General features: G+C 71.3%; 176 protein-coding genes and 3 pseudogenes (1 of these 179 cut by a window edge). 113 read left to right on the top strand and 66 right to left on the bottom strand.

Annotated features, from left to right (window positions below):
* From ACZ7L5_RS10815 to ACZ7L5_RS10805, 3 genes are all read right to left on the bottom strand, one after another.
* Window positions 1-596: the 5' portion of a maleylacetate reductase gene (locus tag ACZ7L5_RS10815; protein ID WP_471516192.1), read on the bottom strand. 487 nt of this gene lie to the left of the window's left edge; 596 of the gene's 1083 nt are visible here — the first part of the coding sequence; it begins with the start codon at window positions 594-596; its stop codon lies beyond the left edge, outside the window.
* Window positions 593-1456, bottom strand: a complete 864-nt coding sequence (locus ACZ7L5_RS10810; protein ID WP_471516189.1) for an intradiol ring-cleavage dioxygenase — start codon at window positions 1454-1456, stop codon at window positions 593-595. Before ACZ7L5_RS10810 ends, ACZ7L5_RS10815 begins: the two co-directional genes overlap by 4 nt.
* A 100-nt stretch (window positions 1457-1556) precedes the next feature.
* A complete protein-coding gene (locus tag ACZ7L5_RS10805) occupies window positions 1557-3296 on the bottom strand; it encodes an FAD-dependent oxidoreductase (RefSeq protein ID WP_471516187.1) in 1740 nt (579 codons plus the stop codon).
* 217 nt (window positions 3297-3513) lie between these two features.
* Between ACZ7L5_RS10805 and ACZ7L5_RS10800 the strand changes: the two genes are divergently transcribed.
* Complete coding sequence (locus ACZ7L5_RS10800; RefSeq protein ID WP_471516185.1) at window positions 3514-5292, top strand: helix-turn-helix domain-containing protein; 1779 nt, start codon at window positions 3514-3516, stop codon at window positions 5290-5292.
* A 367-nt stretch (window positions 5293-5659) separates the two neighbouring features.
* On the opposite strand, the gene ACZ7L5_RS10795 is transcribed toward ACZ7L5_RS10800, so the two are convergent.
* Both ACZ7L5_RS10795 and ACZ7L5_RS10790 read right to left on the bottom strand, forming a co-directional pair.
* Window positions 5660-6244, bottom strand: coding sequence for an AMIN-like domain-containing (lipo)protein (locus ACZ7L5_RS10795; protein ID WP_471516183.1), 585 nt, complete (start codon window positions 6242-6244; stop codon window positions 5660-5662).
* Window positions 6245-6310: 66 nt separating this feature from the next.
* Window positions 6311-7027 carry a DUF998 domain-containing protein gene (locus ACZ7L5_RS10790; RefSeq protein WP_471516181.1) on the bottom strand — a complete coding sequence of 239 codons (717 nt, stop codon included), beginning with the start codon at window positions 7025-7027 and terminating at the stop codon, window positions 6311-6313.
* Window positions 7028-7337: 310 nt separating this feature from the next.
* Here ACZ7L5_RS10790 and ACZ7L5_RS10785 point away from each other — a divergent pair, with 310 nt between their 5' ends.
* The 4 genes from ACZ7L5_RS10785 to ACZ7L5_RS10770 all read left to right on the top strand — a co-directional run bounded on the left by ACZ7L5_RS10785 (window position 7338) and on the right by ACZ7L5_RS10770 (window position 12156).
* The gene (locus ACZ7L5_RS10785) at window positions 7338-8504 is read left to right on the top strand and encodes an FAD-dependent oxidoreductase (RefSeq protein ID WP_471516179.1); all 1167 of its coding nucleotides are present in this window, start codon (window positions 7338-7340) and stop codon (window positions 8502-8504) included.
* A gap of 120 nt (window positions 8505-8624) precedes the next feature.
* On the top strand, window positions 8625-10766 hold the full coding sequence (locus tag ACZ7L5_RS10780) for a xanthine dehydrogenase family protein molybdopterin-binding subunit (protein WP_471516741.1): 2142 nt from the start codon (window positions 8625-8627) through the stop codon (window positions 10764-10766).
* Between the two features lie 19 nt (window positions 10767-10785).
* On the top strand, window positions 10786-11241 hold the full coding sequence (locus tag ACZ7L5_RS10775; protein WP_471516176.1) for a (2Fe-2S)-binding protein: 456 nt from the start codon (window positions 10786-10788) through the stop codon (window positions 11239-11241).
* 48 nt (window positions 11242-11289) lie between these two features.
* A complete protein-coding gene (locus tag ACZ7L5_RS10770) occupies window positions 11290-12156 on the top strand; it encodes a fructosamine kinase family protein (protein ID WP_471516174.1) in 867 nt (288 codons plus the stop codon).
* A gap of 67 nt (window positions 12157-12223) precedes the next feature.
* On the opposite strand, the gene ACZ7L5_RS10765 is transcribed toward ACZ7L5_RS10770, so the two are convergent.
* Together ACZ7L5_RS10765 and ACZ7L5_RS10760 are read right to left on the bottom strand one after the other, a co-directional pair.
* Window positions 12224-13117 (bottom strand): hypothetical protein, encoded by an 894-nt coding sequence (locus tag ACZ7L5_RS10765; protein WP_471516172.1) that lies wholly within the window; start codon window positions 13115-13117, stop codon window positions 12224-12226.
* Window positions 13118-13227: 110 nt separating this feature from the next.
* Window positions 13228-14421 carry a CaiB/BaiF CoA transferase family protein gene (locus ACZ7L5_RS10760; protein WP_471516170.1) on the bottom strand — a complete coding sequence of 398 codons (1194 nt, stop codon included), beginning with the start codon at window positions 14419-14421 and terminating at the stop codon, window positions 13228-13230.
* 111 nt (window positions 14422-14532) lie between these two features.
* On the opposite strand from ACZ7L5_RS10760, the gene ACZ7L5_RS10755 reads away from it, so the two are divergent.
* A complete protein-coding gene (locus ACZ7L5_RS10755; RefSeq protein WP_471516168.1) occupies window positions 14533-15465 on the top strand; it encodes an NADP-dependent oxidoreductase in 933 nt (310 codons plus the stop codon).
* A 15-nt stretch (window positions 15466-15480) separates the two neighbouring features.
* On the opposite strand, the gene ACZ7L5_RS10750 is transcribed toward ACZ7L5_RS10755, so the two are convergent.
* A complete protein-coding gene (locus ACZ7L5_RS10750; protein ID WP_384190288.1) occupies window positions 15481-15939 on the bottom strand; it encodes a MarR family winged helix-turn-helix transcriptional regulator in 459 nt (152 codons plus the stop codon).
* A gap of 158 nt (window positions 15940-16097) precedes the next feature.
* Here ACZ7L5_RS10750 and ACZ7L5_RS10745 point away from each other — a divergent pair, with 158 nt between their 5' ends.
* Entirely contained in the window at window positions 16098-16451 is a 354-nt protein-coding gene (locus tag ACZ7L5_RS10745) for a hypothetical protein (RefSeq protein WP_363050690.1), read from the top strand.
* A gap of 93 nt (window positions 16452-16544) precedes the next feature.
* Here the strand turns inward: ACZ7L5_RS10745 and ACZ7L5_RS10740 are convergent, their stop codons facing one another.
* Entirely contained in the window at window positions 16545-17537 is a 993-nt protein-coding gene (locus tag ACZ7L5_RS10740) for a helix-turn-helix domain-containing protein (RefSeq protein WP_471516165.1), read from the bottom strand.
* Window positions 17538-17714: 177 nt separating this feature from the next.
* On the bottom strand, window positions 17715-18695 hold the full coding sequence (locus ACZ7L5_RS10735; protein ID WP_471516163.1) for an alpha/beta hydrolase: 981 nt from the start codon (window positions 18693-18695) through the stop codon (window positions 17715-17717).
* Window positions 18696-18939: 244 nt separating this feature from the next.
* On the opposite strand from ACZ7L5_RS10735, the gene ACZ7L5_RS10730 reads away from it, so the two are divergent.
* Window positions 18940-19917 carry a TerC family protein gene (locus ACZ7L5_RS10730; protein ID WP_471516161.1) on the top strand — a complete coding sequence of 326 codons (978 nt, stop codon included), beginning with the start codon at window positions 18940-18942 and terminating at the stop codon, window positions 19915-19917.
* Here the strand turns inward: ACZ7L5_RS10730 and ACZ7L5_RS10725 are convergent.
* Window positions 19841-21097 (bottom strand): MFS transporter, encoded by a 1257-nt coding sequence (locus tag ACZ7L5_RS10725; protein ID WP_471516159.1) that lies wholly within the window; start codon window positions 21095-21097, stop codon window positions 19841-19843. The genes ACZ7L5_RS10730 and ACZ7L5_RS10725 overlap by 77 nt on opposite strands.
* A 56-nt stretch (window positions 21098-21153) precedes the next feature.
* On the opposite strand from ACZ7L5_RS10725, the gene ACZ7L5_RS10720 reads away from it, so the two are divergent.
* Both ACZ7L5_RS10720 and ACZ7L5_RS10715 read left to right on the top strand, forming a co-directional pair.
* Complete coding sequence (locus ACZ7L5_RS10720; RefSeq protein ID WP_471516157.1) at window positions 21154-22134, top strand: ArsR/SmtB family transcription factor; 981 nt, start codon at window positions 21154-21156, stop codon at window positions 22132-22134.
* Window positions 22135-22252: 118 nt separating this feature from the next.
* A complete protein-coding gene (locus ACZ7L5_RS10715) occupies window positions 22253-23134 on the top strand; it encodes an LLM class F420-dependent oxidoreductase (protein ID WP_471516155.1) in 882 nt (293 codons plus the stop codon).
* A gap of 7 nt (window positions 23135-23141) precedes the next feature.
* Here ACZ7L5_RS10715 and ACZ7L5_RS10710 read toward each other — a convergent pair whose 3' ends face one another.
* Entirely contained in the window at window positions 23142-23360 is a 219-nt protein-coding gene (locus ACZ7L5_RS10710) for a hypothetical protein (RefSeq protein ID WP_363036094.1), read from the bottom strand.
* A 114-nt stretch (window positions 23361-23474) separates the two neighbouring features.
* Here ACZ7L5_RS10710 and ACZ7L5_RS10705 point away from each other — a divergent pair, with 114 nt between their 5' ends.
* Window positions 23475-24380 carry a LysR family transcriptional regulator gene (locus tag ACZ7L5_RS10705; RefSeq protein ID WP_471516152.1) on the top strand — a complete coding sequence of 302 codons (906 nt, stop codon included), beginning with the start codon at window positions 23475-23477 and terminating at the stop codon, window positions 24378-24380.
* A 90-nt stretch (window positions 24381-24470) separates the two neighbouring features.
* On the opposite strand, the gene ACZ7L5_RS10700 is transcribed toward ACZ7L5_RS10705, so the two are convergent.
* Window positions 24471-25034: an NADPH-dependent FMN reductase gene (locus ACZ7L5_RS10700; protein WP_328877616.1), complete on the bottom strand. Its 564-nt coding sequence runs from the start codon at window positions 25032-25034 to the stop codon at window positions 24471-24473.
* Between the two features lie 99 nt (window positions 25035-25133).
* Here ACZ7L5_RS10700 and ACZ7L5_RS10695 point away from each other — a divergent pair, with 99 nt between their 5' ends.
* The 4 genes from ACZ7L5_RS10695 to ACZ7L5_RS10680 are packed head-to-tail and all read left to right on the top strand — an operon-like array spanning window position 25134 to window position 29596.
* Window positions 25134-25808 carry a TetR/AcrR family transcriptional regulator gene (locus ACZ7L5_RS10695; protein ID WP_391404370.1) on the top strand — a complete coding sequence of 225 codons (675 nt, stop codon included), beginning with the start codon at window positions 25134-25136 and terminating at the stop codon, window positions 25806-25808.
* Between the two features lie 58 nt (window positions 25809-25866).
* Complete coding sequence (locus tag ACZ7L5_RS10690; RefSeq protein WP_471516149.1) at window positions 25867-26901, top strand: LacI family DNA-binding transcriptional regulator; 1035 nt, start codon at window positions 25867-25869, stop codon at window positions 26899-26901.
* 48 nt (window positions 26902-26949) lie between these two features.
* Entirely contained in the window at window positions 26950-28128 is a 1179-nt protein-coding gene (locus ACZ7L5_RS10685; RefSeq protein ID WP_471516147.1) for a 4-hydroxybenzoate 3-monooxygenase, read from the top strand.
* 31 nt (window positions 28129-28159) lie between these two features.
* Entirely contained in the window at window positions 28160-29596 is a 1437-nt protein-coding gene (locus ACZ7L5_RS10680; protein WP_471516145.1) for a benzaldehyde dehydrogenase, read from the top strand.
* Between the two features lie 9 nt (window positions 29597-29605).
* Here the strand turns inward: ACZ7L5_RS10680 and trxA are convergent.
* Window positions 29606-29998 (bottom strand): annotated as a pseudogene (trxA, locus tag ACZ7L5_RS10675) (thioredoxin); the annotation flags it as partial.
* Between the two features lie 114 nt (window positions 29999-30112).
* Between trxA and ACZ7L5_RS10670 the strand changes: the two are divergent.
* On the top strand, window positions 30113-31546 hold the full coding sequence (locus tag ACZ7L5_RS10670) for a dihydrolipoyl dehydrogenase family protein (RefSeq protein WP_471516143.1): 1434 nt from the start codon (window positions 30113-30115) through the stop codon (window positions 31544-31546).
* A gap of 5 nt (window positions 31547-31551) precedes the next feature.
* Here ACZ7L5_RS10670 and ACZ7L5_RS10665 read toward each other — a convergent pair whose 3' ends face one another.
* Window positions 31552-32199 carry a peptide deformylase gene (locus ACZ7L5_RS10665; RefSeq protein WP_471516141.1) on the bottom strand — a complete coding sequence of 216 codons (648 nt, stop codon included), beginning with the start codon at window positions 32197-32199 and terminating at the stop codon, window positions 31552-31554.
* A 161-nt stretch (window positions 32200-32360) separates the two neighbouring features.
* Between ACZ7L5_RS10665 and ACZ7L5_RS10660 the strand changes: the two genes are divergently transcribed.
* Complete coding sequence (locus ACZ7L5_RS10660; protein WP_471516140.1) at window positions 32361-33761, top strand: PepSY-associated TM helix domain-containing protein; 1401 nt, start codon at window positions 32361-32363, stop codon at window positions 33759-33761.
* A 73-nt stretch (window positions 33762-33834) separates the two neighbouring features.
* On the opposite strand, the gene ACZ7L5_RS10655 is transcribed toward ACZ7L5_RS10660, so the two are convergent.
* Together ACZ7L5_RS10655 and ACZ7L5_RS10650 are read right to left on the bottom strand one after the other, a co-directional pair.
* Window positions 33835-34203, bottom strand: a complete 369-nt coding sequence (locus tag ACZ7L5_RS10655) for a hypothetical protein (RefSeq protein ID WP_471516139.1) — start codon at window positions 34201-34203, stop codon at window positions 33835-33837.
* A gap of 181 nt (window positions 34204-34384) precedes the next feature.
* Complete coding sequence (locus tag ACZ7L5_RS10650; protein ID WP_471516137.1) at window positions 34385-35866, bottom strand: alpha/beta hydrolase; 1482 nt, start codon at window positions 35864-35866, stop codon at window positions 34385-34387.
* Between the two features lie 209 nt (window positions 35867-36075).
* Between ACZ7L5_RS10650 and ACZ7L5_RS10645 the strand changes: the two genes are divergently transcribed.
* Complete coding sequence (locus tag ACZ7L5_RS10645) at window positions 36076-37260, top strand: sensor histidine kinase (protein WP_471516135.1); 1185 nt, start codon at window positions 36076-36078, stop codon at window positions 37258-37260.
* Window positions 37261-37938, top strand: a complete 678-nt coding sequence (locus tag ACZ7L5_RS10640) for a response regulator transcription factor (protein ID WP_471516133.1) — start codon at window positions 37261-37263, stop codon at window positions 37936-37938. It abuts the gene before it with no gap.
* Window positions 37939-38168: 230 nt separating this feature from the next.
* Here the strand turns inward: ACZ7L5_RS10640 and ACZ7L5_RS10635 are convergent, their stop codons facing one another.
* The 3 genes from ACZ7L5_RS10635 to ACZ7L5_RS10625 form a co-directional block, all read right to left on the bottom strand.
* On the bottom strand, window positions 38169-38516 hold the full coding sequence (locus ACZ7L5_RS10635) for a tetratricopeptide repeat protein (protein ID WP_471516131.1): 348 nt from the start codon (window positions 38514-38516) through the stop codon (window positions 38169-38171).
* Window positions 38517-38589: 73 nt separating this feature from the next.
* Window positions 38590-39036 (bottom strand): MarR family transcriptional regulator, encoded by a 447-nt coding sequence (locus tag ACZ7L5_RS10630; RefSeq protein ID WP_471516129.1) that lies wholly within the window; start codon window positions 39034-39036, stop codon window positions 38590-38592.
* A gap of 2 nt (window positions 39037-39038) precedes the next feature.
* Complete coding sequence (locus ACZ7L5_RS10625; RefSeq protein ID WP_471516127.1) at window positions 39039-39524, bottom strand: MarR family winged helix-turn-helix transcriptional regulator; 486 nt, start codon at window positions 39522-39524, stop codon at window positions 39039-39041.
* Window positions 39525-39637: 113 nt separating this feature from the next.
* Between ACZ7L5_RS10625 and ACZ7L5_RS10620 the strand changes: the two genes are divergently transcribed.
* Window positions 39638-40603, top strand: a complete 966-nt coding sequence (locus tag ACZ7L5_RS10620; protein WP_471516125.1) for a pirin family protein — start codon at window positions 39638-39640, stop codon at window positions 40601-40603.
* A gap of 166 nt (window positions 40604-40769) precedes the next feature.
* Here ACZ7L5_RS10620 and surE read toward each other — a convergent pair whose 3' ends face one another.
* A complete protein-coding gene (gene surE / locus ACZ7L5_RS10615) occupies window positions 40770-41675 on the bottom strand; it encodes a 5'/3'-nucleotidase SurE (RefSeq protein WP_471516123.1) in 906 nt (301 codons plus the stop codon).
* A gap of 115 nt (window positions 41676-41790) precedes the next feature.
* Complete coding sequence (locus tag ACZ7L5_RS10610) at window positions 41791-43032, bottom strand: MFS transporter (protein ID WP_471516121.1); 1242 nt, start codon at window positions 43030-43032, stop codon at window positions 41791-41793.
* Between the two features lie 665 nt (window positions 43033-43697).
* Here ACZ7L5_RS10610 and ACZ7L5_RS10605 point away from each other — a divergent pair.
* Both ACZ7L5_RS10605 and ACZ7L5_RS10600 read left to right on the top strand, forming a co-directional pair.
* A complete protein-coding gene (locus tag ACZ7L5_RS10605; protein WP_471516119.1) occupies window positions 43698-45257 on the top strand; it encodes a carboxylesterase/lipase family protein in 1560 nt (519 codons plus the stop codon).
* Window positions 45258-45478: 221 nt separating this feature from the next.
* Window positions 45479-47332 carry a glycoside hydrolase family 3 protein gene (locus ACZ7L5_RS10600; RefSeq protein WP_471516117.1) on the top strand — a complete coding sequence of 618 codons (1854 nt, stop codon included), beginning with the start codon at window positions 45479-45481 and terminating at the stop codon, window positions 47330-47332.
* A 138-nt stretch (window positions 47333-47470) separates the two neighbouring features.
* Here the strand turns inward: ACZ7L5_RS10600 and ACZ7L5_RS10595 are convergent, their stop codons facing one another.
* A complete protein-coding gene (locus ACZ7L5_RS10595; RefSeq protein WP_471516115.1) occupies window positions 47471-48757 on the bottom strand; it encodes a cytochrome P450 family protein in 1287 nt (428 codons plus the stop codon).
* 306 nt (window positions 48758-49063) lie between these two features.
* Between ACZ7L5_RS10595 and ACZ7L5_RS10590 the strand changes: the two genes are divergently transcribed.
* Window positions 49064-50080, top strand: coding sequence for a LacI family DNA-binding transcriptional regulator (locus ACZ7L5_RS10590; protein WP_471516113.1), 1017 nt, complete (start codon window positions 49064-49066; stop codon window positions 50078-50080).
* Between the two features lie 401 nt (window positions 50081-50481).
* Here the strand turns inward: ACZ7L5_RS10590 and ACZ7L5_RS10585 are convergent, their stop codons facing one another.
* On the bottom strand, window positions 50482-51441 hold the full coding sequence (locus ACZ7L5_RS10585; protein WP_471516112.1) for an alpha/beta hydrolase fold domain-containing protein: 960 nt from the start codon (window positions 51439-51441) through the stop codon (window positions 50482-50484).
* Between the two features lie 462 nt (window positions 51442-51903).
* Between ACZ7L5_RS10585 and ACZ7L5_RS10580 the strand changes: the two are divergent.
* The 14 genes and pseudogenes from ACZ7L5_RS10580 to ACZ7L5_RS10515 form a co-directional block, all read left to right on the top strand.
* Window positions 51904-53523 (top strand): annotated as a pseudogene (locus ACZ7L5_RS10580) (benzoate-CoA ligase family protein); the annotation flags it as partial.
* A gap of 45 nt (window positions 53524-53568) precedes the next feature.
* On the top strand, window positions 53569-54030 hold the full coding sequence (locus ACZ7L5_RS10575; protein WP_471516740.1) for an acyl-CoA thioesterase: 462 nt from the start codon (window positions 53569-53571) through the stop codon (window positions 54028-54030).
* 84 nt (window positions 54031-54114) lie between these two features.
* Entirely contained in the window at window positions 54115-56505 is a 2391-nt protein-coding gene (locus ACZ7L5_RS10570) for a bifunctional salicylyl-CoA 5-hydroxylase/oxidoreductase (protein WP_471516110.1), read from the top strand.
* 35 nt (window positions 56506-56540) lie between these two features.
* Window positions 56541-57584 (top strand): carbon-nitrogen hydrolase family protein, encoded by a 1044-nt coding sequence (locus ACZ7L5_RS10565; protein WP_471516108.1) that lies wholly within the window; start codon window positions 56541-56543, stop codon window positions 57582-57584.
* The gene (locus ACZ7L5_RS10560; protein ID WP_471516106.1) at window positions 57581-58693 is read left to right on the top strand and encodes a cupin domain-containing protein; all 1113 of its coding nucleotides are present in this window, start codon (window positions 57581-57583) and stop codon (window positions 58691-58693) included. The genes ACZ7L5_RS10565 and ACZ7L5_RS10560 overlap by 4 nt, the downstream gene beginning before the upstream one ends.
* Before the next feature lie 197 nt (window positions 58694-58890).
* Complete coding sequence (locus ACZ7L5_RS10555) at window positions 58891-59796, top strand: fumarylacetoacetate hydrolase family protein (protein WP_471516104.1); 906 nt, start codon at window positions 58891-58893, stop codon at window positions 59794-59796.
* A gap of 91 nt (window positions 59797-59887) precedes the next feature.
* Window positions 59888-60628, top strand: coding sequence for a maleate cis-trans isomerase family protein (locus tag ACZ7L5_RS10550; protein WP_471516739.1), 741 nt, complete (start codon window positions 59888-59890; stop codon window positions 60626-60628).
* Between the two features lie 82 nt (window positions 60629-60710).
* Window positions 60711-61526 (top strand): PaaX family transcriptional regulator, encoded by an 816-nt coding sequence (locus ACZ7L5_RS10545; protein WP_471516103.1) that lies wholly within the window; start codon window positions 60711-60713, stop codon window positions 61524-61526.
* 470 nt (window positions 61527-61996) lie between these two features.
* The gene (locus ACZ7L5_RS10540) at window positions 61997-62944 is read left to right on the top strand and encodes an ABC transporter permease (protein ID WP_471516101.1); all 948 of its coding nucleotides are present in this window, start codon (window positions 61997-61999) and stop codon (window positions 62942-62944) included.
* Complete coding sequence (locus tag ACZ7L5_RS10535; protein WP_471516099.1) at window positions 62941-64875, top strand: dipeptide/oligopeptide/nickel ABC transporter permease/ATP-binding protein; 1935 nt, start codon at window positions 62941-62943, stop codon at window positions 64873-64875. Before ACZ7L5_RS10540 ends, ACZ7L5_RS10535 begins: the two co-directional genes overlap by 4 nt.
* Window positions 64872-65957 carry an ABC transporter ATP-binding protein gene (locus tag ACZ7L5_RS10530; protein WP_471516097.1) on the top strand — a complete coding sequence of 362 codons (1086 nt, stop codon included), beginning with the start codon at window positions 64872-64874 and terminating at the stop codon, window positions 65955-65957. Before ACZ7L5_RS10535 ends, ACZ7L5_RS10530 begins: the two co-directional genes overlap by 4 nt.
* Window positions 65939-67489, top strand: a complete 1551-nt coding sequence (locus ACZ7L5_RS10525; RefSeq protein ID WP_471516096.1) for an ABC transporter substrate-binding protein — start codon at window positions 65939-65941, stop codon at window positions 67487-67489. The genes ACZ7L5_RS10530 and ACZ7L5_RS10525 overlap by 19 nt, the downstream gene beginning before the upstream one ends.
* Window positions 67490-67599: 110 nt before the next feature.
* The gene (locus ACZ7L5_RS10520) at window positions 67600-69003 is read left to right on the top strand and encodes a carboxylesterase/lipase family protein (RefSeq protein WP_471516093.1); all 1404 of its coding nucleotides are present in this window, start codon (window positions 67600-67602) and stop codon (window positions 69001-69003) included.
* A gap of 149 nt (window positions 69004-69152) precedes the next feature.
* Complete coding sequence (locus tag ACZ7L5_RS10515; protein WP_471516091.1) at window positions 69153-71600, top strand: SpoIIE family protein phosphatase; 2448 nt, start codon at window positions 69153-69155, stop codon at window positions 71598-71600.
* A gap of 51 nt (window positions 71601-71651) precedes the next feature.
* Here ACZ7L5_RS10515 and ACZ7L5_RS10510 read toward each other — a convergent pair whose 3' ends face one another.
* Complete coding sequence (locus ACZ7L5_RS10510) at window positions 71652-73754, bottom strand: acyltransferase family protein (RefSeq protein ID WP_471516090.1); 2103 nt, start codon at window positions 73752-73754, stop codon at window positions 71652-71654.
* A gap of 248 nt (window positions 73755-74002) precedes the next feature.
* Here ACZ7L5_RS10510 and map point away from each other — a divergent pair, with 248 nt between their 5' ends.
* Window positions 74003-74803 carry a type I methionyl aminopeptidase gene (gene map / locus ACZ7L5_RS10505; RefSeq protein ID WP_471516088.1) on the top strand — a complete coding sequence of 267 codons (801 nt, stop codon included), beginning with the start codon at window positions 74003-74005 and terminating at the stop codon, window positions 74801-74803.
* A gap of 16 nt (window positions 74804-74819) precedes the next feature.
* On the opposite strand, the gene ACZ7L5_RS10500 is transcribed toward map, so the two are convergent.
* Entirely contained in the window at window positions 74820-76028 is a 1209-nt protein-coding gene (locus ACZ7L5_RS10500) for a DUF2235 domain-containing protein (RefSeq protein WP_471516086.1), read from the bottom strand.
* Between the two features lie 268 nt (window positions 76029-76296).
* Between ACZ7L5_RS10500 and ACZ7L5_RS10495 the strand changes: the two genes are divergently transcribed.
* Window positions 76297-77343, top strand: coding sequence for an FUSC family protein (locus ACZ7L5_RS10495; RefSeq protein ID WP_471516084.1), 1047 nt, complete (start codon window positions 76297-76299; stop codon window positions 77341-77343).
* A gap of 209 nt (window positions 77344-77552) precedes the next feature.
* On the opposite strand, the gene ACZ7L5_RS10490 is transcribed toward ACZ7L5_RS10495, so the two are convergent.
* Window positions 77553-78539, bottom strand: coding sequence for a mannose-binding protein (locus tag ACZ7L5_RS10490; protein WP_471516738.1), 987 nt, complete (start codon window positions 78537-78539; stop codon window positions 77553-77555).
* 535 nt (window positions 78540-79074) lie between these two features.
* On the opposite strand from ACZ7L5_RS10490, the gene ACZ7L5_RS10485 reads away from it, so the two are divergent.
* The 4 genes from ACZ7L5_RS10485 to ACZ7L5_RS10470 all read left to right on the top strand — a co-directional run bounded on the left by ACZ7L5_RS10485 (window position 79075) and on the right by ACZ7L5_RS10470 (window position 85835).
* Window positions 79075-79908 carry a type VII secretion system-associated protein gene (locus ACZ7L5_RS10485; RefSeq protein WP_471516081.1) on the top strand — a complete coding sequence of 278 codons (834 nt, stop codon included), beginning with the start codon at window positions 79075-79077 and terminating at the stop codon, window positions 79906-79908.
* The gene (locus ACZ7L5_RS10480) at window positions 79905-81104 is read left to right on the top strand and encodes a ricin-type beta-trefoil lectin domain protein (RefSeq protein ID WP_471516079.1); all 1200 of its coding nucleotides are present in this window, start codon (window positions 79905-79907) and stop codon (window positions 81102-81104) included. Before ACZ7L5_RS10485 ends, ACZ7L5_RS10480 begins: the two co-directional genes overlap by 4 nt.
* Window positions 81105-81246: 142 nt before the next feature.
* A complete protein-coding gene (locus ACZ7L5_RS10475; RefSeq protein WP_467477563.1) occupies window positions 81247-84561 on the top strand; it encodes a right-handed parallel beta-helix repeat-containing protein in 3315 nt (1104 codons plus the stop codon).
* Window positions 84558-85835 (top strand): S8 family serine peptidase, encoded by a 1278-nt coding sequence (locus ACZ7L5_RS10470; protein WP_471516077.1) that lies wholly within the window; start codon window positions 84558-84560, stop codon window positions 85833-85835. Before ACZ7L5_RS10475 ends, ACZ7L5_RS10470 begins: the two co-directional genes overlap by 4 nt.
* A gap of 539 nt (window positions 85836-86374) precedes the next feature.
* Here ACZ7L5_RS10470 and eccCa read toward each other — a convergent pair.
* Entirely contained in the window at window positions 86375-90400 is a 4026-nt protein-coding gene (gene eccCa, locus ACZ7L5_RS10465) for a type VII secretion protein EccCa (RefSeq protein WP_471516075.1), read from the bottom strand.
* A 456-nt stretch (window positions 90401-90856) separates the two neighbouring features.
* On the opposite strand from eccCa, the gene eccD reads away from it, so the two are divergent.
* From eccD to ACZ7L5_RS10395, 14 genes are all read left to right on the top strand, one after another.
* Window positions 90857-92263 carry a type VII secretion integral membrane protein EccD gene (gene eccD, locus ACZ7L5_RS10460; RefSeq protein WP_471516074.1) on the top strand — a complete coding sequence of 469 codons (1407 nt, stop codon included), beginning with the start codon at window positions 90857-90859 and terminating at the stop codon, window positions 92261-92263.
* Between the two features lie 43 nt (window positions 92264-92306).
* Window positions 92307-93872: a type VII secretion protein EccB gene (gene eccB / locus ACZ7L5_RS10455; RefSeq protein ID WP_471516072.1), complete on the top strand. Its 1566-nt coding sequence runs from the start codon at window positions 92307-92309 to the stop codon at window positions 93870-93872.
* 476 nt (window positions 93873-94348) lie between these two features.
* A complete protein-coding gene (locus tag ACZ7L5_RS10450) occupies window positions 94349-94684 on the top strand; it encodes a hypothetical protein (RefSeq protein ID WP_328877573.1) in 336 nt (111 codons plus the stop codon).
* 90 nt (window positions 94685-94774) lie between these two features.
* The gene (locus ACZ7L5_RS10445; RefSeq protein WP_328420337.1) at window positions 94775-95083 is read left to right on the top strand and encodes a WXG100 family type VII secretion target; all 309 of its coding nucleotides are present in this window, start codon (window positions 94775-94777) and stop codon (window positions 95081-95083) included.
* A gap of 604 nt (window positions 95084-95687) precedes the next feature.
* Window positions 95688-96158, top strand: a complete 471-nt coding sequence (locus ACZ7L5_RS10440) for a type VII secretion system-associated protein (protein ID WP_471516070.1) — start codon at window positions 95688-95690, stop codon at window positions 96156-96158.
* A gap of 24 nt (window positions 96159-96182) precedes the next feature.
* On the top strand, window positions 96183-99833 hold the full coding sequence (locus ACZ7L5_RS10435; protein WP_471516069.1) for an AAWKG family protein: 3651 nt from the start codon (window positions 96183-96185) through the stop codon (window positions 99831-99833).
* A gap of 135 nt (window positions 99834-99968) precedes the next feature.
* The gene (locus ACZ7L5_RS10430; protein WP_471516067.1) at window positions 99969-100427 is read left to right on the top strand and encodes a YbaB/EbfC family nucleoid-associated protein; all 459 of its coding nucleotides are present in this window, start codon (window positions 99969-99971) and stop codon (window positions 100425-100427) included.
* Window positions 100428-100429: 2 nt separating this feature from the next.
* On the top strand, window positions 100430-100813 hold the full coding sequence (locus ACZ7L5_RS10425) for a hypothetical protein (RefSeq protein ID WP_471516065.1): 384 nt from the start codon (window positions 100430-100432) through the stop codon (window positions 100811-100813).
* A gap of 84 nt (window positions 100814-100897) precedes the next feature.
* Window positions 100898-118297 carry a WXG100-like domain-containing protein gene (locus ACZ7L5_RS10420; RefSeq protein WP_471516063.1) on the top strand — a complete coding sequence of 5800 codons (17400 nt, stop codon included), beginning with the start codon at window positions 100898-100900 and terminating at the stop codon, window positions 118295-118297.
* Between the two features lie 102 nt (window positions 118298-118399).
* Entirely contained in the window at window positions 118400-119146 is a 747-nt protein-coding gene (locus tag ACZ7L5_RS10415; protein WP_471516061.1) for an SOS response-associated peptidase, read from the top strand.
* 140 nt (window positions 119147-119286) lie between these two features.
* Window positions 119287-120231, top strand: a complete 945-nt coding sequence (locus ACZ7L5_RS10410; protein ID WP_471516059.1) for a metal ABC transporter solute-binding protein, Zn/Mn family — start codon at window positions 119287-119289, stop codon at window positions 120229-120231.
* Complete coding sequence (locus ACZ7L5_RS10405) at window positions 120228-121067, top strand: metal ABC transporter ATP-binding protein (RefSeq protein WP_471516057.1); 840 nt, start codon at window positions 120228-120230, stop codon at window positions 121065-121067. Before ACZ7L5_RS10410 ends, ACZ7L5_RS10405 begins: the two co-directional genes overlap by 4 nt.
* The gene (locus ACZ7L5_RS10400) at window positions 121064-121954 is read left to right on the top strand and encodes a metal ABC transporter permease (RefSeq protein ID WP_471516055.1); all 891 of its coding nucleotides are present in this window, start codon (window positions 121064-121066) and stop codon (window positions 121952-121954) included. The genes ACZ7L5_RS10405 and ACZ7L5_RS10400 overlap by 4 nt, the downstream gene beginning before the upstream one ends.
* Window positions 121955-121958: 4 nt before the next feature.
* Window positions 121959-123962, top strand: coding sequence for a heavy metal translocating P-type ATPase (locus tag ACZ7L5_RS10395; protein ID WP_471516053.1), 2004 nt, complete (start codon window positions 121959-121961; stop codon window positions 123960-123962).
* Between the two features lie 200 nt (window positions 123963-124162).
* On the opposite strand, the gene ACZ7L5_RS10390 is transcribed toward ACZ7L5_RS10395, so the two are convergent.
* On the bottom strand, window positions 124163-126928 hold the full coding sequence (locus ACZ7L5_RS10390; protein WP_471516051.1) for a M4 family metallopeptidase: 2766 nt from the start codon (window positions 126926-126928) through the stop codon (window positions 124163-124165).
* A 451-nt stretch (window positions 126929-127379) separates the two neighbouring features.
* Between ACZ7L5_RS10390 and ACZ7L5_RS10385 the strand changes: the two genes are divergently transcribed.
* The 3 genes from ACZ7L5_RS10385 to ACZ7L5_RS10375 all read left to right on the top strand — a co-directional run bounded on the left by ACZ7L5_RS10385 (window position 127380) and on the right by ACZ7L5_RS10375 (window position 129571).
* Complete coding sequence (locus tag ACZ7L5_RS10385; protein WP_471516049.1) at window positions 127380-128096, top strand: helix-turn-helix transcriptional regulator; 717 nt, start codon at window positions 127380-127382, stop codon at window positions 128094-128096.
* Window positions 128093-129070 (top strand): pyridoxal-phosphate dependent enzyme, encoded by a 978-nt coding sequence (locus tag ACZ7L5_RS10380; RefSeq protein ID WP_471516047.1) that lies wholly within the window; start codon window positions 128093-128095, stop codon window positions 129068-129070. Before ACZ7L5_RS10385 ends, ACZ7L5_RS10380 begins: the two co-directional genes overlap by 4 nt.
* Window positions 129071-129211: 141 nt before the next feature.
* The gene (locus tag ACZ7L5_RS10375; protein WP_471516045.1) at window positions 129212-129571 is read left to right on the top strand and encodes a cupin domain-containing protein; all 360 of its coding nucleotides are present in this window, start codon (window positions 129212-129214) and stop codon (window positions 129569-129571) included.
* Between the two features lie 30 nt (window positions 129572-129601).
* Here ACZ7L5_RS10375 and ACZ7L5_RS10370 read toward each other — a convergent pair whose 3' ends face one another.
* Complete coding sequence (locus ACZ7L5_RS10370; RefSeq protein ID WP_471516043.1) at window positions 129602-130579, bottom strand: NAD(P)-dependent alcohol dehydrogenase; 978 nt, start codon at window positions 130577-130579, stop codon at window positions 129602-129604.
* A 179-nt stretch (window positions 130580-130758) separates the two neighbouring features.
* On the opposite strand from ACZ7L5_RS10370, the gene ACZ7L5_RS10365 reads away from it, so the two are divergent.
* The gene (locus ACZ7L5_RS10365) at window positions 130759-131460 is read left to right on the top strand and encodes an SDR family oxidoreductase (protein WP_471516041.1); all 702 of its coding nucleotides are present in this window, start codon (window positions 130759-130761) and stop codon (window positions 131458-131460) included.
* A gap of 12 nt (window positions 131461-131472) precedes the next feature.
* On the opposite strand, the gene ACZ7L5_RS10360 is transcribed toward ACZ7L5_RS10365, so the two are convergent.
* A complete protein-coding gene (locus ACZ7L5_RS10360; protein WP_471516039.1) occupies window positions 131473-132831 on the bottom strand; it encodes a vWA domain-containing protein in 1359 nt (452 codons plus the stop codon).
* Window positions 132828-133685, bottom strand: coding sequence for an AAA family ATPase (locus tag ACZ7L5_RS10355; RefSeq protein ID WP_471516037.1), 858 nt, complete (start codon window positions 133683-133685; stop codon window positions 132828-132830). The genes ACZ7L5_RS10360 and ACZ7L5_RS10355 overlap by 4 nt, the downstream gene beginning before the upstream one ends.
* Window positions 133686-133860: 175 nt before the next feature.
* On the opposite strand from ACZ7L5_RS10355, the gene ACZ7L5_RS10350 reads away from it, so the two are divergent.
* Window positions 133861-134430, top strand: a complete 570-nt coding sequence (locus ACZ7L5_RS10350; RefSeq protein WP_471516035.1) for a TetR/AcrR family transcriptional regulator — start codon at window positions 133861-133863, stop codon at window positions 134428-134430.
* 100 nt (window positions 134431-134530) lie between these two features.
* Here ACZ7L5_RS10350 and ACZ7L5_RS10345 read toward each other — a convergent pair whose 3' ends face one another.
* Both ACZ7L5_RS10345 and ACZ7L5_RS10340 read right to left on the bottom strand, forming a co-directional pair.
* Window positions 134531-135841 (bottom strand): FtsX-like permease family protein, encoded by a 1311-nt coding sequence (locus ACZ7L5_RS10345; RefSeq protein WP_471516033.1) that lies wholly within the window; start codon window positions 135839-135841, stop codon window positions 134531-134533.
* Between the two features lie 3 nt (window positions 135842-135844).
* A complete protein-coding gene (locus ACZ7L5_RS10340; protein WP_471516031.1) occupies window positions 135845-136636 on the bottom strand; it encodes an ABC transporter ATP-binding protein in 792 nt (263 codons plus the stop codon).
* A 320-nt stretch (window positions 136637-136956) separates the two neighbouring features.
* Here ACZ7L5_RS10340 and ACZ7L5_RS10335 point away from each other — a divergent pair, with 320 nt between their 5' ends.
* Together ACZ7L5_RS10335 and ACZ7L5_RS10330 are read left to right on the top strand one after the other, a co-directional pair.
* On the top strand, window positions 136957-140097 hold the full coding sequence (locus ACZ7L5_RS10335) for a family 78 glycoside hydrolase catalytic domain (protein WP_471516029.1): 3141 nt from the start codon (window positions 136957-136959) through the stop codon (window positions 140095-140097).
* 47 nt (window positions 140098-140144) lie between these two features.
* Window positions 140145-141683, top strand: coding sequence for an FAD-dependent oxidoreductase (locus ACZ7L5_RS10330; RefSeq protein ID WP_471516027.1), 1539 nt, complete (start codon window positions 140145-140147; stop codon window positions 141681-141683).
* Between the two features lie 10 nt (window positions 141684-141693).
* Here the strand turns inward: ACZ7L5_RS10330 and ACZ7L5_RS10325 are convergent, their stop codons facing one another.
* The 6 genes from ACZ7L5_RS10325 to rhaI form a co-directional block, all read right to left on the bottom strand.
* Window positions 141694-142356: a LutC/YkgG family protein gene (locus ACZ7L5_RS10325; RefSeq protein WP_471516025.1), complete on the bottom strand. Its 663-nt coding sequence runs from the start codon at window positions 142354-142356 to the stop codon at window positions 141694-141696.
* Window positions 142353-143840, bottom strand: coding sequence for a LutB/LldF family L-lactate oxidation iron-sulfur protein (locus ACZ7L5_RS10320; protein ID WP_471516023.1), 1488 nt, complete (start codon window positions 143838-143840; stop codon window positions 142353-142355). The genes ACZ7L5_RS10325 and ACZ7L5_RS10320 overlap by 4 nt, the downstream gene beginning before the upstream one ends.
* Window positions 143837-144592 carry a (Fe-S)-binding protein gene (locus ACZ7L5_RS10315; RefSeq protein ID WP_471516021.1) on the bottom strand — a complete coding sequence of 252 codons (756 nt, stop codon included), beginning with the start codon at window positions 144590-144592 and terminating at the stop codon, window positions 143837-143839. The genes ACZ7L5_RS10320 and ACZ7L5_RS10315 overlap by 4 nt, the downstream gene beginning before the upstream one ends.
* Before the next feature lie 108 nt (window positions 144593-144700).
* Window positions 144701-146140, bottom strand: coding sequence for a rhamnulokinase (locus ACZ7L5_RS10310; RefSeq protein WP_471516737.1), 1440 nt, complete (start codon window positions 146138-146140; stop codon window positions 144701-144703).
* Window positions 146141-146148: 8 nt separating this feature from the next.
* Complete coding sequence (locus ACZ7L5_RS10305; protein ID WP_471516019.1) at window positions 146149-148188, bottom strand: bifunctional aldolase/short-chain dehydrogenase; 2040 nt, start codon at window positions 148186-148188, stop codon at window positions 146149-146151.
* Window positions 148189-148325: 137 nt separating this feature from the next.
* Window positions 148326-149486, bottom strand: coding sequence for an L-rhamnose isomerase (gene rhaI, locus ACZ7L5_RS10300; RefSeq protein ID WP_471516017.1), 1161 nt, complete (start codon window positions 149484-149486; stop codon window positions 148326-148328).
* A gap of 282 nt (window positions 149487-149768) precedes the next feature.
* Here rhaI and ACZ7L5_RS10295 point away from each other — a divergent pair, with 282 nt between their 5' ends.
* From ACZ7L5_RS10295 to ACZ7L5_RS10245, 11 genes are all read left to right on the top strand, one after another.
* Entirely contained in the window at window positions 149769-151286 is a 1518-nt protein-coding gene (locus ACZ7L5_RS10295; protein WP_471516015.1) for a sugar ABC transporter ATP-binding protein, read from the top strand.
* Window positions 151283-152323: an ABC transporter permease gene (locus ACZ7L5_RS10290; RefSeq protein WP_471516013.1), complete on the top strand. Its 1041-nt coding sequence runs from the start codon at window positions 151283-151285 to the stop codon at window positions 152321-152323. The genes ACZ7L5_RS10295 and ACZ7L5_RS10290 overlap by 4 nt, the downstream gene beginning before the upstream one ends.
* On the top strand, window positions 152316-153308 hold the full coding sequence (locus tag ACZ7L5_RS10285; RefSeq protein WP_365059565.1) for an ABC transporter permease: 993 nt from the start codon (window positions 152316-152318) through the stop codon (window positions 153306-153308). Before ACZ7L5_RS10290 ends, ACZ7L5_RS10285 begins: the two co-directional genes overlap by 8 nt.
* A gap of 30 nt (window positions 153309-153338) precedes the next feature.
* Window positions 153339-154421 (top strand): rhamnose ABC transporter substrate-binding protein, encoded by a 1083-nt coding sequence (rhaS, locus tag ACZ7L5_RS10280; RefSeq protein ID WP_328877540.1) that lies wholly within the window; start codon window positions 153339-153341, stop codon window positions 154419-154421.
* Between the two features lie 35 nt (window positions 154422-154456).
* Window positions 154457-154777 (top strand): L-rhamnose mutarotase, encoded by a 321-nt coding sequence (locus ACZ7L5_RS10275; RefSeq protein ID WP_471516736.1) that lies wholly within the window; start codon window positions 154457-154459, stop codon window positions 154775-154777.
* Between the two features lie 41 nt (window positions 154778-154818).
* Window positions 154819-156249, top strand: coding sequence for a BNR repeat-containing protein (locus ACZ7L5_RS10270; protein WP_471516010.1), 1431 nt, complete (start codon window positions 154819-154821; stop codon window positions 156247-156249).
* Between the two features lie 87 nt (window positions 156250-156336).
* Window positions 156337-157359: a LacI family DNA-binding transcriptional regulator gene (locus tag ACZ7L5_RS10265; protein ID WP_471516008.1), complete on the top strand. Its 1023-nt coding sequence runs from the start codon at window positions 156337-156339 to the stop codon at window positions 157357-157359.
* 132 nt (window positions 157360-157491) lie between these two features.
* Window positions 157492-158793 (top strand): alpha/beta fold hydrolase, encoded by a 1302-nt coding sequence (locus ACZ7L5_RS10260; RefSeq protein ID WP_471516006.1) that lies wholly within the window; start codon window positions 157492-157494, stop codon window positions 158791-158793.
* A gap of 28 nt (window positions 158794-158821) precedes the next feature.
* The gene (locus tag ACZ7L5_RS10255) at window positions 158822-159565 is read left to right on the top strand and encodes a PIG-L deacetylase family protein (protein ID WP_328877535.1); all 744 of its coding nucleotides are present in this window, start codon (window positions 158822-158824) and stop codon (window positions 159563-159565) included.
* A gap of 36 nt (window positions 159566-159601) precedes the next feature.
* A complete protein-coding gene (gene sigJ / locus ACZ7L5_RS10250; protein ID WP_471516004.1) occupies window positions 159602-160495 on the top strand; it encodes an RNA polymerase sigma factor SigJ in 894 nt (297 codons plus the stop codon).
* A 55-nt stretch (window positions 160496-160550) separates the two neighbouring features.
* Window positions 160551-161384: a pentapeptide repeat-containing protein gene (locus tag ACZ7L5_RS10245; RefSeq protein ID WP_471516002.1), complete on the top strand. Its 834-nt coding sequence runs from the start codon at window positions 160551-160553 to the stop codon at window positions 161382-161384.
* On the opposite strand, the gene ACZ7L5_RS10240 is transcribed toward ACZ7L5_RS10245, so the two are convergent.
* Window positions 161346-162869 (bottom strand): cytochrome P450, encoded by a 1524-nt coding sequence (locus tag ACZ7L5_RS10240; RefSeq protein WP_471516000.1) that lies wholly within the window; start codon window positions 162867-162869, stop codon window positions 161346-161348. The two genes, ACZ7L5_RS10245 and ACZ7L5_RS10240, sit on opposite strands and share 39 nt — an antisense overlap.
* Window positions 162870-162987: 118 nt before the next feature.
* Between ACZ7L5_RS10240 and ACZ7L5_RS10235 the strand changes: the two genes are divergently transcribed.
* Both ACZ7L5_RS10235 and ACZ7L5_RS10230 read left to right on the top strand, forming a co-directional pair.
* Window positions 162988-163596: a TetR/AcrR family transcriptional regulator gene (locus ACZ7L5_RS10235; protein ID WP_471515998.1), complete on the top strand. Its 609-nt coding sequence runs from the start codon at window positions 162988-162990 to the stop codon at window positions 163594-163596.
* A gap of 104 nt (window positions 163597-163700) precedes the next feature.
* Window positions 163701-164426, top strand: a complete 726-nt coding sequence (locus tag ACZ7L5_RS10230; RefSeq protein WP_363036214.1) for a DUF2470 domain-containing protein — start codon at window positions 163701-163703, stop codon at window positions 164424-164426.
* On the opposite strand, the gene ACZ7L5_RS10225 is transcribed toward ACZ7L5_RS10230, so the two are convergent.
* The 3 genes from ACZ7L5_RS10225 to ACZ7L5_RS10215 form a co-directional block, all read right to left on the bottom strand.
* A complete protein-coding gene (locus ACZ7L5_RS10225; protein WP_471515996.1) occupies window positions 164394-165614 on the bottom strand; it encodes a lactonase family protein in 1221 nt (406 codons plus the stop codon). The two genes, ACZ7L5_RS10230 and ACZ7L5_RS10225, sit on opposite strands and share 33 nt — an antisense overlap.
* A 156-nt stretch (window positions 165615-165770) precedes the next feature.
* Window positions 165771-166811 (bottom strand): hypothetical protein, encoded by a 1041-nt coding sequence (locus ACZ7L5_RS10220; RefSeq protein WP_471515994.1) that lies wholly within the window; start codon window positions 166809-166811, stop codon window positions 165771-165773.
* Window positions 166812-166861: 50 nt separating this feature from the next.
* A complete protein-coding gene (locus tag ACZ7L5_RS10215) occupies window positions 166862-168115 on the bottom strand; it encodes an FUSC family protein (RefSeq protein WP_471515992.1) in 1254 nt (417 codons plus the stop codon).
* 259 nt (window positions 168116-168374) lie between these two features.
* Between ACZ7L5_RS10215 and ACZ7L5_RS10210 the strand changes: the two genes are divergently transcribed.
* Window positions 168375-169778, top strand: a complete 1404-nt coding sequence (locus ACZ7L5_RS10210; protein ID WP_471515990.1) for an erythromycin esterase family protein — start codon at window positions 168375-168377, stop codon at window positions 169776-169778.
* A gap of 8 nt (window positions 169779-169786) precedes the next feature.
* On the opposite strand, the gene ACZ7L5_RS10205 is transcribed toward ACZ7L5_RS10210, so the two are convergent.
* The gene (locus ACZ7L5_RS10205) at window positions 169787-170281 is read right to left on the bottom strand and encodes an FBP domain-containing protein (protein WP_471515988.1); all 495 of its coding nucleotides are present in this window, start codon (window positions 170279-170281) and stop codon (window positions 169787-169789) included.
* Between the two features lie 93 nt (window positions 170282-170374).
* Here ACZ7L5_RS10205 and ACZ7L5_RS10200 point away from each other — a divergent pair.
* Window positions 170375-170844 (top strand): annotated as a pseudogene (locus ACZ7L5_RS10200) (DUF3626 domain-containing protein); the annotation flags it as partial.
* 215 nt (window positions 170845-171059) lie between these two features.
* Here ACZ7L5_RS10200 and ACZ7L5_RS10195 read toward each other — a convergent pair.
* A complete protein-coding gene (locus tag ACZ7L5_RS10195; RefSeq protein WP_471516735.1) occupies window positions 171060-171656 on the bottom strand; it encodes a PAS domain S-box protein in 597 nt (198 codons plus the stop codon).
* Between the two features lie 199 nt (window positions 171657-171855).
* Between ACZ7L5_RS10195 and ACZ7L5_RS10190 the strand changes: the two genes are divergently transcribed.
* The 4 genes from ACZ7L5_RS10190 to ACZ7L5_RS10175 all read left to right on the top strand — a co-directional run bounded on the left by ACZ7L5_RS10190 (window position 171856) and on the right by ACZ7L5_RS10175 (window position 177682).
* Entirely contained in the window at window positions 171856-175032 is a 3177-nt protein-coding gene (locus ACZ7L5_RS10190; protein ID WP_471515986.1) for a cytochrome P450, read from the top strand.
* Window positions 175033-175056: 24 nt separating this feature from the next.
* Window positions 175057-176019, top strand: coding sequence for a phosphotransferase family protein (locus ACZ7L5_RS10185; RefSeq protein WP_471515984.1), 963 nt, complete (start codon window positions 175057-175059; stop codon window positions 176017-176019).
* A gap of 59 nt (window positions 176020-176078) precedes the next feature.
* A complete protein-coding gene (locus ACZ7L5_RS10180) occupies window positions 176079-177368 on the top strand; it encodes an ROK family transcriptional regulator (RefSeq protein ID WP_471515982.1) in 1290 nt (429 codons plus the stop codon).
* 71 nt (window positions 177369-177439) lie between these two features.
* Window positions 177440-177682 carry a hypothetical protein gene (locus ACZ7L5_RS10175; RefSeq protein WP_471515980.1) on the top strand — a complete coding sequence of 81 codons (243 nt, stop codon included), beginning with the start codon at window positions 177440-177442 and terminating at the stop codon, window positions 177680-177682.
* A 44-nt stretch (window positions 177683-177726) separates the two neighbouring features.
* Here ACZ7L5_RS10175 and ACZ7L5_RS10170 read toward each other — a convergent pair whose 3' ends face one another.
* The 3 genes from ACZ7L5_RS10170 to ACZ7L5_RS10160 all read right to left on the bottom strand — a co-directional run bounded on the left by ACZ7L5_RS10170 (window position 177727) and on the right by ACZ7L5_RS10160 (window position 181120).
* A complete protein-coding gene (locus ACZ7L5_RS10170) occupies window positions 177727-178755 on the bottom strand; it encodes an SDR family oxidoreductase (RefSeq protein WP_471515978.1) in 1029 nt (342 codons plus the stop codon).
* Between the two features lie 52 nt (window positions 178756-178807).
* Window positions 178808-179773: an SDR family NAD(P)-dependent oxidoreductase gene (locus tag ACZ7L5_RS10165; protein ID WP_471515976.1), complete on the bottom strand. Its 966-nt coding sequence runs from the start codon at window positions 179771-179773 to the stop codon at window positions 178808-178810.
* A 324-nt stretch (window positions 179774-180097) separates the two neighbouring features.
* Window positions 180098-181120, bottom strand: coding sequence for a PHP domain-containing protein (locus ACZ7L5_RS10160; RefSeq protein ID WP_471515974.1), 1023 nt, complete (start codon window positions 181118-181120; stop codon window positions 180098-180100).
* 125 nt (window positions 181121-181245) lie between these two features.
* Between ACZ7L5_RS10160 and ACZ7L5_RS10155 the strand changes: the two genes are divergently transcribed.
* Complete coding sequence (locus ACZ7L5_RS10155) at window positions 181246-181482, top strand: hypothetical protein (RefSeq protein WP_362385739.1); 237 nt, start codon at window positions 181246-181248, stop codon at window positions 181480-181482.
* A 40-nt stretch (window positions 181483-181522) separates the two neighbouring features.
* On the opposite strand, the gene ACZ7L5_RS10150 is transcribed toward ACZ7L5_RS10155, so the two are convergent.
* Window positions 181523-182752, bottom strand: a complete 1230-nt coding sequence (locus ACZ7L5_RS10150; RefSeq protein ID WP_471515972.1) for a ricin-type beta-trefoil lectin domain protein — start codon at window positions 182750-182752, stop codon at window positions 181523-181525.
* A gap of 213 nt (window positions 182753-182965) precedes the next feature.
* Here ACZ7L5_RS10150 and ACZ7L5_RS10145 point away from each other — a divergent pair, with 213 nt between their 5' ends.
* A complete protein-coding gene (locus ACZ7L5_RS10145) occupies window positions 182966-183742 on the top strand; it encodes a sulfite exporter TauE/SafE family protein (RefSeq protein ID WP_471515970.1) in 777 nt (258 codons plus the stop codon).
* On the opposite strand, the gene ACZ7L5_RS10140 is transcribed toward ACZ7L5_RS10145, so the two are convergent.
* On the bottom strand, window positions 183739-184173 hold the full coding sequence (locus ACZ7L5_RS10140; RefSeq protein WP_471516734.1) for a VanZ family protein: 435 nt from the start codon (window positions 184171-184173) through the stop codon (window positions 183739-183741). The genes ACZ7L5_RS10145 and ACZ7L5_RS10140 overlap by 4 nt on opposite strands.
* A gap of 620 nt (window positions 184174-184793) precedes the next feature.
* Here ACZ7L5_RS10140 and ACZ7L5_RS10135 point away from each other — a divergent pair.
* The 6 genes from ACZ7L5_RS10135 to ACZ7L5_RS10110 are packed head-to-tail and all read left to right on the top strand — an operon-like array spanning window position 184794 to window position 188524.
* A complete protein-coding gene (locus tag ACZ7L5_RS10135; RefSeq protein ID WP_471515968.1) occupies window positions 184794-184976 on the top strand; it encodes a hypothetical protein in 183 nt (60 codons plus the stop codon).
* Window positions 184973-185425: an MrpF/PhaF family protein gene (locus tag ACZ7L5_RS10130; protein WP_471515966.1), complete on the top strand. Its 453-nt coding sequence runs from the start codon at window positions 184973-184975 to the stop codon at window positions 185423-185425. The genes ACZ7L5_RS10135 and ACZ7L5_RS10130 overlap by 4 nt, the downstream gene beginning before the upstream one ends.
* Complete coding sequence (locus tag ACZ7L5_RS10125) at window positions 185418-185669, top strand: Na(+)/H(+) antiporter subunit B (protein ID WP_471515964.1); 252 nt, start codon at window positions 185418-185420, stop codon at window positions 185667-185669. The genes ACZ7L5_RS10130 and ACZ7L5_RS10125 overlap by 8 nt, the downstream gene beginning before the upstream one ends.
* Window positions 185666-186406, top strand: coding sequence for an MnhB domain-containing protein (locus tag ACZ7L5_RS10120; protein ID WP_471515962.1), 741 nt, complete (start codon window positions 185666-185668; stop codon window positions 186404-186406). Before ACZ7L5_RS10125 ends, ACZ7L5_RS10120 begins: the two co-directional genes overlap by 4 nt.
* 10 nt (window positions 186407-186416) lie before the next feature.
* The gene (locus ACZ7L5_RS10115; protein WP_471516733.1) at window positions 186417-186764 is read left to right on the top strand and encodes a sodium:proton antiporter; all 348 of its coding nucleotides are present in this window, start codon (window positions 186417-186419) and stop codon (window positions 186762-186764) included.
* Window positions 186764-188524 (top strand): complex I subunit 5 family protein, encoded by a 1761-nt coding sequence (locus ACZ7L5_RS10110; protein ID WP_471515961.1) that lies wholly within the window; start codon window positions 186764-186766, stop codon window positions 188522-188524. Before ACZ7L5_RS10115 ends, ACZ7L5_RS10110 begins: the two co-directional genes overlap by 1 nt.
* Window positions 188525-189196: 672 nt before the next feature.
* On the opposite strand, the gene ACZ7L5_RS10105 is transcribed toward ACZ7L5_RS10110, so the two are convergent.
* The gene (locus tag ACZ7L5_RS10105) at window positions 189197-189859 is read right to left on the bottom strand and encodes a DUF4230 domain-containing protein (protein ID WP_363036245.1); all 663 of its coding nucleotides are present in this window, start codon (window positions 189857-189859) and stop codon (window positions 189197-189199) included.
* A gap of 181 nt (window positions 189860-190040) precedes the next feature.
* Here ACZ7L5_RS10105 and ACZ7L5_RS10100 point away from each other — a divergent pair, with 181 nt between their 5' ends.
* A complete protein-coding gene (locus tag ACZ7L5_RS10100; protein ID WP_471515959.1) occupies window positions 190041-190994 on the top strand; it encodes a ribose-phosphate diphosphokinase in 954 nt (317 codons plus the stop codon).
* Window positions 190995-191004: 10 nt separating this feature from the next.
* Here ACZ7L5_RS10100 and ACZ7L5_RS10095 read toward each other — a convergent pair whose 3' ends face one another.
* Window positions 191005-191385: an anti-sigma factor antagonist gene (locus ACZ7L5_RS10095; protein WP_471515957.1), complete on the bottom strand. Its 381-nt coding sequence runs from the start codon at window positions 191383-191385 to the stop codon at window positions 191005-191007.
* A 167-nt stretch (window positions 191386-191552) separates the two neighbouring features.
* Window positions 191553-191990, bottom strand: a complete 438-nt coding sequence (locus ACZ7L5_RS10090) for a MarR family winged helix-turn-helix transcriptional regulator (protein WP_471515955.1) — start codon at window positions 191988-191990, stop codon at window positions 191553-191555.
* A 103-nt stretch (window positions 191991-192093) separates the two neighbouring features.
* On the opposite strand from ACZ7L5_RS10090, the gene ACZ7L5_RS10085 reads away from it, so the two are divergent.
* Both ACZ7L5_RS10085 and ACZ7L5_RS10080 read left to right on the top strand, forming a co-directional pair.
* Entirely contained in the window at window positions 192094-193545 is a 1452-nt protein-coding gene (locus tag ACZ7L5_RS10085; protein WP_471515953.1) for an aldehyde dehydrogenase family protein, read from the top strand.
* A gap of 25 nt (window positions 193546-193570) precedes the next feature.
* On the top strand, window positions 193571-194677 hold the full coding sequence (locus ACZ7L5_RS10080) for an NAD(P)-dependent alcohol dehydrogenase (RefSeq protein ID WP_471515951.1): 1107 nt from the start codon (window positions 193571-193573) through the stop codon (window positions 194675-194677).
* A 187-nt stretch (window positions 194678-194864) separates the two neighbouring features.
* Here the strand turns inward: ACZ7L5_RS10080 and ACZ7L5_RS10075 are convergent, their stop codons facing one another.
* Window positions 194865-195815 carry an NADP-dependent oxidoreductase gene (locus ACZ7L5_RS10075; RefSeq protein WP_471515949.1) on the bottom strand — a complete coding sequence of 317 codons (951 nt, stop codon included), beginning with the start codon at window positions 195813-195815 and terminating at the stop codon, window positions 194865-194867.
* Between the two features lie 71 nt (window positions 195816-195886).
* Here ACZ7L5_RS10075 and ACZ7L5_RS10070 point away from each other — a divergent pair, with 71 nt between their 5' ends.
* The 6 genes from ACZ7L5_RS10070 to ACZ7L5_RS10045 all read left to right on the top strand — a co-directional run bounded on the left by ACZ7L5_RS10070 (window position 195887) and on the right by ACZ7L5_RS10045 (window position 201523).
* Window positions 195887-196900, top strand: a complete 1014-nt coding sequence (locus tag ACZ7L5_RS10070; protein WP_471515947.1) for a GlxA family transcriptional regulator — start codon at window positions 195887-195889, stop codon at window positions 196898-196900.
* Window positions 196901-197184: 284 nt separating this feature from the next.
* Window positions 197185-198912, top strand: coding sequence for a sensor histidine kinase (locus tag ACZ7L5_RS10065; protein ID WP_471515945.1), 1728 nt, complete (start codon window positions 197185-197187; stop codon window positions 198910-198912).
* 5 nt (window positions 198913-198917) lie between these two features.
* Window positions 198918-199328 carry a roadblock/LC7 domain-containing protein gene (locus ACZ7L5_RS10060; RefSeq protein ID WP_328420191.1) on the top strand — a complete coding sequence of 137 codons (411 nt, stop codon included), beginning with the start codon at window positions 198918-198920 and terminating at the stop codon, window positions 199326-199328.
* Window positions 199325-199696 (top strand): DUF742 domain-containing protein, encoded by a 372-nt coding sequence (locus ACZ7L5_RS10055; protein ID WP_471515943.1) that lies wholly within the window; start codon window positions 199325-199327, stop codon window positions 199694-199696. Before ACZ7L5_RS10060 ends, ACZ7L5_RS10055 begins: the two co-directional genes overlap by 4 nt.
* Window positions 199677-200282 carry a GTP-binding protein gene (locus tag ACZ7L5_RS10050; RefSeq protein WP_362385708.1) on the top strand — a complete coding sequence of 202 codons (606 nt, stop codon included), beginning with the start codon at window positions 199677-199679 and terminating at the stop codon, window positions 200280-200282. The genes ACZ7L5_RS10055 and ACZ7L5_RS10050 overlap by 20 nt, the downstream gene beginning before the upstream one ends.
* A complete protein-coding gene (locus ACZ7L5_RS10045) occupies window positions 200279-201523 on the top strand; it encodes a cytochrome P450 (RefSeq protein WP_471515941.1) in 1245 nt (414 codons plus the stop codon). The genes ACZ7L5_RS10050 and ACZ7L5_RS10045 overlap by 4 nt, the downstream gene beginning before the upstream one ends.
* 63 nt (window positions 201524-201586) lie before the next feature.
* On the opposite strand, the gene ACZ7L5_RS10040 is transcribed toward ACZ7L5_RS10045, so the two are convergent.
* From ACZ7L5_RS10040 to ACZ7L5_RS10030, 3 genes are all read right to left on the bottom strand, one after another.
* Window positions 201587-203317, bottom strand: coding sequence for a hypothetical protein (locus tag ACZ7L5_RS10040; protein ID WP_471515939.1), 1731 nt, complete (start codon window positions 203315-203317; stop codon window positions 201587-201589).
* A 286-nt stretch (window positions 203318-203603) separates the two neighbouring features.
* On the bottom strand, window positions 203604-205250 hold the full coding sequence (locus ACZ7L5_RS10035) for an amidohydrolase (protein WP_471515937.1): 1647 nt from the start codon (window positions 205248-205250) through the stop codon (window positions 203604-203606).
* A 21-nt stretch (window positions 205251-205271) separates the two neighbouring features.
* Window positions 205272-206777, bottom strand: a complete 1506-nt coding sequence (locus tag ACZ7L5_RS10030) for an APC family permease (protein WP_471515935.1) — start codon at window positions 206775-206777, stop codon at window positions 205272-205274.
* Window positions 206778-206915: 138 nt separating this feature from the next.
* On the opposite strand from ACZ7L5_RS10030, the gene ACZ7L5_RS10025 reads away from it, so the two are divergent.
* The 3 genes from ACZ7L5_RS10025 (at window position 206916) to ACZ7L5_RS10015 (ending at window position 208625) form a co-directional block, all read left to right on the top strand.
* The gene (locus ACZ7L5_RS10025; RefSeq protein ID WP_471515933.1) at window positions 206916-207674 is read left to right on the top strand and encodes a TetR/AcrR family transcriptional regulator; all 759 of its coding nucleotides are present in this window, start codon (window positions 206916-206918) and stop codon (window positions 207672-207674) included.
* Window positions 207675-207689: 15 nt separating this feature from the next.
* The gene (locus tag ACZ7L5_RS10020) at window positions 207690-208154 is read left to right on the top strand and encodes a pyridoxamine 5'-phosphate oxidase family protein (RefSeq protein WP_471515931.1); all 465 of its coding nucleotides are present in this window, start codon (window positions 207690-207692) and stop codon (window positions 208152-208154) included.
* Window positions 208155-208232: 78 nt separating this feature from the next.
* Window positions 208233-208625 (top strand): VOC family protein, encoded by a 393-nt coding sequence (locus ACZ7L5_RS10015; RefSeq protein ID WP_363036273.1) that lies wholly within the window; start codon window positions 208233-208235, stop codon window positions 208623-208625.
* Window positions 208626-208681: 56 nt separating this feature from the next.
* Here the strand turns inward: ACZ7L5_RS10015 and ACZ7L5_RS10010 are convergent, their stop codons facing one another.
* Window positions 208682-208993: a DUF4235 domain-containing protein gene (locus ACZ7L5_RS10010; RefSeq protein WP_471515929.1), complete on the bottom strand. Its 312-nt coding sequence runs from the start codon at window positions 208991-208993 to the stop codon at window positions 208682-208684.
* Between the two features lie 24 nt (window positions 208994-209017).
* Window positions 209018-210022: a glutathione S-transferase family protein gene (locus tag ACZ7L5_RS10005; RefSeq protein WP_471515927.1), complete on the bottom strand. Its 1005-nt coding sequence runs from the start codon at window positions 210020-210022 to the stop codon at window positions 209018-209020.
* A gap of 120 nt (window positions 210023-210142) precedes the next feature.
* On the opposite strand from ACZ7L5_RS10005, the gene ACZ7L5_RS10000 reads away from it, so the two are divergent.
* Window positions 210143-211114: a cation diffusion facilitator family transporter gene (locus ACZ7L5_RS10000; RefSeq protein WP_471515925.1), complete on the top strand. Its 972-nt coding sequence runs from the start codon at window positions 210143-210145 to the stop codon at window positions 211112-211114.
* Between the two features lie 108 nt (window positions 211115-211222).
* Here ACZ7L5_RS10000 and ACZ7L5_RS09995 read toward each other — a convergent pair whose 3' ends face one another.
* Window positions 211223-211672 (bottom strand): nitroreductase family deazaflavin-dependent oxidoreductase, encoded by a 450-nt coding sequence (locus ACZ7L5_RS09995; protein ID WP_471515923.1) that lies wholly within the window; start codon window positions 211670-211672, stop codon window positions 211223-211225.
* 82 nt (window positions 211673-211754) lie between these two features.
* On the bottom strand, window positions 211755-212381 hold the full coding sequence (locus ACZ7L5_RS09990; RefSeq protein WP_471515921.1) for a LysE family transporter: 627 nt from the start codon (window positions 212379-212381) through the stop codon (window positions 211755-211757).
* 329 nt (window positions 212382-212710) lie between these two features.
* On the opposite strand from ACZ7L5_RS09990, the gene ACZ7L5_RS09985 reads away from it, so the two are divergent.
* Entirely contained in the window at window positions 212711-213919 is a 1209-nt protein-coding gene (locus ACZ7L5_RS09985) for a cytochrome P450 (RefSeq protein ID WP_471515919.1), read from the top strand.
* A gap of 51 nt (window positions 213920-213970) precedes the next feature.
* On the top strand, window positions 213971-214171 hold the full coding sequence (locus ACZ7L5_RS09980) for a ferredoxin (protein ID WP_328884236.1): 201 nt from the start codon (window positions 213971-213973) through the stop codon (window positions 214169-214171).
* 347 nt (window positions 214172-214518) lie between these two features.
* Here the strand turns inward: ACZ7L5_RS09980 and ACZ7L5_RS09975 are convergent, their stop codons facing one another.
* Window positions 214519-215073: a TetR/AcrR family transcriptional regulator gene (locus ACZ7L5_RS09975; protein WP_471515917.1), complete on the bottom strand. Its 555-nt coding sequence runs from the start codon at window positions 215071-215073 to the stop codon at window positions 214519-214521.
* A 107-nt stretch (window positions 215074-215180) separates the two neighbouring features.
* Between ACZ7L5_RS09975 and ACZ7L5_RS09970 the strand changes: the two genes are divergently transcribed.
* From ACZ7L5_RS09970 to ACZ7L5_RS09960, 3 genes are all read left to right on the top strand, one after another.
* On the top strand, window positions 215181-215639 hold the full coding sequence (locus tag ACZ7L5_RS09970; protein WP_471515915.1) for a nuclear transport factor 2 family protein: 459 nt from the start codon (window positions 215181-215183) through the stop codon (window positions 215637-215639).
* A gap of 31 nt (window positions 215640-215670) precedes the next feature.
* The gene (locus ACZ7L5_RS09965) at window positions 215671-216204 is read left to right on the top strand and encodes a flavoprotein (protein WP_471515913.1); all 534 of its coding nucleotides are present in this window, start codon (window positions 215671-215673) and stop codon (window positions 216202-216204) included.
* Window positions 216205-216316: 112 nt separating this feature from the next.
* On the top strand, window positions 216317-217285 hold the full coding sequence (locus ACZ7L5_RS09960; protein ID WP_471515911.1) for an aldo/keto reductase: 969 nt from the start codon (window positions 216317-216319) through the stop codon (window positions 217283-217285).
* A 27-nt stretch (window positions 217286-217312) separates the two neighbouring features.
* Here ACZ7L5_RS09960 and ACZ7L5_RS09955 read toward each other — a convergent pair whose 3' ends face one another.
* Window positions 217313-218134 carry a phytanoyl-CoA dioxygenase family protein gene (locus tag ACZ7L5_RS09955; RefSeq protein WP_471515909.1) on the bottom strand — a complete coding sequence of 274 codons (822 nt, stop codon included), beginning with the start codon at window positions 218132-218134 and terminating at the stop codon, window positions 217313-217315.
* A 64-nt stretch (window positions 218135-218198) separates the two neighbouring features.
* Here ACZ7L5_RS09955 and ACZ7L5_RS09950 point away from each other — a divergent pair, with 64 nt between their 5' ends.
* Together ACZ7L5_RS09950 and ACZ7L5_RS09945 are read left to right on the top strand one after the other, a co-directional pair.
* Complete coding sequence (locus ACZ7L5_RS09950) at window positions 218199-219140, top strand: helix-turn-helix domain-containing protein (protein WP_471515907.1); 942 nt, start codon at window positions 218199-218201, stop codon at window positions 219138-219140.
* Window positions 219141-219486: 346 nt separating this feature from the next.
* The gene (locus tag ACZ7L5_RS09945) at window positions 219487-221733 is read left to right on the top strand and encodes a ricin-type beta-trefoil lectin domain protein (protein ID WP_471515905.1); all 2247 of its coding nucleotides are present in this window, start codon (window positions 219487-219489) and stop codon (window positions 221731-221733) included.
* Between the two features lie 16 nt (window positions 221734-221749).
* Here the strand turns inward: ACZ7L5_RS09945 and ACZ7L5_RS09940 are convergent, their stop codons facing one another.
* Together ACZ7L5_RS09940 and ACZ7L5_RS09935 are read right to left on the bottom strand one after the other, a co-directional pair.
* The gene (locus ACZ7L5_RS09940) at window positions 221750-222436 is read right to left on the bottom strand and encodes a DUF4232 domain-containing protein (protein WP_471515903.1); all 687 of its coding nucleotides are present in this window, start codon (window positions 222434-222436) and stop codon (window positions 221750-221752) included.
* 52 nt (window positions 222437-222488) lie between these two features.
* Window positions 222489-224867, bottom strand: a complete 2379-nt coding sequence (locus ACZ7L5_RS09935) for a SpoIIE family protein phosphatase (RefSeq protein ID WP_471515901.1) — start codon at window positions 224865-224867, stop codon at window positions 222489-222491.
* Between the two features lie 190 nt (window positions 224868-225057).
* Between ACZ7L5_RS09935 and ACZ7L5_RS09930 the strand changes: the two genes are divergently transcribed.
* Window positions 225058-228165 carry a glycoside hydrolase family 2 TIM barrel-domain containing protein gene (locus ACZ7L5_RS09930; protein WP_471515899.1) on the top strand — a complete coding sequence of 1036 codons (3108 nt, stop codon included), beginning with the start codon at window positions 225058-225060 and terminating at the stop codon, window positions 228163-228165.
* 150 nt (window positions 228166-228315) lie between these two features.
* Window positions 228316-230559: a glycoside hydrolase family 9 protein gene (locus ACZ7L5_RS09925; protein WP_471515896.1), complete on the top strand. Its 2244-nt coding sequence runs from the start codon at window positions 228316-228318 to the stop codon at window positions 230557-230559.
* Window positions 230560-230686: the final 127 nt, after the last annotated feature.

Below are 230686 nucleotides of genomic sequence, written 5' to 3'. Positions count from 1 at the left end.
CCCTCCTCGGCCATCAGCGCGACGAAGGGCGAGGTGTCGGGGGCGTACAGGGCCTCGACGGCGTGGGCGAGCGCGTTGATACCGCTGGTCACGGAGAGGGGCACGGGCAGGGAGAGGGTGAGCTCGGGGTCGTAGACCACACTGCGGGGCAGCACCTTCGGGTCGCGGCCGGTCCGCTTGGCGCCCTGCTCGGTCAAGCCCCAGACCGGGGTCATCTCCGACCCCGAGTATGTGGAGGGCACCGCGATCAGCGGCAGTCCGGTGCGCAGGGCGATCGCCTTGCCCAGCCCGATCGACGAGCCGCCGCCCACCGCCACGCACCCGTCGGCGCCCGCCGCGCGAGCCGCCCGGACCGCCACGTCGGCGACCTCGACGGGCACGTGCATCCGCGCCCGGTCGTGCACGCCGACGCAGGCCGGGCCGAGCGCGTCGGCGACCGCCCGCGCGGTGTCCGCGCCCCGCGCCCCGCACACCACCAGCACCCGCCGCAGCCCCAGCCGCCCGACCTCGCCCGGCGTCGCGGACACCGCGGCGCCGGGCCGGAAGACGACCCGGACGGGCAGGGCGTCGTAGGAGAAGTCGAGGGCGTCGTTCACGACCGCTCCAGTACGAGGTCGAAGCAGGCGTGCCGGAACGGGTTCGGCACGCCGAACTCCCGTGCCGCGGACGGGTCGTCGACCGGGGCGAAGTCGGTGACGAGGCCCGGCTTGACGGCGAACACCGCGTCCGAGTCCAGGTAGTCGCTGCCCGCCACGAAGATGTGCGTGGTCACCGGGGTGTGTCCGTCGGCAGAGACGATGAAGTGGATGTGCGCGGGCCGGTAGGGGTGCCGTCCGGTGGCCCGCAGCAGCGCGCCGACCGGTCCGTCCGTCGGGATCGGGTACGCGCTCGGTACGCACGTACGGAACCAGAACCGTCCCTCGCCGTCCGCGGTGAACAGCCCGCGGCCGTTGCCCGGAGGCTGAACGTCCGGCTGCTGCACGTCGTAGAAGCCGTTGCCGTCGGCCTGCCACACGTCGACGACCGCGCCGGGCAGCGGGCCGCCGTCCCGGGACAGCACCCGCCCGCTGACCACGCACGGCTCGCCACCGCCGGCCAGGTCGATGTTCGCGCCGAGCGCGCGCACCGGCGACTCGGTCATGTGGAACGGACCCAGGACCGTCGACTCGGTGGCGCCGGGACCGTGCCGCTCGTTGATCGCCTCAAGGAGCATCGACAGGCCGAGCACATCCGACAGCATGATGAACTCCTGCCGGGTCCGCGTGCATGCCTGCCCGGTCGCCGTCAGGAACCCGACCGCCCGCTCCCACTCCTCCTGCGTCAGCCGCGACTCCCGGGCGAAGGCGTGCAGATGCCGGATCAGGCCGGTCAGCAGCTCCCGCAGACGGGGGTCGTCCGTGCCCCTCAGACTCGCGACGACCTCGTCGGTGACCGTGTCCGGCGCGTCACCGGTCATGTCGGCTCCTTCCCGGGCTCCTTGTCGTGCGGCTGCCCGTCCCGCGGCTTCATGTCCTTCTTCGGCTTCCAGTCCTTCTTCGGCTGCCTGGGAGTCCATCTCAACCGTGCCCGAGAATCCGCCGCACCGCGCCGGTGAGCAACCGCTCGGCGTCCACGGCCACGTCGGCGTGCCGGAACGCCACATACCCGTCGGGGCGTACGAGGAGCGCGCCCGCGTCGGAGATCTCGCTCAAGCCGGCCCAGTCGCCGTAGGGGTCCTCGAACTCCCGGCCCGGTCCGATGACGACCGTGGCGATGTCGAGGGGCTGCGCCTCGGCCGCCCGCAGCCACCTCTCGCCGCCGATGCCGGTGAGCAGGGTGAAGCGGCCCTTGCCGACCGTGTCGAGGGTGGACAGGGTCCGGGGCCCGGAGGTGATCCAGGCGTGCGGGAGCTTGGCGCCGGGGCGGGAGGTGGGCTGGTGGTGCAGTTCGGGATCGCGGGTGAAGCCGGCGTCGGGCGTGCCGTCGGGGACGACCGCGTCGGAGGCGTAGCGCTGGTTGAGGTCGACGCCGTGCGCGTTGAACTCGTACGCCTTGAAAGCGATCGCCTCGCGCAGCGCGGCCCGCTGCTCGGCCGCCGCCTCGGTGCTGTCCTTGCGGGCGGCGATGTTGGCCCACAACTGCTCGGGCGTCTGCGGCGACAGCCCGTCGAGCGCCTCGAAGATCGGGGCGGTCTCGGCGATGGACTTGTTGGCGCGGGTGACGATCTGCCTGCCGACCGGAGCGCGCTCGGCGTCGTAGGTGTCGAGGAGCCGCGGCGAGGCGACGCCGTCGAGGACGAGCTTCAGCTTCCAGGCCAGGTTGTGGGAATCCTGGATGGAGGTGTTGGAGCCGAGCCCGTTGGACGGCGGGTGGCGGTGCACGGCGTCGCCGGCGCAGAACACCCGGCCGTTGACGTAGGTCTGCGCGTACATCTCGTTGACCGTCCACGCCGACGACGACTTGATGGTCACCGGAATCCCGTCGTCCCCTACCAACTGGCGTACGACGGACAGGGCGTACTCCTCGGTGAGGTCCGGGGCGCCGGCGCTCACGTCGTACCCCCACACGATCAGCCACTCGTTCCAGGGCCGTACGCAGCGCACCAGGCCCGCGCCGATGCCGCCGACCGTGGCGCCGGGGGCGAGGACCCAGTACAGGGTGGAGGGGCGGTGCGCGGTGTACTTGCTCAGGTCCGCGTCGAAGACGATGTTGATGCTGCCCGCGACGCCCATCTGTCCGCCCATCGGCAGCCCGGCGTCCTCGGCGACCTTGGAACGGCCGCCGTCGGCGCCGATCAGGTACTTGGCGCGAATCGCGTACTCGTCGCCGCGCAGCCGGTCCTCGACGGTGACCGTGACGCCGCCCTCGTCCTGGACGAAGGATTTGTAGACCGTGCTGAACCGGAGGTCCGTGCCGCGCGCGATCGCCGCGTTCACCAGCACCGGCTCCATCAGATGCTGCGGCATGTCGCACATCCGCGTCGGGCTGGCCAGCTCGTGCGCCGCCTGCACGAGCGGGTCGTTGCCCCAGGAGCGCACCCTGCCGAGCTCGTCGCCCGCGAGGCTCGTGCAGAACGTCGTGTTGCCCATCAGGTGCTGGGGCGTCGCCTTGGCGATGACCTCCTGCTCGACGCCCAGGTCGCGCAGCACCTCCATGGTCCGCTGGTTGGTGATGTGCGCGCGAGGCGTGTCGGCGAGGCTCGCGTGCCGGGTGACGACCATGTTGCGCACGCCGTAGGTGCTCAGCGCGAGCGCGGCCGACGCCCCCGCCGGGCCGCTGCCCACGATCAGTACGTCGGTCTCGACAACGGTGTGCACGACAGAACGCTCCAGGAGGCGAGTCAGGGGTCAGCAAGCGGATGAGCCGGGGCACGAGCTCGGATCCGGGCAGGAGCCGAGAAAACGAGAACGGACCCATGCCTTTCAAGATCATGGAGCGCTGCGGTCGGTCATGGGTGTCTCAATACGAGACAACCTCCGCCGCACGGCCCGCCGTCGTCGCGTGCCCGGCGCCCCGGATACGGTGAGGGGCGCCATGACCACCGCGGAACATCCTCCTGCCCTCGCCCCCCTCCGCCATGCCCGGGAACGGTTCCTGACGGGCCGCCCGCTCCCGGCCGGCGTGCCGGACGACGTCGTCGCCGCTTGGCGGCGAGCCCGGTTCTTCGGCGTACGGCCCGATCTCGACGGCCCGGTACGGGAGTCGGGCCACGCCGTCGACTCGCCCCTGCTGGAGGCGGCGCTTCCGGTGCTCGCCCGGATCGCCCCGGCCCTGGACGCCGGACGCTCGGCGCTCGTGCTCACGGACGAACGGCTGAGGGTGCTGTGGTCGACCGGCAGCGCCCCCGGCGACGACACCTGCAGCGACCTGTCCGAGCGCGAGGTCGGCCACAACAGCGCCGCGCTCGCCCTGCGCACCCGGCGCCGGGCCGAGGTGCACGGACCCGAGCACTTCCTCGACGTGTGGCAGGACGTCTCCGCGGTCAGCGTGCCGCTGCTGTCCCCGGATTCGGAACAGGTGCTCGGCACGGTGACCGTCGCCTCCGGTCTGTGCGCGGGCTGCCGACCGCACCCCGGCGCCGCCCTCGCCGAGGCGGCTGCCGCGGCGGTGGAGGCCGAACTGCGGGCACGCGCGCGTACCGCGGAACGGGCGCTGCTCGACGCATACGAGCGGGCCGCGCGGGGACGCGAACGAGCGGTCGTCGCGCTGGACGGCCGGAACCGCCTGATCAGCGAGGCGGCGGCACGCCTGGCCTCACCGCAGGTGCTGGAGGCGCTTGAGCGGGGTGCGCGGGCGCGGGGGAGGGGGACCGGCGAGTCGTACGAGGTCTCGCTTCCCGAGGACGCGGGGTGCAGTGTCGAGATCACTCCGGTACGGCATGAGGGGTGCGCCGTCGGCCTGGTCGCCGTGCTCGAGCCGCGTTCCGTGGAGCCGGTGCCGGAATCTGTGCCGTGTCCGGGGAGCGAGTTGATCGGGAACTCGGTGCCGTGGCGGCACGCTGTCGCGCGGGCGACGGCCCTGGCCCGGACTGCGGGGCCCTTGCTCGTCGTGGGCGAACGGGGAACCGGCAAGACCACGCTGGCCCTCGAACTGCTCGACGGCACGGCCCCCTTGGTCGTGGACGCCGCCGAATCACCCGAACTCGGCCTCAACGATGACATGCGTGGCGAGACGGGGGGCGCCCTCGCCGAAGGCTGGGGCAGGGCCGGTGACCGGCCGCTGCTGCTGCGGCACGCCGAACGGCTCGCCCAGTCCGACGTCGCCGCCCTCAACTCCTTCCTGGACGAGCGCCCCGACGCCCGCCTGGTGGTCACCTATACGCCCGGAACCTCACCCGGCCCCTGCCTCCAGCGCCTCCTCGACACCCTCGCGGCCCGCTCGGTGACCCTGCCGGCGTTGCGGGAACGCGCCGAGGACATCAGGGAGTTGCTGCCCGCCCTCGTGCCCGCGCCCGCACCCGGCAGCCCGCCGCTGACCTGGTCGCTGGACGCGCTGCGGGCGCTGGAGCGGCACCCCTGGGCCGGCAACATCACCGAACTCGCCCACCTCGTGCGGGCGTTGGCCCGTCAACGGCGGCTCCGCGGACCGGTGCGGCGGAGCGAACTGCCCGATCCCGTGCGGGAAGGTCCCGCGGGACGGAACCTCAGCCCGATGGAGCTCGCGGAACGCGCCGCGATCCTGGAGGCGCTGCGCCGCCACGGTGGCAACAAGGCACGCGCCGCGGCGGCGTTGGGCATCGCCCGGGCGACCCTCTACCGGAAGCTGCGGGAGTACCAGGGGCGGGATGCCGGGATCCGGGGCGGGATGCCGTGATCGGGAGCGGGATGCCGCGATTGGGAGCGGGACGCTGCGATTGGGAGCGGGACGCCGTGATCTGGAGCGGGATGCCGCGATTGGGAGCGGGACGCCGTGATCTGGAGTGCGGGACGCCGTGATCGGGGAGCGGGAAGCTGTGCTCGGAGGCGAGGCGCGACTCAGGTTGGCGTCGCCCTGATCGGAGGCAGGGGGCCCGGGCCGGAGTCGGCCGGTGCCGGACAGGGCCGGGCCGGGGCCGAGCGAGGCCGGACAGGGCTGGACCGGGGCCGGGCGAGGCCGGACAGGGCTGGACCGGGGCCGGGCGGGGCGGGGCCGGGCGGGGTGCTCTGATCGCTCCCCGCCCCGGACCCCCCGACCGCCGCCCTCAGCGTGCGCCGGTCCAGTTGTGCGCCACGTCGACCACGATCCGGCCGTCGGTCACCGACACCCGGAACGGCAGCCGCGCCCGGACGCCGAGCCCGAGCTGCGTGTCCCCTTCGAAGCTGCCGACGAACCGGCCGTCCCTGAAGGTGCGGTACCCCGTGAGGTCGACGCCCTTGAGACGCTGACCGGCTCGCACGGGATACGTGGGCTTCCCGGTGTCGGGGTCGTAGGCGGGTGCGGTCACTCGCACCTCGAGGACGGCTCCGCCGCCGACGGCGATGGGGTCGCCCGAACCGTCCTGGTGGACGCGGCTGACGTACTGGACGGAATAGCCCAGGTCGCCGCTGCCCGCCCCGGGGACGTCGACGACCATGCGGTCGAAGCAGGCGTGCCGGCCGGTCCGGACGTTCGTCACCGACTCCGTCGTGGCGGCGGAGCGGGTCTCGGCCTGGCTGCCCCAGCCGGTGGGGCAGGCCGTGGTGGCCTGGGCGGTGCGGGCGGGGGCAGCGCCGGCAGGGACCGCCGCCACTCCCAAGGTGATGCCCATGAGCGCGGCTGTCGCCCATGCAGTTCGCTTTTGTACCATTGCGTCCCCCGGGGAGGCTAAGTGTCTGATATCTGGTGAGACACCCGGGTAGCGTCAATGGTTGCATTACTCGCGAGAGATGGCGGGAATCAACCGGAAGACGGCGAGAGCGCCGATGACCAGCGTCCACACCAGAATGGGGAATGCCGCGACTCGTTCCATTCCGCCCATGCCGAGGCCCAGGTACTGCTCGGAGAGGAACAGCCCGAGGCCCGTGATCGCGATGACTCCCAGCAGCCCGGTCAGCCGCCTCAGCGTCCGAGGCGCGCTGCCCGCCAGGCCGGCCCCGGCCGGCATCAGGCCGATATTGCCGGCCCCCATGACCAGCAGGGTGCCCAGCGCGCGTTGGTTCTCGTCGACGTCGGAGGGAGCCGGCCCTGCCAGCACGAAGCCGACACCTCCACCCGCAAGCAGCAGCCTGGCCGACACCCCCGCCGTGCCCGTGCGCCAGAGGGGCCCGGTGAGCGCGGCGCCGACCACGAGCAGTGCGCCGAGCGCGATGAACGAACCGTTCATCAGTCCGTGCTCGGGCGAGCAGATGTAGCGCGGTTCGGGATCCGACTGCAGGGCACAGTGGACGTTGCCCAGGTCGCTGATGTTGTTCCGGGCCCAGCTGTACGCCGGGCTGTGCCACGCCGACTCCACGACCACGTGCAGTACGAAGAACTGGGCGACCCCGGTGACCCAAGCGAGGTAGCCGAGCCAGGCCGAGTGTGTGCGCCGAGCGATGTAGCCGCGCAGGTCCGAGGAACCGGGCCGGTCCGAGGAACCGGGCCGGCTCAAGGTGCTGCGCCGGCCTGAGGAGCCGCGCCGGCTCAAGGTGCTGCGCCGGCCTGAGCAGTCGCGCCGTGTGGCCGGGCCCGGTCTCGTGGCGTCACTGTTCGGATTCCTCAACTTGCATGCATTTCCCCGTAGTTCGTCCGCACAAGCCGATCACGTGTCGCCGGTCCGGGACACGCCGGACGACCCCCGGAACGGGGTGGGGGCAACCTCAGGTCGACGATCTCGTCGGGAACCGACGCCGGGGGCCGGGCGTTCCATGGAGTACCTGGGCGACTCACGGGGGTCGTGTGTGTACGAGTGGGGGAGCGACGTGGCACAGGTGCTGGTCATCGGGGGCGGAATCGCGGGAGCGGCGGCGGCTCTGGCGCTGGACAAGGCCGGATTCGACGTCGTCGTGCACGAGGCGCACCCCGACTCCGCCGAGGACATCGGCGCGTTCCTCACGCTGGCGAGCAACGGCATGCGAGCCCTGGCACAGCTGGACGCCTCGGCCGCGGTGACCGCGATCGGCTTCCCGCTGACCTCGATGCGGGTCCTGGACGACACGGGCACCGAGCTGGCCCAGGTGCCGCTCGGCGAGGCCGGTATCCCGCACCTGCGGTATCGCTGTCTGCGACGCGGCGACCTCAACTCCGCCTTGCAGGCCGAGGTCACGCGCCGCGGCATCGACATCCGGCACGGCGCGCGCCTGATGTCGGTCGTCGAAGGTCAGGGCGGCGTCACCGCCCACTTCGCCGACGGCACCACGGCGACCGGTGATCTGCTCATCGGGGCCGACGGCCTCAACTCCACCGTCCGCCGCCTCGTCTCCCCCGACGCCCGGCCGGTCTACGCCGGGCAGTACGTCTTCTACGGCTACACCGGCGCCGCATCCGGCCCGGCCCGGCCCGAGACCATCACGATGGTGCGCGGCAGCTCCGTCGCCTTCGGGTACGCGGTGTCGCCGGACGGGGAGACGTACTGGTTCGCCCGCGTCACCGACGAGCCCTTGGCCGCCGACACCATCGCGCAGGGCACGCCCGCCCGATGGCGCGACCTGCTCCTGCCGCTGCTGCGCAAGGACTCGACCCCCGCCGCCGACCTGGTGGCAGCCACCCCCGACCGCCTCATGGTCACCAACGCCACCGAACTTCCCACCGGAACACCCTGGCGCTCGGGCCGGACCCTGATCATCGGGGACGCGGCCCACGCGGCGTCCCCCGCCACCGGGCAGGGCGCCTCGATGGCGCTGGAGGACGCCGTAGTCCTCGCCAAGTCGCTGCGGGACGCCCCGGACACCGACGCCGCGCTGTCCCTCTACGAGACCCTCCGCCGCCCCCGCGTGGAACACAACATCACCGTGAGCGGCAACATCTCCCGCGGTGCCCACACCCCGTCGGGCCCCGGCCCCCGGGGCGCGAGTGCGGACCGGCCGGGCGACGACGAGCTCATACGGCACCTGGAGTGGAGCACCGACCTCTCGCAACTCGCGCCGTAACCCCGAAGGAACGACCAGCCGGCGCAACCCCGCGGTGCACCGACCCCTCATACAGGTCGAACCAGTCCGGTTCGCTGAGAGGAGCGCCTGTTGGCCCGTCAGTTGTCCCGTCGACAGTTCGTGGTCTATTCGCTCGCGGCGACCACTCTGACCGTCGCGGCACCGCTCGGCTGTGACTCCGCGAGTGCGGAGGGCGCCGAGCGAGCCGTGGACGGCGACCGCCGGTCCTCCGACGTCCTGGTCACCGGCACCGACGCGGAGATGCTGGTCCTGGAGGTCACGCCGGCCAACAGGGTCGTCGTACGGCTGCCCCGCGTCGAGGTCGGCCAGGGCGTCACCACCGCCGTCGCGATGCTGATCGCCGAGGAACTGGACGCCCGGCTCGCCGACGTGGACATCCCGCTCGCGGATGCCCGCAACGAGGGCAACCAGTTCACCGGCGGCTCCAGTTCGGTCAGTTCGCTGTACGGACCGGCGCGGAAGCTGGCCGCCACCGCCCGCGCCAAGCTGGTGACCGCTGCCGCCCGCCGCTGGCACGTCCCCGCGCGGACCCTGCGCACCCGGGGCACGAGAGTCTTCGCACCGGACGGGCGCTCGGCCACCTTCGGCTCGCTGACGAGGAGCGCCGCCCGGATCACACGGCCGACCGTGCCGACCGATCCGAAGCCGGCGTCGAAACACCGGGTGATCGGGCGCCCGACGACCCGGATCGACGCCCGCGAACTCATCACCGGCAAGGCGAAGTACACCGGAGACCTCACGGCGGCCGGGGCCAGGCCGACGGTTGTGGCCCGGCCGCCGACGATCGGCGGGAAGGTCCTCTCGGTCGACTCCACGGCAGCCCGGGCCATGCCCGGTGTGCATGCGGTAGTCCGGATCGACGGTGGTGTGGCCGTGGTCGCGGAGACCTTCCACCATGCCTTCCGGGCCAGGGACGCCCTCCGGATCAAGTGGGCGCCCGGCCCGCTGGCGAACCTCTCCGACGCCGGCATCCGCTCCCGGCTGCGCGCCGCGGTCCCGAAGCTGGGGGACCCGCCGCGCGGATCGGCGCAGACCGAGGCCGAGTTCGAGTTCGCCTTCGTCAGCCACGCGCCGATGGAGGTCCTCACCGCCGTGGCGGACGTACGCGCCGGGCGGGCCGAGATCTGGTTCTCCTCCCAGACCCCGACGTCCGCGCGGGAGGACATCGCGTCGCGGCTCGGCCTGCCGGTGTCGAAGGTGCAGGTCCATGTGGTGCGCGGCGGCGGCTCGTTCGGGCGGCGCCTGAACTATGACGCCGCGATCGAGGCGGCTCTGATCTCCAAGAAGGCGCGCCGACCGGTCAAGCTCATGTGGAGCCGGGAGGACGACATCCGGCATGGCAGGATGCGCCCGGCCTCCCATCACCGGATCCGGGCCAGCCATGCGCGGGGCAGGGTGGTCGCCTTCGCCCACGCGACGGCCTCGGTCAGCGAGTCCTTCGAGGAGCGGGGGCTGTCCCCGCAGGGAGGCGTGAATCCCACTCAAGTAGGCCTGCGTTTTGCTCAAGGCGCCGCACCCTCGGCCGTCCGCGCCCCGGCCGCTGCCCCGCTCCCCAGCGACAGCGGCCTCTACAACTTCGGCCGCCTCTCCGGGAACTCGGGCTCGGTCGACCTGGCGATCCCCCTCGGCGCCTGGCGCTCGGTGGACTCCGGCACGGTGCGCACCGCCGAGGAGATCGTCGTCGACGAGATCGCCCGCAGCCTCGGCAAGGACCCCGTCGCCTTTCGCCGTACGACGCTGCGGAGCAAGACCGTCAGGGCCGTACTGGACAAGGTCGCGACCGCCGGGAAGTGGGGCCGGACCATGCCGCGGGGGCACGCCCAGGGTGTCGCGGTCCACGAGGAGTACGACTCCTGTGTGGCCTGCCTGGTCGAGATCGACGCCGTCGACCCGAAGAACCCCCGGGTCACCAAGGTGGTGATGGCGGCCGACGTGGGAACGGCAGTCAACCCGCGCGGCCTGGAGGCGCAGCTCATGGGCACGGCCGTCGACGGTATCTCCACCGTTTTGCGAGCCGGCCTGCACATCGACCGGGGCGCCGTCCGGGAGAGCAGCTTCGCCGACTTCCACTACGCACGCCAGCGGCACGCCCCGCAGCACTTCGAGGCGCACATCATGCCCTCCCGGCGCGCTCCCGGCGGCGCCGGTGAACTCGGCGTCCCGGCCGCGTCCGGTGCCGTCGCCAACGCCTACGCACGGGCGACCGGCACCAAGCCGCGCCGTTTCCCCCTCAACTTCTGAGCCACCCGAGAAGGTAGCGATGCCGTCCTACTCCTTCACCCTCAACGGCAAGCGGGTCACCGTCGAGGCCCCCGCCGACATGCCCCTGCTGTGGGTGCTGCGCGACCTGCTGAACGTCACCGGCCCCAAGTTCGGCTGTGGCGTGGGCGCCTGCCGTGCCTGCACCAGCCATCTCGACGGCGACGAGATCCAGCCCTGCGTCGTTCCGGTCGCCGACTGCGCCGGCCGTGCGGTCACCACCATCGAGGGCCTCGCCGACGGCGACCGCCTCCACCCCGTTCAGCAGGCCTGGCTCGACTGTGACGTCGCCCAGTGCGGCTTCTGCCAGCCGGGCCAGATCATGGCCACGGCCGCCCTGCTGAAGAAGACGCCCCGGCCGACGGACGCGGACATCGACCGGATCGAGAACGTCTGCCGCTGCGGTACGTACTCCAGGATCCGGGAGGCGATCAAGAAGGCCGCCGCCGACAGCTGACCGGATGGGTGACTCCGGTCCGGCAGGTGGCCGCCGTACCCTGTGGCCGTGGACGACTCCTTCGACGGCCCCGGCGCCACGGCCGCGCGTCTCACGGGGCGACCGGTCGCCGGGGAACGCCGGCTCTCCGCGACGCTCGCCGAAGTCACCCTCGCCGGTGGGCAGGTCGCGATGGTCAAACGCGGCGAAGGCGACGGCGCCGCACTGGCCGAGGCGGCCGGGCTGCGCTGGCTGGCCGACGCCGGCACGGTCCGTGTCCCCGCCGTGCACGGCCAGGACGGGCAGTGGCTGGTCACGGAACGAGTGGCGACCGGCCCTCCCACCGCCGACGCGGCCGAGCGGTTCGGACGCGATCTGGCCGCACTGCACGCCACCGGCGCACCGGCGTTCGGCGCCGCACCGCCCGGCGGCCCCGAGGACGCGTACATCGGGCTGGCCCCGATGCGCAACGTCACCGGCCCGGACTGGCCGCACTGGTACGCCGAGTACCGCGTGCTGCCGTATCTGCGCCGCGCTGTCGACGACGGCACGGTCCGTGGCGCGGAGGCGTCCGTGTTCGAGCGGGTCTGCGAGCGGCTCCCCGAGCTGGCGGGCCCCGCCGAGCCGCCCGCCCGGCTGCACGGCGACCTGTGGAACGGCAACGTCCTGTGGGGCGCCGACGGGCACGCCTGGCTGATCGACCCGGCCGCGCACGGCGGCCACCGCGAGACCGACCTGGCCATGCTCCACCTCTTCGGCTGCCCTCACCTGGACCGGATCCTGGTCGGCTATCAGGACGCGGCGCCCCTCGCCGCCGGCTGGTCCGACCGGATCGGCCTCCACCAGCTCTTCCCGCTGCTGGTGCACACCGTGCTCTTCGGCCGCGGCTACGCCGAGCAGGCCAGGGCGGCGGCCGAGGCAGCCCTGCGCAGTTGACGACGCATGGACCACAAGGCGCATGAACCACAAGGCGCATTGGCCGCAAATAGACTGTGACGACCAGTCAGCTCCAGCTGCCGGAGGGCCCGTTGGGGTTCCCCTGCGGCACGGGGCGGCCCGTGAACGCGTCCAGTAGGAGTCGCTCGGCGAGCGGACGGTCCAGCTCGACGGTCACCTTCTTCGCGCGCAGGTCGGACGTGCACAGGCCTTCCTCCATACCGACGACATAGCCGGACAGGACCACGCTGCCCTCCGTTTCCAGCACGTCCACGGCGGGTCCGTCGTCGCAGGACCCGTGGTGGGCCAGCACGGTGACGGAGCGGCCGTCCGCGGCCACCTCGACCAGCCGGTTGAGCTCCCAGAGGGTTTCGGTGGGGGTGTCCCGGGCCGGCCCGATGGGCGGCTTGGGAAGCTTCGAGGGCCTCACGGCGACCCGCTTGAGCGGGGTGTCGTAGCCCTCGACGGTGAACAGCCAGGCCGGGACGGTGGCCGGGCCGCGGCTCGTGACCAGCGTCGTCTCGCCCAGCTTCGCCCCGGTCACGACGAGGCGCGGCGCGGGCGCGTCCGTGCGGTCCACCGTCTTGTACGCCTCTTGCGCCCCCATGAGCGGCAGCGTGAGCGAACCGCCGTCCCGCCAGGTCACCTTCCCTTCCTTCTGCTCGGAACCAGGGAGGTCGCCGCGCAGCTCGAAGTTCTGGCGTTGGTAGGCCTTCTTGTCGTTCTCGTTGTGGAAGGCGTCCTCGGGCGGCTGCACCGCGTCCGCCATCGGGAAGTAGCCCTTGAGCCAGGCGTCGGCGGCCGGTGAACCGTCCCAGGCGTCGGCGACCTCGTGGGCGCGGGTCCTGGTCTCCGGGGCCGGGTCCGTGTCGTCGGACCCTGCCGTGACGGTGCCGCATCCGGCGCCGAGCAGGCCGAGGGCGGTGAGCAGCGAGGCGGTGCGTGAAGCGGTCGTACGCATGGATCCCCCTGAACGGACAGCGGCAGGCACGGGAGGGGCGGTGCCGCGGCCGCCCGGCACTGTGACGCACGGAGGGCGGGTCGCGTTCGGTCACACCGGGGGACCGGTGGTCAGATCACGGCTTCGGCGCGCAGGGCCTCGATCTCCTCGCCGGTACGGCCGAGTTCGGTGAGGATCGCCTCCGTGTGCTCGCCCACCGCAGGGACCGGGTCCATGCGCGCGGGCAGTCCCGCGAGGTCGGCCGGCGGGAGCAGGGCCTGCACCGTCGCACCGCCGGGTACGGTCACGTCGTGCCAGCGCTCGCGGGCGGCGAGGACCGGGTGATCCAGGAACGCGGTGACGTCGTTGACCCCGGCGCAGGCGATGCCGATGGACTCCAGCTCCTTGAGGATCTCCTCGGCGTCGGAGCGGGCGCAGCGCTCGGCGACGACGGCGTTGACCTCATCCCGGTGCGCCACCCGCGCGGAACTCGTGGCGAAGCGCGGGTCGTCGGTCAGCTCGGGCCGGCCAAGGAAGCGGTCACACAGGACGGCCCACTCGCGCTCGTTCTGGATGGAGAACAGCACCTCCCTGCCGTCGGCGGCCGGGTAGGCACCGTAGGGAGCGAGGGTCGGGTGCTGGGTGCCCAGCCGCGGGGGCTGGGTGCCGCTGTAGCGGGTGTAGTTGGCGGGCTGGCCCATCCACTCGGCCAGCGCTTCGAACAGGGACACCTCAACGGGGTGGGCCGTGCCCGTGGTGGCCCGCGTGAAGAGGGCGGTGAGGATGCCGCTGTACGCGTACATCCCGGCCGCGATGTCGGCGACGGAGATCCCGACACGCGCGGTCTCGTCGGGGGTCCCCGTCAGTGACACCAGCCCGGTCTGGCACTGCACCAGCAGGTCGTACGACTTGCGGTCGGCCCACGGCCCGGACGTGCCGTATCCGGAGATCGTGCACGGGATCAGCCGCGGCCGGCGCGCGCCGAGCGCCTCGACACCCAGGCCGAGGCGGTCGGCGGCGCCCGGCGCCAGGTTCTGCACGAACACGTCGGCGTCATCGAGGAGCCGGTGCAGGATCTCGAGGCCCCGCGGATCCTTGAGGTCCAGCGTCAGGGACTCCTTGGACCGGTTGAGCCACACGAAATAGCTGGAGTGACCGTGCACCGTCGTGTCGTACCGGCGCGCGAAATCCCCCTCCCCGGGCCGCTCGACCTTGATCACGCGTGCGCCGAGATCGGCGAGCTGTCGGGTGGCGTACGGGGCGGCCACGGCCTGCTCCAGGCTGACCACGGTGATGCCGGACAGGGGAAGGTGTGGCGCGCTCATGGGGCCATGTGTACGACCACATCGGAGATCGCGTCAATGCCGGGACCGGCGCGTGAATGCGGATGCATATATTGCGTATGCCGGTAACAGTCGTGTGGTTACATAGGTTCCATGAAGGCCATCACACTGCAGCACTACGGTCAGCCCGAGGATCTGAAGCTGGTGGAGCACCCCGACCCCAAGGTGGCTCCGGGCGAGGTCCTCATCCGCGTGAAGGCCGCCGGGGTCAACCCGGTGGACTGGAAGCTCGGGGCGGGGTACCTCGACCCGCTCATGGAGACCCACTTCCCCATGATTCCCGGCTGGGACGTCTCCGGAGTCGTCGAACGGGTCGGGCTGGACGTCGACGAGTTCGCGCCCGGTGACGAGGTGTACGGCTATGTCCGCAAGGACTCCGTGCAGCTCGGCACCTACGCCGAGCTGGTGTCCGCGAACGTGCGGCTGGTCGCGCGCAAGCCGGTCTCGCTCAGCTGGGAGCAGGCGGCGGGCGTGCCGCTGGCGGGACTGACCGCCTATCAGTCGATCAAGCGCGTGGGTGTGCGTGAGGGCGAGACGGTCCTGGTGCACGCGGCGGGCGGCGGGGTCGGCATGTTCGGCGTGCAGATCGCCGTCGCGCTCGGCGCCCGGGTCATCGGCACCGCGAGCGAGCGCAACCACGACTTCGTCCGGGAACTCGGCGCCGAGCCGGTGACCTACGGCGACGGCCTGGCCGACCGGCTTCGCGAGCTGGCCCCGGACGGCGTCGACGCGGCGCTCGACTTCGTCGGGGGCGACGCCGTGGACGTGTCTCAGCAGGTCCTCAAGCAGCGTGACCGGGTGGTGTCCATCGCCGACCCGGACGTCCTGGCGAAGGGCGGCCACGTCCTGTGGGTGCGCCCCGACCCGGCCGATCTGACGGCCCTCGGCGAACTGGCCGACGTGGGCCGCCTCGCCGTCCACGTCGCCCGGGTGCTCCCACTCGCCGAGGCCGCCGAGGCCTGGCGGATCAGCAGTGCGGGGCGCGTGCGCGGAAAGCTGGTGCTGTCGGTCGGGGAGCAGGGCTAGCGCGAAGCCGGGCCCTCAGGCGGGGATGCGGAGCGTCTCGACGGCCCGGACCAGCGGGGCCAGCTCGGGATTGGTCGCGGCCTCGTCGAGGGCTTGGCGCAGCGCTTTGTCGTTGGTGGGCCGTGCCTCGTTGAGGAGTGTCAGGCCTGCTTCGGTGACGTCGGTGTAGATGCCGCGGCGGTCGGTGGGGCAGAGGTAGCGGGAGAGCAGGCCGCGGTCCTCGAGCCGGGTGACGAGCCGGGTGGTGGCGCTCTGGCTGAGGACGACGGCGTCGGCGACCTGCTTCATCTGCAGATGGCCGCCTTCGCCGCTGTGCTGGCGGCTGAGCACGTCGAGCAGGGAGTACTCGCGCACGCTCAGGTCGTGCCCGCTCTGCAGGGCACGCTCGATGTGCGCCTCGATCCTCCCGTGCAGCAGGGAGAGCGCGCACCAGCCCTGGGCGAGCGCGGTGAGCGCGGGGTCCGTGGCGGTCATGGCGCCGGAGTCCTCCGTCCCGAGATGAATGACCTCCAGGATAGGCCATCCGTGAAATTTCCGGCGAGTGCGCGTATAGCGCGCATGCAAGCAGTGGGGCTGCCGCCGGCTGAAACTCCGTGGCTGCCGAGGCCGGCCCGTGGATATCGTCACCGCCCATGAGCAGCCCGACCTCAACGACCACCCTGTGGCGACCCACCGGCCCCAAGGAGCTGGACTTGGTGCGCGAGCTGAACTGGCGAGCCTGGCCACCGAGGCTGCCCGAGCAGCCGATCTTCTACCCGGTGCTCAACGAGGACTACGCCGTGAAGATCGCCCGGGACTGGAACGTCAAGCACGACGGCGCCGGCTTTGTGACCCGGTTCGAGGTCGAGTCGGAGTTCCTGAGCCGCTATCCGGTCCAGCAGGCGGGCGGCGAGACGATCCTCGAACTGTGGGTGCCGGCCGAGGAACTGGGCGAGTTCAACGCCCACATCGTCGGCGAGATCGAGGTGGTTCACGAATTCCGGTGACGGTGACAGTGACAGTGACGGCGACGGGGCACGGCCGCCAGGGGGTGCCTTCGCGGGCATGATCCAGAGGCTCGGCCAATCGACAAGGCCCCACTAATTACGCACCAGATGCCGCACGGCCAGTGCCAGACCCAGCCGGAATCTGCCCTGCGGAGTCCGCAGGGGCCAGCCCAGCAGGTGCTCGGCGTGGGCCAGTCGCTCCTGGAGGGTGGAGTGGTGGACGTTGATCTCTGACGCCGCCGCCCGCAGGCTCACCGTCGAGGCGACCGCGTGCAGCGTGGCGAGCAGCCAGGGCGTGGTCGCCGCAGCCGCCTCCAGGGCCTGTACGTCGGGCGGCGGTTCGGAGCCCGACGGTACGACGTCGGCGAGAAGGGCGATGCCGCCCAGCTCGTCGGCGTGGACGACGCCGGGGCCGGGGTCCTGCGCGGTGCCCTCGGCCGTGAACCGCAGCGCGACGCGGGCCTGCGACCAGGAGCGCGGCAGGTCGAGCACCGGGACCGCGGGCCCCACGCCCATGCGGACGACGGGCGGCTCGGCGTCCAAGTGTGCCGGGACGATGCGGGGTTGGCCGGCGAACGGGGCCAGGACGCGCGCCGCCGCGGCGGGGTCGAGCCCCAGCCGGCGGGCCGCGTGCAGGCGCGCCGCCTCCGGAGCCGTGGCATCGAGGACGGTCTCCACCAGCGCCGGGTCATCGGCCGGCGCCCGTCCCCGGGTCCGGTCGAGCACGAGCCGTACGGCCCCGGCGGCCCGCTCCAGGATCACCGCGTCCACGACGCTCGGCTCCGCGTCCTGGGCCCGCTCCAGCCACAGCGCCGGAACGCCGCCCGGCGTCAGCGCGGCGCTCGGCCACGCGGGATCCGGCGGCACAGCGCTGTCCCGCCGCGTCCCGTCGACCTCGACCCTGACCTGCACCCGCCGGTCCGCGTCCACAAGCCGGGCCGGCACCCCGGCCAGCACGGCGGCACCGCGCACCAACGCCTCCAGCCCGGCCCGCGACTCGGCGAGCCGATCGAAGTAGGCGATGACCCGCACGGCCGCCCCGGCATCCGGATCCAACGCGGTCAGACGTCCGGCCAGCTCTTTCATAGGCCCATGGTGCGGCACGGAGTCAAGGCCGAACTCACCCCGACGGAAAAACCCCGGGGCCGGCGGCCCGCCCAGGGGCGCGGGGAACCGCGCGACAAGCCACAGACAACCCGCACCCGCGCAACACCACAACCCGGCAGACGAGTAGGCGCAACCCTCGCCCCTGGCACCCACATCTCACCCGTTCAACAGCCTCTTCAGCCAAGCCAGCTGCGCCCCCCGACAGGCCTGCGAAACCGCCGCCTGCGGCGCGAAGCCGTCGAATCCGTGGAAGCCGCCCGGCCATACATGCAACTCGGCCACCCCACCGGCCTGCCAGATCCGCGAGGCATAGGCGACGACCTCGTCGCGGAACGTCTCCGCGGAACCGACGTCCAGAAACGCCGGCGGCAGCCCGGACAACTCCTCGGCACGGGCCGGCGCGGCGTACGCGGAGACGTCGGGACCGCCCCGCAGCTCACCGAGCAGAGCCGTCCAGCCGGTCTCGTTCGCCGTACGGTCCCAGACACCGCGCCCCGCCATCTGGTGGGTGGACGGGCTGTCGTTGCGGTCGTCCAGCATCGGGCACATGAGCATCTGCCCGATCAGCTCGGGCCCCCGGCGATCCCGGGTGAGCAGGGCGAGCGCCGCCGACAGCCCGCCACCCGCGCTGGCACCGGCGACGACGATCCGCTGCGGATCGCCCCCCAGCTCGGCGGCGTGCTTCGTCGTCCACTCCAGCCCGGCGTACACGTCCTCGATCTGCGCCGGATACGGGTGCTCGGGCGCGAGCCGGTACTCCACGGACACGACGACCGCGTCCAGTTCCTTCGCCCAGGCCAGGGGAACGTCGACGCCGACACGGTTGTTGCCGATGATCAGCCCGCCGCCGTGGACGTGATAGATCACGGGCCGCGGACCCGCGCCGGCCGCGGCAGCCGGCCGGCAGATCAGCAGGGAGACCTCGGGTGCGCCCTCGGGACCAGGCACCGCGCGGTCCTCGACCTCGAAGAAGCCGTCCATGGTGAGGTCGAGTCGGGCCAGCATCTCGATCCCCGGGCCCTGGCGGACGTCCGCTATCTCGTCCATCGTGAGGGCGGGCGAGATCATGTCCTTGATGAGCTCCAGGGCGGCGGCGAGCTCGGGGTCGAACGGTGGCGGGGGCGGGGCCTGGGTCATGGGGTCTCCTCACACGGCAGCACGCGGGTGCCGGACGGCTCTGCGGCTCTGCGGCCATGATCTGCTCACCGGTCCCCGCCCGGAGGGCCGCCGTTCGGCGGAACCTCCCCGCCGTCCGGCGGGTGGCACCTGCGTGAGCCTGGAGCTTGCCAGGACATGACCCGTTGTTCACCTGTCGTAGGTGGAAGGGATGCCGGCCGGCGACAACGCTGTCAAGGTCCCGCCTGCACCAGGAGTACAACCCGTGAACGTCTCCCTCTCCGTCTGGCTGCTGACGATCGTCGCCCTGTGCGCGCTCGTCGCCGTGGACTTCTTCATCGGTCGCAAACCCCACGACGTTTCCATCCGTGAAGCGGGGACGTGGACGATCGTCTGGGTCGTCCTGGCCTGTCTGTTCGGACTGGGCCTGTTCGTCCATGGCGGTGGCGGGCCCACCGGCGAGTTCTTCGCCGGGTACATCACGGAGAAGTCGCTCAGCGTCGACAACCTCTTCGTCTTCGTCCTGATCATGGGCAAGTTCGCGGTGCCGTCGCAGTACCAGCAGCGCGTGCTGATGGTCGGCGTGATCATGGCCCTGGTGCTGCGCGCCGGGTTCATCGCGGCCGGCGCGGCGATCATCTCCGCGTTCTCCTGGGTGTTCTACCTCTTCGGCGCCTTCCTGATCTGGACCGCCTGGAAGCTCATCCAGGACGCGCGCAAGGAGGAGCACGAGGAGGAGTACGAGGAGAGCAAGCTGCTGAAGGCAGTGGAGAAACGCTTCGGCGTGGCCGACCGGTACCACGGCACCAAGTTGTTCATCACCGAGAACGGCAAGCGGGTCATGACCCCGATGCTGGTCGTGATGCTGGCGATCGGCTCCACCGACGTCCTGTTCGCCCTCGACTCCATCCCCGCGATCTACGGGCTGACCCAGGACCCGTACATCGTCTTCACCGCCAACGCCTTCGCCCTGATGGGCCTCAGGCAGCTGTACTTCCTCATCGGCGGCCTGCTGAAGAAGCTGGTCCACCTCAGCTACGGCCTGTCGATCATCCTCGGCTTCATCGGCGTCAAGCTCGTCCTGCACGCGCTGCACGAGTCCGGCGTGCACGTCCCGGAGATCAGCATCCCCTTCTCGCTCGGCTTCATCGTGCTCGTCCTGGCCATCACGACGGTGACCAGCCTGCGGGCTTCGAAGAAGCGGGAGCGGGAGCAGGCCGAGCCGGAGCACATGGCCCGGTGACGGCTCTGCGACGGCTCAGATGGCGGGCGACCGCCACCGCGGTGAGCGTCGCGACCAATGCGCACACGCCACTCCACCCGAAGCGGCCGTAGGCCCGCGCACCCAGCCACGAGCCGGCCGTGCCACCCAGATAGGCGCAGGTCATGTACGCGGTGTTGAGGCGGCTGCGGACGTCCGCGCCGAGGCCGTAGATCCGCACCGTGTTGGCGACCATCCCGGACTGCATGCCGACGTCGAGCAGCAGCGTGCCGACGACCAGCGCGGTCAGCCCGGGCACGCCGCCCAGGCCGCCGAACGCCAGCACCACCGCCGAGGCACCGACCATGAGGAAGCACACGAGGTTGACCCGGTCCGGACCCCGACGGTCCACCAACCGCCCGGCGACCGGAGTGCACAGCATCGTCGCCGCGTTGACGAGCGCGAGCAGCCCGGCCGCCTTCGCGCTCATGCCGTACACCGGCCCCGTGAGCAGCAGCGCCACGCCCGTCCACACCGCGGAGAACCCGGCGAACACCGTCGCCTGGTACAGGCAGGAGCGGCGCAGCTCGGGTTCGGTGCGCAGCAGCCGCAGGGGTGCGGCGAGCAGCGCCGGGTACGGGGCCCGGGCCGACGCGGGCAGCGTCGGCAGCATGCGGGCCAGCAGGACGGCGACCGTGAAGGAGAGCGCGGCGGCGAGGACGTACGGCGCCCGCCAGCCCAGCCAGTCGCCGAGGGCGCCGCCGACGGCACGGGACAGCAGCATCCCGGCGAGGGAACCGCTCAGCAGGGTGCCGCTGACGACTCCGCGCCGTTCGGCGGGCACCAGGCCGGCCGCCAGTACACCGGCGAGCGGCGCGATCACCGTCACCGCCCCGACGAGCGCGCTCGCGAGGACCAGGGGCAGCAACGCCCGCGCCGAACTCGCGGCGAGCAGTGCGAGGCCGGTCAGCGTGAGCAGGGTGACGAGCAGCCGGCGGGGGCGCAGCCGGTCGCCGAGCGGCACGAGAAGGTAGATGCCGGCCGAGTAGCCGAACTGGGTCGCGGTCACCACCGTGGCGGCCGAATCGGGGGAGACGCCGAGGCCCGAGGCCACCAACGGGCCGATCGCCTGCGGGAAGTAGACATTGCCCACCGCGACCCCGCAGGCGAAGGCGAGCAGCGCGATCGCCGGGGTAGCCTGCCGGGAGTTGTGATCCGTCATACGCCGAAGTGCACGGCAGCGACGGACGGTTGCCAAAGGATGTAGCCGGAGGCTTAATGATCAGCTTCCTGCTCGACGTCGACGACCTCGCGGACACCCGGTTCGCGATCTCGCCGTTGCGCGAGGTCATGGGCAGCCTGCGGGCCCTGCGCGCCCCGGGCCTCTACCCCCTGCACACCCCATGGCGCCGGTCGGTCCTGGAACGCCTCGACCCCGCCGACGCCCGGCTGCTGCGGGCCCTGGTCGGCCGGAACCTGACCCTGCCCGACTTCCTGACCCCGCGCCCGACGACCTTCGCACCCACGCTGGACGACCAGCTCACCGTCGTGGGGACGACGCCACCGGAGCTCGTACGACGCGACCTGCTCGCGACCCATGCCCCGCACCCCCTCCCGGACGCCCTGCGACAGATCACCGCGCCCGGCGACGCGCCCGTGGCGGAGCTGTTGGATGAACTGTGCGAACTCCTGCACCGGTACTGGGAGTTGGTCGTACGCCCCGACTGGCCACGGATGCGGCTCGTGCTGGAGGCCGACATCACCCACCGCGCCCGGCAACTGGCCACCGGCGGAGCCCACCTCCTCTTCTCCGACCTGCACCGCAACGTCCGCTGGCGCGACGGCGTCCTGCGCGTCGACCAGATGATCGCCCGGCACGAGGTGGACGGCTCCGGGCGGGGACTGCGCCTGGTCCCTTCCCTGTTCTCCCACAAACCCGCACCGCCGGTCAGCGCCGCCGAAGCGCCGATGCTGGCGTATCCCAGCAGGGGTGCCGCGACCCTGTGGGAACCGCGGCCCGAGCCCGGGGCCTCCGCCCTGACCGCGCTGCTCGGCGCGCCCCGCACCACGGTCCTGCGGCTGCTCGCCGAACCGCTCCCCACGGTCGAACTCGCCCGCCGCCTCGGCGTGACGCCCAGCGCGGTCTCCCAACACCTGAAGGTGCTGCACGCGACGGGACTCGTCACCCGGGCCCGCGACGGACGGCGCGTGCTGTACCGGCGTACCGCACTCGGCGACCAACTCGCGGGCGCGACTTGACGGAGTGGCCTGACGGCGTGGTCTGACGGCCGCCTCGGCGGCGGGGCTTGACTTCGAGAGCGCTCGAAGATCTAGCGTCGGCAAGGTCGCTGAAAATCCGGGTGAGCGGAGACAGGTCATGCGCGTCGGCGTGCACATCAACCGGTTCGACCATCCCGGCGGAGGCCCCGCGCTCGGAGCCGAACTCGGCGCAGCGGGCGCCGCGGCCGAGGCGGCGGGTCTGAGCTGGCTGTCGGTGATGGACCACTACTTCCAGATGGAGATCAACGACCGCGCCGAGGACCCCATGCTGGAGGCCTACACGACCCTCGGCTACCTCGCTGCCCACACTTCCACCGTCCGCCTCGGTGCGCTGGTGACCGGCGTGACCTACCGTCCGCCCGGCCTGCTGGCCAAGATCGCCACCTCGCTCGACGTGCTGTCCGGCGGCCGGGCCACCCTCGGGATCGGCGCCGCCTGGTACGGCCGCGAGCACGAGGGGCTCGGTGTGCCGTTCCCGCCGGTCGCCGAGCGCTTCGAGCGGCTGGAGGAGACCTTGCGGATCTGCCTGCAGATGTGGGACCCGCAGGCCAACGGCCCGTTCGAGGGCAAGCACTACCGCCTCGCCGAGACCCTCTGCGTCCCGGCGCCCGTCAGCGCCCCGCGCCCCGAGATCATGATCGGCGGGGGCGGCGAGAAGAAGACGCTCCGGCTGGTCGCCCGCTACGGCGACGCGTGCAACCTGTTCGCCTCCTCGCCGGAGGAGGTCCGGCACAAGCTCAATGTGCTGCGCGGCCACTGCGACACCGAGGGGCGCGACTACGACGAGATCCGCAGGACCATCCTCTACGCCGGGGAGCCCGCGGTCAGCGGCGACCTCGACGCCTTCACCCGGGACATCGCGGCCTACACCGAGCTCGGCATCGACACGGTGATCCTCGGCCCGCGCACCGGGGAACCGGCGGCCTTCATCGAGCACTTCGCGGCCCCTGCCGTACAGCGGCTGGCCGGGCTCGACTGAACCGACGTCACCGGCCGGGGGAGTGCGCAGGAGTCCCCGTGGGCCGGCTGCGGGAGGCGACGCGCATGCCTCGGGCGTCCACCATGCGCACCTGCAACGAACCGCAGGCGCACCGCGTCCACACCGTGCTGCCCGCCGCCGTGGTGTGCCGGGACACCACCTGGTAGGGCTCGGCTCCGTCGGGCCATCCGCAGTGCGGGCAGACGGTGCCGGTCGTGCTGGTCATGGCGACTCCTCGTATCTCGTGGCTGGTTGACCGTCGCGACACAATCAAGGGTGCGGTGCGCTTTCATGCACGTCCAGGTTGACTTTCTGGACGTCACCTTGAAGCGTGGCCTTCATGATTGACTTGCGCCGACTGCACGTACTGAGGGCCGTGGCGCACTACGGCACGGTCACCGCGGCCGCCCGCGCCCTGCACTTCACCCCGTCCGCCGCCTCCCAGCAGATCCGTCAGCTGGCCGGTGACCTTGGGGTCGACCTCCTCGAACCCCAGGGCCGCGGAGTGCGCCTCACCGCGGCGGCCGAAAGTCTTCTCGCGCACGCGGATGCGATCGCGGAGCGCTGGGAGGCGGCCGAGCTGGACCTGCGCGCCGAGTACAGCGCCCCCGCCGGGCAACTGCGCGTCAGCGGCTTCACGACGGCCGTGTCGGTTCTGCTGGCGCCGATGGCCGTGCGGATGCGGGAGCGGCATCCGCAGCTGACCGTACGGATCCGCGAGACGGCGGTGCCGGAGAGCTTCGACCTGCTCTTCGAAGGGGAGGTCGACCTGGCGGTGGTGGACGTGACCCCGCACAACCCGCCGCTGAGCGACGCGCGCTTCGACCAGCAGCCGCTGCTGGACGACCCGTACGACCTCGTCGTCCCCGACGACCATCCGCTGGCCGGACTCGAACGCGTCGACCTCGCCGAGGTGGCGCACGAGGACTGGATCGCGCCGGTGCCGCAGAGCCCCTGCCGCCCGCATGTGATGTCGGCGTGCGGGGCGGCCGGGTTCACCCCGGACGTGATCCATCACGCGCTGGACTGGAATGTCACCGCCCTCCTGGTCGCCAGCCGGCTCGGCGTCGCGCTGATCCCACGGCTGTTCCAGTTGACCCCGCAAGTCCCGATCACCCGGGTCCGCTGCGTCGGCGACCCGCACCGCAAGGTGCTGACCTGTGTTCGCCGGGGTCGCCGGGAGCGGCCGGCGGTGGCGGCGGCGCTGGAGGAACTGCGGGGGCTGGCCTCCACGGCGGTGGCCTGACGCAGGAGGAAGGGCTGAGGAGGGGCCGGGCATGCGAGAAGGGGCCGGAGCGCTCGGCTCCGGCCCCTCCACGAGGACCTCGGGTCCGGGTCAGGCCGCGACGACCTCGCCCGCGTGCCCGTGGACGCGCGCGATGACCTCGGTCAGTTGCGCGGCGACCTCGGCGTCGTCGACCGGGTGGGTCTCCGCGAAGCGGGTCACGGAGCCGGGGATGGACAGCTTGACGTCCTCCAGCACCTTGCCGCCCGCGATGCCCACGGCCTTGCGGGTCTCGTCCTGCGCCCACACGCCGCCGTACTGGCCGAACGCGGTGCCGACCACGGCGACCGGCTTGCCGCCGAAGGCCCCGGAGCCGTACGGGCGGGACAGCCAGTCGATGGCGTTCTTCAGGACGGCCGGGATGGTGCCGTTGTACTCGGGGGAGAAGAGCAGGAACGCGTCCGCGGCCTGCGCGGCCTCACGCAGCTTGGCCGCGGTGGCGGGGACGGTGCCCTCGACGTCGATGTCCTCGTTGTAGAAGGGGATGTCGGCCAGGCCCTCGAAGAGCACGACCTCAGCGCCCTCGGGGGCGAGCTTGACGGCCGCCTCGGCGAGCTGACGGTTGTGCGAACCGGCGCGAAGGCTGCCGACGAGCGCGAGGATGCGAACAGACATGCGAACTCCAAGGATGCTGAAACACTGCCGTTACGATCCGGACCGGGGTCCGTTTAATTTCTAGCACCTTAACCGGACCGCGGTCCAGTTTCATTCCCGATGCTTTACGCTGGCGTCATGTCCGCCGTACTGCCGCCGTTCCCGCAGTCTCAGGAGCCCGAGGGCAAGCCCCAGCTGCTGGAGGTCGGCTCTGCCCCCGACGAGCCCTGCCTGCGCGCCGACGCGGCCCGCAACCGCGCCCGGCTGCTGGAGGCCGCGACCGAGCTGATCGCGGAGCACGGGGCAGCCGGCGTCACCATGGAGGCGGTGGCCGCGGCGGCCGGCGTGGGCAAGGGGACCGTCTTCCGCCGCTTCGGCGACCGCACCGGCCTGCTGACGGCCCTGCTCGACCACTCCGCACGGAAGCTGCAGGCCGACTTCATCGGCGGACCGCCGCCGCTGGGTCCGGGTGCCCCGCCGGTGGAGCGGCTGCGGGCGTTCGGTGTCGCGGTGCTGTACCGCGCGGCCGAGCAGCTGGACCTGCAACTGGCCGCGCAGCCGGAGCCGACCCGCCGCTTCGCCCACCCCTCGTACCGCGCGCTGCACACCCATGTCGCCATGCTGCTGCGGCAGATCACGCCGGAAGCCGACTGCGATCTCCTCGCCCAGACGCTCATGGCGTATCTCGACCCCGGCCTGATCCACCACCTGACCAAGCAGTGCGGCATGCCCATGGAGCGGCTGGAGAACGGCTGGTCCGACCTGGTCACCCGCATGACGCGCACCGAGGCATGACCGGGCGGGGACCCTGACCCGACCGCTACGCACAGGTTCTGCAAAGATGCGGTACGTCATGGTGCAGATACCGAAAACGCCCGCGCCCGCACTGCCCGCACAGCGCTCGGTACCCACGAGCGCCGACGTGGCCCGCCTGGCCGGCGTCTCGCGCGCGACCGTCTCCTACGTCCTCAACAACACCAGTGCCGTCCGGATCAGCGAACCCACCCGCCGCCGCGTCCACGAGGCCGCGAAGGAACTCGGGTACGTCCCGCACGCGGCCGCCCGCAGCCTGCGTGCCGGGCACAGCCGCATGGTCCTGATGCCCGCCCCGAGCTTCCCCGTCGGCTCCCTGTACGGCCGGTTCCTCAGCGACCTCCAGCTGGCGCTCGGCCGCCTCGACTACACCGTCGTGCAGCACGGCAGCGTCGGCCTGCACGGCGACGAGGCCGCCCGCGCCTGGGCCGAGCTGCGCCCCGCCGCCGTCCTGTTCTCGGGTTCCGGCCTCGGCCCGAAGGGCGTGACGGTGCTCAAGCGCTCCGGCGCCCGGGCCGTGGTCTCACTCGGACCCGAGTCCGTCGAGGGTGCCCACGCCCTGCTGATGGACTACGAGGCCGTGGGGTACCGCGCGGGCCGCCACCTCCACGACCGAGGCAGGCGCCGGGTGGGCGTCGTCGTCCCCGAGGAGGACGGCCTGGAGTCCTTCTCCGCGCCGCGTCTCGAAGGGGTGCGCCGTGCCCTGCACGGCACGGACGCCACCGTGACCGAGCTGCCCCTCACCTACGACGAGCAGTCCGCCGCGCGGCTCGCCCGCGGCTGGCGCGACCGGGGCCTCGACGCCGTGTTCGCCTACAACGACGAGTACGCGATGCTGCTGATGCGCGCCCTGCAGGACGAGGGCGTCCGCATCCCCGCCGACACGGCCGTCATCGGCGCCGACGACCTGATGCTCGGACGGCTGCTGCGGCCTAGGCTGAGCACGGTCCACATCGAACTGCCGTCCGGCCGCGACCTCGCGGAGCTGGTCGACCACGCGGTGCGCAACCCCGGCGCCGCACCCCAGACGCACAAGGTGCTGGGAGCGACGGTGGTGCACCGCGAGTCCAGCTGAGGCAGCCGGCGTCCGGCCGACGTACCGTCGAAGCCAGGGAGGCGTGGAATGCGCACGACGGTCGGCATCATCGGCGGCGGCCCCGCCGGGCTCCTCCTCGCCCGCCTGCTGCACTGCGCGGGCATCGACTGCGTGGTCCTGGAGAGCAGGACTCGCAGCTACGTCGAGCAGCGCCAGCGGGCCGGAATGCTGGAACAGGGCACGGTCGACGCGCTGCACGAGGCCGGTGCCGCCGAGCGGCTGGAGGCGGAGGGCCTGGTGCACCAGGGCATCGAGCTGCGCTTCGACCGGGAACGCCACCACCTCGACTTCCCGGCTCTCACCGGCGGCCACACGGTCACGATCTACGCCCAGACCGAGATCGTGAAGGACCTCGTCGCGCTCCAACTCGCCGACGGCCCACCGCTGTTGTTCGAGGCCGCGGCGCTCGCCGTAGAGCAGCCGGAGAGCGCCACGCCCGTCGTGCGGTTCCGGCACGAGGGCCGCGAACAGACGCTGACCTGCGACTGGGTCGCCGGCTGCGACGGTTTCCACGGCATCTCCCGCGCCACCTTCCCGGCCGGGATCAGCAGCTCGTACGCGCACGACTATCCGTACTCCTGGCTCGGCATCATGGCCGAAGTGCCGCCGTCCGGCGACGAATTGATCTACGCGCGGGGTGAACGCGGCTTCGCGCTGCACAGCATGCGTTCCTCGTCCGTCTCCCGGCTCTACCTCCAGGTCCCGGTCGGCACCGACCCCGACGACTGGCCCGACGACCGTGTCTGGGACGAACTCGCTGCCCGCTTCGCGATCGACGCCGACTGGACCCTGAACCGCGGGCCCATCACCGCCAAGTCCGTGACGTCGATGCGCAGTTACGTCCACGAACCGATGCGCCACGGACGACTCCTGCTCGCCGGCGACGCCGCCCACATCGTCCCGCCGACGGGCGCCAAGGGACTCAACCTCGCCGTGTCGGACGTACGGGTCCTGGCCCGCGCCCTCATCGATCTGCACCGCACAGGGGACACACAACTCCTGGACAGCTACTCCGAGTTGTGCCTCCGGCGGGTGTGGCAGGCGAGCCGTTTCTCCGACGACATGACTAGGATGTTGCACGCTCAACCAGATGGGGATGCGTTCGACCACCGGATGCAGCTCGCACGTCTGCGCCGGATCACCGCATCCCGTCACGCCGCCGCCGAACTGGCGGCCAACTACTCGGGACTTCCGCTCCTCATGTGAGTCCCGCCGGTGATCGAACGGAGAGTCGCCCATGCCGTTGCTCGACCCCAAGGCCTGGCAGTCCCGCCCCCTGTCGGGAGACGAGTACACCGTCACCGAGCCCGCCACCGGCGACACGCTCGGCACCGTCACCCTGGCCACCGCCGAGGACGTCGCCACGGCCGCCGAGGCCGCCCGCGCCGCCCAGGCCCAGTGGGCCCGCGTCCCGCACTTCGTGCGCGCCGGGGTGCTGCGCAAGGCCGGTGACCTGTTCGCCGCGCACGCCGACGAGCTGCGCGAATGGCTGGTCCGCGAGTCCGGTTCGATACCCGGCAAGGCCGACTTCGAACTGCACGTGGCCGCCCAGGAGTGCTACGAGGCCGCCGCACTCGCCTCCCGCCCGGCCGGGCAGGTCCTGCCCAGCGAGGCACCCCGCCTGTCGTACACGCGCCGGGTTCCCGCCGGTGTCGTCGGCGTGATCGCGCCGTTCAACGCCCCGCTGATCCTGTCCATCCGCTCCGTCGCCCCCGCCCTCGCCCTCGGCAACGCGGTCCTGCTGAAGCCGGACCCGCGCACGGCGGTCTGCGGCGGGCTCTCGCTGGCCGCGGTCTTCGCGGAGGCCGGTCTGCCCGAGGGGCTGCTGCACATCCTGCCGGGCGCCGCGGAGACGGGCCAGGCGCTGGTCACCGACCCGCGGGTGCCCGTCATCTCCTTCACCGGGTCCACCGCCGCGGGCCGGGCCGTCGGCGAGGCCGCCGGGCGCCACCTCAAGCGCGTCCATCTGGAGCTGGGCGGCAACTCCGCCCTGATCGTGCTGGAGGACGCCGACCTCGACGCGGTGATCTCCACCGCCGCCTGGGGCTCCTTCTTCCACCAGGGGCAGATCTGCATGACGACCGGCCGCCACCTGGTCCACCAGTCGTTGTACGAGGAGTACGTCGAGCGACTCGCCGCCAAGGCCGACGGCCTCGCCGTGGGCGACCCGCACCGCGCCGAGGTCCACCTCGGGCCGCTCATCGACTCGGGTCAGCTGGGGAAGGTGCACGGTCTGGTCGAGGCCAGTACGTCCCGCGGGGCCAAGCTCGCCGCGGGCGGCAGCCACGAGCAGCTGTTCTACCGGCCGACGGTGCTCGCGGGCGTCGACGACGCGACCCCCGTGTACACCGAGGAGGTCTTCGGACCCGTCGCGCCGGTGCGCCCCTTCACCACCGCCGACGAGGCCGCCGCTCTCGCCGCGGCGAGCTCCTACGGCCTCTCCCTGGGCATCGTCACCAGGGACACCGCCCGGGGCCTCGACCTGGCCGAGCGCATCCCGACCGGCATCGTGCACATCAACGACCAGACCGTTAACGACGAGGCCGTCGCCCCGTTCGGCGGTATAGCCGCCTCCGGCACCGGCGCCCGGTTCGGCGGCGAGGCCAACCTGGACGCGTTCACCGACGTGCGCTGGACGACGGTACGTGGTGACGTGGCGGCGTACCCCTTCTAGAGCAGGGCGTCACTGGCCGTTCTGGTCGGCCTGCTCCTGCTGGGCGGCGACGGCCTTGTGGACCTCGTCCATGTCGAGCTTGCGGGCCTGCCCGATGACGTCCGCGAGGGCGTCCTCGGGCAGGGCACCCGGCTGCGCGAACACGGCGACACGGTCACGGACGATCATCAGCGTCGGGATCGACTGGATACCGAAGGCGGCGGCAAGCTCCGGCTGCGCCTCGGTGTCGACCTTGCCGAACACAAGGTCCGGGTTCTCCTCGGCGGCCTTCTCGTAAACGGGGGCGAACTGACGGCACGGCCCGCACCAGGACGCCCAGAAGTCGATCAGAACGAACTCGTTGTCCGTGACCGTCTCATCGAAGTTCTCCTTGGTGAGCTCCACGGTGCTGCTCATGGCGTTTTCCCTCTTCCTGGTGTCGGGGCGGTGCCGTCGGCGTCAACAGGACCGTACGGCCGCGTATTCCGCGCGCGTACCCGTGTGGCCACTCCGCACACCACCCGTAAGACTGACCACATGACGGAAACGGATTCCAACGTGTACGACGTCGTGGTGGTCGGAGCCGGGCCGGTGGGGGAGAACGTGGCCGACCGCACCCGTGCGGCCGGTCTGAGCACCGCGGTGGTGGAGAGCGAGCTGGTCGGCGGGGAGTGCTCGTACTGGGCGTGCATGCCCAGCAAGACGCTGCTGCGGCCGGTCATCGCCCAGGCGGACGCCCGCCGCCTGCCCGGGCTCAGCCACTCGGTACAGGGCCCCCTGGACGCGGCTGCCGTCCTGGCCCGGCGCAACGAGTTCACCGGCAACTGGAACGACGACGGCCAGGTCGAATGGCTCAACGGCATCGGCGCCGACTTCCACCGCGGCCACGGCCGCCTCACCGGACCCCGCACGGTGGAGGTGACCGGGCCCGACGGCGCACGCCAGGTGCTGACCGCCCGGCACGCCGTCGCCCTGTGCACCGGCACCCGCGCCATGCTCCCGAACCTGCCCGGACTCGCCGAGGTCAAGCCGTGGACCAGCCGTGAGGCCACCAGCGCCCAGTCCGTGCCCGGTCGGCTGGTCGTGGTCGGCGGCGGAGTGGTCGCCACCGAGATGGCCACCGCCTACCAGGCCCTCGGCTCCCGTGTCACGCTCCTGGTCCGCGGCAAGGGCCTGCTCAACCGCATGGAGCCCTTCGCAGGCGAGATGGTCGCCGAGGGGCTCTCCGAGGCCGGCGTCGACGTCCGCACCGGCACGTCGGTCGAGTCGGTGACCCGTGAGAACGGCACGGTCGTGGTCGTCACCGACCGCGGCGGCCGTATCGAGGCCGACGAGATCCTCTTCGCGACCGGACGCGCCCCGCGCACCGACGACCTCGGCCTGGACACCGTCGGCCTGACGCCGGGTTCCTGGCTGGAGGTCGACGACAGTCTGCGCGTCACCGGCAGCGAGTGGCTGTACGCGGTGGGCGACATCAATCACCGTGCCCTTCTCACCCACCAGGGCAAGTACCAGGCCCGCATCGCAGGCGCGGCCATCGCCGCCCGCGCCTCCGGAGTTCCCCTCCTGGAATCGGACCCGTGGGGCGCCCACGCCGCCACCGCCGACCACGCCGCCGTCCCCCAGGTCGTCTTCACCGACCCCGAGGCCGGGGCCGTGGGCCTCTCCCTGGCCGAAGCGGAACAGGCCGGTCACCGGGTCCGCGCCGTCGACTACGACCTCGCCTCGGTCGCGGGGGCGTCGGTGTACGCCGAGGGCTACAAGGGCCGCGCCCGCATGGTCGTCGACCTGGAGCGCGAGATCCTGCTCGGCGTCACGTTCGTCGGCCCGGGCGTCGGTGAGCTCATCCACTCGGCGACGATCGCGGTCGTTGGGCAGGTGCCGATCAGCAGGCTGTGGCACGCGGTTCCGTCGTATCCGACGATCAGCGAGGTGTGGCTGCGGCTGCTGGAGTCGTACCGGGACAACTGACTTACTCAGTGGGGCAGTTCGAAGCCGAGGGCCCGCGCCGCCTCAACCGGGGCGGGCTCGGCCCAGCGCTCGGCCATCGCCTGGTTCGAGGAGAGTGAGCGCAACTCGGCCCGGTCCAGGTAGAGCACGCCGTCGAGGTGGTCCGTCTCGTGCTGCACGATACGGGCGGGCCACCCCGTGAACACCTCGTCGACCGCGTGCCCGTGCTCGTCCTCGCCGGTCAGCCGCACCTCGGCCGGACGGGCCACCACCGCCTGATAGCCCGGCACGCTCAGACAGCCCTCGAAGAACGCGGCACGGTCGCCGCCGACGGGTTCGTACGACGGGTTCACCAGCACCCGGAACGGCTGCGGCACCCGCCCGCGCACCAGTCGCACGTCCTCCGGCACCGGCGCCGGGTCCTCGATCACCGCGATCCGCAGCCCCACGCCGACCTGCGGTGCCGCGAGGCCGACGCCCGGCGCCGCGTGCATGGTGACCCGGAGCGCCTCGACGAAGCGGGACAGCAGCGCCGGGTCCAGCTGGCCGTCGAAGCGCTCGGTGGGACGTCGCAGCACCGGGTCGCCGGCCGCCACGATGGGCAACGGTCCCTCGACGGCCAGGAGTTGCTCGACCCGCTCGGCCAAGGGGGCGCGCTCGTTCGGAAGTGCCATCGCGCCAGCATGCCACGGCACCCACGCCACTCGCCGACTCCCTTGTGACGTACGCCACTTAATATGCCTGGAACTCGACGGCCACTTCATCCGACTACTGGACCGCAACAGCACCGAAGGAAACGTCCCCACTCCCCGTCGCACCCCCGGAGAAGCCGCCGATGTCCACCGCTCCCGCGACCACCACCACGGAGGAGGCGACGCAGCCCGACGCCCCGGCGTCGCCCCGCAGATGGGCACCGCTGCGCCCGCTGATCCTGCGTCTGCACTTCTACGCCGGAGTGCTCGTCGCGCCGTTCCTGCTCGTCGCCGCGGCCACCGGCTTCCTGTACGCCGGAGCGTTCCAGGCCGAGAAGATCGTGTACGCCCACGAGATGTACGTCCCTGTCGGCGACGCGAAACTGCCGATATCCGAGCAGGTCGCCGCCGCGCGCAAGGCCCACCCCGAGGGCACGGTCTCTGCGATACGTCCCTCGCCGGCCGACGACGAGTCGACCAGGATCATGCTGTCCGGCGTCAAGGGCGTCGACGCCGAGCACACGATGGCCGTGTTCGTCGACCCCTACACCGCCGAGGTGCGCGGCGCCCTCGAACAGTACGGCTCGACCGGCGCGCTGCCCCTGCGCACCTGGATCGACGAGTTCCACCGCGACCTGCACCTCGGTGAGACCGGCCGCTACTACAGCGAGCTCGCCGCCAGCTGGCTGTGGGTCATCGCGGCCGGCGGCCTGGTGCTGTGGTTCTCCCGCCGCCGCGCCCTGCGCAAGGTCCGGGGCACCAGCGGGCGCCGCCGCACGCTCGGTCTGCACGGCACCGTAGGCGTCTGGGCCGCGATCGGGTTCATCTTCCTCTCGGCGACCGGCCTCACCTGGTCGGCCTACGCCGGCGCCAACATCGACGAACTGCGCACCTCCCTCGGCCAGGCCACGCCGTCCATCTCGGCGACGGCCGGCGGCGAACACGGGGGCCACGGCAGCGCCGCCGCCACGGGTGGCAGCGGCGAGCACGGCGTCGGCCTCGACAAGGTCCTGGCGTCCGCCCGCGCCGAGGGCCTCGGCGATCCGGTGGAGATCGTGCCGCCCGCCGACGACTCGTCCGCGTACGTGGTACGGCAGGTGCAGCGCAGCTGGCCCACGAAGGGGGACTCGGTCGCCATCGACCCGGCCGGCGGCGAGGTCGTCGACGTGCTGAGGTTCTCCGAATACCCGGTGCTCGCCAAGCTGACCCGCTGGGGCATCGACCTGCACACCGGGGTCCTCTTCGGCCTGGTCAACCAGATCGCCCTCATGGCGCTCACGCTCTCGCTGATCCTGCTGATCGTGTGGGGCTACCGCATGTGGTGGCAGCGCGGCCGCGGCTCCGCCTTCGGCCGGCCGATCCCGCGCGGCGCCTGGCAGCAGGTGCCCCCGCAGATCCTGGTCCCGCTGGTCGCGGTCGTCGCCGTGGTCGGCTACTTCGTGCCGCTGCTCGGCATCTCGCTGGCCGCCTTCGTCGTCGTGGACGTCGTTCTTGGCGAGGTGGCCCATCGGCGGGGGAAGCGCAAGCCCGCGGAGGTGAACTAGGCCCCGTCGTTCAGATCTGCTCGGCTGTGAGGTGTCGGCGGCGCGGCTGCGACGCCTCGGGTGGTCGGGCGGATCAGCCCGCCGCGCCGTCCAGCAGGTGGCTGTGGCGCAGTCGCAGTGCCCGTTCCGTGCCGGCTACCAAGGTGGCGACGCCGATCACGATGTTTCCCCACTTCGGCCCGTCGATGGGCGAGGTGGAGGTCCCGGTGTGCTGGGCGATGCCCTCGGACTCGGTGAGCTGTGCGGCAAGTTGCGGAAGGAGGACGGCCCGGGCGGCGACGAGCACGCACAGCGAGAGGAGACCGATGGTGCGGCTCAGCGCGGAGTGCGCGCGTTCGAGGCGCGCCCGGCGCCCCTCGGCGGATTCGGGGTCCGGGATCAGCTGGAACTCGCTCCCTTCGTCGGTGACGTAGTGGCAGCGCTTGAGGCCGAATCCGCTCATCCTCACCTCCACGGAGCCGCCCGGGACGGGGAAGACGGCAGCCCGCCGGCCGCAGACGGAACAGCGCGCGGAAAGGCAACTCCCACCAGCGGAAACGCTTCAACTCTCGCCCGTCCCCGGGCATGACCCGCCGTAGGGCACGACTGTGCCGCCACCACCTTGATCATGTGTCCGCCTCCCGTCACTTGTTCGGCTCCGCCGCGCAGGCGAGGTCCTCGGCCGGGCGCTTTCCGTCGGTCAGGAACGCCGTCACCGTGTTCTTCGCGCACGTGTTGCGGCCGAACGGGTAGACACCGTGCCCGCCCTGGTCGGCGGTCACCAGCGTGGCCCGGTCGCCGAATGCCCGGCGCAGCTTCATGGCGCCGACCAGAGGTGTCCCCGGGTCGCGTTCGTTCTGCACCATCAGTACGTTCGACGGGCCGCGGTCACCGATCTGCACCGGCGGCTCGACCCGGTTGTCCGGCCAGTACGCGCAGGGCTTGATGCTTCCGGTGGCCCCGCCCAGCATGGGGTACTTCAGCCGGTCGAACGCGGCATTGCGCTGGTAGTCCCGGACCTTGCCTGGCCAACGCGAGTCACCGCAGGTCACGTAGAAGTGGCTGGCCAGGAGGTTCTCCGAGATCGGCGGCGGAGTCGGCAGCGGCCTGCCCTTGTCCAGCGCCTGCCATTCCTCGGCAAGCCGGGGCATGAGGCCCTCGACGTAAAGGCGCTCGAACGTCACTCCGCGGAACAGCGTTCCGTCGATGCCGCCGACCGGTTCGGCGTCCAGCCGCTGCGCGAGTTCGAAGAATTTCGCGGTCACCTGCTTCGGTGTGGCGCCCAGACCGTACTCGGGGTGCGCTGCCGCGTACGCCGCGAAGTCCGGGAACCGGTCCTCCATCCCGCGACCGAGCAAGCGGAAGTTCGCCAGGTCGTAGCCACCGGGGCCCATGTTGCTGTCGAGCACGATCCGGTCACCGCGCTCGGGGAACATCGTCGTGTACACCGCACCGAGGTAACTGCCGTAGGAGGAACCGAAGTAGGAGGCCTTCGGCTCGCCCAGCGCCGCCCGGATCCGGTCCATGTCGCGCGCGGTGTTCGCGGTGGTGGTGTGCGGCAGCATCCACGCCGTTCGCGACCTGGCGCACTGTTCGGCGACGGCCCGCGCGTGCGGCGCCTCCTCGGCGACGTCGGCCGCGGTGTGCGCGTACGGGGGGAAGTTGCCGCGTGTCTGCTGCTGCGGTGTCAGGTCGCAGGTGACCGGCGTGCTGCGGCCCACGCCACGAGGGTCGAAGCCGATCACGTCGTAGGAGTCGAGGACGTCCTTCGGCAGCCCGGCGCCGGCGAGGAGGGCCGGGTAGTCGAGCCCGGAGCCACCGGGGCCGCCCGGGTTGGTCAGCAGTACACCGCGGCGTTTCGCGGGGTTGCTGCTCGCCAGGCGGGAGACGGCGATCTCGATCTGCCGGCCGTCGGGATGGCGGTAGTCCAGCGGGACGTCGAGCGTCGCGCATTCAAGACGGGACGCGTCGGCGTTCCGAGCGTCGGCCTCCTGCGGACAGGGGCCCCATTGGGGGGAGTCCGGCGTTGCCGCCACCGTGTCCGGGGTCACTGCCGCCGACGCTCCCGAAATCGCGGCCGCCGCGACTGCGGTGGCGGCGAGGGCGAGGGACAGGGTTTTGCGCATCGGGTGTCCTCCTGAGGGGGCGCACGAGGTTGCGCGCCGCAACGGTGGGGGTGACGGATACGAGTCTGTTGATCCGGCGTCGCCGGCACATCGGCCCGGCGGCTCGAGTCACCTTCGACCAAAGTCGAGGCGGTCCTACGACTCCGGGTGAGGGCGGGACTGTCCTCAGGTCTGCTGAACCGGCCGCACGGTTTCGCAACAATGACCGGATGAACACGGACGTCGCGCCACGGATCCAGGGGTGGCAGCAGACATGGCGGCTGGTGGCGGCCGCGGCACTGGGCATTCCGTTCTGGGTCGCCACCGGTGCGGCGCTGCCACGGGGGTGCGCGAGCGACACGTGTTCCTGGTTCGTCACCGGCGATCCGCAGGTGGCTCTCGGCTGCCTGACGGCGCTCCTGTGGCGGCGACGGTTCCCGCTCGCCGTCGCCATGGCGGTGGCCATCGCTTCGAGCGGGTCGACGCTCGCCACTGGTGCCGCGCTTCTGGCTCTGTGCTCGATCTCCACTCGTCGCCGTCCGGTGGAGATCGGAGTTGTCGCGCTCGCCTACGTGGCCGCGTCGCACTTCACCCTCGTGCTGTACCCGATCGAGAACCCGCCCGGCTCGACCTGGCTCCAACTCGCACTCACGACCCTGAGCGCGGGCATCGCGGTGGCCATGGGTGTGGCCATCGGCGCACGGCGTGTCGAGGTACGGTCCTTGCGAGAGCGGGCGGAGAGCGCGGAACGCGAACAGACGGCACGGGAGGCGCAGGCACGGGCCGTGGAACGCAACCGTATCGCCAGGGAGATGCACGACGTGCTGGCGCACCGGATCTCCCTGGTCGCCATGCAGGCAGGGGTGCTGGACCACCGGCGCAACCTCACCACTGAGGAGAACAGCACGCTGATCCGTGGCATCGCCGACGGCTCCCACCAGGCGCTGGAAGAACTGCGAGACGTCCTCGGTGTGCTCCGCGCCGACCCGGGCCGCCCGGAGCCCCCACAGCCCTCCCTCGACCGAATCCCCGAGCTGGTGGCCGACGCCCGCACTTCAGGACTGGACGTCACGTTCACCACCACGGTGACGGGAAATCCGTCCGGCGTCGTGGGACGAACCTGCTACCGGGTCATCCAGGAAGGACTGACCAACGCCGCCAAACATGCCCCGGGCGCCCACGTGGACGTCACCGTCGAAGGAACAGCCGGTGACGAAGTGCACGTGAGCATCCACAACTCCCCGGCCACCACGACGACCACTCGATCGCCGGCGTCAGGATTCGGCATGCTCGGCCTCGCCGAACGCGTCACCCTCGCCGGCGGAAGACTCAGTCACCAACCCACACACGACGGCGGATACGTCCTCGCCGCGCACCTACCCTGGTCGGGCCACGACCACGAAGAGAGCAGCTGAGTGGAGAGCGAGCGGGAGCCGGTGCGTGTCGTCATCGTCGACGACGAACAACTGGTGCGGCTGGCGCTGCGACTCGTCATCGACGGCGAACCGGACCTGACCGTCGTCGCGGAGGCGGCCGACGGGGACGCCGCGATCACCGTGGTGGACGAGCAGCGGCCGGACGTCGTGCTGATGGACATCCGGATGCCCGGCCGCGACGGTCTCAGCACGACCCGGGAACTCCTCACCCGGCCGGCGCCGCCCCGGGTGCTCATGCTGACCACATTCGACTCGGACGATCTGGTGCTCGGCGCGCTACGAGCCGGAGCCCTCGGGTTCGTCCTGAAGGACACCCCGCCGGCCCGGATTCTCGACGCGGTGCGGACCGTGGCGGACGGGAACCCTGTGCTGTCCCCGGCGGCCACGGCACGGGTGATCGCCGCAGCCACCGGGCCGCGGTCCTCCGAGGCGCGCCGCTCGTCCCGCGAAGCCGCGCGGAAACAGTTGTCCGCGCTGACCGAACGAGAACTCGACACCGCCCGTGCCATCGCGGACGGGCTGAACAACCCGGAGATCGCCGAGCGGCTGCGCATCAGCATCGCGACCGTCAAGGCGCACACAGGCAACCTGTTCGCCAAGCTGGCGGTCGAGAACCGGGTGCAGATCGCACTCCTGGTCCGCGACGCCGAGCAATGACCGGCTGCACGCCACACGCCACACGCCGGCGCCGAGAGGACGCCGAGGAGCGCCCGGTGAGGTGGCGACCAGGCCGGACGTGGTCCTGGCGGACAGGACCTCGCCCGCTGATCCAAACGAAAGTGCCTGGGCAGGCGGAAGCCGGCCGCAAGAGCCGACGGACGAGGGGCCCGGTTCCGCGATGGAACCGGGCCCCTCGTGTCGACACGCCGGGAGCTGCTCGATACTGCTCAGAGCTGCTCGAAGTCACCCGCGAGCGCCGAGGCGACGCGCAGATGCGGCTCGGCCTCCTCGTCCCGGCCCTGCCGTTGCAGGGTGCGGCCCAGCATCAGCCGGGCGTAGTGCTCGACCGGGTCGCGCTCGATGACGATCCTCAACTCGCTCTCCGCGCGCCGCAGTTGGGCCGAGTGGTAGTAGGAGCGCGCCAGCAGCAGCCGGGGTCCGGTCTGCTCCGGCACCTCCTCGACCAGCTTGCCCAGGACGCGGGCCGCGGCGGCGTAGTCCTTGGCGTCGAAGAACATCCGCGCACGCTCCCAGCGCTCGGCCGATGTTCCGCGGTCGTAGTACGTCGTGTCCACTCGTGACCTCCTTCGAGGCCGTCAACGGAGCACAGTGGTTCAATATTCCACTACTTCGTGCCGGGGTTCGGGGCTACCGCTTCATGGCGGCGAGCTCGGCGTTGGCCCGCTCGGTGATGAGGGTCAGCACTCGTCCGGCAGCCGCCAGGTCCTCCGTGGGGATGTCGGCGTAGACCCGGGCGGAGATGGGAGCGGTCTCGGCGGAGGTCCGCTCGTACAACTCCCGTCCGGCGTCCGTGATCCGCACCCGGGACGGCTCCTGCGGGGCCAGCAGCCGTACGGCGATCAGCTCGTCGACCACGGAGTGGGCCTCCGCGGCGTCGATCTTCAGCGCGCCGACGACGCCGTCGACGAGGTGGTCGCGCTCGACCGGGCCGTCGGCGACGTTGACGAGCCGGAGGGTGACGGACTGCTGGAAGGTCGCGCCGTGGCGGGCCAGCACGCGCTCGAGAAGCGCGCGGCTCGCGTAGTGGGCCAGAGCTATGACACGGGGGTCGAGCAGGGGAGTGGTGGTGGTCATGACTACTCCTTGTCGGACTCACTGTCTGGGGCAAGCGGGTCGAGCGGTGCGTCGAGCAGGACCGCGAGGTCACGGGTGAACTCCCGCGCCCGCACGCTGTCCAGGCCGCCGAGAGGTGCCAGCAACTGCTGCAGGAGCCCGTGCACGACCTCGATCGCCTGCCGGGTCCGCTCCCGGCCCTGCTCGGTCAGCGCCAGCTGCACCGCGCGCGGGTCGCGGGGGTCCCGGGTGCGTTCGAGGAGGCCGGCGCTCTCCAGGGAGCGCGCCAGCTTGGAGACGTACAGCGGCTCCAGCCCGGTGTGGTCGGCCAGACGCCGCTGGCTGGGGCGCTCACCGTGGCGCTGCATGCCGTACAGCGAGGCCACCAGCGCGTACTGCGCGTGGGTGAGACCCAGCGGGGCCACGGCTCGGTCGACCGCGACCCGCCACTTCGTGGACAGGCGCCACACCAGGAAGCCGGGCGTGGCCTTCTCGGAACCCTTGCTCATGGCCAATACAGTACATGGCTACTATGTCCATGGCTACTATTTTCTCAACGGCATCCGGACAGCGCAGAGTGACGGACTGACGTGATGGCCCGGACAGGGCTAGTTTGGGCGCCATGAGCAATCTTGATCGCGAGGCGGTGCCCGCCATCTGCGGCGGCCGCGGTTTCGTCGTGGCAGAGCCCGTACGCGAACTCCTCAGCCCTCGCCGCGTCAAGCTCGGCGAATCCACCGAAGTCCGCCGCCTGCTGCCCAACCTGGGCCGGCGCATGGTCGGCGCCTGGTGCTTCGTCGATCACTACGGTCCCGACGACATCGCCGACGAGCCCGGCATGCAGGTGCCGCCGCACCCGCACATGGGTCTGCAGACGGTGAGTTGGCTGCACGAGGGCGAGGTGCTGCACCGGGACTCGACGGGCAGCCTCCAGACGATCCACCCGCGCGAGCTGGGCCTGATGACCTCCGGCCGGGCGATCAGCCACTCCGAGGAGAGCCCGAAGTCGCACGCCCGCCTCCTGCACGGCGCCCAGCTCTGGGTCGCCCTCCCGGACGGCCACCGCCACACCGACCCGCACTTCGAACACCACGCCGACCTGCCGGTCGTCACGGCTCAGGGCCTGCGGGCCACGCTGATCCTCGGCGGCCTCGACGGAGCGACCTCGCCCGGCACGACGTACACCCCGATCGTCGGCGCCGACCTCACGCTGTCGCGCGGCGCGGACGTACGCCTCCCTCTGGAGCCGGACTTCGAGTACGCCGTCCTGTCCATGTCCGGCGAGGCCCACGTGGACGGCGTGCCGGTACTCCCCGGCTCCATGCTCTACCTCGGCTGCGGCCGCACCGAACTCCCGCTGCGCGCCGAGTCGGACGCCGGCCTGATGCTCCTCGGCGGCGAGCCGTTCGAAGAGGAGCTGATCATGTTCTGGAACTGGATCGGGCGGACGCAGGAGGAGATCGAACAGGCCCGCGCCGACTGGATGACCGGTACCCGGTTCGGGGAGGTGAAGGGCTACGACGGGGACCCGCTGCCTGCCCCCGCGTTGCCGGCGGTGGCGTTGAAGCCGCGAGGGAGGGTTCGTTGACCTGCGAAAATGCCTGAAGCCAGGCGGCCGGTGAACGAGCGGGAGACGGTCCGCCGTCGCCTCGGTGTTCGGGCTCGCCGCGCAGCCGCTCCGATGCGTGAGAGCGGCACCGGGGCGGCTGCGGCCGGCGGCGACCCCAAAGGATCGTCGCGGGTCGTCCGGGTGGCTACGGCCGCAGGCCGCTGAGCAGCGACGCGGTCTTGGCGAAGGTGAACGGGCCGGTGTTCCAATCGGGGGAGACCGGGGTGATGGAGACCTTCTGGGCGGTCACGGCTTCGACATCCCCTCCCTTCGCGGCGGGCTGCTGGACGACGTTGACGTTGACCTTCCACGTGCCGTCACCGTTGTCGGTGTAGTCCGCCTTGAGGAACTGCTGGGGGTCCTGGGTGGTGAGGGCGGTGCCGCGGGCGGTTCCCGTTCCGTCCGCGCCGATCACCGGGTGGTTGACGTTGAGGCCGACGCCAACGGGCAGCAGGCGGCCGGACTTCGCGCGGTCCTCGAGCCGATCGATGAGCTTGACCGTGAAGTCGCTGGTCGGCTTCATCGCGTTGACGGTGGGCTCGTAGACGGGCGCGGAGAGACCGCCGGTGCTCACGGCGATGGCGGGCACGCCCTGTTCCAGTGCGGCGATCGCACCGCCCACCGTGCCCGAGTGTGTGGCCAGTCCCGCGACGTTCGGGCCGAAGTTGGTGCCGGAGACCACCAGATCCGGTGCCCGGTCGGCGAACACCTCGGAGAGGCCGAAGGCCACCGAGTCGCCGGGAGTGCCCTCGACGGCCCACACGCGGGGTTCCGGGTGCTTCACCGTCACCGTACTCGCGCTCGATATCTTCGTCCCCGCGCCGCTCTGGTTGGTGAGCGGGGCGACAATCGTGACCTCGTGCCCGGCGGCCGTCAGCCGGTCGAACATGATCCGGATGCCGGGTGCGTCGTAGCCGTCGTCGTTGGTGAGCAGGATGCGCAGCGGACCGTGTGTGTCGCCCGGCGACGAAGCCGTCGCCGGCGTCGTGACGCCCAGGGCGGGCACGCACAACACCAGGGCGGCCAGCGGTAGAACTCGCTTGCGTCTCATGCGGTACTCCTTGGAAGCGTGAGGGTCGAGGGCAGGACCGGCGGACGCACGAACCCTCGGCGTGCGTCCGCCGGGGTAGGGGTCCCGGGCGCGGATGGGCCGGTCGAAGCGGCTGTCAGCGCACTCCGCGAATCGGCAGGATCGCCAGCGCACCGAGGAGCGCGAGGACGCCGCCCGTCAGGAAGAGAGGGCCGTAGCCCCCCGTGACGGTCACGACGGCCGAGGCGACGAAGGGGGCGATGATCTGGGGTCCGGCGTTGGCGATGTTCAGCACGCCCATGTCCCGCGCAACGTCCTCGGCCTTCGGCAGCACCAGGGTGACGAGAGCGGTGTCCACCGCCATGAAGCAGCCGAACGCCAGGCCGTTGAGGACACTGAACGCCAGCATGCCGGGCCAGGTCGGGCTGATGACCGGAATCACGGTGACGAGGCCGGCGAGAGCCGCCGACACGCCGACGAACACCTTGCGCCGGTTCCAGCGGTCGGACAGGACTCCGCCGACGACGGTCGAGACCGCCATGGCCACCATGGACACCGGTGTCAGGACCGCCATCGCCTCGGTGGGCTCCATGCCGTCCGGCAGTGCGATGTGGTCGTCCAGGATGTACAGCTGGTAGCCGACGACGGAGAAGTAGCCGAGTACCAGCAGGGCCCGTCCGATGAATGCCCAGCGGAAGTCGTGGTGGGACAGCGCGGAGAGGAAGGCGGCGATCTTGGCCTGGCGGGACGCCTCGGGCGTCGTCCGCTGCCGGGGCACGTCGCGGAAGAAGAACGACAGCAGCGCGGCCGACCCGGCGACCGTGGCGCCCAGAATCAGGTAGCCCGTGGTGAGGTTGTCGGCGGTACGTGAGGCGATCAGCACCCCCAGCGTGCCGCCGACCGGCAGAGCGAGGCCCACGAGTGCGGAGGCGGCGCCGCGCCGGGAGTGAGGGACCCGGTCGGGCACGATGGCGGTCACCGCGGCCTGGTAGGTGTTCATGGTCGCCTGCACCAGGCACCAGCCGATGCCGAGCAGGAGTGCCGTACGTACCGTGCCCAGGAAGACCAGGCCTGCGCACGAGAGGAACGCCCCGCCGAGGATCCACGGATTCCGCTTGCCGGAGCGGTCGGAGAGTGCGCCCGCGATCGGGTTGAAGGCGGTGGCGAAGATCGCGCTGACGCCTCCGATGACGCCCAGGACGGCCACCTTGTTGGCGGGGTCGATCGATGCGATCTGCATGGGGAGGAGAACGGAGCCGACTCCCATGTAGACCGCCAGCATCGAGGAGTTGGCGATCAGGAGAAGCAGCAGCAGCCCTCTTTGACGGGGTACTTCTGTGGCCGCTTTCTGCGGCTGGATCAGCTCCGCGGCGCTCATCGTGACTCCCGTGCGGTGGGGCGGGCGCTCGCGGCGCGAGGGGACGGGCAGACAGGCATGTCGACTCCTCAGGAGGTGGTGCGGGGGCAGGGCGCCGGAGGGGCCGGCCGGGTGCGGCGGGCACGGAACGGGTGCACCCCGAAGCGATCTAGTTACACGTGTTACCTACCGGGCAGACATTGTGTAGCACCGTTCCCGGGGCTGCGCCAGGGTGGAGCGCGAGCTGTTCCATGTCGTGACCTGTCGCAGGCCGCCGCGGGCGGCGCTCTTGTGTCTGCCCTTGGGTCCTCGCCGCACCGCGGGTGAAACGAGGCTCGCGGCGCCGGGTCCGCGCATCGCCGGCGACCCCGCATGCGCCGTACGCCGTCGGGTCGAGTTCTGAGGTGCAGCCCCTCCGCGTGCTCCCGCGACGCTTGCGCTCGCGTGGACCCGGGATGCGTCAACTCCGCTGACGGTGCGTTTGTTTGAGCGTTCGCGCAGTAGCGAAGGGCCGTCGCGGCGGAGGCGAGCCGGAACACCGGTCACCACGTCGGCCCTTCGAACGAATCGGCCTCGGGGGCGAGTAAGTTGTGTAGCGATTCGTTGACGTCCGTAAAATTTAATGCATACCGTGTCGATGGGGCGTGCCTTGGCGCACCCCCTCCAGCCGGGCCCGCCGAGCGGGGATGATGAAGGAGAGACCGACCATGACCGACCTGTCTGCTGCCGCTGCGCCATATGTGGATCTTCCGGCGGGCCGAATGCGGGGGAGCGCGGAAGGAGGGGGCGCCGTCTTCAAGGGGGTGCCCTACGCCGCCCCGCCCGTAGGGAAACTGAGGTGGCGGCCTGCGCAGCCTCACCCCGGGTGGACCGGTGTCCGGGAAGCGGTGGCATTCGGGCCCAGTGCGCCGCAGCCGTTCATCGAGGGGGGCGACCCGGTGCTGGGCGGGCACGGGTTCCCGCCGTTCGACGAAGACTGTCTGACCCTCAATGTGTGGACACCCGCGGCGGACGACGCCCGGCGGCCGGTCATGGTGTGGATCCACGGCGGAGGCTTCGTCTCAGGGTCCGGGTCCCTGCCGTACTACTCCGGCGAGAACCTTGCCCGCGACGGCGACATCGTCGTGGTGACCCTCAACTACCGTCTGGGCCCCCTGGGTTACCTCTACCTAGGCCCCGACCGTGACGAGCCGGAGCCGGGAAACTTCTGGCTCACGGACCAGCTGGCCGCCCTGCGCTGGGTGCACGAGAACATCGCGCACTTCGGCGGCGACCCGGACAGCATCACGGTCGCCGGTCAGTCGGGCGGCGCGCTGTCCACCGCGGCGCTGGCGGGGCATCCCGCTGCTCGAGGTCTGGTCCACCGGATCATCCTGCAGAGCGCGCCCTTCGGGCTGTCGCTTCCCGACCCCGCGGCCTGTGCCGAGCGCACCGACATGTTCCTCAAGGCGGTGGGTGTGAGCGACGTCGAGGCGCTGCGCCAGGTCCCGTGGCAGCGGCTGGTCGAGGCGACGATGGCGCTGTTCGGGGCGTGTGCCCGTTGGGGGTACTGGCCCACGCCCTTCCTCCCCGTCGTCGACGGCGTCACGTTGTCCCGTCACCCCGTCGAATCCCTGCTCTGCGACGGCACCGCGGACTTGGACGTCATGATCGGCTGGACCCGCGACGAGGCCAACTTCCATTTCGCTCTCCCGGGAGCCGGCTATGAGTCGGCGACCAGGAGGCAGGTGCTCGGCCGGATCGCGGACACATTCGGAGACGAGGCCCCCGAGGTGTATGCCGCCTATGAACGCACCCGGCCCGGTTCACGGCCCGTGGACGTGCTGATGGATCTGGTCAGCGACGAACTGTTCCGCGTTCCTGCCCTGCAAGTGGCGGAGGGGCGGGCGCAGATGGGGCGGCCGGTGTGGGCGTATCAGTTCGACTTCGCGACGCCCGCTCACCAAGGCCGGCTGGGGGCGGCCCACTGCCTTGAACTTCCCTTCGTCTTCGGCAACTTCGACAACTGGTCCGGGGCGCCGTTCGTCGAAGGGATCGAATCCGGCGTCCGTCAGGGCCTGACGCGCAGCATGCACCGGGCATGGATCTCCTTCGTGCGTGACGGACGTCCTGACCACCCGGGACTTCCGGAGTGGCCGGTCTACGAGGTCGGCGGTCGCTCCACGATGCGCTTCGACTCGGTCGTCTCGGCGATCGACGATCTGGCTGGTCACTCCCGCCTGCTGCATCTCGGTGCAACCCGATAGCCGCTCTCACGAAGGAGCCGCAAGGCCTTCCTTCTGTCGCGTTACACGTGTAACCTCAGGTCGGCTGCCAACTGAGGGGAGTGGCCGCCCCCGGTCCCATGCGACTTGACCGCATGGGACCGGGCACGCCAGCCCCTGTTGTCGACGCGCTGCCTCCGCCGCCGGGCCCGTCCGGCCGCTTCACCGATCGCGGCGCGGTCACCGGTTGAATTGGATCCTTCATGCCACTGACACCTCCCGCCCGCCCGCGCCTGCTGACCGCTCCTTGCGGCACTGTGTTCCGGGACCTCAACGGCAACGGCACCATGGAGCCGTACGAGAATCCCCGCCTGCCCGTGGACGACCGTGTGCGTGATCTGCTGGGGCGCATGACCCTGGAGGAGAAGGCCGGGCTGCTCTTCCAGACGATGATCACCATGAACGACGACGGTTCGCTCATGGAGCCGGAGCCCGGGGCGCCAGACGACGACCCGATGCGCGCCTCCACGTCCCGCATGGTGACGGCGAATTGCATGAACCACTTCAACCTCTTCGGGGCCGCAGCTCCCCGCCGCATGGCCGAGTGGAACAACCGCATCCAGGACCTCGCCGCAGGTACCCGCCTGGGTATTCCGGTGACCGTCTCCACCGACCCCCGCAACGGCTTCGTCGACAATCCGGCCGCTGCGGTGCAGACGCGGGGCTTCTCGCTCTGGCCCGAGCCGTTGGGGCTGGCGGCCATCGGCGACGAGGACCTGGTCCTGCGCCACGCCGACATCGTCCGCCAGGAGTACCTGGCCGTGGGCATCCGCCTGGCGCTGCACCCGATGGCCGACCTCGCCACGGAGCCTCGATGGGCGCGAAATCTGGGGACCTTCGGCTCCGACGCGGCCACGGCTGCCCGTCTGATCGCCGCCTGCATCCGCGGCCTCCAGGGAGAGTCCCTCGGCCCGGACAGCGTCAGCACGATGACGAAGCACTTCCCGGGCGCCGGCCCGCAGAAGGACGGTGAGGACGCCCACTTCCCCTACGGCCGTGAGCAGGTCTACCCGGGCGACAACCTCGACTACCACCTGATCCCGTTCGAGGCCGCGTTCGCCGCCGGAACCTCGCAAGTCATGCCCTACTACGCCATGCCGGTGGGCACCGACTACGAGGAGGTCGGCTTCGGGTTCAACAAGGGCGTCATCACCGGGCTGCTGCGGGAGAAGTACGGCTTCGGCGGCATCGTCTGCACCGACTGGGGCCTGGTGACCGACTCGACCATCTTCGGCGCGCCCTTCCCGGCCCGCGCATGGGGCGTGGAGCATCTCGACCGGCTCGCCCGGGTGGAGCGGATCCTCGACGCCGGTGCCGACCAGCTCGGCGGCGAAGCGGCACCCGAGCTGATCGCGGAACTCGTACGCGACGGAAAGGTGTCGCTGGGCCGCATCGACACGTCGGCGGCACGACTCCTCCGGGAGAAGTTCGTGCTGGGTCTGTTCGACAACCCCTACGTCGATCCCGACGAGGCCGAACGCATCTGCGGGAACAGTGAGTTCACCGCGGAGGGCCTGGCCGCTCAGAGCCGCTCCGTGACCGTGCTGAAGGACCGCCCGCTCGGCGCCGCGACACCCGTGCTTCCTCTCGCCGCCGGCACGAGGATCCATGTCCGGGGCGTCGACCCGGAGGTGGCGGGCCGGTACGGCACCGTGGTGGCGACACCGGCAGAAGCCGACGTCGCCGTCCTGCGCATCAGCGCCCCCTTCGAGCAGCGGACGCAGGGCTTCGAAAGCTTCTTCCGGGCCGGCAGGCTCGATTTCACCGCCGAAGAACTGCGGCCGATCCTGGAGGTCGTTCAGGCGGTGCCCACGGTCGTCGACGTTTTCCTCGACCGACCCGCCGCCCTGCCGGAAATCGCCGATCAGTCGGCCGCTCTTGTGGCCAACTACGGTGCCTCGGACACCGCCCTGCTGGATGTGCTGTTCGGGAGGGTGCGGGCCGAGGGGCGCCTTCCCTTCGAACTTCCCCGGTCCATGGCGGCCGTTGTCGCCGGCCGGGAGGACGTCCCCAATGACTCGGCCGACCCGCTCTTTCCCCACGGCCACGGCCTCTAGGCTCTCGACCGGTCGACCTTGACGTGGACGCATCGCCGCCGAGTCATCGGCGGCGATGCGCGGTTGTCCGGAGCCGGCTGCCGGCCCGGAGAACACAGGTGGCTGCGGAGAACCCGAACCGTCGCGGGACGGACGAGGTCACCACCCGGTGAGGGAGTTCCACCAGCCCCACCGTTGCGATGCTTCTCCCTCCTGCGCCGGCACGGTCCGTGTCCTCTCCGGAACCACCATCACGGTCGGCAGGTCGTGAGGTACCTCGGTGCGGTGCGCAGGAGTCGCCCGGGCGAATTCGACCGGCAACTCGGCCGGTCCGCTCGACCACATGGACCGCTGTGCGGCACGGGCGGACCCCGAGTGGACCGGCTGTGGCTCGGGAAGCCGACGCAGTGCGGCATCCACCGCCGTCTCGGCGATCAGCCGGGCCAGGTCCTTGGCGGGGCAGCCATGAGCGCCCGTTCCCCAGGCCAGGTGCGCGCGGTTGCTCGTGCGTGCGGCACCGCCGCCGCCATGGACCGCCGGGTCGGTGTTGGCGGCCGCCAGGCACGGAATGAGCAGGTCACCCGCGCGGATCGGGTGTCCGGCGAGCATCAGGTCCTTCGTGGCCCACCTGCCGGGGATGTTCGGGACGGGCGGGTCGGCCATGAGCGTCCGCTCGAGAACGTCCGCCGGGGTGAGGCGGCCGGTCGCCACCAGCGCGTTCACGTGGCTGTCGGACAGGAGGAGCCGCAGGGCGTTGCCGATCCAGTCGACGGTGCTGCGAGCGCCGTAGAGCAGAAGCTGCACGAGGTTGTGCGCGATCTCGGTCTCCGTCAGCGTGGTCGCGTGAGCCATCCAGGACGCGAGGTCCGGGCCGGGTGCGGCGATCCTGGTCTGCGTCAACCGGCGCACCGCCTCCAGCAGTTCGGCATCCGCATCAGCGGCGTCGTCGGCGGTGTCGGTGATGGCGATCACCAGTGCCTCCAGCGCCGGAGCCGATGCGGGGGAGAAGCCGACCAGTTGGGCGAAGACGGCCCAGACCAAGGGGCGGCTGTACTCGGTGACCAGATCCGCGCTCGTCCGCTGTGCCCAGTGGTCGATGAGGCCGTCGGCCCGTAGTTGGACCACCAGGCGCAGGCGCCGCAGATCGATCTGTTCGAGGACGCCGGTCACGGCCTGGCGGTGCCGCCTGTGCTCGTCCATGGAGAGGCGGGAGACCGCCGGACGCCAGCCGAGCATCGCCAGCAGTGGTGCGTCCGGCGGCAGTCCGGCGTCGGTGACAGCGTTCCAGCACCGCGCGTCGGAGGAAAAGGGGTGCTCGTTCCAGATCACCTCCAAGGCTGCCTGGTGACCCAGGACCAGCCATGCGGTGACTCCCGGATGGATGCTGACGGGGGCGGCGGAGCCCCAGGCGTGCCGCATCTCGTCATACCCGCGGATTGGGTTCATGAGATCGCTCTCAGCCTCTCTGCACTTGCGAGGAAGGTCCTGTTCGAGCCATGAGGTGTGCGCACGCGGATCGGCGACGGGGTGCGCGCGGAAAGGCGACGGCGTGCGCGACGATTCGGCACGGCTCTGGTCGACCTGGGGTTCACCCAGAATGGGTGACACGTGTAAAATATCGAGTTTCCATTACGCAGGTCAATGCTTCGGAATATCCCTCGGTGTGATGCCCACACCGCGGCACGGTGACCCGTTTGTAACGCGTGTAACCTGGTCTCTCGTACGAAATCCAGAACCGCACGTGACAGGGTGATGCACGCGATGGCCCAGGAGTCGAACGCGACGGCGTCGATCACCAGCGCGGACGTGGCCCGACTGGCCGGAGTGTCGCGGGCCACGGTCTCCTTCGTCCTCAACAACACCCAGGCACACCGCGTGAGCGACGCGACGCGGGCGCGGGTGCTGGCCGCAGCCCAGCAGCTGGGATACGTCCCCCATGCCGCGGCGCGGTCACTGCGCGCCGGACGCAGCAACCTCGTGCTGATTCCCGCGTCGGTCGCGGCGGTCGGCGGCCTGGTCAGCAGCTGGCTCGACGATCTGCACACCGAGCTGGAGCGGCACGGCTTCATCGCGGTGCTGCACGCGGGCCGGTACACCGACGCGGCCGCCGGCGCCCGCGCCTGGGCGGAGCTGCGTCCGGCCGCGGTCCTGGCGCTGGACGGGGACAGGTTGACGAGCCGCGCGGTCGACGTGCTCCAGCGGGCCGGGGTTCCCGCCCTCCTCGCCTTCGCAGCGAGCCCCGTCGCGGGGGCCCACACGTTCGCCTTCGACCACGCCAGGATCGGCGAGGTCGCGGCGGAGCACCTGGTGTCGAGGGGCCGTGAGCGGATCGGTGTGATCATGCCGGGCGAACGCGGGCTGGACATCTTCGCGCAGCCCCGCCTGGCCGGCGCCCGGGGCGTCGCCTCACGCAGTGCCGCCACGGTCACTCCCGTCCCGATGAACTACACCCGGGAGTCGGCGGCCGAACTGGCGGACCGGTGGCCGAGCCTCGGCCTCGACGCGGTGTTCGCCTACAACGACGAGTACGCCACCCTGCTCATGCACGCCCTCCAGGACCGCGGCATCGTCGTCCCGGAAGAGGTCGCGGTCGTGGGCGCCGACGACCTCGTACCCTCCGCTCTGCAACGCCCGCCGCTCACCACGGTGCGACTGGAAGTGCCGTCACCTGCGCAGGTTGCGGACACCATCGATGCGCTGATCAAGGGCACCGGTGTTCCCGGCCTGCCACTGAACGACGCCGTGCTGGTTGCCCGGCAGTCGTCGTGACGGGCGTTCCCGGGCGGCCACCGGTGCGAAGGCACGCCAGAGGGGGAGCGCCGCGCCCGCCTCGATCACCGCGCCCGCTCTGACAACCGCGCCCCGCCCCGATCGACGCGCCGGCCACGGTTTCGCTGAGCCAGTGGGCGCTGAGCCAGGTGCGGCTCCCCAACATGGCCGACACGAACGTGCCGCCGATCGCCCACCACCACCGGCGCCCACGACCACCACGAGCAGTGCGGCGGCGGAGCGCCCGGAGGCGCAAGAGCCGTGGTCCACGCGTATCAGGGGATGCGCGGGGCACGTCGATGCACGGGCCCGGGGCCGAAGCGGGGAAGGGACCCGAAACCACGGCATCGACACCAGCCGTACGCGCACGGTGGCCGTGCGCCTGGGGGCCTGAGGGGCACTCAGCGGGCAGCGGCCTCAGGCGCCTTCAGGTGACGTGCGAGGAAGTCGACGCTCTGGGTCACGATCGGTACGACGTCCTGCACGCCCAGGAAGATGTGATCCGCCTCCGGGACGGGCTGCAACGTCACGTCCGCCTCGATCTGTTCGAGCGCCGCGGCGAGAACCTCGCTCTGGCCGTACGGCACCAGGCCGTCCTTCGTGCCGTGGATCAGGAGGAACGGCGGCGGCGGAGAACCTGCCGTCACATGGGTGACCGGGCTGGCGATCGCGGCCCGTGTCACGAGTTCCTCACCGGTGGTGCCTCCCAGAAGCGCTGTGAACGGGTTGGGATAGTCGAGCCCGGGGGCGGCCGGCAGGGTGTGCGAGAGGAGAGATATCAGGTCCGAGACGCCGTACCAGTCGACAACGGCGCGCACCGAACTGCTCTCCTCGGTGCTTCCTTCGCCGCCCTCGAGATCGGTGTGCCGGCGATCGTCCGTACCGACGAGACCGGTGAGAGCGGCCAGGTGACCTCCCGCGGATTCGCCCCATACGCCGATGCGGTCGCCGTCGATCCCGAGGGTGTCCGCGAAGCGGCGCACATAGCGGATGGCGGCCTTGACGTCGTGCAGCTGCGCCGGGAACGGAGCCTCCAGGCTGTGCCGGTAGTCGACGGAGACAAGGGCCAGACCGGCCCGCAGAACGGATCCGTGCAGTAGCTCGACGGGGATGGTGGGCGGCGGGTAGCGCCGGTCTCCCTCCAGCCAGCCGCCTCCGTGGATCCAGATGACGGCCGGCACGGGTTCCGTGCTCGCCGGCACCTGGACGTCCAGCAGGCGCGGGCGGTAGCCCGGGCTCGTCGCGTACGTGACTCCGTCGAAGCGACGGACGCCCTCCGGGCTGACCAGGGCGGGAGGCGGGGCCAGGAAGGGCGGGGGAGGCCACCCGAGGCCGAGCTCGGCGGGCGGTGACTGCGTCATGTGTGCCTCGATTCTGGGTCGCACGGCTGGTGTGGTGTGGCTCGGCGGCCGGTCGCGCCGCAGGGGCGGTGGTTCAGCGACCCTGCGAGGGGAGCGCTGGGCTCCGGCCGGGAAAATGTCCGGAATGTATTGCGCGTAGGACCGCCGGCAGCCACGATGTTACACGTGTAACGCGCCGGACGGCAGGCGTGAGTCGCGAACGGCTCCCGTCGAGCCTGTCCGGCTGCCCCGCACTGCTCGTTCGTGCCGCCTCGCGGGTGCAGCGCACGAGGCCCCGGCGGTTGCCGACCGTCGTGAAGTCCCTGTTGGCCGCGGAGTTGGCGTCCGGTGCGGTGTGTCACGCGTGCCGCGGGCGGCCCTGAAGGGACCTCCGTCCCAGATTTATAGCGAAAGATTGACTGCCGTCATAAAAGCTGGATACTTGCTGCACTCTCCCTGCTGCCCCGAGACGAGGTGCACCCCATGGAGCTCTCCCCGTCCGCACATGTGGACTCCTTCTGCCGCGATCGCCTCCCACCCTTCTCCCTGTGGCCCGAACTCCACTACGACCTCCCCGAGTTGAGCTATCCGGCGCGGCTCAACTGCGCCGCACGGCTGCTCGACGACGCCGTCGAGCGCTGGGGCGCCGACCGCCCCTGTCTCCTGACGCCCACCGAGTCGTGGAGCTACGGTGACCTGCTGCGCCGGGCCAATCAGATCGCCCGCGTCCTGACCGAGGACTTCGGTGTCCGGCCCGGCAACCGCGTCCTGTTGCGCGGACCCAACAATCCCTGGCTCGTCGCCACCTGGTTCGGTGTTCTGAAGGCGGGCTGCGTCGCGGTCACCACCATGCCGTTGCTGCGCGCCGCGGAACTGAGGCAACTGCACGAGATCAGCCTTCCGGTCGTCGCCGTGTGCGATCACCGTTTCCTGGACGAACTGAGCGCCGCCGATGCGCCGGGCATGAGCGTCATCGCCTACGGCGGCGGCACGGCGGACGACCTCGTCGCGCGCTGCGCCACCAAGGACCCGACGTTCCACAACGTCGACACCGCCGCGGACGACGTGGCGCTGATCGCCTTCACGTCCGGAACCACCGGGCGGCCGAAGGCCACGCTGCACTTCCATCGCGACGTCCTCGTCAACGCCGACACGTTCTCGCGGCACGTCCTGAAACCCCGCCCGGACGACGTCTTCACGGGAACTCCGCCGCTCGCCTTCACCTTCGGCCTCGGGGGACTGGTCGTCTTCCCCCTGCACGCCGGCGCGGCCTCCCTGCTGCTGGAACAGGCCACACCGGACCAACTGGCCGAACATGTCGCCGAGTACGGCGTCACCGTGCTGTTCACCGCGCCCACCGCATACCGGTCGATCATGGCTGCGGGAAAGGCGGACCGTCTCGCGCGGCTGCGCCGCTGCGTGTCCGCGGGTGAGGCGCTCCCGGCGCAGGTCTGGGAGGACTTCCACGCCGCCACCGGTTTGCGCATCATCGACGGCATCGGTGCCACGGAGATGCTGCACGTGTTCATCTCCGCCGCGGACGACGACATACGCCCCGGCTCAACGGGCAGGCCCGTCCCCGGGTACCGGGCGAGGGTCGTCGACGAGACCGGCGCATCCGTGCCCGACGGAGAGCCCGGACTGCTCGCCGTGACCGGCCCCACCGGATGCCGCTACCTGGACGACCCCCGGCAGACGACCTACGTGCAGAACGGCTGGAACATCACCGGCGACACCTACATCCGGGACGCGGACGGCTACTTCTGGTACGTGGCCCGCAGTGACGACATGATCGTGTCCTCCGGTTACAACATCGCCGGCCCCGAGGTCGAGAAAGCCCTGGTCACCCACCCGTACGTCGCAGATTGCGCTGTCGTGGGAGCCCCGGACGAACGCCGCGGGATGATCGTGAAGGCGTACGTCGTACTCAGACCGGGCGTCACCGGCGACGAGGTCACGACCAAGGAACTCCAGAACCACGTGAAGCAGGCCATCGCGCCCTACAAGTACCCCCGGGCCGTCGAGTTCGTCACCGACCTGCCCCGCACGATCAACGGCAAACTGCAGCGGTCCGAACTGCGCAAGCACGCCCTGGGCGCGTCGCAAGGCACTCTCGTGGATGCGCCCGGCCCGCTGTCGGAAACCCCCATGGCCGGTGACTCCTCCGGCGACGTCCTCGAAGTGCACGAGCTCCAGTTGCCCAGCGTCGTCATCGAGCGACGTGTCGAATGGCCGGACACCGACGCGGCCGGCCACTACCACCACTCGACCGTCGTGCGCTGGGTGGAGGCGGCCGAAGCGGTGCTGTTGAGGCGGCTGGGCCTCGACCAACTCTTCGGCAGCACCCCGAGGGTGCACTTCGAGGCCGACTACCGCGCCCGGCTCTGGTTCGGCCAGCTCGTCCGCACCGAGCTGAGCGTCACGAAGGTCGGCACGGCATCCCTGCACTACGCCTTCACCGTGCGGGCCGACGACAGCGAGGTGGCGGCCACCGGACGCATGTCGATCGCACACTCGGCCGCACGGGCGACTGGCGCCACGCCGTGGCCCGACGACGTGCGCGAGGTGCTGACCAAAGCGGGGCCTCAGGCGCCGGAACGGCTGCTCTGAATCCCACCCCCGTTCCATATGCCGTTTTCTTGACGACCGTAGAATTGGCAGCATATTTTGTTCTGGAACCACAAGGAGGACGCCGTGCGCGTAGCAGTCATCGGGGGAGGGCCTGGCGGGCTGTACTTCGCAGCTCTGGCCAAGCAGCTCTCCCCGCACTGGGAGGTCACCGTCTGGGAGCGCAACGCGGCCGACGACACCTTCGGATTCGGTGTCGTGTTCTCCGACGAGACCCTCGACGGCATCGCGCAGGCAGACCCCGAGATCTTCACGACGATGTCGGCCGAGTTCGCCCGCTGGAGCGACATCGACGTCCGCTACAAGGGGCAGGTGCTCACCTCGGGGGGCCACGGCTTCGCGGCGCTCGGGCGCAAGCGGCTGCTGGCCATCCTTCAGGAACGGTGCGCGGCCCTGAACGTGGACGTGCGCTACCGCACCCCGGCTCCGCCGGTGGCCGAACTCGCCGTCGACTACGACCTGGTGGTCGCCAGTGACGGAGTACGGTCGGCGGCCCGCGCCGCCTACGCCGACTGCTTCCAGCCGGACCTCGACGAACGGCACTGCCGTTACATGTGGCTGGCCACGGACAAGGTGTTCGAGGCGTTCACCTTCATCGTCGCCGAGTGCGACTTCGGCACCGTGCAGGTGCACGCCTATCCCTTCGACACGACGCGCAGCACGTTCATCGTCGAGATCGACGAGGATTCCTGGCGGCGCGCAGGCTTCGCCGAGTACGCCGCCCGCGACCACCCGCCGGGGACCAGCGACGAGGAAAGCATTCGGCTGTGCCAGGAGATCCTCGCCGACCACCTCGACGGGCATCGCCTGATACCCAACAACTCCAAGTGGATCCGCTTCACCACGGTCCGCAACAGGACCTGGCGGCACGGCAACGTGGTGCTGCTCGGCGACGCCGCCCACACCGCGCACTTCTCCATCGGCTCGGGCACCAAGCTCGCCATGGAGGATGCCCTCGCGCTCGCGGCCTGCCTCCACGAGCAGCCCGACCTCACAACGGCTCTGGCCGCGTACGAGGCCGAGCGCAAGCCGGTGGTGGAGTCCACCCAGCGGGCCGCGCAGGCCAGCCTCGAATGGTTCGAGAACGTGGGGCGGTACACCGGGCAGGAGCCCCACCAGTTCGCCTTCAACCTGCTGACCCGCAGCCGGCGTGTCACCCACGACAACCTGCGCGTGCGGGACCGGGAGTTCACGGACGCGGTGGAGCAGGCATGGCACGCCACCACGAGGTCTCCGATCACCACCGCAGCCGTCGTGCCGCCCATGTTCCGGCCGTTCCAGCTCGGCGGTCTGCACCTGCGCAACCGTGTCGTGGCGCCCCCGGTGGCGCTGTACTCGGCGTGTGAGGGTGTCCCGGGAGACTTCGACCTGGTGCACCTGAGCACCCAAACCCTCGGCGGGGCCGGGCTGGTGATCGCCGGTATGACGGCCGTGAGCCCGGACGCCCGTGCCACGCCCGGCTGCCCCGGTCTCTACAACGACGAGCAGGAGGCCGCCTGGGCGGAGATCACCGACTTCATCCACCGCCAGTCGGGCGCCCGTCTGGGTGTTCAGCTCACCCACGCCGGCCGCCGTGCGGCCACCGGCGTGCCGCACGCCGACGGCCGTAGCGCCCCACTCGGGGAACACGGATGGCCACTCGTCGCGGCCTCGGCCCTCCCCTGGGACAGCGCCGGCGGCACACCTCGGGAGGCCACGCGCCAGGACATGGAGGACATCACCGGGGACTTCGCCGCAGCCGCGCGCCGTGCCGACCGGGCCGGATTCGACGCCCTGGAGCTGCAGTTCGGGCACGGCCACCTGCTGTCGGGCTTCCTGTCACCGCTGACCAACACCCGTACCGATGCCTACGGCGGCGGCCTCACCAACCGGCTCCGTTTCCCCGTCGAGGTGCTGGAGGCCGTGCGTGAGGTGTGGCCGGCGGGCAAGGCGCTGATCGTCCGCATCTCGGCGGCCGACTGGGCCGAGGGAGGCACCACGCAGGCCGAGGCGGTCGAGATCGCCCGCGCCCTGTCACAGGCCGGCGCCGATGCCGTCGACGTCTCGACGGGCGAGGTCGTCGCCCACGAACGGCCCCGCTACGGGCGCAGTTACCAGACGCCGTACGCGGATCTCATCCGCAACGCCACCGGCATTCCCACCATCGCAGTCGGAGCCATCTCCACCTACGACGACGTGAACTCCATCATCCTGGCCGGCCGCGCCGATCTCTGCGCCGTCGGCCGGGCCCAGCTGCACGATCCGCTGTGGACCCTGCACGCGGCGGCAGCCCAGGAGTACGCGGGACCCGCCGCACCGTGGCCGGCCTCCTGGCAGGCGGGCAGCGGCAGACCCCCCGGCGCGCGGACCGACCGTGTCCCGCCCCGTCTGCAACTCCTGCGCGATGCGCCCGCGCCCGTGCACCAGCGCTGGCTGCCGGACACACGGGCCACCGTCGCCGCGGCGGCAGTCCGTTGACCCGCCCAGGGCACCCCAGGTCCCAGGAGGAACTCGTGGACACCTTTCCCCGCTTCACCGCCGCGGCGATCCAGGCCGCCCCCGTCTACCTCGACCCGGCCGCCACCGTCGACAAGGCGGTTGCCCTCATCGAGGAGGCCGCCCGCAACGGCGCCTCGCTCGTCGTCCTCCCCGAGGTCTTCGTCCCGGGCTACCCGTACTGGAACTGGACGATGAACCCGGTCAAGGGCTCACCCTGGTTCGAACGCCTCTACCGCTCCTCCATCGACGTACCCGGTCCCCACGTGGACAGGTTGTGCGCGGCGGCCCGCAAGCACAACGCGGTCGTCGTGATCGGGGTCAACGAGCGCGGCCCGCACAGTCTGGGCGTCCTCTACAACACCCTTCTCACCATCGGCCCCGACGGACAACTGCTGGGCGTGCACCGCAAGTTGGTGCCCACCTGGGCGGAGAAGCTCACCTGGACCGGCGGCGACGGCAGCTCCCTGCGCGTCCACCGGACCCCGATCGGTCCGCTCGGCGCCCTCGCCTGCGGCGAGAACACCAACACCCTCGCCCGCTTCACGCTCCTCGCACAGGGTGAACTCGTCCACGCAGCAAGCTACATCGCGCTGCCGGTCGCCCCCGAGGACTACGACATGGCGGACGCCATCGCCGTACGCACCGCCGCCCACAGCTTCGAGGGCAAGGTCTTCTCCGTCGTCTCCTGTTCGACGATCTCCCCGCAGATCGTCGACACCGTCGCCGGCGACGACGAAGAGGTACGGCGCATGCTCGCCCGCCCCCGCAGTGCACTGTCGGGAATCTTCGGACCCGACGGCAGGCCCGTGACCGAACCGCTCGTGGACGACGAGGGCATCGTCTACGCCGAGATCGATCTGGCCAAGTGCGTCCAGCCCAAGCAGATGCACGACATCGTCGGCCACTACAACCGCTTCGACGTCTTCCAGCTCCACGTCGACAACACGCCCCGCGCCCCGGTGACCTTCACCGCCGACTCCGCGCGGCAGCCCACGGCCCACCACTGCGTTCCGCTGCCCGCCGACGGCACCGACACCACCCAGGAGGACGACGCATGACCACCGCACACGACGACAACCAGCTCGGACGCGCCCGCGTGTCCGACACTCCCGAACTCACCGCCTACTACGGTGAACTCGCCGAACGGGACGCCGGCGCCCTGTGGACCGTCGCCAACGACATCGAACCCTGGTACCCGCAGCCCAAGTCCGTTCCCGTCCTGTGGCGGTACGAGGAACTGCGCCCCCTGGTCCGCAAGGCACTCGACCTGGTCAAGGCCGACGACGCCGGCCGCCGGGTGGTGATGCTCGTCAACCCGGGCCGAGGGGACGTCAGCGCCGCGGTCGGCCTCCTCTACACGGGCCTGCAGATCATGGGCCCCGGCGAGGCGATGACCGCCCATCGTCACCAGGCGGCCGCCCTGCGCTTCGTGCACGAGGGCACCGGGGCCTGGACCGTCGTCGACGGACAGAAGCTGAAGGTCGGCCCGCGCGACTTCGCCATCACCCCCAACAACACCTGGCACGAGCACGGCAACGAGTCCGACGACGCCCCGGTCATCTGGCAGGACGGCCTCGACATCCCCCTCGTCAACGCCCTGGACGCCGGCTTCTACGAAGTCCACCCGGAGCTCTACCAGAAGCCCGGAAAGGTCATCAACTCCTCCGTGCTCACCTACGGCGCCAACCTCCTGCCCTACGGGGTCGAGAAGTGGAACCGCCCCTACTCCCCGCTGCTCGCCTACCCCTGGGAGCCGACCTACGCATCCCTGCGGAACCTGGCACGGGCATCCGAAGGCTCCCCCTACGACGGCGTGATCGCCGAGTACACCAACCCGGTCACCGGCGGCCCGGTCATGCCCACCATGGGCGCACACATGCAGCTGCTCCGGCCCGGTCAGGCCACCCAGGCCCACCGTCACACCGGATCGGTGATCTACACCGTGGCCAAGGGCCGCGGCCAGTCGGTCATCGCCGGCGAGCGGTTCGCCTGGCAGGAGGGCGACATCTTCTGCGTCCCCTCCTGGGCGTGGCACGAGCACCACAACCTCGACCAGGGCGACGACGCCTGCCTGTTCTCCTTCAACGACTTCCCCGTCATGCGCTCGCTCGGGTTCTGGCGGGAGGAGGCGTACACCGACAGCGGGGGGCACCAGCCCACCGCCTAGACCGTGCCCGCCGTCCCACCGCCGCCGGCCCTGACACCGGTGGTGGAGACGGCGGCGCGACCGAGGACGGCCAACCGTTGCCCCGCGCCGCCCTCGGTCCCGGGGCGGTGGCGACGCGACCTGACCTTCGCCACTGCCCCGCCCTCCCCGCCTGCCATCCGTACGCATTGCCCGTACCCATTGCCCAAGGAGTCCCCATGCGCCTGGTGACCTACAGCCTCGGCGACGACCCCGCGCGCCTCGGCGCCCGGACCGACGAGAGCGTGATCGACCTGTCCGGCCTGGCCGCGTTCCACGAGGAGGAACTGCCGCAGGACCTGCTGTCCTTCATCCGGGCCGGCGACGCAGGCCGGGCCGTCGCCCGCCGCCTGCTCGCGACCGACCCGGCCGCCTGGCCCGCCGATGTCTGTCACCGGCTGGACGAGGTCGCCCTGCACGCCCCCCTGCGCCCGGGCAAGATCATCGGGGTCGGCCTGAACTACGTCGAGCACGTCGAGGAGTCCAGCCGCAGCCTCGACACCGACAAGGACCTGCCGACGCGCCCCGTCCTCTTCAGCAAGCCGTCCACCGCGGTCACCGGTCCCGGCCGGCCGATCCTGCACAACGGCGACCTCACCCAGCAACTGGACTGGGAGTGCGAGCTGGCCGTCGTCATCGGCCGCACCGCCTTCCGCGTCAGCGAGGACGACGCCTTTGACCACGTCTTCGGCTACAGCATCGTCAACGACATCAGCGCCCGCGACCAGCGCCGCTCCGGACAGTGGTTCTTCTCCAAGGGGCAGGACTCCTACGCGCCGTTCGGCCCGGCCGTCGTCACCGCGGACGAGATCCTCGACCCCATGTCCCTCGACCTCGAACTGCGGGTCAACGGGGTGACCAAGCAGAAGTCGAACACCCGCCACATGCTCTTCCCGATCGCCCGGCTCATCGCCGACATCACCTCCGGCGTCACGCTGGAGCCCGGCGACGTCATCGCCACCGGCTCCCCCTCCGGAGTCGGCGCCGGCATGGTCCCGCCCCAGTTCCTCGTGCCCGGAGACACGGTCGAGGCCACCGTCGAGGGCATCGGCACCCTGACCAACCCCGTCGTCGACGCGCGCTGACCCACCGTCGCCTCCCACGTTCATCAGGAGAATCCCCTTGGCCCCACGCACATACCGGATCGGCCAGATCGTTCCGAGTTCCAACATCACCATGGAGACGGAGGTGCCGGCGATCCTGCGCGCCCGGGAAACCGTCGCGCCGGAACGCTTCACCTTCCACTCCAGTCGCATGCGCATGACACACGTCACGCCCGAGCAGCTCAAGGCCATGGACGCCGACTCCGACCGGTGCGCCCTGGAACTCTCCGACGCCCACGTCGACGTCCTCGGCTACGCCTGTCTGGTGGCCATCATGAGCATGGGCCTGGGCTACCACCGCATCTCCGAGGAGCGCCTGCATGGCCGTACCGTCGAGAACGGGGCCCCGGCACCGGTCGTCACCAGCGCGGGAGCGCTCGTCCACGGCCTGCACACGCTCGGCGCCAAGAAGATCGCCCTGCTCGCGCCCTACATGCGTCCCCTGACCCGGACGGTCGTGGACTACCTCACCCACGAAGGCATCGAGGTCCTCGACTACGAGGCGCTGGAGATCCCCAACAACCTCGACGTGGCCGCCCACGATCCTGCGAAGCTCCCCGGCCTCGCCCAGGCGCTCGACCACGCCGATGCCGATGCCGTAGTGCTGTCCGCGTGCGTCCAGATGCCGTCGCTGGGTGCCGTCGGGGAGGCCGAACAGCTGCTGGGCAAGCCCGTGGTCTCCGCGGCGATCTGCACCGCCCACCAGATGCTCCGGGCGCTCGGCCTTCCCGCGGTGGCCCCGGGCGCGGGCCACCTGCTGTCCGGAGCGTACGCGCAGGCGCCGCTCGGAAGCGGTTCCACCTGCGGGGAATGACCCCGGCAGGGGAGCCGCCTGGCGCCGGGGGGCGCCGTTTTGGTCGATAGGATCGCCACCGCACACGACGGAAGGCGATCAGGTGGAAAGCTCCATTCGGCCAAGCTCCCTCATCAACACGGTCTACGGAGCATTCGTCCGGCGGCTCGGCGGATGGACCTCCATCGCCGACCTGATCGTGCTGATGGGGGAGCTCGACGTGGACAGCCAGGCGGTGCGCTCCGCCATCTCCCGGCTGAAGAAGCGAGGCGTCCTCGTGCCCGAGCGCCGCTCGGGCACGGGGTACAGCCTCAGCCCCGCCATGCACCCCGTCTTCGACGAGGGTGACCGCCGCATCTTCGAGAGCCTCGAACCCGCCGCGCTGGAGGAGGGCTGGGTCATGGCGGTCTTCTCCGTTCCCGAATCGGAACGGACCTACCGCTACCAGTTGCGTACGCGGCTGACCTGGCTCGGTTTCGGAAACATGGCACCGGGCCTCTGGCTGGCGCCGGCCCGACTGCTGGAGCCCGCCCGCAGCACGCTTGAGCGCCTCGGCCTCAGTGACTACGTCCATCTGTTCACATCGCAGTACGCGGCTTTCAGCGACCTGCGCGCCACGGTGAGCACGTGGTGGGACTTCCCCGCGATCGAGGCCCAGTACGCCGCCTTCACCGATCACTACGGCCCGGTCCTCGCGTCCATCGACGAGCGCGACGACATAGACGCCTCAGAGGCGTTCCGCCACTACGTCCCGATGCTCACACAGTGGCGGCGCCTGCCCTATCTCGACCCGGGTCTCCCCGCCGAACTGCTCCCCGACGACTGGAACGCGGTGACCGCCCGTCAGCTCTTCCAGCGGCTGCACGGTGTGCTCGCCGCTCCGAGCCTGGAGCATGTACGCAAGGTGACGGGCGCCTGAGCCTGCGACGCCGGGGTCCGTCGCCCCGCTGCTAATACGAGTAACTGACCCTGAGTGCCGGGTCGTGCCGCCCAGGGTTGCGGTAGACACCCAGCCTTGGCCTTTCTTCTTCGCTCTGCTCATCCTCTGGACGTCTTGCAGGTAACACGTGTAAGCAGTCTCCATGACGACGTATGGGTGGGCAAGCGGGTCGCGTGGCGCGTTACTCAACGTTTATGTTGTAGTTCTAGCGGCCGACGAAATTACGCTATAGCGTCCGGCTCGGGTAGTCGCACATCCCGCCGGTGGAACCAGTCGCCGCGCCAGGACCTGCGCGCCGACCTCTTCGTGGCCCCGTTCTGGGAGCCGACCTTCCTTCTCGTTCTCGTGGTCACCGCTCTCCCGCCCGGTTCCGGTGGCGGGCGGCTGTGACTCTCGCCCCCAAAAGACATGAACGACCGATCAGTTGCACGACTCACGGTGAGGTGAGCATGGCAATCCTGCGGTTGGTGGCAAGACGACTGCTGTCGTCGATCCCCCTCTTGTTTCTGGTCTCCGCGTTGACCTTCGTCCTGGTGTCCCTCGTCCCCGGGGATCCGGCCCGCACGATCGTCGGCCAACACGCGACCGTCGAGCAGTACCAGGACGTGCGCCGGCAGCTGGGTCTGGACGAGGCGCTGCCCGTCCAGTACGGGCAATGGCTGGCGCGCGTCTTCCACGGTGACCTCGGCGCCTCACTGTTCAGCGGCGAGGCGGTGACCGACGTACTCGGCGCCCGGCTTCCGGTGTCCCTGTCCCTGATCATTGCGGGCACCCTGGTCTCCGGCGTGCTGGGGGTGGCGCTCGGCCTGGTGAGCGCACGGCGCGGCGGCTTCCTGGTGAAGCTCGTCGACGGCCTGTCGCTCGTCGGCCTGGCGGTGCCGGCCTTCTGGTTCGCACTCGTGCTGATCGCGATCGGTTCCGTGCAGCTGCGCTGGTTCCCGGTCACGGGCTACGTGGCCTTCGCCGACGGGCCGGCCGAGTGGGCGCGCTCACTCGTCCTGCCGGTGCTGTCACTGTCGTTGAGCGCGGTGGCGATCATCGCCAAGCAGACCCGCGACGCGGTGCTGGACACCTTCGGCCGGGACTTCATCCGGGTGATGGAGGCCAACGGGTTCTCCCGGCGCTCGGTTCTGTACCGGCACGCGCTGCGCAACGCCGCCCTGCCCGTCGTCACGGTGCTCGGCGTCGTGCTGGTCAGCCTGCTGGCCGCGTCCGTGTTCGTGGAGACCGTGTTCGCCATGCCCGGGCTCGGCAGTCTCACCCAGCAGGCGACGGTCCAGCACGACATCCCCGTCATCCAGGGAGCCGTCCTCTACATCACCGTCCTCGTGGTGATCGTCAACCTGCTCGTGGATCTGGCCTACGGCCGACTCGACCCGAGGGTGCGTGCCTCATGAAACTCTCCCCGACCGCGTCCGCCCAGGTCGTCCGACGCCCCGGACTCATGAAACGGGTACTGCGCCGTCCCGGAGGCGCGCTGTCCTTCGGCTGGCTGGTCCTGGTCACCGTCGCCACGCTCGCGGCCCCCGCCGTGTCCGCCCACGGCCCGCTGGACCAGGATCTGGGCCAGGTACTCGCCGGGCCCTCCGGCCGGCATCTGCTCGGCACCGACAACCTCGGCAGGGACCTGCTCAGTCGTCTGCTGTACGGCGGTCGCTCCACACTCCTGGCCGTCGCGGAGGCCCTGGTCGTCTTTCTTCTGATCGGCGTCACCTCCGGCCTGGCGGCCGGCTTCCTCAGGGGGTGGGTCGACTGGCTCGTCACGCGGACCGCCGATCTCCTGTTCGCCCTTCCAGGGATCATCATCGTCCTGGTCGTGCTCTCGGTGTTCCCGGGCAATCTGCACGCCGCGATGATCACGTTCGGCGTCCTCGGCAGTCCCGGCATCACCCGCGTTCTGAGGTCCCAGACCCTCGGCATCCGCGAGGAACTCTATGTCGCCGCGGCGCAGGTGGCGGGCCTGAGCCGGGCCCGGATCATGCGCCGCCACATCCTGCCCCGGCTGGCGAGCACGGTCATCGTCCAGTCGTCGCTGTTCGCCGCGGTCGTCGTCGTCATCCAAGCAGGCCTCGGCTTCCTCGGGTTGGGCGCCCAACCGCCCGCCCCGTCCTGGGGTGGTCTCGTCGCGGACGCCTCCCAGAACATCGACCGCGCGCCGTGGATGCTCGTACCCACCGGTGTCCCGCTCGTCCTCACCGTGATGGCACTGGCCATCCTGGGCGACGCCATCAGGGACGCGGCGACCGAGAACTGGTCCGTACCGAAACTGGGCACGCCGGAGCGACGGGCCAAGTCTCCTGCGACCACCGGCATTTCCCCCCAGAACGGTGCCGTGGTGAGCACGCGGCCCCAGTCCTCGGGGCTGCTCACGGTGCGGGACCTGTCGATCGGCATAGGCGGGACGCCCGTGGTGCAAGGCGTCAGCTTCCACCTGGACGCGGGGGAGACCCTCGGTCTGGTCGGCGAGTCCGGATGCGGCAAGTCGGTCACATCGCTCGGCATCCTGGGGCTCGTCCCGGGAGGCGGCGAGATCACCGGCGGCCAGGTCCTCTTCAACGGCGTCGACCTTGTCGGCGCGCCCCGGGCCCTGGAGCAGGTCCGCGGCACCGGCATCGCCTACGTCTCGCAGGAGCCGATGGTCGCCCTCGACCCGACCTTCTCGGTCGGCAAGCAGTTGGCCGAGGCGGTGCGCAGGCACCACAAATGCGATCGCCGCGCGGCGCGCGCACGGGTGACGCAACTCCTGGAGATGGTGAACATTCCCGACCCGGCCGGCGTGGCGACGCGGTACCCCCACCAACTGTCCGGCGGGATGGCACAGCGGGTGGCCATCGCCCTGGCCCTCGCGGGTGACCCCGAGTTGCTGATCGCGGACGAGCCCACGACCGCGCTCGACGTCACCGTGCAGGCCGAGATCCTCGCCCTGCTGCGCACGCTGCAGGAGCGCACGGGCATGGCGGTGCTCATCGTCACCCATGACTGGGGCGTCGTGGCCGACCTGTGCCACCGCTCCGTGGTCATGTACGCCGGGCAGGTGGTGGAACAGGGCGAGGTGGAGCCGATGTTCGACCGGCCGCTCCACCCGTACACGGTGGGACTGCTGGGCGCCAACCCTCACCTCGCCCGCCACGGCGAACCGCTGCCCACGATCCCGGGAACCGTGCCCGCGCCCGGTGACTGGCCGGCCGGCTGCCGCTTCGCCGCCCGCTGCCGTCTCGCCGACGAGACGTGCAGTGAAGGCCCGGTCCCGCTCACCGAGCCCGCGCCCGCCCGGTTCACCCGCTGCGTCCACCACCAGCAGCTCCTCGCGGAAGGCAGCCGCGCATGACCCAGCCAACCCTCCTGCACATCAGCGACCTCGTCGTCCAGTTCCGGCAGGGCCGTCGGACACCACCGTTCCGGGCCCTGGACGGCGTCTCGCTGACGATCGCCGAGGGCGAAACCGTCGGTCTCGTCGGCGAGTCGGGATCGGGGAAGTCCACCCTCGGCCGCGCCGTGCTCGGACTCAACCCGGTCCGCTCGGGCGACATCCGCTTCGAAGGGCGGGACATCCTCCACGCCTCCGCCCGGGACAGGCGTGCCCTGAGCGCCCGTCTCCAGGTGGTCTTCCAGGACCCCTATTCCTCCCTCAATCCGGCCCGCACCATCGGGCAGACCCTGGCCGAGCCGTTCCTGGCGCACGGCGGGACGGACCGCAAGGGCGTCAACCGGCGCATCACGTCCATGCTCGAACGCGTGGGCCTGCCGGCCGACACCGCGCAGCGCTTTCCGGGACAGTTCTCGGGCGGCCAGCGCCAGCGCATCGCCATCGCCCGCGCGCTGATGCTCCATCCCCGCCTGGTGATCTGCGACGAACCGGTCAGTGCCCTCGACCTCTCGATCCAGGCACAGGTGATGAACCTGCTCGCCGACCTGCAGCAGGAACTCTCCGTCAGCTATCTCTTCATCGCCCACGACCTGCCCGTGGTACGCCACCTGTCCCATCGCATCGTCGTGCTCCACCGCGGCCAGGTCATGGAATCGGGGCCTGCCGAGACGGTGTACGGCGATCCAGTGCACCCCTACACACGCATGCTCCTCGAGGCGGTGCCCCAACCGGACCCTCGCGTGCAGCGGGTGCGCAGATCGGTACGAGAGACCGACCGGGTCCCGGGTTTTCCGTCCGGCACGGGGTGCGCCTTCGTCCACCGCTGCTCTCACGCCATCGACCTGTGCCACCGCGAACGCCCCCACCTGAAGCCGTTGCCGAGCGGACGGGAGGGCACCGACGGAGGCGACCGCACCGTCGCCTGTCACCGCTCCGCGGAACTCCACGGGCCGCCCATGCCGCGGCCCATGACCGGACGGCGACTCGAATCCGCACCCAGCGGCCCGGAACGTAAGGAAGCATCATGCGCAGACAGCGAATAACCGCGGCAGTGGCGGCGCTCGCCGCGCTCGCGACAGCGACCACCGCCTGCAGCGGCTCAGGGCCCTCGGGCTCCGATGGCGGCTCAGGGGGCACGCTCACCGTGGTGTCGGCCGGCGCGCCCGCGAGTCTCAACCCCGCCAAGGCCAACGTCGGTTCGGACAACTGGTTCGTCAACCTCGCCTACGACACGGTGCTCCGCCTGGGTCCGGGCGGCAAGACCACCGCGGGCCTGGCAACGAAGTGGGGCTATGTCGGCACCGGCAACAAGACCTTCGAATTCACCCTGCGCCCGGACCTCAAGTTCGCCGACGGCACCGCGCTGGACGCCAAGGCCGTCGCGGCCTCCCTCGACTACACCCGGAAGAACGGCCTGAACGTCTCCTGGACCTCGGCCATCAGCTCGGTCCAGGCCACCGGACCCCTGACCGTGCGCATCCGGTGCGCCGACCCCAACCCGATCCTGCCCCAGCTCCTGAGCCAGGTACTCATGATCGGCTCCGCCATCAGCCCCAAGGGGCTGTCCGCGCCGGGCGCCATGGGCACCAAGTCCTTCGGAGCGGGACCCTACGTGCTCGATACGGCCCACACCGCGACGGGCGACCACTACACCTACACACCCAACCCGAACTACTGGGACAAGAAGAAGATCCACTGGAAGAAGGTGGTCATCAAGATCGTCGCCAACCCCAACTCGGCGCTCCAGGCCGTCAGGACGGGACAGGCCGACGCCATGGCGATCACCGCCAACCAGGTCGACACCGCCAAGGCCGCGGGACTCAAGGTCACCGGCAGCCCCAACGTGTTCCTCGGAGTCACCCTCGCCGACCGCGACGGCACCCTCGCCCCGCCCCTCAAGGACGTACGCGTCCGCAGGGCCCTCAACTACGCCGTCGACAGAGCCGCGATCACCAAGGCCGTCGTCCAGACGCACGGCCACCCCACGGACCAGATCTCCCTGCCCGGCCTCGACGGCTTCGCCCCCGACTACGACAACCGCTATCCCTACGACCCGGCAAAGGCGAAGAAGCTCCTCGCCGAGGCGGGATACCCGAACGGGTTCCGGCTGAAGATGGAAACGCAGGGGTTCTTCGGCATCGACCTCGTGTCCCAAGCCGTGGTCCAGCAGTGGCAGAAGATCGGCGTCAAGACCGACGTCACCACCGACACCAGCGTCGGACAGTGGCTCGCCTCCGCCACATCGAAGAAGTACCCGGTCCTCGGCTTCGGTTACGGCGGCGCACCCACCTACACACTCGCCCTGGACTGGATGCTGCCGCACCCCACCGCCTTCAACCCCTTCGCCACGTCGGATCCCAAGCTGACCCGGATGCTGGCCAAGGCGAACGCGGCGCCCGCGCAACACCGACGGGCCCTGTACCAGGACGCGATGCGCTACGTCGTCGACCAGGCGTGGTTCGTCTCCGTGCTGCGCATGGACGGGCTGTTCGCCTTCAACGGCAAGAAGCTGGCCGGATTCACCGCCGCCCCCAGCTACATACCCGATCTCGCCTGGGCCGTCACCCCGAAGTAGCGGCGGCGCATCGGCACACGAAGGCAGCGGCGGCACACGAAGACTGCGGTGCGTGTCCGGCGGACGATGCCGGGCACGCACCGGGCCGCCCGTTGACGAAGGAGTGAGGTATGGCCGGACAGATTGCCGACACGACGCACGGGCCGGTCCAGGGCGTCACCGGCGAAGGCGTGCGCGTATTCAAGGGCATACCGTTCGCCGCTCCGCCTGTGGGGCGCCTGCGCTTCCAGCCCCCGCAGCCGCCGGAGTCCTGGACGCGACCGAAACCGGCGACGGACTACGGCCCTGCCGCACCGCAACCGCGTGACCCGGTGCTGGAGCAGATGTTCGGCCATCCGCCGTTTCCCACGAGCGAGGAGTCGTGCCTCACCGTCAACGTATGGACGCCTCAGCGGGGCGCCCACAACCTGCCCGTCATGGTGTGGCTGCACGGAGGAGCTTTTCTGACGGGCTCGGGCCGTGACGTGGTGTTCGACGGCAGCCGACTCGCCTCACGGCACGACGTGGTCGTCGTCACCGTCAACTACCGACTCGGCCCCCTGGGATTCCTGTACCTGGGCGAACTGCTCGGGGACGAGTACGGGTCATCCGGCAACGTGGGCCTCCTGGACCAGATCGCCGCCCTCCACTGGATACGGGACAACATCACCGGGTTCGGCGGCGATCCGGACAACATCACCGTGTTCGGACAGTCCGCCGGGGCGATGAGTGTCCTCACGCTGATGGCCATGCCGGCCGCGCAGGGCCTCTTCCACAAGGCCATCGCCCAGAGCGGCAGCGCCGAGTACACGCACACCCGCGAGCGGGCCACCGCCGTGGCCCGGGACCTGCTGACCGCGCTCGCCCTTCCCGAAGCCGAGGCACGACGGCTCCTCGACCTCCCAATCGCGGCGCTTCTCCATGCCCAGCAATCGGTGGGGGAGAGCTTGCGTGAGCGCGGCGACGCTCTCGGCCTGCCGTTCGCTCCCGTCGTGGACGGACTCACCCTCCCGCAGGCACCGCCGGCAGCGTTCGCATCAGGAGCCGTACCCCCGATCCCTCTGATCTCGGGTACCACTGAGGAAGAGGCGCGGCTGTTCCTGCTCGGCCCACAGGCGCCGCACGGCGACGAGATCGCCGCCCTCATCGGGGAACGCATGTTCCACGCGCCCACCGCGAGGCTCGTCGAGGCGCACGCAGCCCGTACCAGCCAGGTGTGGACGTACCTGTTCACCTGGCGTTCCACGGCCCGGAACGGGGAGCTGGGCGCCTGCCACTCGCTCGATCTGCCCTTCGTCTTCGACAACCTGAGGGCCCCGGGGGTCGACCGGTTCACCGGCCCCGCCGCGCCACAGCCCCTCGCGGACGCCATAAGTTCCGCATGGGCGTCCTTCGCGCGCCACGGCCATCCCGGCGCCGCCTGGTCCGCGTTCGAGACCACTCACCGAGCCGGCATGATCTTCGACGCGGTCTCACGGGTCGAGTCCGACCCCTTGCGGGACATCCGGATGCCGCGGGGCGTGAGAGAGCCGTGACGTCCACCATGCCGGTGCACGAGTGCCGCGAGTCCACGAGGTCCTGTCGTTGAGAAAGTGCGACGACGGGCGCAGGCTGGAGAAGCCAGGTGCGCCCTGCGGACGAGGGCGACCAGGACAGTGGTCCACCCGTGGACGAGGAGGTCGCTGTGTCGGCCGGTCCTGACAACGTGCGGCTGGTACCGGGGCAGGCCGCCTTCATCGCGCTGGATGCCCGCGGAGTGGCCACTGCTTGGAGCGGCGAGGCGCGTGAGCTGCTGGGTTACCGGTCCGAGGACGTGCTCGGCAAGCGCGTTGCCGGATTTCTGTCCGGGCCCCTTTCCGCCGAGTACCGGCGCTGCTGGGCCGAGGGCGTGCCCTGGAGCGGCTCCGTCGCTGTCCGTCACCAGGACGGCCACACTCTCCGTGTCCGTCTGGAGGCCCACCCTCTCCTCAATGCGATCGGCGAGACCGACTGGCTCCTCACCGTCACCGCTGTTGAACGTACTGCCACAGGTCCGGACGCCACGGGTGAACCGGATCTCTCCCGCCTCAAGATGTGGGCGCTCGAGCAGCTTCCCCTGCCGATGGCGCTCTTCGACCGGGAGGGCCTGTGCCTGGCGGTCAATGCGGCTACGACTCGTGTGATGGGGATGCCGGAACGCGATCTCCTCGGCATCCGGATCGGCCACACCGCCCCGGCACAGCCGATGAAGGGTCTGGAACACATCGGAGAGGTCGCCGAACAGGTTTGGCGCCGGGGTGAGCCGACGCAGGTGGAAGCCCACCTGCGCACCCCCGGCGAGACGCACCCCCACGCATGGCTGCTCTCGCTCTATCCCGTGAAGGACCGTGCGGGCCGGGTGTGCGCACTGTCCCAGGCGGCAGCCGACACGACAGAGCAGTTCCGTGCCCGCCAGCGGCTGAGCGTTCTCAACGAAGCCGGCCTGCGGATCGGTACGACACTCGATGTCACGCGCACAGCGCAGGAGTTGGCTCAGGTGGCCACAGAACACTTCGCCGACTTCGTCGCCGTCGACCTGATCGAAAGCCTCGTCGTCACCGAACCCGGCACACCTCCCGCCGGTGACCGCTCGTCACTGCGCCGGACCGCCCAGCACTCCGTCGTACCGGGATGCCCCGAGGCCGTGGTCGCGCTCAGGCAGGTGCACAGCTACCACGAGCAGTCCCCGCCGGGCCGCGCCCTGGCCACCGGCCGCGCCTCGCGCCATCACGTCGACGACACCACGCTCGGGTCCTGGGCCGATGGGAGCCCCGACCGCGCCAGGAGCATCAGAACGCACGGGATCCATTCGTTGATGGTGGCGCCGCTGTCCGCCCGAGGTGTCACCTTGGGCGTGGCGGTCTTCTGCCGCCACCGCACCGCGGAATCCTTCGACGACGAAGACCTTCGGCTGGCGGAGGAGCTCGCCGCCCGAGCGGCGGTCTACATCGACAACGCCCGCCGTTACACCCGCGAGCGCGACATCGCGCTCGCCCTGCAGGCCGGCCTCCTGCCGGAACACGTTGTCCACCAGGCCGCCGTGGAGGTGGCCTGCCGGTATCTGCCGGCGGACCCGGATGTGGGCATCGGCGGTGACTGGTACGACGTCATCCCGCTGTCGGGAGCGCGGGTGGCACTCGTGGTGGGAGACGTGGTGGGACGCGGCATTCAGGCGTCCGCGACCATGGGCCGGTTGTGCACGGCGGTCCGTACGCTCGCCGATGTCGACCTTGCCCCCGACGAGTTGCTCACCCAGCTCGACGACCTCGTCCTGCGCATGGACCGTGGTGACCCGGCCAACGGCACCAGCCAGGCGCCCGTCGACGGACAGGGCGAGGTGGGAGCCACCTGTCTCTACGCCGTGTACGACCCCGTCTCCCGTCGCTGCACCATGGCGCGGGCGGGCCACCCCGCGCCGGTTCTCGTCATGCCTGACGGCACCACGGACTTCCTGAGCCTGCCGGCCGGTCCGCCGCTGGGGCTGGGAGGGCTGCCCTTCGAAACAGCGGAGTTCGACGTGCCGGAAGGCAGTGTCCTGGCCCTCTACACCAACGGTGTCATCGACGGTGCGAACCGTGACGTCGACGAGGGCCGAGCCGTGCTTCGTACGGCCCTCGCCGACTCGACACGTCCATTGCAGGACACCTGCGACAGCACACTCAAAGCCCTCCTGCCCGGCGTCCGCACCGATGACGCCGCCCTCCTGCTGGCCCGCACCCGGGCCCTGGGCGGCGATCAGGTCGCGGACTGGGACCTGCCTTCGGACCCGGCCGTCGTCGCTCGCACCCGGGAACTGGTGAGCGGTGCGCTCGCCGACTGGCATCTGGAGGACCTCGTCTTCGTCGCCGAACTGATCGTCAGCGAACTGGTCACCAACGCCATCCGCTACGGTCATCCACCCGTGCAACTGCGACTGATCCGCGACACCACGCTCATCTGCGAAGTGAGCGACGCCAGCAGCACGGCACCCCATCTGCGGCGTGCCCGCACATTCGACGAAGGCGGCCGCGGACTGTTCATCGTCGCCCAACTCGCACAGCGCTGGGGGAGCCGGCACACACGTGCCGGCAAGACGATCTGGGCGGAAGTTCCCCTTGTGAGTGAGGGCTTCTGAATCATGCACGGGTGCGTGGCGATCTGCCGGGACCTGCTGGGACGTCCTGGCTCATTCGACATCCAGAGAGGGCGCCAGAACCGGGGCGAGTGCCTCGGCGTACGCCTCCGAGATGTGGCTGTCGTCGCGGTAGACGGCGGTGTCGGCGACGACCACGGGGCAGATGCCGGTGCGGGGGGCGCAGAGCCAGGGGGTCGGGTCGATGACTGTGGCGGCCGTGGTGGATGCGGCGGCGCGAATGGCTTCGCCGCGGGACGCATCGCGGGTCGCGCCCGGCACGTGGTGTGCGCAGGTGCGTAGTTGGAGGGAATTCCTGGCGGCGCAGTCGATCGGGTCCCCCTTGGGCCATGGGGTGTCGAGCAGGGCGGTGACCCGGGCGCCGGAGGTGGCCAGGGCGCGGAAGGTGCGCTCGAAGCCGGTCGTCCATTGGTGGAGGGAGTCGGCGGCGGGGCGGGCCGGATCGCCGGCGTCCGAGGAGGAGACGACGACCAGGGCGGGGCGCAGGCTCTCGATCCTCGCCATGGCGTGGGAGCGCCAGGTGTCGCAGGCGGTGTACGGCTTGTGGCCGCTGACGATGGTCACGTCGGCGACCTTGCAGGAGGCCTTCGTCAACGAGACCAGCTTCCAGCCGCCTGCCGTCGCGAGCCGTTGCAGAGCCGGGAACCACTGGGCCGCATGGGAGTCGCCGAAGAGGACGACCGTACGGGACGATGTGCGGTCGCCGTAGACGCAGGGCGGGGAGAGGGTGGCGGCGTAGTCGACATGGCAGCCGTCCCGGTAGACCGCGGAGCGGGCGGACTTCACCTTCGGCAGGGGCGGGGCGAGATTGCTCGGCAGGGCGGTGGGGGACGACGTCAGGAGTTCGGTGAGACGTTCCTGCGGGGCCGGAGCGTCGGAGAGAGCCTGCGCCAGCACGGGCGCGGGGGCGCCCACCTCGATCGTCGGCGGGACCGCCGTCGCCGTCAGAGACAGCGCCGAGACGCCCGCGGACAGCGCGACCCCGAACGCCAGGGCGCGGCGGGGGCGCCTGCGGAAGGCCCGGTGGAAGCGGACCGGGTTCTCGACGAGGCGCAGGGTCAGCCACGCCAGGCCCAGCGCCGCCGCCGACAGCCCGAGCGCGAGCGGCACGTCCGCGGTGCCGTCCGTGCGGCCGAGCGCCGCCGGGGCTATGACCAGCAGCGGCCAGTGCCACAGGTACCAGCCGTACGAGAGTCCGCCGAGCCACACCAGCGGTCGCCGCCCCAGCAGCCGGCCCGCGCCGTGCGGGGTGGGCGCGCAACCGCCGGCCAGGACGAGCGCGGTACCGGCGACCGGCAGGAGGACGTGGTAGCCGGGGAAGGGCGTCTCCGCGTCGTACCAGAGGGCTGCCAGCGTGACGCCGAACAGGCCGAGCCAGGTCATCGGGGCCGCGAGCGCGGCCGGCAGTCGTTTCAGCCTGCCGGTGGCCAGCGCCAGGAGCGCACCGGCGCCCAGTTCCCAGGCCCGGGTGAGGGAGCCGAAGTACGCCCAGGGCGCGGAGGAGTTCGTCACGAGCACGCCCGCCGCGAACGACCCCAGGCTCAGTACCCCGAGCGGGACCGCGACCAGCCGGCGGCGACCGCGGGCGACCCGCCAGGTGAGCAGCAGGAGCAGCGGCCACACCAGGTAGAACTGCTCTTCCACGGCGAGCGACCAGAAGTGCTGGAACGGTGACGGCGGGCTGTTCTGGGCCAGATAGTCCGTACCGGCCGCCGCCAGCCGGAAGTTGACCGCGTACACCGCGCTCGCGAGGGCGTCACCCGCGTACTCGGCGAGCCGTGCCTTCGACAGGAACAGCCACGCCCCGCCCAGCGTGACGGCGATGACCAGGGACGAAGCGGGAAGCAGCCGTAGTGCCCGGCGGGCGTAGAAGGAACGGACCGACACCCGGCCGGTGGTGGCGACTTCGCGCAACAGCAGCGACGTGATGAGGAAGCCGGAGATCACGAAGAAGACGTCGACACCGACGTAACCGCCCCTGACCCGGGACACGCCGGCGTGGGAGAGCACGACCAGCCCGACGGCCACCGCGCGCAGCCCCTGGATGTCGAGCCGCAGGGCGGGGCCCCGGGACGGTGCGGATGATCTGGCGCTCGCCGGGACGGTACGTATCTCGGCGGACGTGATGCTCGACATCGGGGGTGTGACTCCTCGGGGCGACTGCACACTGCTTCGGTCATCAAGATCTGTCCGGCCGCTACACGCGGTTGCACTGTTGTCGCCCCGACTTCGCCTCATCCCGAGGATTCAGCCGCGCGAAGCCGTGAGTTCACCTCCACTCAGCCCGATGACAAGAAATCCCGAGCTGGCCGAGCGTCACGCTCCAATTTTAACCCGGTATAGTTTGACCGGTATAGTTATTGGTGGCATGAGAAGGGCACCGCGTGATCGAGATCTTGAACCCCACCCTGCTGACCCGGGCAAGGGACACAGGCGCCCTGGTCGCTGACATCCTGCAGACGCTGAAGAGCCGCAGCGCGATCGGTACGAACCTGCTGGACATCGACCGTTGGGCCAAGGCGATGATCGCCGAGGCGGGAGCGGTGTCCTGTTACGTCGACTACGCGCCGTCCTTCGGACGCGGACCGTTCGGCCACTACATCTGCACGGCCGTCAACGACGCCGTGCTCCACGGACGGCCGTACGACTACACGCTGGCCGACGGGGATCTGCTGACCCTCGACCTCGCCGTCGCCAGAGGCGGCGTCGCTGCGGACGCCGCCATCAGCTTCCTCGTGGGCGACGCGAAGCCCCCGGAGAGCGTCGCGATGATCAGTGCGACCGAACGCGCGCTGGCCGCCGGGATCGCCGCTGCCGGGCCCGGGGCCCGCATCGGAGACATCTCGCATGCCATCGGCGCGGTCCTCAGCGAGGCCGGGTATCCGATCAACACCGAGTTCGGAGGCCACGGCATCGGGTCGACGATGCACCAGGACCCGCACGTCGCGAACACCGGACGGCCCGGCCGTGGATACAAACTGCGCCCAGGGCTGCTGCTGGCACTGGAACCATGGGTGATGGCGGACACCGCTCAACTCGTCACTGATGCCGACGGGTGGACGCTCCGAAGCGCGACGGGCTGCCGTACGGCACACAGCGAGCACACGATCGCCATCACCGGCGACGGAGCCGAAATCCTCACCTTGCCGACGGCGTGGACGGCCCTCGCACTCAGGGAAAGGTGAAGGAGTTCCGGACGGGTCATGGGGCGCGGTCGAGGCCGCCCGGCGCTTCGGCCGTCGTCCCCGGGGCGGACGACGCGGGCGGCAGGGGCGGCAGGCCCGTGGCGAGGTCCGGCAGGAGGACGGGCTCCAGCCGGATCCGGTCCTGGGCGGTCAGGCGGCGCTCCAACTGCGGGGGCCGGTAGCCCGTGTCCCGGTCGTAGCGCTCCTTGGCGGGCACCGCAAGGAACTCGTTGCCGTCGGGGACTCCCTCGGCGTCGACCGCTTCCCCGATCGGCCGGTGCAGGGGGTCGGCCAGCCGGTACATACCCGTCCGAGAGTCGTGCAGGTCGCCCAAGGCGTCCGGCCGTACCCGGAAGTCGATGCTCTGCTCGGGCTTCATCACCTTGGGACCGGCAGCGCCGAGTACGTCCGTGTCGAACTGCAGCCCGTGTCTGCGGGCCTGATCGACCATCCACAGCAGGGGGATGTCCGACAGTCCCGTCTCCTTGTAGCCGCCACCGACATCGCAGTGCACCCCGGCGAACCAGACCTGCTTGAGCTCCTGGCCCTGCTCGGCCGCACCGGGCTGCTGGTGCCACAGCGCGGGCCGGAACGCCGAGCGCTGCTCGTCGACGGCCAGCGCGTGGAACGCCGCCCGGACCCAACTGCTCAGCTCGGTGTTGTGGAACGCCCAGCGGCGGTTGAACCGGTGCGCCGCGGGCTGCAACCACGTGGGGCCGGGAACGGGGATACCGAGGGCACCGACCGTGTCCCACACCCCGATGAAACGGATCTCCGTCTCGCGCGCATAGGAGCGGCGGAACAACGTGGCCGCCGCGCCCTTCGGTTGCTCGATCCGGTCCCGGTACAGGGCCCAGGCCTCCGGAATCCGGTCGGCGTGCTCCCGCCGCAGGATGCCGCCGTTACGCACCAGTCCCGCGAGACTGCGGGCGGTGAAGGCGCCCCGGCTGAAGCCGAAAAGGAAGAGTTCGTCGTCGGGCTCGTACGTCTCGACGAGGAACCGGTAGGCGTCGATGACGTTCCGGGACAGACCCGCGCCGAACGCGCCGCCCCGCAACCGCTCCCGCCGTCGCGTGCCCACCCCGCTGTGGTAGTGGACGCGCTGCTCCTTCCCGGCGGCGAAACCCGGGAGCACGGAAAGGGCGACCTTGGCGACGTTGGTCTTGCTCGGTTGGTCGGCGAAGTTCCATGTGCCGTCACAGCAGACGACCAGACGCTTGGCCATGACCATCCCTCCTCGCGAGAGCGTGGAGCGGCGCACAGCACCACATCCAGGTTCCCACCACTGGAGGAGCCGCGCCATGCGACAGAGGCACCGCGCGACGCGGCGTACGTCACCCGCTGCCGGGTGCATTCATCCCGGTCGGTCAGGGCACTTGGCCCGCATGCAGGGGATGCGAGGAAGGCCGCTGGGTGTACGCCCCCGCGTCAGGGCCGCCACAGAGACCGTCCGGCGGGCCTTTGCGGAGCCGGGGCGTGAGCGGGATCTGGCGATGCAGGCGGGCAAGGCCGCGCTGGCGGCGTGTGTGGCGTGGGCGGTGGCGGGCTGGTGGCTTGAGGCGCCGATGGCGTTCATCGCCCCGTGGGTGGCGATCGTGCTGGTGGAGTCGACGGTGTACCGGTCGATCGCGCACGGTCTGCAGCAACTGGCGGCCATCGCCACGGGAACCGTGGTGGCCACCGGCGTCGCCCTGCTCCTGGACTCCCCGATGGCGGCCATGGCGCTGGTGCTCCCGGCGGTCGTGCTGCTGGGCAACTGGCGCCGACTGGGCAGCCAGGGCGTCTACGCGGCCACGGGCGCCCTCTTCGTCCTGACGGGCGGGCCGATCACGATCACCTCGTCGGCGGCGCGGATCGCGGAGGCGGTCTTCGGCGCGGTCGTCGGTATCGCCGTCAATGTGCTGATCAGGCCGCCGGTGTATCTGCGCAGCACCCGTGCCGCGCTGGAGGACGCGGCCGACGAGGCGCAGGAGATCCTGGACAGGGTGGCCGACCGGCTGGCCGCCGACGAGTGGGACTCCCACACGGCCGGTTCCCTGCACGAGCGTGCCCTGCGCCTGTGGCGCCTGGTGGACCAGGCCCACGCGGCGGTCGGCTGGAGCCGGGAGAGCCTGCGCGTCAATCCCCGCAGCCGCAGCCGTGCCTTCTCACAGCCGGACCAGGACTACGACGACGCGGTCACCGTCCTCGACTACGTCGCCGTCCACACCGCGGGCGTCACCCGGGCCGTACTGGAGTCCTCCGGCGACGATCGCAAGGGCTGGCGACCGGGCCCGCACGCCACGGAGCCGTACGCGGACTTCCTGCACAGCAGCGCCAGTGCCATCCGGCTCTACACGCGCAGCCGGTTCGCCCCCGGCGGCCAGGACGAGCAGGCCGACCAGGAGCTCCGCGAGGTGGTCGAGGACCTGAACCGCGCCTTGGCCGATCTACGGCAACAGCTGCTCGGCGCGGCCCCCGACGACCCGGACACCCTGGCGACCTACGGCACCCTCCTCACCCAGGCCCACCGCCTGGCCGACCAGCTGGTCGGGCACTGACGGCGGGCCGGGACACGGCTACGGCCGGCCCGGGCCGGACACCCGGCTACGCCCGCCGGGCCCAGTGCAGGCGGTCCAGGCCGCTCCGGTTGTTCAGCTTCAGGCCGAGGCGGGTGCCCGTGCCCTGGAGGGTGGTGAGGGAGTCACACAGGCGGGCCCTAGGGCCGGCAGCGCGACGGGCCCTTGGAGAGCCCGTCGCGCGAGGGGTGTCAGGTCGACCAGACCACCCTGCCGTTGTTCACGATGACCACCTTGGCGTCGGCCCGCAGGACCAGCTGGGCTCCTTCGTTGCCCCAGGTCTGGGAGGCCCAGATGGGGCGGTCCTCGCCGTTGTGGATGACGAGATTGCCGTCCTGCTGGAAGATCGCCCGGTGGTTCCGGCCGAAGGTCATGGACGCCCAGATGGGCTTGCTCTGCTCGTTGTAGACGACGAGATTGCCGTCGGTCTGCATGACCATCCGGATGCGGTTGGTGGTCCAGGCCTGGTTGACCTCCAGGACGCTGGTCGCGAAGACGCTCTCGGTGCTCCAGTTCGGCTTCGGGCTCGCCTTCGGCTTCGGCTTCGGTTTCGGTTTCGCGGGAACGCTGGTCCTGCTGGGCTCCGGGGAGGGCGCGGCGGGCGGGGGAGCGGCGACCTTCGCAGGCTCGCTCTTCTTCGGCTTCGCCTTCGTCGGGGACGGGCTGGGCTTCGAGGCCACGTAGTCGTCGAGGGCGGCGGGGGCGGAGTTCGGGTTGAGGACCGTGTCGGAACCCGCGGTCAGCCCTTTGGAATCGCCGGGGCCGTCGTCCTTCGCGCTGCCGGCCAGCAGCAGCGGTACGGCGATGAGCACCGCGCCGGCTATCGCGGCTCCCGCGAGGACCGGCTTGCGGGAGCGGCCGCTGCCGACGCCGGTGTCGGTCCTGGTGCCCGGAGGCGTCGTCCCCACTGCCGCGGTCACCGCGACGCGTTCCTCGGGCGCCTCGGTCGTCCCGGCTGCCGCCGCGGGCGGGGCCGCGGCTTCGGCGGTCTCCTCGGTGGGAGGTGCGGTGGCGGTGGTCTCCCCTGCCGGGGTGCTGCCGGACTCCGACTCGGGGGCTGCGGCCGTACTCGGCGCCGCCTCGTCCGGTGCGGAGGGCGTGGGCGGTAACCCGGCCTCCCCTTCGCGGGCGGCGGCCGCCTCCGCGTTCGCGCCGGGGGTCTGCTGCTGGGGGGACATGCGGTACTCCTCCTCGGTGGCGGAGCTGTCGGTGGTGTGCAGGGCCCGCGCGATGGCCGGCCGGACGAACGCCGAGAAACCCGACGGGTGTTGGCCGAGTGTCACGCCGGGTGAGCCGGTTCGGCCCGGTTCCGGTCGCCTAGTTCCACAGGACCCGCGGGGGTGGCGGCCGCAGGCCGGTCCGACGTCCTTACGAGCTGCGCGGTCTTCCCGTACGGCCTCGGCCCGGACGTCCGGCCGGAAGGCACCGTATGCCGACCGGACCGATGGCGTAGCCCAACTTAGCCTGTACCAGGGGCGATCAGCCGCCCCACCCGCCTCAACGCTTCCGTCGCTTTGTCCGTCCACGCCGCCCTGCTCCCGGAACGTCCCCCACTCGGGCAGTAAACGGGCACGCAGGCACCCGATACGGACCCTGCCCGCACCGCCACGGACGAGGCTCGTGTGGCATCCTGTTGACGCCCCGAGTTGATCAGTGTCGGCGTGCACGCACGCAGTTCGACACTCAAGTATTCGTAGGGACACAAGAGTTCAGGTGGAGATACGGCCCGGACGACGGCAGGAGGGCGGGCGCGACGCCCTGTCCGAGATGCCCGACCGCTCCGGACCCACGGTCGCCTCGGAGCCGGCCGGCGCCGGCGCGGTCGAGGCCACCGACACCCCCGACATACCCGAGGCCGTGCAGGCCGCCGCCCGCCGGGCGCCGGGGCACTGGATCGGCATGGTGGACCCCGAGTGGACCGACGAGCGGACGCCGCCCGAGTGGGCGGTGCTGGGGGAGTGGCGGTCGGACGAGAGCGGGAGTGTGGGGGACTACCGCGCCAACCAGGCGTACCGGCCCTCGGCGCGGGTGCTCGGCTGGCCGGAGCCCACCGACCCGGTGGACGCGGCGGCACAGCGGGCCGCCACCGGCTACGGATCGGTGGACGAGGCCCTGACGGCGCTCGCCGAAGCGGACATCACCGTGGTGCGCGGACCGGACGGCGGGCCGCTCACGGCCGCCGGGCGGGACGGGGCGCCAGTGGTGCTGTTGTTCACCTCACCGGCGCACGAGTTCATGTCCGCGGCACTTCGCCATGACACGCTCCCCGCCCGGGAGCTGGCCCGTTCCCTGACCGGTTCGGGCACCTTGCTGATGGTCAACGCCGGGGCCGCCGCCCCCTTGCTCGTACCGGCGGACAGTCTCCTCGGTCCCGAAAGCGGGCCGGAGGTCGAGGGGGCGCCCGCGGCGGACGCAGCGGCGGGGGAGGGCGTCGGCGCCCGCTCCGGCCCGGCGGACCGTACCGGCCCCGCGACCGCTATTCCCTCCGCGGCCCGCACCGACAACTCCCCTGAACCCTGGCCCCACATCACAGGGAGGACCCCGTGACGCGTCCGGTCCAGCACACCCCCACCTCCGCGCGGTCGGAGTCCGGCTCCGACGGCGAGGAGACGGCCGCGACCGCCGCCACTGCCGTGGCCGCCTCGGCCACCGAGCCCGAACCCGAGCCCGCAGGGGCGAAGACGGGGGCCAAGGCCGGGGAGTCGGAGGCAACGGCCGTACAGGCCAAGACCACTGAGCCCGAGGCCGAGGCCGAGTCCGAGGCCCGGTCCGAGGCCGAGGCCGGGACCAGCACCGAGAGCGGGGCCGAGGCCGGCAGCCGGTCCGAGGCCGACACCGATCCCGGTGCCGCCGCTGCGGCCAAGAGCCGGCTGCCCGCACTCGTGCGGACCATGACCGTGACCGCCATCGACCGGCCGCAGCAGGAGGCCGGTCAGGTGGGACGGCCGGGCAGGGCGGCCCTGGCCGGGGCCGCGGTCGCCGGGGCGCTGCTCGTGTCGGTGCCGTTCCTGGTACTCGCCGGGGGCGACGACAAGGACAACAAGACGGCCCCGGCGGGAGGAACCGTGCTCGGCGGCGGTTCGCCGGAAGCACCGGGCGACTTCGTGGTGACCGAGCCCGACGCCAGTGCCTCGGGCGACGGCAAGAAGGAGTCCGCCAAGCCCGACAAGCCGGCCAAGGGAGCTCCCGCGGGCACCTCGGCGCAGAACTCGGGCAAGGACACGCCGAAGCAGGACGCCGGCCAGAAGGACCGCCCCAAGGGGGACTCGGGCCAGCAGGACCAGCCGGAGAAGCCCAGCGGCGGGAACAAGTCCGGCGGCGACGACAAGCCCGCCAACACCGGTTCGGGCGTGATGTTCAGCGCCCCGGTCTCCCTGCGCAGCCACCTCTCCGGCCGCTGCATCGACGTACCGAACGCCGAGTTCGGCGACGGCAAGCAGCTGATGGTGTGGGACTGCAACAACGGTCCCGCGCAGAGGTGGCAGTTCGCCTCCGACGGCACCGTCCGCATCAACGGCCTGTGCCTGGACGTGGCCAACGCGAACTACAACGACGGCACTCCCATCCAGATCGCCTGGTGCAGCGGCAACGCCGCCCAGAAGTTCGTCCTGAACGAGCGGCACGACCTGGTGAACACCGTCGTCGGCAAGTGCGTCGACATCAAGGACAACAACCGGGGCAACGGGGCCTGGCTGCAACTGTGGACCTGCGCGGGCACCGACAACCAGAAGTGGAGCGTCTGACCGGACGCCCACAGGCCGAGAACACCGTTCTCGGCATCCGTACGCCCCGAAGGCGGGGCATGATGGCACGGTCGGCTCGCCGACACGCGCCGCCGACGAGGGGCGCCAGCATAAGTCGCCGCCGGAGCAAGGAGGTTGGTGCGTGTCGCGCCAGGTACTGACGGTCGGTACGGGGGACCGGGACCGCTACCGGACGATCGGTGAGGCACTCGCGGCCGCCCGAACGGGTGCGCTCATCAGCGTCCGGCCCGGGACGTACGCGGAGAACCTGGTGATCAACACCAGGGTCACACTCACTGCCGCCGAAGGGCGGGGCACCGTCGAGATCCGGCCGCGTTCGGGCAGCGTCCTCGCGCTGCGCGCCGACGCCGTGATGCTCTCGGAACTGACCCTGCGCGGCGGCGACGCCGAGCTGCCCGCCGTGGACGTGCGGCGCGGGCAGGCCGCCCTCGACGGCTGCGAGGTCGTCGGCGCCGCCTGGACCGCGATGCTGGCCGGGGGCACCGGTTCGCTCGCGCTGCGGGAGTGCCGGGTGAGCAACCCGCAGGGCGCGGGCATCGTGGTCACCTCGACCACGCCCACCACCGTCGAATCCTGCACGCTGGAGCACTTGGGCACCAGCGGCCTGGTCCTCGCCGAGCAGGGCGAGGCCCGCATCCGCGGCTGCACGGTGCGCGACGCCCGTGGCAACGGCCTGCTCGCCAACGGCGAATCCCGCGGCACCGTCGAGGACTGCGACATCTCCTCCACCGACAAGCCCTCCCTCGCCCTGGAGCAGAACTGCTCCCTCACGGTGATCCGCACCGTGGTGCACGACACCAGCACGGGCGTGCACTTGAGCAGCGCGGGCCGTACGACGCTGGAGGACGTCCGCGTCACCGGCGCCTCCGGCAACGGGATCACGCTGGCCGCGGGCAGCGACCCGGTGCTGCGGCGCTGCCGCGTCTCGCGCACCCGCGGCCAGGGCGTGCTGGTCACCGACAGGGCCCGCGGCACCTTCGAGGACTGCTGGGTGGACGGCGCGCAGGGCGCCGCGGTGCGCGTCGCCGGGGCCGCCTCCCCGGCGCTGACCGGCCTGACCGTCCGCGACTGCGAACAGACCGGGCTGCTTCTGGAGGAGGACTCGGCGCCGGAGCTGGACCGGCTGGAAGTGATCGGCGGCGCGCCCGCGGTCTCGGTGCGCGGCGGCGCCAACCCGCTGCTGCGCCGGGCCCGGCTGGTGGAGCCCGCCGGCGACGGCATCGTGGCCGGCAAGGACGCCCGTGGCCGTGCCGAGGACTGCGAGATCGTACGGCCGAAGGGCGCGGGTGTGCGCGTGGGCTCCGGCAGCACCCTCTACCTGGCCGGTGGCGGGGTCTCCGACACCGCCACCAGCGGCCTGATCGTAGAGGAAGGGGGCAATGTCACCGTCCGCGACTTCCGCGTCGAGATATCAGGCGAGGAGGGCGTGGTGGTCGCCGCGGGCGGCGAGTTGACCGCCAACCGCACCACGGTGCACGCCGCCCAGGGCCACGGCTTCCTGCTCCGCGAGGGCGCGCTCGCCTCGCTCAGCGGCTGCGAGGTCTCCGGCGGCGCCCAGGACGGCTTCCGGGTGGAGTCCACCGCGCCGGTCTCGCTCGTGAACTGCCTCGCCCGGGAGAACGAGGGCGGCGGCCTGGTCCAGACGGTGCCCGGCGAACGGCTCGCCGTGGACGGCCTGAACAGCACCGGCAACGGCAAGCGGGACGCCTGGGGCACCGGTAGCGCCGAGAACACCGACCCGGCCGGCTCCGGCGCCGCGGACGCGCCCCCGACGGACCGCGCGGACGGCCCGCTCGGCGCCCTGAACGCGCTGATCGGCCTGGAGAACGTCAAGCAGCAGGTGGGCACCCTGGTCAACCTGACCCAGCTCGCCCAGCGCCGCGAACAACTCGGCATGTCCGCCCCGCCGATGAGCCGGCACCTGATCTTCGCCGGACCGCCCGGCACGGGTAAGACCACCGTCGCCCGCCTCTACGGGGCGATCCTCGCCGAACTGGGTTCGCTGCGCAGCGGACACCTCGTGGAGGTCTCCCGCGCCGACCTGGTCGCGCAGGTCGTCGGCGGTACGGCGATCAAGACCACCGAGACCTTCCAACGCGCCCTCGGCGGCGTGCTGTTCGTCGACGAGGCATACACACTCACCGCGGACAGCGGCAACGGCGGCGCCGACTTCGGCCGCGAAGCGGTGGACACCCTGCTGAAGCTGATGGAGGACCACCGCGACGACGTCGTGGTGGTCGCGGCCGGCTACTCCCGCGAGATGGAGTCCTTCCTCGGCTCCAACCCGGGTCTGGCGTCACGCTTCTCACGGACCGTCGAGTTCGAGAACTACTCGGTGCCCGAGCTGGTCGCGATCATGGAGAACATGTGCGCCCAGCACCAGTACGAGCTGGGTGAGGGCACCGCGGCGGCGCTGGCCGCGCACTTCGAGACGATGCCGAGAGACGCGGGATTCGGCAACGGCCGTGCCGCGCGCGGGGTGTTCGAGGAGATGGTGGACCGGCAGGCGGTCCGGCTCGCCTCCCAGGCGCAGGTGGGTGAGCACGATCTGCGGCTGCTGCTGCCGGAGGACGTCTCCGCCGCCGCCGCGACGGCCGCCGAGTCCGCCGCCCCGGACGACGACCCGCTGACGCGCCTCGGCGACATGATCGGCCTGTCCGAGGTGAAGCGCGACGTCGCCGACCTGGTCAACCTCATCACCACCGCACGCCACCGTGCCGCCGCCGGGCTGCCGGTGCCCTCGCTCAGCCACCACCTGGTCTTCACCGGCCCGCCCGGTACCGGCAAGACCACCGTGGCCCGTCTCTACGGCGAGATCCTGACCCAGCTCGGCATCCTGCAACGGGGCCAGCTGATCGAGGCGGCCCGCGCCGACCTGGTCGGCCGCTACATCGGCCATACCGCCCAGCTCACCCGCGAGGTCTTCGAACGGGCCCGCGGCGGCGTGCTGTTCATCGACGAGGCGTACACCCTCACCCCGCGTGGCGGCGGCGCCGACTTCGGGCAGGAGGCGGTGGACACGCTGCTGAAGCTGATGGAGGACCACCGCGACGAGGTCGTCGTCATCGTCGCCGGCTACACCGACGAGATGGAACGCTTCCTCGCCTCCAACCCCGGTCTGTCCTCCCGCTTCCCGCGCCGGATCACCTTCGCCGACTACTCCTCCGAGGAGCTCGTCACCATCGTGCGCGGCCAGGCCGGGAGCATGGGCTACGAGTGCGGGCCCGGCACCGGCCCGCTGCTCAGGGAGTACTTCGAGTCGCTGCCCCGGGACCGCTCGTTCGGCAACGCCCGCCTGGCCCGCCAGGTGGTCGAGGCGATGGTCACCCGGCAGGCGGGACGGCTCGGTTCGCTGTCCGCGCCCACCCTGGACGACCTGCGCATCCTGATCCCCGAGGACGTCCCGGCCGCGGCCCCGAAGGCGGCTCCCCGATGACGCGGCGCGCCCGCGGGACCGCCCGCCTGCTGTCCGGCGCCGGCCTCGCCGCCGCACTGTTGCTGCCCACGGCCGTCCCGGCCCAGACGGCCTCCCTCTCGCGCCCGCCGACGGCCGACGAGAAGAAGGGGCAGGAACTCCCCGGCATGCCGTCCCTGCTCGATCCGGACGCCGAGGACACGGCCTGCACCCCCGCCTCCGAGGAGACGGCGAAGAAGCAGGACTGGTCGCGCCAGCGCCTCGACCTGGACCGGCTGCGCGGGCACAGCACCGGGGCGGGCGTGACCGTAGCCCTGATCGACACCGGCGTCGCCCCCGACGCCGCCGGTCTCGACGGCCGGGTCACCGCCCAGGGCACGGCCGCCGAGGACTGCGTCGGGCACGGCACCTTCCTGGCCGGGCTGATCGCCGGCACCGGCGGGGACATTCAGCGCCTCGCCGGGGTCGCCCCCGGCGCGAAGGTCCTGGCGCTGCGCGGCACCGACACGCGCGGTGTGGCGAGCCCCGAACTGGCCGCGGCGGCGGTACGCGAGGCCACCGAATCGGGCGCCGAGGTGATCGCCGTCACGGTGGCCCTGCCGCGCCGCGACACCGCGCTGACCGACGCGATCGCCGCGGCCCGCCGGGCGGGCGCTGTCGTGGTCGCCGCGGCCACCCCGGACCCGCCCTCCCGGGGCGGCACCGACGACATCCCGTCCCGCGTCTACTGGCCGGCCGGCGAACCCGGTGTCCTCTCGGTCGCCGACATGCTCCCCGGCGGCGTCCGCCCCGACGGCTCCCTGCCCACCACGGGCATCGACCTCGCCGCCCCCGGCGCCGGGGTGGTCTCCGGGGGCCCGCGCGGCAACGGCCACTACCTCGGCGCCGGCGCCTCGGTGGCCGCCGCCTACGCCGCCGGGGCCGCCGCGGTGGTCCGCGCCGCCCACCCCGACGACGCGCCCGACGCCGTCATCCACCGCCTGACCGCGACCGCGTACCCGGCCGACATCCCCCAACTGGACGCCTACGCCGCCGTGACCACTGTCCTCGACGACTCGGGCGCGCCGTCCGGCACCGAGGGCGCCGGGGATCCCGTGACCGTCCGCGACACGTCCAGCGCCGACCGCGCCACCGGCCGAGCCACCCTCTTCGTCCTCCTCGGCTCCGCCGGCGTACTCGCCGTCCTCTGGGCCGCCTTCACCCTCCCCAGGGCCCGCGCCCGCGGCTGGCGTCCAGCGGGACGACCGGATCGAGCGGGTGCCGAGCCGAGACTCGGGGAGGCTGAGGCGTCGTAGGGGGGACGTGCCCGGGGACAGGGCGGGTGCGCGGTGTGAGGCTCGGCCCGGGGCCGAATTGGCACCAACTCCAGTGGGGTCCCCGCCAGGTGACCCGGGCGCGTGCCGACGGGTGAGGCGCGCGGCCCGGGGGTCAGTTGCGGCCAACTCCGAGGCCGCACACGTCAGTTGACCCTTGCGGCCATGTTCGGAGTCGGCGTCCGTCGGGCTGCTGGAGCGAGCGGCGCGAGCCGAGGCCGGAGGGCGCCGGGGTGCCCTAGGGGTGGTGGGGCGAGGGGGCCGGCAGGCCGGGGCCGGGAAGGGCAGGCGCACCTGCGAGGTTCGTTCCTCGGCTGTTCTCGACCGGTGCCTCCGCGTATGCCGTGCCCGGGATGGCGCCTGTCGGGGCCGGCCGGTGTGAGCGAGGACCGAGCCCGGGGCCGGGGACGCCGGGAGGCATCGGGGCGGCCCCGCGCGGGTGCAGTGGCCCGGACTGGGTACAACCGTCCCAACAACTGTGGGGCCACCTCAGGTGGCCCCACTGCGTTCCTCACACGCCGTCAGCCCTCCTGCCCCCGCCCCTCCTCCACCAGTGCCGTCTGCATCAACCGCGCCTTGCGGCGGGCGATGTGCAGGGCCCGGCCCGGCGGGAGGTTGAGGGGCTTCGCGTTGCCGAAGAGGCGGCCCTCGGTGGGCGGGCAGGAGAGGAGGACGGCGGGGTTGTTCGCCTCGTCCATGCGGCGGATCAGGCCGTCGCTGAGGCCGCGGCCGGCGCCCATGGCGCTGCGGGCGACGACCAGGTGCAGGCCCATCTCGAAGCCGAGGGTCAGATGCTCGAAGAGCGGCTCGAAGGGGCTCTGGAAGGAGTTGCCGGAGACCATGTCGTAGTCGTCGACCAGGATGAACAGCCGCGGCCCTGTCCACCAGTCGCACTGACGCATCCGGGCAGGGGCGATGTCCGCGCCGGGGACGCGGGTCTTCAGCGCGCGGGCCGCGCCGTCGACGGTCTCCTTGAGGTTGTCCAGGGAGATCACGTGCCCGATGCGGTACTCCGCCGGGATGGCGTCCACCAGGGTGCGGCGGTAGTCCACCGCGATGATCTTCGCCTCGCTCGGGGTGTACCGGGCGGTGATGCCCTCGGTGATACGGCGCAGCAGGTTGGTCTTGCCGCTCTCCGTGTCGCCGACCACGATCAGGTGCGGAGTGCGGCTGAAGTCGTGCCACACCGGCTCCAGGGCGTCCTGGTCGATGCCGAGCGGGAGGCGCAGGCCGCCGCCCTCGGTGGGCTGCGGTGCGGGGAGTTCGGCGAGCGGCAACCGGTGCGGCAGCATCCGCACCGGCGGTGCGGCCGGGCCCGACCAGTGCTTGGCGACCTCGCCGACCAGGTGGGCGACGCCCTCGCCGAGGTCTTCGAGGGACCCGCTGCCGTCCAGGCGGGGCAGGCCGGCGAGGAAGTGCATCTTGCTGTCGGCGGTGATGCCGCGACCGCCGCTGCGCGGCACCGAGCGGGCCTTGCGGGTGTCGATCTCGGAGTCCATCGGGTCACCCATCCGCAATTCCAGGCGGGTGGCCGCCTGGTCGCGGACCTGTGCGGACAACTCCACCCAGCGGGTCGTGGTGATGAGCAGGTGGATGCCGTAGTTCAGGCCACGGGCGGCGAGTTCGTTGAACTTCGGGACCAGGTCGTCGTAGTCCTGACGGACCGTCGACCAGCCGTCGACCACCATGAACACGTCGCCGAACGGCTCGTCGGGGAACTCCCCGGCGGCCCGGCGACGACGGTAGGACTGCATGGAGTCGAGGGTGTGGTCCACGAAGAACTGCTCGCGGCGGGCGAGCAGCGTCATCACCTCGGCGACGGCCCGGTGCACCCGCTCCGGGTTGAGCCGCGCCGCGACCCCGCCGACGTGGGGGAGTGAGGCGAGCTGGGAGAGACCGCCGCCGCCGAAGTCCAGGCAGTAGAACTGGATCTCGGCGGGGGTGTGCGTGAGGGCGAGGGCCGCGATCAGCGTACGGGCCAGGGTCGACTTGCCGCTCTGGGAGCCGCCCGCGATGGCGACGTGGCCGCCGGCCCCGGCCAGGTCCACGACCAGCGGATCGCGGCGCTGGTCGAAGGGCTTGTCCACCAGGCCCACCGGCACCCGCAGCTTGCCGGTCCCGGCCCAGCCGGTGGCGGTGAGGCCGCGCTCGGGGTCGGGGGCGATGCCGGGCAGCAGGACGTCCAGCGGGGAGGGCTCGTCCAAAGGCGGCAGCCACACCTGGTGGGCGGCGGGGCCCGCGTCGCGCAGCCGGTCGAGGGCCACGTCCAGCAGGGTCTCCTCGTCGCCGGTCTCCTCGATCTCCGGCTCCGGCTCGGACGCCGGCTCCAGCGTGCGCGGCACCACCCAGCCGCTGGTCCACGGCACCACCTGGCTGGCCACCCGGGCCTGCACCACGGCGCCGGTGCGGCGCCGGTACGTACCGGAGGAGTAGGCGGCGCGGAACCTGGTCAGGGCTTCCACGCCGGACTTCAGATAGCCGCTGCCGGGCTGGGCCGGCAACTCGTAGGCGTCCGGCACGCCGAGCACGCCACGGCTTTCCATGGCGGAGAAGGTACGCAGGCCGATGCGGTACGAAAGGTGGCTCTCCAACTGGTGCATGCGGCCCTCGTCCAGGCGCTGCGAGGCCAGCAGCAGATGCACCCCGAGGGAGCGGCCGAGGCGGCCGATCATCACGAACAGGTCCATGAACTCCCGGTGCGCGGACAGCAGTTCGCTGAACTCGTCGACCACCACGAACAGGCTGGGCAGCGGGGTGAGGTCCGTCCCGGCGGCGCGGGCCCGCTCGTACTCCAGGGCGGAGGTGTAGTTGCCGGCGGCGCGCAACAGCTCCTGGCGGCGGATGAGTTCGCCGTGCAGGGCGTCCTGCATACGTTCCACCAGGGCGACTTCGTCGGCGAGGTTGGTGATGACGGCGGAGGTGTGCGGGAGTTCCTCCAGACCGAGGAAGGTCGCACCGCCCTTGAAGTCGACCAGGACGAAGTTGAGGGTCTCGGAGGAGTTGGTCAGCGCGAGACCGAGGACGAGGGTGCGCAGCAGTTCGCTCTTGCCGGAGCCGGTCGCACCGATCAGCATGCCGTGCGGGCCCATGCCGCCTTGCGCGGACTCCTTGATGTCGAGGTCCACCGGACGGCCGTCCACGCCGACGGCGATCGGCACCCGCAGCCGGGCGGAGCCGGTGTGCCGGTCGAAGAGGACCTTCGGGTCGTGCCGGTGCAGATCGGGGATGCCGAGCAGGGTGGTCAGCTCGACGTCGGCGTCCAGCGGCTGTGCGATGTCCGTGCCCAGGCTCATCCGGCGGGCGGTCAGCAGCCGGGCCAGCGACTCGGCGCCGAGCGGGCCGAGCCGGTCCGGGCGGCCCAGCGCGACGGAGCGCTCCTTGCGGCTGCGGTCGGTACGCACCAGGTTCACCCGGTCCGGTCCGACGGTCAGCCGCAACGTGTTGCGGCCGGGCCGCCAGCGCAGCGCCCCGGAGACGTCCAGGACCATGGCGTTGCGGTAGCCGTGGCCCTCCCAGCGGTGCCCCTCGGGAACGGTGACGCCGTCCAGGACGACGACCGTGTAGGGCTCGTCGCGGCCGGGGCGGGCGTCCGGGTCGAAGCCGGGACGCTCGGCGAACTCGGCGCCGAGCAGATCGTCCAGCTCGGTGAGGTCGGCGGTGATCCGGCGGACCTGGCCGGCGCCGTCCTCCTCGTGCGGGTGCAGCGCGTGCGGCAGCCACTTGACCCACTCCCAGTCGGGCCGCCGCTCGTCACTGACGCACACCGCGAGCCACAGCTCCTCGGGCGCGTGGAACACCGCGAGCTGGCCGAGCATGGCCCGCACCAGGGCACGTGCCGCGTCGGCGCCCGGCTCGGCGCCCTCGGCCCGGCTCGCGCCGCTCTCCCCGTACGGTGCCGTGCCCGGCTCGGTCGTCTCCTCGCCGGGTGACTCCTCGGGGCGCAGCATCACCCGCGCCGAGGAGCGCAGGTAGAGGCCGAGGGGCTGCTCGGGGATGGTGGAATAGGCGCGGATGAAGCGGCGCAGGGCGTGCGCGCAGAGCGGTTCGAGGTCCTCCACCGGGCGGGTGGAGACCGGGTTGAGGGTGAGGGCGAGCTGCTGTTCGCCGATCGCGAGCCGGACCTCGCCGAAGTCCTCGTCGGCCGGGCGGCGTTCCCACAGCCGTGAGGTGCGGGCCAGCGAACGCAGCGAGGAGGGCTCCGGGTGGCGCCAGGCGAGCGCCCGCTGCTGCTCCGTGATGGTGCCCCGGACCCGCTTGCGCATCTGCGCCAGATAGCGGAGATAGTCGCGGCGTTCGCCCTTCAGGCGCTGCTTGCGCTCGCTGGAGCGGCGCATCAGCTGCCCCAGCAGCATCGCACCGGCGGAGAGCGCCATGACGCCCATCGCCAGATACATGAAGACGCCGTTGCCACCGCCCGGGCGCAGGAACATCAGCATCATCGACACCGACATCAGCGCCATCGGCAAATAGGTCCATATCGCCGAGGTGTCCGGCACCGTCTCAGCGAGAACCGGCGGCTCCTGGAGGGTCAATTGCCCGTCGGGCATCTCGGGTCCGCGCCTGCGGGCCGGCCGGCGAAACAGCACCACACTCAAGGAACGAAACCTCCGGTTTCACTGGCTTTCCGGCCCGCGCCGAATACCGGCACACACCCGGTAGCGGGAAAGACCGCACCGCACCCATTCTGCGGGTCCCGGGCGGCGCGGTGAACGCCGGATGAATGTTGTGAGCTGAAAGCGGGGGACGGTCAACTCCCCCCGCACTCAACTGCATACCGGACAGGGAGTCCGGTCCGCAGCACGATCCGGCGGGCGCAGGCAGTAGTCTGCATTCACGTAACGCGACCTGTCCACGTGGGAGAGGTGGTTTCCGGGCGCACGGACACAATTCCCTTGTCCGACAGCTCGGTTCCCGGCCGCGCGGGCCTTACGTACTCTGCGCACGGCCCTCTTGCGAGGAAGTCCTTCTGTCAAAGCCCCCCACGGAAGACGAGAGTTCAGCTGATGACCGACAGTGCGGTGGCCGAACTGTGCCGCCTGACCGTACGTGCGCCGAGCGTCTCCGTCGATCTGGCCGTGCCCGCCGACGTGCCGGTCGCCGATCTGCTGCCGACGCTGCTGCGTTACGTCGGCGAGGAGGCCGAGGAGGCCGGACTCGACCACGCGGGCTGGGTGCTGCAGCGGCTCGGTGACGCCCCGCTCGACGAGGAGACCACCCTCGCGCGCGCCGGGCTCGCCGACGGGGACGTGCTCTATCTGCGCCCGCACACCGAGGCGTTGCCCGAGGCAAGGCTCGACGACCTGGTCGACGGCATAGCCGACACCGCGGGCCGCAGGCTGCACACCTGGCACCCCGAAGCGGCCCGCGGACTGCTGGTGGGCACCACGGTGGCGACCGTGGTGGCCGCCCTGGTGCTGGTGTTCTGGCCAGGCGTGACCGGCTCCGGCTCGGTCAGGGCCGCCTGCGCCGCCGTCGCGGGGGTGCTGCTGCTCGCGGGCGCGGGCACCGCCAGCCGCGCCGTCGGCGAGCGTCTCTCCGCGACCGCACTCGGCCTGCTGGTCGCGCCCTGCCTGGCCCTGGCCGGCTGGGTACTGCCCGGCGGCGAGCTGACCGGCCCGGACACGGCGCGGGTCGTGGGCGCGCGGCTGCTCGCCGCGGGCGCCGCGGGCGCGGGCGGCGCGGTTCTCGCGCTGGCCGCCACCGCGGTCGGCGCCCCGGCCCTGCTGGCCACCGCGGTCGTCTCGGTGGCCACCGCGATCGCCGGCGCCCTGATCGGGTACTCGGGCCTGGACGTGCCCGCCGCCGTGGCGCTGGTGGCCGCGGTGGTCGCTCTGGCGGCCGGGACGGTCGCACCGTTCGCCTTCAAGCTGGCCGGGATGCGGATGCCCGCCCTGCCCTCCTCCGCCAGCCAGCTCCAGGAGGGCATCGAGCCCTATGCGGGCGACGAGGTCGCCGAACGCACCGAGCTGGCCGGGCGCTGGGTCACCGCGCTCTTCGCCGCCACCGGCATCGTCGCCGCGGCCGCCCTCGTCGTCATCGCCCAACACCCGGACCTGCCCGAGGTGTTGACCGCGGTCACACTGAGCCTGCTGCTGCTCCTGCACTCCCGCGGCCTGGTGCACATCGGCCAGCGGCTGACCCTGGCCGTACCCGGCGTCTGGGGGCTGCTGCTGCTCGCCCGCGCCTGGGCGACGGACAGCGACGGCGACGGACGCCTGGTGGTCTTCGCGGTGCTGCTCGGCGCCGCTGCCGCATTGGTCATCGCCGCCTGGACGGTGCCCGGCCGGCGGATGCTGCCGTACTGGGGCCGGGCAGCGGAGATCGCGCACACCGGCTTCGCCGTGGCGCTGCTGCCGCTCAGCCTGTGGGTGGCCGGGCTCTTCGGCTGGCTGCGCGGCCTGTTCGGCTGAGTACACCCGCACTCCGGCAAGAGAACGAAGTCGAGGAGATGCCGTGCAGTCCAAACGCGACCAGGTACACGCCCACAGTTTCATGATGGGCAGGCTCAGTTCGGGCCTGCTGATGGCCGACCCGGACGCCCCGGAGAGCCCGCTCGGGCGCACCACCCGCGGAGTGGTCTTCGGCGTCCTGGTCACCGTCCTGATCGGCGCCGGCGCCACCGTCTACGGCCTGCTGCGCCCCGGCGGGAACGACGCCTGGCGCGACGGTGACCACCTGGTGGTCAACCGCGACACCGGCGCCCGCTACCTGTGGACCGGCACCGACGGCGTACTGCACCCCGTGCGCAACTACGCCTCGGCGCGGCTCATCGGCGGGTCCGACCTGAAGACCGTGGACGTCGGCACCGCCTCGCTGCGGGATGTCCCGGTGGGAGCCCCGGCCGGCATCCCCGGCGCCCCCGACACCGTGCCCGACCCCGGCCAACTCGACGACGGCGCCTGGCACATGTGCGTCACCGGGCCCGACGGGGCGCTGCCCGACACCTCCGGAGTCGTGGCGAACACCGGCGTGGACGAGCCGGGCGCCACCACCGTGGTCGCCGGGGCGCCGCTGGACTCCCGCGGCATCGGCGCCGACCGCGCGCTGCTGGTGCGCGGGCCGGACGACACCGAGTACCTGGTGTGGCGCGGCAGCAGACTGCCACTGGACCGCGCCTCCGACGCCCGCAACGCCCTCGGCTACGGTTCCGAGCGGCCGATGCCGGTCTCGGCGGCCTTCCTCGACGCGCTGGCCCCCGGCCCCGCCCTGAAGCCTCCCGCCGTACCGGGACGCGGTGCGCAGGGGCCCGTACTCGGCGGCGAGGCCAGCCGGATCGGCCAGCTGTTCAAGGTCAGCGTGCCCGGCGGCGGCAGCACTTACCACCTGCTGCGCAAGGACGGCCTGGTGCCGCTGACCCGGCTCGGCGCCGCCCTGGTGCTGGGCGACCCGGCCACCCAACGGGACGCCTACCAGGGGCAGTCGCCCGAGGTGCGCACGGTCGGCGCGGACGCGCTGCGCGAGCACCGGGCCACCGACCCTGGCCCCTCCGCCTCCGCGGAGCTGCCGGACGCCCCGCCCCTCCCGCAGTCCGCGCCGCGCGGCACCGCGCTCTGTGCGCAGGTGGACGGCGACGACGGCGGCGCCCGGATCAGGTCGGTACTGGTCCCCCTGACCCGGCTCGCCCCGGTCGCGGTGCCGCAGGGCACCGCCGAGCCGCTGAAGCCGGCCTGCGTCCCGGTGGACGCCACGGTGGTACGGCCCGGACGCGGCGCCCTGGTCAGGGCCCTGCACGCCAGCGGCGCCGCGCACGCCGGGACCACCTATCTGGTGGCGGAGAACGGCGTGAAGTACCGGGTCTCCGCCAAGAACGCGCTGGCCGCCCTCGGCTACGGGACCGGTGACATCGGCTCGGTCCCCGCCCCGCTGCTCGCGGCGCTCCCGACCGGCGCGGACCTCGACCCGGCCGCCGCGTCGGGCGCCGCGGAGCCCAAGGTCACGGCACCCGCGTGCGGTGCCGCCGGACAGCCGGAGCGCAGCGAGGCGAATACCGAGAAGGACAAGGCGGACACGGCGCGCTGATCACGGCAAGGAAGGCATACCGTGCCGAAGAAAAAGAAAAGGGCGGGGGTAACGGAAGTATTCAGCCAAACTCGGCGCCGCGGGTGTGAAGTTCTCGGAGTGATCGGGGGACCGGGTGCGGCGGGGAACCTCAAATTGAGCTCAGAGATTTAGACCCGCCGTATCCCCTGAAATCCTGGGGAAGCGCTTTCGTTGCCGGATACGGTCCTCGCCGATGCCCGTTCACCTACTTCGCGTGCCCGCTTTCTGCCCGCATCGCATCGCCCCGGGACGGGTTCACATCCGCTGCCCCGCTGGTCGGGTGCGCGTGTTCATATCGCCGAAACCTCCGCACAACTCCCGTGCCACGCAACAATTCTGGGGTGAGCTGACCGATGCTCAAATCTTCCCTGCACGCGTTGCGCGGAACGCTCAGTTCTCTTTAGCCTCAGCGGGCAACGATGCGTCGGGACAAGCCTGAACGAAGGGAGCGCGACATGGCGGACAGTGCTGCGAGGAAAGCGGATTATGCCAAGGGCTTGGGGGGTGTCTCCTCCCTGGAGTCGGCACGGAGCCAGGTCGAGAAGATCCAGAACAACGTCGGTGAGATCGCCGCGCGTTCGGGTGTCGGCGGCGACGAGGGCCAGGCCCTGCTGAAGCTCTTCCGCAGCTGGAACGCCGAGGCGCAGAAGGTCGTCATCCAGATCAGCAAGATGGTCGACGCGCTCCAGGAGAACGTGACCTCCGCCAACCGCCTGGCGCAGGAGAACCAGGACCTGACCGAGGTCCTCAACAGCAAGACCAGCCAGGGCGTCTTCGAAGCGCTGCGCTGACCCGTCCCCGCAGCACCGGCCCCCGTAGGGCGAGGCCGGACCCCCTGAGCTTTCCGGGCGCCGACGCCCGGCCGTCCGAGAGGAGACGTCATGGCCGACGGCATCATCGACGTGCAGTACCCCGCGGTCCGCAATGCCATCGAGGAACTGATGGCCCAGACCCAGCAGATCATCACGACCCTCAACAACCTGGAGGACGAGCTGAAGCCGCTCGTCACCTCCTGGGAGGGTTCGGACCAGGAGACGTACCGCCAGGTCCAGGCGGAGTGGGACCAGGCCACCAAGAACATGGCCATGCTCCTCGGCGACAACGGCGAGCTGATCCAGACCATCCACGACAACCACTCCCGCGACGAGCGCAGGAGCGCCGACAACTGGGGGAACGTGCGGGCCCGTTGAGGCCTGGGCCGTGTCCGCAAAGTCCGCCTGCCCCGCGACGCCTGGCACGCTCCCCCGCTCTCGGCTTCGCTAGAGCGGGAGGGTCCCCCACCGCCGCACCGGGCGAACGACGGGACTTTGCGGACACGGCCTAGGGCCTGTTGCGAAAGTGGCCTCTGCCGCGCGACGCCCGGCACGTGCTCTCGCCGCACCGCCCGAAAACCCGAGTACGCCCAGTACGAGGGCTTTCGGGCGGCACTCCGAGAGCACGCACCGGACGCCGCGCGGCCGCCCTGCGGGGACGAGGCCACTTTCGCAACAGGCCCTAGCCGGAGTTCCCGTCGTCCGTCCGCAGGGCGGGCCCCGCGGCCGGCACACGTGACCGCAGGACGCCGAACCGCCCGTGTCCCGGTCCCGCACGGACGGTTCGGCGACGCGGCCGGGACCGCTGCCCGCGGATTCCCGGAAACGGACGTGCCGGACGCCGGCGAGTGGGCGGGAAACTCCGGACCGACCCGGTGTGCCCACCCGGCACACGGTCCCACCGGCCCGGCCGTCGCCCGTGCGTGGGGCGTCCGCCGGGCCCCGTATCCCCGTCCGGCAGCAAGCGGCAGGAGAGCGTCCCATGGCCGGTGAGAAGGCCGACGTCAAGCATTTCGACCTCAAGCAGATGGAGAACTTCCGGGACAACGAGGTGCAGCCGGTGCACACCGCCGCGAAGAAGCACAAGGAGGACGGCGACGGGTCCCACATCCGCCCGCTCGGCCACCTCATCGACGGCCACACCACACCGGAGAACCTCGCCCAGGACAAGCAACTCCTGCGCATCGGCAGGATGGTCACCGAACCCCTGGTCTCGGGACCGAAGCTGATCGAGGACATCCGCACCGCGGCCGAGGCCATCGACAAGCTGCTCGGTGACCAGATGGACCTCTTCAAGGAGCTGAAAGAGGCGCTCACCGACACGATCGACGAGGCCAACAAGACCAAGGACAAGAACCTCGACGCGATCGACGCGCAGACGCTGCTCCAGACCTTCGACGAGGTCGACACCCTGACCGCCGGCACCACCGGCGACCCGGACGACGAGTCCTGACCAACCGACCAGAAAGGGCGCCCGGTGGCCGATCGCTACGATCCCAACTCCGTCGCCAACCTCGACAAGTTCGACAATGCCGGCGACCCGTCGAGCGACACCTGGGCCACCCTGGTCACCCACATCACCGGCTATCCGGTGCCGGACCGCAACACCGTCTTCGACACGCTCCGCTCCGAACACGGCGGCAAGCTCTTCCGGATGGACATCAAGGAGCGCAGCCTCTCCCTGCTCGTCAAGGACTCCGGCTTCCTGACGAACAAGGGCGAGGACTACGACATCTGGTTCTTCGACAGCGGCAAGAAGCGGTCCATCATGCAGGCCCGGATCGTCTTCGAGGGCCGCGTGAAGGCCGGCGAGGAGATCATCTTCGCCGGTCCGGGTTCGGACAACGTCCATGACGCACAGGTCCGTGAGGGCAACGAGTTCACGGACTACAACAAGGACAAGATGAGCACCATCCCGCTAGCCCGGTACATGAACGGGCCGCGGGCGGCGCTCCTCGCCCTGCTGGGCGGCAACACCCAGGACGCCCGGTTCAGCAACCTGGGCGTGCCCGGCGCCGACGTGGTGGACCTGAACTCCTTCAACACCACAGGGGAGTCCTTCGACTTCGCGGCCAAGTTCTTCCGGGACCACGCGGTGGTGCTGAAGGACTGGGAGGACCGCTTCGGGCGGGACGACGCGAGCTGGAAGGGCGAGGCCGCGGAGGTCTTCCGCAGCCTGCTGAAGAAGATCCGCGAGAACTACGACAGTTACGTCGAGACCTTCGACTCCAACCCGGGCTCCGGCGACGAGACCGGCACGGGCAACACGGTGTACTCGCGTGCCCTGTCCCTGGGCCGCACGTACCTGGTGGACTCCGCCAACAAACTGCTGGAGGCGTGGCTGGCCTGGGCCAAGTCCCCCTACTACGACCCGCACCAGGTGCTGCGCTACGTCCTGGACGACCTCGCCCAGTGGGTGGACGCGAACAACGTCGCCAAGACCGACATCAAGTCGTACACCTCCCGCTACACGACGACCGTCAGCCACAGCCCGCAGGGCGGCTTCTCCCAGGTGCACCCCGACTACGGCGATCTCACCGACATCGCGAACTGGGCGAAGGTCGGCGACAAGGCGGTGAAGATCTGGAGCCAGGGCGTCGACGAGTTCCTCGGCAAGCCCGCCGCCCAGGTGCAGTCGAACCTCAACAACCACTTCCTCGACCTGGGCGACGACTTCTCCGACAACGTGCCCAAGCCGAAGTCCACCAGCACGGCCGCGGAGGAGTACGAGGAGAGGAAGGCCGAGGAGCAGCAGGAGGAGATCAACCGGCAGAACGAGGAGAACCGCAAGTACCAGGACGAGCTGCGTGCGGAGCAGGAGCGGCAGCGCGAGGAGGACCGCAAGTACCAGGAGGAACTCCGCGAGGAGCAGCGGCAGCAGCGGGAGGAGGACAAGAAGTACCAGGACGAGTTGCGCGAGGAACAGAACCAGCAGCGCGAGGAGGACAAGCGCCTCCAGGACGAGCTGCGCAACGAGCAGAACCAGCAGCGCGACGAGGACAAGAAGTACCAGGACGAGCTCCGCGAGGAACAGCGGCGTGAGCAGGAGGAGGCCAAACGGGAGGCCGAGGAGCAGACCAAGGCCATGCAGGAGAGCCTCGGCGGCATCAACGACCCGGGCGCCGTCACCGAGCAGAACCTCGGCAACATCGACGAACTGCTGAACCCGACCACGGTCACGGAGAGCCTGGGTGACCTCGGCGACGTGAACAATCCGGGCGGTGTCCATGAGGCTCTCACGAGCACCCCGCCGCCGGTCACCACGAACCTGGGCAACCTCGGGAACCTGAACAACCAACCGGGCGGGACGAACAACGCCGCCAACGACGCGATCACCGAGAGCCTCGGCAGCCTAGGCGGCCTGAACACCGGCGGCGGCTCCCTCAAGACCCCGACCGGCGGCAACACCCAGCTCAACGACGGCAAGCTCACCACCGACTTCCCGGACGGCAGCAGCACCAGCTTCGACCCGGACAACGGGGTGCTCACCACGACCCATCCGGACGGCAGCGTCACCACGCAGAACCTGGGCGACGGCACCCGGGTGACCAACCCGGACGGCTCGGTCACCTCGCTCGGCGACGACGGCAAGCTGACGACGACCTTCCCGGACGGCACCACCCAGACCGTCGATCCGACGACCGGGCAGACCACCACGACGAACCCGGACGGCACGACCACCACGACCGACCTGGGCAGCCTCGACGGCCTCAACAGCGGCCTCGGCGGCGGCGACGGCTTGCTCGACACCCCGACCGGCGGCAGTACCCAGCTGACCAGCGGCGGCGACCTGACGACCGACTTCGCGGACGGCAGCCGTACCAGCTTCGACCCGGACAGCGGGACGCTCACCACCACGCACCCGGACGGCTCGACGACCACCACCGACCTGGGCAACGGTGCCGAGGTGACCAACCCGGACGGCTCGGTCACCTCGCTCGGCGACGACGGCAAGCTGACGACGACCTTCCCGGACGGCACCAAGCAGACCGTCGACCCGACGACCGGGCAGACCACCACCACCGATCCGGACGGCAGAACCACCACGGAGAACCTCGGCAGCCTGGGCAACCTCAACAGCCAGAACGGGCTCGGTGACCTGGGCGACCTCAACCCCGACCTGCCCACGGAGTCCATCGGCGACCTGGGCGACCTCGGGAACCTCAACACCGACCGGGCCGGCCTGGAGACCCCGACGGGCGGGCACACCGCCCTTCAGGGCGACGACTTCGCCACGACCTTCGCGGACGGCAGCAAGGCCGTCTTCGACCCGGACACCGGGACGCTCACCACCACCGACGCGGACGGGTCCACCACAACAACCGACCTCACCCACGGCGCCAAGGTGACCAACCCGGACGGCTCCACCACCGTCCTGGACAACGGCAAGCTGACCACCACGTTCCCGGACGGCAGCACCCAGGTCATCGACCCGGACACCGGCGTCGCCACCGTCACCGACGCCAAGGGCAACGCCGAGACGGTGAATCTGCACGACCTCAACTCGCGAGGCGGCCGCGGCGATTCGGGCGTACTCGACGACCTCGGCAGCCTCGGCGACCTCAACGGGAGCGGTGGCGGAAACGGCACCCGGGACGTGTCGCTCTCCGATCTGGGACTCGGCGGCGGCGTGGGCGCAGGCGCGTCCGGCGGCGGCCTGTCCGGGGCGGACGCCTTCTCCCCGGACGGCTCCGGCGGACTCGGTGCCGAGCCTCTCTCCGACGGTGCCGCCGCGAGCGAGGGCACCCCGCTCGCACCCGCCGCCACGGCCGGCACCCCCGGCGCGCCCGGCACACCGGGCAGCCCTGGGATGCCGATGGGCGGCGGCATGGGCGGCATGGGCGCCGGCGGCGACAAGGGCAACGGCGAGCGGGTGCGCGCCGTCCTGGTCGACGCGGCGGAGGAGAGCGAGCGCCGCAACCGCCGCCGACGCAGCCCGTGGAACCGCCAGGAGGACAGCGACACCTTCCTGGCGCCGGCCTCCCGGGTGGCGACCACCGGCGGTGACACCCCCGAGGAGGAAACGGAGCAGGGCCGCAGGGTCACCAGCTCCGCCGACTACCTGGAGGAGGACACGGACGTGTGGGGCACCGAGGACGGCGGCACCCCGGCCGTCATCGGGCGGTGAGCACCGCGCGGCCCGGGCATGACCACCGCGCGGAGACGAATCCCACCACGCCCCGGCTTCCGCGGCGAGGGCCTCACCAGGCAGGATCAGCAGGGCAGTTGATGAGTCGGGCGACGCAGAAGGGCAGGAGCGGCCGTGACGGAACCGCTGGAGAAGCGCCTCGAGAAGGCGATGGCCGAACTCCAGGCGGCCCAGGAAGCGGTCGCGCGCACCGAACGCGAACTGCGGCAGGCGTCGTTCGCGGTGCTCTCCTCCGACCGTGCGGTCCGCGCCACCGTGGGCCCGCAGGGTGAGCTGGCCGGGATCGAGTTCCTGGAGAACAAGTACCGCGACATGTCCCCCCAGGAGCTGGCCGCCAGCGTCCTGGAGGCGGCGAACGCGGCCCGCCTGAAGATGAACCGCCACGTGATGAAGGCGATGGCGCCCTTCGCCGAGCCCAGCAGCAATGTGCCCGAACTGAAGGGCTTCGAGCTGGACTGGGAGCGGATCTTCGGTCCCGAGGTCCTGCGCGAGGACGACGAGGACACGGCGCGCGACGGCCAGGCGGCCACCCCCGCCTGGCGGGACGCGCTCGACGAGGACGGGGAGGACTGACCATGGGGCAGCGGTACTACGTCGACCCGCACCGCATCGAGGCGCTGGCGAGGCAGCTGGAGGAGATCGGCACCCTCGCCACGAGCATCACCGAGGAGTTCCTCGACGAGCTGGCGCCCACGGTCAGTTGGCCCGGCACGGAAGGCGAGTTCGCGGAGAAGGCCAAGCCGCAGGAGCAGAAGGAACGGCAAACCACCAAGGAAACGATGATGTCCATCCGCGACGCGCTGGTCGGCATCACCGACGCCACGGTCAGCCAGGTCCGGATGATGAAGGACACCCGCGACCGCAACCTCGAGGACATCGAGCGGGGCGACAACCGCATCAGGACCAACGGGTTGAACGGCGATGGCGACGGCGGCCCGGGCGGGCATGGCCGCCGCTGACCACCTCCGCCCCGCCGGCCGCTCCCGCACCATGCCGGGAGCGGCCGCACCGTCCTGCCCGCACGGTGTCCAGGACGGCCCCGGATGAGCATCCAGGCATCGCCCGAGGTCAACGCGATGATCTTCATCCTCACCGGGGAGAAGCTCATCGACGCCGACGAGGACCTCGCCTACGAGAGCCGACGGCCCTACTCAGGGCTGGGCCGCAAGCTGGACCGGATGTCGTCACTGATCGACAAGTCGATCCACGACATCGCCGAGGTCATGCCGGACGACCTGGCCAAGTCGTACGCCAAGGCGATGGGCATGCTCATCGACGACGGCGGCAAGAACTACCTGCGCGACTTCGCCGAGCAGCTCGACAAGATCGCCGAGGGCCGGCGCAAGACCTCCATGGACATCATGGAGTCCAAGTGGCAGGTCATCGCCGAGGTCATCCGGCTGCTCATCGAGATCGCCATCTACCTGGCGATGTCCTTCTTCACCGGAGGTGCTTCGGCCAGCCAGATCATGATGGCCAAGCTGCGCAGCCGGTTCCTGATCCTCACCACGCTCACCCACCTGCTCCAGCGGCTGCACATAGCGCCCTCACTGACCGAGGCGTTCGCCGAGGCGTTCACCACCTTCGCGGTCCGGCTGGCGATGATGAACTTCGCCCCGGACGGCCGCCGCCCCGACGGCTTCGACTGGAACGACATCCTCAAGTCCGCCGCGTTCGGTGCCGCCGCGGGCTTCTTCACCAGCATCTTCGACAACTTCGCGAAGAACATCGTCAAGAGCTACGACAACAACTTCCTCAAGAACGGGCCGGACCTCGACTTCAAGCCGACCCCCAACCCCAACCTGAGGAACACGCCCGACCTCGACTTCAAGAACAACAGCCCCAACCCCAAACCGAACCCCGACCCCGGCCCGGGACCGAACAACGGCCCCGACCCCACCCCGAACTCCAACGGGAACGGCCCCAACGTCACCAACAACACGCCGGTGACGTTCCGCAACGACCCGCTCTCCTTCCGGAACAACCCCGACCTGTGGCGCAACAACCAGCTCCTGCGCAACAACGCCGACCGGCCGGGCGCGCTGGCCGGGCACTACGGGCTCAAGGGGACGGCCGACTTCCTCGCCGCCGGCGCGGGCGAGTCCGTCGCGGAGATCCTGATCAAGGGCGCCTTCGAGGGGGACTGGTCCACCAGCTGGTCCACCTTCGTCGGCGCGGGTGTCAGCAGCCAGGTCGAGGCCACCCTCACCGACACCGCCCAGAACAGCGGCGCCGAACTGCGCCACGTCATCGACAAGATGCGCAACCAGCCGCCCACCGTCTCCGGCGACAGCGCAGACACCGGCGACTCCGACACGCGGGAGTCCTCCGGCTCGACCCGCTCCGAGAACGGTGACGGCCCCGACCGCACCGGCGGTCCCTCGACCGTGAACCCCCCGGGCGGCGTCGGCTCCTCGTCCACTTCACCCCAGCCCGTCGCCCAACAGAACGCCGGGCAGGGCTACTTCACCGGCAGCGACGTGCCTCCGCCCTACACCGCGGAAGACCTGCCGCCGTACACGACCCTGGACCCGCCCCCGTACTCCCCGGGCACGCTGCCGGTGACCGCCGCCGAGAACGCGCTGTGGCAGCAGGTCCACAACGGGCCGGCCGAGGTCCGCGAGCAGGCGCTGCGCGACATCGCCGCCCTGCGCGGCGCCGAGCCGCCCGGCAGCACGGAGATCGGCGTCCGTGACAGCGTGCACAGCAACCTGTCGCAGCTGCCCGAGGTCCGGGTGGTGCCCGCCGGGAACGGCCCCGCCGCGCAGGTCGACGCCGACCAGGTCCGCCGCGCCCTCGACGGCTTCGGCACGCCGGTCACGGTGGACGGCCCGCTCACGTCGTCCGTCGAAGTGGGCGGGCAGGACGACCGTACGGCTGCGGCGCCGGGTCAGGGGACCGGCGGTCCCGTCGCCTCCAACGCCTCGACCAACGCAAACGCGCCCGGCACGGCCACCGGCGGCCGGCCGGGTGGCGCCCTCACCGGCGGAGGTACCCCGGCCCCCGCCGCGACCCGAACCCCGGACGGCGCGGCCCAGGCAGACACCTCACAGACGACGACAGACGACTCCCGTCAGACCTCGCAGCCGTCGGAGAGCACGTCCCCTGCGGAGGACAGAGCCTCTGCGGAGGACAGGTCCTCGACGGGGGGTCCGTCCTCCCAGGAGTCCACGTCTTCCACGGACTCCGATTCCGCCACGGACTCCGATTCCTCCACGGACTCCGATTCCTCCACGGACTCCAATTCCTCCACGGACTCCAATTCCGCCACGGACTCCGATTCCGCCACGAACTCCAATTCCTCCACGGAGAACACCTCTGCTCCGGACACCCCCTTCTCGCCGGAGCCCACTCCCTCGCGGGACACCATCAACGCATCTGACATCGCCGCCACTGCGGACTCCACCGGCAGCGTCTCCACCCAGGCCGCGGACCTCACCGCCGCTCCGCCGAAGGTGGGCACCACCGGCTCGTACGCCGACACGGGCGACGCGCTCGACATCAGCGGCGCAACTACGGCACCGCCGCTGACGATCGTGGTCTCCTCCGAGGTGCCGCCGTCGGGGGAGGGGTCGCCGGAGGCTGCCGCTCTGCTGGACGGGGCCGGGACGGACCGGGCAGTGGTGCTCGGGCCGGCGGTCACGCCCGACGGGGCGGGGCGTCCGGTTCGCGCCGCCGTCGAGCTGACCCGCGAAGGGCCGGGCGCCCCGGTCCGGGTCCGCACGCTCAGCGGCCCTCCGCCCACCATGCCGGATCACGGCACCCCGGAGGCCACGGACGCCACCACGGTCACCACCGAGACCGCCTTTCCCGGCGCGGACGTACTGCTGCCCCTCGCCGACGCCCTCGGACCCGCATCCCGCCCCGCCACCCTGAGCACGGCGACGACCGACAGCAACCCGGCGAGCACCACCACGGCGCCGCCCACGAAGGTGCTCACGGAGACCACAACGCCCCTGCCCGGCAACGGAGTCGAATCGGATTCCAAGGTCGTCACCAACACCATCGCCACCGTCGCCACCGAACTCCCCGCGGCCAAACTCACCACCCTGTCCCGTCCCTGGCCCGAGCCGGCCACCGACCTGCACCTGGAGTCGGGTCATGGCAACGGAACCGGCGGACAAGTCACCGGCCCGGGCGGCGGCGAGCGCGGTCCGGGCGGCGACGGCACTCCGCCGCCCCCACCCCCGCCCACCACGCCACCCACGACGCCGGACCACGCCCCGGCGACACCCCCCGTAGCACCTCCGCCGCCCGGACGGCTCGTCGTACGACCGGTGGACGACAGCGGCAACAGCGGCAACAGCGACGACGTGAACGGGCCCACGCGCCCCACGGGCGAGCCGTTCGTCACCACCCTGGACGGACACACGGTGCCCGTCGAGCAGCTGCGGCGCTGGGTGCCGGACGCGTCCGTGAAGCCCCAACCCGGACGTGCCGTACGAACGTTGACGATCTCGCAGAGCCCCGCCGAGGACGGAACGTCGCACGGGACGGCACGCCAGACCCTGCTCGGCCAGGACACCTTCCGCGGTGTGCGCACCACCTCCGGTCCGCCGGCCCCGGGGGACAACTCCGTCCAGCCTCCGCCCCGTACCGTGTTCACCGGCCCGCCGACCGCCCTCCCCGGCTCGGGGACCGAGCAGGGCGCCGACTACTTCGCCGGGCACGGCACCCCCCGTACCGTCACCCTAGGCACCGACGACGCGGCGCGACCCACGGTGAAGGTCAGCGGTGTGCAGCTGGACGAGGTGCTCAAGTCCTGGGCGCAGGACGGCGATCAGGACCGACCGCTGGTGCTTTTCTCCTGCGAGACGGGGCGACAGCCTGAGGTGGCGGGCCTGCCGGTGGCGCAGCACGTCGCCAACCGCACCGGGCGGCCGGTGTACGCGCCGACCACCGAGGTGGGCACGGCCCGGGACCGGGACGGCGAGGTGCGCCCGGTACTCACCGAGGGACCGGACGGGCCGGGCCGGTGGCGGCTGTTCACCCCGGAGCCGGGCGGCGCCGACCTGGACGGGCTGGCGCGCGACGCCGGCCTGCACACGGGCCCGGAACCGGCCGACGCCTTCGCCCGGGCCCGTACCCTCCAGCAGATCCGCACCTTGCGCGACGCCCTCGGAACGGACGCCGAACAGCAGCCGGAAAACCGGGAGTTGCTCGCCGGTCTCGCCTACGTGGACGGCCTGCGCTGGCTGAGCCCGGACACCGCGGCCCGCTACGGCGACGGCCGCATGACCCCGGATCTGCTGCGCCGTATGGTCACCGACCGGGTCGGTGCCAGGGGCGGTACCGACGTCGATCCGGCGGCCGGCCCCACCGTCGAGCAGTACACCGAATTCCTGCGCGCCGCTGCCGAGTTGCGGTCCACCGCCGGACCCGACACCACCCTCGACGCGCTGCTGCCCCCGCCGCCGCCCGCGCTCCCGCCGACCACCCTGGTCTCGCCGGAGGACGTGCGCGGTCTCGCTCATGCGCCGTCCGCGCAGATCACCTGGTCGCTCTCCGACACCCCGCTGCCGCTCTCCGAGCTGGCCCTCAGCGCCGAGGACACAGCGGAACTCGCCCGCCGCAGACCCGACCTGGCGCCCACGCCGAGCCGCCCGGAGAGCCTCGCCGAAGACCTGGCCCTGTACAGCAAGGGCGCCATCACGACCGGCCCGGCGGACACCGTGCATGCGGACGGCGCGCAGTTCCGGCGGCTGGACACGCCGGGCGGCGGGGACTGCCTCTTCCGTGCCCTGCTCGACAGCGCGCGCAGCCAGGACGTGCCGCCCGCGTGGGCGGCGCGCAATGTCGCCGGGCTGCGCGGCACGCTGCGCGAGCGGATCACCGGGTCCGAACTGGCCACCGCGGCGGCCGAGGCGATGCCGGACCCGGTGCTCGCCGTGGTGGACGACCTGCGGATGACCGCCGTCGCCGGGGTGCGGGACCCGGAAGCGCGGCGCCGGATCACCGAGCGCTGGAACCGGATCGCGCAGTCGGTCGTCACCCACGGCGACGCCCGCCAGTGGCGGAGCATCCTGCGCGACAGCGGATACCCGCACCTCGCCCACGTGGCTCCCACTCCCGCCGACGCGCGACGACTGGGCACCGAAGGGCTCTTCGCCGAGGCCGCCGAACTCAGGGAGCTGTGGTCCTCTCCCTTCGCGGACCTGCTCCCGCAGGCGCTGGCGCACACCCTCGACCTCGACCTGCGGCTCGTCCAGCGCGACCCGCAGGCGCCGGGGAACACCCTCGTCACGACCCTCCACCCGGGCGGACGGGGCGGCACCCTGCACCTTGCCTACAACGGCAGCGACCACTACGACGCCCTGGTCCCGGCCAACGCCCCGCTCACCCCCGTACCGGACCCGGCCACCGAGGAGCCGGACGGATCCGACCCCTTCAGCGAGTGGCTGCGCAGCATGGGCGGGATCACCGACCTCGACCGCCCCGACCCCGAGACCCCTGACCGGGGCGACCCGGTGCCGCTGGAGACCCAGCTCGAACGGCACCGCCCGGCCCGGCTGCTGACCGGCCCGGACGCCCGGCCGCCGGGCCCGGCCCCGCGCACCGTCACCTTCGAGGACGGCAGCCGGCTGCCCACCGTACTGATCAGCCCGGAGGCCGATCCGCACGGCAGCAGCCCGCAACCCTCCACGGACGCGACGACCCCGCAGAGCGTCCCGACCGGGCTCTTCACCGGCCCGGGTGTCCTCACCCTGCGCTCGCCCGAGCAGGTTGCCCAGGAGATCCTCGGGCAACTGCCGAAGAAACTGCGCGACCAGTTCGACGAGGCGGAACTGCTGCGCCTGCTCACCGAGCAGCCCGGCGCCTTCACCGCCCCGCGCGGCGCACGCTTCGTGGGCCGGGAGAAGTCCGGCGTCGGCCACGAGATGACCGTCGAGGCCATCCCGTACCACCGCTGGGAACGCTTCTCCGACGTGAACGGCGGCACCGTACGGCTGGACACCATGCGCCGCGGCCAGGCCGGTACCGGCGGCGGGCGCAGCGTCGGCTACGGGCGCCGGATCGCCGCCGCGCTGAGCATGGGCCCGCCGCTCAACTGGCTGCTGAAGATCGGCGTCTCGCTGGGCTGGACCCGCAGGACCGACTACACACAGGGCACCCAGGCGTACCACCAGACCGAGCACCGCGCCCACGAGGGCTCACACCTGCACCTGGACGACGTCCACTACCGGGTGCGTGTGGACAGGGTCACCGAGGCGTCACCGAAGACCCCCGGCCCGGGCAACTCACCGCCCACGAGCCCCGGTTGGCGGCGCAGTCCGGTGCACTCCGCGGAGTTCGCCATGCGGGACGGTCTCAGCTGGCGGCTGCCGGACGACTTCACCGTGCCTTTCGCCGGGCCCCGGCGGGCGCCGGAGACGCTCACCTTCCCGGACGGGGTCGAGCCGCGGATCACCGACACCACCGGACTGCACCTGACGGACCCGCCGGAGGACCTGGCGCTCGCCATCTCCGGTGCGCGGCCCGGCAGTTCGGCGCACCGCACGCTGGTCTCGTACGTCCGTCCCGGGCGACTGCTCGCGCTGTTCGGGCGGTTCTCCGGCCCGGTCAGCGGACCCGAGCTGACCCGGGGGAGCGGCCAGCACCCGCTGGGGCACCTGATCGTCGAGCGGTCGATCCCGCACCGGGCCACCCTGGTCACCGAGTCGGTCAAGGCGGAGCTGCGCGACCTCACCCAGACCACGTACCAGAACGAACGCGGGCACGCCCGCGACACCCGCTTCGGTGTCCAGGTCACCGCCGGCCCCAACTACACCCTCGTCGGCCCGGAGACCGACGTACGTCTCCAGGGCGGCCCGCTGGTCCGCGCGGACCTCAGCACCGGGCGCGGCCACTACCTGGGCACCGACGCCGCCCGCAAGACCACCGGCCGCGTCCGCAACCACCCGGTCGCGCTCTACCGGGTGGAGCGCACCCTGATGGTGCGCAAGGCCGGCGAACCCTCGTCCGCGGCCCGCCCGGTCCGGGTGGTCAGCCTGGACTGGATCTCCACGCAGGACGCCCGCCGGCTCGCGGGCTGGGACAGCCGTACGCCCGGGCAGACCGGCCCGAACCCCGACGCCGAGCCGCCGGTGCCGTGGTACCTCACCCGCGAGGACCCGGTCCACCTCAGCGGTCAGGTCCGCGCCGAGGGCTTCCGCCCCGACCGCCCGCAGAACGCCGTACCGAACCAAGGGCAGAACCAGCCCCCGAGCCGGCAGCCGGACCGGCAACCCAGCCAGCAGCAGGACCAGCAGCCGGGCCAGCAGCCGGGCCAGCAGCCGGGCCAACAACCCAGCCGCCAGCAGAACCCGAACGGGCAGCCCGCCCCCCAGGACCCCATGCGGGCCTTCGCGGACACGGTTCTCGACACCCTGCACCGCTCATACCCGTCACTGTTCGTCCCGCCGCTGATGCTGCGGCGCCCGCGGCTGGCCAAGTTCTGGTACGGCGACGGGCGGATGCGGACCGCGCTGCACAACGACCGCCAGGTGCGCGAGGCGCTCAACCGGCCCACCCTCGCGCAGAGCCTGGACGACCTGACCACCACCGGGGTGCCGGTCACCCTCACCGAGGACGGCAAGGTGCGCCGCGGCCACCACACCCTGATCCTGCGGGCCCGGCTCTCCGACCGGCGGTTCGAGACCACCATGAGCGAACGGTCACTGCGCAACGCCGTGATCGGCACCGAGATCTCGGGCCAGGGGCAGCAGGCGTCCACCACTCTCTCCGGCGGTGTGGAACTGGGCATCTCGCCGCGCGACCACGACAAGGCGCCCGAAGCCGGAGTGCCGCGCCAGACCGGCAACGTCTCCGTCGGCGTCCGGTACGCCAAGACCGACCAGAAGGCCACCCGGAACACGGTCGCGGTCACCCATGATCACCTGACGTTCCAGAACGGCGCCGACCTCTACAGCTACCAGGTGGAACTGGGCGCCTCCTTCGAGGGCCACCGCCGCCCACGAGGCTGGGCCCGGCTCGCCTCGGTCGGCCTGCTCGGCGCCGGCGTCTTCGTCAGCAAGGTCGAGGAGCGCCCGCTGTTCAACCGGGGCAGCGAGACCGTGGGCCGCGTGGAGCTGGCCGTGCCCGTGGCGCACGGCTCCGAACGGCACGGCCCCGCCGACCCGCCGCCCGGCGGACCGGTGACGGCACCGGCGCCCACCACCCCCGCACCGCAGCGGCTCTCCGCCATCGAGGCCGACCAGCTCCTCGACGGCACCCGCCCGCTGCCGAGGACGGAATCGGCCGAACGGCAGCTCACCCGGAAGCTGCTGAGCGCCCCGCACGTGGTGCTCAGCGCCGAGGGCGGCCCGCAGCGTCAGCAGCTCATGCAGGACACCGCCGACCGCGCCTCCGGCACCTCCTGGCACGTCAGCGCACCCGGCGCCCCGGTGCGCACCGCCCTGCGCCGGGCCATGGCCAACCTCAACGTGGCCGGCCAACTCGGCCAGTATCTGGGCCCGTTCGGCTCCCGCATCACCGGACTCAACGGTGCCGGACCGTTCCAGACCCACTACCTGAAGGCCGCCGTCCGCGGCGAACTGCACAACCCGCGCGTCAAGAGCGACCCGAAACCCGCCAGCCTCGAAGCCACCATCGGTAACGAGCACCGCGTCGCCGGCAGCACAAGCACCACCTCACGCACCACCCTCGGCGTCCAGGGCGCCGACATGCCGCTCCAGCAGGCCCCGGGCCAACCGGCGGTGGTCGGGTCCTACTCGACCGCCCTCCAGTACGCCTGGGGCAAGGGCCGCAGCGTCTCGCAGACCCTCACCCGGGGACGCAACACCACCCTCACCTTCGCCGGGCGCATGTACCTGGTGGTCGCCGACGCCGCCGAGACCGTCGCCGTACGGGACCGGTGGACGGCCGCGATGGGCGCGATCGGTACCCGCGCCGGGGGCCGGATCAGCTCCGCCGCCGACCGGCTCTCCGAGCGTCTCGGACGCGGCCTCGCCCCCCGCCGTGCCGCCGCCGCGCTCCAGCGCGTCTGTGACGCCGTGATGTTCCATCTGCCGATGCAGGACGCCATCGAGGCCGGACTCGCCCCTGACGGCCTGGGCACCAGCACCCCGAGCAACCTCGGCGGCGGCTACCGGCTGCCCGGCTTCCTGCGCGGCCGCCGCTTCCCCACCCACCCCAGTGGCCAGCTCGACGCGAGCCACGCGGCGCAGCAGCTGATGGGGCGGCTGGAGAAGATCGGAGTGCCCTCCCACGACCGCGAGCAGGTCCTCCAGCGGCTCTCCCCGGACTTCCTGCGCGCCAACCTGCACGAGCTGACGACCGACGGGATGACCCTGCCGGTCCGCTACCGCGCCTGGTCCAGCCCGCTGCGGCTGCCGGTCGGCGGCAGCCCCGGACAGGTCCGGTTCAAACTGACGCCGGTCACCACCACCGTGGAGCGGCTGCGCACCGGCTTCGAGCTGGAGGACTACCGCACCACCGCCCGCGACGACGCCGACGGCTCCTCCCGGGACCGCGGCGCCGACGTGACGCTCGGCGTCGGCCAGCGCGCCGTCGACAGCGGTGTCCTGCTCGCCAACCCCTCGCTCCAGGGCACCGCCGCCAAGCAGCGGTCGAGCACCCGCACCGAGACCGCCGGCAGCACCTCCATGCCGAACATCGCCACCACCCAGGCGCATGCCGAGATCGTCACCGGCTACACCCTGACGGTCACCATGACGGACGCGACCGGCGAACCGCTCTCCCCTCGCGCCGTCGCCCCGGTCGGCAGCCTCAACGAGATCCTCCCCGCAAGCCTGCTCACCCCGGACGGCGACGGCGCCGACGGCGCACTCACCGAGCAGAACGTGCCGGAACCCGAGCGCGCGGTACGGATGCTGACGGCCGATCAGGCCCGGCCGGACGGCATCGCCGCCTGGCGCGGCGGCGACACCGACGACGCGGACGTACTGCCCTTCGACGACCGGATCGGTTCCGGCATCCTCGCCGTGGACATCCGCGGCGCGGCCAACGTGCAGGACGCCCTGACCCTGGCCACCGCCCGCGCCGACGGCCTCGGCGACAGCGACCTCGGCAAACGGCACACCGGCAGGACGCTCAGCGAACGCGTCCGCATGGCCCGCCTCACCCCGCTCACCGGCCTCGGCACCGCCCCCGCCCAGGCCCAGCAGGAGGCCACCACACAGGTCGGCCTGACCGCCGGCTTCCGCGAGGCGCTCGGCGCGAACGGTTCAGCGCTGCCCACCCAGGCCTCCGCCCGTCTCTTCGGCCAGTCCCACACCGCCGACTCCCGTCTCTACGCGAAGATGCACCGCCGCGGCGCCCGGCTGCTCACCGTGGAGAACAAGCCGCGCATGGAGGCCATGCAGCGCGCGAAGACCTCCGACGCGCTGGAGGCCGGCATCACCGACAACGTCGAGGGCGTGGTCGGCACATCGCCGCTGGCCGGCAACAGCAACGCGGGTGTCACCAACCCGGGCGCCGCGATCCCGATCGGCGGCGCGAACGACGGCACCGCCCTCAAGGGCACGGTCGACACCACCCTCGGCACCCACCTCAAGGTCGTCACCGACCGCAGCATGCTCTTCGCGCTGCCGGTGAGCTGGCTCTCCTTGGCCGAGGTGGACCACCGCATCACCGACAGCCGCCCGCTGCACGCGCTCGGCAAGGCCAAGCGCGGACCCCGGGCCGCCGAGGCGGAGACCACGGCCCTGGTCTGGCTGCGCGAGGACATCGCCCGCGACTACGGCCTCCTGGACGACACCACGTTCCCCGACGAGGCCAGCAGCGCCTGGGACGACCTGGCGGGCGCCGCAGGTGACCTCGCCGCGGCCGAGAAGGGCTACTACGACGCCCGCGCCCGGGCCCGCGAGACATGGCTCGACCTGAGTCCGCAGGAGCAGGCCGCGCTCGGCGACGACCACCCCGACCGGCCGACCGTCCTGCCGCAGGCCATGGCCCAGACCCCGGCCGTCGCCGCCTGGCAGGCCGCCCGCGAGGAGGTCCGCCGCTGGGAACAGCGCACCGCCGCCGCCGCCGCGGACCACCACCGGCTGCACCTCGCCGCCTCCCGTCTCACCGCCCACCACCAGGGTTCGGCCTCGGTCCCGGTGCCGGACCGGCCACAGGAGTACACCGCCCCGGACTGGCGCTCCGAGGCGCCCGAGCCGTACACCGTCACCGACGGCACCGACTCCACCCCGCGCATGCTCACCTCGCCGGACGGCACCACCGTGCGCGAGGTGCACGACATGCCGCACGACGGCGCCTCCTTCTTCCACGCACTGCTCGCCGCCGCCCACGACCGCGGTCGGCTGCCCCACCTTCTCGGCACCGACCTCGCCGAGCGGTTCACCGCCGCCCCCGGCGACCCGGCGGTCACCGAGCGGGCCGTCCGCGCCGCCCGCAACCGCCTCGCCTGGGCCCTGGGCGAGGACAGCAACGCGGACCTGCTCGACGGCCTCGCCCTGGACGCCGCGGACACCTTCACCCAGGGCGAACTCGACTTCGCGGGCGTGCAGTTGAGCCCCGTCCAGCAGGCCGAGTTCGACGCCCTCGGCCGGCTCCCGCAGACCGTCTGGCCGACCCCCGCACAACGCGTCGCGCTGGCCACCGCGGCCATGCTCCGCCCGTTCACGAGCGAGCCGCGTCAAGACGACGGCACCGGGCAACCCGACGGCGAACCGGCCCCGCCCGAGCCCCGCGCCGGCGACCACGGCGGCGCCGACCTGCTGCCCGCCCTCGCCGCCCGGGTCCTTGGCACCCCCCTCACCGTGGTGACCGGCGAGGGCCGCGACCAGCTCTTCCTCCCGCACGGCACCGATCCGGCCGCCGTCGACCCGGCCACCGATCCGGTCCTGTTCGCCGCCGACGGCTTCTTCCACGCCGCGCTTCCGCCCGGCACCCCACCCCCCGTCGCCACCCCGCTCCCGGCCCCGGCCGGCTCCACCACGACCGCCGGGACGACGACCGGACCCACCTCGCAGCAGTCCGCGAAGCCGTCGGCGCACCGCAGCCATGCCACCCCGCCCTGGATGCCGCCCGCCGACAGCAGCGGCCCCCGCTACCGCCTCGACCGCGACGGCATCCTCACCGCTCCCGATGGCGCCACGTACACCCAGGGCACCCCCACCGGCCGCGGCAACGGCTTCTTCGCCGCGCTCTCCACGGCCCTGCACCACGCCGCCGACCAGCCGGGCCTGGACAGCCGCGAGGCAACCCGACTGCGCAGCCGCGCCGGAGCCCCGCCCAACCGGCTGATGCGCCTGAACGGCCTCCCCGGCACCCCGGCCGAGCGCGACTCGCTCTTCACGCCCCCGCCGCTCCGCCGGCTCCCCGGCACGCCCGCGCCGAGCCAGGACGCCCGCGACGGCCACCTGCGCCGCCACCTCGCCGACGCCCCCTGGGGCCCGGCGGCCGACCGCGCGGTGGCCGAGTGGGCCGCCGCCGCGACCGGCGCCTCCGTCACCCTGATCGAGGAGAACGGCACCGCCCACACCTACGCCGGACCGTCCGGCGAAGCGGGCCCCCACCTCAGACTGCGCCGCCGCGGCGGCGACTTCGTCCCCCTGACCCTGCGCACCCCGGCACCCGAGCCGCGGCAGGACGACGAGCAGGACCCGGCCACCATCCCGCTGCCCCCGTCCTTCGCAGGCAACAGCCTCCCGAGCCTCGCCGGCCTCCCCACCGAGGAGGAGGCGCTCGACCTGAGCACCCTGTCCGGAAACAGCCCCACCCCGCACATGGGGGACGCGGGCGACACGGGGCAGCCGGGCGAGGACTCGGACGTCGAGATGGACCTCGAATCCGACGACGATTCCGCGCCCGAGGAAGCTGCCGTACTCACCGGCCCGGAGACCGAGTTCGCGACCCGGTTCGCCGACCTCCTCAACGAGCCCGACCTGCGGGTCGACGTCCTGCTGGACGTGGTGCGACAGCGCAACACAGCCCTCGGCGGCTTCCCGGACGTGGCGTTCGACAGCGCGTTCACCGAACTCACCGGCATCGGCGTACCCGAGGCCCTGGACCAGGCGGAGCAGGACGGCCGACTGGAGACCGAGGACTACGACGACCTGCGCGAGGCCCTCGGCCTCGGTACCGGCAGCCCGTTCACCCAGACACGCCCCACCGGCACCTCGGCGCGGGACCGCGAGGTGACACTGCGGATGCTGGACCGGGTGGCCCGCCTGGTGAAGGAAGCCCTCCGCAAGGCGGACCGGGATGCGGACGCCCAGGTCACCCCGCACATCGCCGTCGCCCTGCTGCCGGACGGCTCCCTCGGCATCGCGGGCAACACCGGCGCGAAGGCGCTGACCAGCGACGAGGCCACCCTGGTGGAGCAGGAACTGCGCTGGTTCGTCACCGGTCAGGAAGCGGCAGGCACACCACGCCTGCGGAAGCTGGAGCAGTGGAACCGGGACGAGGAGCAGCACCGGCAGAGCCGGGCGCGGCTGGACCGGCGAGAGCAGGAACTCGGCCAACGCGCACAGGAGTTGGGGGACCTGGGGGCGCGGCTCGACGAACAGTACGAGTCGGGCGACTGGAACGACGAGCGGCAGCAGCAGTGGGACAACCTCCCGAACGAGGAGGAGGCCCTCCGGCAGGACCGCCGACTCCTGACGGCGGACCAGCAGCAGTGGCGGCGCGACGAGCGCTGGCTGTCCCGCAGGCGACCCGCCATGGCACGGGAGATGCGCGACCGTACGAAGCTACGGGCCCTGGCCACCGGCTGGTACCGGCTCTACCACCCGGGTTCACCCGAACTCGACCTCGTCAAGCGGGCGTTGGCCAATCCGACGGTCCTCAACGTCAGCGGCCGCGACGCGACCCCGGCCTTCGGGTCGTACGGATCCGAACACGGCGAGCTGACCCTGCTCGGGCACTGGGTCGAGCACTGGCAGAACAACCCCGGCGACCCGAACAACCCGCAGACGCTCGACCTCGGCGGGTTCAAGATGGCCTGCGCCTCCTGCGACCTCGCCTACCAGGCGGTCAACGAGCACATCGGGCGCCCCCTCGGCCACCGGGTGCAGGCGTCCGGGACCCACGGCACCTTCTTCCCCGGCTGGCGCATGCCGCAGTGGATGCAGCAGCGGACGGAGCTGTGGAACCACATCCGGGACAACGCGGGGAGCATCGGCGCGACCCTCGACGAGAACGGCGTACTCAACGGCGACAGGACCGGCACCGGGGGCCCGCAGAACCCCGACGCGTCCTCCTCCGAGTACGAGTCCGGCGGCGAGGCAACGGACACGGACGCCGCGATGGACACGGATGCCGCCCCGGACAACGCGGCGCCGATCCCGGAAGCGGTGGGCCCGCGGCTGCCCCGGGACCCGTCCGCCGAACCACCGAGGGCGACCATCCCCACCCCACGGGGCCCGCGCGACACCCGCCCCCGTTTCGTGGTGCGGTCAAGCTTCGACACCCGTCGGTTCTCGTACCAGGGTGAGCGGGTCACCGACCTCACGGTACGGCTGGCGATCCGGGGTCCGGAGGGTCAGACCGGCCACGTCCGCGACCAACTCGACGCCGGTGTGCGTAACTTCCTGAACGCCCCCGAGTACCGCCTGCCGAACGGCGACCGTCTGCATGTGACGGTCGAGCACGTCGCCCCGTCCGACAACCCGCACTTGACGGTGGACCTGGCGGGCCGGGACCGCCCGATGGACCAGAACACGTGGTGGACGGACGCCGACCCGGTGCACATGGTCCACGAACTCACCCACCAACTCGGCCTACGCGATGAGTACCGTGACGCCGATTCCCCGCACCGCCCCCACATCCCGGGCAGCTTGCTGGGCGACCTCAACGCCGACCCCGAGGACTCCTCCCTCGCCGCTTTCGGTCTTCGCGGCCGGCACATGGCTCTCCTCGACGCGCTCATCGGGGATGTGACCCCAGCTGCTGAGCAGCACCCGGAGCAGTCCTGGGATGACGCCCGCACGGCCACCACACCAGTCCCGCACGCGTCCGTGTGGGTCGACCCGGTCTCTCTCCCGCAGCCCGCCGAGGGCACGGACACCACCGAGGTCCCGGCCCACATGCCGCAGGCTGACGTACCCCTCACACCCTTCAAGTCGGGGAACTTCGAGTTCACCAACCTCAAGCACACGAATGAGCGCTACCGCGACAAGGCGATCCGGATCATCGAGCTGCTCCGTAAGCACGACACGATCCGCGACTACATCGGCAATCGCCCCTGCCGTATCACTCTGCACCTGCGCACGACGGAGACTCCGGCTGATGTGACGGACCGCGGCGACGACGGCGTGGACATCAATCTGGCGAGCTATTACTTCGAGAAGTACGACATCGGCTACATCATGGGGATGCTGGCCCACGAGATCGGCCTGCACCCCCTGGCTTCACGACGGACGGACATCCCTGTCGAGGAGGCGATGTTCGAGGATGTCCCGCTCCCGGTGCCGGGTCTGTCGGACTTGAAGACGCCGCGCAGTATGAGCACCAAGGGCGCGGGTCAGGCGGACCACATCATGGCTGCCTTCAGCAGCAGCACCCGTCACGGGATCTACCGGGACATCGTGCTGAGGATGGCCCACGATCTGGCGGAAGAGGCTCAGTCGGGGGAGGAGGGCGCCAAGCCCAAGGACGTTACGGATCTGATCGACTGCTACTTGATGGACCTGGCGACGATCGCCGTCACCAACGACAACCGTAAGAGCGCGGCTTGGGAGCCCCGTAACACAGCGAAGGTCTACAACGCGTACAAGGAGATGTTCGCCGCTCGGTTGGCGGATGACAGTCCGGTACGGCCGCTGCTGCCTGCGGACAAGGGCATGTTCGGCATCACCAACAACTTCCTCGGCCTCGGTACCAGCTTCACCTTCAACAACCAGGGCGACAGCATCCAGACAGTCGGACCCCGGTTGCCTCAGTCCGGCGAAGCTGCGGTGCCGCCGCCCGCCACGCCGCAGCCGCGCGGCCCCCGTGACAGCCGCCCGCGTTTCGTGGTGCGTTCGGGCTTCGATGCCCGGCGGTTGTCGTACCGGAGCGAGCGGGTCACCGACCTCACCGTGCGGATCGCTATGCGCGGCACGGATGGGCAGATCGCGCATGTACGCGACCAACTCGACGCCGGGGTACGTGAGTTCCTCAACGACCGGGCGTACCGCCTGCCCAACGGTGACCGACTGCACGTCACCGTCGAGTACGTCGACCCTGCCGATGCCCCCCACCTGACCGTGGACCTGGCGGGCCGGGACCGGGCCATGGACCAGAACACGTGGTGGACGGACGCCGACCCCGTACACCTGGTCCATGAGCTGACCCACCAGCTCGGCCTACGCGATGAGTACCGTGACAGCGATTCCCCGCACCGCCCCCACATCCCGGGCAGCCTGCTGGGTGACCTCAACGCCCGCCCCGAGGACTCCTCCCTCGCCGCTTCCGGTCTACGCGGCCGGCATCTGGACCTGCTCCACGCGCTCGTCGGGGATGTGACCCCCGCTGCTGAGGAGCACCCGGAGCAGTCCTGGGACGACGCCCGCACGGCCACCACACCGGTCCCGCGCGCGTCCGTCTGGGTCGACCCTGTCTCCCTGCCCCAGCCGGCCGACCGCACCGGCCCCACGGCCCCAGAGGTCCCGCCGCACATGCCGGCGGACCCGAACGCGTCGTCCGCCGCGGTCGAGCCGGCCCTCGTCCCCTTCAAGTCGGGGAACTTCGAGTTCACCAACCTGAAGCTCACGGACGACAGGTACCGCGACAAGGCCGTCCGCATCATCGAGTTGCTGCGCAAGCACGCGACCATCCGGAGCTACATCGACGAGCGCCCGTGCCGCATCACCCTGCTGGTGCGGACCACGGAGACGCCCGCCAATGTGCGGGACCGGGGCGCGGACGGCGTCGACATCGAACTCGCCAGCTACTACTTCGAGAAGTACGACATCGGCTACGTGATGGGCATGCTGGCCCATGAGATCGGACTGCATCCGCTGGCCTCCCAGAACGAGGGCATCCCCGACGAAGAGATGATGTTCCGGGGAGTGCCGCTGGCGGTGCCCGGACTGTCCGATCTGAAGACGCCGCGCACGATGAGCACGGAGGGCGCCGGGCAGGCCGACCACATCATGGCGGCCTTCCCCAGCAGCACGAGGCACCGGATGTACCGCGAGATCGTCATGGAGATGGGCCAGGTACTCGCGCGGGACGCGGCGACCGGGGACGACAACGCGAAGTCCAAGGACGTCACGGACCTGTTCGACTGCTACCTCATGGACCTCGCCTCGATCGCGGTCACCAACGACCACCGGATGAACGCGGCGACCGAGCCCGGCTACACGGCGAGGGTCTACAACGCCTACAAGGAGATGCTCCGAGCCCAGCTGGCCCAGGACGCCGCGCTCCCGGCCCTCCTGCCGTCGGACAAGAGCATGTTCGGCGTGATCAACGATTTCCGGCGCATCGGCACCCACATCGCGATCAACAACCGAGGCGACAGCATCCAGCAGCCCCTCGCGACCTGAGCCCGGCCAAACGCCCGGCCACGCGCCCGGCCAAGAACCTCGCGCCACACATGCTGACCAGCTCATCAAGACTGGCAGACCGCACCGTGACACAGTGGCCGTATGTGCGGACGCTATGCCTCCAGCCGCAGTCCCGAGGACCTCGCCCAGCTGTTCCAGGTGACCGAGTGGCATCCGGAGGAGACACTTGCGCCCAGCTGGAACGTGGCCCCGACCGACGAGGTGTGGGCCGTTCTGGAGCGCACGCCGCGCGGCGCCGACGAGGGCGAGCCGGTACGGCGCCGGCTGCGGCCGCTGCGGTGGGGGCTGGTGCCCTCGTGGGCGAAGGACGTCAAGATCGGCGCGCGGCTGATCAACGCGCGGGTGGAGACGGTGCACGAGAAGCCCGCCTTCCGCCGCGCGTTCGTCAAGCGCCGTTGTCTGCTGCCGGCCGACGGCTTCTACGAGTGGGACCAGGTCGAGGACAAGAAGTCGGGCAAGGTCCGCAAGCAGCCCTACTTCATCCACCCGGAGGACGGGCAGGTCCTGGCCCTCGCCGGGCTCTACGAGTTCTGGCGTGACCCGGAGATCAAGGACTCCGACGATCCCGCCGCCTGGCTGCTGACGTGCACGATCATCACCACCGAGGCCACCGACGCCGCCGGCCGGATCCATCCGCGCATGCCCCTCGCCCTCACCCCCGAGTACTACGACGCCTGGCTCGACCCGCACCACGAGGACACCGACGACCTCCGCGCCCTGCTCGCCCCGCCGGCGGACGGCCACCTGGATGCCCGCCCCGTCTCCCCGGCCGTCAACAGCGTCCGCAACAACGGCCCTCAACTCCTGGACGAGGTCCCCGCTCCCTGACCCCGAAGGTGAGTTCTGGGTAAGGGTTGCCCCGCCGGACGGCCGCTAGACGATTTTGACATCCGTTTTCATCTAGCGTGAGCCCGAAGCCGGGACGGGTGGAGCTCGGCACATCATTCGCCGTGCCCTCGGAGGGTTCCATGCCTGCGTCCTCGTACCGTCGTCTTCCGCTTGTGCCACTGACAACCGGCGCATGTCTGATCCTCCTCGCCGGCTGCGGCAACACGCCGGACTCCGCAAGCGGCTCCGACGCCGCGCAGCACCCCGCTGCCGCGTCCGCCGTCCCGGTGGTGGCCTCGACGAATGTCTACGGCGATATCGCGGAGCGAATAGGCGGCGGAAAGGTGCAGGTCACCTCGATCATCAGCGACCCCGACCAGGACCCGCACTCCTACGAGGCCAACACGCAGAACCAGCTGGCGCTGTCCAAGGCGAAGGTCGTGATCGAGAACGGCGGCGGCTACGACGACTTCGTCGACCGCATGCTGAAGAGCGGCGGTTCGTCCGCCGAGGTGGTCAGCGCCGTCAAGGTCTCCGAGAAGACCGCCCCGGCGGGCGGGGAGCTCAACGAGCACGTCTGGTACGACTTCCCCACGGTCGCCCGGCTCGCCGACCGTATCGCCGCCGCCCTCGCCAAGGCCGACCCGGACGACGCCGTCGCCTTCGGCAGGAATGCCAAGAACTTCGAGGCGAAACTCAAGCTGCTGGAGGAGGAGGAAGCCCGGATCAAGGCCGACCACGGCGGTGAGCGCGTGGCCATCACCGAGCCCGTGCCGCTGTACATGATCCAGGCCGCCGGGCTGGAGAACGCGACGCCCGAGGAGTTCAGCGAGGCCATCGAAGAAGGGGGCGACGTCTCCGCGAGGACCCTGCAGGAGACGCTGGCGCTGTTCACCGGCGAGAAGGTCAGGGCGCTGGTCTGCAACGAGCAGACCTCCGGCCCGCAGACCGAGAAGGCCGAGCAGGCCGCCAGGGACGCCGGAATCCCCGTCGTCCCGGTGACCGAGACCCTGCCCCACGGCAAGGACTACCTCGGCTGGATGACCGCCAACGTCGACGCGCTCGCGAGCGCGCTGGCCAAGTGAGGCCCCCCACCGCGGCCGGCGGCGCCGCGCTGATCAGTCTGCGCGGAGCGGCTCTGTCCTACGGCGAGCGTGTGCTGTGGCAGGACCTCCAACTCGACGTACGACCGGGCGAGTTCCTGGCGGTACTCGGGCCCAACGGGGCGGGCAAGACCAGCTTCGTCCGGGTTCTACTGGGTCAACGGCCCTTGTCCGACGGTACGTTGACGGTCCTGGGTCGTCCGCCCCGCAAGGGCAGCCCACGCGTCGGCTACGTCCCGCAGCAGGCGACCCTGTCCGCCCACGCGATGCTGCGCGCCCGGGACCTGGTCCGCTTCGGTATCGACGGGCACCGCTTCGGACCCCGGCTGCGCACGGGTGCTGTACGCCGCCGCGTGGACGAGGTCCTCACCGCGGTCGGTGCCGCCGCGTACGCGGATGTCCCCCTCGGTCTGCTCTCCGGCGGCGAACGGCAGCGCGTACGCATCGGACAGGCACTGGTGACCGACCCGCGGATCCTGCTCTGCGACGAGCCGCTGCTCTCCCTCGACCTGCACCACCAACGGGCCGTCACGGAGCTGGTGGACGCCCGCCGCCGCTCCCACGGCACGGCCGTGGTGTTCGTGACCCACGAGATCAACCCCGTGCTGGGGCTGGTGGACCGCGTTCTCTACCTCGCCCGCGGCGGCCACCGCATCGGCACCCCCGACGAGGTGCTGACCTCCGAGGCGCTGTCGCAGCTGTACGGCACCCCGGTCGACGTCATCCGCGTCCGGGACCGCGTCACGGTCGTCGCCGGACCCGACGAGGCCGCGCCGTCGCCGCACCACCCCGAACTGCCGCACGGAGTACGGTCATGACCATCGCCGACGGGATCTGGCAGCAGGTCTTCAACTTCGACCACTACGGCGAACTGCTCGCCCTGGTCCGCAACTCCCTCGTCGCCGGCGCCGCACTCGGTCTGGTCGGCGGTCTGGTGGGGGTGTTCGTGATCATGCGGGATCTGCCGTTCGCGGTGCACGGGATCAGCGAGCTGTCCTTCGCCGGCGCCTCGGCCGCGCTGCTGCTGGGCACGAACATCGTGGCCGGGTCGATCGTCGGCTCGCTCGTCGCCGCCGGGGCGATCGGACTGCTCGGCTCCCGCGCCCGGGACCGCAACTCCGTGATCGGCGTCATCATGCCGTTCGGCCTCGGGCTCGGCGTGCTCTTCCTCGCCCTCTACAAGGGCCGGGCGGCGAACAAGTTCGGCCTCCTCACCGGGCAGATCGTCGCCGTCGACACCCCGCAGATGTCCTGGCTGCTCGGCACGTCGGCCGTGGTGCTCGTCGCCCTGGCGGCGATGTGGCGCCCGCTCGCCTTCGCCAGTGCCGACCCGGACGTGGCCGCGGCGCGGGGCGTGCCCGTACGGGCGCTGTCGTTCGCCTTCATGCTCGTGCTGGGCCTCGCGGTCGCCCTGTCCGTGCAGATCGTCGGCGCGCTGCTGGTCCTCACGCTCGTCGTCACCCCGGCGGCCGCCGCTGCCCGGCTCACGGCCTCACCGGTGCTGCTGCCCCTCCTGAGCGTGGTGTTCGCGGTGGCCTCCATCGAGGGCGGGATCCTGACGGCGCTGGGCAGCAGCATCCCGATCAGCCCGTACGTCACCACGATCTCGTTCGCGATCTACCTCGGGTGCAGGCTGCTGGGCCGCCGCCGGAAGTCCAGGCGACATGAAGACATGAAGGGGTGTTCATCTATTCCTGTATCGTGAGCGCATGACTTCGACGCTCACCCCGCCGTCGGCCGAGCGGGCCGTGTCCGCGCGCGCCGGGGCCGTGCCGCGGCGGCGCACCCGGCTCCTCGCGCTGCCGGAGGTCCGCTGGGCCGTCGCGGCCACCGCGCTGTTCCTGCTCGCGCTGCCCCTGCAACTCGCCGGAGCGCCCGCCTGGACGTGGGGCCCGCTCTACGCGCTGTCGTACGCGACCGGCGGCTGGGAGCCGGGCTGGGAAGGGCTCAAGGCGCTCAAGGACAGGACCCTCGACGTCGATCTGCTGATGGTCGTCGCCGCGCTCGGTGCCGCCTCGATCGGGCAGGTGATGGACGGCGCCCTGCTGATCGTCATCTTCGCGACCTCGGGCGCACTGGAGGCACTCGCCACCGCCCGTACCGCCGACTCCGTGCGCGGACTGCTCGACATGGCCCCTGCCACGGCCACTCGGATTGCCCCCGACGGCACCGAACAGACCCTTCATGTCGAGGAGTTGACGGTCGGCGACACCGTCCTCGTACGGCCCGGCGAGCGCGTCGGAGCCGACGGCCGGGTGCTGGACGGCGTCAGCGAGGTGGACCAGGCGAGCATCACCGGAGAACCGCTCCCCGCGCCGAAGCAGCCGGGCGACGAGGTGTTCGCGGGCACCCTCAACGGCACCGGGGCGCTGCGCGTCAGGGTCGAACGCGACGCCTCCGACTCCGTGATCGCCCGGATCGTGCGGATGGTGGAAGAGGCGTCCGGGACGAAGGCACCCACCCAGCTGTTCATCGAAAAGGTCGAACAGCGTTACTCACTGGGCATGGTCGCCGCGACCCTCGCCGTGTTCGGCGTCCCGCTCGCCTTCGGCGAGGAGTTCTCCGAGGCGCTGCTGCGCGCCATGACCTTCATGATCGTCGCCTCGCCCTGCGCGGTGGTCCTGGCCACCATGCCGCCCCTGCTGTCGGCCATCGCCAACGCCGGCCGGCACGGTGTGCTGGTGAAGTCGGCGGTGGTGATGGAGCGCCTCGGCCAGGTCGACGCCGTCGCCCTGGACAAGACCGGCACGCTGACCGAGGGCACCCCGCGCGTTGTCGACGTACGGCCCCTGGCCGGCTCGGCGCTGGACGAGGACGAGTTGCTGACGATCGCCGCGGCGGCCGAGCATTCCAGCGAACACCCGCTGGCCCGGGCCGTGGTGGACGCCGCACGCGAACGGCGCCTCCACCTGCCCGACGTACGGGACTTCATGTCCGCGCCCGGGGTGGGGGTGAAGGCCGTCGCGGGCGGTCGTACCGTCGAAGTGGGTGCCCCGGCCCGCCTGCTCGACAACGCCTACGCCGCGACCGACGCCGATGACGCGAGCCCGGTCGCCGCGCTCACCGAAGAACTCCAGCGGTCCGGCCGTACCGCCGTCCTCGTGGTCGTCGACGGCACCCCCGCCGGGGTGCTCGGCATCGCGGACCGGCTGCGCCCCGACGCCGCCGCCACCGTCGTCTCCCTCACCGCGCTCACCGGCGCCGCCCCGACCCTGCTCACCGGCGACAATCCCCGGGCCGCTGCCCACCTGGCCGCCGAGGCCGGCATCGAGGACGTGCGCGCGGGGCTGCTGCCGCAGGACAAGCTGGCCGCGGTCAAGGAGTTGGAGGGGGCAGGCCGCAAGGTGATGGTCGTCGGGGACGGTGTCAACGACGCACCCGCCCTGGCCGCCGCCCACATCGGCGTCGCCATGGGCCGCGCGGGCTCCGACCTCGCCCTGGAGACCGCCGACGCGGTGATCGTCCGCGACGAACTCGCCGCCGTCCCCACCACCGTCGCCCTCTCGCGCCGGGCCCGGAAACTGGTCGTGCAGAACCTCGTCATCGCCGGGGTTTTCATCGCCGGCCTCGTGACCTGGGACCTGGTCGGCACGCTCCCGCTGCCGCTCGGCGTCGCGGGCCACGAGGGCTCCACGGTCCTCGTCGGCCTGAACGGACTGCGGCTGCTGCGGGACGCGGCTTGGGATCGGGCGGCGGCAGACGGGACCGGCTGACGGAACAGGGCTGACATGGCGCCAGCTGATATTGCCCCGGCTGACAGGGACCGGCTGACAGGGACCGGCTGAAGGGCCTGTGGCCCCGAAGGCCGTACGAGCCAACGACGCTACTGCGCGGGGCCGTTGGCCCGCCCTGTCGCACACCGGGCGGGCCAACGGCCCCTGTCGCACTGCTCCTTTCGGACTGCGTCTCGACGTCAGTCGCAGCGGCCCGCCGGCCGAGCGCGGGTCACGGCATCGGTGGTGCCGGTCGTCGAGTCCAGCCACACCACCTGGCTGCCGCCGACCGCGGCCGCGGACGACTGCTCGCCGCGGTTGCAGGAGACCCGGCCCTTGAGGGTGGCCGGATCATCGGGCGCGCCGGCCGCGGCGAACTGGTAGAGCTTGGGCGCCGATTCGTTGCTGAGCGGGGCGCCGGGCAGGTAGCTGCCGACCGTCACGCTGTCCTCCGAGACCGTCAGGTCGTAGGCGTTGAGGGCGTTCTGCCCGGTCTCCGGGCTCAGGTCCACCACGCCGGAACCGTCGAGTGCGGCGCGGCGCAGGGCCCTCGTTCCGTCGGTGGCGTCATCGTCGAGGAGCCAGAAAACGTGGGTGCCGTTGATGGCCGTCGGGCCGAGACTGATGCCGTCCGTGGCCGATTGGACCGCGGTGTTCTCGCCGGTGGCGACGTCGATGACCCGTGTGCTCACCGCGTACTCGGCGCGCACCCGTCGCCGCTCCTGGTAGGCGACCTTGCCGTGGCCCACCGACGGCGCCCACGCCCGGTAGTAGGTGCCACCGCCGATCGTCTCCACGTTCGCCGGGTCCTTGATGCTCAGATGGGCGACGGCCCGGCGCCCGCCGTAGGTGACGAAGTCGAAGGCCACGAGGTCACCGTCGACGTCCACCGAGCTGCCGGGGGTCCGGCCGTGCCAGAGCTTCTTCACGGGGCCGCCCGCGAGCGGCCTGGCCAGGACGTCGACGCCGTCCGGGCCGTACGCCTGCCACACCACGGTCTTGCCGTCGGTGGCCGGATTGACGTGGTAGCGGCCGTCGTTGGGGCTCATCAGCTTGGGCGTGCCCTGGCCGTCGGCGCGCCCGGCCCACACCGAGTACGGCTCCGTGCCGTCCTCGTCGGACTTGGACGCCGCCCACCAGCCGCCGCCCCCGCCCAGGTTCGTGTTGCTGGTGTTGATCCGGTCGAGGAGGACGTCGGCGTCCATGCCGAGGGCCGACTCCCAGCCCGGCGCTATGCCGTGGGCGGTGAAGGCGCGCTGCAGCGTCTTCCGGCCCGCCGCCGGGATCGCGAGGTCCTGGGCGGCGGCGAGCATGGCGGCCCGTGCCTCGGTGAAGCCGTCGAGCGGCGTGAGGTACTCGGTCAGCGCTCTGTAGACGATCTTGTCCATCGTCTCGGCGCCCAGGTCCTCACGGGCGTCCCACAGCGCGCCGCCGATGATGGTCGAGTTGAGGTGGACGCCGCCGCTGTCGGTGGCGAAGCCGACGCCGAGGAACGACTTGGCCGTGGTGCGTCCGTCGCCCAGGTCGCGCAGCGCGCATTCCCGCGGGGACTTGGTCCGGCAGAGCCGCTCGCCCAGGAGGCCCGAGTCGGGGTCCGTCGCAGGGATGCCGTACACGTCAGCCTCGATGGCGTTGCCGAAGTAGTCGGCGATGGCCTCGTTCAGGGCGCCGGACTGACCGGCGTAGACGAGGTTCGCGGAATGCTCGATCACGCCGTGCGTCATCTCGTGTCCGACGACGTCCATGGCCGCGGAGAGCGGGCGGTACTCGGCGTCGCCGTTGCCGTACACCATCTTCTGGCCGTCCCAGAAGGCGTTGACGTACGGCTGCCCGTAATTGGTCACGCCCACCAGGGAGTTGACGGTCATGCCGCGGCCGTCGAGGCTGTCGCGGCCGTGCTTGCCCTTGAAGTAGTCGTAGACCTGCCCGGCTGCCCAGTGTGCGTCCACGGCCCCCGATTCGGTGGCCTCGGGGCCGAACGCAGGGGTCGGCGAGCCGAACTCCTGGATGCCCTCGGGCCACACTCCGCCGACGTCGGTGTACCACTTGCCGCGCGCGTCCCACGTCGACAGGACGTTGTCGGAGTCGCCGGCGGGTATTCGGGAGCGGTCGCGCAGGACGTACAGACCACGGTTGTCGTCGCGGTCGATGTCGAGGCCGACGGTGGTGCCGTCGAGCCTGACGCCGGTGCCCTCCTCGGCGGCGAGCGCCTGCCGCGAGCGCCTGCCGGCGGCCGACTGCCCGGCTGTCGTGCGAGGCGTGCCGAACGTCTTGATACCGCTGTACTGAAGGACCGGATATCCGGCGCGGGCGTCCACGTAGACCTCGCGGCGCACGGGCTCACCGGTCGCCGGGTCGGTGCCGTGCACCGTGACGTGCCGGGTGAGGACGCCCGCCCCGGCGGGCAGTACGACGAGGCCGCGCGCGGTGCCTTCGAGCGGGGACTCCTCCTCGGCCCCCTCGCGCGGTGGCGCGGCGGCGAAATTCCTGTCGCCGAGTTCGGTGAGGACGGCGTGTACCGCACGCTCGACGGCGAGCGCCTCGCCGACCTCGGGCGTCGTGCCGGTGCTCAGCTCGGTGAAGTACTTGCCCGAGGTCCCGGTGACGACCCGCTCGCCGTCCTGCCGCTGCATACGGACGACGTACTGGCCGCCCAGGACGGGCACCCCCCGGTGCCGCTGCTGGAGCCGGACGGTCTCGCGGCCGTCGGCGGCGGTGGTCCCGGCGGGCACCAGATCGCGGTTCGCGTCGGGGATCCGGTACCGGCCCTGCCTGCCGTCCAGATGGGCGCGGGCCGCGGCTGCGGCACTGCCGGTGGCGGAGGCCTGCTCCAGGATGCCCCGTACCAGCGCCGGGGTCTGCGTCTCCTGCCCCGGGATCACTTCCGCCGGGTTCGGCGGCGGTGCCGTCGCCTCCGTCACGGCGTCGGCAGGCGCCGCCGAGACGACGAGTGCGACGACGCTCAACAGCGCCGCCGCACCCGGTAATCCGATCGGTTGTGCCCGGTGACCGCCTCGGCGGCCGCCGACTCTGCCGGTGGTTCTCCTGGTGGCTCTTCTGGGGTGACGCACGGTCTCCCGACCCCCCTCGCTCGCGGGTGCCGGCGGCACAGTGCCGCCCGGCCAGGGGTCATCGAAGCGGCGATGTTCCGTTCGATCAACGGGGCGGGTGTGCCCACAGGTGACTTCCGGCCGTAGTCGGGCAGGCGGCGGCTGCCGGTCAGCGTCCAGACTCGGGCGCAGGGCCGCTGCTGCGGCGGACCACCAGGTCGACCGGGACGAGCGACTCGACCGGTGCGGCTCGGCTGGGGCGGTGGACAAGCCGATCGATTTAGACTGTCAGTACAGAGCCTGGACGTGTAGTCTAGAAGACGCTCGGGGATCAGACTGCCGAGCCCTTGCGGCAGAGGAGTGTGCGATGGCGGCCGAGCGGGTCCTCGAAGCGGAGCGGGACGCGATCGTGGCCGCGCTGAGGCCGGTCGTCGACGGGCTCGTGGCGACGTTCGGGCCGATGTGCGAAGTGGTCCTGCACGACTATCGGCGGCCGGAGAAGTCCGTGGTCGCCGTGGCCGGTTCGGTGACCGGGCGGGCCGTGGGCGGGGCCATGAGCGAGATCGGCATGCGGGTCGTCGCGCGCGGCGACGGTGCGGGCGACGAGCTGAACTACGTCACCCGCACGCGGAGCGGCAAGCTGGTCAAGGCGTCCACCATGGTGCTGCGGGACTCGACGGGCACGGTGTTCGGCGCCCTCTGCGTCAACCTCGACGTGACCGCCCTCAACGACGCCCACGCCCTGCTCGGAGCCCTCGCCGGCGTCGGCACCACCTCAGCCGACGTACCCGTCACCACCTTCGGCAACGACATCGACTCCGTCGTCGACGCCATCCTCGACGCCCACCAGCTCCGGCAGAACGGCAGCTGGGCCGGTCTCGCACGCGCCGAGCGCCTGGAACTGTTCCGTGGCCTGGACGAGCGGGGCGTCTTCGCAGTGCGGCGCGCGATCGAACAGGTTGCGGCACGACTCGGCATCTCCCGAGCGTCCGCCTACAGCTATCTGTCGCAGGCGCGCACCGAGGCCGGGACGTCGGCCGACGAGGCCGCCACCGACACGACACCCTCTGGAGGACACGCGTGACGACCACCACCCCACCGGTCACCCTCGACGACGTCCGCGACGCCGCCGCCCGGCTCAAGGGCGTCGCGCACCGCACCCCGGTGCTGCGCTCGCGCACGCTCGACGAACTCGTCGGCGCGGAGATCTTCCTCAAGTGCGAGAACTTCCAGCGGGTCGGCGCCTTCAAGTTCCGCGGCGCCTACAACGCGGCCTCCCGTCTGACGCCGGAGCAGCTGGAGCGTGGCATCGCCGCGTACTCCTCCGGGAACCACGCGCAGGCCGTCGCCCTCGCCGCCCGGGAACTCGGCACCACCGCGGTGATCGTCATGCCCGAGGACGCCCCGCCGTCGAAGCGGGCCGCCACCGTCGGTTACGGCGCCGAGATCGTCACCTACGACCGCTACACCGGCGACCGGGTCGCGATCGCCGAGACACTGGCCGCTGAGCGCGGACTCACCGTCATCCCGCCGTACGAGCATCCGCACATCATGGCCGGGCAGGGCACCGCTGCGCTCGAACTCCTCGAAGAGGTAGGGGAGTTGGGTGCGCTGCTGACGCCGGTCGGCGGCGGCGGGCTCATCGCCGGCAGCTCCACGGCGGCCAAGGGCCTGTATCCGGACATCCGGATGATCGGCGTCGAGCCGGAGGCCGGGGACGACACCAAGCGATCCCTGGAGGCGGGGCGGCGCATCAGCATCCCGGTACCGCACACCATCGCCGACGGCCAGGCCCTGCACACCCCCGGCGAACTCACCTTCTCCGTCAACCGACGGCTCGTCGACGCGATCGCGCTGGTCAGCGACGACGAGATCCGGGACGCGATGCGGCTCGCCTTCGAACGCCTGAAGATCGTCGTCGAACCGAGTGGCGCCACCCCGCTGGCCGCCCTGCTCACCGGCCGGGCGGGCACGCTGCCCAGCCGGGTCGGCGTGATCATCTCCGGGGGCAATGTCGACGCCGAGCGCTTTGCCGAGCTCTGTGGGACGCGGCCCTGAGCGGGAGTTCCCCGAATGGCGGCCCCGGATGGCCGGGCGGACGATGGAGTGGTAAGGGGCCGGCCGTCGACGGCGGTGCGCAGGGTTCGCCGGGGAGGTCGGCCGCGGTCGCGGTGAGACGCGGCCGGAAGGGAGCCCACCATGTTGGAAGTGAAGCCCATCGACAAGCCTGATGAGCGGCGCGATTTCCCCCGCGGTCACCTCGAAGCCGTCCACATGACGGATCTCGACTTCGCCGTGGCGACCTTCGAGCCCGGATGGCGCTGGACGGAGTCCCTAGCCTCCATCGCGGGCACCGACACCTGCCAGATGCACCACAACTGCTACATGGCCCAGGGCCGCATGCACATCCGCATGGATGACGGCGGCGAGAGCGAGGTCGGTCCTGGTGACGTCTTCGTCTGCTCGCCCGGACACGACGCCTGGGTCGTGGGTGACGAGCAGGTCGTGGTCTACGACTTCCAGGGACAGACGGCGAGGGAGTACGCGAAGCAGAAGTAGCGCGCGGCCGCCGACTCGGTGCCCGGTACGTCAGACGGTGACGACTATCTTCGCGCGCGCGTGCTTCACCTCCACGTACCGGAGCGCCTCGGCAGCCTCGCTCAGCGGATAGGTCCGCTCGACGACCGGGGCGATCCTGCCGGACTCGGCGAGTTCGCGCAGCGCCGCCAGGTTGGCCCTGCTCTGCCGGGCCGAGATCTCGAGCAGCTGCTGCGGGCGCGCGAAGGGGGCCACCAGCCGCCGCTTGAGGAAGAGCCCCATGGGGCCGACGACGCTGCCGCCCTCGTACACCCCGCCGCCGGACAGGATGAGCGTCCCGGTGGGCGTCAGGACCCGCCGGAACTCTCCGAGTGAGCGATTGCCGACGAGGTCCAGGACCACGTCGTACGTCTTCTCGCCCCGGGTGAAGTCGTCCTGCGTGTAGTCGACGACGCGGTCGGCGCCGAGTGAGCGGACCAGGTCCACGTTCCTCGTGCTGCACACGGCCGTCACCTCCGCGCCGTACGCCTTGCCGAGTTGCACGGCGAACGTGCCCACCCCGCCCGACGCCCCGTTCACCAGGACCGTCTGGCCCGGTTGCAGCCGGGCGACGTCGCGCAGGCCGATCAGGGCGGTGTTCCCCGCCAGCGGTATCGCCGCCGCCTGCTCGAAGGTGAGGTTGGCCGGCTTCGGGCCGACCTCGCTGTCCCGCGCGCACACGTACTCCGCGAACGCGCCGTCGGCCTCGCCGTACACCTCGTCTCCGGGCTCGATTCCCGTGACCCCGGCGCCCACCGCCTCCACCGTGCCCGCGAAGTCCCGGCCCCGCACGCGCGCCCTGGGCCGCCGCAGCCCCATCATGCCGCGGCCGATCAAGGGGTCCCCGCGCATGAAGTGCCAGTCGTAGGCGTTCACCGAGGCCGCATGCACCCGCACCAGCACCTCGTCGGTGGCCGGCACGGGCCGGTCGATGTCCCTGAACTCCAGCACGTCCGCCGAGCCGTACCGGTCCTGCAGCACTGCCTTCATGGGATCCCCCTCCATCTCCGGCGAGCCTACGGAAAGCCGGCGGAGGCGGATATCGGGGATGAACCCTGATTTTCTCAGGGGCGCCCCTGGCCTTGCCCGGATGAAACCGATCGGTTTACGCTGGGACCCACAGTCGGAAACCGATCGGTTTCCATGTCTTGAGACAGCCTGGAGATCCCATGACCGCCATCGAAGGTTCCGTCGCCCTGGTCACCGGCGGCAGCCGCGGCATCGGCCGTGCCCTGGTCGCCGCCCTGTACGAGCGGGGCGCGAAGAAGGTGTACGCCACCGCCCGCGACCCGCGCACCGTCACCCACCCCGATGCGGTGCCGCTCGCCCTGGAGGTGACCGACCCCGCGTCCGTCGCGGCGGCTGCCGAGCAGGCGCAGGACGTCACCCTGCTGATCAACAACGCGGGCGCGTCGGTCAACGCGAACTTCCTCGACTCTCCCGTCGAGGACGTCCGCCGTGAGTTCGAGACCAACTTCTACGGACCGCTCCTGGTCACACGGGCCTTCGTGCCCGTCCTCGAACGCAACGGCGGCGGGCACATCCTGAACGTCCACTCCGTGCTGTCGTGGATTGGTCTCGCCGGTTCCTACAGCGCATCCAAGGCCGCCTTCTGGTCGCAGACCAACTCACTGCGCCTGGACCTGAAGCCGCGCGGCATCGAGGTCACGGGCCTGCACGTCGGATACGTCGACACCGACCTGACCGTCGGCATCGACGCGCCCAAGTCCACGGCCGAGAGTGTCGCCGCCCAGGCCCTCGACGGGATCGCGTCGGGCGCCTTCGAGGTCCTGGCCGACGACGTCTCGCGGCAGGTCAAGGCGGGCCTGGCGGCCGACCCGGCCACTCTGTACCCGCAGCTCGCCGCCTGACCTGCGCCCTGATCACACCGGCAGCAGGCGCGCCACCAGCGCGCTGAGCTGCCGGGCGGTGCGGCACTCGTGCATCTCGACCAGCTCGGCGTAGGCGGGTGCGGCGGAGTCGCCCGTGCCCCAGCGGGAGCGCTGCTCCGGGTTCAGCCAGTAGACCCGACGGGCCCGTTCGGAGATCTGCCGTACGGCGGGCAGGTTCGGGTCGCTCCGGTTGGTGCGGGCGTCGCCGAGGACGAACACGGTCGTGCGATGGCCGACCGTGTCGCCGTACCGCTCCGCGAACTCGCCCAGCGCCATGCCGTAGTCGCTGCTGCCGTGATAGCCCGTCAGCGTGGCCTCCGCCTCGATGCGGGCGCTGAGCCCCTCCGGGTCGGCGGTCCCGCGCTGGAGCAGCCCGGTCACCTCGTCGATCCGGTTGACGAAGGCGAACACACGCACCTTGCTGAACTGGTCGTGCAGCGCCTGCACCAGCAGCATCGTGAAGTCCGAGAAGCCGGACACCGACCCCGACACATCGCACAGCAGCACCAGTTCGGGGCGGACGGGCCGGCGTCGGCGCAGTACCGGCTTCATCGGCACGCCGCCCGTCGACAGGGAACCGCGCAGGGTTCGCCGTAGATCGATACTGCCCCGCGAAGCGCGACGGCGACGCGCCGCGAGCCGGGTCGCGAGTTTGCGGGCGAGTGGCTGCACGGCCCTGCGCAGCTCGGCCAGTTGAGCCTTGCCGGCGAAGAGGAAGTCGACCCGGTCGGCGGTCGGAGCCACCGCCCGCCGGGCGATCTCGTCCCGCCCGCGCCGCTCGGCGACCCGGCGTCGCGCCTCCGCGGCCACCAGTGCCCGGAACGCCTCGATGCGCTGCCGGATCTCGTCCTCCAGCAGCCGGTCCGTGAACCCCGGACTCCCGCCCTGCCCACGGATGGTGTCGCGGACACGGGCCAGCAGGGTCTGTGGCCGCAGCCGTTCCAGCGTCTGGTACGACGACCAGCCGTCCGACTCCGGCGAGGAGCCGTAACCACCGAAACCGTCGACCGCCTCGGCCGCCAGGCGGCCCATCTGGGCCTGGTCGTTGGCAGCCAGGGCCGCCGCCAGACGGTTGCGCAGGTCGTCCCGTCCCGCGGCTTTCTGCTCCGGTGCGCCGACCCCGCGCGGAAAGTAGAGGTCGAAGACCGGGTCGAACACCGGTCGTTGGCCGTTTCCGTGCAACAGCGTCGCCGCCAGCCCCTCGCGCAGCAGCTCCCGGTCGGCGAGACCGAGGGCCTCCATCGCGCGCCCCGCGTCGACCGTCTCGCCGGTGCCGATGCGGACACCGTGCGCACGCAGCGCCGAGACGAGGGACGTCAGCCGCTCCGCGACGCCCGCGGGCGTGGTCACAGGGCGTCCAGGTCGAGCTTGGCGGTCGCCTTGAGGACGTCGTCCTGGTGTTTGAGGAGCACGCCGAGGCTGGCCTGCACGACCGTCTCGTCCAGCGTGCCGGCGCCCAGCGCCAGCAGGGTGCGCGCCCAGTCGATGGTCTCGGCGACCGACGGCACCTTGCGCAGGTCCATCGCCCGCAGCGCGCCCACGACCCGGACGACTGAGCGGACCAGCGCCTCGTCGAGTCCCGGCACCTTCAGCCGTACGATCCGGCGCTCCAGCTCCTCGTCCGGGAAGCCGATGTGGAGGAACAGGCAGCGGCGGCGCAGCGCCTCGGACAGCTCTCGGCTGGCGTTGGACGTGAGGACGACGAAGGGGCGGCGTGTCGCGGTGATCGTGCCGAGTTCGGGGACGGTCACCTGGAAGTCGCTGAGTACCTCCAGCAACAGGCCCTCCACCTCGACGTCCGCCTTGTCGGTCTCGTCGATCAGCAGGACCTTCGCCTCGTCCCCCCGGATGGCCGTCAGCAGTGGCCGCGTGAGCAGGAACTCCTCGCTGAAGATGTCCGTGCGCGCCTCGTCCCACGTCTCGTCGCGGCCCGCGCTGATGCGCAGCAGCTGCTTGGCGTGGTTCCACTCGTACAGTGCCCGGGACTCGTCGACGCCCTCATAGCACTGCAGGCGCACGAGCCGCGCCCCGGTGATCTCGGCCACGGCCTTGGCCAGCTCCGTCTTGCCGACCCCGGCCGGGCCCTCCACCAGGAGCGGCTTGCCGAGGCGGTCGGCGAGGAAGACGGTCGTGGCGACCGCGGGCGAGGCGAGATAGCCGGTCTCGGCCAGACGTGCGGAGACGTCGTCGACGGAAGTGAACAACGGGGCCTCCGGCTGGGGTGAGAGATGTCTGTTCCGGTCACCTATCTGGTCCAGTCACCTATCTAAGCGCTTGTTCACCTCCGCTGTCACCCGTGATCCGAGGGCTTTTGCGAGGGCTTCCTCACTGGAGACCGATCGGTTTCCTTCTGGGTCGGGCGCGCGGTAGCCTCGCCGTATGGCCATGACAGACAAGGCGTCCACCAAGGACCGGCTCCTCGACGCGGCGGCCGAGCTCTTCTACCGCGACGGCGTCTCCATCGGCGTCGAGGCGCTGTGCCGGACCGCCGGGGTCTCGAAGCGGTCCATGTACCAGCTCTTCGCGAGCAAGGACGAGGTCCTCGCGGCGAGCCTGGCCCGACAGCTTCCGGCGTACGAGGCCCAGCTGGCGCCCGGCGACCAGGACGCCGGTACGCCCCGGCAGCGGATCCTGCATGTCTTCGAGCGGCTGGAGAAGGCGTCCACCGAGCCCGCCTACCACGGCTGTCCCTATCTCGCGGTCCTGGTCGAGCTGAAGGATCCCGAGCATCCGGCGAGTGCGGTCGCGCGCGGGGCGAAGGAGTGGATGCGGGACTTTTTCCGTGCGCGTGCACAGGAGGGCGGGGCGCGGGATCCCGAGCTGCTTGCCCGCCAGCTGATGCTGGTCTTCGACGGGGCCAGCGCCCGGGCGGGCGCGCAGGTCGAGACGCTGGACGGGCTGGCCACCGCGACCGTGACCGCGCTGCTGGACGCGGCCGGCGTGGAGTGACACAGGAAGGGGCGGCCACCGTGGTGACCACCCCTCGACCCGCCTGTCGTGCTCGTGCCTGTCGTCCCCGTCCTGCCTGTCGTCCTCGTCGTGCCCGGCGTCACGGCGCCACCGCGACCGCCCTCACCGCCGGAGTGCGCAGCATCCGCCGGGCCGTGGCGAGGCTGGTGCCCAGGGTCACCGTCGCCGCGATCGCGACCACGGCGACCGCCGTGCCGTAGGCCTGCCCCGGCAGCACCCCGTCGGTGCGGACCATCGTGAACGGGACGATCCCGGCCAGCGCGGCCACCATGCCGAGGAGGACTCCGGATACGGTCAGGATCAGCGTCTCGGTGCCGACCGTCCCGAGCACCTGCCCGGGGGTCGCCCCGGCGAGTCGCTGCTGCCCGAACTCCCGGCTGCGGTAACTCGTCGCGGCGTACAGCGAGTTGACCAGCATCACGCAGACGAAGACCACGATGATGCCGACGACCGTGAAGTTGAGCGTCTCCAGGTTCTTGGCGTCGATCGACTTCGTCAGACCCGAGGCCTCGACGGAGTCGCTCTCCACCGCCTGCATGGTGAGCGTGGCCGTGGCCACCGCCGTGAACAGGATCAGCGACATCAGGATCCCGGCCAGCTGACCGGCCCGCTCCCGCAGATTCCGCACGGCCAGCCAACCGCTCGCCCCGCTCAGCGGCAGCCGGTCCAGCACGCCCTTCAGGAGTCGCGGCGCCATCAGGGCGAAGCCGACCGACAGCAGGATCGCCCCGTAGGCCGGCGCTGCCATCAGCGCCGCGTCCGTCGCCGAGAACGCGAAGGTGGAGGAGGCCGCGGCGGCCCCGGCGAGCATCGCGCCGTACGCGAGGAACTTTCGTGCCCCGCCCCGCCGTTGGGGTCCGCGCGTCGCTCGCCGTACGGCGAGGAAGGCGGCGCCCGCGGACGCGAGCAGCGTGATGTCGATGCCCGACAGGAGCGCGATCGGGCCGAAGGAGTGGTCGACGGACTCGGCAACCTGGCCGCTGTTCTGGAAGATCTCCAGCAGTGCCCGGCCGCCCAGCATCGCCGGGCCGATCGCCAGCGCCGCGCCCACCAGCGCCACGACCACCGCCTCACCGACGACCATCCGCTTGAGCTGCGCCGGAGTCGCCCCCGAGCAGCGCAGCAGCTCCAACTCGCCCGTGCGCTGACGGACGTTGACCGTCAGGGCGGAGGCGACGGCGAAGAAGACCAGCAGGGTGCCGTAGCCGCCGACGACGCCCGCCGCGGTGGACAGTGTCTCCGCGCTGGTCGAGTCGACGCCGTCCTGCGCGGCCGTGTCGTGCATCGAGTTGAACGTCATGATGATCGCCGCGCCGAGAAACGCGGACAGCAGCGTGGCGAGGAACCGCCCGGGGCGGTGCCCTGTCGACCGTATGGCCAGCATGAACATCGCTCATACCCCCGTCGTCACGTTGTCGCCCAGGTGCGCCAGGCGCTCTGCCACCACATCCGCCGTCGGGGCGTCCAGCCTGCCCGCCAGTCGTCCGTCCGCCAGGAACAGCACCGAGTCCGCATAGGAGGCGGCGACCGGGTCATGGGTCACCATCACCACCGTCCGGCCGTGCACCCGCACCGTCTCCTGGAGCAGCCGCAGCACATCGCGGGCGCTGCGCGTGTCCAGGGCGCCCGTCGGCTCGTCCGCGAAGATCACCCGCGGCTCGGACACCAGGGCGCGGGCGATGGCGACTCGCTGGCGCTGACCGCCGGACAGCTGGTCCGGGCGGTGCCCCAGCCGGTCGCCGAGACCGACGGACGTCAGCACCTCCTTGGCCCGCCTCCGGTCGACGCGCTGCCCGGCGAGCTTGAGCGGCAGCACCGTGTTCTGGGCGACGGTCAGTGTGTCGAGCAGGTTGTACTGCTGGAACACGAACCCGATCCGGCCACGCCGGAACTTCGTCAACTCGGCCTCGCCGCCCCCGGACAGCTCGGTGCCGTCCACGCACACGATGCCGCTGTCGGGCCGGTCGAGACCGGCCGCGCAGTGCAGCAGCGTGGTCTTGCCGGAGCCGGACGGCCCCATCACCGCGGTGAAAGTGCCCCGTCCCAGTCCCAGCGTGACCCCGTCCAGCGCGGTCACCGCGCTGTCCTGCGCACCGTAGGTCTTGGTGACCTTGACCAGCCGGAGTGCCTCGGCGGCGGGTCCCTTGTCCTGCGTACGTCGCGAGCTTGCCCGAAACATCGTCATCACTCTCCGTCCGGCACTCCCTGTGCCCTGCCGACGAAGCTACGGAGCCGACGAGTCGACCACATTGGGCGCAGAACCCGTATTGCCGGGTGTACTTGGCGACACCCCCTGACGGGGCAGAGCCTCGGACCGCACGGAACCGGCCAATTGAACGGTTTCAATTCCATCTTCGCCGCACCCTTCGTCGACTGAGTGCTTCTGTTGGAATCTGCACAGAATTCATGCTGCTCGCACCATGGACTCACGTCACTTCTGCCACTAGCTTCAACCGTCGTTCGACCTGAATCGTTCCAACTTCGATGAGCCGAAGGGACTACGGCATGAACGACGGAGTCGACAGCACGAAGGGCAGAGGGGTCCGCCGCAGGACCGTGCTCACCACCGCACTCGGCGCAGCACCGGTGGTTCTGGCGGGCGGGATCGCCGCAGGCGGCCCCGCATCGGCCGCACCCACCTCGCAGCGCACGGCCGTCGAGGGCCTGACGGTCGAGCACAGAACGAACCCCCTCGGCGTGGACGCCGCCCACCCGCGGTTCGGCTGGCGCATGGCGTCCTCGACGCGCGGCCGCCGCCAGTCCGCGTACCGGATCCTCGTCGCGACCGCACCCGACCGTCTGACCCCCTCCCGGGCGGACGTCTGGAACGGCGGCCGGGTCGCCTCACGGGAATCGATCGCCGTGCGCTACGAGGGCCCCGCCCTGCGCGCCTCCACCCGCTACCACTGGACGGTGACGGCCTGGGACGAGACCGGCCGCGCCGTCCCCGCCGCCCCCACCGCCCACTTCGAGACCGGCCTGCTCGGCACCGACGGCATCGCCGGCTGGGACGGCGCCCGTTGGATCACCATGGCCGGCAAGCAACCCAACACACCCGGCGCCCCACTGCTCCGCCACCAGGCAGAGCTGACGGGACGTCAAGTAAGGGACGCCCGGCTCTACATCTCCGCCCTCGGCGTCTATGAGGCCCACATCAACGGGCACCGCGTCGCTGTACCGCAGGGCGACACAACCACCCATGAGCTGCTGACGCCGGGCTGGACCAACTACGACAGCACCGTCAACTACTTCACCTACGACGTCACGGACCTGGTCGCGGGGGAGCGCCACGGCGGGCGGCAGCGGAACGCGGGGCACGTCACTCTCGCCGCCGTACTCGGCAACGGCTGGTACAACAGCCGTGTCTCCGAGAACAGCACCTACTACTCCGCCGACGGCAACCGCCTGGCCCTCAAGGCCAAGCTCCTGATCCGGTACGCCGACGGCTCCGAGCAGACGGTGGTCACCGCACCCGGCGACGACTGGAAGGCCACCGACACCGGCCCCTACCGCGCCGACGACATCTACGACGGCCAGACCTACGACGCCCGCAAGGAACTGGCGGGCTGGACGGCCGGCGACTTCGACGCCTCCGCCTGGGCCGGCGTGACCGAGCACGACTTCACCACCAGGTTCCCCGACGTCAGGCTGGTCGCCCACCCGGGCGAGAGCGCCCGCCTGATGTCCCGGTGGGACCGCGAGCCGCAGTCCGTCACCGTCTACACCGGCGTGACCGGACAGGACGGCAGCCCGGGCGGCAAGGGCCGCATCGTCGTCGACCCGGCCCGCACGGTCACCGACCCGGACGCCGCAGCCGGGGCGGCCGTGACCCTGCACCCCGGCGACACGGCCGTCATCGACCTGGGCCAGAACCTGGTCGGTGTACCCCGCTACACCCTGCGCGGCCCCGCAGGCACCCAAGTCGCCTTCAAACCCGGCGAGATGCTCAACGACGACAGCGAGGGCGCCGACGGCCCCGTCGGCTCGGTCTACCGCGCCAACCTCCGCTCCGCCAAGGCCACCAGCACGTACATCCTCAAGGGCGACCCCGACGGCGAGTCCCACGAGGACTCGCTGACCTTCTACGGCTTCCGCTACGTCTCCGTCACCGCGACCGACACCGTCACCCTCACCCGCTTCACCGGCCGGGTCGCGACCTCCGCCCTCCGCGACATCGGCATGATCACGACCGACGACACCGACGTCAACCAGCTGATCAGCAACGTGCGTTGGGGACAGCGCGGCAACTACCTCTGGGTGCCCACCGACTGCCCGCAACGCGACGAACGCCTCGGCTGGACGGGTGACACCCAGCTCTTCTGCAACACCGGGCTCTACAACGCCGACGCGGTCAACTTCCTCAGCCACTTCGAGGACAACCTCATCGACTCGCAGCGCACCTACGGCCTGGACGGCGCCCAGTTCACGGCGGTCGCGCCCGGCAACCGCTACAACGCGGCCGCTCCCGCCAGCGGTTGGGCGGACTGCGGGGTGGTCGTGCCGTGGACGGTGTGGCAGATGACCGGCGACCCCACGATCGTCGACCGCAGCTGGGCGGCGATGACGAAGTACGTCGACTGGATCCGCGGGCGCACCGGCGACGCGTACGCCGGGCAGGGCGCCATCTTCGGCGACTGGCTCGCCTTCCAGGACACCAGCACCCAGCTGATCAGCGACGTCTACTTCGGCTACAGCGTGCGCCTCATGGCGGACATGGCCCGCGGCACCGGCCGCACCACCGAGGCACGCGCCTACGACGACCTCTTCGCCCGCATCAAGCGCGCGTTCACCACCAAGTACCTGGCCACCGACGCGACGACGGGCCGGGTGACCGTACGGTCGAGTCTCGGAGACGCGCCTCCCACGGGCGGCCGGACCGAGGACGACACCCAGACCGCCCTGCTGTGGGTCCTCAAACTCGGCTTCTACGACACCGAGGCCCAGCGCCGCCAACTGGTCACGCTGCTCGCCGAGAACATCGGCAACGACGAGGCCTACAAGGAGTCCCACCCCGACAGCACCCGCGTGAAGTACACCGAGAACACCCTGTCCGTCGGCTTCCTCGGCGTGAACGTCCTCGCCCCCGTGCTCACCGACGAGGGCCGCGTCGACCTCGCGTACCGGCTGCTGCACCAGGACGCCATGCCGTCCTGGCTGTACTCGGTGCGCAACGGCGCCACCACCATCTGGGAGCGCTGGAACTCGTACTCCAAGGAGGACGGCTTCGGCCCGGTCGACATGAACTCGTTCAACCACTACTCCTACGGCGCGATCATGGAGTGGATGTACGAGAGCATGGCGGGCATCGCGAAGGACCCGGCCCACCCGGGTTTCCGTCACTTCTTCCTGCGCCCGCACCTCGACCCGGCCGGGCGGGTCACGCAGGTCGCCGGGTCGCACCACTCTCCGTACGGGGAGATCGTCAGCGAGTGGCGGGCGGAGGCCCGGAGGCTGACGTACCGGGCGGTGGTCCCCGCGAACAGTACGGCGACCCTGCACATCCCCACGTCCGACCCGGTCTCGGTGCGCGAGGGCAGGACCCCCCTGGCCCGGGTGACGGGTGTCGAGTACGCGGGCTTCGAGGACGGGACAGCGAGCTACCGGCTGCCCTCCGGCCACTACCGGGTGACAGCCGCCCTCGGCTGACCTGCGGCCCCTCGTGTGGTGATGCCGGTCGGGGGAACTCGGCCGGCATGGATGAGCCGAGCCGCACCCGCACGTCGTACTGGATCGAGACGGCACCGCCCGGCGATCTCGCGCCCCCGCCGGACGGTGACCTCACGGTCGACGTCGCCGTCGTGGGCGCGGGGATCGCCGGGATCGCCACGGCCTGGGAGCTGGCCCGGCGGGGTCACGGCGTCGCCCTGCTGGAGGCGGACCGGATCGCCGCCGGCGTCACCGGGCACACCACCGCCAAGCTGACCGCCCAGCACACCCTGATCTACGACCGGCTCCGCCGCACCCGCGGCAAGGACGGCGCCCGCCTGTACGCGACCTCGCAGACGGACGCGATCCGGCACGTCGCCGACGTCGTCGACGAGCTCGGCATCGACTGCGACTGGGAGGACACGGCGGCCTACACCTACGCCGAGGACGGGGACCGTAGCGACGACCTGCGCGCCGAGGCCGATGCCGCCCGGGAGGCCGGCCTGCGCGCGGAGTACGTGACCGGGACGGAGCTGCCGTTTCCGGTGGCGGGGGCGGTGCGCGTCGAGGGACAGGCGCAGTTCCATCCCCGCAAGTACCTGCTGGCGCTGGCCGCCGACCTCAAACGCCTCGGCGGGCAGGTGTACGAGCACACACGCGTGGTGGGTCTGTCCGAGGGCGAGCCCTGCGTGCTGACGACCGAGGACGGCGTGAAGGTGAGGGCCGGCAAGGTCGTGGTCGCCACCCACTACCCGATCTTCGACCGGGCGCTGCTGTTCACCCGCCTCTCGCCCCGGCGGGAACTGGTCGTCACCGCCCCCATCGACGCGGCCAAGGCGCCCACCGGCATGTACATCACCCCCGAGCAGAACACCCGTTCGATCCGCACGGCCCCTTACGGGGACGGAAAACGCCTTCTCATCGTGACCGGCGAGCACTTCACGCCGGGCGCGGGCGGCGATGTCGAGGCGCGCTTCGACGCGCTGACCCGCTGGGCGGTGGAGCGCTTCGGTGACCTCACCTTCACCCACCGCTGGGCCACGCAGGACAACGACTCCACCGACTCCGTCCCGCTCGTCGGCCCCCTGCACCCCGCCAGTCGGCATGTCCACGTGGCCACCGGCTTCGGCGGCTGGGGGCTCAGTGGCGGCATCATGGCGGGCCGCCTGCTCTGCGACCTGATCACCGGTCGGGAGAACCTGTGGAGTGACCTTTACGACCCACGCCGTCTGAAGTCCGTCGTCCGCGAGGGCAAGGACTTCGTCAAGCACCAGTCCGACGTCGCCCGCCACTTCGTCGGCGACCGGCTGCACCACCTCCCCGGCCCGTCGACCACATCGGTGGACGACATCGCCCCCGGCGAAGGCGCCATCGTCCACGTGTCCGGCAAGCGCTGCGCAGTCCACCGCGACGACGACGGGAACGTGCACGCCGTCTCCGCCAAGTGCACCCACCTCGGCTGCCTGGTCGCGTTCAACCGCGCGGAACGAACCTGGGAGTGCCCCTGCCACGGCTCCCGCTTCGATCCGGACGGCCGTGTCGTCCAGGGGCCCGCCGTACGGCCGTTGGAGCGGCGCGACCTCTGAGGCGGTGCCCTCAGCTGCCGTCGGGGCCGACCAGGACGACCTCCAGCGTGCGCGGGCCGTGCACCCCCTCCACCCGGTCCAGCTCGATGTCGCTGGTGGCCGAGGGGCCGGAGATCCACGTCAACGGGCGGGTGGGATCGAGGCGTTCCAGCGCCTGAGGGACCGACGACACGACCTGCTCGGGGACCCGTACGACACAGATGTGGTGGTCGGGCACGAGCGTGATGCGGCGACGGCCCTGGTCGGGGGAGCCGTCGAGGACCAGGGTGCCGGTCTCGGCGATGGCGAGTGCGCACGCCGTGACCACGCTGTCGACCCGGTCCAGTTCGTGCGGGGTGCTCTCCTTCCGGTCCGGGATCCGCTCGGCGTCGGACGCCGCCGGCCACCCGGGCTCCAACCCCGGCGGCACGAGCACCGTGCGCGCACCCCGCGCGGCGAGCATCCCGGCGATCGTCGCCGCGAGATCTGCGGCCGTGCAGCGGTGCACGATCGCCCGGTAGTCCGCCAGGTTCTCGGCCAGCAGATCGACCGTCTCCGCGACACTGCGCTGCCCGTGCTCCCGCAGATAGTCCCGCGGAACCGCCTCCTCGTACGGCGGCTCGTCCCGGGGCGTGTCCGGTACGTCCGCCAGCGCGCGTCGCACCCGGCCCAGGATCCGTTCCCTGCTGCTCACTTGGCCCCGCCCTTTCCGCCCTGCGTCCGCTGCCACCAGTCCCGGAACGGCTCCGCAGGCACCGCCGGCAGATCCCTCGTCCCGCTCCACGCCTTGCCGGGCCCGGGCAGCGAGCGTGGATGCATGCGGCGGGTGCGTGACGCGAAACGCTGGCCGGTGCGCAGTGCGCCCGGGTGGCTGAACGCCCAGCGTGCCGCCCGCATCGCGGCCCGCTCGGCGGCATGCCCCTTCGCGGGCTTCAGGACCACCTTGTTGCCGTTCGAGGTCACCTGGCCGCCCTCGACGACGCGCTCCCGCAGATGCACCAGCACCTCGGGGATGTCGATGGCGACCGGGCAGACCTCGTAGCAGGCGCCGCACAGCGATGACGCATACGGCAGTGAGGCGTCGATCTCGCTTGTCACGCCCCGGAGTTGGGGGCTGAGGATGGCACCGATCGGGCCCGGATAGACCGAGCCGTAGGCGTGACCGCCGGCCCGCTCGTAGACGGGGCAGACGTTGAGGCACGCCGAGCAGCGGATGCAGCGCAGGGCCTGGCGGCCGACCTCGTCGGAGAGCGTGTCGGTCCGCCCGTTGTCGAGGAGGACCAGATGGAAGGTCTTCGGCCCGTCTGCCGTCTCGGAGTCCGTCGTGCCGGTCCACATGGACGTGTACGGGTTCATGCGCTCGGCGGTGGAGGAGCGGGGGAGGGTCTGCAGGAACACCTCCAGGTCCCGCCAGCTGGGCACGATCTTCTCGATGCCGACGACCGAGATCAGCGTCTCGGGCAGGGTCAGACACATCCGTCCGTTGCCCTCGGACTCCACGACGACCAGCGTGCCGGTCTCGGCGACCATGAAGTTGGCGCCGGAAATACCGACTTTGGCGCGCAGGAACTTCTCGCGCAGGTGCAGCCGGGCCGCCTCGGCGAGTTCGGCGGGGGTGTCCGTCAGGCCTTCCGGAGCCGGGCGGCCCCACTGGCCCATCTCACGCCGGAAGATGTCCCGGATCTCGCCCCGGTTGCGATGGATGGCCGGGACGAGGATGTGCGAGGGCCGGTCCTTGCCCAACTGCACGATCAGCTCCGCGAGATCGGTCTCGTACGCGCGAATGCCCTCCGCCTCCAGGGCCTCGTTCAGTCCGATCTCCTGCGTGGCCATCGACTTGACCTTGACGACCTCCGACTCACCGGTCGCCTTCACAAGATCGGCCACGATCCGGTTGGCCTCGTCGGCGTCGGCGGCCCAGTGGACCGTGCCGCCCGCCGCCGTGACCGACTCCTCCAACTGCACGAGATACCGGTCGAGATGACGCAGCGTATGGTCCTTGATCCGTTTCCCGGCCTCCCGCAGGGCCGTCCAGTCGGACACCTCCGCGACGGCCTTGGCCCGCTTGGCGCGGATCGTGTGCGTGGCGTGACGCAGGTTGCCGCGCAGGGTCGTGTCGTGCACGGCCTCGTGCGCGGCTTCCGGAAACGCCGGCATTCCCACGAACGTTCCACTCATGCCGCCGGGTCCTCCTCCGTGCTCGCCAGGATCTCCGCGATGTGCACCGGCCGCATTCCCGTCCGCAGCCGGGTCATGGTCCCGCCGATGTGCATCAGACAGGAGTTGTCGGCCGCGCACAGCACCTCGGCGCCCGTCGACTCGGCGTTGCGCACCTTGTCCGTGCCCATCGCCGCCGAGACGTCGACGTTCTTCAGCGCGAAGGTCCCGCCGAACCCGCAGCACTCGTCCGCGCCCGGCAACTCCGCCAACTCCAGCCCCTTGACGGCCTGGAGCAGCCGCCGGGGCCGGTCGGCCAGCCCCAGCCCGCGCAGCCCGTGACAGGTCGGGTGGTACGTCACCCTGTGTGGGTAGTAGGCGCCCACGTCCGTCACCCCCAGCACGTCCACCAGGAACTCCGTCAGCTCGTACGTCTTCGGCACGACCGGCGCCAGGGTCACCGCGAGCGTGTCCCCGCGCCCCTCGGCCCGGGCCCGCTCACCCATCCGCGGATACAGCTCGCGCACCATCGCCCCGCACGATCCGGACGGGGTGACGATCGCCTCGTACTCCCCGAAGACATCGGAGAAATGCCGGGCGAGCGGCTCGGCCTCGTGCCGGTATCCGGTGTTGTAGTGCGCCTGTCCGCAGCAGGTCTGGGCCATCGGGAAGTCGACCTCGACGCCCAGCCTGGTCAGCAGTTTCACCACAGCGCGCCCGGTGTCCGGATAGAGCGTGTCGTTGACACAGGTCAGGAACAGGGCGACACGCATCGCGGCTCCTTGCGATCGATCATCGGATGAGTGCAGGGTAGTGCGGCAGCGCGGCGTAGGGGAGACCCCGCTCGCCCCGGGTGAGCCGGTCACCCTCGGACGGGCCGGTCACGTCCGGAGGAGCCGCGCCTCCGCCTCGTTCCAGCGCGCCGCGTCCCCCCGCGGCTCGTACCGGGTCAGCGGCTGCGTACGGGTGAGCAGGCGCCGCCCGTCGGCGAGGTCGCCGACCAGCCCGTGGGACCGCGCCTGGACCAGGACGTTCCCGAGGGCGGCCGCCTCGCCAGGGCCGGCCACCACCGGCAGCCCGCAGGCGTCGGCGGTCAGCCGGCACAGCAGGGCGTTGCGGGCGCCGCCCCCGACGACATGCACGACGTCGACGGGATGGTCGGCCAGCCGCTCGGCGTCCCGGATCGCGCGCCGGTGGGCCAGGGCGAGCGAGTCGAGGATGCAACGCGTGATCTCGGCGGGCGAGACGGGCACCGGCTGCCCCGAAGCGCGGCACGCCTCGGCGATCCGCTCCGGCATCCGCCCCGGCGCCAGGAACGCCGCGTCTCCCGCGTCCACGACCGACCGCAGCGCCGGCACCTCGGACGCGTCGAGCAGCAGCCCGCCCAGGTCGGGGTCCCCCCAGGCCCGTACGCACTCCTGGAGCAACCACAGCCCCATGATGTTCCGCAGATACCGGACCGTGCCGTCCAGCCCCAGCTCATTGGTGAAGTTGGCGGCCCGGCTCTCCTCGGTCAGCACGGGGGCGTCCAGCTCCAGCCCCGCCAGCGACCAGGTGCCGGTGCAGATATAGGCGAACCGCTCGCCGCCGTCGGCCGGAACGGCGGCCACGGCGGACGCGGTGTCGTGCGACCCCACCGCCGTCACCGGCACCGGGCCGCTCAGCCCGGTCTCCTGAAGCACCTCGTCGCGCAGCACCCCCGCGGGCTCGCCGGGTTGCCGCAGCGGCGCGAACAGGCCCAGGTCGATGCCCAGCCGGGAGGCGATGTCGTAGGCCCAGTCGCGTGTCCGGGCATCGATCAGCTGGGTGGTGGAGGCGTTCGTGAGCTCGGTGCCCTGCTCGCCGGTGAGCCAGTACGTCAGCAAGTCCGGAACGAGCAACAGCCGCTCGGCGTAGTGCAGTTGAGCCGAGGCCCGGGCGGCCGTCAGCTGATACAGGGTGTTGAAGGGCGCGTACTGCAACCCGGTGGCCGCGTACAGCTCCTCCGCCGGGACGGTCGCCCACACCTTCTCCGCGACGCCCTCCGTCCGGGAGTCCCGGTAGTGCACGGGGTTGCCGAGCAGGGCCCCGTCCGCGTCCAGCAGGCCGTAGTCGACCGCCCAGCTGTCGATGCCGACCGAGTCGACCTGACCGGCCGACCGCAGTCCCGCGAGCACGCCCGCGTACAGGGCGAGAACATCCCAGCACAGCCCCTCGGGCACCCGCACGGGCCGGTTGGGGAAGCGGTGCGCCTCGGTCAGCTCCAGCCGGTCGGGGCCGACGCGGCCGACCATGACACGCCCGCTGGACGCGCCGAGGTCGACCGCGGCGTACGACTTCACGGGCGCACTCACCGCAGGAAGGCGGCCGCGACGCCGGCGTCGACCGGGATGTGCAGTCCCGTGGTGTGGGTCAGGTCCCCGCCGGTGAGCGCGAATACGGCGTTCGCGACATGCTCGGGAAGCACCTCCCGCTTCAGGATGGTCCGCTGGGCGTAGAACTCACCCAGCTTGTCCTCCTCGACCCCGTACACGGCGGCCCGCTGAGCACCCCAACCCCCGGCGAAGATCCCGGACCCGCGGACCACGCCGTCCGGGTTGACGCCGTTGACGCGGATGCCGTGCTCGCCCAACTCGGCAGCCAGCAGCCGCACTTGGTGAGCCTGGTCGGCCTTGGTGGCCGAGTAGGCGATGTTGTTGGGCCCGGCGAAGACCGCGTTCTTGGAGGCGATGTAGACGACATCCCCGCCCAGCCGCTGGGCGGTCATCACGCGCGCCGCCTCCCTCGACACGAGGAAGGAGCCACGCGCCATGATGTCGTGCTGCAGGTCCCAGTCCTTGGCCGAGGTCTCGAGGAGGGGCTTGGAGATGGAGATACCGGCGTTGTTGACGACGAGATCGACTCCGCCGAAAGCCAGCACGGCCGCCTTGAACGCGTCGGCGATCTGCTCCTCGGACGTGACGTCCACCGCCACCGCCACGGCCTTGTCGGGCCCGCCCAGCTCCTCGGCGACGGCCTGGGCGTTGTCGGCGTCGAGGTCGGCGACCACCACACACGCGCCCTCGGCGACGAGCCGGTGCGCGATGGCCTTCCCGATCCCACTTCCGGCGCCGGTCACGAACGCGACCCGCGTCGCGAGCGCCTTGGGCCTCGGCATCCGCTGAAGCTTGGCCTCCTCCAGCGCCCAGTACTCGATACGGAACTTCTCGGACTCCTCGATGGGCGCGTACGTCGAGACCGCCTCGGCCCCGCGCATCACATTGACGGCGTTGACGTAGAACTCGCCGGCGACCCGGGCGGTCTGCTTGTCCTTGCCGAAGCTGAACATGCCGACGCCCGGGACCAGCACGATCGCCGGGTCGGCGCCGCGCATGGCGGGGGAGTCGGGCAGGGCGTGCCGCCGGTAGTAGGCGGCGTACTCCTCGCGGTACGCGGTGTGCAGCTCCCCCAGCCGGGCGATCGCCTCGTCGAGGGGAGCGGTCGGCGGCAGGTCGAGGACGAGCGGCCGCACCTTGGTGCGCAGGAAGTGATCGGGGCAGGACGTACCGAGCGCGGCGAGTCGCGGGTGCTCGGCGCTCGCGAGGAAGTCGAGGACGACCTCGGAGTCGGTGAAGTGACCGACCTGCGGGCGGTCCTGCGAGGCGATGCCGCGGATGACCGGCGCCAGGGCCGCGGCCCGCTCCCGCCGCTCGCCGGCGCCGAGCGCCGCGTACCCCTCGATCAGCGGCCCGAACGGCTCCGGCTTCCCGCGCTCGGCGAGAAACGTCTCGGCGGTCCGGATGATGTGCAGCGAATTGCGCTCGCACTCCTCGGAGGTGTCACCCCAGGCGGTGATGCCATGCCCACCGAGCACGCACCCGATGGCCTGCGGATTGGCCTCCTTGACCGCGGCGATGTCCAGCCCCAGCTGAAACCCGGGCCGCCGCCACGGCACCCACAGCACGCTGTCCCCGAAGCACTCGGCGGTCAGCTTCTCCCCGTCGGCGGCACAGGCGAGAGCGATGCCGGAGTCGGGGTGCAGATGATCGACATGCGCGGCCGCCACGAGCCCGTGCATGGCGGTGTCGATCGACGGAGCCGCCCCGCCCTTGCCGTGCAGGCAGTAGTCGAACGCGGCGACCATCTCGTCCTCACGCTCGACGCCCGGGTAGACGTCGACGAGGGCCCGCATTCGGTCCAGCCGCAACACCGCCAGCCCGGCCTCGGTGAGCGTGCCGAGGTCACCACCCGACCCCTTGACCCACATCAACTCGGCATCACGGCCGGTGACGGGGTCGACGCCGGTGCCCTTGGCGGACGCGTTTCCGCCGGCATAGTTCGTGTTGCGGGGATCGGAGCCGAGACGGTGGGACCGGGCGAGGAGGGCGGCGGCTTCGGGATGAGTTGCCATGAACTTCAGTCCTTTTGGAGGGAGGGGAGTGCACGTACCTAGGGGCGCGGGGCGTGTTGGATGTGCGGCTACCGCCGCGTGTGCGCGACCAGCCACAACGGCTCGCAGCCCGCGACGAATGAGAACCCGGCAGACGCTTACGCCCCCCAACCGGCCTGCTGCCCACCAACCCGCTCAGCCACGACCTTCTCGGCCCACCCGGAACGGCGATACGCACCCATGGGATCCGCATCGATCCCCATCTCTCCCCGAACCTCGGCCAGCAACGGCCGCACATCCGTGTTGTATGCATCCATGAGCACCGCATTCGCGCCCAGCACGTCACCGGAAGCCTGGGCCGCAGCCAACGCCTCCGGGTCGACCAGCAGCGCCTTCGCCGTGGCTTCCTGCACGTTCATCACCGACCGGATGATCGCCGGGATCTTCGCCTCGATGTTGTGGCACTGGTCGAGCATGAAGGCCACGTCGGTCGTGAACCCGCCCCCACGCACCACCTCGTACATGATCCGGAACAACTGGAACGGATCCGCGGCCCCCACCATCAGGTCGTCGTCGGCGTAGAAGCGCGAGTTGAAGTCGAATCCGCCGAGCTTCCCCTCCCGCAGCAGCGTCGCGACGATGAACTCGATGTTGGTGCCCGGCGCGTGATGCCCGGTGTCGACGACGACCTGCGCCTTCGGCCCGAGCTTCAGGCAGTGCGCATACGCCGTGCCCCAGTCCGGCACGTCCGTCGTGTAGAAGGCCGGCTCGAAGAACTTGTACTCCAGCAGCATCCGCTGCCCGTCCCCGAGCCGCTCGTACACCTTCGCCAGAGCCTCGGCCAGGCGGTCCTGCCGCGAGCGGATGTCGTCCTGCCCGGGATAGTTCGTGCCGTCCGCGAACCACAGCTTCAGATCGGCGGAGCCCGTCGCGTCCATGATGTCGACGCACTCCAGCAGATGATCGACGGCCTTGCGTCGCACCGCCGCGTCCGGATGACAGACGCTGCCCAGCTTGTAGTCGTCGTCCTGGAAAGTGTTGGAGTTGATCGCGCCCAGCTTCACGCCGCGCTCCTCGGCGTGCTTGGCCAGTGCCGCATAGTCGTCGACCTTGTCCCACGGGATGTGCAGGGCGACGGTCGGCGCGACACCGGTGAACGCGTGCACCTGAGCGGCGTCGTCCAGCTTCTCCTGCGGTGTCCGGGGAACGCCCTGCTGGGCGAACACCTTGAACCGCGTCCCCGAGTTCCCGTACGCCCACGACGGCGTTTCGACTGCCTGGGTCTTGAGTGCGGCCTTCACCGCGGCGAGCTCGGTCACTGAGGGCTCCTGTGACGTCGGGACGGAAGTCGGACGGTGGACATCTGAAAAGCTTGGTCGTGAAACGATTCAAGACGGGAACGTATGAGGCCCCCGAAGGGGTGTCAAGCCCCGCGGCCACGGCTTCTTGTTGTGACTCGGCCGTGACCTTCGTTCATCGAAAGTTTTTCGACACGGACCCATTGACGTGACATGGGCTCCGTGCCTAACGTCCCGGCAACCAAGTTGAAACCTTTCACGACGTCGAGAGGGCCGTCCCGCCGACGTTGTCGAGGAGCCCCCATGACCCACCCGTCCACCACGGGTCCGGCCCCGGTTCTTGCGCTCAGGGACATCTCCAAGTCCTTCGGCGCGGTCCGCGCCCTGCGGGACGTCTCCCTGGAGCTGTTTCCCGGGGAGGTGCACGCCCTCGCCGGGGAGAACGGCGCGGGCAAGTCGACCCTGATCAAGACGCTCGCCGGAGTGCACCGGCCGGACGCCGGCCAGGTGCTGCTCGACGGCGCGCCCGTCGTCTTCCACGGCCCCGGCGACGCCCGCGACGCCGGTATCGCCGTGATCTACCAGGAGCCGACCCTCTTCCCCGACCTGTCGATCGCCGAGAACATCTTCATGGGCCGTCAGCCACGGCGCGCCCTCGGCCGGATCGACCACAAGGCCACGCACACCGCGACCCTCGCGCTGATGCAGCGGCTCGGCGTCGAACTCGACCCCGACCGCCCCGCGCGCGGCCTGTCCATCGCCGACCAGCAGATCGTCGAGATCGCCAAGGCGCTGTCCTTCGACGCCCGCGTCCTGATCATGGACGAGCCGACCGCCGCCCTCACCGGCAGCGAGGTCTCCCGGCTCTTCGGCGTCGTGCGTGCCCTGCGCGAACAGGGCGCCGCCGTCCTCTTCATCTCCCACCGGCTGGAGGAGATCTTCCAGATCTGCCGGCGGGTCACCACCCTGCGCGACGGCGCCTGGATCGCCAGCGAGCCGCTGGACGGCATGACGGAGGACGACCTCGTACGCAGGATGGTCGGCCGCGACCTCGACGAGATGTACCCCAAGCAGGACGTGGAGCCGGGCGAAGTGGCGTTGAGCGTACGCCGGTTGACCCGCGAAGGCGTCTTCACCGACGTCTCCTTCGATGTACGGCGCGGTGAGATCGTCGGTCTCGCGGGCCTCGTCGGCGCGGGCCGTACGGAGGTCGCGCGGGCCGTGTTCGGCATCGACCGCTGGGACGCCGGCGAGGTCTCCGTGGGCGGCAAGGCCCTCACCAACGGCGCCCCCTCCACCGCCATGGCCTCCGGCCTCGCCCTCGTCCCCGAGGACCGGCGCGCGCAAGGCCTGGTGATGGACATGTCCATCGAGCGCAACATCGGCCTCACCGGGCTGCGTACGACCGTGAAGGCCGGCCTGATGGACCGCGGCGCCGAACGCAGCCGCTCCCTCGACTGGGCCGTCAAGCTCCAGGTCAAGTACGCGCGGATCGCCGACACCGTCAACACTCTGTCCGGCGGCAACCAGCAGAAGGTCGTCCTCGCCAAATGGCTCGCGACCGGCCCCAAGGTGCTGATCGTCGACGAGCCCACCCGGGGCATCGACGTCGGTACGAAGGCCGAAGTGCACCGGCTGCTCAGCGAGTTGGCCGCCGACGGCGTGGCCGTCCTGATGATCTCCTCCGACCTGCCCGAGATCCTCGGCATGGCCGACCGCGTGCTCGTGATGCACGAGGGACGCCTCACCGCCGAGATCCCGCGCTCCGAAGCCACCGAGGAAACCGTGATGGCCGCAGCAACGGGGAGGGCCGCCGCATGACGGTGATCACTCCCAAGGAGGCCCCTGTCACCGACGTACCGAGGTCCAGCGGCACCCGCCTGGTCGACCGCGTCTTCAAGATGCGCGAACTCGCCATCCTGGTCGTCTTCGTGGTGATGATCGTCGTCACCCAGCTGGGCAACAGCGAGTTCCTCACCGAACAGGGCATCAAGGACCTGTTGCTGAACGCGACGATCCTCGTCCTGGTCGCCACGGGCCAGTCGCTGGTGGTGATCACGCGGAACGTCGACCTGTCCGTCGGCTCCACACTCGGCATCAGCGCCTTCGCCGCCGGAACGTACCTCCAGGGCGGCGGGAACCCGGTCCTCGCCGTGCTCCTGGCGGTCCTGATGGGCATCGGCTTCGGCTTGCTGAACGGACTGCTCGTCAGCCTCGGCCAGGTGCCCGCCCTCGTCGTCACCCTCGGCACCCTCTACATCATCCGCGGCATCGACTCCATCTGGGTCGGCTCCCGCCAGATCACCGCGGCCGACCTCCCCGACGGCTTCGTCGACTTCGGCTCCGGCGGTATCTCCGCGGTGCCGTGGCTGGCGCTGATCGCCCTCGCCATGGTCGTGGCGACCGCGTACTACCTCAAGCACTTCGGCAGCGGCCGTGAGCTGTACGCCCTCGGCTCCAACCCGGAGGCCGCCCGCCTCGCCGGCATCCCGGTCCGCAAACGGATCCTCGCCGCGTACACCTTCTGCGGCGCCCTCGCCGGTCTCGCGGGCGCCCTGTACCTGGCCCGGTTCGGCAACGTCGACTCCGGCACCGGCAACGGCTACGAACTCACCGTCGTCAGCGCGGTCGTGGTCGGCGGCGTCGTCTTCACCGGCGGCTCCGGCAGCGTCTACGGCGCCGCCCTCGGCGCGCTGCTGCTGACCTCCATCAACAGCGTCCTGCCCGCCCTCGGCGTCAGCTCCGTCTGGGTGCTCGCCATCAACGGCATCCTGCTCATCCTCGCCATCGCGGTCGACCGGATCGTCGCGCTGCGCGTGGCCAACGCCCTGAAGAAGAGGAACGCACGCCATGGCTGACTCGTCGCTCACGCGCGCCGTTCGCTGGGACACGGTTGTCGGCGCCCTCCTGATCGTCGTGCTCCTGCTGTCCTTCACCACGGTCGATGGATTCGGCAACGCTCTCAACCTGTCGTTCCTGATCGGAAACACCCTTCCGATCGCATTGATCGCCCTGCCGATGACACTGCTGGTCGTCTCGGGCGAGATCGATCTTTCGGTCGCATCGACCGCGGGGCTCTCGGGCGCCGTGATGGGTGCGCTGTGGAACCAGGGCATGACGATCGAGGCGATCATTCCGATCTGTCTGTTGCTCGGTGTGGTGTGCGGTCTGATCAACGGGCTCCTGGTGACCAGGCTGGGCCTGCCGTCCCTCGCCGTCACGATCGGCACGCTCGCCGCCTACCGGGGCATCGCGCAGATCGTGCTCGGGTCGGACGCGGTGACCGACTTCCCGTCCCAGTACCTGGACTTCGCGGCGGGGCGGATCGGCGACACGTTCATTCCGTACGCCTTCCTGCCCTTCCTCGTCCTGCTGGCCATCGCCGTGGTCGCCCTGCACGCCACGCCGTTCGGGCGGTCGGTCTTCGCCACCGGCGCGAGCGAGGAGGCGGCGCGCTTCGCCGGTATCCGTGTCAAGCGGCAGAAGTTGATCCTGTTCACGGTGACCGGCCTGATGGCCTCCCTCACCGGCATCTTCTGGGCGCTGCACTACGCGAGCGCCCGCTACGACAACGCCACCGGGCTCGAACTCTCCGTCGTGGCCGCCGTGTTGCTCGGCGGCATCGACTTCGACGGCGGCAAGGGCACCCTGGGCGGCGCCATCGCCGGGGTGTTCCTGCTGGGGGCGCTGCAGAACGTCATGAGCCTCCAGGACGTCTCCGCCCAGTCGCAGATCGTCGTCACCGGCGTCCTGCTCGTGCTTTCCGTGCTCGGCCCGCGGGTCGCACGGCAGATCTCCGTAGCGAGGGCGGGCCGCAGAGCCGCCTCGACTCCGACCTCGTAACTCAGCCCTTCTTCGAAAAGGACTCCCACCATGCGCAAGTCATCCCTCCGCCGCGCCTCCGCTGCTCTCGCCGCCGCCACGTCCCTCGCTCTCGCCCTCACCGCATGCGGCGGCACCACCAAGGAGGACGTCAAGAACGAGGGCGCCTCCGCCGCCACCGCCGGCAAGGCCGACCCGAACGCCGAGCTGAAGAAGGGCCTGACCGTCGGCTTCCTGCCCAAGCAGGTCAACAACCCCTACTTCACCTCCGCCGACAAGGGCGGCGAGGCCGCGCTGAAGGAGCTGGGCTCCAGCTACAAGGAGGTCGGGCCGTCCAGCGCCACCGACACCGCCGGACAGGTGAGTTACGTCAACACGCTCACTCAGCAGCAGGTCGACGCGATGGCCGTCTCCGCGCAGGACCCGGGCGCCCTGTGCACCGCGCTGAAGCAGGCCATGAAGAACGACATCAAGGTCGTCACCTACGACTCCGACACCACCGCCGACTGCCGCAACGCCTTCGTCTCGCAGGCGTCCGCCGAGGACCTCGGCCGCACCGAGGTGCAGCTGCTCGCCGAACAGATCGACTACAAGGGCGAGATCGCGATCCTGTCCGCCGCGCAGACCGCGACGAACCAGAACACCTGGATCGACTTCATGAAGGACGAGCTCAAGGACCCCAAGTACAAGGACATCAAGCTCGTCAAGATCGCGTACGGCAACGACGACGCCCAGCAGTCCTTCCAGCAGACCCAGGGCCTGCTCCAGGAGTACCCGAACCTGAAGGGGATCATCTCCCCGACGACGGTCGGCATCAAGGCGGCCGCCCAGTACCTCTCCGGCTCGAAGTACAAGGGCAAGGTCAAGCTGACCGGCCTCGGCACGCCGAACGACATGCGCAAGTACGTGAAGAACGGCACCGTCGAGGCGTTCGAGCTGTGGGACCCCTCGAAGCTCGGCGAGCTGGCCGCCCGTACCGCCGTCGCCCTGGTCTCCGGCCAGATCACCGGCAAGGAGGGCGAGACCTTCAAGGCCGGCGACATGGGCGAGTACACCATCGGCAAGGACGGCGTGATCAGCCTCGGCAAGCCGACCGTGTTCGACGCCAAGAACATCGACAAGTTCAACTTCTGAGCCGTCTTCACCTTCTAGGCCCCGGAGGGTCGTTGATGCAGCGCGTGTGCTTCCTGCTGAAGGTCAGGGCGGACCGCCTCGACGAGTACCGCGAGCGGCACGCCGCCGTGTGGCCCGAGATGCTCGAAGCGCTCTCGGCCACCGGCTGGCACAACTACTCGCTCTTCCTGCGGGACGACGGCCTGCTCGTCGGCTACCTGGAGACCGAGGATTTCGCCGCCGCCGTGGCCGGTATGGAAGCCACCGATGTCAACGCCCGCTGGCAGGCGGAGATGGCGTCGTTCTTCGAGTCATTGGACGGAGCCCGGCCCGACGAGGCCATGAAACCGCTCACCGAGGTGTTCCACCTCGCCTGACCCGCCCCTCCCCACTCCTCGCCGACAACGGAGTCCCCGAGATGAAGAGACGCACCCTGCTGGGCGCCGCCCTCGCCGGAGCCGTGATGACCCCCGCCCTCGCGTCCGGCACCGCCCGCGCCGCCGGCCCCGGTCCGTCCCTCACCCTGACCGGCACGACCACGCTCGACACTCAGGCCATCTTCTTCGTGTCGTACGACGGCCTGGTCAACAACAACGCCTTCCAGAAGAACGGCCTGCTGACCTACAAGGGCTACCAGTACGCCGTCTGGTACACCGCCGACCGAGGCGCCGTCGTCGGCCGCCGCGCGCTCGGCGCCGCCACCTGGTCCACGGTCAAGGTGGGCCACACCCTGCGCTACGACGACTCCCACAACGTCATCTCGATGGGGATCTCGAAGGTCGACGGCCGCCTCCATCTCAACATGGACTCGCACAGCGACGGCTTCACCTACGTCAAGTCGGTCGCCGGGCTGATGGACAACCCGGCAGGCCTGAGCTGGACCGCGAGCCGCTTCGGCGCACCCCGGTCGACCTTGGACGGCCTCGCACTCACCTCGCAGTTCACCTACCCGCAGTTCATCTCCACCCCCGAGGGCAGACTCCAGCTCAGCTACCGGGTCGCCGTCTCCGGCAACGGCCGAAACGCCCTCGCCGAGTACGACGGTTCGACCTGGACGAACCTCGGCGAGTGGTCCGGCTCCACCGGCACGTACACCAGCGAGCACGGCTCCTCGACCGCCCGCAACATGTACCTGCACGGCATCGACTACGACGGGGGCGGGCGCCTGCACTCCTTCTTCACCTGGCGCGAGCAGAACGGCGCCGTGATGTGCAACGGCGGCGGTATCACCAATCACGACACCGGCTACGTCTACTCCGACGACCGCGGCCGGACCTGGCGCAACAACGCCGGCACCGTCGTCGGCACGACCGGCGGCTCCGACAAGGTCGCCGTCACCGACAGCGGACTGGTGATCGACGCGATCAACCCGGACCACTCCCTGATGAACCAGGAGAGCCAGTTCACCGACTCCGCGGGCCTGCCGCACGCGATCATCAGCTATGTCCCCGGCCGCTTCGGGCAGTGCACCACCGACTACGTCGCCGACCGCACCGCGAACGGCCGCGCCTTCCATGTGCGCAAGAACGCCTCGGGCGCCTGGCAGAAGACCGAGATCCCGGTCCCGCTGAACTCCAGCCAGCGCACCAAGCTGATCCTGGACAAGTACGACAACGCGTACGCGATCTTCCCGTTCTGCCGGATAGCCGGAGCCTCCAAGGCCTCCGGACACACGGACTGGACGGTGCTGTACGACGGTGTCACCGCCGGGCTGAACGCCTTCGGCGAGGTCGTGATCGACGAGACGCGCGTCGGTCAGGACCACTACCTGTCGATCATGTACCAGGAGAAGTCCAGCGGTACGACACCCTCGGCGCTGCGCAACCTCAACTTCCGCCTGCCTGCCTGATCGCAGCCGATGTGGGCGGCATGACGGTAATGTGAAGGCCTTCCCGCCGCCCCGCGTCTTACGAGTCTTTCTGGAGGTCCCTGCCCGATGGCCCAGTCGGTGGGTATCAAGGACGTCGCACGTGCCGCCGGAGTCTCCGTCGGCACGGTGTCCAACGTCATCAACCGTCCTGACGCGGTCGCCACGGAGACCCGGGCGCGCGTGCAGTCCGCGATAGACCGGCTGGGCTATGTCCGCAGCGAGTCCGCGCGCCAGCTGCGCGCGGGGCGCAGCCGGATCATGGGACTGCTCGTCCTGGACATGGGCAACCCCTTCTTCGTCGACGTGGCGCGCGGCGCCGAGCGGACCGCGCGCGACGCCGGACTCGGCGTGATGGTCTGCAACAGCGCGCAGAGCGCCGGCGAGGAGGCCGACTACCTCTCCCTCTTCGCCGAGCAGCGCGTAAGGGGCGTGCTGCTGACCCCGGCCGACGCCACCGGACGTAACATCGAAACGTTTCGCCGCCACAACATCCCCTTCGTCCTGGTCGACCGGGTCGCCGAGGGCACCACCGAGTGCTCGGTCTCCGTCGACGACGTCGCGGGCGGCGCGCTGGCCGTACGTCACCTCGTCGACGCCGGGCACCGCTCCATCGCGTACGTCAGCGGCCCGCCCGGTCTCAACCAGGTCCGCGACCGCCGTACCGGCTCCCTGCACGCGCTGGAGGAGGCCGGCCTCGGACCCGAGAACCTGCGCGAGCTGCCCACCGAGCGCCTCGACGTCGCCGCCGGCCGGGACGCGGGCGCCCGACTGCTCGGCCTCGCCGACCGCCCCACCGCCGTCTTCTGCGCCAACGACCTGCTCGCCCTGGGCGTCCTGCAGGCCATGTATGCCGCGGGCGTCGGTGTCCCCGACGACCTGGCGATCGTCGGCTACGACGACATCGAGTTCGCCGCCGCCGCGGCCGTCCCCCTCACTTCCGTGCGGCAGCCAGCGGTCACCATGGGCACCCTCGCGGCGGAGATGCTGCTGGAGGAGACGGAGGAGGACGGGACGAAGCGGCACGAGCACCGGCGTGTCGTACTCCAGCCCGAGCTGGTGGTGCGGCGCTCCAGCCTGTCGGCCCGCTGATCCTCAGGCGGTCCGGACCCGGGGTCACTGATCGGTCGTTCAGTAGGATTTCATGATCCCAGGGCTCGGTCGGTGGACGAACATGTGCTGAACTGGGACGCGGCCCGAAAACCCTCCGTCCCGGGAGCCCTGTTGACCGTCAGTTACCGCCAGCCCGGCGTCGTCCTCACCGACCGCCACTTCACCGTGCCCCTCGACCACGACGCCCCGACGGGCGAGACGATCGAGCTCTACGCCCGTGAGGTCGTCGCCAGCGACAAGGCACACCAGGACCAGCCGTGGCTGGTCTACCTGCAGGGCGGCCCCGGCTTCGGGGCGAACCGTTTCGTCGGCAAGGGCGCCTGGCTCGGCCGCGCGCTCAAGGAGTACCGCGTCCTGCTGCTGGACCAGCGCGGCACCGGCCACTCCGCGCCCGCCAACCGCCAGACGCTCCCGCTGCGCGGCGCCGCCGCCGAACAGGCCGACTACCTCACGCACTTCCGTGCCGACTCGATCGTGCGTGACTGCGAGGCCATCCGCCGCGAGGTGACCGGCGGCGCCCCCTGGACGGTCCTCGGCCAGAGCTTCGGCGGCTTCTGCACGGTCAACTACCTCTCCACCGCCCCCGAGGGCCTGACCGCCGCGGTCGTCACCGGCGGCCTGCCCTCCCTCGACGCGCACGCCGACGACGTGTACCGGGCGGCCTACCCGCGCATCGAGCGCAAGGTCGCCGCGCACTACGCCCGCTACCCGCAGGACGTCGAGCGCGCCCGCCGCATCGCCGACCACCTCCTCGCCAACGACGTGGTCCTGCCGAACGGCTACCGCCTCACCGCCGAGGCCTTCCAGTCGCTCGGCATCCTGCTCGGCGGCAGCGAGGGCAGCCACCGCCTGCACTACCTGCTGGAGGACGCCTTCGTCCGCACCCCGCAGGGATCCGCCCTCTCGGACACCTTCCAGGAGGAGGTCCAGGGTCTGCTGTCGTACGCGAGCCACCCGCTGTACGCCCTCGTCCACGAGGCGATCTACGGCCAGGACACGCGCCCCACCGACTGGTCCGCCGAGCGTGTGCGCGCGGAGTTCCCGCAGTTCGACGCCGCCAAGACCCTCGCGGGCGACGCACCGCTGCTGTTCACCGGCGAGACGATCCACCCCTGGATGTTCGACTGCGACCCCGCGCTGCGCCCGCTGCGCGAGACCGCCGAACTCCTCGCCGCCCGCACCGACTGGCAGCCCCTGTACGACCCGGCGCGCCTCGCCGCCAACGAGGTGCCGGTCGCGGCGGCCGTCTACCACGACGACATGTACGTCGACACCGCCCACTCCCTCGCCACTGCTCGCACCATCCGCGGCCTGCGGACCTGGGTGACGGACGAGTTCGAACACGACGGCGTCCGGGCCGGCGGCCCCCGAGTCCTGGACCGGCTGCTCGCGCTCACCCGTGACGAAGCGTGATGTCGGTGTCACGCGTTAGTGTGCGGACATGACCGAGCCGACGATCACTCAGCTGAAGCCCATGCCGGACGACTGGCAGCGCGCGCTCGCCGTCGTCGCGCACCCGGACGACCTCGAGTACGGCTGCTCGGCGGCGGTCGCCGCCTGGACCGACGCCGGCCGCGAGGTCACCTACGTCCTCGCAACCCGCGGCGAGGCCGGCATCGACACACTTGAACCCGCGAAGTGCGCACCGCTGCGGGAGCGCGAGCAGCAGGCCAGTGCGGCCGTCGTGGGCGTGTCGGCGGTGGAGTTCCTGGACCACAAGGACGGTGTGATCGAGTACGGCATCGACCTGCGCCGCGACATCGCCGCCGCGATCCGCAGGCACCGGCCCGAGCTGGTGATCACGCTCAACCACCGGGACACCTGGGGCGGCGTAGCCTGGAACACCCCGGACCATGTGGCGGTCGGCCGCGCGACGCTGGACGCGGCCGGCGACGCGGGCAACCGGTGGATCTTCCCGGAGCTCATCGAGCAGGGCCTGGAGCCCTGGAACGGCGTCCGCTGGGTGGCCGTCGCCGGCTCCAGTACCCCCACGCACGCGGTGGACGCGACGGCGGGCCTGGAGCGGGCGGTGCGCTCGCTGCTCGAACACCGCACCTACATCGAGGTGCTGACGAGCGAGGACCCGGAGACGTACGCCCGCGGCTTCCTCACCGCGAACGCCGAGGCGCTGGGGGAGCGGTTCGGCGGGAAGCCGGCGGTGGCGTTCGAACTGTTCGGCCGGTAGTTCCGAAGGATTGACGGGGGAGACGGGGGCAGCACGGTGAACGACACGGAAGCGCTGGCGAACAGTTTCGAGGAGCACCGCGGCCGTCTCAGGGCGGTCGCCTACCGCATGCTCGGCTCACTCGCCGAGGCGGAGGACGCCGTCCAGGAGACCTGGCTGAAACTGAGCCGCAGCGACGCGGGCGCCATCGAGAACCTCGGCGCCTGGCTGACCACGGTCGTCGGCCGGGTCTGCCTGGACATGCTGCGCTCGCGCACCCGGCGCCACGAGGAGCCCCTGGACGACACCTTCGTCCCCGACCCCGTGATCAGACCGCTGTCGACGATCGATCCCGAGCAGGAGGTTCTCCAGGCCGACTCGGTGGGCCTGGCACTGCTGGTGGTGCTGGAGGCGCTGGATCCCGCCGAGCGAATCGCGTTCGTGCTGCACGACATGTTCGCGGTGCCCTTCGACGACATCGCGCCGATCGTGGAACGCTCCTCGGCCGCCACCCGGCAGCTGGCCAGTCGCGCCCGGCGCCGGGTGCGGGGCGCGACGCCGTCGTCCGAGCCCGACCTCGGCAGACAGCGGCAGGTCCTCGACGCCTTCATGGCGGCCTCCCGCGCGGGGGACTTCGAGGCCCTGCTCGCGGTCCTCGACCCGGACGTGGTGCTGCGCGCGGACTCCGGGCCGCTGGTCCGCGGTGCGGCGGCGTCGAAGGTGGTGCGCGGTGCGAAGCCGGTGGCCGAACAGGCGCTGCTGTTCGCTCAGTTCGCGCGGTACGCGCAGCTCGTGCTGGTCAACGGGGAGATCGGGGTCGTCCACGCACCCGAGGGGCGGACGCAGTCGGTCATGGGCGTCACCGTCGCCGACGGCCGCATCACGCACATGTTCATCCTGGCGGACCCCGACCGGCTCGGCGGCCTCGATCTGACGGGCCTCGACGGCTGAGTCACTCGGGAGCGGAAACTCATCGGTGAGTTATTCGTTCCGTAAGCTGAATGGTATGCAAGATCAGATGTTCGACCGGGCCGGCCTGCACGGTGACTGCACCAACTGCTTCGGGCTGTGCTGTGTGGCCCTGCCCTTCGCCGCGTCGGCAGACTTCGCGGTGGACAAGGCGGCCGGGAAGCCCTGTCGCAACCTCCGTGACGACCACCGCTGCGGCATCCACGACCGGCTCCGGCAGACCGGTTTCACCGGCTGCACCGTCTACGACTGCTTCGGGGCAGGCCAGAAGGTCTCACAGGTCACCTTCGACGGACAGGACTGGCGGACGGGCTCGCGCGAGCACGCCCGGCAGATGTTCGACGTCTTCCCGGTCGTCCGTCAGCTCCACGAACTGCTCTGGTACCTCACCGAGGCACTCGCCCTGCCCGCCGCCCGCCCCCTCCACGCCGACCTGCGGCGCATCCTGGAGAGGACCGAGGAGCTCACCCGGGGGACCCCGCAGGACCTCGCGGCCCTGGACGTGGCCGCGCACCGGCAGGACGTCAACGTGCTCCTGCTCAAGACCAGCGAGCTGGCCAGGGCCGGCATCGGCGGCGGGCGCAAGAAGAACCGCCGGGGCGCGGACCTGATGGGCGCCCGGCTGAGGGGCGCCGACCTGCGGGGCGCGAACCTGCGCGGCGCCTACCTCATCGCCGCCGACCTGACCGGCGCCGATCTGCGCGGCGCGGACCTCATCGGCGCCGACCTGCGCGACACCGACCTGACGGACGCCGATCTGACGGACGCCTTCTTCCTGACCCAGCCCCAGCTCAACGCGGCCCGGGGCAGCGCCGGCACACGGCTGCCCGCGTCAGTCGGCCGACCTGTGCACTGGACAGCGGACGTCTGACGTCGCGCTCTCGGCGGTCCCGGACGGGGCGGGCCCAGTGCGCGCGGTGCCGGGCATCCGGCGCTGCACACGCAGCCGCAGCCCCTGCGGCATCAGCGTCAGCCGCTCCGTCACCCGCAGCCGATATCCCGGGTCGGCCGGCAGCTCGTACCGGCGCAGCAGCAGGCCCAGCACCAGCGTGGCCTCGTGCAGCGCGAACTGGCGCCCGATGCACGCCCGCGCCCCCGTCCCGAACGGCTTGAAGGTGTGCGACGCACGCGTCCGTACGGCCTGTGGATCGAAGCGGTCCGGATCGAAGCGCTCGGCGTCCGGGCCCCACACCTGCGGATCACGGTGCAGCATCGCCGTCAGCACCAGTGCCCAGGCGCCCCGCCGCATCGGATGGTCGCCGCCGAGCACGGTGTCCTCGCGCGCCTCCCGGGCGAAGGCCGGCGCCGTCGGCCACAGCCGCAGCGACTCGTCGAGAATCCGGCGCACATACCGCAGCCGCGCCACCTGGTCGTAGCCCGGCGCCGCCGTGTCGCCCCACACGCGGTCCACCTCGGCGCGGGCGCGAGCCGCGACGTCCGGGTGCCGGGACAGATAGTGCAGGGCGAAGGAGAGGGCGCCCGAGGTCGTCTCGTGGCCGGCCACCAGGAAGGTGATCACCTGCCGGCGTACGTTCTGCGCGGAGAGCCGCTCGCCCGTCTCCGGATGGGCTGTCTCCAGCATCCGGTCCAGCAGGTCCCCGTTACCGCCGCCGCCCGCCGTACGGGCGCGGACCAGGTCGTCGACCGTGCGGTTGAGGTAGCCGATGTCGGCCTGGTTGCGCCGTGCGGCACGCCGCAGCAGGAACGGCGACGGCACGGTGTTCAGCCGCTGCGCGTAGCTGAGCGTGCCGACCATCGCCGTCACGAAGGGATGCGGGCGGGCGCGTTCGAAGGAGCCGAAGTCGTGCCCGAACCCGGTGCGGGCGATGGTCTCCAGGGTCAGCTTGGTCATGTCCCCGGGCACGTCCACCGCCCGGCCCGCAGCGGCGGCGCGGTCCCAGGAGTCCATGAGCCGGTCGGCGACGGCCAGCATCATCGGGTGGTAGCCCGCCATGGCCTCCCGGCTGAACCCCGGCGCCAGAACGTCGTGCGCCAGCTGCCAGTTCGGCTCGTGGTTGTACGCCGTGAACAGGCCGTCCCCGACGACCGGCCGCAGGTTGGCTATGCCGAGCCCCACATGCTTGGCGAACCGCGACTCGTCCGCCATGTCGGCCGCGAGGCCTGCGCCCCACACGAACACGAACTCCTTGTTGAAGGCCTTGCGCCGGAAGATCGGCCCCAACTGCCGGGCGAACCGCAGGGAATCCTGCAGCGGCGTCAGCCGACTGGCGCCGAGCACATCGCCGAGCAGCGGGAGCCGGCGCGGCGGATGCGGGATGCGGGACAGCTCCGGCCAGCCCTGCTCGGCGCTGCGGAATCCCCTCGGAAGCTTGGACCCGGTCGTTGACTCCGCCATGACGCGATCTCCCTCGATCTCCCCTGATCCAGCGGCACGTTGAGCTCGTTGTACGTGGGTTCAATAACGCGAATCAGTCTGATCCCGCTGTTGAACCCGCGTCAAGTAAAGTGCGGGCATGGCCGCGAACCAGGGCGAGCGCACCCGCCGCCGGCTCAGCACGGAGGAACGCCGTGAGCAGCTCCTCGCGGTCGGGGCCCGGCTGTTCTCGGAGAGTCCGTACGACGAGGTGTGGATCGAGCAGGTCGCCGAGATCGCCGGCGTCTCGCGCGGGCTGCTCTACCACTACTTCCCGACGAAGCGTGACTTCTTCGCGGCCGTCGTCGAGCGGGAGAGCGAGCGCATGCTGCGGATGACGGCCGCCGTGCCCGGAGTCCCGGTCCGCGAGCAACTCGCCGCGGGCCTCGACACCTATCTGGAGTATGTCGAGGCGCACGCGCACGGCTACCGCGCCTTCCATCGCGCCGACGCGGCCGGCGACCAGGCCGTGCGCAAGGTCTATCAACAAGCCCTGGCCGCGCAGGAGAAGCAGATCCTGGCGGCGATGTCGGCCGACCCCGAGTTCGGCCCGGCCTTCGAGAAGCGGCCCGACGTCCGGCTCGCGGTGCGCGGCTGGCTGGCGTTCACCACGGCCGTCTGTCTGGAGTGGCTGCGGGGTGCCGACCTCTCGCGGGAGCAGGTGCGCGACCTGTGCGCCCGCGCCCTGCTGGGTGTCATCGCCTGCTGAGTCCCCCCGCGCACCTCGAAGAGATACCGCCGGAAGGCCGTGGCTGGTTGGCGTGCGGCTCGATCTTCGATAGGTTAGGTGAGGCTTACCTAAGGAGGTACGGGATGGGTGACAGCCAAGCCTGGACGGCGGCACCTTCCGCGGCGGAACGAGCACGGTCGGTGCTGGCCGGCGCGTGGTCCTGCGGGGTGACCGCGGAGAGCTGCCGCGAGGAGCTCGTGGGCGCGCACACCGTGACCGAGGAGGGGCGCGTCCTGCTGGAGGTGCCGGAGGACAGCGTGCTCGTCACGGCGGCGATCTGCGCACCCCGCGGAGAGCCCTCCGCCGTCCTGGAGTTCGCCGACGTCGCCCCCGTGCCCGTACGCAAGCGGATCCGCACCCGGCTCTGGATGTCCGGCTGGTTCACGCCCGAGGACGGCAAACTCGCGTTCAAGGCCACCCGCGTGGTGCTGCGGCAGCCGTCCGGCCCCGTGGTCGTCGACCTCGACGAGTTCGCCGACGCTGCGCCCGACCCGCTGGCCACCGCCGAGGCCCGGCTGCTCACCCACCTCGCCGACTGCCACCCGGACGCCGTCGAGCGGCTCACCCGCCTCGTGGAGTCCGACAGTCTGCACGGCGCCGTCCGCGTCCAGCCCCTCGCCGTCGACCGGCACGGACTGACGCTGCGCATCGAGCGTGCCAGCTCGCACGGTGACGTACGGCTGCCGTTCCACCGGCCCGCCGACGACGTCGCGCAGCTCACCGAACGCATGCACATCCTGCTCGCCCAGGCCAGCGCCGCCTCCTGCCCGCGCGCCCTACAGCGGCAGCGCACAGACGGCGACGGGTGACGCGAACGGCTCGCCCGCGAGCTTCAGTTCACCGCTGTCCTCGTCGACATGGAAGACGCTGACGGTGCTCGACCGCTGATTCGCCGTGAACAGCAGCGTGCCGTCCGGCGAGAGAGCGATCTGCCGCGGGAAGTCCCCGGACACCGGCACCGTGTCGAGCAGCCGCAGCCGGGCGCCGTCCGCCTCCACCGCATAGCGCGCGAGGCTGTTGTGGCCCCGGTTGGCGAGATAGGCGTAACGGCCGTTCCGCGTCACCACGAGCTGCGCCGGATAGCTGGTGCCCGGGCCCGTGCCCGTGGACTGCCCCGCGCCGATGCTCAGCCGGCCCGTGCCGGCGTCGTACGCGCAGACCGCCACGGTGTTGTCGACCTCGTTGGCCAGATACGCGTACCGCCCGCCCGGATGGAAGGTGAGATGCCGCGGGCCCGCACCCGGCTCGGTCTGCGCCCGCGCGACCTCGGCGAGCGTGCCGGCCTTCTGGTCGAGGCGGTAGGAGTACACCGTGTCCGTGCCCAGGTCGACGGCGAGCACATGGCCGCCGTCGGGGCTGGTGACGAACTGGTGCGCATGCGGGCCGTCCTGGCCCGGACCGGGCGCCGGATCGGAGTGGGTGACGAGATCGGTGCGCTCGCCGAGCGCGCCCGAGGCGTCGATCGGGTGCACGGCCACGCTGCCCGTGCCGTAATTGGCGCTCAGCAACCAGCGCCCGCTCGGATGCACGGACAGATGGCAGGGCGCCGCGCCCCCGGTGCTGCGACTCCCCAGAACCTTGCGGTCGGCGAGGCGGACGGCGGTCACGGCGCCGTCCTCACGCTCATTGACCGCATACAGCGTCCGGCCGTTCGGGTGCAGCGCCAGAAACGACGGGTCGCCGACTCCGCTGATGGTGCCGGTCCCGGTGATGCGGCCCGACTCCGGGTCGTACGTGGCCAGGCCGATGCCCTCGCCGCCGCCGTCGACGGAGGTGTAGGTGCCGAGGTGGAGAGGGCGGGGGCCGGACGGCTCGCGGCTCTCGGTCCGGGAGCTCGGACGCGCACCGGGGCCGGTGGCTTCGGGAGCGGCCGTGTCGGCCGTGTCCGCGGGGGCGGGCGCGTCGTCACACGCCGTGGCCGCCGGGAGTGTCACGCCGACGGCCGATCCAGCGAGGGTTCCGACGAATCGGCGCCGGCTCAGCCCACCACTGCCCATGTCCACACCTCAGGTCGTCGGTCGTCGTGGTCGCGACAGCAACCTTGGCGTGGATCAGCCGCCCAGCGCAAGAAGGGCAACGCGCGTTGCGCAGGGCGCAATGAGAGGGGTGTGGCTCCGCTTGCCGTCCGTCAGCCGGGAGTTGCCGTGCCCCGGCTACCAGTCACCGTCCTCCACAGGCTTCCCCGGCGCGTCCTTGAGCGGTTTCACCTGGCCGGGCGAGGGTGCCTGCCAGGGCTCGTGGTCGTCGCCGAGCCAGTCGCCGACCGGCTTCACGGCGCCCAACGTGTCCGTGGGGGCGAGATCCTCCGCGTCCTGGTCGTAGTAGTCGAACCAGGGCAGCCCCGCGCGCGTGTACGCCGCCCGGTCCACCGGTGACGGCGGCGGAGCCTCGCCGGTGATGCGGCGCCACTCCGGGGGCGTGACCAGATGGACGAAGACCCGGCCGGCGGGCGTATCGGCCCAGTCCGAGAGGGGACGGTCGTCCTCGTAGACCTCCTGGCGCATCGAACCGCCGACGCCCAGGCCCATCGCCGCGGCGGCCCTGCGCGGCCCGCCCGCCGGGGCGGCACCCTGGGCGGGCGCCGCCGCCATCGGCATGGCGGCGCCATAGCCTCCGGACGGCATGAACGCCCGTGCCCGCTCCGCCCGCAGCATCTCCTCCCGACGCCACCGCGCCAGCTGCGGCTCCTTCAGCGGGAACGACTGGAGCTGTACGCCGCCCCAGACCTCCTCGCCCGTCACCTGGCCCTCGACGGTCGCGCCCAGCCCGAGCGGCACCGCCACGAACTGGCGGACCGTGCCCTTCCCGGAGTTGATGCCGTCCAGCCAGGGCTGGCGGGGCAGCAGGACGTAGTTCTGCGGCTTGCGGCACAGCCGGTCGCTCCAAGGCTTCCCCGAGACCGCACACACCTTGCCCACGCCGACCTGGAGGGCCGCCGGCTCGGCGGTGCCCCCGAAGCTCAGCCACATCGCCTCGCGCAGATACACCGGGAGCATCACACCGCCGCGCGCCCGCCACGCCTGCGGAACGGAGTCCGCGTAATCCGCGACCCGCCGGACCGGGAACTCCCCGAGCCCCGGCGGCAGTGCATGCGTGCCCGACTCGGGCAGCCGCAGCGTACGGATGAAGCGCACCGCCACCCCGCCCGGCAGCCGCAGTGTGTTCCCGTCGATCCGTACGGTCGTGTCGGCCATCGGCCCCCGCTCCCTCGCGTCCGGCGCCGGCCCGTCCGTCCCCGCGCTCCCTACCGAGAACGTTCGAAGAACCCCGTCCGGTTCCGCCACAGCTGCTCCTGAACGCCCAGCCGCTCGCGCAGCCGGGTCAGGCGCGGCATCCGGACGCGGGACTCCTGCGACACGCGGTCCAGTTCCTCCAGCAGCCGGCGCGAGCGGTGCTCGGTGTCGAGCTCGTCGAGGATGCGGTTGACCTCGGTCAGGACGGCGCCGTGCAGCTGCCAGTACTTTGTCTCGCGCTCGGCCTCCTCGCGCAGCAGCAGGGCGAGCTTGTCGCGGGTGCCGGCCGCCGTGCGCAACTCGGCGGTCAGCCGGGACTCCGCCGCGTCGGCGTTGCTGCTGACATGCGTGGTGACCAGCACCGAGAAGCTGACCACCGCGTCGGCGATCTCGGACAACAACTGCTCCAGGACGGCGCCCGTCTCCTCCGCGAACAGCGGCTCGGGCTCGCGATCCTTCGCGAGGTCCGTGAGCGAGCGGGCCAGCACCCGCAGCACGACCGTGCAGATCTCCAGCGTGTCCAGCCCGGTGCGCAGCACCACGCGGTGCAGCACGCTGTCGCGCACGCGCGGATTGAGCCGCAGGCTGTCCTCGGCCTGCCGCAGGGCCGCGTCCACCTCGATGATGTCGTGGTCGAGCCGGCGTGCCTCGTGCAGCCGTGCCGCGGCCTCCTCGAACGCGGGGCGGCCGGCCGCCTCCTCGCCGATGCGCAGCATCAACTGCCGCAGCCGGCGGGCCAGTCCCCCCATCGACTCGCCGGCCTCGTCCACCCACACCGGCGGCGCGAGGAGCAGATTGAAGCCGAGCCCGACCACCGCGCCGATCAGCGTCTCCAGGACCCGCGCCCATGCCGTGTCCCCGACGGTCGTGACCCCGAGGACCAGCATCGCGCTGATCGCCACTTCGGGCACGTACTCGTTGACCCGCACGAGGTGCCCGACCCCGAGGGAGGCAACGATCAGCAGAGCGAGGCTCCACCAGGTCAGGCCGACCAGAAGGCTGAAGGCGATGGCCACCAGGACGCCGGCCACCACCGCGTTCACCCGGCGGATGCCGTTGGTGAGAGTGGCGTAGAAGGTCACCTGGACGACCAGCAGCGCGGTCAGGGGCGCGGTCAGCGGGGCGGCCTCGGGACTCAGGCGCAGCGCGATGACGTAGGCGATCGTCGCCGCGGCCGCCGATCGCAGCGTCTGGACCACCACGGGGTCCCGGCGCAGTTTCCCGAGTAGTTCTCGGAGCGCCGGCCCCTCACGTACCTCTCGCATCCTTGGGCTGTTCCCTTTCCACAGATGCTTCCCACACCCTGCTTGCGGAACGTAACGGTCCGAAGGACCCCCAGATTGATCGCAGCGGCCGCCGTACGGCAAGGGGCCGGGCCGGTGATCGTCGACACCCGCGCGCGGCCGGGTGGCCGACCGGGTCCGGGACTGGGGAAAACCCCCGCCGTCACCGCATGGTTGTCCGTACCCCGGGACGGAGGACCGTCGGATGGTCCCCGCCCGCCCGGAACGCAAGCCTTGGATCATGCAATGGCAATGGCAATGGCAATGGCAATGGCATCGGCATCGGCATCGGACCGGATTAACGCTGACCCTGTTCATCATCCTCGCCGCCCTGACGACCGGCATCCCGGCCACGGCAGCACCCGCCCCCACCGCCTCCCTCACCTCCACCACCGTCGTCGAGGCGCTCGACCGTGCCGCCCACCCGCTGCGGACCGTGGAACCGGGCGGGGACACCCGCGATCTGCGCCCCCTGGACCGGATGATCGGCGACGTGCGGGTCGTCGGCCTGGGGGAGGCCACCCACAGCTCGCACGACTTCTTCGCCCTCAAGACCCGCGTCTTCCGGCATCTCGTCGAGGAGAAGGGATTCCGCACCTTCGCCCTGGAGGCCCCCTGGAGCACCGGGCTGCGTCTCAACGACTATGTGCTCCACGGCAAGGGCGATCCCCGGCACATCATGCGCGCGGAGTTCCAGCGGGACTACCTGTGGTGGAACAACACCGACTATCTGCGACTCGTCGAGTGGATGCGCGGATACAACGTCCGGCACTCCGGCGACCCCGTCCGTTTCATGGGCGACGACATCGCCTGGACCGGACCCGAGTCGTACGACGCCGTCGAGGACTACGCGGCCGCTGCCCGGCCCGAACTGAGCGCCCGCCTCGCCGAGCTCTACCGCGGGCTGCGGCCCACTGTGCCGACCGGCGCGTACATCGAGCAGTACCTGGGCCTGCCGTACGCCGAACGCAAGGAGCGGGCGGAGCGCACGGGCGAGGCGCTCGCGCTGCTGCGGCGGCAGTCCACGGACGGGGCCGGCGCCGCCGACACGGAGGCGTACGACTGGGCCGTCCAGCAGGCGACGGTGATCGACCAGACCGCCCGGCAGTACGACTTCGACGTCGAGGACCCTGCCCAGATCGCCGAGGCCATGCGGTATCGCGACGGGGCGATGGCCGCCAACGTGGTGTGGTGGCAGGAGCACACCGGCAGCAAGGTGCTGCTGTCGGCCCACAACAACCACGTCGGCTATGTCCCGGAAGTGCCTGCCGAGAACCCCAAGGTCCAGGGTGCCGTCCTGCGTGACCGCCTCGGCGCGGGCTATGTGAGCGTGGGCCTGACCTTCGGCCACGGCTCGTTCAACGCCACCGGCCGGGACGACGACACCATCCGCCGCCGGACGCTCGGCCCTGCGGACCCGGGCAGCAACGAGCGGACCCTGGACCGGGTGCGGTACGGCGGCGACTACGTACTGGACCTGCGGTTCGTCGGATCACCGGCCGACGACTGGCTGCGCCGGGCCCGGCCGACGCGCAGCATCGGCACCGCCTATCCGGACGGCCCGCACGACATCGCGCTCGCCCGCAGCTACGACGTCCTGATCCATCTGCGCGAGGTGGAGGCGGCGGGGCTGCGGGACCGGTAGCTGCCCTGTCAGACGTACAGTTTGTCGATGAAAGCGGCCAGATTGCCCGTGGTCCGGGCGATCTGTTCCTCCACCGTCAGGCTCTCCTCGAAGCGGGCCCCGGAGTCCACGGCCTTCTTGCCCCGGACGTAGAGGGAGCAGGCGAGGTCGGTGCACATGTACAAGCCGACGGAGTTGCCCTCGCGTCCGGCGGGGCCCGCTTTGCGCGCCGTCATCAGCGAGACGCCGCCGCCCGGGTGGGTGGTCAGACAGAGCGAGCACATGCTGCGGTGCAGGAACCCGCGCCGCGAGGTCGGGAACCGGAAGGTGACGCCCACCGGCCGTCCCTCCCGCTCGACCACCAGATAGCTGCGATCGGGCGCCCCCGGATCCCGCCAGCCCAGGAAGTCGAGGTCGTCCCAAGGGCGTTCACCGAGATCACGGGGGAGGGAGACGCGCTTCGCCTCCCCTTTCGAGCAGTTGATGAAAGAGTCGCGGATGTCCTGCTCTGCGAGCGGCTTCATGCGGGCCTCCTGGGGCTCAAGCGTCACACCTAGGTCAAACCTAGAGACACTAGGTTCATGGCTAGGTTAGGCAGGGTGGAGGAGGGGGAGCCAGTGAATTTCGGCGAGGGTGAGGGCGAAGGCGAGGTCGGGTCACGTCGGGCCCGGTCCGCACTACGCCATGTCGCGGCCTCCTCCGCAGGTCCTGCCCCCGACGCCGACGTACGCGTCACCCTCAACTTCCGTCCGGACCCGCTGGTGCGCGGGGCGCCGATCCTGGGCGCGCTGGCCGCGGACGGCGCGTACCACTCGCAGTTCGTCACGGGCACCAGCAACGGCGGCCTCACCGCCCACCCCGCGGCGACCGCGGGCGTTGGGAGAGCCGGATCTTCGGCGGGGCCTAAGACGACGCGTCCGCGCACGAGCGGCCGGTGCACGGCGCGCTGAACTTCCGGCACCAAGTGGTCGGCGCCGCCCCGCGGTTCGGCTCCAAGCACTTCCGCCTGGCCGGCACGGCACTCGCCCGGGCGACCTTCTGCTACCCGGAAAGCCCGGCGGAGCCGGCCGATCTCGGAGTGGCCGCGGCCCCGCTCGCGGTGTAGAGGCGTCATCCTGGACACCGGCTGAGCGCTCGGTTGGAAGCGCCACGCTGTGTCGTCGTTCGGCTGCCGCGCCGTCGCGGCTGGTCGCGCAGTTCCCCCGCGCCCCTTGGGGCGCTGCCGAACCGAATACCAGTCCCGCGACGTGCGGATGTGCCGTCGGTCGCTTGGGCGTGCGCCCCCGCCGGTACCGGCTCCGCCTACTCCGGCCCCTCCCACGAGGCCGGTACCGGGGGCCAGACCCCCGGGGCGAGGACGCCCAGTGCGTAGGCGCGGGCGACCAGTTCCGTGCGGTTGGCCGCGTTCCAGCGGGACGAGAGGCGGCGTAGGTGGTAGTTCACGCCGTCCACCGTGAGGTCGGTCTCGCGGGCGGCCTGGGCGGTGGTGGTGCCTGAGGCGAGGAGGGCCAGGATGCGGGCCTCGATCGGTGCGACCTGTGGGGGGCGCTGTTCGTGGGCCTCGCGTTCGGCGAGGACGCGGAGCATCACCAGCAGTGCCGGCGTGTCCTCCACGGTGTCGCTCACCGGGTCGGCCGTGAGCTCCCCGTACCGCTGCGCACCGTCCGGCGCCTGCCAGCGCACGGACACCTGATACCGCGACCGGTGCCGCAGCCGCAGCGCCTCGGCGATCCGCTCCACCTGCGTCGCCTCCTGCGGCCGGAAGAGCTCCAGTACGTCCCGGCCCCGCAGCCGCCCCGGCGTCGTACCGCACTCGGCCGCCATCGCGGGATTGGCCACCTGGACCGCGCCGTACACATCGCACACCGCGACCGGCACCGAGACGCGGTCGAAGACCATCAGGGCCCGATTGCGCCACACCACGGCAGCGGGGTGGGTCCAGTCCACTGGCACCTCCTGGCACCTCCTGTCACCGGGCGCAAGGGTCGCACCCGTATCCGCACTACACAATCATGTAGTGCGGGGGTGCACCGGGCCGGGACCCGTCGCTCACGCTGGATCGCAGTACTCCCGTACCGCGAAAGGCACTTGTCGCGCCATGCCCCCCACCGCGTTGCACCCCCAGCCCCTCGACGCCCTCCCCGGCGTCCCCGTCGTCGACATCACCGCCATAGGCCCCGGCCGTACCCCGATCCAGCAGGTCATGGAGCTGATGCGGGAGCACGGGCCGGTGCTCGTGCGGCGGCTGCACGGGCGGGACGCACTGTTCACCGCCGACCTGGATCTGGTGGCCGACCTCGCGGACGAGAAGCGGTTCGCCAAGCATGTCGGGCCCGCCCTGGAGAACGTGCGGGAGTTCGCCGCCGACGGGCTGTTCACGGCGTACAACGACGAACCGAACTGGGCCAGGGCGCACGACATCCTGATGCCCGCGTTCGCGCTCGGCTCGATGCGCACCTACCACCCGGTGATGCTGAAGGTGGCCCAGCGGGTCCTCGCGTCCTGGGATCGTGACGCCCGTGACGGGCAGCCGGTCGATGTCCCCGACGACATGACCCGCATGACCCTCGACACCATCGGGCTCGCCGGCTTCGGCTACGACTTCGGGTCGTTCGAGCGGGCCGAGCCGCACCCCTTCGTCGAGTCGATGGTCCGCTGCCTGGAGTGGAGCATGAACCGGCTCGCCCGCATCCCGGGTCAGGACCACTCCGCCGCCGACGCGGCCTTCCGGGACGACGCCGACTATCTCGCGCAGGTCGTCGACGACGTGATCGCCTCCCGCGCCGGCACCGACCAGCGCGACGCCGAGGACCTCCTCGGACTGATGCTCACCGCCGAGCACCCGAAGGACGGCAGCACCCTCGACGCGGCCAACATCCGCAACCAAGTCATCACCTTCCTGATCGCCGGCCACGAGACGACCTCCGGCGCGATGTCCTTCGCGCTGTACTGCCTCGCCAAGCATCCGACCGCGCTCCGGCTCGTGCAGCGCGAGGTCGACGAGCTGTGGGGCGACCGGGCCGACCCCGAGCCGACGTACGACGAGATCGGCAAGCTGACGTACACCCGCCAGGTCCTCAACGAGGCTCTCAGGCTCTGGCCCACCGCCGCCGCCTTCAGCCGTCACGCCCTCGAGGACACCCTGCTCGGCGGGCGCATCCCGCTGCGCGCCGGGCAGTCCGTCACCGTGCTTGCGCCGATGCTGCACCGGCAGCCGGTCTGGGGCGACAACCCCGAGCTGTTCGACCCCTCCCGTTTCACGCCGGAGGCGGAGGCGGCCCGTTCGGTGCACGCCTTCAAGCCGTTCGGAACCGGTGAACGCGCCTGCATCGGGCGGCAGTTCGCCCTGCACGAGGCGACCATGCTGCTGGCGATGCTGGTCCACCGCTACCGGCTGCACGACCACGCCGACTACCGCCTCACGGTCAAGGAGACCCTCACCCTCAAGCCCGACGGCTTCACCCTGACCCTGACCCCGCGCATCCCCGCCGACCGCGTGCACACCCCGCTGCCCGGCGCCGCCCCCGCGGTCACGGAGGCCGCGTCCGACACGACCGCCCTTCCCGCCCGTGTCCGCCCCGGCACCAGCGCCCTGTTCCTGCACGGCAGCAACTACGGCACCTGCCGCGACTTCGCCGCCCAGCTCGCCGACGAGGCCGCCGCCATCGGCTGCGAGACACAGGTCGCGGCGCTGGACGAGTACGCGGGCGGGCTGCCCACCGACCGTCCCGTCGTGATCACCGCCGCCTCCTACAACGGCCGCCCCACCGACGACGCCACCGCCTTCGCCGCGTGGCTGGAGGAGGCGGCGGACGCCACGGACGTCGCCTACGCCGTCCTCGGCGTCGGCGACCGCAACTGGGCCGCCACCTACCAGCACGTCCCGACCCGCATCGACGACCGCCTCGCCGGACTCGGCGCCACCCGTCTCGTCGACCGCGCCGCCGCCGACGCCTCCGGCGATCTGACCGGCGCGGTACGCGACTTCACCGTCAGGCTCCGCACCGCGCTGCTGGAGCAGTACGGCGACCCGGACGCCGCTGTCCCGGCCGACGACGAGCCGACGAGCGCGTACGAGGTCCGCACCCTGACCGGCGGCCCCCTGGACGCCCTCGCCGAACGGCACGGCCTCGTCCCCATGACCGTCACCGAGGCGTACGACCTCACCGCCCCCGGCCACCCGCGCCGCAAGCGCCTCGTCCGTGTCGCCCTGCCGGACGGCGTCACCTACCGCACCGCCGACCACCTCACCGTCCTGCCTGCCAACGCCCCGGCCCTCGTCGACCGCGCCGCCGCCGCACTCGGCGTGGACCTCGACTCAGTCCTGGACATCCGGCCGGCCCGCCCGCGCCGCGACGGCCTCGCGGTGGACCGGCCTTTGACGGTACGTCAACTCCTCACGCGCCACGTCGAGTTGCAGGAGCGCCCGAGTGCCGACCGGCTCTCGGTCCTCGCCGCCGCCAACCCGTGTCCGCCGGAGCGCACGGCCCTGGCGAACCTCACCGACGATCCGCGCACCCTGGTCGAGCTGATCGAGGACTTCCCCGCCCTGCGCGGCGCCCTCGACTGGCCGCAGCTCCTCGAGATCCTGACCCCGCTGCGCCCGCGCCACTACTCCGTCTCGTCCTCGCCCGCCGTCGATCCCGGCCACGCGGACCTGATGATCTCCCTGCTCCAGGCCCCGGCGCGCTCCGGCAAGGGCACCTACCGCGGCACCGGCTCCGGACACCTCACCACCGTCCGGCCCGGCGACACGGTGTACGCCCGCGTCCAGCCCTGCCGGGAGGCCTTCCGGATCGACGCCGACGTCCCCGTCGTCATGGTCGCCGCGGGCACCGGCCTCGCCCCGTTCCGCGGCGCGATCGCCGACCGTACGGCGGCCCTCGCGCTCGGCGCCGAACTCGCCCCGGCCCTTTGCTATTTCGGCTGCGACGCCCCCGACGCCGACTACCTGCACGCCGAGGAACTGCGCGCCGCGGAGGCCGCCGGAGCCGTCTCGCTCCGCCCGGCCTTCAGCGCCGCCCCGATAGGCGGTGTGGCTTTCGTGCAGCACAGGATCGCCGCCGAGGCCGACGAGGTCTGGGAGCTGCTCGGTGCTGGTGCCCGGGTGTACGTCTGCGGTGACGGGTCGCGGATGGCGCCGGGCGTGCGGGAGGCGTTCCGTACGCTGTACCGGGAGCGCACGCCGGGCGCCGACGACGCGGCGGCCGTGCAGTGGCTCGGCGGACTGGTCGCGGACGGCCGTTACGTGGAGGACGTCTACGCGGCCGGCTGACCGAAGGGGCGGGGTGGGCGCACGGTGGCGGACTCCTGGGAACGGGCCCGGCAGGTCCTGGCCGGGGCGGGCATACCGCCGGACCACCTCGCCCAGCTCCGCCCGCTGACGGGCGGCACGTACAACACGGTCGAGGAACTGCTCCTCACCGACGGCAGCCGGTACGTGCTGAAGGTGCCGCCCGCACCGACCGTGCCGGGGCTGCGGCACGAGGGCCGGCTGCTGATGTCCGAGGCCGAGTTCTACCGCGGGGCCGCCGAGGCGGACGTACCCGCACCGCGTGTGGTGGCCGGCGGGGACCGGCTGCTGATGACGGCCTGTCCCGGCGAGCCCTGGAACGGTGAGCTCGCCGACGCCGAACGGACGGATCTGCGCAGGGAGTTGGGCTGTCACGTGGCCCGCCTGCACGGGGTGACCGGGCCCGGCTTCGGCTATCCGTCCGGCGCCCTCGGCCCGCTCGCCGCCGACTGGCGCACCGCGTTCACCGGGATGCTCGACGCCGTCCTCGACGACACCCGCCGCTACGGGGCCCGGCTGCCCCGCCCCGCCGACGCCGTGGCGCACACGCTCCGGGCCGCCTACGACGCACTCGACGACGTCACCGTCCCGTACCTGGTCCACTTCGACCTGTGGCAGGGCAACATCCTGGTGGACCGCGCATCGGGGGAGGCCCGGATCGGCGGCCTCATCGACGGGGAGCGGATGTTCTGGGGCGACCCGCTGGCCGATTTCGTCTCCCTGGCCCTCCTGGACGACATCAAGAAGGACGAGGCGTTCCTCGCCGGCTACCGGGAGGCCGGGGGCCGGGCCGACTTCGACGTACCCGCCCGGCTGCGGCTGGCCCTCTACCGCTCCTACCTCTACCTGATCATGCTCACGGAGACGATTCCCCGCGCGGTCGACCCCGCACAGCACCGCTGGGTCCAGGACACGGTGACTCCGGAGCTCGTGATCGCTCTGGCCGAGATCGAGGATCTGACGGCGTAGGCCACAATGGGGGACGATTCGAACAGGGCGCGGAACAGGGCCGACCGAAGGGGAGCCGCATGGCGGGGCGGAACGGGCGCACGGTACGGGACCTCAGACGCGGCAACCGGACGGCCGTGCTGCAGCGCCTCTACTTCGACGGCCCCCTCAGCCGCTTCGAACTGGGCCCCGCGACCGGGCTCAGCTCCGGGTCCGTCAGCAACGTCGTCGCCGAGCTGATCGCCGACGGTCTGGTCGAGGGGGCCGGCAGCGTCGACTCCGACGGGGGCCGGCCCCGCATCCTGCTGCGCGTCACACCCGGCAGCGGTCACATGATCGGCGTCGACGTCGGCGAGACCCGGGTGCGGATCGGGCTGTTCGACCTGACCCTCACCGAACTCGCCCGCACGGAGCGGCCGTTGACGCGGCAGCGGTACGAGGTCGAGGGCATCGTCGGCCATGTGCGCGACGGCATCACCGAGGTGCTCTCGGACGCCGGCGTCGGACCCGAGCGGCTCCTCGGCGTCGGCATCGGCGTTCCCGGGATCGTCGAGCGCATGCCGCGGCTCGGTGCCGTCGTGCACGGACAGACGATCGGCTGGGACGCGGTACCGCTGGAGCAGCGCCTGCGCTACGGCTCCCAACTCCCTGACTCCGTCCCCTACTTCATCGACAACGGTGCCCGGACCCTCGGCCAGGCCGAGATGTGGTTCGGCGGCGGACGCGGCGCCCGCAACGCGATCGTGGTCCTCTTCGGCTCCGGCGTCGGCGCCTGTCTGGTCACCCCTGAGGTGGAGCACGGCCGGGCGGTCGAGTGGGGGCATCTGACGGTACGGGTCCGGGGGCGCCGCTGCCGCTGCGGTGCGCTCGGCTGCCTGGAGGCGTACGCGGGCGCCGAGTCGCTGCTGGCGCGCTGGGGCGAGGAGGGCGGGACCCTGCCGGAGGGCGCCGACGAGGAGACGGCACTGGCGGCGCTGCTGGCTGGCGCGTATCCGCCCGAGGGCGGCGCGGCCGACCCGGTGGCGCTCGCCGTCCTGGAGGAGACCGCCGAGTACCTGGGCGCGGGCCTGTCCGACCTGATCAACCTCTTCCAGCCCGAGCGCATCCTGATCGGCGGCTGGGCGGGACTGCGGCTCGGCGCCCGCCTCCTGCCCTCCGTACGCCGTCACGCCGCCTCCTACGCCCTGCGGCATCCGGCCGGGAGGGTCACGATCGACGTGGGTCGGCTCGGCCCCGAAGCCGTCACCGTCGGAGCCGCGATCCTGCCGCTCGCCGACTTCTTCGCCCGCGGCGGCCGGCGCGCCGAGCCCGCGGCCGAGGGCCCGGCGCCCGCCTGGCACACGAATCTGGCGGAGCGAGTGGCGCACTGAGGTTTCGCCTGCGGCCCGGGCGGTACTCGCGGGCCTTCGGACGACCTTGAACGACGCGAAAGAGGTGCACCATGGCCGACGACCGTCGCGAGGCGCCGGAGGAGACCGGCGAGCCGATACCGAGGGATCTGCCGGACCAGCAGGCCGCCCCGGGGGAGGACCCCTGGGATCTGCCGGCAGGACCGGCGGAGGACACGACCGCCGAAGCGGACGACGTGCCCGACACCGATGAGGGGGGCACGAGCCGGCAAGGCGCGCGGCAGTCCGGTGCGGTCCACCCCGAGCACCCGGCGCCCGAGGAGTCGCCGGGCTGAGACGCGTTCCGGCCGGGTCCGGGCGGGGCGCCGCAGGGCGTGGGTCAGCCCACCTTGCGGCCCCGCATGGGCTCCGTCGGTGCGCCCGCACCGCGCTGGAGGCCCTGCACGAACTCCTCCAGCACCTCGGTCGCCGTGCGCTGCGGCCGCCAGCCCAGTTCCGTACGCGCCCGTGTGCAGTCCATCAGGGGCAGCCCGAGGACCGCGTCGAAGAGGTGCGGGGAAGCGGGCAGCAGGTGCAGCCCCCACGCGGCGGCGATCGCCGAGCGGGCCGCCGTGCGCGGAAGCCGGACCGGGCGGGCCCCGAGCATCTCGCCCAGCACCCTCGCGTCCACCGGCGGCTCGGCCGCCAGGTTGAACGCCCCGCGCGCGTCGGACTTCACGGCCAGCTGATACGCCGTGGCCGCGTCGTCGCTGTGCAGGGCCTGCACCCGCAGTCCCGGGATGTCGGGCAGGAACCGCAGCAGCTCGGGTCGCGCCAGCGGCCCCGGCAGGAACCGCCCGCCGAAGATACGGCGCTGCTCACTCGCCGACTGCCGCTTGAACAGGAACGCCGGCCGCATCCGCACCACCCGCACCCTGGGGTGGGCCCGGTCGAAGGTGTCGAGCGCCCGTTCCAGGTAGGCCTTCTCCCGGCAGTACGCGGCGTCGGGCCAGCCGTGCGTCGGCCACGACTCGTCCACGGCGTGATCCTTCGGTCCCGGCGAGTACGCGCCCACCGACGACGCGTGGATCAGCGCCGGGACCCTGGCGGCCGCCGCCGCCTCGAAGACCTGCATGCCGCCCAGCACGTTCGTGCGCCAGGTCGCCGCCGGATCATGCGTCGGCTGGAACGCCCAGGCCAGATGGATGACGGCGGCGGCGCCCTCGAACATGTCCGCCAGATCGGGACGCTCGGACGCCAGGTCCACCGCCGCCCACTGCGTCTTCGGCGGCGACCAGTCGGGGATCCGGCGGGCCAGGCCCAGTACGGAGCCGACGTCCGGATCCTCCGAGAGGAGCCGCACCACACTCGTACCGACATTGCCCGTGGCACCGGTGACGACGATCCTTCGGGCCGCTTCGCTGCTCACCTGCGGCTCCTCCCGGAGAGCGGGGACGGGAGCCCCCGAGTACCCACTGGGGCTAGGCGGCGAACGCGTTCACGCCCGTCAGCTCCGCCGACAGCGTCCACAGCCGCGCCGCCTGCTCCGGGTCGGTGGCCCAGGCCATGACGCCACTGCGGTCCTCGTCGTCCTCGGCAGCGGGCCCGGCGATGTCGCAGTCCTCCAGATAGACCCCGCCCATGCCGTTGAGCTGCGGCGACGTCGCGGCCCACACCTGCGTGGCCGCGCCCTGCTCAGGGGTCTTGAAGGCCTCGGGGTGGAGCATGTTGCCCTGCTCGTCGATCCAGCCGCGCTCCACCATCTCCTCCTTGGCGAGGTGGCGCTGCAGCGGCGTGAGGATGCCGCCCGGGTGGAGCGAGAAGGCCCGTACCCCCTGGCCGGCGCCGAGCTTGTCGAGGTGGACGGCGAACAGGACGTTCGCGGTCTTCGCCTGCCCGTACGCCTCCCATTTGTCGTAGCCGTGCCGCCAGTGGACGTCGTCCCAGCGGATCCCGGACAGATGGTGGCCGCGCGAGGAGACCGACACCACTCGGGCGCCGCCGGGTTCGATCGCCGGCCACAGCCGGTTGACCAGGGCGAAGTGACCGAGGTGGTTGGTCGCGAACTGTGCCTCCCAGCCCGGCCCCACCCGGGTCTCGGGGCAGGCCATGATCCCGGCGTTGTCGATCACGATGTCGACCGTGCGGCCGGAGGCGAGGAAGCGCTCGGCGAAGCCGCGCACACTCTCCAGGTCGCCCAGGTCCAGCTCGTCCACCTCGACGCCGGTGAGGCCGGACAGCGCCTCCTCGGCGGCGGCGCGGCGGCGGGCGGGGACGACGACGCGGGCGCCCGCCTTGGTGAGTGCCCGCGTGGTCTCCAGGCCGAGGCCGGAGTAGCCGCCGGTGACGATCGCGAGCTTTCCGGTCAGGTCGATGCCGCGGAGGACGTCGTCGGCGGTGCTGGTTGCCCCGAAACCGGAGCCGATCTTGTGCTGTGCAGTGCTCATGTGCGGAACGCTACGAATTGGAGCGCTCTCGAAGTCAAGCCGACCTGTGGGACACGCCCGAACAGGAAAAAGCCCCGGCCGGACGGGGGAGTTCCGGTCGGGGCGGTCCTTAGGTGTGGGCGCGGATGGCGGTCGCCTCTCGGCGAAAGGCTCCACAGGGCTTCAGCCGAACGATCGTCCCTGTGGGCAAAAGGTGAGGCCCGGGGACACTGTCCCATCCGCACCCACGGCTGGTTCAACGGGCAACTACCGGCGAGTGTTCCTGCGTTTCCGACGAAGCGCGGTGATGTGCATCACGCGCCACCCGCGCTCGTTGCCCCACGCTCACTTGACCGCCGACTTCTCACGCGTCCACGCCAGCAGCTCGTCCGCCGTCCAGGTGGTGAGCACCCGTTCGGCGGGCACCTCGCACTCCTCCGCCCGCGCACAGCCGTACCGCTGCCAGTCGAGCTGCCCGGGCGCGTGCGCGTCTGTGTCGACGGAGAACAGCACGCCCGCCGCCACGGCCCGCCGCAGCAGCCGACGGGGCGGGTCAAGCCGCTCGGGCCGACTGTTGATCTCCACCGCCGTACCGGACTCGGCGCACGCGGCGAACACCTCGTCCGCGTCGAACTCCGACTCCGGCCGGCCCCGCCCGGTGATCAGCCGACCGGTGCAGTGGCCGAGGATGTCCGCGTGCGGACTGCGTACGGCGGCGACCATCCGCCGGGTCATCGAGCGCGCGTCCATCCGCAGTTTGGAGTGCACGGACACGACCACCACGTCGAGCCGCTCCAGCAGCTCGGGTTCCTGGTCGAGCGAGCCGTCCTCCAGGATGTCGCACTCGATGCCGGTGAGCAGCCGGAAGGGTGCCCAGGTCGCGTTGAGTTCCGCCACCACGTCCAGCTGCTCGCGCAGCCGGTCCGCCGACAGCCCGCGGGCCACGGTCAGACGCGGCGAGTGATCGGTCAGCACCGCCCACTCGTGGCCGAGCTCGGCCGCCGTCCGGCCCATCTCCTCGATCGGGCTGCCACCGTCCGACCAGTCGGAATGCAGATGACAGTCCCCGCGCAGCAGCTCCCACAGCCGGTGGCCGTTCACGGGCGGCTCGGCCGCCGGCCTGCCCTCCAGGTCCGTCAGGTAGGCGGGCACCTGCCCGGCCAGCGCCTCGCGCACCACCTTGGCCGTCTTGGGGCCGACGCCCTTGAGTGACTCCAGCGTCCCGGCCTGCGCCCGCGCCCGCACCTCGTCCGCGGGCAGCCCGGCCAGCACCCGGGCGGCCGTACGGAAGGCCCGTACGCGATACGTCGGCTCCAGTGAGCGCTCCAGCAGAAACGCGATCCTGTTCAGCGCGTCGACGGGGTCCATCGCCACCTCCTCCTCCAGGGTTCCCCGGCCCTGCGGCGCCCGCACGGCGGCGGACGGAGCGGCGGCTGCGTGTCGCGGTCCGCCTGGAGGATTCGTTGACGCGGGTTGCGTTCTACGCTCTATTCATGACCGAAAGCGCGAGCCCGCACATTTCACAGCCGCGGATCATGGTGCTCGGGGTTCAGCCGGGCACGCCTCCGTTCCGCATCATGGAGATCGACGGCGAGGTCGTCGGTCAGCCGAGGACGATCACCGACGTCCTGGAGTACGCCGCCGCGTTCGGCATCACGGTCCACGACCTGGACGACCCGGACGTGGTCCGCTGGGTCGGCGGAGACAAGTTCACCTGGCACCACCACTAGGGCCCGCTGCGAAAGTGGCCTAGGCGGCCGCACGGCCGGGTCAGCCGACCGTCCACTTCTGGTTGCCGCCGCCGCTGCAGGTCCAGATCTGCATCCTGGTGCCGTTGGCCGAGTTGTTGCCGGTCACGTCCAGGCACTTGTCGGCCTGTGGGTTGACGATGTCGCCTGCCGCGCTGACGGCCCATCTCTGGTTGGGGCCGCCCGTGCAGTCCCACAGCTGGACGGTCGTGCCGTCCGCCGTGCCGTTCCCGGTGGCGTCCAGGCACTTGCCGAGCGCGCGGAGCGTGCCGTCCGAGCCTCGGGACCACTGCTGGGCGGCACTGCCGTTGCAGTCGTAGAGCTGTACGGGCGTACCGTTCGCGGAGCTCGCCCCGGCCACGTCCACGCATTTCCCGGCCAGCCCCCTGATCGCGCCGCCGGCGGGGCTGTCGCCGGTCGTCACCGAGACGTGGTCCACCACCAGTTGCTGCGGGAACACCGTGGAGCCGTCCGGGTCGCCGGGCCAGTAGCCGCCCACCGCGAGGTTCAGGATCAGGAAGAACGGCTTGTTGAAGACCCACTGCCTGCCGCCCAGGTCGGCGGGTGTGCGCCGCTGGTAGACGTTGCCGTCCACGGACCAGGTGATCGAGTCGGGTGCCCAGTCGACGGCGAAGCTGTGGAAGGCGTCCGCGAAGGCCTGTCCGTTCGGCAGGGAGTAGCCGGCGCCTATGCCGCCCGACCCGGAGTAGCCGGGGCCGTGGATGGTGCCGTGGACCGTAGAGGGCTCGAAGCCGACGTTCTCCATGATGTCGATCTCGCCCGAGTCCGGCCAGTTGACCGGTGTGCCGAGCATCCAGAACGCGGGCCACATGCCCTGCCCCCGCGGCACCTTCATGCGCGCCTCGATGTGCCCGTACTGGGCCGTGAACTTGCCGGAGGTGTTCAGCCGGGCCGAGGTGTACTGACAGGTGCCGTACCAGCACCGGTAGTTGGCGGGGTTCTCGCGCCGGGCGGTGATGACCATGTGGCCCTGGCCGTCCAGCGCCGCGTTCTTGTTGCCCGAGGTGTAGTACTGCCGCTCGTGGTTGTTGACGTTGTCGCCGGTCTCGATCTGCCACTTCGACGAGTCGACCGCGGCGCCCGCGGGCCCGTCGAAGTTGTCCGCGAACGTCACCGCGGCGGCCGAGACGCCCGGAGGTTCGGCCTGCGCGGGGCCGATCGCGGCGGACGCGACCAGGACGGCCGACAGAGCGGCGAGGAGTGCGGTGCGGAGCAGGCGTGGGGAGGCCATCGTGCTCCCTTCCATGCGGCGGCCCGTTGCGGACGGGGTGCGCCGAGCGAGGTGGGGGGTGAAGGTGTCGCCACTTGATTTAAGGAGTGAGGTAAGGGGCCGTCAATACCTTGGTACGGACCAGAACTTGAGCGTCCGGATATCGCGGAGAGATCGCCCCCACCCGGCATGGTTCGTCCGCCGCCGAAGTGTCGGGTTCCTAGGCTTCTCGCCATGAACGCCGCACACATCGGTGAACTGCTCGCCATTCTGGGCGCGGGCCTGGCCGCCGGTGCCGTCAACGCCGTCGTCGGCTCGGGGACGCTGATCTCGTTCCCGGTCCTGCTCGCGACCGGCCTGCCACCCGTCACCGCCACGGTCTCCAACGCGCTCGGGCTGATCCCCGGCTCGATCAGCGGAGCCATCGGCTACCGCGAGGAACTGCGCGGTCAGCGCCGGCGCCTGCTGAAGTGGGGCGCCGGCGCCGCCCTCGGCGGTTTCAGCGGCGCCGCGCTGCTCCTCACCCTGCCCGCCTCGGCGTTCGAACGGATCGTGCCGGTGCTCGTGGGCCTCGCCCTCGTACTGGTCGTCCTCCAGCCGCTGATCAGCGGGAAGGTGAGCAGCCGCCGGGCACGGAAGGGAAAGCCGGCGCGCCCCGACGGTGGCCCCCTGCTGCTTGTCGGACTGACCCTGGCCAGCGTCTACGGCGGCTACTTCGCGGCGGCCCAGGGCATCATCTACGTGGCCCTGATGGGCATGCTCCTGGACGACAGCCTGCAACGACTCACCGGCGCCAAGAACGTGCTCGTCGCGGTGGTCAACTCCGTCGCCGCGCTGTTCTTCCTCGTCGCCGCGGAGTTCGACTGGACGGCCGTGGGCCTCCTCGCGATCGGGTCCGCAGCCGGCGGCCTCCTGGGAGCCAGGACGGGCCGCCGGCTGCGCCCCTCTGTGCTGCGCGCGTTCATCGTGGTCGTCGGCACGGTGGCCATCCTCCAGTTGGTGCTGCGTTAGGCCTTGGCGGGGCGGGGCCCCCGGGCGTGCACCACGCGGCTGAGCCGGCGACCCAGCAGGAGGTAGCCGATCAGGGCGCCGGTGGTGTTGAGGATGACGTCGTCGATGTCGAAGGCGCGCCCCGTCACCAGGGCACCCTGCGCGAACTCGACCAGAAGCATGACGGTCGCCGTCAGGAGCAGCACCCGCAGGACACCGCGCGTTCGTGGCGCGACGACGGGAACGAGGATGCCGAACGGGACACCCAGCAGCACGTTGCCCCCGATCTGCTTGACGGCGTCGCGCAGTTCGGGCTGGTCCAGATAGGCCCGCAGCGAACTGCCCGGCTGCAGATTGGTGTGCGTCAGGGCCTCGGAGGCGGGGGAGGGCTGCAGGGTGAGCTTCGCCAGCACGACGGCGAACGCGACCATGAACGCGAAGGCGCACAGCATCGCGAGGAGACGGGCGAGAAACCGCAGGGGACTTCGCCTGGGGCGCGCGCTGCGCTCGGAGGTGGCGGCGCGTTCGGGCTTGGCCGTGCGTCCGGACTTCGTGGTGCGTCCGAGCCTGGCCGTGAGCCCGGGCTTGGCGGTACCGCCCGATTTTGCGCGGCCCGCGGACTTGCCCGCGCCTCGCGACTTCGAGCCGCCTGCCGACCGAGTCGCCTCTCGCCACTTCGCGCCCAGAGCGGACTTGAGGGAACCCGCGGACTTCGAGCGCCCCGCGGACTTGCCGGACCTTGCGGACTTCGCTCCTCCTGCCGCCTTGGCGGCACCTCTGGATTTGGGGGTGCCGGGGTGCAACGCGGCACGCGAACGTGAGGTCCCACCGGCCATGCGATCCTCCACTCTTCAACAGTCCTTCGTGGTAGGCCGCTTACCCCGGTACCGCGTCGAGATGCCCAACGAGGCGGCGCCCGGTATCACAGTCGGCCCCGGTTTCCCTTCACGCTGTCGGGGCACTCCGGGCGGGGGCCGCGCGTGCCGCCGCCTCCGTCATCCGGGGTGGTGTTTGGATGACGCGGAACAGAAGTAAACGGAAGTAACGGACACCTGGCTGGCGGAGGTGGCGCATGGACCGGGGCACGACGCTGCTCGCCGCGACCGAGTTCCTGGCCTGGTGGGCCGCGCTCGCCATGCTGTGGCTGATCCTCGTCACCACCGTGGACACCCTGGAACTCGCGGTCGGCGCGGGCGTCGCCGGCGTGGCAGCGCTCGCGGCCGTCGCCGCGCGCCGGGCGGTGGCCGGTCGATGAACGGCTGGCTCCTCGCCGCGACCGTCGTGCTCGGCGGGGGAGTGGGCGCCACCGTCTGGGGCGTCGCCAGCGGACCACTGCGGCGCAGGGTCGTCGCCCAGAACCTGTCCACCGCCCTCGCCTGCCCCGGACTGCTCCTGCTCGCCCAGGGATACGACCGCCCCGCCTACGTCGATCTCGCTCTGGTCCTCGCCCTGCTCGGCCCGGTCGGCACCCTCGTCTTCGCCCGCCTGCTGACCGGCGAACTCGCCGACGACCCGCCGCGCGCCCGGGGCCTGACGTGGGCGGCCGCCGGCCTCGGCGCGGCCGTGGTGCTGGCGCTGTGCGTGGCGGAGGGACCGAGCCGGGCGATGCTGAAGGTCCTCCTCACGGGCGCGCTGCTGATCGGCGGGAACTTCGTCGCCTCCCAGGCGTTGTCCGGCGGCGTCGCGGGGGTGCGCAGTGGCTGATGCGGTGATCGTCGTCGCGCTGCTGCTGGTCGCCGGCTGCGCGACCGTGGCCGTACTGGTCCGCGACCCCGTGCGCCAGGCCCTCGTGCTGGCCGTCCTCGGCGTCGTACTGGCCGTGCTGTTCACCGCCATGCAGGCGCCGGACGTCGCCCTGTCGCAACTGGCGGTCGGCGGGGCCCTCACCCCGCTGCTGCTGCTCCTGTCGGTCCGCAAGGTCAAGCGGCGCAAGGAGCGTGACGAATGAACCCGCGCACCCGGCTCCGGCTCGTCGCCGTCGGCGGCACCGGCCTGGCCGTGCTCCTCGTCGCGGCATGTCTGCGGCTGCCGGACTTCGGCGGCGACAGCCACCCGTACGGCGACCGCGCGGTGCGCGATTCCCTCGCCCGGCAGACCGCCAACACCATCGCCTCCATCAACTTCGACCAGCGTGCCTTCGACACGATGGGCGAGATGACCATCCTGTTCGCGGCCGTCGTCGGCTGTGTCGTCCTGCTGCGGCAGACCCGCGACGAGCACCGCGCCCGGCCCGAACCCGCCGACGTCGCCCCGCCGGTGCGCCGCTACGCCCTGATCGTCCTGCCGGTCGCCCTGGTCGTCGGCCTGTACGTCATCGCGCACGGGCAACTCAGTCCCGGCGGCGGCTTCCAGGGCGGCGTCGTCGCCGCGACCGCCCTGCATCTGCTCTACCTCGGCGCCGGCTACCGCGCCCTGGAACGCGTCCGCCCGGTCGGTCTGTACGAGGTCGGTGACGCCGTGGCGGCCTCGGCCTACCTGGTCACCGGCCTCGCGGGCCTCATCGGCGGCACCGCGTTCCTCGCCAACACCCTGCTGCCGTACGGCACGTTCAACACCCTGTCCTCCGGTGGCACCGTGCCGCTGCTGAACGCGGCCGTCGGCATGGAGGTCGCCTGCGCGGTGGTCGTGCTGCTCGCCCGATTCCTGGACCAGGCCGTCGAGATCGAGGGGGAGAGCGGGAAGTGAGAGCGCCGTGATGGATGTGCTGCCGTACCTCGTCGCCGTGTGGATCTTCCTCATCGGCTGCTACGGCCTCGCGACCAGCCGCAATCTGATCCACGCCGTCGGCTGTCTGGCCGTGTGCCAGTCGGCCACGTACGTCCTGCTGCTGGCGGTCGGCTACCGCGACGGCGCCACCGCGCCCGTCTTCTCCGACCTGGAGCCCGGCGCACGCCCCGTCGTCGACCCGGTCGTCCAGGCCCTCGCCCTCACCGACGTCGTCGTCGGCGCCACCGTCACCGCGCTGCTGCTCGCGCTCGTCATCCAGGTCGCCAAGCGGCACGGCACCGTCGACCCCGACGAACTCTCCGAGCTGCGCGGCTGATGAACGACCTGCTGCCGCTGCTCGTCGCCGTGCCGCTGCTCGGTGCCGCCCTCCTGGTCGCCGCCGGCCGTCGCCTGCCCCGCGTCGTCGCGGATTCCGTGGCCTGTGCCGTGTCGGCGGGGACGGCCGGGCTCGCGATCGTGCTGTCGCTGAACTCCTCGCCGCCGATGGTCGAATGGGTCGGCGGCTGGACGCCCGTGGAGGGCCGCAGCGTCGGCATCGTCCTCATCGGGGACGGCGCGGGGCTCGGCATGGCCGCCCTGGCCTCCCTGCTGACCCTCGCGGCCCTGGCGTACTCCTGGCGCTACTTCGAGGAGCCTCCGCGTCGGCACGCCGGCTCGTTCCCCGCGCTGGTCCTGCTCCTCCAGGCGGGCATGTGCGGATTCGCGATCGCGGGCGACCTGTTCAACGCGTTCGTGTGGTTCGAGCTGATGAGCGTCGTCGCCTACGCGCTGACGGGCACCCGGGTCGAGGAGGCCAAGGCCGTGCAGGGCGCGCTGACCTTCGGCGTCGTCACCTCGCTCGGCGCCTACGCCATGCTGATGGGCATCGCGCTGCTGTACGCCCGCACCGGCGAACTCGCCATGGACGGGATCGGGCGCGGCCTCGATGCCCACGGGCCGCCGGACGCGCTCGTCCTGGCCGCCTTCGTCCTCGTCCTGACCGGCCTGCTGATCAAGTCGGCCGCGGTGCCGTTCCACTTCTGGCTCCCGGACGCGCACGCCGTCGCACCCACACCGGTGTGCATGCTGCTGTCGGGCGTCATGGTCGAACTCGGCGTGTACGGCGTCTGGCGGGTGTACGGCACCGTATTCGCCGGACCCGGCGGGATCCCGGCGGCCGACCTGGAGCGGGTCCTCGTCGTGCTCGGCGCGGTGACGGCGCTGATCGGCGCGGTCATGTGCTGGTACCAGAGGCACATCAAGCGGCTGCTGGCCTACTCGACGGTCGCCCACACCGGGCTGTTCCTGATCGGCATCGGCGTCCTCACACCTCAGGCCGACGACGGGGTCGCGCTGTACGTCCTCGGACACGCCGGGGTGAAGGCCGCGCTGTTCGCCTGCACCGGCATCCTCCTCGACCGGTACGGCAACGTCGACGAGCACGCGCTGCACGGGCGCGCCCGGGAATTGCGCGGAGTCGCCGTGATGTACGTGGTGGGCGGGCTCGCCCTCGCAGGACTCCCGCCTTTCGGGACGGGGTTCGGGAAGGCCGTCACGGAGAAGGCCGCGGGCGGCTCGCTGACCCTGCTGTACGTGGTCGCGAGCGCGGTCACCGCCGCGGCCGTACTGCGGGTCGCCGCCCGGGTGTTCTTCGGACTCGGCCCGACGCCTGCGGACGACCCCGAGTACGAGACGACCGGCGCCGGCGAACGGCCCGAGACCCGGCACCGGCTCAGCCGGATCCCCGACACCATGACCGCGGTACCCGCCGTGCTGCTCGCCGGCTCCCTCGCCGTCGGCGTGGCCCCCGGCTTCGGCGAGGTCGTGGCCCACGCCGTCAACGAGGCCGGTTCGGGCGGCGCCGTGGTCCCCGCCCCGCACTGGACCCCGGCCGGCGTCCTGCTGGACCTCGCCTCGACCGTACTGGCCCTCGGCCTGGCAGCCCTGGCCGTAACCCGCCCCGACCTCCTGGCCGCCCCGTCCCACGCACGCCCCCTACGTCGCCTGCAGTCCGGGCACGTCGGGGACTACGTGGCCTGGGTACTGATGGGAGCCACCCTGCTGGGCGCACTGGCCCTACCGGGCCTGCTGACGTAGGCGCCCCCGCCGCCCAAGCCCCACGCGCCGGACACCGTCCGCCACGCACCTCGCCGGAGCGGACCCGGCTTCACCGCGCGAACGCCGGGCGCCGAGCGACTGCACATGTCTCCGGGCTTGATGTGGCTTCGCCGAGGTGAGCCCGGCGGCTCGCCCCGGGGGCGGGCAGCCGGCTGACGTAGGCCCTGCCCTCGGGCGCCCCCTCTGCGCGGGCGGCGTCCGTCATGCGCCTCGCGGGAGCGCGATCCGGCTTCGCCGAGGCAAGCCTGGTGGGCTCCACCCGGGGGCCGGCAGCCAACTGCGCAGGACGCTGCCCTCAGGTGCCCCCTGCGCCGGACGGCGTCCAGAATGTGCCTTGCCGGAGCGCCCGCACGGTTTGCCGAGCGTGCCGGCGGTCGGCGATCGCACGCTCCCCCCAACGCTTGACGTCGCTTCGCCGAGGCCCGCCCGGCGGCGCCACCACCAGTCGGCGGTCGGCCGGGCGGGCCGTCGTGCCCGCGCACGGGCGGGGCAGGCCCGTCGTGCCCGCGCACGGGAGACGGGGGCCGTCGGCATCGGCCTCGCCGGAGCCTCCACGTGGCTTCTCGCCGCGGGCGCTTGACATGGCTTCCCGAGGTCCGCCCTGGGTCCCTCACGGCAGGCGCCCGTGGACCCGGGGAGGGGGCATGCGCATCAGGCCCCGTACGTCACCTTCACCTCCTTGAACCCCAGCGAGTGGAGCAGGCCTTCGAGCATGCCGGTGGTGTTGGTCTCGGCGCGGGCCGTCAGTTCGCTGTCCTTGGCCGCGTCGCCGATGTGCTTCACCGCCAGCTTCTGCACGGCCTGTTCGCTGTTCGGGTTGTCCGAGAAGAGGTCACCGAGGCGGTCCAGGAGACCGCGTTGCTTGGAGACGGCGTAGGAGCGGTCGGGGTCGAGGGACGGTTTGCCGAGGGCGGCGTGCGGCAGGCGGAGCGTTGCGGACGTACGGTCGTCGTTGACCGTGACGTCGTCCTCGCCGACCTTGCCGAGGTCGACATAGGCGTCCACGGTGCCCGCGCCGACGTACAGCGTGCGGGAGCCGCGGATCGCGTCGGGCAGGAGCTTGGCGTCCTTCTCCAGATCCACGACGATCTGGAAGTTGCCGGAGGCGGCGTCGTAGCGGCTCATGTCCTGGATGGACTGGAGCAGTGCGGGACCCGAGCGGTCATTGGTCTCGGTGCCGAACAGGTCCTTGAGGCCGGGGAGCACGCTGAACCGGATCCCGGCGAAGAAGACGACGAGCACCAGTACGAGGGCGCTCACCACCTTCGCCCAGCCGGGCATGCGCTTGTTGATGCGCTTGATGGGAGTCGTCATGTCGACGTTCCTCCTTCCCTGCCCTTCGGATACCCCCAAACCCCCAGGAGGACCGGATCGTTGGCCGATTGGCACCTCCGAGCGGGGCAGGGACGTCCACGCCCACGGGCGCGCTGCAACGTTTCTGCCGAGGTCAGTAGCATGAGTCCGCCACCCGGAATGATCATTCGAGGAGCGGATCGTGCGAGAGATCGCCGTGTTCAGCGGTAGTGCCCACCCCGAACTGGCGGCGGAGGTCTGCGCGCATCTGGGGGTGCCGCTCAGCCCCAGCCGGGTCAGCAGGTTCGCCAACGACTGCCTGGAGGTGCAGCTCCAGGCAAACTGCCGGGAACGGGACGTCTTCCTGATCCAGCCCCTGGTCCGGCCCGTCCAGGAACACCTCGTCGAACTGCTGCTGATGTGCGACGCCGCCCGCGGCGCCTCCGCGGGCCGGATCACCGTCGTCATGCCGCACTACTCCTACGCCCGCTCCGACAAGAAGGACGCGCCCCGCATCTCCCTCGGCGGCCGGCTCGTCGCCGACCTGATGGTCTCGGCCGGCGCCGGCCGCGTCCTCGCGATGACGCTGCACTCGCCCCAGGTGCACGGCTTCTTCACCGTGCCGGTCGACCACCTGCACGCGCTGCGCGAACTCGCCGCGCACTTCCGGCAGTACGACCTCTCCCGTACGACCGTCGTGTCGCCGGACCTGGGCAACGCCAAGGAGGCCGCCGCGTTCGCGCGGATGATCGGCGCCCAGGTGGCCGCCGGTGCCAAGCAGCGGTTCGCGGACGACCGGGTCAGCATCAACTCCGTGATCGGCGAGGTGACCGGTCGGGACGTCATCGTCCTGGACGACGAGATCGCCAAGGGCAGTACGGTCCTGGAGCTCCTCGACCGGCTGCGGGAGCTGGGGCCGCGCTCGATCCGCGTGGCCTGTACGCACGGTCTGTTCGCGTCCGGCGCGCTGAAGCGGATCGGGGAGCAGCCCGACGTACTGGAGATCGTGTGCACCAACACCGTGCCGGTGCCGGCGGAGGAGCGCACCGAGAAGCTGCGGATCCTGTCCATCGCCCCGGCGCTCGCCGAGGCCGTGCGTCGCATTCACAACGGGGAGTCGGTCAGCGCCCTGTTCGACGCGCCGGGCACCGATTAGACACGTGCCCTCATAACGTGCCGGACGTGGCCTCCGGCTGGTTCAGGGCCGCGTCGAGGGTGGGATGCGGGGGCAGCAGCCGGGAGAGGCCGGTGATCCTCAGGACGCGCAGGGTGAGGGGGTGGGTGCAGACCAGGTGTAACTGCCCGCCGTGGTCGAGGGTCCGGCCGCGGGCCCGGTACAGCAGGCGCAGTCCGGAGCAGTCGAAGAACTCGACCGTCCTGAGGTCGATCACGATCCGCGCGTCGGGGTGCGCCGTGACCCGGTCCAGGTACGGGGCGATCTCCACCGCGGCGGCGATGTCGATCTCGCCGCGGAACTCCAGCACCGTGTGTTCCCGGTGCCGATGGACGCGCAGATGCCGGCTGAACGGCGCAGGTTCCTGCTGCATGACGACATCGCCTCCAGCCTGCTCAGGTGCGGCGGGGATGCAGCCCGAGTGAGCGCAAATCCGGTCCCCGCACTGCAAGTTACCCTCGATTGAGCGAATCTGAGCATGTTCGATTGACATATGTCTTTGATTTGCGACAGAGGCTTCGCTTGATGTTTGGGGTGTGACTACGACAGTGCGTGCCAGGCCTTGGAGAGTGCCTGGCGGAACTGCTCGGCCTGATGTGCCGTGAGGTCCCGCACCATCTGCTCCTCCAGCTCCCGCACGGGCCCCTCGTGCCGCGCCAGCAGCTCACGCGCGGCGTCGGTCAGCAGGATCTGCAGCTCCCGGCGATTGTCGGGATTGCGCTCCCGGCGCACCAGCCCGCGGCCCTCCAGGGACCGCACGAGATCGGCGATCGACTGCGCGGTGACGAAGGAGTCGCGGGCGAGCTGTGCGGCCGAGAGTCCGTCGTGGCGTTCCAGGACGGTCAGTGCCGTGTACTGGAGCGCGGTGATCCCGGACGGCTTGACCAGCTCGTCCAGGTGGGAGCGCACGACCAGCTCCACCTGCTTCACCATGTAGAGAAGCGAGGGGTGGGCCTTGGCTGCCTGGGTGTCGAGCATGACTTCAGCCTAGAGCATTGACAGGAAACCTGTCTGTAATGAGACTGCGAACAGACAGGAATCCTGTTGGTTGAAATCTTGGCGATGAGGCTGAGGAGTGGCGATGACCACCTTCGAGATCGAACCCGGTCGGTTGTTCATCGGGGGCCGGTGGTGTGAGGCCGCCGACGGAGCGCGCGCCGAGGTGGTCGACCCGTCCCGCGGCGCCGTCGTCACCACCGTCGCGGACGCCGGTGCCGCTGACGTGGACGCCGCCGTGCGCGCCGCGCGGGAAGCCTTCGACGACGGCGCCTGGTCCGGATCGAGCGGCCGCGAGCGGGGCCGGGTGCTGTACCGGGTCGCCGAGCTGATCCGGGAGAACGCCGACATCATCGCCGAGCTGGAGAGCCGTGACGTCGGCAAACCGATCACGCTCGCCCATGCCGTCGACGTCACCAACGCCGCCAACGACTACGAGTACTTCGCCGCCCTCGCCCAGTCCCTGGACGGCTCCGTCCGGGACACGCCCATGAACGCCCTCGCCTACGTCAGGCGCCGGCCGCTCGGGGTGGTCGCGGCGATCACGCCGTACAACTTCCCCCTGATCCTGGCCGGTTCGAAGATGGCTCCGGCGCTCGCGGCCGGTAACACGGTGGTGCACAAGCCTGCCGAAGAGACCCCGCTGAGCGCCCTGTACATGGCCGGGCTCTTCAAGCGCGCCGGTGTCCCCGACGGCGTGGTCAACGTCGTCACCGGTGGCCCCGCCACGGGCGAGGCGCTGCTGCGGCACTCGGGAGTGGACAAGGTCGCCTTCACCGGCTCGACCGCGGTCGGCCGCAGGGTCGCCGCCCTCGCCGGTGAGTCGCTCAAGCCCGTGACCATGGAGCTCGGCGGCAACGCGGCCCACCTCGTGTTCGAGGACGCCGACCTGGAGAAGGCCGTCGGGGCGATCATCAAGGGGTTCGTCTTCAACACCGGGCAGTTCTGCATGGGCGGACCCCGGCTGCTGGTGGCCCGCCAGGTCCACAGCACACTGCTCGGCATCCTCGCCGACGCCGTGCCCGGCGTTCCGCTGGGCGATCCCCGCAAGCCCGAGACCGTCATCGGCCCGATGGCGGGGGAGCGGCATCTGCGCAAGGTCGAGGAGTACGTCGAGCTGGCCCGCAAGGAAGGCGGCCGCATCGTCTGCGGCGGCGAGCGGCTCGACCTCGACGGGGGCTACTACTACAAGCCCACCGTGATCGCCGACCTGCCGAACGACTCCCGTGTGATCCAGGAGGAGATCTTCGGCCCGGTCCTCACCGTCCAGGCATTCGACTCCGAGGACGAGGCCGTCGAGCTGGCCAACTCCACGCCGTACGGGCTGGCCTCCGGCGTCCAGACCGGCAACCTGGCCCGTGCCCACCGGGTCGCCGACCGGCTCCAGGCCGGCATCGTCTGGGTCAACGACTGGGCGATGCTCGACCCCGCGGTCCCCTTCGGCGGGGTCAAGGACTCCGGATTCGGCCGCGAGTACGGGACCGAGGCGCTCGACGCCTACACCACGACCAAGTCCGTCGTCGTCTCGCTCGACTGAGCGCCCCCGCCAAGGAGTTCGTACGATGTCCATCCCCACCCGTGCCGCCGTCGTCGAGTCCGGCGGAGCACCCTTCACCCTCTCCGATGTCCAGCTCGACGAGCCCGGACCGTACGAGGCCGTGGTCCGCATGGTGGCGACCGGCCTGTGTCACACGGACCTCGGTGTGGCGAGCGGCGGACTGCCCTTCCCGCTCCCCGGCGTCCTCGGACATGAGGGCGCGGGTGTCGTCGAGGCCGTCGGTCCGGCGGTGACCGGCGTCGCGCCGGGCGACCACGTCGTGCTGTCCTTCACCTCGTGCGGTGCCTGCCGCAACTGCCGTGGCGGCCACCCCGCGTACTGCGCGACCTGGCTGCCGCTGAACCTCATCGGCGGCCGACGGGCCGACGGCACCGGCACGATCAGCCGGGGCGGGGAGGAGCTGGGCGGGCACTTCTTCGGCCAGTCCTCCTTCGCCGAGCGGGCGTTGGTGGACGAACGCAGCCTGGTGAAGGTCGACCCGGAGGTGCCGCTGGCCTCGATCGCTCCGCTCGGCTGCGGTGTGCAGACCGGAGTCGGCGCCGTATGGAATGTGCTGAAGCCCGTCACCGGCAGCACCGTCGTCGTCCTCGGCGCGGGAGCCGTCGGCCTCTCCGCGGTCATGGCCGCCGCCCTGACCCCCGCCACCCATGTCGTCGCCGTCGACCGGGTCGACGAACGCCTCTCGCTGGCCAAGGAGTTGGGCGCCACCCACACCGTCAACGCGACCGAGGCCGATCTCGGCGAGGCGCTCGCCGAGATCACCGGCGGCCAGGGCGCCGACGGAGTCGTGGAGACCACCGGCAACGTCGGCGTCCTGCGCCAGGGCGTCGACGCGCTCGCCGCCCGCGGCACCCTGGTCGTCGTGGGCGCCCCGCCCTTCGGCACCGAAGTCGCCCTGGACGTCAACGGACTGCTCGGCGGCAAGCAGATCGTCGGCCTCACCCTCGGCGACGCCGAGACGCAGACCTTCATCCCCGCCCTGGTCCGGCTCGTGAAGGAAGGCCGACTCCCGTTGCACCGCCTGATCAGCACCTATCCGTTCGCGGACATCGACCAGGCGGTGCGGGACATGGGCGCGGGCAAGGCGATCAAGCCCGTGCTGACGTTCTGACCCGTCCGACCGAATCGACCGGGAGCCGGCCGAGTCGACCGGGAGCCGGCCGAGTCGACCGGGAGCCGGCCGAGTGGAGCGGGAGCCGGCCGAGTCGACCGGGAGCCGGCCGAGTCGACCGGGAGCCGGCCGAGTCGGACCGAGTCGACCGGGAGCCGGCCGAGTCGGGAGGGGCCGCCGATCCGACTCAGTCGACCGTCAGGACCAGCTTCCCCGCGGTCCGGCCGGTGTCGCCCAGCGCATGCGCCTCGGCGGCATCGGCCAGCGGGAACGTGCCGGCGATCTCGGCGCGCAACTGGCCCTTGTCGACCAGGTCGGCGATCGCGCGCAGGTCGGCGCGGTCGGAGTCCACGAGCATCCGCAGCGCCCGGACGCCGAGCCGCTCGGCCTCCTCGTAGAAGTCGTCCGAACCGACCGGAAGGATCGAGACCACGACGCCGCCCGGGCGCAGCACGCCCAGTGAGCGCACGGACGTCTCACCGCCCAGGGTGTCCAGGACGACATCCACGTCCTTCACGGCCTCGGCGAAGTCGGTCTCCCGGTAGTCGATCACCTCGTCGGCGCCCAGGCCCCGCAGGAACTCGTGCTTGCCCGCGCTCGCCGTGCCGAACACATGCGCGCCCCGCGCCTTGGCGATCTGCACGGCCACGTGCCCGACCCCGCCTGCGGCCGCGTGGATCAGTACCCGCTGTCCCGGCTGCACGTCCGCGTACTCGACCAGGGCCTGCCATGCGGTGAGGGAGACCAGGGGCAGCGCGCCCGCCTGGATGTGGTCGACCGAGGTCGGCTTGTGCGCGAAGACGCGCGCCGGTGCGGTCACGTACTCGGCGTGCGAGCCATGGCCGAACGGGTAGGACAGCATGCCGAAGACCTCGTCGCCGGGCTGGAACCGGACGACGCCGATGCCGACCGCCTCGACCACACCCGAGACGTCCCAGCCCAGGACGAAGGGCGGCTCGCCCAGGAATCCGCCGTTGTCGCGGTGCTTCCAGTCGGTCGGGTTGAGGCCGGCCGCGCGTACCCGGACGAGTACCTCGTTGGGGCGGGGGGCCGGGCGCTGAACTTCCACTTCCTTGAGGACCTCGGGACCGCCGAGAACGTCCTGGCTGATGGCTCGCATCGTGTTCACATTGCTCATGGTGAACCAGCCTGCCGGGATCCGCCGCCCCGGGAAATGGCACGATTGCCAACCTTCGATAGGATCGTGCCATGCGCGATGAGCAGTCTGGAGAGCAGTTCGGTGAGCGGTGTGAGGGCGAGCGACGCGGCGAGGGTCGGGTGGAGCGCGTCGTGGTGCTGGCCCTCGACGGCGTCTACCCCTTCGAGCTGGGCATCCCCAGCCGGATCTTCGGCGCGGCCGACGGCCGGTACGAGGTTCTGACCTGCAGCGTCGACGGCGGACCGGTGCACAGCAACGCCGACTTCACGATCGGCGTGCAGCACGGCCCGGAGATTCTGGCCACCGCCGACACCGTCGTGGTCGCCTCCGTGGCCGTCCCGTACATCCCCTTGGAGCTGCCCGCCGAGGTCGCCGGCGCGCTCGCGCGGATCCGCCCGGACGCACGCATCGTGTCCATCTGCACCGCAGCCTTCGTCCTCGCCGCGGCGGGCCTCCTGGACGGCCGCAGGGCCACCACGCATTGGCAGGTGACCGAGCCGTTCCGGCGCCGCTACCCGCACGTCGACCTCGACCCGGACGTCCTGTTCGTCCACGACGGCAGGATCCTCACCTCGGCGGGCGCCGCCTCCGGCGTCGACGTCTGCCTGCACATCGTCCGCACCGACCACGGCAGCGAGCTGGCCAACGCGGTCGCCCGGCGCTGTGTCGTGCCTCCCTTCCGGGACGGTGGCCAGGCCCAGTACATCGAGCAGCCCGTTCCGCAGAGCGGAGCGGCGAGCACCGCGGACACCCGCGTCTGGGCCCTGGAGCGCCTCGACGAACCCCTCACTCTGGCCGACCTCGCCGGCCACGCCCGGATGAGCCTGCGCACCTTCGCGCGCCGCTTCAACGACGAGGTCGGCATGAGCCCCGGCCGCTGGCTGATCCAGCAGCGCGTCGCCCGCGCCCGGCATCTGCTGGAGTCCAGCGACCTCTCGGTGGACCGGATCGCCGGCCAGGTCGGCTTCGCCACGGGCGCCTCGCTGCGCCAGCATCTGCACGCCGCGATCGGGGTGTCCCCGCAGGCGTATCGCCGTACGTTCCAGACGGCCGCCGCCCGATAGCCGCCCCGCAATCCCCGCAGCCTGTCCGCCCCGGCGCGGTGACCGATTTGGTCAACTGCACTGGTCAGTAAAGGCATTTGTCGACGTTCGTTCGCTTGGCTGACAGTGACGGAATACTCACGTCCGCCAACCTTCGTGGTTGATCCTTTCGTGTTCAAACCCGATAAGCTCCCGTTCGGCACTGCGAGTTGACCCGGTCGCGATCGGTCAGCTTGCGGTGCGTACTCATGAGTGCGATCGCCCAGCACACCCCCAATGTTCGATCGTCGCCTCGAAGGATGCAGATGGAACTCGCCACTCCGCCCCCGGCGGCGCGGCCCCCTGTCGCCTGGTACAGCTGGTGGCTGATGCCACTGGCTTTAGGAGGTGGGACCGTTGCCGCCACGTTCATGAGCTCGGAGCGAATAACCGCCGGCATCGCCGGTGTCGCCGCCACCACCGCCAGCGCCGTGTGTGTACGACTCCTGCTGCGCACCCGGACCCAACTGCGCCGGTCCGAGGGCGACTTCCGCACCTCGCAGGCCGAGCACTCCCAGCAGTGGCAGCAGCATGTCGCGGGCCTGGAGCGGAAGTACAGCGCCGAACGCGGTGCCCTGGAGAACCGGCTCGCCGAGCAGTCCGGCGCCTATGAGGCGCAACTGGCCGAGCAGGCCCGCTCCTACGAGGAGCGCCTGGCCCAGGAGAGCACCTCCTACGAGGAGCGGATCGCCGCCCAGGCCAAGTCCTATGAGGCCCAGCTCGCCGACCAGGCCGAGGTCTGGCAGGAGCAACTGGCCCACCAGCTCGCCGCAGTCGTCCGGCTCGCCGACGAGCAGCTGCCCGAGGCACTGCGCCAGCTGCGCGAGGGCGAGTCCATCGACGACGTCCTGCCGAGCGTCAACCAGTGCGCGAAGGTCAGCGCCGAGCTGCAGACAAACCTGCGCAAGGTCCTGCGCACGTCGCTGGTCGGCGTCGAGGAGGAGTTCAACCGCTCGACCGCCGCAGAGCACGCCGTGGTCGGCATCGGCAGCCGCATCCACGTCCTGACCAGCAAGCTCCGCGGCCGTCTGCACGACCTCCAGGGCGAGCACGGCCGGCTGCCCGCCGTCGCCCGGGGCCTGATGGAGCTCGACCAGGCGATCGGCCCCGCCGACTGTCTCGCCGCCAGCGTCACCGTCCTCGGCGGCTCCGACCGGCCCGGCAGGCAGTGGCAGGAGCCGCAGCGCCTGCTCAGCGTGGTCCGCGGCGGCATCGGCCGAATCAAGGACTTCCACCGGATCGACGTACGCCACCTGCCCGAACTCGGTGTCGACGGCGGCATGGTGGACCACCTCACGCTGATCTTCGCCCACCTTCTGGACAACGCCGCCCGCTACTCGCCGCCCACCGAGCCGGTCGTCGTCTCCGGCAAGGAGGTCCCGAACGGCGTCGGCATCGAGATCCAGGACTCCGGAAAGGGGCTGAGCGAGGAGAAGAAGCGCGAGGCCGAGCACGCTCTCGCGGGCACCGCGCAGGGCGCGGGCCTCGGCGGCATCTCGGAGGACGCGAACATCGGTCTGCGCGTCGTCGGCATCCTCGCCCGCCGGTACGGCATCCGCGTCACCTTCGCGGACTCGCCGTGGCTGGGCACCTCGGTGGTGGTCGTGGTCCCGCACAAGTACTTCAGCCCGCTGCCCGCGGCTGCCTCCGCCACCCCGGCGGCGGCCGCCCAGACGGCACCGGCCGGCGCCATCGCACCGGCCCGCGAGCCGGCCGTCGTCGAAACGGCCCCGGCCGACTTCGGCGACGCCGTGGACACCACGCCCGGCGGCCTGCCCCGCCGGCGCAGCAAGCGGAACGAGGAGGCCCGCCACGAGCCGGCCGGGCGTCCGGAGCGGGACCACGACACGACCTCCGTCGTCGCCGTGCCGCCCGACGCGTCCTTCGCAGGCCTGGCCGCCTTCGCCACCGCGGGCCGCGAGCCCGGCGAGGAAGGCGGGCCGGACGACGGCCGCGAGTCCACCGAGCCGCACAGCACTGAAGGAAGCGACTAGTCCCCATGACGCAACAGGGAACCGACGTGAGCTGGGCGCTCCGCGACCTGGTGGAGAGCATCCAGGAGATCAACTTCGCCCTGGTGGCCTCCAGCGACGGCAAGGCCATCACCTCCTACGGCGCCGAGGACCCCGACGACGTGGACCGCTTCGCGGCCGTCGTGGCCGGGCTGCAGGCACTGGCCCAGCCGGTCGCCGAGCAGTTCCCCAAGTACGCGGGGCAGCTCAGGCTGGCGATGATCGAAGTCGACGGCGGCCACCTCTTCGTCGTCCGTGCCGGGGTGGAGACCTATCTCGGCGTCCTCGCCCGGGAAGGCCTCGACCAGGGCCTGCTCGGCCATCAGATGAGGGACCTGGCGCGCAGGATGGGCGAACTGCTCGGCACCACTCCGCGCCAGGAGGAGCACTCTGGATGAGTGCTCCCCGCAGGCCCACGAACCCGTCCGGTCTCGAGCGCTACTACGTCCTCACCCGGGGCCGTAGCGGACCGGGCGGTTCGGCGTCGAGCCTCGACGTGGCAACCCTCATCGTCTCCCGTACCGGCCCCGCACCGGGGTTGCAGCACGAGCACGAGGAGATCCTCCGGCGCTGCCGCGATCCACTGTCGGTGGCCGAACTCGGCGCCCATCTCGGACTGCCCTTCAACATTCTCGCGGTGCTGCTGACGGATCTGCTGGAGGCAGGCCACGTCGAAGCCCGTGACCCCATATCGGCACACCACGCCGGCCGCGGGCCCGACCTCGCGCTCCTTGAGGAGGTACTCAGTGGACTTGAAAGGCTTTGACCAGCCGGGCGGGCCCGGTGCCGGGGGCACCCGCTCGGTCAAGGTGATGATCGCCGGCGGCTTCGGCACCGGGAAGACCACCATGGTCCGGTCGGTCAGCGACATCAAGCCGCTCACCACCGAGGAGACGCTCACCCAGGCAAGTGCCGACGTCGACCACCTCATCGGCGTCGCCGACAAGACGCAGACCACCGTCAGCCTGGACTTCGGCAAGATCGGCCTCAATGACAGCCTGACGCTGTACCTGTTCGGCACGCCCGGACAGGAGCGGTTCTGGTTTCTGTGGAACGGCCTGTTCAAGGGCGCGCTCGGCGCGATCGTCCTGGTCGACACCCGCCGGCTCGCCTCCAGCTTCCGGGCGATCGAGGAGATGGAGCGGCAGGACGTGCCGTTCGTCGTAGCGCTGAACGTCTTCCCCGACTCCAAGGACTATCCGGTCGAGGAGATCAGGGACGCCCTCGACATCTCCCCGCACACCCCGGTGGTGGCCTGCGACGCCCGCGACCGGGCCTCCAGCCGTGACGTCCTCGTCGCCCTGATACGTCACTTGAAGGAACGCTCCGCCGTCGCCCTGGAGTCCCGATGAACGCCCAGCCCTTAAACGATCCCGATGCGCCCCGCGGTTGCCCCTTCGGCCATGACACCGAGCTCACCCGGCTGTACGGGCCGGAGGCGGCGACCGACCCGCGCGGCATCTACGAGCGGCTGCGCAAGGAGCACGGCTCCGTGGCGCCGGTGCTGCTGGAGGGCGACATCACCGCCTGGTTGGTGCTGGGCTACCGGGACAGCCGGCGCGTGCTCGACAATCCCCTCCAGTTCCCCCGGGACGCGCGGATCTGGCGGGACTGGCGGGAGGGCCGGGTCGCGGAGAACTCTCCGCTGGTTCCGATGCTCGCCTGGCGCCCCGACTGTGTGTCCCAGGACGGCGAGGCTCACCGCCGACTGCGCGGCGCCGTCAGCGACGGGCTGCAGTCCGCCGCCGACCGCGGTGTCCGGCGCCACGCCACGTACTTCGCCAACAAGCAGATCGACGCGTTCGCGGACTCCGGCCGCGCCGATCTGGTGGCGGACTACGCCGACTACCTGCCGATGCTCGTGACCGCCCGCATTCTGGGGCTTGCCGAGGCGGAGGGGCGTCGCCTGGTCGAGTCCTGCGCCCAGGTGATGAAGGGCGGCGAGGACGCCGTCACGCACGACGGCGTGATCAGGGAGATCTTCGGTGAACTCGCCGAGCGCAGGCGGTCCGAACCCGGCTCCGACCTCGCCACCGGCCTGCTGGAGCATCACGCGGCGCTCGACCATGACGAGGTCGTGGCTCACCTGCGCGCGGTGCTGATCGCCGCGCACGTCACGACCAACCTCCTGGCGCGCGTGCTGGAGCTGGTCCTGACCGACGCCTCCCGGCTCGCCGGGCTGATCAGCGGTGAGCTGAACATCTCGGCGCTGGTCGAGGAGGCCATGTGGAACTCTCCGCCGCTGGCCGTCCTGCCGGGCCGCTTCGCCGCCAGCGATGTCGAACTGGGCGGCCACCGCATCGAGGAGGGCGACCTGCTCGTTCTCGGTCTCGCCCCGGGCAACCTCGACCCCGAGGTCCGGCCCGACCCGGGTGTCTCGGTGCAGGGCAACCAGGCGCACCTGGCGTTCGGCGCGGGCCCGCACGAGTGCCCCGGGCAGAACATCGGGATGTCCATCATCGAGATCGCGGTGGACGTCCTTCTGCACCGTCTGCCGGGCCTGCGCCTGGCCGTGCCGCCGGAGGAGCTCACCTCGACCGCGTCCACATGGATGTCCCTGCTGGACAGCCTGCCGGTCGAGTTCGAGGTATAGGCCCCAGGACGCCGCTGCCCGGCCGGGCAGCGGCGTCGTGTCACACGGAGCAGGGCGGAGGCGTCAGCCGTCGAGCCAGTCGCCTGCGAGGTCCGTGGGACGGTATCCGGTGGCGTTCCAGAGGAAGTGCGGGTGGGCGCAGCCGAACATGTAGGCGAGCAGGGCGGCGTCCTCCCTCCCGGTCCGAGAGTCGTGCAGGGCGTGGAAGAACTCCGATCCGACTGCGCCGGAGTCCTGTTGGATCTCCCGAGCGCGGGTCGTGGACGGTGCGGCTCTGGATGCTTCAACGGCGGCGATGTACGTGCGGCGCAGGATCTCCCATGAGCTGTCGGTGTTGCCGTGCCAGGGGCCGTGCAGTGCTTCGAAGGCATGGAGCTCGGCGTCGAAGAGGGCCCATGTCTCGGGGTATTGGGCTCGGCAGCGTGCGGACAGCTCGGCGGTCCGGGCGCTCAGAGCCGGTGCGGTGGGCCGCGGCGCGATGGTGAGGGTGGTGCCGTGGGTGAGGATGCCGGTGCATGCGTTGGGCTGAAGGTCGCACAGCGGGCAGTCCTGGACCGGGGGCAGGCCCTCGGTGATGCCGTCGAACCACAGGGCGTGGCGTCCCGTGAGCCCCAGCCAGACGATGGTGCTGGGCATCAGCCAGGTGTTCCACATCGGGGAATGCGCCTCGGGCATGCAGCCGTACTTGACGCTGGCGATGGCGCAGGCGGCGTAGAGGGCCTTGGTGTGGGCCGGCATGTCGGCGAGCCAGAAGTTGCTGATCTCGCCGGTGAGGGCGTCGGCTCGTACGTCGACCATGTCGTCGATGACGCGGCACAGCAGCAGAGAGGCGAGGTGTTCCTCCTGCCAGAGTTCGGTGTCGGGTGAGACGTGCCAGAACAGGCAGTCCATCATTTGCAGGAGTGAGTAGGTGCTCTGGCTGAGCGGGTTGGTCTGGGGGAGTACGACGCTGCCCGCGGCGTGCTGTTGGAGCCAGGACTCGTCCGCGGATCGCTTGTGGGCTGCGTAGAGTCCGCAGACCAGGGCCCGCGCGGTGTTGGTGCTGAAACTCTCGGCCAGGCGGCCTTCGATGAGTTGGGTGAGGTGCGTGGTGTCTATCGTGTCGATCACGCGTTTGTACTCATGGAAGAGCAGGATGTCGTCCTCGAAGCGGTGACGGTAGCCAAGGTCTCGCTCGTGGTCGTTCATCTGCCGGGCCAGGACCCATCCACCGGTCAGGACGCTGTCGAGTTCCCGGTGGTACGGCCAGGTCTTGACGGTGAGGGGACGACCGGCGCTCTGCCGCCAACCGTAGTCAGCCAGCGTGCGTGCGGGGGGCGTGGGCAGCCGACGGCACAGAGAGCAGGAGCAGGCGGTTTCCTGTTCCTCGTCGCGCGGCGAGGTGAGTGCCCGGCTCTTCCAGGCCCCTTCCAGCATCGTGCAAGTCAGTCGGCAGACCTCGATATCGGTGCTGACTTGGGGGAAGGCCGCTTCGATCACGCGCAGGCTGGCATCGAGTCGCCTCAACCTGGCGTTGCCCTCCTCGTCGGGCGGGACGAACGCGCGCGGCGCCAGATTGAGGGCTCCCTTTACATGCAGCGTCGTGCTGGAGCCCGGGGATCCGAGCGCGTCCAGCCGCTGTTCAGCGGCGTTCTGGCAATCTCGGAACTCATCCGTGCACCCATTGATGTGTTGCGCGAAGAGGTGGGCCAGGGCGCTCCCGGCCTCCGCCGGCTGGAGCTGGGCGCTTGGCTGCGCCTGGAGCAAGCTGCCGGTGGATGTCTCCGGGCCACCGCCTACGACTCGAGATTTCACACCGGTCTCCCTTCAAGCTGTGGTCCTGGCAACGCAATCGATCGGCCGTGGTTGTCAGCCGGTCGTGTCCGAGAAGATTCCGTGCATTCCCGACGGCCTCGCCGAACAGCCGGACTCACGTTTCGGGGGACGTGGCGCGAGGTCTCCCCCGCCCTGCGGGCGGGCGGCCGCACGACCGCCCGCTCGAACTCACCTTCCCGATGCGCAAGTTGAATCGAAAAGCGGTACGAGGCTGCCCAGGCCGTAAATGATCTACGCGTAACCGGACCGTGATCTCCGTTACTGCTCAAGCCTCCTGAGCTGCGTATACTCGCGCGCCCCCGACGTAAGTGACAGCTACACGCGTTTCCGCGATCGCCCCGGCCGGCCCGTCGAACGGATCGCGGTCCAGGACCACGAGATCCGCCAGCGCACCGGCGCGTACCTCGCCCGTGTCGTCCAGGTGGTTCACGTACGCCGAGCCCGCCGTGTAAGCGGTCAACGCCTCGGCGAGTCCGATGCGTTCGCCGGGCAGGAACACCGGCGTGTCGCCGTGGCCCGATGTCACCTCCGGGGCCACGCGGTTGACGGCGACATGGATCCCCTGGAGCGGATCGGGGCTGCTCACCGGCCAGTCGCTGCCTGCCGCGAGCCGGGCGCCGGAGCGCAGCAGAGCGCCGAACGGGTACTGCCACGCGGCGCGTTCGGCCCCCAGGAACGGAATCGTCAGCTCGTCCATCTGCGGTTCGTGCGCGGCCCACAGCGGCTGGATGTTCGCCGTGGCACCGAGCCGGGCGAAGCGCGGCACGTCGGTCGGCTGGACGACCTGGAGATGAGCCAGGTGGGGCCGCGTGTCGCTCGGCCCGTTCGCAGCCCGCGCCGCCTCGATCGCGTCCAGCGCGTCGCGTACGGCCCGGTCGCCCAGGGCATGGAAGTGGCACTGGAAGCCCAGCGCGTCCAACTCGGTGACGTACTTGGGCAGCTGCCCCGCGTCGATGAAGCTGGTGCCCCGATTGGCAGTCGCGCAGCCGCACTTGTCGAGGTAGGGCTCAAGCAGCGCCGCCGTCCCGGTCTCGGCGACGCCGTCCAGCATCAGCTTGATGCTCCCCGCACGGAAGCGGCCATGACTCAACGCCGAGCGCTTCTCGACCAGTTCGGGGATCTGCTCGGCGCCACGCTCGCGGTCCCACCACAGCGCCCCGACGACCCGGGCGGTGAGCGAGCCGTCCCGCGCGGCCGTCAGATACGCCTGTGACGGGTCGTCCATGCCGAGGAAGTCCCCGACCAGCGCGTCCTGCCAGGCCGTGATGCCGAGCGCGTGCAGATGCCGCTGGGCGTGCAGGAGCGCCGCGACCCGGTCGGCCGGTGTGGCGGGCGGTGTGAGCCGCCCCACCAGCTGCATCGCACCCTCCTGGAGCGTGCCGCTCGGCTCGCCGGAGGCGTCCCGGTCGATCCGTCCGTCGGCAGGGTCGGGCGTGTCGCGAGTGATGCCCGCGAGCGCGAGGGCGCGGCTGTTGACCCAGGCGCCGTGATGGTCACGGTTGGGCAGATAGACCGGCCGGTCGGGCGCCACCGCATCCAGCAGCTCCCTCGTCGGCGTACCGCCTTCGAACGCCTCCATCGACCAGCCGCCGCCGGTGATCCACTCCCGCTCGGGATGCGCGTCCGCATAGGCGCGCACCGCGGCGAGCGTCTCGTCCGCCGTTTTCGCTCCGGTCAGGTCGCACTGGGTCAGCTCCAGCCCCGCCGGCACCGGATGCACGTGCGCGTCCTGGAACCCGGGGAGCAGCAGCCGGCCGGCGAGGTCCACCACCTCGGTCCGCGGCCCGGCGAGATCGTGCACCTCCTCCCGTCCTACGGCAGTGATGCGGTCGCCGGTGACGGCCACAGCGGTCGCGGTGCGGCCCTCGGGCGTGAGGACGGGGCCGCCGGTGAAGAGGAGATCTGCGTGCATGGTCCGCTTCCTGGTAGGGGGTTATCGGGAGGAGGTGGCGATGAGCTGGGGCGCGTCGGCGTCGGTGCCCTTGCCGGTGCGGAAGTACGGCGACTTGCGCACCCACTTCGCCCAGGCGGCGGCCAGGAAGCCGGACGCGATCATCGCCAGGGGAGTGGCAAGCAGGAACCAGCCGTTGTCCGCGCTGACTTCGAAGTGGTCGGCGGAGGTGTAGAACGACCAGCCGAGGTAGCCGCCGAGGCCGAGCAGGGCCGCCGCGCTGAGCGAGGGGAGCACGACCGCCCGTATGCCCTCGCGCCAGTCCTCCCGCAGCAGGGAGCGGAAGCGCACGGCCGCCGCGAGGGCCGTGAGGGCGTAGGACAGGGCGACCACGATGCCCACGGCGCTCACCGTCGCCATGATCATGTCGGCGAGCCGGGGGATGACCAGCGCCAGTCCCGCGACCACCGCCGCGAGCGCGCCGATGAGCACCGTCCCGGCGGCCGGAGTGCCGTACCGCGGGCTGACCTTGGACCACACCGGCCCGAGCGTACGGTCCCGGCTCATCGCGAACATCGCCCGAGCCGTGGGAATCACCCCGGCCTGCAGGGAGGCGACCGCCGAGAACATCAGGGCGATCAGCGGCAGCGCCGCCCACGGCTGGGATGCCAGCCGGTCGCCGAAGAAGGCCAGACCCTCGGCGCCGTGGCCCACCAACTCCTCCTCGGACAGGACGCGTTGGAAGGCGATCGAGCCCAGCAGGAACAGGCCCAGCATGGTGAACAGGGTGGTGATGCCGGCCCGGGACGCGTCGCGCGGGTCGCGGACCTCCTCGTTGACGCTGAACGCCGACTCGAAGCCCCAGTAGCAGAACACCGACAGCAGCAGCCCCTGCGCGAGCGCCGTCGCCGAGGGGATCGCGAAGGGGTCGAACCAGCTCAGGCTGAAGTCGTGCGGGCCGGTGACGATGCCGTATCCGCAAAAGCCCAGCAGGACGACGTACTCGAAGACCAGCAGCCCGGCCTGGAGGCGCGCGGCGCTGCGGATGCCGGTCACTGCGGTCAGCGTGACCGCCACCAGGACCAGGATGCCGACCGCCGTCGTCTGCGCGGTCGAACCCGGGTCCAGCGCGAGACCGCCCACCCGGTGCAGCCCGGCGTCCCCGGCCAGCTGGAGCAGGGCCGAACCGGTGACCGCGGTGGTGTACGCGAGGAACGCCAGCACGGCAACGAGGTTCACCCAGCCGACCATGAAGCCCAGCCAGGGCGTGAGCGAACGGCCCACCCACACATAGCCGTTGCCCGCGTTCGGCTCGACCTTGTTGAGCCGGGAGAAGGCGCCCGCGATGCCCATGACCGGTAGGAACGCCAGCAGCATGATCGCCGGCAGATGCAGCCCGACCACGCCGGCCGTGACGCCGAGCCCGATGCCGATGCTGGTGGTCGCGGCCGTGCTGGACGCGGCGATGGCGACGCCGTCCAGGACGCCGAGGGACTTGCGCAGCTCGGGCCGCGCGGGAGGGTCGACGCTGTAGGGGTTGTCGGACATGGCCGGTCTCCGCTCGCACCGGGGGGCCTGGGCGGCCCCGATGAGCGGACATGAAACTGTCCGGGGGGTTAACAGGTCAACGGTGTTGTCGTAAGGTCTCGCCCATCGACCCCGTTCCACCGGCCCACGGAGGCGCCCATGACCGACCGCGTCGTCCCGCCCACCGCCCGGCAGCGCAGGCGCCCCACCAAACAGGGCGTCGTCCTGTCCGAGGAGCTGATCGTGGAGACGGCCCTCAGGCTGATCGAGGAGCACGGCACCGACGCCCTCTCGGTACGCCGCCTCGGCCGTGCGCTCGGCGCCGACCCCAGCTCGCTGTACCGGTACTTCCGGCACACCGACGACCTGATGCTCGCCATCGCCGACGAACTCATCGGCCGTACGCTGCGCACCTGGCGCCCGACCGGCGACTGGCGCACCGACCTGCGGGATCTCGGCCTGCGCATGCACGCGGGTGCCCTCGCCCACCCCCGGGCGGCGGTGCTCAGCTCGTACCGGGTGACCGGGCGGGCGTACGAGATCCAGGCCGTCGAGACGATCCTCGGCGTGCTGCGCGGCGCGGGCTTTCCCGACGCGGAGGCGGTGCGGATCTACCACGCCTTCGTCGACCAGGCCCTCGCGTACGGCGCCCTCGACTCGGCGAGCGTGGCGATGCCGAAGGCCGCACGCAAGGCGGAGCTGGCCGTCTGGCGGGCGACGTACGCGCGGCTGCCCGCCGAATCCCATCCGCACATCGCCGCCACCGCCCGCCATCTCGTGGCCGACATGCCGAACAGCTCCTATCCGGCGGCCCTGGACCTGCTGCTCATCGCCGCCGCGGCCCGACTGACGGAAATCCACGCCCGGGCGGGACGTCCGACGGCCACACTGGACCCGCACGTCAACGCCGTTCCGTGAGGAGACCGTTCGCCGATGACCCGGCCACTCGCCCGCCCCGCCGAGCAACGCAAGCAGGACACCCTGCACCGACTGGAGCACGACGAGGACGTGTGGGTCGCCACCGCCGACGCCGCCGGGGGACTGCCGTACCTCGTCCCCCTGTCCTTCCGGTGGGACGGCTCGACCCTGCTGCTCGCCACGCCGGCCAAGAGCCCGACCGGCCGCAATCTCAAAGCGACCGGCAGAACACGCCTCGGCATCGGGCCGACCCGCGACGTCGTCATGCTCGAGGGGACGGTCGAGGCGATCGCCCCGGCCGAGCTGTCCCAGGAGGAGGGCGACCTCTTCGCGACCAGGACCGGCTTCGACCCGCGCCGACTCAGCACGCCCTACCTGTACTTCCGCGTCCTGCCGACCCGGGTGCAGGCCTGGCGTGAGGCCGACGAGCTGCACGGGCGGGAACTGATGCGGGACGGCGAGTGGCTGGTGGCGGACTGAAACCGCCTGGCCGGGACACCCGTTGGGATGCAGGCGGCGGGGCAGGACGTCCCGTGCCCCAAACCCTTCGGAGGAGTCATGCCACTGGTGAAAGCCGGTTTCGTGGTGCTCGATTGTGCCGAGCCCGAGAAGCTCGCCGAGTTCTACCGGGATCTGCTGGAAGGCGAGATGACGGACGCGACCGCCAACCGCGTCGAGATCAGGGGCGCCGACGGGACCCGCCTGGCGTTCCGTCGCGACATGAACGCCACCCCGCCGAGCTGGCCGCGCCCCGAGAACTCCCTCCAGGCCCACCTGGACTTCGTGGTGGAGGATTTGGACGAGGCGGAGCGCAAGATCGTCGGGCTCGGCGGCCGTCCCGTGGAGGCGAAGGACGCGGCCGGCCCCTACGAGGAACGCGGCTACGCCGACCCCGCCGGCCACTCCTTCATGCTGCGCACGGTGGCCCCGACGGCACCGAAGCAGGGCTGACACCCTCCGCCGGCACCGCAGCGGGGCTCAGTCCTCCCTCGGTGCCGGCGGGACCGTCAGTCCCGGCCGCCCTTCTCGCTGACCGGCCACACGCCCGTCGAGCGCTCGATCGCCTTCGCGCCCGTGCGGTCCGCCAGGCTGCGCGCCGCCGCGAACAGGGCGCCCTGGACCGCTGCCGCGAGCAGGATCTCCCCCCAGCCGCGCTCCCGGTCCAGGGCGTCGGGGGCGTCCTCCTCGTGCCGGATCGCCATCCAGGTCTTGCGGAAGGCGAGCCCGGCCAGCGCCCCGCTCGCCCAGCCGAGGGCGAATCCGAGGGGCTTGTAGGCGAGGGGGAGCTTCATCTTCTTCTGCTTGTTCTTCTTGGCCATGCGCGTCTGCGCCTCCTTCGTGGGTCAGGGTCGCCCTTGCGCCGGTACCCGCTCGGCCTCGGAAACCGGCCCGGGGGGTGTCCCGTCGCCGAACGGCCTTCCGCCCAGCTCCTGACGGTGATGCGGCGTCAGCCAGCCCGACAGGTCCGGCCCCACGGGCACGATTCCGGTCGGGTTGATGCCGCTGTGGACTTCGTAGTAGTGCCGTTTGATGTGGTCGAAGTCGACGGTGTCACCGAACCCCGGTGTCTGGTAGAGGTCGCGGACGTACGCCCACAGCACCTGGTTCTCCGTCAACTTCCAGCGGTTGCACTTGAAGTGGCCGTGATAGGCGGCGTCGAAACGGACCAGAGTGGTGAACAGCCGGATGTCCGCCTCGGTGATGGTGTCGCCGACCAGATAGCGCTGCCCGGCCAGTCGCTCGGACAGCAGCTCCAGCCGCCGGAACAGCCGCGCGTACGCGTGCTCGTACTCCTGCTGCCCGGTGGCGAAGCCCGCCCGGTACACCCCGTTGTTGACGTCGTCGTAGACGTCCGCCATCACGGCGTCGATCTCGTCCCGCAGTCCCTCCGGATAGAGATCGGGTGCCCCCTCGCGGTGCAGGGCCGTCCACTCGGTGGCGAGGTCGATGGTGATCCTCTGATAGTCGTTGGTGACGAGCCGGCCGCTGGGCACGTCCACGACGGCGGGCACGCTGACGCCGCCCGGGTAGTCGGTCTCCCGCTTGTCGTAGGCCTCACTGAGATAGCGGATGCCGAGCACCGGGTCACGGTCGTCGGGGTCCAGCGTGAAGCGCCAGCTGCGGTCGTCCTGGATGGGGTCGGCGACGGCCAGGGACAGGGCGTCCTCCAGGCCGAGCAGCCGCCGGGACACCAGTGACCGGCTCGCCCACGGGCAGGCACGGCTGACCACCAGACGGTAGCGCCCCGGCTCCACCGGCCAGCCGTCCCGCCCGTCCGCGGTGATCCGGTCCGTGAAGTGGGCCCTGGACCGCTGGAATTTCTTCCCGGTGTTGCCCCCGCCGCTCATGACCTGGCTCCTCTCTGCCGCAAGCGTCTGCCGTATGCCGGGTTCCCCGATCTCACCGAGTCCCCCGAAATTCGCCGACGGCACGGTGTGAGCCCCATCGACCGGGGCAGTCAGTGACAAATGAGCAGCACCTCCACAGCACCGAAGACCGATCACAGGACCCGCGTCACCGTTCTGGTGGCTCTCGCAGCCAATCTCGTCATCGCCGTCGCCAAGGCGGTCGGCGGACTCCTGACCCAGTCGCCCGCGCTGCTGTCGGAAGCGGCGCACTCCGTGGCGGACAGCCTGAACGAGGTCTTCCTGCTGGCCGCCCTGCGCCGCAGCCGCCGGCCCGCCGACGCCCGCCATCCCTTCGGCTACGGCAAGGAGCGCTTCTTCTGGTCGCTGCTCGCGGCCGTCGGCATCTTCGTGATGGGTGGGTGCTTCTCCTTCTTCCAGGGCGTCGAGGCACTGCGTGGTGGCGGCGAGGAGACGTTCACCGGGTATGTGGCGGGCATGGTCGTGCTCGGTGTCGCCTTCGTCGCCGAGGGCCTGTCGCTGCTGCGGGCGTTGTACCAGGTACGCCGGCAGGGCGGCGCCGCGGGCGGCCTGCGTGATCCCGCCCTGCGCACGGTTGTGGCCGAGGACGGCACGGCGGTGATCGGCGTGACCCTCGCCTTCGCCGGCATGGCGTTGCACATGGTCACCGGACAGGTCGTGTGGGAGGCGTCCGCGTCGCTCGCGATCGGCGCACTGCTCGTCTTCGTCGCCTACCGCCTGGGCCGCGACGCCCGCGACCAGCTGATCGGGGAGGCCGCCGACCCGGAGGCCGCCGGCCGGATACGGGCGCTGCTGGAGGCACAGCCCGAGATCGACAGCGTGGAAGCCCTGCTCACGATGAAGACAGGACTGGAAACGGCCCTGGTGGCGGCCCGGGTCGATCTGGTGCCCGGGATCGACAGCGAGCAGGTGGAGGAGGTCGCCGTCCGCATCAAGCGGTCCATCGCCCGGACCGTCGCCGAGGCGGATCAGATCTTCCTCGACGTGACCGAACGCTCCGCGCGCGAGGCACAAGGAAGCCCCGCCGCGACGGGGGAGCGCGGCGGGGCCTGACGCACGTGTGCCCGGCGAACGGGGGTTCATGCGTTCCCCGGGAGAAAAAGTCTCCGGAGCCCTGATCAGTCCCTGCGGGAGACCCGGTCCGGCCTTCCCGGGGCCGGATCAGTCCTGGTCGAGCGGCTCCAGGACGAAGACCGGGATCACCCGGTCCGTCTTCTGCTGGTACTCGGCGTACGGCGGATACGCCGCTACGGCCCGCTCCCACCACTGGTCCTTTTCCGCGCCGGTGATCTCGCGGGCCTTCATGTCCTGCTTCACCGGGCCGTCCTGGAGCTCCACATGGGGGTCGCCCTTGACGTTGTGGTACCAGACCGGGTGCTTGGGTGCCCCGCCCAGCGAGGCCACCGCGGCATACCGGCCGTCGTGCTCGACGCGCATGAGCGGCGTCTTGCGGATCTTTCCGCTCTTGGCGCCCCGGGTCGTGAGCAGGATCACGGGCATCCCCGTGTTCTGCAGCGTCGTGCCCTCGGTGCCGCCGGAGCTCTCGTACAACTCCACCTGGTCGCGGACCCACTTGGTCGGGCTGGGCTCGTACTCGCCGTCAAGAGGCATGGCATCGGTCCCATCGTCGTGTCCTGGTACTGACTGACGTCCTGCTGCAACACCGTTGCGTGCAAGATTCATCCTGCGGCGACTACACCAGCATCCGCACGCCCAACGCCAGGATCACGCCGCTCGACACCAGCGCCGTCACCAGCCGCCCGCGATGCCCCGTCAGCACCCGCCCCAGCAGTGCCCCGCCCCCGGCGAGCAGCAGCTGCCAGCTCGCCGACGCGGCGAACGCGGCCAGGACGAAAACGCCCTGGTCCAGGGGCTGTACGGGGCCCGTCGCACGGGTGCCGAGGACGAGAGCCGCGAAGTAGATCACGGTGGTCGGGTTGAGCAGGGTGATGCCGAGCAGCGCCAGGTAGGCGCGCGCCGGGCTCGGGGGAGGAGGCGTGGCGCGGGCGGTGGCGAGCCGGTGGTCGCGGTACTGGCGTACGGCGGTGACCGCGCCCCGTACCGCGAGGGCGGCCAGCACCAGGGCGGAGGCCCAGCGCAGCGGCACCAGCACCGGACGCAGCGCGGCGGCCAGTGCGGAGCCGCCGAGGGTGGCGACGAGGGCGTAGAGCCCGTCGGCGGTTGCGACGCCGAGCGCGGCACAGACGCCGATCCGCAGGGATGTGCGGGCGGTGAGGGAGACGAGGTAGGTCGCGACCGCGCCGACGGGGATGGCGATGCCATAACCCGCGAGCAGTCCCGCGACGAGCGCGGCGGTCACGACGTGGGAAGCGTCGGCCTCCACGGCCGGCCGGGCTGCTGCTGGAACGGCACCGGGCGAAGGGTGTCGGTCAGCGGCAGGAAGGCGATGGTCTTGGGCATGGCCGGATTCTGCGGGTGGCGGCCGATCGCCGACAAGCGAATTTCTCCGGTAGCTCCGGCTGGGCGGGCCCCAGATCGAAGTTCTGTGCGATCTTCCCCCGCTCCGTGCGACCATCCCCGGCCAGATTGCCGGTGCGGCTGATCTGGCCGAACTTGACGTCGTCCATTGGATGCCCCGGGCATCTAATGAAGATCGGCACGACGCACTCTTCGTCTGTGAGGTCTTCCATGACGGACATGACGGAATCCCACACCGTCGCCTTCCCCCAGAGCCGCACCTGTCCGTATCACCCGCCCACCGCCTACGACCCCCTGCGCGACGCGCGCCCGCTGGCCCGCGTGAAGCTCTACGACGGCCGGCTCGTCTGGCTGGTCACCGGCCACACGCTCGCCCGCACCCTGCTGGCCGACCGGCGCCTGTCCACCGATCCCAACCGGCCCGAATTCCCGGCGACCAACGCCCGGTTCGCGGAGGTCCGCCGCCGCAGGACCGCGCTGCTGGGCGTCGACGACCCCGAGCACCGCGTCCAGCGGCGGATGATGATCCCCAGCTTCACCCTCAAGCGCGCCGCCGAACTGCGCCCGCGGATCCAGGAAATCGTGGACGAGCGGATCGACGCGATGATCGCCCAGGGGCCGCCCGCCGAGCTGGTGAGCGCGTTCGCCCTGCCGGTGCCGTCGATGGTGATCTGCGCCCTGCTCGGCGTCCCCTACGCGGACCACGAGTTCTTCGAGGGCCAGTCCCGCAGGCTGCTGCGCGGGCCGACGGCCGCCGACTCGATGGACGCGCGCGGCCGCATGGAGGCGTACTTCGAAGAGCTCATCGACCGCAAGCAGAAGCAGGGGGAGGCGGCCGACGGCGTCCTGGGTGAACTCGTCCACCAGCGACTGCGCGACGGCGATCTGGACCGCGAGGAGCTCATCGCCATGGCGATCATCCTGCTGGTCGCGGGCCACGAGACGACCGCCAACATGATCTCCCTGGGCACCTTCACCCTCCTCCAACACCCCGACCGCCTGGCCGAGTTGCGCGCCGACCCGGAATTGCTGCCCGCCGCGGTCGAGGAGCTCATGCGGATGCTGTCGATCGCCGACGGGCTGCTGCGGGTCGCCGTCGAGGACATCGAGACGGACGGCGAGACGATCCGGGCGGGCGACGGCGTGCTCTTCTCGACCTCGGTCATCAACCGCGACGAGGCCGTCTACCCCGACCCCGACACCCTGGACTGGCATCGCCCGGCCCGCCACCATGTCGCCTTCGGCTTCGGCATCCACCAGTGCCTCGGCCAGAACCTGGCCCGCGCCGAGATGGAGATCGCCCTGCGCACCCTCCTCGACCGCCTGCCGACCCTGCGGCTTGCCGTCCCCGCGGAGGAAATCCCCTTCAAACCCGGCGACACGATCCAGGGGATGCTGGAACTCCCCGTGACCTGGTAAGAGGCTCCGGTCATGCACAACGAAACGCGCGAAACGCGCGAAACAGACGACATGCACATCGACATCGATCACGACCTCTGCGTCGGCGCCGGCCAGTGCGCCCTGGTCGCCCCGTCCGTCTTCACCCAGGACGACGACGGCTTCAGTGCCCTGATCCCCGGCCGCGAGGACGGCGGCGGCGACCCCATGGTGCGGGAGGCCGCCCGGGCCTGCCCGGTCAGCGCCATCACCGTGTCGGAAACGGGGAGTTGACACCTGACGCATTCATCAGGGCCCGGTTGCCGCAGCTCTGTCGCCGCATTCGGCGGCAGGGCTGCGGGGTCGGTCCGGCGGACGCCGGGTGCCGGCGGGACCGCCTCGCCGACCTGGCGGTGCCTACCGACCGGGCCCGAGCGTGCCGCCAGCAGTGCTCGCGCTGCCTCCCGGGTCTCGGCCGCCGGTCGTGTGCTGCCCGTGATGCCTGCCGCATTCATCAGGGCCTGGTTGGCCCGCAGCTCAGTCGCGGCGTTTGGCGGCAGGGCTGCGGTGGTCCGTCCGGGTGGTCGTCGGGTGCCGGCGGGAACGCCTCGCCGATCTGGCGGTGCAGGCCGAGCCGGGCCCTAGCGGGCCGCCAGCAGTGCTCGCGCCGCCTCCCGGGCTTCGGCCGCCGGTCGTGTACTGCCCGTGATGCCTGCCGTCACCATGGCGCCCTCGGCCAGCAGGTACAGCTGCCCCGCCAGGGCGTCGGGCAGTCCCGCTGCCGTCGCCAGTGAGCCGAGGTAGTCCCGGAAGGCCTGCTTGTGTGCCCGGACCTGCTCCGCCACCCGCTCCGACCGGGCGCCCAGTTCGCCGTACGAATTGATCCAGGCGCACCCGCGGAAGTCCGCCTCGCCGAACCACTCCTCCAGCCAGTCGAAGACGGCCAGGAGTCGCTGCTCGGGGTTCGTTTGCCGCTCCTCCACGTAGGCGGCGAGCTGCCCGCGCCAGCGCACGTCCCGTCGCTCCAGGTATGCCTCGACCAGCTGCTCCTTCGCCGGGAAGAGCTGGTAGAGGCGCTTCAGCGAGACCCCGGACGCGCCCCGGATGTCGTCCATGCCGACGGACTGGATGCCACGGCCGTAGAACAGCTTCTCCGCGGCGTCCAGTGCCTGCACCCGGGCGGTTGAGCTGTCCATGTACGACCTCTCCTTGACTTGAGAACGAGCGTTCTCCTACGGTAGCAGCCAGCGGGAGAACGCACGTTCTCCCGGTCTCTCCAGCCGATCCGACCCCGGAGGACGACATGACCGACCGACCGCCCCTGCCGCCGTTCACCCGCGAGAGCGCCGCACAGAAGGTGCAGGCCGCCGAGGACGCCTGGAACACCCGCGACCCGCACAAGGTGGCGCTCGCCTACTCGGAGGACTCCGTCTGGCGCAACCGCGACACCTTCGTCACCGGCCGCGCCGAGATCGTCGAGCTCCTCACCGCCAAGTGGGCCCGCGAGCGGGAGTACGCGCTGCGCAAGGACCTGTGGGCCTTCGACGGCGACCGCATCGCGGTCCGCTTCCAATACGAGTGCCAGGACGCCGACGGCCGGTGGTGGCGGTCGTACGGCAACGAGTTGTGGGAGTTCGACGAGCACGGGCTGATGACCCGGCGCGAGGCGAGCATCAACGACGTGTCGATCGAGGAGAAGGACCGCCGGATCTTCGGCCCCCGGCCGGAGAACGAGCGAGGGCTCACCTTCCCGTTGCGGTAGGCCCGTTGAGGAGGTTGAGTAGGGTTCCCGGGTGACCCAACAGGCCCAGAAACCCTTCCTCTACGTCGTCGTCTGCGCCGCCGGGATCGCCGCGGACGTCAGCAAGCTGATCACCGCCGCGCAGGAGCGGGACTGGGAGGTCGGCGTCATCGCGACCCCGGTCGCCATGAACGGCTTCTTCGACACCGCGGCCGTAGGGGCCCAGACCGGCCGCCCGATCCGTTCGGCCTGGCGCACGCCCGCCGACCCGCGTCCCTTCCCCCCGCCGGACGCCGTCGTCGTCGCCCCGGCCACCTTCAACACGATCAACAAGTGGGCCGCCGGCATCGCCGACACCCTCGCCCTGGGCACCCTGTGCGAGGCGTCCGGCCTCGGCGTCCCCGTCGCCGTGCTCCCCTGCGTCGCCGACGCGCTCACCGCCCATCCCGCCTACGGGGACAGCCTGATACGGCTGCGAGGGATGGGCGTGCGCTTCGGGGAACCGTACTCCGGCGAGGCGGGAGAGGACGGCGGGCGGCCGGAGTTCGGGTGGGAGCGGGCGCTCGATCTGCTCGATCGCGGCTAGCCGCGGCCCGATGACGAGAACCCGCGGGACGCCCCGGACGGAACCGGCGTCGCCCGCACCCGACCACGTACGCTCCCCCTGATACCCCATCCCGAAGGCAGGAGCAGCAACGATGCAGTACGTGAAGCTCGGTTCGACGGGCCTGGACGTGTCGCGGATCTGTCTGGGCTGCATGACCTACGGGCTCCCCGACCGCGGTGCGCACGAGTGGACCCTCGACGAGGAGGCGTCACGGCCGTTGATCCGGCAGGCGCTCGACGCCGGTATCAACTTCTTCGACACCGCGAACGTCTACTCCGACGGCACCAGCGAGGAGATCGTCGGCAAGGCGCTGCGCGACTTCGCCCGCCGGGACGAGATCGTGCTGGCCACGAAGGTCAACGGCCGGATGCGGCCCGGGGCGAACGGCGCCGGGCTCTCCCGCAAGGCCATCATGACCGAGATCGACCACAGCCTCGCCCGCCTCGGCACCGACTACGTCGACCTGTACCAGATCCACCGCTTCGACCAGCACACCCCGGTCGAGGAGACGATGGAGGCGCTGCACGACCTGGTCAAGGCGGGCAAGGTGCGTTACATCGGGGCGAGTTCGATGTACGCCTGGCAGTTCTCCAAGATGCAGTACACGGCCGAGCGGCACGGTTGGACGAAGTTCGTCTCCATGCAGAACTACTACAACCTCCTCTACCGCGAGGAGGAGCGCGAGATGCTGCCGCTCTGTGCCGACCAGGGCGTCGGCGTGCTGCCGTGGAGCCCGTTGGCGCGCGGCCGGCTCACCCGCGACTGGGGCACGGTCACCGACCGCAGCGCGAGCGACAACTTCGGCAGCCGGCTGTACGTCGACAGCGACCGGGTCGTCGTCGAGGCCGTCACCCGCGTGGCGAACGAACGCGGCGTTCCGCGCGCCCAGGTCGCCCTCGCCTGGGTGCTGCACCAGGACGCGGTGACGGCTCCGATCATCGGCGCCGCAAAGCCGCAGCACCTGGCGGACGCGGCGGCCGCGGTCGAACTGCAGCTCACCGAGAAGGAGTTGGAGGAGCTCCAGCAGCCGTATGCGCCGCATCCGGTCATCGGTCACTGACCACTCGGTGAGCGAATGGTTCACCGCCTAGTGGGGCCCGTGCGGCGCGAACTCGGTGCCGCACGGGCCCGCCCCTTCACTTTCGGCCAGCGGCACACGAGCTCCGCTCATCGACAGAGTCCGATAGTGCTCGCCGATCCGCTCGGCCGACCGCCCCACGTAGTGGCCGATGAACGAACGGCGGAACCGGTCCCGCGTGCCGTTGGGCTGTGAACCGTGCACGAGGCTGCCGTTGAAGAACAGGACGTCCCCCGGTTCCATGTCGACGGGCACGGCCGTCAGACCGGGCGGCGGCGGGACGTACTCCCGGGCGAAGGATACCTCGGCGTCCGCCGTTTCCGGGCAGAACACATCCATCTCGTGCGTGCCGGGGACGACTTCGAGCCCGCCGTTGTCCCGGTCGATCACATCGCAGGCGATCCACGCCGCCACACAGGTGCCCGGCTCGACCCGCAGATAGAAGTTGTCCTGGTGCAGCGCCTGCCCCCGGGCACCCGGCGGCTTGAAGTAGAACATGCTCTGTGCCGCCAGCACCTCCTCCCCGAGCAGCACCTCCAGCACACCGCGCAGCCGGGCGTCGAGCAGCACCCGCAGGGACAGCGCGTCGATCTCGTGCGGGTGCATCACCCTCGGGTACGCCCGCAGCGGGTCGCTGTCGGACGGACGCGGCTCGAAGTGCCCGGGCACCGGACCGGCCGCGTGCAGCGCAGCGAACCGGGTGCACAACCGGTCGATCTCGTCGCGGCCGAACAGTCCGCGCACGACTGTGAAGCCGTCCTCGCGGAACCGGCGGAGCCCGGCCTCGGGCAGGATGGGGGCGTCGGGGGCGCCCATGTCCGTGGCTGTCATTCGTCCACTCCTCGGTCAGTCGTCCTCACACAGACCACGCTAGGCCGACACCTGCCCGAGGGGGATGACTGTGAGCGCTGACGGATTGCCCGAGACTGCTGCATCCGGCGACCCCGCACCGCCGCCGGGCCTGGTGGTGGTCGGTCACTTCGACCAGCCGCCGGGGTACGGGATCAGCCGGCCGCGAGGAGCCGACAGCTGGCTGTTCACCTGGACGACCGGCGGCCAGGGCCGCCTGCGGCACGGGAGCGCCGAGGCGCGTGCCGGGGCGGGGGACCTGGTGGTGCTGGCACCGGGCGTCGCGCACGGCTACGGGGTGGCCCCGGGCGCGCCGCACTGGGCCTTCTGGTGGGTGCACTGCCAGGCCCGCCCCTCCTGGCGCTCCTGGCTGCGCCCGTACGACGCCGGTGCGGGGATGTACGTCGTCGCGCCGACGCCGGACGCCGTGCACGGCCGTGTCGAGGCGGCGTTTCACCGGATGCTCGACGACGCCCGATGGACGGGTACGGAGGCGCCGCCGGTGACGGCACCGGGGGAGCAGCCGGGGGAGGAGTCGGTCGCCGTGGCCCACGGCACCGCGGCTCGCGAGCTCGCCCTGTGCTCCCTGGAGGAGGTCGTCCTGCTCGCCGCGGGCGGCACGGGCACCGCGCGGACCCAGCCGCCCCGGCCCGGCGTGGACGCCCGGGTGCGCCGCGCGCAGGCGCTGATCGTCGCCGACCCGGCCGCCCCGCACACCGTCCGCTCGCTCGCCGAGCACGTCGCGCTCTCGCCCTCCCGTTTCGCCCACCTCTTCACCCAGCAGCTCGGGCAGTCCCCGATGCGCGTGTTGCGCGAGGCGCGGCTGCGGCACGCCGCCCGGCTGCTGGAGAGCACCGACCTGTCCGTGGAACGCGTTGCGGTCGCCTCGGGGTTCGCCAGCCCGTTTCACTTCAACCGCGTGTTCCGTGCCCGGTACGGGAGACCGCCGGGCGCCTACCGGGGCACAGGCCCAATGGTTGGCGCGTGACTTGTGAAGGAGCGGTGAAGGCGGATGCGTCCGTATGACCAGGCAAAAAAGTCGGAGATCACCTGCTCAATGGTTCCCGGGTCGCGGCCCGAAAGGGCGTTGAGTGAATACCGTTTCCAATTGCCTTGCCGATAGGCCGCAATGCCGAGGGGGCTTATTGACCGCTCGTCAAATAGTGATCGCCGGGCACGCAATGCGCAAAAACCGGAACCGGTTGTTCTCTGTCCCTGACCTGTGCAAAGGTGTGTCTCGCTCCCCCCGCGCCCGCGCTTCACAAGAGCCGCGTCCGGAGCATACTCATTGGTATGGACCTTCAATGCCGCATGCCCTCCGGAGGAATGCCGCCGTGCGTGACGCAGGCCTGTCGAATTCCCCCAGCGACGCCCGCCTCTTTGATGTGACGGATGCTCAACTGAGCGCCGAGCTGAAGAAGTGGACGGGGGTGACGCCGGCGCTGCATCCCGTTGGTGAACTCCTCGACAGGCACTGGGAAGCGGGATTCGCCTACGCACGGCTGTGCACCGCCGACGCCCGGTCCGCGGGAATGCTCACCACCGCGGCATTCACCCGGCTTTTCGGTGAAACGCTGCGACAAACCGGCCCGACGGCAGCTTGGCGCCCCCAGCTCCTCGTCACCGTGCGCCGTATAGCGGCCGAGTGGGACACCGACCGCAGGCGGGAGTTGCTCCACCCCGCGCTGCAGTCCGAGGCGGAGGGCGCCGAGCGCGTGGTCGCCCGGATGCTGCCGCCCGCGAACCGCCGGCTGCTGTCAGGCGCGTTCCAGCGGCTTCCCCAGTCGGCCCGCTGTCTGCTGTGGCACACCGAGGTCGAGGCCGAACCGCTCGCCGTACCGGCCGCCCTCCTCGGCCTGGACGCGGAGTCCGCCCGCCTCGAACTGGGCCGCGCCAACGAGCGGTTGCGCGAGGAGTGCCTCCAGGTCCACCGTGAGCTCGCCCCCGAGCACGAGTGCCGGCAGTACTTGCGGATGCTGGACGTGACGTACCGGCGCGGCGGCGTCGACGTCGACCCCGACCTGCGCGGGCACCTGGACCGCTGCGGGCACTGCAGCGACGCCGCGGGCCAGCTCAGCTTCTTCAACGACGGACTCGGCCCCGCACTCGCGGAGGCGGTGCTCGGCTGGGGTGCGCGGGACTATCTGGAGTCGAGAGCGAGACAGGCCGAGGAACCGGCCGGGGCGGAGCCGGCCGCGGCACCGCCGATCGTCGGCGAGTCGTTCTTCGCGGACGGCGCCGCCGCTTTCGCGCCACCGGGAAATGCCTCTGCCGCCGCCCCGGGAAGTGCTCCCGTCTCTCCGATGAATTCCCGTGCCGCTGCGGGCCGAAGCCGCCGTGCCCCTGCCGCAGAGAGCTTCGCCGGCGGTGGTGAGCCGCCGGCCCCTGCCTCAGAGGCATCGGCCTTCCCGGGCCGGCCCGCCGCTCCTGCCGGTGAGCCCTTCACCGCGGCAGGCGAGCCCTCGGCCCCTGCGGGCGAGCCCTTCGCCGCCCCGGCCATGGTGTCCTCCCCTGCGGAGGCCGGCCCCCGGACCACCGGCAGGGCCGCCCGCAGGACGGCTCGCAAAGCGGACTCCGCCACCGCCCCGCGTTCCGGCGCCACCCGCACCTGCACCGGGCGTGTGGCCCTCAAGGCCGCCCGTCGTGCCGCCCGGCGCCGCAACCTCACCGCGGCCGTCGCGACCGTCAGCGCCCTCGTCGTCCTCCCGCTCGTCATCTGGTCCACGAACGATTCCGGGGACGGTTCCGCTCCCACCGCGAACGACCGCCCCACCGAGACTCCCGGCCCCGGCACGGGCTCCGCCACCAGCAACCCCTCCTGGGCGGGCGCCGCCGAGGCCGCGAAGGGCGAGTTGCAAGGCCGGCTCTACAACATCGGGTCCGGGCTCTGTGTCGGCGTCGTCGGCGGGAAGGCCGTCAAAAACGCGGAGACCGAACTCACCAAGTGCTCCTCGGCGGCGGCCGGTCAGCAGTGGTCGTACGAGACCGACGGACTGGTGCGCAGCGGCGCGAACCCCGATCTGTGCCTCGACTCCCACCTCGGCTACTCGGTCCGGCTGGCCCCCTGCACGGGTGCCACCGACTCGGCGACCAAGAACGTCCGCTACGACTTCACACTCCAGGGCACCCTGGTCCCGCGCTTCGACCAGGACCTCGCCCTGAGCCCCGCCGCCACCGACGGTTCGGGCGCGCTGGTCCTCAAGACCCGCGAGGACGACAGCGACGCCCAGCACTGGGTGGTCGACACCTCGAAGCCGGAGCTCCAACTGGAGGTGGTCAACTGGGACTCGGAGGCGGAGAGCGTGAAGACGGCCGACCCGACCCCCACCCCCCGGCCGTCGAGGACGCCGACGCCCGAGCCGACCCCGTCCGCAACGCCGACGGCGTCGCAGCCGACGACCACGAGCCCGACCCCGACCGACGCGTCCTGCTACTCCTACCCGTACTCCTGCTCGTCGGGCGGCCAGAACGGCTGGTCCGGCGGCGGGTACGGGGGGTCCGGCGGATATGGCGGCTACGGGGGGTATGGCGGCTACGACGGATACGGCGGCTATGGATACGGCGGTGGCGGTCGCCGCTGAACCGAAGTCCGACTGATCAGCCGCCGGTGCCGGGCTGGAACACCGTCAGCCGCACCGAGGACTCGTTGCCGGCCACGGGCACCTCACCCGCCGTCCACGCCACCTCGATCGACTCCCGCTCGTCGGGCGGCGTCACGAGCAGCGCCGCCGGCAGGGCCGTACGGGCCCCGCTGATCTCGGGGCTGGCGAAGGACAGCCCCGCCCAGGAGCTTCGGCCCGGGGCCAGCGTGACGGCCGTGGGCGTGTCGGGGGAGCGCTTCGGGTCCGGGCCGAGCTGCTTCCCGGACGCGTCCACGAAGGCGGCACCGGGGTAGCCGCGGACCGTGCAGGTGCGGTCGGTCGTATTGGTCAGCACGATCGGGAAGTTGCGCTGTCCGGCGCCCGGACTGGGGCGGCCGATCTTTGCGCGCAGTTCGGAGGTGTGGCAGCGCGGGGCGGCGGCGCCCGACTGGGTCACAGGACTGCCGGTGTCGGCGGGGCCCGTCCCGGTCGTGGCAGGCCCGGTCGTGCCGGGCCCCGTGGTGGGGCTTCCGGTGTCGGCCGTGGGCGGTCCGGTCGTACGGCTGCTCGTGCCGGCCGGTGTCTGTGCCGTGCCCGTGGAGTCGCCGCCGTCGGCGCATGCGGCCAGCAGGGTCACCAGCGCGAGGGCGCTCACGAGGGGAGTCGCCCGGTGCGAGGGGTGGAGTGTCCGTGCACGTCCCATGTCTGTCACGAATCCCCGTTTTCGGGCCGAGTAGTCACCCGACCTCAAGGAGTCACACCTCGCCGAGGAGCCCGATCTCCGCCCAGATGGTCTTGCCGTCCGCCGTGTGCCGGCTGCCCCAGCGCTGGGTCAGCTGAGCGACCAGCAGCAGTCCGCGGCCACCCTCGTCGAAGGTCTTGGCGCGGCGCAGATGCGGTGCCGTGTGGCTGGTGTCGGACACCTCGCAGATCAGCGTCCGCGCATCATGGATCAGCCGGAGCCGGATGGGGTGGATGCCGTAGCGGATGGCATTGGTCACCAGCTCGCTCACGACCAACTCGGCCGTGAACGACGCCTCGCTCAGATTCCAGATGTCGAGCTGCTCCAGCACCTGCTTGCGGATGGGTGCGACCAGCGCCGGGTCCGCCGGGATGTCCCAGGTCGCGACCCGGGAGGCGGGCAGCCCCTGAGTGCGGGCCAGCAGCAGGGCCACGTCGTCCGGGACGCCCCCCGCCGGAAGCAGGGCGCTCAGGACGCGGTCGCAGGTCTCTTCCAGCGAGCCGGAGGAGGCCGCCAGCGCTTCGCAGAGAAGCGCGTGGCTGGCGTCGACATCACGCACCCGGGTCTCGATCAGGCCGTCGGTGTAGAAGGACAGCACCGTGCCCTCGCGCAGCTCGATCTCCGCGGACTCGAACGGCAGCCCGCCCAGGCCCAGCGGCGGGCCGGCGGGCAGCTCGATCTCCCGCGGCTCGCCGCCGGGCGGGACCATGACGGGCGAGGGGTGCCCGGCCCGGGCCAGCGTGCAGCGCCGGGAGACGGGGTCGTACACGGCGTACAGACAGGTGGCGCCGACGTCGCCGGAGCTGCCCTCGGTGCCCGCCTCGTCGGACAGCCGTACGACCAGGTCGTCGAGGTGGGTCAGCAGCTCGTCGGGCGCGAGGTCGATGTCGGCCAGGGTGCGCACGGCGGTGCGCAGCCGGCCCATGGTGGCCGAGGCCTGGACGCCGTGGCCGACCACGTCCCCGACGACCATCGCCACCCGCATCCCCGACAGCGGGATCACGTCGAACCAGTCGCCGCCCACGCCGGAGCGCGCCGCCGGGAGGTAGCGCGAGGCCGCTTCGAGCGCGGCGGTGCGCGGCAGGGACCGGGGCAGCAGACTGCGCTGCAGGGCCAGGGCGGTCTCGCGTTCGCGGGAGTAGCGGCGGGCGTTGTCGATGCAGACGGCCGCGCGTGCCGTGACCTCCTCGGCCAGCAGCACGTCGTCGGGCGTGAACGGCTCGGGGTTCTCGAACCGGCTGAGCACGGCGACCCCGAGGGTGGTCCCGCGGGCCTGGATCGGTACCGACATGGTGGTGTGGATGCCGTACGCCTGGATGCGCTCGGCGCGTTCGGGGTCCCAGGAGAGCCACTGCGTGAGGTCGTCGGTCGAGGTCGAGGCCACGATGGTGTGGCCCGCAAGGAGTGCGTCCGCCTGGGGCGACGGGGTCGGATAGACATCCACATGACCCGGCTCGATCACGGCTTCGGGGTCGCCCGTGTTGATGGACCGGTGGGCTGCGCGGCGCAGGCTGATCGGGGCGGTCGGCCGGCCGGTGGGTGCTTCGCCGCCGTGCTCCGGCGGGTCCAGTAGATCGATGCTGACGAAGTCGGCGAGCGCGGGGACGCAGATGTCCGCCAGCTCCTGCGCCGTGCGTGTGACGTCGAGGGTGGTGCCGATGCGGACGCTGGCCTCGTTCACCAGCTGCAGCCGCTCCTGGGCCATGTACTGCTCGGTGAAGTCGTGCGCGGCGACGGACACGCCGCGTACCCGCCCCTTGGCATCGGTGATCGGGGCCATGCGCGCCAGCCATGCGTGCGTCCGGTCACCGCCGACCGGGACGTAGGTCCGTACGTCGGTGCCCTGGCCCGTGGTGAGCACGCGAAGAAGGTGCCGCTCGATGTCGTAGCTCTGACGTCTGCCGGTCAGCTCGGGCGCCCGCAGCCCCCGCACATGCTCCTCGGAGAGATGGAGGACCTCCGCCATGACGTCGTTGATCCTGCGCAGCCGGAGCCGTTCGTCATAGATCGCGATGGCGCAGGGCGAGTCGAGGAGCCCGACATGGTCCAGCGGATCGTCCGGCGGACGGGTGCCCTGCCCTTCGAGCGGCGTGACCACGAGCCAGCGAAAGGGGCCGCCGCGCTCCGGCCGTACACGGTGGGCGAGCGCCCACACGGAGTGCGTGCCGCCGTCGCGGCGGCGCAGGGTGAGGATGCCGTCCCAGCGGTCGCCCGGCGGGGGGTCGCTGCCCTGCCGGTCGGCCAGGAGCTCCGCGGCGGGGCGCCCCACGACGTCGGCGGCCCGGTGGCCCAGCAGCCGCTCGGCGCCGGCGCCCCACTCGACGAGCACACCGTCGTCGTCGATGACCGCCCGGGCCGTCGCGGCCTCGTCGAACGGATACTCCGGGCTCATGCTCGCCACTCCAACGCGCACACTCACGGTGAACAAGCGTGTCAGTTGGGCTCCAGCCTAGTGCGTCGGCGACTCGCCCGTACCGGAACAATCGTGCGCACCCTTGACTGCCCGGCATCGCGTCCCGTCAGAATCCGTTTGTTCGCGATCGCTTGTGAGTACTTCTGGGTCCTGATGAGGGAGAGCCGCCATGACAGTCACTCGAAGATCGTTACTGCTCGCCGCCACGGCCGCTCCGGCGGCCGGAGCGCTGCCGAGCACCCCGCCGGCGCAGGCCGCCGAGACGACGGGGGCCGGCCCCGCCGCGTCCGGCCGCCGAACCGTCCCCCTGCGCGACGGCTGGCGCTTCGCCCTCGTGAACCCGGGCGGCATCACCGACCCCACCGGTGCCTACGCCGACGCCGCCCAGCCCGGTTACGACGACTCGGAGTGGCGCGAGGTCGCGGTGCCGCACGACTGGAGCATCGAGTTCGCCCCGACCACCGAGCACGGCACCACCAGCGGCACCGGCTTCTTCCCCGGCGGCCTCGGCTGGTACCGCCTCGCCTTCACCCTGCCGCCCTCCCTCGCGGGCAAGCGGATATCGGTGGAGTTCGACGGCGTCTACATGGACTCGTACGTCCACTGCAACGGCAAGGAGGCCGGCCGCCACCCCTACGGGTACACCGGCTTCGCCTTCGACCTCACGGACCTGCTGCACACCGACGGCACCACCGAGAACGTGCTCGCGGTCAAGGTGCAGAACCGGCTGCCCAGCAGCCGCTGGTACTCGGGCAGCGGCATCTACCGCGAGGCCCGCCTGGTCGTCACCGAGCCGGTGCACGTGGAGCGCTGGGGTACGTACGTCACCACGCCGGAGATCACCGGGAAGCGGGGCGTCGTCCACGTCCGTACCTCGGTGGTGAACGCGTCCGGCGGCGGCAGGGACGTCGAGGTCGTCTCGCGGGTCGTCGACCCCGGCGGCCGTACGGTCGCGCGTACGTCCTCCACGATCGCCGTCACCGACAAGGCGACCGAAACCCATGAACTCACCGTCCTCGCACCGAAGTTGTGGGACTTCGAGACCCCGCACCACCGCTACACCCTGAGGACCGACCTACGCGTCGGCGGCAGAGTCACCGACACCTGTCGCACGCCCTTCGGCTTCCGCACCTTCCGCTTCGACCCGGACGAGGGCTTCCACCTCAACGGCGCCCACAGCAAGATCAAGGGCGTCGATCTCCATCACGACCTGGGCGCCCTCGGCGCGGCCGTCAGCATCGACGCCGTCCGCCGGCAGTTGACCATCATGAAGTCGATGGGCGTCAACGCCTTCCGCACGTCCCACAACCCGCCCTCGCCGGAGATGATCCAGGGCTGCGAGGAGTTGGGCATCGTGATGCTGGTGGAGGCGTTCGACTGCTGGAGGACCGGCAAGACCCGCTACGACTACGGTCGTTTCTTCGACGAGTGGGCCGAACGCGACGCCACCGAGATGGTGCTGGCGGCACGCAACTCGCCGGCCGTCCTGATGTGGTCGATCGGCAACGAGGTCCCCGACTCCACGTCCACCGCCGGTCTCGCCATGGCCGACCGGATCATCGACGCCATCAAGGCCGCCGACGACACCCGTCCGCTCGTCATCGGCTCCGACAAGTACCGCCGGCTCCCCGCCAAGGGCTCGGCGGCCGACCTGATGCTGGCCAAGCTGGACGGGCTCGGACTGAACTACAACAGCGCCCAGTCGGTGGACCAGTTGCACGACGCCTACCCGCATCTGGTCCTCTTCGAGTCGGAGTCGTCCTCCGAGACGTCCACGCGCGGGACATACCAGGAGCCCGACCGCCTCAACACCGGCGAGAACCACACGCCGGGCAGGCGTGCGACCTCCTCGTACGACAACAACCTCGCCTCCTGGACCATGAGCGGCGAGTACGGGCACAAGAAGGACCGGGACCGGAAGTGGTTCGCCGGGCAGTTCCTGTGGTCGGGCATCGACTACCTCGGCGAACCCACGCCGTACGACGTCTTCCCGGTGAAGGCCTCCTTCTTCGGCGCGGTCGACACGGCCGGCTTCCCGAAGGACATGTACCACCTCTTCCGGAGCCAGTGGATCAGCGAGCCGATGGTCCACCTGGTGCCGATGACCTGGAACCACGAGGAGGGCGACACGGTCGAGGTGTGGGCGTACTCCAACGTCGACACCGTGGAGCTGTTCCTCAACGGGAAGTCCCTCGGCACGCGGACGTTCGACACCAAGCAGACCCTCGACGGCCGGACCTACCTGGAGACCACCGAGGCGACCGGCGACGACAAGACCTTCACCGACGGCCCCTACCCCGGCAGCTACACCAGCCCCAACGGCAGCGCGGGCAAACTCCACCTCACCTGGAAAGTGCCGTACGAGGCGGGGGAGTTGAAAGCCGTGGCCCGCAAGGGCGGCAAGGCGGTCGTCACCGACGTGCTGCGCACCGCCGGCGCACCGAAGGCCGTGCGGTTGCGTGCCGACCGCAAGTCCCTTGCCGCCGACGGCCGTTCGCTGCTCTTCGTGACCGCCGAGGTCGTCGACGCCCGTGGCGTCGTGGTGCCCGACGCCGAGGACCTGATCGCCTTCGAGGTGACGGGAGGTTCGCTCGCCGGGCTCGACAACGGGCGGGAGGAGAGCGCCGAGCGCTACCAGGCCAGTACGCGTACGGCATTCCACGGCAAGGCGCTGGCGATCGTGAGGTCCGGCACGAAGGCGGGCGCTCTGAAGGTGACCGCACGGGCCGAGGGGCTGCGCACGGGCAGTGTGGCTGTGCGGACGACTCCGGTACGGTCGGCGTCGCTCACCCCGGCCACGGTGTTCGAGCCGGACCCTCCGACGCCCCCGGACTACCCGTACGCAGACGCCAGTTACTCCGGCCGCCCGGACACGCTCCCGGCCGCGATGCTCGACGGCGACCCTGCCACCGGCTGGTCCAACGGTTTCTCCAAGGCGGCCACGGCTCTGCTGCCCGCCTTCGACGTAGCCCGGCCCGAGGACTGGGTCCTGGTGGACTTCGGGCGGACGCGGACCTTCGACCGGGTGGAGGCCGCCTTCACCGTCGACGCGACGCACACGCTGCCCGCGTCGGTGGTGGCCGAGGTGTGGGACGGTCGGCGGTATGTGCTGGTGGAGGGGGCGGCCGTGGAGTGGGCCACTGCCTCGGACGCGGCGACCGTCATCACCTTCGACGCGGCACGCGGGTCCCGGGTGCGGCTCAACCTGGTCAGCGCTCATCCGGGGGAGACGCGAGGGGCGGTGCGCATCAGCAGGCTGGAGGTGCCGACGAGCTGAGGCGGTGAGCGGTCCGGACGGGGACCGGTCCCACCGGTTCCCGTCAGAACCGTTGACGGGGTGTCATGTCGCCAACAAACATGGCTGCGTCCGCCTCTGGGAGCGCTCCCATCGTGAGCGTCACCCGTACCTCCCCCGAGGAGCCCAGACGTGAAACGACGCAGAACCACCCTGTTGTCCCTGACGGCCCTGCTGGCGGCGGGACTGATCGCACTCCCGGCCGCACCGGCCGGCGCCGACGAGGTCGAGCAGCTCAAGAACGGCACCTTCGACACCACCACCGAGCCGTGGTGGGCGAGCAGCAACGTCACCGCCGGCCTGTCCGACGGGCAGCTCTGCGCCGACGTGCCCGGCGGCACCGCCAACCCCTGGGACGCGGCCGTCGGACAGAACGACATCGCCCTGGTGAAGGGGGAGTCGTACCGCTTCTCCTTCACCGCGAACGGCTCGCCCGAGGGGCATGCCGTGCGGGCGGTCGTCGGTCTGTCGGCGGCGCCGTACGACACCTACTTCGAGGTGACGCCGCAGCTGAGCGTCTCCGGGAACTCCTACGCGTACACCTTCACCTCGCCCGTCGACACCCCGCAGGGCCAGGTCGCCTTCCAACTCGGCGGCAGCACGGACGCGTGGCGCTTCTGCATGGACGACGTCTCGCTGCTGGGCGGTGTCCCGCCCGAGGTGTACGAGCCGGACACCGGGCCCCGGGTGCGGGTGAACCAGGTCGCGTATCTGCCCGCCGGGCCGAAGAACGCCACGCTGGTCACCGACGCGACCGGGAAGCTCTCCTGGCAGCTCAAGAACGCCTCCGGGACCGTCGTCGCGCACGGCTGGACCGTGCCGCGCGGCACCGACGCCTCCTCCGCGCAGAACGTCCACTCCATCGACTTCGGCGCCTACCGCAAGCAGGGTGAGGGCTTCACGCTCGTCGCCGACGGGGAGACGAGCCGTCCCTTCGGCATCGGGACGGCCGCCTACGAGCGGCTGCGCCTGGACGCCGTGAAGTACTACTACACGCAGCGCAGCGGCATCGCGATCCGCGACGACCTGCGCCCGGGCTACGCCCGCCCCGCCGGACACATAGGCGTCGCACCCAACCAGGGCGACGGCAACGTGCCCTGCCAACCGGGCGTCTGCGACTACCGGCTCGATGTCACCGGCGGCTGGTACGACGCCGGCGACCACGGCAAGTACGTCGTCAACGGCGGCATCTCCGTGTGGGAGCTGCTGAGCACGTACGAACGCGAACGGCTGGCCCGCACCGGGGAACCGAACAAGCTGCGTGACGGCACCCTTGCCATCCCGGAGAGCGGCAACAAGGTGCCGGACATCCTCGACGAAGTCCGCTGGGAGCTGGAGTTCCTGCTGAAGATGCAGGTGCCCGCGGGGCAGCCGCTGGCCGGCATGGCCCATCACAAGATCCACGACGAGCAGTGGACGGGTCTGCCGCTGCTGCCGAGCGACGACCCGCAGAAGCGGGAACTGCATCCGCCGTCCACCGCGGCGACCCTGAACCTGGCGGCGACGGCCGCGCAGGCCGCGCGCCTGTACCGGCCGTACGACAAGGAGTTCGCGGCGAAGACCCTCGCGGCCGCACGGAAGGCGTGGGCGGCGGCGCTCGCGCATCCCGACCGGTACGCCTCCGAGAGCGACGGCATCGGCGGCGGCACCTACGCCGACAACAACGTCACCGACGAGTTCTACTGGGCCGCGGCCGAGCTGTATCTCAGCACCGGTGAAAAGGAGTTCGCGGATCACGTCCTCAACTCCCCGGCGCACACGGCCGACATCTTCGGCCCCCTCGGCTACGACTGGGCCAGGACGGCGGCAGCGGCCCGGCTGGACCTCGCGACCGTGCCGAGCGGGCTGCCCGGCCGGGACAAGGTGCGCCAGTCCGTGATCAAGGGAGCGGACGGCTATGTGGCCACGCTGAAGTCACAGGCGTACGGCATGCCCTACGCCCCGCCGGAGAACCTCTACGACTGGGGATCCAACCACCAGATCCTGCACAACGCCGTCGTCATCGCGACCGCCTACGACATCACGGGTGCCTCGAAGTACCGCGACGGCGCGGTGCAGAGCATGGACTGTCTGCTCGGCCGCAACGCGTTGAACATCTCGTACGTGACCGGCTACGGCGAGGTCAACTCCCGTAACCAGCACGCTCGTTGGTATGCCCATCAGCTCGACCCGCGCCAGCCGAATCCGCCGGTCGGCACGCTCGCCGGCGGGCCGAACTCGAGCATCCAGGACCCCTACGCACAGAGCAAACTCCAGGGCTGTGTCGGTCAGTTCTGCTACATCGACGACATCCAGTCCTGGTCGACGAACGAGCACACGATCAACTGGAACTCGGCCCTGACCCGGATGGCCTCCTTCGTGGCCGATCAGGGATAGCCCCCAGCCGGGTCGTGGGGGGGGGGGGGGGGGAGAAAAAGAGAGGGGGGGGGAAGAGAGAAAAAGAGGGGGGCGAGGGGGGGGTTTTGTTGGGGGAGTCTTTTTTGGGCCCACGCCGCCGCCGGAC

It is taken from the genome of Streptomyces sp. NPDC107528 (assembly GCF_055639295.1).
The sequence above is the reverse complement of the archived record's forward strand: the minus strand, read 5'-3'. Positions and strand labels throughout refer to the sequence as shown.

Bases quoted from the DNA above. Each gene is read 5' to 3' on its own strand.
- ACZ7L5_RS10395 (WP_471516053.1), top strand. From the start codon at position 121,959: ATGACTTCGACGCTCACCCCGCCGTCGGCCGAGCGGGCCGTGTCCGCG.
- ACZ7L5_RS09995 (WP_471515923.1), bottom strand. From the start codon at position 211,672: ATGCCTCTTGACGGCGAGTACGAGCCCAGCCCGACCAAGTGGGTCCGC.
- ACZ7L5_RS10060 (WP_328420191.1), top strand. From the start codon at position 198,918: ATGACGCAACAGGGAACCGACGTGAGCTGGGCGCTCCGCGACCTGGTG.
- ACZ7L5_RS10130 (WP_471515966.1), top strand. From the start codon at position 184,973: ATGAACGGCTGGCTCCTCGCCGCGACCGTCGTGCTCGGCGGGGGAGTG.
- ACZ7L5_RS10740 (WP_471516165.1), bottom strand. From the start codon at position 17,537: ATGAAAGAGCTGGCCGGACGTCTGACCGCGTTGGATCCGGATGCCGGG.
- ACZ7L5_RS10665 (WP_471516141.1), bottom strand. From the start codon at position 32,199: ATGGCACTTCCGAACGAGCGCGCCCCCTTGGCCGAGCGGGTCGAGCAA.
- ACZ7L5_RS10600 (WP_471516117.1), top strand. From the start codon at position 45,479: ATGCCACTGACACCTCCCGCCCGCCCGCGCCTGCTGACCGCTCCTTGC.
- eccD (WP_471516074.1), top strand. From the start codon at position 90,857: ATGACCGACAGTGCGGTGGCCGAACTGTGCCGCCTGACCGTACGTGCG.
- ACZ7L5_RS09940 (WP_471515903.1), bottom strand. From the start codon at position 222,436: ATGGGACGTGCACGGACACTCCACCCCTCGCACCGGGCGACTCCCCTC.
- ACZ7L5_RS10535 (WP_471516099.1), top strand. From the start codon at position 62,941: ATGAAACTCTCCCCGACCGCGTCCGCCCAGGTCGTCCGACGCCCCGGA.
- ACZ7L5_RS10650 (WP_471516137.1), bottom strand. From the start codon at position 35,866: ATGCGCAAAACCCTGTCCCTCGCCCTCGCCGCCACCGCAGTCGCGGCG.
- ACZ7L5_RS10510 (WP_471516090.1), bottom strand. From the start codon at position 73,754: ATGTCGAGCATCACGTCCGCCGAGATACGTACCGTCCCGGCGAGCGCC.
- ACZ7L5_RS10715 (WP_471516155.1), top strand. From the start codon at position 22,253: ATGCGCGTCGGCGTGCACATCAACCGGTTCGACCATCCCGGCGGAGGC.
- ACZ7L5_RS10795 (WP_471516183.1), bottom strand. From the start codon at position 6,244: ATGGTACAAAAGCGAACTGCATGGGCGACAGCCGCGCTCATGGGCATC.
- ACZ7L5_RS10075 (WP_471515949.1), bottom strand. From the start codon at position 195,815: ATGAGCAATGTGAACACGATGCGAGCCATCAGCCAGGACGTTCTCGGC.
- ACZ7L5_RS10320 (WP_471516023.1), bottom strand. From the start codon at position 143,840: ATGAGTGGAACGTTCGTGGGAATGCCGGCGTTTCCGGAAGCCGCGCAC.
- ACZ7L5_RS10370 (WP_471516043.1), bottom strand. From the start codon at position 130,579: ATGAAGGCAGTGCTGCAGGACCGGTACGGCTCGGCGGACGTGCTGGAG.
- ACZ7L5_RS10685 (WP_471516147.1), top strand. From the start codon at position 26,950: ATGCGCACGACGGTCGGCATCATCGGCGGCGGCCCCGCCGGGCTCCTC.
- eccCa (WP_471516075.1), bottom strand. From the start codon at position 90,400: ATGCCCGACGGGCAATTGACCCTCCAGGAGCCGCCGGTTCTCGCTGAG.
- ACZ7L5_RS10335 (WP_471516029.1), top strand. From the start codon at position 136,957: ATGAACGACGGAGTCGACAGCACGAAGGGCAGAGGGGTCCGCCGCAGG.
- ACZ7L5_RS10085 (WP_471515953.1), top strand. From the start codon at position 192,094: ATGACCACCTTCGAGATCGAACCCGGTCGGTTGTTCATCGGGGGCCGG.
- ACZ7L5_RS10165 (WP_471515976.1), bottom strand. From the start codon at position 179,773: ATGAGCACTGCACAGCACAAGATCGGCTCCGGTTTCGGGGCAACCAGC.
- ACZ7L5_RS10315 (WP_471516021.1), bottom strand. From the start codon at position 144,592: ATGCGTGTCGCCCTGTTCCTGACCTGTGTCAACGACACGCTCTATCCG.
- ACZ7L5_RS09970 (WP_471515915.1), top strand. From the start codon at position 215,181: ATGACCGACCGACCGCCCCTGCCGCCGTTCACCCGCGAGAGCGCCGCA.
- ACZ7L5_RS10015 (WP_363036273.1), top strand. From the start codon at position 208,233: ATGCCACTGGTGAAAGCCGGTTTCGTGGTGCTCGATTGTGCCGAGCCC.
- ACZ7L5_RS10275 (WP_471516736.1), top strand. From the start codon at position 154,457: ATGCAGCGCGTGTGCTTCCTGCTGAAGGTCAGGGCGGACCGCCTCGAC.
- ACZ7L5_RS10135 (WP_471515968.1), top strand. From the start codon at position 184,794: ATGGACCGGGGCACGACGCTGCTCGCCGCGACCGAGTTCCTGGCCTGG.
- ACZ7L5_RS10440 (WP_471516070.1), top strand. From the start codon at position 95,688: ATGGCCGGTGAGAAGGCCGACGTCAAGCATTTCGACCTCAAGCAGATG.
- ACZ7L5_RS10020 (WP_471515931.1), top strand. From the start codon at position 207,690: ATGACCCGGCCACTCGCCCGCCCCGCCGAGCAACGCAAGCAGGACACC.
- ACZ7L5_RS09955 (WP_471515909.1), bottom strand. From the start codon at position 218,134: ATGACAGCCACGGACATGGGCGCCCCCGACGCCCCCATCCTGCCCGAG.
- ACZ7L5_RS10150 (WP_471515972.1), bottom strand. From the start codon at position 182,752: ATGGCCTCCCCACGCCTGCTCCGCACCGCACTCCTCGCCGCTCTGTCG.
- ACZ7L5_RS10175 (WP_471515980.1), top strand. From the start codon at position 177,440: ATGGCCGACGACCGTCGCGAGGCGCCGGAGGAGACCGGCGAGCCGATA.
- ACZ7L5_RS10030 (WP_471515935.1), bottom strand. From the start codon at position 206,777: ATGTCCGACAACCCCTACAGCGTCGACCCTCCCGCGCGGCCCGAGCTG.
- ACZ7L5_RS10500 (WP_471516086.1), bottom strand. From the start codon at position 76,028: ATGGCCAAGCGTCTGGTCGTCTGCTGTGACGGCACATGGAACTTCGCC.
- ACZ7L5_RS10000 (WP_471515925.1), top strand. From the start codon at position 210,143: ATGAGCAGCACCTCCACAGCACCGAAGACCGATCACAGGACCCGCGTC.
- ACZ7L5_RS10245 (WP_471516002.1), top strand. From the start codon at position 160,551: ATGCAAGATCAGATGTTCGACCGGGCCGGCCTGCACGGTGACTGCACC.
- ACZ7L5_RS10810 (WP_471516189.1), bottom strand. From the start codon at position 1,456: ATGACCGGTGACGCGCCGGACACGGTCACCGACGAGGTCGTCGCGAGT.
- ACZ7L5_RS10630 (WP_471516129.1), bottom strand. From the start codon at position 39,036: ATGACCACCACCACTCCCCTGCTCGACCCCCGTGTCATAGCTCTGGCC.
- ACZ7L5_RS10710 (WP_363036094.1), bottom strand. From the start codon at position 23,360: ATGACCAGCACGACCGGCACCGTCTGCCCGCACTGCGGATGGCCCGAC.
- ACZ7L5_RS10340 (WP_471516031.1), bottom strand. From the start codon at position 136,636: ATGACGATGTTTCGGGCAAGCTCGCGACGTACGCAGGACAAGGGACCC.
- ACZ7L5_RS10330 (WP_471516027.1), top strand. From the start codon at position 140,145: ATGGATGAGCCGAGCCGCACCCGCACGTCGTACTGGATCGAGACGGCA.
- ACZ7L5_RS10285 (WP_365059565.1), top strand. From the start codon at position 152,316: ATGGCTGACTCGTCGCTCACGCGCGCCGTTCGCTGGGACACGGTTGTC.
- ACZ7L5_RS10490 (WP_471516738.1), bottom strand. From the start codon at position 78,539: ATGTCCCCCCAGCAGCAGACCCCCGGCGCGAACGCGGAGGCGGCCGCC.
- ACZ7L5_RS10590 (WP_471516113.1), top strand. From the start codon at position 49,064: ATGCACGCGATGGCCCAGGAGTCGAACGCGACGGCGTCGATCACCAGC.
- ACZ7L5_RS10230 (WP_363036214.1), top strand. From the start codon at position 163,701: ATGGGTGACAGCCAAGCCTGGACGGCGGCACCTTCCGCGGCGGAACGA.
- ACZ7L5_RS10345 (WP_471516033.1), bottom strand. From the start codon at position 135,841: ATGTTCATGCTGGCCATACGGTCGACAGGGCACCGCCCCGGGCGGTTC.
- ACZ7L5_RS10400 (WP_471516055.1), top strand. From the start codon at position 121,064: ATGACCATCGCCGACGGGATCTGGCAGCAGGTCTTCAACTTCGACCAC.
- ACZ7L5_RS10705 (WP_471516152.1), top strand. From the start codon at position 23,475: ATGATTGACTTGCGCCGACTGCACGTACTGAGGGCCGTGGCGCACTAC.
- ACZ7L5_RS10410 (WP_471516059.1), top strand. From the start codon at position 119,287: ATGCCTGCGTCCTCGTACCGTCGTCTTCCGCTTGTGCCACTGACAACC.
- ACZ7L5_RS10555 (WP_471516104.1), top strand. From the start codon at position 58,891: ATGCGCCTGGTGACCTACAGCCTCGGCGACGACCCCGCGCGCCTCGGC.
- ACZ7L5_RS09950 (WP_471515907.1), top strand. From the start codon at position 218,199: ATGACTGTGAGCGCTGACGGATTGCCCGAGACTGCTGCATCCGGCGAC.
- ACZ7L5_RS10530 (WP_471516097.1), top strand. From the start codon at position 64,872: ATGACCCAGCCAACCCTCCTGCACATCAGCGACCTCGTCGTCCAGTTC.
- ACZ7L5_RS09980 (WP_328884236.1), top strand. From the start codon at position 213,971: ATGCACATCGACATCGATCACGACCTCTGCGTCGGCGCCGGCCAGTGC.
- rhaS (WP_328877540.1), top strand. From the start codon at position 153,339: ATGCGCAAGTCATCCCTCCGCCGCGCCTCCGCTGCTCTCGCCGCCGCC.
- ACZ7L5_RS10045 (WP_471515941.1), top strand. From the start codon at position 200,279: ATGAACGCCCAGCCCTTAAACGATCCCGATGCGCCCCGCGGTTGCCCC.
- ACZ7L5_RS10145 (WP_471515970.1), top strand. From the start codon at position 182,966: ATGAACGCCGCACACATCGGTGAACTGCTCGCCATTCTGGGCGCGGGC.
- ACZ7L5_RS10680 (WP_471516145.1), top strand. From the start codon at position 28,160: ATGCCGTTGCTCGACCCCAAGGCCTGGCAGTCCCGCCCCCTGTCGGGA.
- ACZ7L5_RS10240 (WP_471516000.1), bottom strand. From the start codon at position 162,869: ATGGCGGAGTCAACGACCGGGTCCAAGCTTCCGAGGGGATTCCGCAGC.
- ACZ7L5_RS10420 (WP_471516063.1), top strand. From the start codon at position 100,898: ATGAGCATCCAGGCATCGCCCGAGGTCAACGCGATGATCTTCATCCTC.
- ACZ7L5_RS10760 (WP_471516170.1), bottom strand. From the start codon at position 14,421: ATGAGCGCGCCACACCTTCCCCTGTCCGGCATCACCGTGGTCAGCCTG.
- surE (WP_471516123.1), bottom strand. From the start codon at position 41,675: ATGAGACGCAAGCGAGTTCTACCGCTGGCCGCCCTGGTGTTGTGCGTG.
- ACZ7L5_RS10140 (WP_471516734.1), bottom strand. From the start codon at position 184,173: ATGCTGTGCGCCTTCGCGTTCATGGTCGCGTTCGCCGTCGTGCTGGCG.
- ACZ7L5_RS10775 (WP_471516176.1), top strand. From the start codon at position 10,786: ATGCCGTCCTACTCCTTCACCCTCAACGGCAAGCGGGTCACCGTCGAG.
- ACZ7L5_RS10350 (WP_471516035.1), top strand. From the start codon at position 133,861: ATGGCCATGACAGACAAGGCGTCCACCAAGGACCGGCTCCTCGACGCG.
- ACZ7L5_RS10220 (WP_471515994.1), bottom strand. From the start codon at position 166,811: ATGGCCGACACGACCGTACGGATCGACGGGAACACACTGCGGCTGCCG.
- ACZ7L5_RS10620 (WP_471516125.1), top strand. From the start codon at position 39,638: ATGAGCAATCTTGATCGCGAGGCGGTGCCCGCCATCTGCGGCGGCCGC.
- ACZ7L5_RS10450 (WP_328877573.1), top strand. From the start codon at position 94,349: ATGGCGGACAGTGCTGCGAGGAAAGCGGATTATGCCAAGGGCTTGGGG.
- ACZ7L5_RS10190 (WP_471515986.1), top strand. From the start codon at position 171,856: ATGCCCCCCACCGCGTTGCACCCCCAGCCCCTCGACGCCCTCCCCGGC.
- ACZ7L5_RS10540 (WP_471516101.1), top strand. From the start codon at position 61,997: ATGGCAATCCTGCGGTTGGTGGCAAGACGACTGCTGTCGTCGATCCCC.
- ACZ7L5_RS10365 (WP_471516041.1), top strand. From the start codon at position 130,759: ATGACCGCCATCGAAGGTTCCGTCGCCCTGGTCACCGGCGGCAGCCGC.
- ACZ7L5_RS10550 (WP_471516739.1), top strand. From the start codon at position 59,888: ATGGAGACGGAGGTGCCGGCGATCCTGCGCGCCCGGGAAACCGTCGCG.
- ACZ7L5_RS10595 (WP_471516115.1), bottom strand. From the start codon at position 48,757: ATGAACCCAATCCGCGGGTATGACGAGATGCGGCACGCCTGGGGCTCC.
- ACZ7L5_RS10385 (WP_471516049.1), top strand. From the start codon at position 127,380: ATGGCGGCCGAGCGGGTCCTCGAAGCGGAGCGGGACGCGATCGTGGCC.
- ACZ7L5_RS10610 (WP_471516121.1), bottom strand. From the start codon at position 43,032: ATGAGCGCCGCGGAGCTGATCCAGCCGCAGAAAGCGGCCACAGAAGTA.
- ACZ7L5_RS10270 (WP_471516010.1), top strand. From the start codon at position 154,819: ATGAAGAGACGCACCCTGCTGGGCGCCGCCCTCGCCGGAGCCGTGATG.
- ACZ7L5_RS10010 (WP_471515929.1), bottom strand. From the start codon at position 208,993: ATGGCCAAGAAGAACAAGCAGAAGAAGATGAAGCTCCCCCTCGCCTAC.
- ACZ7L5_RS10765 (WP_471516172.1), bottom strand. From the start codon at position 13,117: ATGCGTACGACCGCTTCACGCACCGCCTCGCTGCTCACCGCCCTCGGC.
- ACZ7L5_RS10155 (WP_362385739.1), top strand. From the start codon at position 181,246: ATGACCGAAAGCGCGAGCCCGCACATTTCACAGCCGCGGATCATGGTG.
- ACZ7L5_RS10690 (WP_471516149.1), top strand. From the start codon at position 25,867: ATGGTGCAGATACCGAAAACGCCCGCGCCCGCACTGCCCGCACAGCGC.
- ACZ7L5_RS10265 (WP_471516008.1), top strand. From the start codon at position 156,337: ATGGCCCAGTCGGTGGGTATCAAGGACGTCGCACGTGCCGCCGGAGTC.
- ACZ7L5_RS10495 (WP_471516084.1), top strand. From the start codon at position 76,297: ATGCAGGCGGGCAAGGCCGCGCTGGCGGCGTGTGTGGCGTGGGCGGTG.
- ACZ7L5_RS10065 (WP_471515945.1), top strand. From the start codon at position 197,185: ATGGAACTCGCCACTCCGCCCCCGGCGGCGCGGCCCCCTGTCGCCTGG.
- ACZ7L5_RS10160 (WP_471515974.1), bottom strand. From the start codon at position 181,120: ATGGACCCCGTCGACGCGCTGAACAGGATCGCGTTTCTGCTGGAGCGC.
- ACZ7L5_RS09930 (WP_471515899.1), top strand. From the start codon at position 225,058: ATGACAGTCACTCGAAGATCGTTACTGCTCGCCGCCACGGCCGCTCCG.
- ACZ7L5_RS10290 (WP_471516013.1), top strand. From the start codon at position 151,283: ATGACGGTGATCACTCCCAAGGAGGCCCCTGTCACCGACGTACCGAGG.
- ACZ7L5_RS09975 (WP_471515917.1), bottom strand. From the start codon at position 215,073: ATGGACAGCTCAACCGCCCGGGTGCAGGCACTGGACGCCGCGGAGAAG.
- ACZ7L5_RS10575 (WP_471516740.1), top strand. From the start codon at position 53,569: ATGGCCGGTGACTCCTCCGGCGACGTCCTCGAAGTGCACGAGCTCCAG.
- ACZ7L5_RS10655 (WP_471516139.1), bottom strand. From the start codon at position 34,203: ATGAGCGGATTCGGCCTCAAGCGCTGCCACTACGTCACCGACGAAGGG.
- ACZ7L5_RS10115 (WP_471516733.1), top strand. From the start codon at position 186,417: ATGGATGTGCTGCCGTACCTCGTCGCCGTGTGGATCTTCCTCATCGGC.
- ACZ7L5_RS10210 (WP_471515990.1), top strand. From the start codon at position 168,375: ATGCAATGGCAATGGCAATGGCAATGGCAATGGCATCGGCATCGGCAT.
- ACZ7L5_RS10670 (WP_471516143.1), top strand. From the start codon at position 30,113: ATGACGGAAACGGATTCCAACGTGTACGACGTCGTGGTGGTCGGAGCC.
- ACZ7L5_RS10700 (WP_328877616.1), bottom strand. From the start codon at position 25,034: ATGTCTGTTCGCATCCTCGCGCTCGTCGGCAGCCTTCGCGCCGGTTCG.
- ACZ7L5_RS10645 (WP_471516135.1), top strand. From the start codon at position 36,076: ATGAACACGGACGTCGCGCCACGGATCCAGGGGTGGCAGCAGACATGG.
- ACZ7L5_RS10110 (WP_471515961.1), top strand. From the start codon at position 186,764: ATGAACGACCTGCTGCCGCTGCTCGTCGCCGTGCCGCTGCTCGGTGCC.
- ACZ7L5_RS10660 (WP_471516140.1), top strand. From the start codon at position 32,361: ATGTCCACCGCTCCCGCGACCACCACCACGGAGGAGGCGACGCAGCCC.
- ACZ7L5_RS10180 (WP_471515982.1), top strand. From the start codon at position 176,079: ATGGCGGGGCGGAACGGGCGCACGGTACGGGACCTCAGACGCGGCAAC.
- ACZ7L5_RS10800 (WP_471516185.1), top strand. From the start codon at position 3,514: ATGACCACCGCGGAACATCCTCCTGCCCTCGCCCCCCTCCGCCATGCC.
- ACZ7L5_RS10735 (WP_471516163.1), bottom strand. From the start codon at position 18,695: ATGACCCAGGCCCCGCCCCCGCCACCGTTCGACCCCGAGCTCGCCGCC.
- ACZ7L5_RS10755 (WP_471516168.1), top strand. From the start codon at position 14,533: ATGAAGGCCATCACACTGCAGCACTACGGTCAGCCCGAGGATCTGAAG.
- ACZ7L5_RS10025 (WP_471515933.1), top strand. From the start codon at position 206,916: ATGACCGACCGCGTCGTCCCGCCCACCGCCCGGCAGCGCAGGCGCCCC.
- ACZ7L5_RS10005 (WP_471515927.1), bottom strand. From the start codon at position 210,022: ATGAGCGGCGGGGGCAACACCGGGAAGAAATTCCAGCGGTCCAGGGCC.
- ACZ7L5_RS10195 (WP_471516735.1), bottom strand. From the start codon at position 171,656: ATGGTCTTCGACCGCGTCTCGGTGCCGGTCGCGGTGTGCGATGTGTAC.
- ACZ7L5_RS10375 (WP_471516045.1), top strand. From the start codon at position 129,212: ATGTTGGAAGTGAAGCCCATCGACAAGCCTGATGAGCGGCGCGATTTC.
- ACZ7L5_RS10070 (WP_471515947.1), top strand. From the start codon at position 195,887: ATGCGCGATGAGCAGTCTGGAGAGCAGTTCGGTGAGCGGTGTGAGGGC.
- ACZ7L5_RS10090 (WP_471515955.1), bottom strand. From the start codon at position 191,990: ATGCTCGACACCCAGGCAGCCAAGGCCCACCCCTCGCTTCTCTACATG.
- ACZ7L5_RS10205 (WP_471515988.1), bottom strand. From the start codon at position 170,281: ATGAAGCCGCTCGCAGAGCAGGACATCCGCGACTCTTTCATCAACTGC.
- ACZ7L5_RS10295 (WP_471516015.1), top strand. From the start codon at position 149,769: ATGACCCACCCGTCCACCACGGGTCCGGCCCCGGTTCTTGCGCTCAGG.
- ACZ7L5_RS10470 (WP_471516077.1), top strand. From the start codon at position 84,558: ATGACGCGGCGCGCCCGCGGGACCGCCCGCCTGCTGTCCGGCGCCGGC.
- ACZ7L5_RS10120 (WP_471515962.1), top strand. From the start codon at position 185,666: ATGAACCCGCGCACCCGGCTCCGGCTCGTCGCCGTCGGCGGCACCGGC.
- ACZ7L5_RS10105 (WP_363036245.1), bottom strand. From the start codon at position 189,859: ATGACGACTCCCATCAAGCGCATCAACAAGCGCATGCCCGGCTGGGCG.
- ACZ7L5_RS10425 (WP_471516065.1), top strand. From the start codon at position 100,430: ATGGGGCAGCGGTACTACGTCGACCCGCACCGCATCGAGGCGCTGGCG.
- ACZ7L5_RS10445 (WP_328420337.1), top strand. From the start codon at position 94,775: ATGGCCGACGGCATCATCGACGTGCAGTACCCCGCGGTCCGCAATGCC.
- ACZ7L5_RS10235 (WP_471515998.1), top strand. From the start codon at position 162,988: ATGGCCGCGAACCAGGGCGAGCGCACCCGCCGCCGGCTCAGCACGGAG.
- ACZ7L5_RS10695 (WP_391404370.1), top strand. From the start codon at position 25,134: ATGCTTTACGCTGGCGTCATGTCCGCCGTACTGCCGCCGTTCCCGCAG.
- ACZ7L5_RS09985 (WP_471515919.1), top strand. From the start codon at position 212,711: ATGACGGACATGACGGAATCCCACACCGTCGCCTTCCCCCAGAGCCGC.
- ACZ7L5_RS10750 (WP_384190288.1), bottom strand. From the start codon at position 15,939: ATGACCGCCACGGACCCCGCGCTCACCGCGCTCGCCCAGGGCTGGTGC.
- ACZ7L5_RS10625 (WP_471516127.1), bottom strand. From the start codon at position 39,524: ATGAGCAAGGGTTCCGAGAAGGCCACGCCCGGCTTCCTGGTGTGGCGC.
- ACZ7L5_RS09935 (WP_471515901.1), bottom strand. From the start codon at position 224,867: ATGAGCCCGGAGTATCCGTTCGACGAGGCCGCGACGGCCCGGGCGGTC.
- ACZ7L5_RS10305 (WP_471516019.1), bottom strand. From the start codon at position 148,188: ATGGCAACTCATCCCGAAGCCGCCGCCCTCCTCGCCCGGTCCCACCGT.
- ACZ7L5_RS10255 (WP_328877535.1), top strand. From the start codon at position 158,822: ATGACCGAGCCGACGATCACTCAGCTGAAGCCCATGCCGGACGACTGG.
- ACZ7L5_RS10415 (WP_471516061.1), top strand. From the start codon at position 118,400: ATGTGCGGACGCTATGCCTCCAGCCGCAGTCCCGAGGACCTCGCCCAG.
- ACZ7L5_RS10095 (WP_471515957.1), bottom strand. From the start codon at position 191,385: ATGCAGCAGGAACCTGCGCCGTTCAGCCGGCATCTGCGCGTCCATCGG.
- ACZ7L5_RS10605 (WP_471516119.1), top strand. From the start codon at position 43,698: ATGATGAAGGAGAGACCGACCATGACCGACCTGTCTGCTGCCGCTGCG.
- ACZ7L5_RS10080 (WP_471515951.1), top strand. From the start codon at position 193,571: ATGTCCATCCCCACCCGTGCCGCCGTCGTCGAGTCCGGCGGAGCACCC.
- ACZ7L5_RS10225 (WP_471515996.1), bottom strand. From the start codon at position 165,614: ATGGGCAGTGGTGGGCTGAGCCGGCGCCGATTCGTCGGAACCCTCGCT.
- ACZ7L5_RS10720 (WP_471516157.1), top strand. From the start codon at position 21,154: ATGATCAGCTTCCTGCTCGACGTCGACGACCTCGCGGACACCCGGTTC.
- ACZ7L5_RS10055 (WP_471515943.1), top strand. From the start codon at position 199,325: ATGAGTGCTCCCCGCAGGCCCACGAACCCGTCCGGTCTCGAGCGCTAC.
- ACZ7L5_RS10035 (WP_471515937.1), bottom strand. From the start codon at position 205,250: ATGCACGCAGATCTCCTCTTCACCGGCGGCCCCGTCCTCACGCCCGAG.
- ACZ7L5_RS10745 (WP_363050690.1), top strand. From the start codon at position 16,098: ATGAGCAGCCCGACCTCAACGACCACCCTGTGGCGACCCACCGGCCCC.
- ACZ7L5_RS10520 (WP_471516093.1), top strand. From the start codon at position 67,600: ATGGCCGGACAGATTGCCGACACGACGCACGGGCCGGTCCAGGGCGTC.
- ACZ7L5_RS10215 (WP_471515992.1), bottom strand. From the start codon at position 168,115: ATGCGAGAGGTACGTGAGGGGCCGGCGCTCCGAGAACTACTCGGGAAA.
- ACZ7L5_RS10560 (WP_471516106.1), top strand. From the start codon at position 57,581: ATGACCACCGCACACGACGACAACCAGCTCGGACGCGCCCGCGTGTCC.
- ACZ7L5_RS10585 (WP_471516112.1), bottom strand. From the start codon at position 51,441: ATGACGCAGTCACCGCCCGCCGAGCTCGGCCTCGGGTGGCCTCCCCCG.
- ACZ7L5_RS10725 (WP_471516159.1), bottom strand. From the start codon at position 21,097: ATGACGGATCACAACTCCCGGCAGGCTACCCCGGCGATCGCGCTGCTC.
- ACZ7L5_RS09960 (WP_471515911.1), top strand. From the start codon at position 216,317: ATGCAGTACGTGAAGCTCGGTTCGACGGGCCTGGACGTGTCGCGGATC.
- ACZ7L5_RS10525 (WP_471516096.1), top strand. From the start codon at position 65,939: ATGCGCAGACAGCGAATAACCGCGGCAGTGGCGGCGCTCGCCGCGCTC.